Source organism: Mesonia hippocampi, from assembly GCF_014197445.1.
GTDB lineage: Bacteria > Bacteroidota > Bacteroidia > Flavobacteriales > Flavobacteriaceae > Mesonia > Mesonia hippocampi.
In genome coordinates, this window is sequence record NZ_JACIFO010000005.1 from 1 (window position 1) to 230,686 (window position 230,686).

Below are 230,686 nucleotides of genomic sequence, written 5' to 3' on the forward strand. Positions count from 1 at the left end.
TATAAGCTTTTTTCTTTCTGACCAAATGTTTTTGAAAATTTTTTAAAAATATTTTTTTTAACCGATTTTCTAAAAACAATATCCTTTCTACTCCTACTCCTATACTACTCACATCCTAACTTCTCAATGAACTCTCAAGCTTCATACTTGACCGCTTAGCGGGCTGCAAATATACAACCGTTTTTTACTTCTACGCAACTATTTCTTTAAAATAATTTAATATTTATTCAAATTAGTTTTTAAGTCGCTGAAAAACAAGAAATTTCTTACAAGAAAAAATTCCAAACTAAACCGAACCTAATTACAAAATCTCGATAAGGTTGCCCTTGCGCCGTAAAATTCCCGTTGTTTGTGAAGATTGTCGGAAAGTTTTCTAAAGTAAAATAAATACGTGTTTGGCGTACTTTGGCATTAAAAAACAAATCGGCTGTGTAAAATCCTTCTAATTCGGTATTGTTTTGAACTACATAATCGGCTATAACGGCATCGTAATTATCTGCATAAAAAGAAGTAAAATACTTAAATGTAACCCCTGTTTGTAAATACAAGGCTTTATCAAACCAATAATCGCTATAGTATAATGAGTTTCGAGTAATAAAATCTGATACCTTATATACTTCTTCTCCTTCGAGTACATTTTGGTACAACAAAGTGTTTTCTAGTGAAAACTTAGCATAATTCAGCTTATTGCTAAACTTTAGCTTTAACGCCTTAATGTTTTTATGGTATTGAAATGGTTTAGCAAAAAACGCTGGTTCTAAATTATCTTGTGCATTAGGATTGTAAGCTGGATTCTCTACATACCCAAAATAAGTATAATCTTTTAGTTGTGAAACTTGAGCCGACAAGCTTCCTATAGTATTGTGTTTGATGTATGCTTCTATATGTTGTTCCTTTTCGGGTTTAAAATCATTATACCAATTATAATTTACATAATCACTTTGATAGAGTTGTTTTGTATAACTAGCTTCATGTGCATTCATATTGATTTTTGCACCTAATGTAAACAATGAATTTGCAGTATAGTTTGCATCTGCTAATAAGTAATACCCTTTATAGTCTCCAGAAACATTATATGCTGCCTCGGTATTTAGGGTTATACCTTTTAAATGTTTTTTATAAACTCCTCCCACATTAATCACATCTCCTTTTAGATAGTTAGGAATAATCCCTGTGTCCAATTGCAATTTTCTATGGTATCCATAACGGTAATTTGTATGGGTTGCAAAAAACTGTATGTTCCCCAAGGTTTTTTGTGTATAATCTAGGTATAGTGTGTTTGATAAATTTTGAAATTCTGTTTCGTCAAAAAGGTCGGTATCCTCGTATGTGTTTCCATAAAGCAAAGAAGCTCTTGCCTGAGTGAACCTAAACTCTTTATCGGTAAAGCTTAACTTATGCCCTACTTTAAGATGCTGCTGAGATATACTGTCTGACTGGATGAGTTTAAAATCATGCTTTAAAAAGAATCGTTTTGACAACAACCTGTTTTCTGCATCGTTATAATTTACATCTAAAACAGATCTGTCTTTATACTCTTTAGAACCCAACAGGTATTGAGCTGTAGATAATGTGGTTAAACCTCCGTTTTCTTGATTGGTTAAACTTTGCGAAACAAAATGAGTTTTTAAATCGTACCTATTATTTTTAGATTGATAATTTACGGTAGTTCTAAAATTTCCATGTCGCGTTCTTGTGTGTTGATATTTCCCTAAAGAACTTATGCTTTTATACGCCAAACTAAAATTAATGTTTGGAGCAATATTAGAGGTAAGAAAAGCATCTAAATTCTGCCCTTGCTCAAAGGTAGTTTTAAAAAAAAGTTCGGTTAAGGGCGTAGGTACATTATAATAATGTATGTCATCTACTTTATATAGGTAGTTTTCTCGAGCTTCTGTCCCAAAACCAGGCAAGTGTTTTCGTTCGGAAAACTGGTGGGCTAAACGTGTATAACCTTGCCCTACATTCGCAAATGGCAAAAGCTCTACATCATCTTTCCGAATACTATTATACTTATAGTGTTTATATATAGTAAGTGTAGTATCTACATAAGAAGTATCATTTCTTACCGAAATAATTTTATAATCGGTAACGGGTGGTTTTTCTCGTTTATCGATTACCCCTTGCATGTTTTCCGAAGGCTCATTAATTCCTAACTCACCTCTACGCTCGCCACTTATTTCTTTAGCAGCGCCCAGCACTTGTCCTGTTAATGTTTCTGATATAAAAAATACTATACAAATAGATATATATACGGTTCTTATCATCGAGTGTGTAAATCTTTTAACTACGGCAAAAGTACATAGTTTTCATAAACATTTGTTTATTTAGCTTAAGATAGTATAGCAAATATGTATTTTTGACGAAAATAGCGATTATTATTATATGAATACAACCTCTTCCTTACAGCAATTATATACAGAACGTCTTGCTGAATTTACTCGCCATTTAAAAGAAAAAAAAAGAAGCTTATTTTTTCTGAGCATGGTGAGGCTTGTTACCTTTCTACTACTTATCCTTTTCATTTATTTATTTTGGGGAAACTTAGCCCTTCTTGGAATTAGTCTTGTGTTAGGAATAAGTGTTTTTTTATTTTTATTGGTAAAATACCAAAACCTAGCGGTACAAAAAAAGCAGCTCGAAGCACTCATTAGTATCAATCAAACCGAGCTAAACGTACTTGCTGGAGATTATAAAAACTTACCCACTGGAAAAATTTACAGCAATGCCCTACACCATTATAGCGAAGATATTGATTTGTTTGGAAAAAATTCTTTTTATCAATACCTAAACCGAACCAGCTTAAAAGAAGGAAGCGATAAATTGGCCGATTTACTTACCGCCAACCAAACCTTAAACATTATAGAGAAACAACAAGCAATAGCAGAACTTTCTGAAAAAATTGATTACCGACAAGAATTTTCTGCAAAAGCAAAATTAGTAACCACAGAAGTTTCTAATAAAAGTTTACTTAATTGGCTAGAAAACTACACCCCATTTATACCTAAAATACACCTATGGCTCCCTCGTGTTTTCGGGGGTATCTCCATCTTATTACTCATCGCTTATTTTGGAGGTTTTATTTCGGGTTATATCCCAAGCGGATGGTTTTTTGTAGGCTTAGCTATTACAGGCAGCAAGCTTAAAAAAATAAACTTATTAGGCGTTTATGCCAATGAATCGCAAAAAAGCTTTCAGCAATATTATAAGCTTTTAGCCCTTGTTGAAGCCCAAGATTTTAAAGCAGATTTACTTACCGAACTTCAAGAAAAACTATCCTCAAAAAATCAAAAAGCATCTGAAAAACTCCAGCAGTTTTCTAAAATCATCGATGCCTTTGAGCAGCGTAACAATATGCTTTTTGGTGTGGTAGGAAACGGATTTTTATTATGGGACTTACATTACACGTATAAATTAGAAAAATGGATTTCGGCCAATAGCAAGGAAGTAAAACAATGGTTTGCTGTATTAGAAACCTTAGATGCCTACCACTCTTTAGGAAATTTTGCTTTTAATCATCCTAATTACTGCTTCCCTAGCTTAAACAGTACAAACCAGCATATTCTAGAAGTAAAAAACACCGTGCATCCGTTAATCAATACCGCAACCGCAATAACCAACAGTTTTACCATTGCTGAAGAAGAATTTTTAATTGTTACGGGAGCAAATATGGCAGGAAAAAGTACTTTTTTAAGAACGGTTTCGTTACTTATCGTAATGGCAAATACCGGATTACCCGTACGCGCAGAATCCTGTAACTACAAACCCATAAAGCTTATTACCAGCATGCGAACTTCAGATAGCTTGGCAGACGATTCTTCGTATTTCTTTGCCGAACTAAGCCGTTTAAAATTTTTGGTAGAAGAATTAAAAAACAACCAATACTTTATTGTGTTAGATGAAATTCTAAAAGGCACCAACAGTAAAGATAAAGCAGAAGGTTCTGAAAAATTTATCGAAAAACTCAGCAAACAAAAAGCCACCGGAATTATAGCTACACACGACTTGAGTTTATGTAAACTTGCCGAACGATACCCGCATATTCACAATTACTATTTTGACGCAGAAATTATTAACGATGAGTTATCCTTCGACTATACTCTTAAAAAAGGCGTTTGTAAAAACATGAATGCTTCGTTTCTGTTAAGAAAAATGAATATTATTGACCAATAATTTATTATGGACTCGCTAACACAAATAGTTTTAGGTGCAGCAGTAGGCGAAGCTGTATTGGGAAAAAAAATAGGCAACAAGGCAATGCTCTATGGTGCCATAGCTGGTACAATTCCAGATTTAGATACCTTTGCAAGTCATTTTACCGATACGGTTACTGCCCTACAAATACACAGAGGCTTTACACATTCTATTATTTTTTCGCTGCTTTTCGCACCCGTTTTTGGCAAAATAGTCTCGCTATACGATAAGTCTGTTTCCTGGAAATCTTGGTCATGGCTTTTCTTTTTCGGGTTAATTACCCATCCTATGCTCGATGCATTTACCACTTGGGGAACACAGTTTTTTTGGCCTTCTACCAATCGCTTAGCCTTTAAAACTATTTTTGTGATAGACCCGCTTTATACCATCCCTTTTATAGTTTGCTTAATTTTAGCCATGCGATTACCTAAAACTAATTGTAAAAGAAGCTTTTACAACAAATTAGGTATTTCTATAAGTTCAGCCTACCTGCTGCTTAGCGTAATTTTAAAATTTATCACTTATCAGAAATTCACCCAAGCACTTCAAACACAAAATATAGCCTATACTAACATTATAACAAAACCAACCGCTTTTAACACCATCCTCTGGACGGCAAATGTAGATACTCCAACGGCTTATTTAATAGGGCATTATTCTTTTTTTGATACCCAGCCCATACATTTTGCTTCTTACCCGAAAAATCATGAACTTCTAACTCCTATAAAAAAAGACAAAAGCATTCAAAAACTTATAAAAATCTCTGAAGGTTGGTACAGCATCACCAAAAAAGAGAATCAGCTTTATTTTAATGACCTCCGGTTTGGATTATTAAGCCTTTCCCCCAAGGCTACTAATTTCGCATTTAGTTACCGTATTTCTCAAGCCAACAAAGAAATACAGGTTACCGAAGTTAAAAAAGACCGTGAAAATGCTAAAAACTTATTAAGCTCATTACTAAAACGAATAAGAGGAAATTAGGAATTATGTTAAAAAAACCTACTTTTACAGCGGTTTAAAATTATTAATTATGAAATTAGAACAAGATTTGATGGAACGTGCAAGTGCTGCATGTGAACTTTGCAGCAGTAACCAAGAGCTACAGGTTTACCACGTACCACCACATCAAGATAAAGAAAGTGAACATTGTGTATTAACTTGTACTATTTGCTACCAACAACTTACAGACGACAGCAGTATAGACGCCAACCATTGGCGTTGCTTAAACGATAGCATGTGGAACACCAATCCTGCTGTGCAAGTAACGGCATGGAGAATGCTTACCAAACTAAAAAATGAAGGATGGCCGCAAGATTTATTAGACATGATGTATATGGAAGACGATACCTTGGCTTGGGCAAAAGAAGGCATGCCTGCTACCGATGAAAGTGGACAAGCAATTATCCATAAAGATGCTAATGGTGCGGTATTAAATGCAGGAGATACGGTTGTATTGATTAAAGATTTACCTGTAAAAGGAAGCAGTATGGTTGCAAAACGAGGTACTGCTGTACGCAGAATAAGCCTAGTGCATGATAATGCAGAACATATAGAGGGAAAAGTAGATGGACAACAAATTGTTATCCTAACAAAATTTGTAAAAAAATCTTCTTAAGTTTCTTTAAAATAAAACCCTCACATAAGGTCCAAACGGCGTGCTGTATATACTTTTTTCTTTATCATATAGTACGTCGTATTGTATTCCAAAAGAAACATTTCCTGCCCTATACCCAATACCTAAATAGAGTGCTGTAAACCAATAATTGTCCGTATATCCCCAATACTTATCATCTCGCTGCACGTGAAGTTGCTCTAACTGAGCCGATAGCTCTAGAGCTTGCATAGGTCTGTATAACCCCATTAAGCTTCCTCCTAAAACAATTGCTTCATAATCATTTTTCTGTTTAGCATAAGAGCCTTTCAAGCCTACGCCACCTAAAAAATATTCATTAAATTTATACAAAGCATTAGGCGCGAGGGTAGCACTAAAAAAGCCATCAGAAAAGCCCATTCCTAAACTTCCTCCAAAACGAACATTACTCCAAAAATTTCTTGTTTTAAACTGGAAATTATCGTTTTGAGCAATACTGCTATAACTGGTAAGACAAAAAACTGCCAAACATAACAGGAATAATCGCTTTGGAGAAAATAAAGGCTTCTTCATTACTATTGTTTCTTAAGTGCTGTAAAATGTTTATAAAAATAAGGAATGGTTTCTATTCCTTTTAGGTAGTTCCACACTCCAAAATGCTCGTTAGGCGAATGTATAGCATCGCTATCTAACCCGAATCCCATCAAAACAGTTTTGCTTTTTAATTCTTCTTCAAACATAGCTACAATTGGGATACTCCCTCCGCTACGTTGCGGGATAGGTTCTTTTCCAAAAGTTTGTTGATACGCTAAACTCGCTGCCTGAAATTCTATCCCATCTATAGGAGTTACATATCCTTGCCCACCATGATGTGGTTTTACTTTTACCTCTACCGCTGCTGGAGCTATACTTTCGAAATGTTTTTGAAATAGGTTAGTAATTTCTTCCCAATCTTGGTTAGGCACTAAACGCATTGATATTTTAGCAAAAGCTTTGCTAGGAATAACTGTTTTTGCACCTTCGCCTATATAACCGCCCCAAATACCATTTACATCTAGCGTTGGTCTAATAGAATTGCGCTCGTTGGTTGTATAGCCTTCCTCTCCATATACATCTGTTATTGCAAGGGCTTCTTTATATTTTTCTAATGAGAAAGGAGCTTCTGCCATCTTTGCTCGCTCTGCTTTAGACAATTCCTCTACCTTGTCGTAAAAACCAGGAATAGTAATATGGTTATTTTCATCGTGTAGCGAAGCTATCATCTTTGTAAGTATGTTTATTGGGTTGGCAACAGCACCTCCATATAAACCTGAGTGCAAATCTCTATTTGGTCCTGTAACCTCTACCTCTACATAGCTTAAACCTCTTAAACCTGTGGTGATGGATGGGGTATCTTTAGCAATCATACCAGTATCTGAAATCAGAATCACATCGTTTGCTAATTTTTCTTTATTGTTTTTTATAAACCAAGCTAAATTTACACTTCCTACTTCCTCCTCTCCTTCTATCATAAATTTCACATTACACGGAAGCTCCTCATTTTTCACCATATATTCTAATGCTTTTACATGCATATAGAACTGCCCTTTATCATCACAAGCACCACGGGCAAAAATGGCTCCTTCTGGGTGTATTGCTGTTTTCTTAATTACAGGTTCAAAAGCAGGGCTATCCCATAAATCTATTGGATCTGCTGGTTGAACATCATAATGCCCATAGACCAATACCGTGGGTAAATTTTCATCTACAATTCGCTCTCCATAAACTACAGGATAACCTGGAGTCTCGCAAATTTCGGTTTTTGTACATCCTGCCTCTTTTAAGCTTTTTTCTACCAATGTTGCCGTAGAAAACATATCTTTTTTATAGGCTGAATCGGCACTTATGGAAGGAATTTTCAATAAATCGATTAATTCATTTATAAATCTTTCTTTATGTTGTTGAACATAATCTTTACTGGTAATCATGTAGTTATATTTTAAATAGAACTGCCAAGATAACAACAAGTTTTTAAAATTTGAAATTTTTAATAATTTATTATTGTAGATTGATATATTTATGTATATTTGCAACCGATTTACTACTAAGCACTGCGGCTGTGGTGGAATTGGTAGACACGCTAGACTTAGGATCTAGTGCCGCGAGGCGTGGGGGTTCGACTCCCTTCAGCCGCACAAAAAGCTCTCCGATGGAGGGCTTTTTTATTTTTATAATGTTTTTAAATTCCAAAAACTTATTTTTCTTCGAGTTAAAAAACTTAATTTTTCATAGAGTTTAATTGCTCCAATATTTGATTCGGCAACGTGTAAATATGGCGTTTTATTTTCGTTAAATATTTGATCTGTGGTATGTTTTATTAATTGTTTCGCATAACCTTTTCCTGTATGCTCAGGGCTAGTAATAACAGCACTTACTTCTGTATATTTATTCATCTTCATTCTTTCTCCTGTTACCGCAACTAATCGATTGTTTTTATATATGCCAAAGTACGTTCCTAAATCTGGTGTTTTCTTTTTAAAATAACCAGGCTGAATCATATTAACCAAATCAAACAAATCATTTTTTTGTTGTTTGGTATTTAATTCCGTAATAGCTTCAGTTAGCTCAATGTCTATAGGTTTATGCAGTAGCATTTGATTACAAATTAGATTCTTAGTTAATACTAACTGATTTTGGTATTTTGGTTTTTCACCAACTACATAAAAATTGTTGATTTTTTGAGCATAATTACTTATGCCTTCAGAAGATTTCTTATAGTTTATAAAACCCCCAAAAGGACAATATTCTGACGCATAAAATTTAATTCCATCATATTCTACTGAAAATTTGTTATGTACTTCATTTAAAGAATTCCATACTGGGTTATCTAATTTTTTTTCTTCTAGTTCCATTTTTTATTAAGTATAATACACATCCCTGTCAAATATATACAACTATTTATGTTAAAACAAAAAGCTTATAAAACCCAAAGAGTTTAATTAAAAAATTATAATAAAAAAAACTCTGAAAAAACAAGCTTAAAACACTTCTTCTAAGGAGCCTTGTTTTTGCTGTTTTTTTATCGCCTATAAATAAGTCTTTTTTACATCATATTTAAACCACAGCTAAACTAAAATCAGCCCATTTTTTAGTGGACAATTTGTGGTCTCACCCTAGACTAGGTGTGGACTAGGTATGACTTTGATAGGGGAAAAACATGGGTAAAACTAAAAGCTGGTTTTTCTTAAAATAATGGTATAAATAACCTGTAGATTTTATTGTTATTACAGGTTTGTTTTTATCTTAAAAAAACAGTGCTTTTTCCGTCTGTTTTTGGCTGTTTTTTTTGTGCTTCAAAAGGTCAACACACAATTGCATCGTATGGAAAAAGTTGCCCCGCTGGTACGTGACTAATCATTCAAACTAGAAACAACCTCTACTTCTGAAGTTACAATGCGCTCTATTGGGCAGCGTTTGCCTATAGCTAACAAGCGTCCACGTTGTTTATCGTCTAAGTTGCCATGAAAAGTTAGTTTTTTATAGAATACTGTTTTATCCTCCTTTTTTTCATAAGTAATACTTATATCTATTTTCTCTAAAGGCCATTCTTTTCTATCTGCATACATTCGTAATGTTATTGCAGTACAGGATATAATAGACGAGGCTAATAATTGCCCAGGAGTCATCCCTAGGTTTTCTCCGCCTGCAGTTATAGGTTCATCGGCAACAAGTGTATGTTTATTATCTGTTACAATAGTGGTTTTGTACTTTTCTCGGGTAATGCTTGCATGTACAGTATTCATAAGCTTAATAATTAAAGGTAGGTAAAGGTATATATTCGGTTTCGTTAGGTACTTTCGGGAAGTTTTGCTGCTCCCAATCAGTTCTGGCTTTTTCTATATTTTTCATATCCGAAGCTACAAAATTCCAATGTATAAAACGTTTCTCGGGAAGGGCTTCACCTCCAAATACATATACCTTAGCCTTTGCACTTAACTCAAAACTGCACAAATGGCTTTCTTGTGTTACCAGCAATTGCTTGGCGGTATATCGATGTGATTTAATCCTTACGCTTCCTTCTAAAATATAAAGTCCGCTTTCTCCATACAGCCCCTCTCCTATTGTTATTTGCTTATCTTCTTGGCTTAAATTTACAATTTCTAACATGTATAACTCACTGTAAACAGGCACTGGAGATTTTTTTCCTAAAGCCTCTCCTGCAATAAGTTTATACATTACCTCATCGGTTTCCCAAGAGGGCAATTTATCTTTTTCGGCATGATAAAAATTGGGTTCGGTTTGCTCTAATGCTTTTGGTAATGCTACCCATATTTGCAATCCATGTAAACGTTTAGGTGTGTTTCGCAACCTGTCTGGTGTGCGCTCAGAATGCACTACTCCTTTTCCTGCTGTCATCCAATTTACGGCTCCAGGAGAAATTTCGAGTTCGTTACCTAAACTATCTCTATGCATGATATTTCCTTCAAAAAGATATGTTAGGGTAGATAAGCCTATATGTGGATGCGGGGCAATATCTAAATTCTGGCTAGCAGAAAAATCTACAGGTCCCATGTGGTCTATAAAAACAAACGGCCCTACGGCTCTTTTCTGCCGAAAGGGCAATAACCTACCAACCAGAAAATCGCCAATCCTTGCAGCACGCTCTTCAATTATTAACTTGATATTTGACATTATCCACGCTGTTTAAAAACCCTAATTTAAGAAATAAAAAGACAATCTTTGTTAAAAGAGTTTAAAAACAGAATTCTTTTAAAATTATTTTTATAGATTTGTTTTTGTATGAAATTATTCCGCCAAATATTAGCCGTAAGTCTAGCCTTTCTCGTTATGGGCTCTACGGTTTCTTTTGCTGCTAATATGCACTATTGCGGGTCTTTTCTAGTAGATATAAACCTACTGGAAGCTGCAACAAGTTGTGGAATGGATAATTTTGATACCTCTAAAACAACCGACACTGAAGGTTGTACCATAGAAAAATCTAACTGCTGTAAAGATAAAAAAGTAATTGTTGATGGGCAGGATGAACTATCCTCTCCGCTACAATTAACCCTAGAACAGCAAGTATTTATTGTTAGCTTCGGCATGAGTTACCTTGCGTTATTTACGCCAGAAGTTACAGACAATCCTGACTACTTAACTTACACCCCGCCCAAAATTGTCTGGGATATCCAGCAATTACAAGAAGTATATCTTATTTGATTTAATAAACGCTTTTACCTCGTGTTCTATAAACAACGAGGTTTTACTATAACGATACCTTTAAGGTAAAGTTTGTTGTTTCATTAAATCATTTTATTATTATGCTTAATAGGCTTATACATTTTTTAATACACTATAAATTAATTGCCGTATTAATTGCAATTCTTTTTATAGGTTGGGGAGTTATCCACGCCCCTTTTAATTGGGATACTGGTTTTTTACCTAAAGATCCCGTTGCCGTAGATGCTATCCCAGACTTGGGAGAAAATCAACAAATTATTTACACCCCTTGGAAAGGGCGTTCTCCTCAAGATATCGAGGATCAAATTTCCTACCCACTTACCACCAGTTTACTTGGAATACCTGGCGTAAAAACCATTAGAAGTTCCTCTATGTTAGGTTTTTCTAGTATTTATATCATCTTTGAAGAAAACGTAGATTTTTACTGGAGTCGTAGCAGAATTGTAGAAAAATTAAACTCGCTTCCTCAAAACCTACTCCCCGAAGGTGTTACCCCTACACTAGGACCTGATGCCACCGGTTTAGGACAACTTTATTGGTACACCCTAGAAGGACGAGACGAAAACGGCAATGTAACTGGCGGATGGGATTTACACGAGTTACGAAGCATCCAAGATTACTATGTTAATTATGCGCTAGCAAGTGCCAAAGGGGTTGCTGAAGTAGCTTCTATTGGTGGGTTTACACAAGAATATCAGATAGACATAAACCCTGAGCTTATGCGCCAATACAACATTAGCTTAGCACAGGTTACCCAAGCGGTAAAACAAAGCAACCGTGATGTTGGCGCACAAACCTTAGAAATTAATAAAGCTGAATATTTTGTAAGAGGTTTAGGCTATATTAAATCGATAAAAGATATTGAAGATATTGTGGTACTTAGTACCGAATATAGAGCCATTAGACTAAAAGATATTGCCAACATAAACTTAGGGCCTGCCGAAAGAAGAGGAATTCTGGATAAAGAAGGTGCCGAAGTTGTTGGTGGCGTTATTACTGCTCGTTATGGAGCAAACCCTATGCATGTAATTGACGGGGTTAAGCTTAAGATTGAAGAAATCAGTAAAGGTTTACCCAAAAAAACTTTACAAGACGGTACCGTTTCGCAACTAACTATTGTACCTTTTTACGACCGTACCCAACTTATAGAAGAAACCCTAGATACCTTAAACGAGGCATTGCTCTTAGAAATTCTAATCACCATTCTTGTTATTACCATAATGGTTTATAATTTACGCGCATCTGCACTTATCTCAGGCTTATTACCTATTGCTGTGCTTATGGTATTTATCGCTATGAAATATGCCAATGTAGATGCTAATATTGTAGCGCTTTCAGGAATTGCCATTGCAATTGGAACCATGGTTGATATTGGCGTTATTTTAACCGAAAATATTCTACGCCATATCAACGAGCAAACTAAAAAAATTCCTATAACAGCAGTTGTTTACAATGCCACCTCTGAAGTCTCGGGGGCAATTATTACAGCTGTACTTACTACCATTGTAAGCTTTTTACCGGTATTTACTTTAACGGGTGCAGAAGGCAAACTGTTTAGTCCGCTTGCTTTTACAAAAACCATGGCTTTAATCGCCGCATTAATAGTTGCTTTATTTATCTTACCTCCTTTCGCAGCCAGCTTATTTAAGAAAAGAAAAACCTCCAAAATAGTGAAGTATGCTTTAGCTAGCTTATTGATTATAATAGGGGTAATTGGACTTCTTTTCGGACATTTATTAGGGCTTGTACTTATACTATTTGTAGGACTAGATATACTAAAAAAACAACATATACTCTCGGAAAAAACCTTCTTAAAAAGCACCAACATTCTTACTGCTGTCTGCATTAGTGTAGCTCTAGCATGGTATTGGCGTCCGCTTGGTTTCAACCACTCCTTTATAACTAATTTTATTTTTGCGAGTGTTTTAATTTTTGGCATTTTAGGAGCTTTCTATGTATTTAGAAAAAACTACACCAAATTGCTTACATGGACTTTAGAAAACAAATTGTTGTTTTTGCTTATTCCTGCTAGTTTTCTTGTGATTGGATTTTGGATTATGAGAAATACCGGAAAAGAGTTTATGCCGGCATTAAACGAAGGCTCTTTTCTACTTATGCCTACTTCCTTACCGCACGCAGGAGTAGAAGAAAACAAACGCGTTCTACAACAATTAGACATGGCGGTTGCGGCAATTCCAGAGATAGAAACCGTAGTGGGAAAAGCAGGAAAAACAAACTCTGCCTTAGATCCCGCTCCGCTATCTATGTATGAAAACGTAATCCAATATTACCCAGAATACGCCAAAAATAACAGCCTAAAGCCTAGTACTTTTAAGGTAGATAAAAATGGGTATTTTATTTTAAAGAACGGAAAACGCGTAGAAAATCCTAATCATCCTGTTACGCAAAACTCTGGTTCTAGCAAGCTTGTTCCGTATACTAAAGAAGTAATCGATTTGCTTATCCCAGATGAAAACGGTGAGTACTTTCGTATTTGGCGACCTGAAATCGAATCGGCAGATGATATTTGGAATGAAATTGTTAAGCAAACAAAAATTCCAGGAGTCACCTCTGCTCCCAAATTACAACCCATAGAAACTCGATTAGTAATGCTGCAAACAGGAATGCGTGCTCCTATGGGAATTAAGGTAAAAGGACAAGACTTAACTCAAATAGAAGCTTTTGCATTAAAGTTAGAAGAACTGCTTAAACAAACTCCAGGGGTTAAAAAAGAAGCTGTTTTTGCCGATAGAATGGTAGGAAAGCCTTATTTACTTATCGATATAAAACGCGATAAATTAATCCGTTACGGAATTAGTATTGAAGAAATACAACAAGTTATCGAAGTAGCTATTGGAGGCATGCCCCTTACTAAAACCGTAGAAGGAAGAGAACGCTATAACATCCGTGTACGCTACCCAAGAGGCTTACGAGACAGTCCAGACGATCTAAAAAACATCTACATTCCTGTAGAAAACAAACAGCCTGTTCCTTTAGCAGAACTCGCCGATATTAAGTACGAAAAAGGACCACAAGTAATAAAAAGCGAAGACACCTTCTTGGTAGGTTATGTGCTTTTTGATAAACTTGATGGTTTTGCAGAAACCGATGTGGTAGAAGATGCTCAGCAAGCCATTCAAAAGCATATCGATAATGGCGACTTAACCGTTCCAAAAGGCATTAGCTACGAATTTACAGGGAATTACATCAACCAATTAAGAGCCGAAAAAACATTAAGCTTTGTTATTCCTATTTCATTGCTTATCATTTTTATCATTTTATATTTACAGTTTAAATCGGTTAGTACTTCCTTTATTATTTTTACAGGAATAGCCGTAGCATTTTCTGGAGGTTTTATGCTTTTGGGATTATATGGGCAAGATTGGTTTTTAAACTTTTCTGTATTTGGAGAAAATCTACGCGATATTTTCCAAGTAAAAACCATGTACCTAAGTGTTGCTGTCTGGGTAGGGTTTATAGCCTTGTTTGGAATTGCTACAGACGATGGCGTAGTAATGGCAACCTACCTAACGCAAACATTTGATAAAAACAAACCCAAAAACAAAGCTGAAATTAGAGCTGCTGTTATCGAGGCAGGAGAAAAACGTATTCGCCCTTGTTTAATGACAACCGCAACTACGCTCTTAGCGCTTTTACCTATACTTACCTCTACAGGAAAAGGTAGTGATATCATGATACCTATGGCCATTCCTAGTTTTGGTGGTATGCTTATTGCTCTGATTACACTTTTTGTAGTCCCTGTATTATATAGTTGGAAAGCAGAACTGAAACTTAAATATAATTTCCTTAAGCATGAATAAGATAAACATTAAAAAACTTAGGCTAAGAAATATATTTCTTTACTTAATGCTCCTTGCTGGAAGCCTATACGACCTGCAAGCACAACAGCTAGAGCAATATATTAAACTTGCAAAGGAACAAAGCCCAGAAATAAAAGCCCTAGAAGCGCAAAAAAAACAGCTTTCAGAACGCATTAATGAACTCAATACACTAGGAAACACATCCTTTGGTGCAGGTTATTTTGTTAGTCAGCCCGAAACAAGAACGGGAGCACAAGTCGCAAAACTCTCTGTACAACAGAGTTTCCCTTGGTTTGGTAGTTTTAAAACCCAAAAAAAATACATCAACAGTTTGGTGGAAACCAAAAACTACGACATTGCTATTGCTAAAGACAAACTAGCCTTAGCAGTTGCTACCAATTATTATGATTTATACATGCTAAAAGATAAAACACAGATTTATCTAAAAAACATAGCCCTTATAGATAGCTATGAAGCCCTTGCTCTTAAAGGAGTAGAAACCAATCAAGCTTCTGCGGTAGATGTCTTAAAACTACAGATGAAAAGGAAGGAATTGATAAGTAAAAAAGAGCAAACACAAGGGCTTTTCTATGCGAAAAGTACAGCCTTTAGCAACTTGTTAAATCAAGAAGATTTACTGATAGAATTACCCGATACGTTAAGCTTACCAAAAGAAAAATTGACCGATTTTAACGACCCAAAAATTCATCCAGAGGTACTTAAATACGATTATGTAATTTCTAGCATCGAACAGGAAGAAAAAGTAAACCGAAAAGGTGCTAACCCTAATATTGGGCTTGGTTTAGATTATGTTTTTGTAGAAGAACGCCCAGGTATGGTGATGGATGATAACGGAAAAGATATCATTATGCCTATGGTTAATATTTCTATCCCTATTTTTAATAAAAAGTATAAATCTATCACGGCACAAAACAACATTAAAGTTCAAGAGGCACAACAACAGCAGGAGCTGCAAAAAAACCTTATCGATACACAACTTAGCCAAGCCATAGAAGAGCAAATTTCTGCTAGGATTACTTACCAAAATCAGCTCGAAAACCTAAACTATGCCGAACAAGCACAGCAAATTTTATTGCAACAATACCAAAACGGAATTTTACAATACAACGATGTTTTAGATATTATCGAGCTGCAATTAACCATGGAGCTTTCGCTTACAGAAGCACTTAATAACTATTACCGCCAACAAGCAACTATTAATTATTTAAATCAATAAAACCATGAGAAAAACAAAAATTATTTTAAGCCTAGGGATTATTGCCCTTAGTTTTACCGCTTGTAAACAAACCGAAAACAAACAAGCAACCGAAGAGAAAACAACCGCTACACCTGCTAAAGAAGTTAAACAAACTTCTGAGCTTAGTTTTAAAGAAACACATGTAAATAAGGTTTATAAAGACTACATTCTTTTAAAAGATGCTTTAGTAAAATCGGATGCAACCACCGCAAAACAAGTTGCCGAAAAAATGAGTGCGTCTGCAAAAAACGAAGAAATTATTCGTCTAGCCAAAGATATTTCTAAAACAGATGATATCGAGAAAATACGCGTATTATTCTTCGACTTAAGCAAGCAAGTAGAAACCCTTGCTAATGATAACATTACTTCAGGAAAAGTATATAAGCAATTTTGCCCTATGGCTTTTAACGACACAGGAGCTTTTTGGTTATCGTCTGAAGAAAATATTCTTAACCCTTACTTCGGAGAGAAAATGCTTCGTTGTGGTATGGTGCAAAAAACCATCCAATAAAAAACAATTAACCTTACGCTTTAACCTAGCGTAGGGTTAGTTTTTCTCTTTGATAAATATGATTTTAATAGTTTAAATAATTTTTAGATAAAACAGAATTGAAATTTATTCACACTAAAAACCCGAAGTAACCACTAGGCAAAATAATTAGCTAACTTCATATAAATTTCATTCTCACAAAATACACAGTAAATTCCCTATGAAAAAAATAGCAGTTTATATCATTGTACTTATTGTAGGAATTGGCATTGGCTATTTCTTACTAAATGCATCTGGCACATCAGATACCACAAGTACCACAACAAAAGAAAGTAGTAGTTGGACCTGTTCTATGCACCCACAAATCAATCAACCAGAACCTGGCGATTGTCCTATTTGTGGTATGGATTTAATCCCTGCCGATCAAGCAGAAGCAAACAGCAGCCCGCTACAAATTAAAATGACCAAAAACGCCATTGCCCTAGCCAATGTAGAAACAACACTTATTGATAATAATAATGAAAGCGCTAATCAAATAAAGCTTTCTGGAATCATTAAAGAAAGTGAAAATAACAAAGCACTTCAAGCAGCATATTTTAAAGGACGAATAGAGTTTTTATACACCAAAGAAACTGGCAAAAAAATAAAACGCGGGCAACTTATTGCCAAAATCTATTCGCCAGAATTGGTTTCTGCACAGCAAGAACTACTTACTGCCGCAGCAAACAAAAGCTCCCAACCTGCACTTTATAACGCCGTTAAAAATAAATTAAGCACTTGGAAACTCACAGAAAAACAAATCAATAACATCGAAAAATCTGGAGAAGTGCTGCGAGATTTCCCTATATATGCCAATACCACAGGAACCATTACGTTAATTAATGTAGAAGAAGGTGATTATGTTCAAGAAGGCCAAATATTATTTGAGGTAAGCAACCTTAATGAAGTTTGGGCGGTTTTTGATGCCTATGAAAACCAAATAGGGGCGCTCCAAGAAGGACAAAAAATAACTATCGAGGCTTCTGCCCTAAGGCAAAACCCCATCGAAACAAAAATAGATTTTATAAGTCCTATTTTAAACACCACTACACGTACCGTTGGCATACGTGCAATTATCAATAATAAAGAGGATAAATTTAAACCAGGAATGTTTATTACAGGAGCTGTACACATTGATAGTAAAAATGAGGGTACGCAATTAAGCATCCCTGAAACCGCTGTATTATGGACGGGAGAGCAATCTGTAGTTTATGTAAAACCCAAAAAAGACGAAAGTGTTTTTGAATTAAGAAAAATACGTTTAGGGCAAAAAACAGGAAATGCTTATACGGTATTATCGGGATTAAAACCTGGCGAAGAAATAGTTACCAACGGTACTTTTACAGTAGATGCCGCAGCGCAATTACAAGGAAAAAAATCGATGATGAGCCTTGAAAACAAACCAAAAACACATTTACCCGAAAAAGCCCAAGAACAACTAAAGGAAGCTATTGCTGCTTATTTACAAATGAAAGATGCTTTTGTACAAGATAATACATCAGAAATAAGTGCACAAGCCTCAAAAATGTTAGCCCATTTAGCTATTGATATACAAGAACCTAAAGAGGCTAAAGAAACCATTATCAACGTAAAATCGGCGCTAGAGAAAATAGCAAAAGAAACCAATTTAGAAAAACAACGTGTATATTTGGTAGGTTTATCGGATAACTTTATCAAGTTTATAGAAAAAAACATGCAAGTAGACACTCCGCTTTATGTTCAACAATGCCCTATGGCTAATAACGACCAAGGTGCCGTTTGGTTAAGCACAGAAAAAGAAGTTCGCAATCCCTATTACGGCGATAAAATGCTAAAATGTGGTAGTGTTATAAACAGCTTATAAGTTGATAAAAAATCCATTAAGTTAGAATTCTAACTTAATGGATTTTTAAAATTTCCTTCTATGTTATTTTTAAAACGTTCCGGTTATTCCAAAACTTCCTGCGCCTAACTTTAGGTTCCACGATATTTTCTTTTTAGCTTTTCTAGCTTCCATTTCAGAGAGGGTTCCCATTTCTTTATCCAAATATTTATCTACAGATTCTACCACAGCAACCGTAAGTGCTAAGCTTAAAGCTACATCGGTTAACCAATGTGCTCCAGCTAAAAGCCTCGATACAGGAGAAATCATTCCTGCGGTTATCAAACTTGCTTTCACCCAAGGGTTAGAAAATTGTTTAGATAAGGCGTAAAAAGTAGTAAACGATAAAATCGTATGTCCTGAGGGAAAAGAATGGTATCCGCCTTCATTACTAAAAGGTTTAAAGCTAAACTTTCCTCCATCAGAAGGTCTTGCCCTACCGGTTACTGTTTTAGAAACCGTTTGTATTAAGCCCGCCGCACTCGCTGCAGAAATCATAAGAATTCCTGTTCTCCTTATTTTTTCATTTTTAGTAAAAAGCCCAAAAAGGTAAACGCTTCCTGTTATTCCATAATTATTTTGTGGACTTCCAAAATACCAGCCAAAATCTTTAATTATATTAGGAACATCGGGTTCGTGTTTTACAAAAAAATCAGAGGTTTGTTGGTCTATAATATTTAATCCTGCCGCCCCTACCACTACTCCAGCGGCAATCGCCCAATCGTCTTGTCCCCAGCTAAAAGGCCTGGAATAAGTGTACTTTAAGCCCCCAAACATAAGCTTGGCATCGTGTTTTGCTAACTGCCAAGTAGTTGGGGTTGTAACTTGTTGGGATTGTTCTTGTGCCTGTGTTGGCGCAAATAATATAACGAGTAAAACGCTTAGGATATACTTTTTCATAACAAAAATTGAAAACACAAAAATACAATCTCTCTTAAAGATAGTCTACACTTCGTTTAAAAATTAGCATTATTACAAATAAAAAATCTTTCGTAATTTTAAATATTACGTAATTTTGCTCCAAAAACATCTCCATGCTTATAATTGGTATTGCCGGTGGTACCGGAAGCGGAAAAACAACCGTAGTAAAACTTATTACAGAAGAGCTCGAAGCTGATGAAGTTACTGTGATTTCTCAAGATTCATATTATCGAGACAACAGTGATTTAACCTACGATGAACGCTGTAAAATAAATTTTGACCATCCACAATCGATAGATTTCGATTTAATCTGCGAGCATTTAAAGCTCCTACGCCTAGGAAAAACAATAGAGCAACCCGTGTACTCGTTTAAAGAGCATAACCGTACTGGCGAAACCATTAGTACTGCTCCAAAAAAAGTAATGATTGTTGAAGGAATTTTAATTCTTACCAACCCTGAATTACGCAAGCTTTTTGATATTAAAATTTATGTTCATACCGATAGTGACGAACGCCTAATAAGACGTTTAAAACGTGACATGAATGAGCGGGGACGCGACCTAAACGAGGTTTTAAACAGGTACCAAAACACGCTAAAACCTATGCACCAAGAGTTTATAGAACCCTCTAAAGAGTTTGCCGATATTATTATTCCTTACAACCGCTATAACACGGTAGCTATAGATATTGTTCAAACCATCATCCGTAATCGTTTAGTATAATTTTGTATCTTCGTAAACAATGAATTACACACAATTAAAAAGTAAAACTTGGTTTAAAATCATCAGTAATAAGTATGTTATAATTTTGCTTGTTTTTGGTGTTTGGATGCTTTTTTTTGATAGTAATTCATGGCTAATTCATCAGGAATTAAACCAAGAACTAAAAGAACTAAAAAATAACAAAACCTATTACGAAGAAGAAATTCTTAACGATAAAAAAACTATAAAAGACCTCAATCATCCCGTTGCTATAGAAAAATATGCACGTGAAAATTATTTTATGAAAAAAGATAATGAAGAGGTTTTTATTATAGAATATCAAGATAGTTTAAAAACAACAGTAAATGACTAAAACATTGTTTGAAGATTTTTCGCCTACATCTGCTAAAGAATGGACGCAAAAAATTCAGGTAGATTTAAAAGGAGATGATTTTAACAGCCTTATTACCCATACTAACAATGGGATAGATATTAAACCTTTTTATCATCTTGAGAATACGCCACAAACTCCTATTTCTGCAGCACCAACTCATTGGTACATTACAGAAAAATTTATCATCACCCATGCTAATCAACAAGAAGAGCTTAAAGCTAGCATAGAAAAAGGCACCGAAAGCCTTTGGTTGTTTTTCCCTAAAGAAATAGTAAACTTAACCGAGTTATTAGCAAACATAGCCCTAGAGAATACCCCAATTTTTATAGAGCTAGAAAACCTTAACAACACCCACCTTAAGGAATTAAAACGGTTTTTAAAAGAGCATAAAAACCACCAAATACGCTTAGGAATAGATATTGTAGGAAACTTAGCCAAAACAGGAAACTGGTTAACCAACCTAAAAAAAGATCATGATTTATTACTTGATTTCCTAGAGATACATGAACTATGCTCGGTACAAGTTGCAATAAACACCCAAGTTTATCAACATGCAGGCGCCACACAAGTACAACAATTAGCTTATGCCCTTGCGCATGTAAATGAATACCTAAATTTTATAACGCAAAAAATACCAAATATAAAGTCTGTTTTTAAACCCTTATTTAAAACAGCCATAAGTACCAATTACTTTTTTGAAACCGCAAAACTTATCGCATTAAGAGACTTATATGCCACGCTGGCCGAAGCCTATGATATGCCAGAAGATATAGAAATTTTAGCTTTTCCTTCTACACGCAACAAAACCCTTTACGATTATAACGTAAACATGCTAAGAAGCACTACCGAGTGCATGAGTGCTGTTTTAGGTAATGCTAACTTTATTTGTAACATGCCTTATGATGAGATTTTTCACCATCAAAACAATTTTGGTAGACGTATTGCCCGAAACCAACTGCTTATCTTAAAAAACGAAAGCTACTTCGATAAAGTAGAAAACCCAACCGATGGAACTTACTACATCACGCATTTGGTAGAACAACTTTCCGAAAAAGCCCTCGATATTTTTAAACAAATAGAAAAAAGTGGTGGCTTTTTGGCCGCTCTAAAAGCAGGAACTATTCAGCGTAAGGTTAAAGAAAGTGCCGAAAAAGAACAAGCTCAATTCGATAAAGGAGAAATCACCCTTATCGGAACCAATAAATATCAAAACCCTGAAGATAAAATGGCACATGAACTCGAAAAAAGCCCTTTTTTACAAAAAGAAAAAAGGAAAACACTTATCGAGCCTATAATTGCCAAAAGATTAGCCGAAAAGTTAGAACAAACTCGTTTAAACGAAGAATAATTTAAGAGAGAAAACCATGTCGCGTAAAAATCTTCAACATATAAAGCTTAAAAAAGCTACAAACAAAACCTCTAAAAGTACCTCTTTTAAGACTGCAGAGAATATTTCTATAAAAAATAAATACACGGCAGAAGACCGTAAAGATATACAGCACCTAAACTTTGTGGCAGGAATTGCCCCGTACTTACGAGGACCATATTCTACCATGTATGTAAAAAGACCTTGGACAATACGCCAGTATGCAGGTTTCTCTACCGCAGAAGAAAGTAATGCTTTCTATCGCAGAAACTTAGCTGCAGGTCAAAAAGGACTTTCCGTAGCATTCGATTTACCTACACACCGCGGATATGACAGCGACCACGAGCGTGTAGTAGGTGATGTAGGAAAAGCAGGAGTTGCCATAGATTCTGTCGAGGACATGAAAATACTTTTCGATCAGATTCCCTTAGATAAAATGTCGGTTTCTATGACAATGAATGGAGCCGTACTCCCCATAATGGCATTTTATATTGTTGCTGCAGAAGAGCAAGGCGTAAAACCAGCACAACTTGCAGGAACCATACAAAACGATATTCTTAAAGAGTTTATGGTGCGTAACACCTACATTTACCCACCAACACCTTCGATGAAAATTATCTCGGATATTTTTGAATATACTTCTAAAAATATGCCTCGATTTAACAGCATAAGTATCTCGGGGTACCACATGCAAGAAGCAGGAGCTACTTGCGATATCGAGCTTGCTTACACACTAGCCGACGGATTAGAATACATCCGTAAAGGTTTAGAAGCAGGAATGGATATTGATAGTTTTGCCCCTAGATTATCGTTTTTCTGGGCTATTGGAATGAATCATTTTATGGAAATCGCAAAAATGCGTGCCGGAAGAATGCTTTGGGCAAAATTAGTAAAACAATTCAGCCCTAAAAATCCAAAATCACTATCCCTACGTACACATTGCCAAACAAGTGGATGGAGCTTAACAGAACAAGATCCTTTTAATAATGTTGCTCGTACATGTATAGAAGCTGCCGCCGCTGCCTTTGGAGGAACGCAAAGTTTACACACCAATGCTTTAGATGAGGCAATTGCACTCCCAACAGATTTTTCGGCCAGAATTGCAAGAAATACCCAATTATTCCTACAACAAGAAACTCAAATTACCAAAACGGTAGACCCTTGGGCAGGAAGTTACTATGTAGAAAAGCTTACCGAAGAAATTGCAACCAAAGCTTGGAAACTAATCCAAGAGGTTGAGGAATTAGGAGGAATGACCAAAGCTATCGAAAAAGGTATTCCTAAAATGAGAATTGAAGAAGCTGCTGCTCGAAAACAAGCGCGTATAGACAGTGGACAAGATATTATTGTAGGTACCAATAAATATAGACTCGAAAAAGAAGATCCAATAGTAACACTAGAGGTTGACAACCAAACGGTAAGAAACCAACAGATTACACGTTTAAATTCTATAAAAGAAAATAGAGACGAGAAAAAAGTTCAAACAGCCTTAAATAAGCTTACCCAAGCAGCAGAAACGGCTCAAGGAAACTTACTGGCTTTAGCTATAGATGCTGCCAGGGAAAGAGCCAGTATTGGAGAAATAAGCATGGCTTTAGAAAAAATATATGGAAGACATAAAGCACAAATAAAATCTTTTAGTGGCGTGTATAGTAAAGAAATTAAAGATGATTCATCATTTAAAAAAGCACGAGAACTTGCAGATGCTTTTGCCGAAAACGAAGGTCGCCGACCACGTATCATGATTGCAAAAATGGGACAAGACGGGCATGACAGAGGAGCCAAAGTAGTAGCCACAGGCTATGCCGATGTTGGTTTTGATGTAGATATAGGTCCGCTTTTTCAAACCCCTGCAGAAGCAGCGAAACAAGCTGTAGAGAACGATGTACATGTACTTGGGGTTTCCTCTTTAGCAGCAGGACACAAAACCTTAGTCCCACAAGTTATCGAAGAATTAAAAAAATTAAATCGTGAAGATATTATGGTCATTGTAGGTGGGGTTATCCCTTCTGCCGATTATGAATTTTTATTCGATGCTGGTGCTGTTGCCGTTTTTGGTCCTGGAACAAAAATTAGTGATGCCGCTATTCAAATTCTAGAGATTCTAAGCGATTTTTAGTCTGCTTTTATTTTAGTATAGTAAAATTAAATGCTTAACTTTATGCTAATGCTAAATCTAAACATTAAGCTATGCTAAAACAAGACGCCTTAAAAGGAAAGAACATTATCGTTACTGGAGGAGGAAGTGGCTTAGGTAAAGCCATGACCAAGTATTTTTTAACGGTAGGCGCCCAAGTTGCCATTACTTCTAGAAACCTAGAAAAACTTAAAAATACAGCCAAAGAATTAGAAGAAGAAACCGGCGGAAAATGTTTTGCAATTCAATGCGATGTAAGAAATTATGAAGAAGTAGAAAACATGTGCAAGCTTGCACATAAGGAATTTGGCAAAATAGATGTGCTACTTAACAATGCTGCTGGAAATTTTATTTCTCCAACAGAAAGGCTTTCTTCCAATGCTTTTGATACCATCATTGATATTGTATTAAAGGGAACAAAAAACTGTACGCTTGCACTTGGAAAACATTGGATTAACGAAAAAGAAAAAAACAAATCGGTACTTAATATTGTAACCACCTATGCTTGGACGGGTTCTGCCTACGTAGTGCCTTCGGCCAGTGCAAAAGCAGGGGTGCTTGCCATGACACGTTCTCTTGCGGTAGAATGGGCTAAATATGGCATCCGTTTTAATGCTATTGCACCTGGACCTTTCCCTACAAAAGGAGCTTGGGATAGGCTATTGCCTGGAGATTTAAAAGATAAATTTGATTTATCTAAAAAAGTCCCTTTAAAACGTGTAGGTAAACATGAGGAATTAGCGCATCTTGCAGGTTATCTTGTTTCCGATTATTCTGGATATATAAATGGTGAAGTAATTACCATAGATGGCGGAGAGTGGCTTCAAGGCGCAGGACAATTTAACTTACTCGAGCAAATTCCCGAAGAAATGTGGGATATGCTAGAAGCGATGATTAAGCAAAAGAAAAACAGTTAATTTAAGAGAACAATTCTACAAAATAGTTATACAAAGAATGTTCATAATAACGCATTCCTATAATTATGAGCATTCCTAATGCTATATACCACCACATAAACTGTTGGCGTTTATACATTTTAAATCCTACAACGACCAATAATAAAGAAGGAATACACAAGATTAAGGTTGGTAGCGTTTCCATTTCATTAAAAGCACCTATAAAGCGCATGATAAAAAAAAGTGTTGAAAAAATAAAAACAACCTTTCCTAAAATATGTTTAAACCGATTAGCCAAAATTGGATTGGTTTCAGAGGGGTTTGCACGCATAATCTATTTTTAAGCCTTCACTTGTTTAAAGAAAGAGTCTACAAATTCCATTTTATCAAATATTTGTAAATCTTCCATTCCTTCGCCTACTCCTATAAATTTTACAGGAATTTTAAACTGATCGCTAATTCCTATAACGACGCCTCCTTTTGCTGTTCCGTCCAGTTTTGTAACTGCTAGAGAAGTTACTTCTGTTGCTGCCGTAAATTGTTTTGCTTGTTCAAAAGCATTTTGCCCTGTAGAACCATCTAATACGAGTAGCACCTCATCAGGAACATTTGGGGTTACCTTTTGCATTACACGTTTTACTTTAGAAAGCTCATTCATTAAATTTACTTTATTATGCAAACGTCCGGCTGTATCTATCAAAACTACATCGGCATCTTGTTTTATGGCACTTTGTACAGTATCGAAAGCTACAGAAGCTGGGTCGCTTCCCATTTGTTGCTTAACGATAGGAATATCTACGCGGTCTGCCCAAATTTGTAACTGGTCTATTGCCGCAGCCCTAAACGTATCGGCTGCTCCTAGAATTACTTTTTTTCCTGCTTTTTTGTACTGATAAGCTAATTTTCCTATAGTAGTTGTTTTTCCTACACCATTTACTCCTACAACCATTATAACGTAAGGTTTTTTATCTGAGTGCTGGAAAGTTGCAGCATCATCACCTTGAGATTCGCTAAGCAAACTGGCTATTTCTTCGCGTAGTATTGTATCTAGTTCTGCTGTACCTAAGTACTTATCTTTAGCCACACGCTCTTCTATACGCTTAATAATTTTTATGGTGGTAGCCACACCTACATCACTGCTTATTAGAATTTCTTCTAAATCATCTAAAACTTCATCATCTACCTTAGATTTTCCTGCAACGGCTTTGCTAAGTTTATTAAAAAAGCTTGTTTTAGACTTCTCTAAGCCTTTATCGAGGGTTTCTTTTTTTTCTTTTGAAAATATTTTCTTAAACAAATTCATAATCTAAAAGTTTTATAGTTTTAGAAGTAAGCTTGGTGTGTTAGTATACAAATAACAGAGTGCAAATATAAGTATTATAAATACAAAAAACCGCCTTGATTGATATCAAAGCGGTTTTTTATGATGTTTTAAAAAATTACTTTTTATTGAAAAAGTCATTTACTTGATCTGGAGCCATAATTGCTTCTACAAAAGTGTATGCTCCTGATTTTTTAGACCTTACCATCTTTACGGCTTTTGTCAGCCTTTTAGATCCTGTTTGTAACGATGCTACTGATTTCTTTGCCATAATATATTTACTTTATCTCTTTATGAACAGTAACCTTTTTTAAGATAGGGTTAAATTTCTTTAACTCCATTCTATCTGGTGTGTTCTTTTTGTTTTTTGTTGTAATGTATCTAGAAGTTCCTGGTTTACCAGATGCTTTATGCTCTGTGCACTCTAAAATTACCTGAACTCTGTTTCCTTTTTTTGCCATTTTTCCTAGGTATTAGAGGGTTATTATTTTTTAAGAAATCCTTTTTCTCTTGCTTCTTTAAGCACAGCAGAGATTCCTTTTTTATTAATGTTTTTTATAGCAGAAGTAGATACTTTCAAGGTAATCCACTTATCTTCTTCTGGTATATAAAAGCGCTTTTTTACTAAATTAGCATTAAATTTACGCTTTGTTTTGTTCATGGCGTGAGATACGTTATTCCCAACCATTGCTTTTTTTCCGGTAAGTTCACAAACTCTTGACATTTTTCTATTCTTTTCTCAATTATTTAAAACAGGCTGCAAATTAACGATTTTTTTATATGCTAAACAACTATTACCGAACATTTTTTTATTTATTTTGTTTTTCTTCCTCTAACAGAAAATCATCTAGCAGTAATAGCATGGCTTTTTTTACGGCTTTTTCGGTAACTTTTTCACGTCCGTTACCAAAATTAAAGGCGTAGGTTTCTTGTCGGTTTGGAGCGGCTATGCTTATAAAAACACTTCCTATTTCGGCGTCGCTATCGCCTTTTGTTGGGCCTGCATTTCCTGTTGTTGCAATAGCGTAATCGGTGTTAAAAAGTTTTTTTGCACGCTTGGCCATTTCGGCTGTAATCTGAGCACTTACTACAGAAAATTCATCTATAATAGCTGGCGGTATTCCTAAAACTTCTGTTTTGGTAATGGTTGCATAGGTTACTATTCCTCCTTTAAAAAAATTAGATGCTCCTGGAATTGCCGCTAACTCGGCTGCAATTTTACCTCCTGTACAACTTTCTGCAGTGGTTATTGTTTTGTTTTGTTTTGTTAATTGCTTTGCAATAAGGTTTTGTAGGTCTTCTTCGTCTTCATAGCCTTTTATAATATTACCTAGAATGGTTTCTAGTTTCTCCAACTGCAATTGCAGGTTTTCTTTTAAAACTAGCGCATTCTCTCCTCTTGCAGACAATCGTAGCTTTACCCTATCGAAACCTGGAAGGTATGCTAGTTTAATAAAGGCTGGAAGAGCTGCTTCCCAGGGCATAATCTTTTCGGCCAAATCACTTTCTGGCATGCCATAAGTAAGCACTGTTTTATGGAATATATGCGGGCGTTTAAAACGTTGTTTCAGCCTAGGAATTACTTCATCTTTCATTAATGCTTTCATTTCGAAAGGCACCCCCGGCATTGATACATAAATTACGCCTCCTTCATCAAAATATAATCCTGGAGCTGTACCATACTTATTGTGTAAAGCTGTTGCTTTTGTAGGTAATAAGGCTTGATCTTTATTTAACTGAGAGATACTTTTCCCTAAAGATTTAAACAAGGCCTTAACGTTAGCCAATACTTCTGTATCTATTGTTAGGCTATCGTTAAAATACTTGCATAAGGTGAGTTTTGTTATGTCATCATTTGTTGGGCCTAAACCTCCTGTAATAATAACGACATCTACTTGTTTTGATGCAACTGATAACGCTTGTAAGATATGTTTCTCTTCATCCTGTACCGATGTGATTTGATAAACATCTATTCCTATTTTATTTAGCTCTTTTGCTATAAAAACCGAATTTGTATCTACTATTTGTCCGATTAAAATTTCATCGCCAATGGTAATAATTTCTGCTTTCATTCTAATGTTGTTTAAAGTCCTCTTTTAAACCTATGCATGCCTTTTTTATTACTTTATTTAAATGGTCTATCTCCTCTTCTACAGTTATGTTTTTATGTTCAACCCAAGCTTCTATTTGCTCGAGTTCTTGTGTTACGGGAACCCCAAATAACTCTAAATTAGGTTTTAATTTAAATAAACTTGACCTTGCAAGCTCATAATTTTGGTTGGTTACCATTGTATTTAGTGCATCTAAATCTTCTGGAACTTCTTTCAAGAAAACTTGAATCATTTTAGTTATATATGCCGTATCAAGGTCTATTAACTCATATACTTTTCTAAGGTTATAATACTTCATAAATGTTTTTATTTAATAGGAAGTTTAAAAACCTCTTTTTCCTCTATTCTTCCTTCAAGTATATCGCCTATAGCTACTTTTTCTACTCCTGCTGGAGTTCCTGTAAATATAATATCTCCTATTTTTAGGGTAAAGAATTTAGAGATATAAGCAATTAACTCGTCTATTTTCCATAGCATTTGCTGTGTATTCCCTTGCTGTACGAGCTCATTATTCTTATACAAGCTAAAATTAATCTGATTTACATCAGGAAAGCTATCTTTCCGCAGCCATTTACGCCCTATTAATGCAGAACCATCAAAACCTTTTGCTATTTCCCAAGGCAAACCTTTTGTTTTTAAATTTTGTTGTAAATCTCTTGCGGTAAAATCTATCCCTAGCCCTATTTCTTCATAATACGTATGCGCAAATTTGGGCTGAATATGTTTTCCTAATTTATTGATTTTCACCAACAATTCTACCTCATAATGAACATTTTGAGAAAAATCTGGTATAAAAAAAGGCTGACCTTTAAGAAGCGGAGCAGTATCTGGCTTTAGAAATAGCACGGGATTTTCTGGCTTTTGATTTTTAAGCTCCGAGATATGTTCGGTATAATTTCTACCTACGCAAATTATCTTCATAATTCGATTAATTTAACTTATCTGATAATTTTCTAAGCTTAATGGCCGTAAGTACTTTTTTGGTGTATAATGGAAAGTCTGCATTCTGAATCCAACCAAAATAACCTGGTTCTTCTTCCAAAACATCTTCTACTAACTTCCCTCGGTGTTTCCCAAAAGCAAACACTTCTTTTTCATTTTTATCATACGCAATAAAGCCTGCAAAGTCTGCAAAACGTTTATGGGCACTAAATTCTGCCAACCATTTGGTATCGTTTTCTAAATCGTCATAGCGGTCTAATTGAGCCTTTAATACTTCGTAAGTTGCATTGGTATCTGCCTCTGCACTATGGGCATTGGTAAGGTCTTTATCGCAGTAAAACTTATAAGCTGCCTCTAATGTTCTTTTTTCTTTTTTATGAAAAATGGTTTGAACATCTACTGCCACTGCATTTTTTATATCAAAATCTATTCCTGCTCTTAAAAATTCTTCTGCTAAAAGCGGAATATCAAAACGGTTGCTATTGTATCCGCCTAAATCGCAAGATTTCATAAAACTATGAATGGTTTTTGCTAAGCTTTTAAACGTAGGTTCGTTAGCTACATCCTCGTTAGAAATTCCATGAATTTTGGTAACTTCCGATGGAATGGGCATTTCTGGATTTACACGCCAAGTAAAGCTTTCTTTATTTTCGTTTGGATGAATTTTAAGTACCGAAATTTCTACAATTCTATCTTTGGAAATATTGGTTCCTGTGGTTTCTAAATCGAAAAAACAAATGGGTTTGGTAAGGTTTAGCTTCATAACATTAGTCAATTTTATAACAAAGGTAAACTTTGTTTAGGTTCTAGCAGAAATTATTATAGTTTGTTTCGTAAACTTCTGTTCTATTTTTTACACAAAAAAACCGCTTTAAGCTGCCTTAAAGCGGTTTGTGCTTTATTTTATTAAAAATTTAAAGCGTTCTATTTTCATCAAAAGCTTCTAGGTATTGCGCTACTCGTTGCACAAATTGTCCTCCTAAAGCTCCGTTTACCACGCGGTGGTCGTAACTATGAGATAAGAACATCTTTCTTCTAATTCCTATAAAATCACCTTCTGGTGTCTCGATAACCGCTGGTACTTTTCTAATGGCACCAAGTGCTAAAATACCTACTTGTGGCTGGTTGATAATTGGTGTTCCCATAATACTTCCAAAAGTTCCTACATTGGTTACGGTATAAGTACCTCCTTGTGTATCGTCTGGTTTTAATTTTCCTGTTCTAGCTCTATTTGCTAAGTCGTTTACAGCCTTTGCCATGCCTACAAGGTTTAACTGATCGGCATTTTTAATTACAGGTACAATTAAGTTTCCGTCTGGTAAGGCCGCTGCCATTCCTAAATTCACGGCTTTTCTTTTGATAATCTTATCGCCATCTACAGAGATGTTAATAAGCGGAAAGTCTTTAATTGCTTTTGCAACTGCTTCCATAAAAATTGGCGTAAAGGTTAAATTTTCTCCTTCACGTTTCTGGAACTCAGCTTTCATTTTGCTTCTCCAATTCCAAATTTTGGTAACATCTACTTCGATAAATGATTGTACGTGTGCCGAGGTTTGTACACTTTGCACCATGTGATGCGAAATAAGTTTCCCCATTCTCGACATTTCGATAATCTCATCTTCTCCATTTACACTTACAGGTGCAGGTGCAGGTTTTGGAGTTGCGGCTGGTTTAGCGGCTGCAACTGGCTTAGAAGCGGCTTGTGCTGGAGCTGCTTTTCTGTTTTCTACATAAGCTAGAATATCGTTTTTTGTTACTCGGTTATCTTTTCCTGTTCCCGAAATACCTTCTAATTCTTCTAGGCTAATGTTTTCTTCTTTAGCTATATTTTTTACTAAAGGCGAATAAAAACGTTCGCTATCGGTATAATTGTTTTCTACCGCCAATGTTTCTTTTGCCGTTTCTACTGTTTTTGCTACAGCAGCAACTTCTGGGGCTGTGGTTTCTGTTACAGCTGCTTCGCCTGTTGGTTCGGCGGCATCGCCCTCGGTTTCTATAATCGCTATGGTTTGCCCTACTTGGACTACATCGTCTACCTCAAATAGTTTTTCTACCAATACACCTTCTACCTCGCTAGGTACTTCGCTATCTACCTTGTCGGTTGCTATTTCTAGCACTGCCTCATCTTCTTCTATACGCTCTCCTACTTCTTTCAGCCAATTGGTAATGGTTGCTTCTGCAACACTTTCACCCATTTTAGGTAATTTTAGTTCAAATTTTGCCATATTTTTAATCCTAAGATGATTTTTGAATTAATGTTTGCGAATTTAATAAAAAAATATTTATTTGAGTAATTTTATTTTAAGCCCAAAGATGTTCTATTTCCTTATTAATTAAAAGGTTATTATTCTTCGGGATAAAGTTAAAGTTTTTCCTTTAAAAAATACAGGAGCATTTTAAAATTTTAATCGTTTAATATGGTAAAATTATCAAGAGGAAGTTCTTCTTGAAGTCTTTTACTAAGTTTGGCAGACGGATTTACAATTAGGCTATGTTTTGCTATTTTAATTAAAGAAAAATCATCTTCATGGTCGGTTATCAAAACATCGATATTAGGATAGCCTTTTTGTTGTAGCAACATTGATACTTGGTTGCTTTTTTCTTCCTTCAAATTTTCTGTAAAAAAAGAAAAAGATTCTCCTTTGTAAGTTGTTGCTAAACATGCATCAAAACCATTTTTAACTGCGATTTTTTCTGCATAAATCCCCGGAGCTCCTGTCGCCAAAATTTTCAATTCGTAAGCTAAAAATTCATCCAACAAGTCTTGTCGCTTATAGATTTCTATTTCTTTTAAAAAAGAAGCAATTTCCGTTGCTGCTATTTTAGTGTTTTTAAGCACTGTATATTTTAGTTTTTTATGAGAAATTACCCTTAACACCCTACCTAAAGCAGCAAACATTAGTACGAAAAAGAGTTTTAAATCAAGCTTTTTCAGGCTATTTTTCAAGAGGAATTTATAGAAATAATGAAACGTATTTATACGGTATAGCGTTTCATCTAGGTCTACAACAAGTGTTTTTCTCATGCGTTTTTCCTTGATTTATAATCTTTAGACCACGGGTATCTTATAAGGACTTCCTTTTTCCAGAAATAATCTGGTTTTACAATAGCTTCTGTTAGCGTCCATGCGATACAAGCCACATATACGGTTGCTTTTGGAAACTTTTGTTGCAATTGTTTTTTTACAACATACATGGTTTTTCCGGTATCGATAGCATCGTCTATTATTAAAATAGTTTGTGGTTCTTTTTTAAATGCTATTTCTATCGGAATAATTTTTGTTTTTTCTAGGTTTTCTTTAGTGATAGCAGCTATGCTTTTTCGAGCTTTGGCCGATTCTAACTTTCGTAGAAAATCAACGATAAAGTAAGGCAATTGCTTTGCGAGAAAGCGCATTATTTTTTTTCGCTTTACCGTTTCTTGTTTTCGTTGCAATTTTACTTGATAAAAAACACTCTCAGAAAATTTATCTTGCTGTTTTAAATACTTAATAATTTCTGCAGAACCATTTAAAATACCCACAATCAATTCGGGCCGAAAGTCTATTTCCTGCACCAATTGTGTTAGCGCAATGCTTACCTGTTTTTCATCTAGGGTTTCAACTTTCATAAGTTTTATGGGCTGAATTTAGTTTACTTTCAAAGAATTCTCGAAAGGAACTCTATGCAAAATACTTCTTCCTAAAGTTACCTCATCGGCATATTCTAGCTCGTCTCCAACACCTATTCCTCTGGCAATGGTAGAGGTTTTTATGTTGTACTTTTCTATTTGTTTATAGATATAGAAATTGGTTGTATCGCCTTCCATAGTGCTACTCAAGGCAAATATTAGTTCATCAACCGCTCCTTCTTCTACCTTTTTTACTAAGGATGTAATGCTTAAATCTCCAGGACCTACACCATCTATCGGACTTATTTTTCCTCCCAATATATGATAAACCCCTTTATATTGCGAAGTGTTTTCTATCGCCATTACATCTCTAACGTCTTCTACAATACAAATTATTTTTTTGTTGCGTTGTGTATCGTTACAAATTTCGCAAATATCGGTATCACTAATGTTATGGCATTGTTTACAAAAACGAATTTCTGTTTTTAAATCGACTAATGCGCGTGCTAAAGCAGTTGTTTGACTTTCTGGTTGTTTTAACAAGTGTAAAACTAAGCGTAATGCAGTCCGTTTACCAATGCCTGGAAGTTGAGACATTTCGTTTACTGCGTTTTCGAGATATTTAGAAGCATAATTCATTCCTACAAAAGTACAGAAAATGTACAAACCAGTTAATTAATCTTAAAAAGCCTTATTGAAATTATTCCCATTTATGCATGCACTCTATAAAATTGATAGGGATAGCGGCAGCTTGAGGTTCTAGCAAACCTTCCTGAAAGCTTCTGCGTAAAATATATTCTATATAATAATCCTCTTTCTCCTGTAGAGGATCAAACATTTTCTTTAAGGATATATTAAAAAAACTGGCTGTGGTATTATACCAAAAGGCTCTCCAACCGCTTTTTAACTCTTTTACGGTCTGGAAAGTGGTTTTTCCTGTTTGCCTATACATTAATTTTACTAGAATTTGTCCTTCGGTTTTGGTAAGTTTTTTAAGCTCTTCGGTAAATTCTTCTTCAATATAATCTTGTACCATTTGCGTATACTTACGCTTACCGTGTTTGGTTTCTATTTTATCTAAACGCTCGTACAACGTGTTTAGCCGATTAGAAGCCATTACCGCATAAGGCCATACTTTTCTGGTTTTCCTACGTAAAATTAGGTACTGCCTGCGTTCGTCTCTACTTTTATACCTAAACGGAGTTAATACCAGTACTTCCTCGAGGTCTATTGCAGGAACATCGTAGCCTTCATCGCTTATAGAAATATTAGCATGCTGAAGTTTATATTTTATTTCTTTTACTTGAATAGGCTTCCTTAACGAGTCATCTTGTTGTCCCGCCATTTTAAACACTACAATTAAACAAAAACCTAAGCCAAAAAGAAACTTCACGCGTTTACATTTATAAACATTTAGACAAAATTAAGTATTTACTCGATGCCCTAAACATAAGAATTCTTAAATTCGTAAAAAAATATAGTTAAATGAAAAACAAAAGCATCTTAAAAAAATCTTCTTTTGAGTTTTTAGAAAAGTACTTAAACAATGCTTCTCCTACAGGTTTTGAAGCCGAAGGACAAAAGCTTTGGATGGACTACCTAAAACCATACGTAGATGAATTTTATACCGATACTTATGGTACTGCTGTAGGAATAATTAATCCTAAAGCTGCCTATAAAGTAGTTATTGAAGCGCATTCTGACGAGATTTCTTGGTTTGTAAATTATATTACCGATAACGGACTTATTTATGTTATAAGAAATGGCGGAAGCGACCATCAAATAGCTACCTCTAGAAAAGTAAATATCCATACAAAAAATGGTATTGTAGAAGGTATTTTTGGTTGGCCAGCCATACACACCAGAGACCGAAGCAATGAGCAAGCACCAAAACTAGAAAATATCTGTATAGATGTAGGATGTACTACAAAAGAGGAAGTTGAAAAACTAGGTATCCATGTAGGTTGTGTAATTACATACCCAGACCAATTTTTTATTTTAAATAAAGATAAATTTGTTTGCCGCGCTTTAGATAACCGTATTGGCGGATTTATGATTGCAGAAGTGGCAAGGCTTTTAAAGGAAAATAAAAAAGAACTTCCGTTTGGGCTATATATTACCAATGCAGTACAAGAAGAAGTTGGGTTACGTGGTGCCGAAATGATTGCAGAACATATTAAACCTAACGTAGCTATTGTTACCGATGTAACACACGATACTTCTACGCCTATGATTGATAAGAAAAAAGAAGGCGATGTACAAATAGGTAAAGGTCCTGTAATTACTTACGCTCCCGCTGTACAAAACAAGCTTAGAGAGCTGATTATTGATACGGCAGAGAAAAAAGAAATCCCTTTTCAGCGACTTGCTGCTAGCCGAATGACAGGAACAGATACCGATGCTTTTGCTTACAGCAATAGCGGTGTTGCTTCCTCGCTGATTTCTTTACCGCTACGATACATGCACACAACAGTAGAAACGGTACATCAAAAAGACGTAGAAAACGTAATAAAATTAATTTATAATAGCCTCTTAGAAATTAAAGCTGATGATGATTTTAGTTATTTTAAATAAATAACTTCAAAACACCTCTAGTTTGTAACAAAATGCAGGTTAAAAAAAATAAAAAGTCCTGTTTAAAAGCATAAGATTTTAAACAGGACTTTTTTATTATCTAAGTTTATACTATTGTTTTATCAGTTTAACTATTTGCCCTTTTCCGCTATGGTTTTTAGGTTTTAATTCTAAAAAATAAACTCCAGCGGTTATGCCATCTAAAGAGAAACGTAGATCTGCTGCTACTGTTTGGGTTATCGTTTTTATTTCTTTCCCTAAAACATCATAAAGTTTTATAGTAAGCATTTGGCTTGTATGATTAGGTAAGCTAATATTTACCGCTGTTTGTGCAGGATTAGGATACACCTTTATATCTTTAAAAAGATAAGCATTTACAGCCAAGCTTTTATTATTAAAATAGGCTTTATCGCCATTAACATTTGTTACTACCAGTTCTTTATCTCCGTTATGTAAATCTGTAATCTCAAAATAAAAGTTAAAACTTTTTAGCGTTTCATACATCATTACAGCACTATAATGCCTTGCAAATTCAATGTTCTCTGCAAGATAACAATAGTCCAACGCTAAACTAACCCAATTAGTTGATTCCCATCGGTTATCATTAATAAAAGTAACCCCTTGAAAAAAACTCCATCCACAAAAACCAAACCATATCTCATTATTTACTGAATACGATAAATTTGCAGTATTCAATTCTATACGCTCTTGGTTAATTGGTGCCAAATATTCTTGCCCATCTATTTCTACTTTATAAACATTCCATGAATGGTCTGCTAGTACTTGTTGCTGAGTTTGGGCATAAAAGCTTGTTGCCACAAACAAGACTATAATTATTAGTACATATTTTCTCATAATTAGTTAAGGTTTAGTTAATATAGTTTAATTAGTAAATTTCATATCAAAGCGGCCTTCGCGTATTTCTACCAGTTTTCCATCTTCATTAATCGCATCGAACCAAAAGGTGCCCGAAACAATATGGTTCTCAAAGTCCAATTTGGTAATCGTCATTTCACCAGTTACTTCGGAAGTTGTAGTATATTGTTCAAAGCCTGATGACCCAGATATAGAATACCCCCCCCCTTTACCATCAATATTATTTGTGAAAAAAGGTTGAGAATTCAACAAATAAGTTTCCCCTTCTTCAATACTGGCATTCTGTGTTCCTATAACGACAGAATAAGAAGTATCTCTAGAAAAGTTAGAAAGACCCATTCTAAAATGATACCCTCCCTCTACATATTGGTAAAAACAGTTTTTGTTGCCGGCAAGCCCACCGCCTTTGGGTAAAAAAGCCTCGCCATTTACTAAACAGCCTGCAGTATTAGCTCCAGTTTGCGTGGCTTTAGGCAATTGGTCTACGGGGTTTTGGGGTTTGTCATCGTCACTATTACAAGCATACAGGCTTAATGTTAGGGCAATTAATAGAAGTTTTTTCATAATTAGCTGGGATTTATTTAAGTTAATTTACGTTAAACATAAACCATATTGTACTGTTTTACAAATATTTACAAAAAAAACTTTATTTAAAATAAATAATTATCAAGTTTTACATAATAAAAAAAGTATCAAATCTTCCCTCCCTGATTTTTATGGTATCGCCCGTTACAGGATGCTTTATATCAAACCAGAAGGTACCTGAAACAATATAACTTTCAAAATCTAATTTGGTAATGGTTAATTCTCCGGTATATTCCTGATTTGTTGATGAAGATTGACTGTCATTAATCGAAAATGTAAACCCTCCCCCTCCAGAGGCATTTCCTTCAGATATTTCAATTAACTGAAGTACCCCTCCTTCTGATATCTTTTTTTTAGTTGTTCCTAGTATAATACTATCAGGAAATAATGTACCTTCGAAACTTTCATCTATTCCATGTATTCCAAAATGCCAACCATCATCAACATATTGATAAAAGCAATTAAACCAACCACCACTTTTGTCTATAAACGGTTTACCATCTACCAAACAGGCAAATATACCCTCTCCGGTTTGCGTGGCTTTAGGCAATTGCTCTACGGGGTTTTGGGGTTTGTCATCGTCGCTATTACAAGCATACAGGCTTAATGTTAGGGCGATTAATAGAAGTTTTTTCATAATTAGCTAGGATTTATTTAAGTCAATTCACGTTAAACATAAATCATATTTAACTATATTACAAATACTTAACGAAATTATTATATAAAAAAAGCCCCTAGTTTTAAAAACTAAGGGCTTTTCAACCTAAAGGTTTATATTTTGTTAATCATTTGTTGTACTGGTATCTCCTTCGTTAGTATCATCGGTGGTGGTAAGCTTTTTCCATACAGATTTTCCTACAATAGTTACTTGCATTTCTATTCCGTTTTGGGTTTCTGTGTACTCTTTATTGTTTATAAATGTAAGTGTATTGTTATTATCGCTTAATTGATAGGTTTCTTCTCCTCCTCCTGTATGTTGATCTACAATACTAACATCTTCCATTCCTTGGGTTTCGTACATCACAAAATTACCACCCACGTAGGTAATTTTATCTCCTTGTAGGCTATACGTACCAGTATTATTAGAAGAATTCATGGTTTGTGTAATTTGCATCTCGATGCCGTTGTTATTCATATCAAATATAAATTCACAACTACCTGTACTGGTGTATGAATTTTCTGTAAATGTAAGCGTGATATTTTCTTCGTTTGAAGTTACATTTTGCACAATATTTATTTCTCCAAAAAGTGGTGCGTTTCCAGTTGTTTCTACATTTGTTTCAAAAGTTTCTAGTTTCCATTGTCCTACCAATGCTGTTGGCGACCCTGTGTTAGGGGTTAAAGACCCTTCTCCAAATTCACCTTCTAGCGGTTCGTTATCACAACTTACTAAGGTTGCCAGGATAAAAAAAATAGAAAAGAGTTTAAGGGATGCTTTTTTCATTCATAAAAAATTTAAAAGTTCTTATTATCCATCATAATAATTTATGATGTTAACTAATTAGTTGGGTTTTGTACAAACTTAATTAAAATATTTTAATCTGAAATATTTCTTTTAAGAACTCTAAATAAAATAATAACCCCCAAGGTAAAAAAGATAACAAAAAACAAAATCGCATTCTTTATGCTATCTGTAAATTGAGTAACTAACCCATAGCATAGCATCCCGATAACAATTCCTATTTTTTCGGTTACATCGTAAAAACTAAAATAAGAAGCTGTATCTACTGTATTTTCTGGTATAAATTTAGAATAAGTAGATCTAGATAAGGATTGTATGCCTCCCATTACTAAACCTACCAAAGCTGCTGCGATATAAAACTGTTCTGGAGTGGTTATTAAATAAGCATAGATACAGATGCCTATCCAAATAATATTAATGCTTATTAGGGTTTTTATATTACCAAATCTTGCCGAGGCTTTAGAGGTAAAATAAGCGCCAAAAACAGCCACAAGTTGTATTAACAAAATGCTTACTATAAGCCCTGTAGTGGGATCTTGATCTCCCCAATCTAGTTCTTCTATCCCAAAATAAGTAGCAATAAGCATAATGGTTTGCACCGCCATACTGTACATAAAAAATGCCAACAGGTATCTTTTTAACCGAATATCATGCTGTAGTTTTGCAAAAATTTTATTTATTTCTTTAAATCCATTAAACAAAACATCTTTAGTAAGCGCTTGCTTTTTATTCCCTTTTGGTAAATACTTGTATGTATATTGACTAAAACTAATCCACCAAATACCGGTTAAAATAAACGATAAACGTGTAGGAAAATCTTTGCTTTCAAAACCAAAGGTGTCGTACATTAGGATAAGAACCAAACAAATAACCAGTAATAACACACTCCCTATATAACCTAAAGAATAACCTTTTGCACTTATTGCGTCTTGTTGCTCGGGGTAAGCAATATCGGGTAAATAAGAGTTATAAAACACAATACTGCCCCAAAAGCCTATTAATGCAAAAAAGTAACACAACAAGCCAAACCACAAGTATTCTAAATTAAACCAGAATAACCCAATACAAGAGGCAGCGCCTAGGTAACAAAAGAATTTCATGAAATTCTTTTTATTTCCAACATAATCGGATATTCCACCTAAAAACGGACTCATTACCGATACGACCATAAAAGCCGCTGCGGTTACATAACTAATTAAGGTATCGTTATTTAAGGTAAAACCTAAAAAGGTTACACTATCGCTAATAATAACTCCTTGTTCATCTTTAATAATGGTTAATGCCCCATAAAAGATAGGAAATATAGCCGATGAAATTACTAAATTATAAACCGAGTTTGCCCAGTCGTAAAATGCCCAGGCATTCAATAATTTTTTATGACCCTTTGGTAATGCTTGCATAATTTTTATTTAGGCTTTAAAAATAGAAAAACCTTTCTAAAAGTAAGAAAGGTTTTCTTTAAATAGCTATTATCTTAATATTGTACTTTACTCCTGTTATTTCTGATACATTTTTTCTCGTTGCTCTTTTAGCTTACTATCGTTCATGTAATCATCAAAAGTTAGGTAGCGGTCTATTACGCCATTAGGTGTAAGCTCTACTACTCTATTGGCAACTGTTTGTGCAAACTCATGATCGTGTGTGGTAAACAATACTGTGCCTTTAAAGTTTTTTAACGAGTTATTAAATGCGGTTATCGACTCTAGGTCTAAGTGGTTAGTTGGTTCGTCTAACATAAGAACATTGGCACGTTTTAGCATCATTCTACTTAGCATACAACGTACTTTTTCTCCTCCAGATAATACATTAGCAGATTTTAATGCTTCTTCTCCACTAAAAAGCATTTTACCCAAAAAGCCACGAATATATACTTCTTCTCGTTCCTCTTCTGTTTTTGCATATTGGCGTAACCAATCTACCAAGCTCAATTCCTCGGTAAAGTAGGTTGCGTTATCTAAAGGTAAGTATGCTTGGCTTGTGGTTACTCCCCACTCATACTTCCCAGCATCGGCCTCTTGTTTTGCATTTATAATTTCGTAGAAAGCAGTAGTTGCTCGTGAATCGCGAGAATACACAACTACTTTATCGCCTTTTGCTAAATTTAAATCTATATTTTTAAAAAGTACTTCGCCATCTATCGAGGCTGTTAATCCTTCTATATTTAAAATTTGATCACCAGCTTCACGTTCACGCTCAAAAATAATAGCTGGGTAACGGCGACTTGATGGTTTAATTTCTTCCACGTTAAGTTTTTCCAACATTTTCTTACGCGAGGTTGCTTGTTTAGATTTTGCTACGTTGGCACTAAAACGTTGAATAAACTCTTGTAATTCTTTCTTTTTTTCCTCTGCTTTTTTGTTTTGCTGCGCACGTTGTCTGGCGGCTAATTGAGAAGACTCATACCAGAAAGTATAGTTTCCGCTAAAATGATTTATTTTACCAAAATCTATATCAGAGATATGCGTACACACGGCATCTAAAAAGTGTCTATCGTGCGAAACTACAATTACGGTATTATCGTAATTTGCTAAAAAGTACTCTAACCAAGTAATGGTTTCGTAATCCAAATCGTTGGTAGGCTCATCCATAATAAGCACATCTGGATTTCCGAAAAGTGCTTGTGCCAAAAGCACGCGTACTTTTTGTTTACCATCCAAATCTTTCATCAAAGAATAGTGATATTCTTCTTTTATCCCTAAATTAGATAACATAGAAGCTGCATCGCTTTCTGCGTTCCAACCATTCATCTCTTCAAAAGTTACTTGTAACTCTCCTATTCGGTCTGCATTCTCATCGGTATAATCGGCATACAAAGCATCCATTTCTTGTTTTACTTCATACAGAGGCTTATTCCCTCTTAGCACTGTCTCTAATACCGTATAATCGTCATAAAGGTTATGGTTTTGCTCTAAAACCGACATACGTTTTCCTGTTTCCAGGTGTACATGCCCTGAGGTTGGTTCCATTTTTCCTGATAGAATTTTCAGAAAAGTAGATTTCCCTGCCCCATTAGCACCGATAATCCCATAACAATTACCTTGTGTAAACGATGTGTTTACCTCGTCGAATAATACACGTTTACCAAATTGAACCGATAAATTAGATACTGATAACATAGTTTTTATTAAAATTTGTGCAAAAGTAGGTAAACTTAGTTAGTTCTGGAAATCTTTAAGCAAGCACTTAATGTTTTAACGGGTAATTAACAGTAATTAACAAGAGGTATCTTTATGTTTGGGCGTTTTTGATTAAAAGTATTTATTTTCTGATGCACTACATTTACAAATGGTTAATCTGCCTTGTTACAGGGGCTTTCTTTATTGCTTGCACCTCTTCGTCTAGCGATAAACCCACCTATATTGCTGGTGAAATATTTAATCCGAACACCAATTATATAACCATTACGAAGAATGATAGCCTTGTAGATACCGTTTATTTAAATAAAAACAATAAATTTAATTATGTTTTTAAAGATAAACCGCATGGACTCTATACATTTTGGCACTATCCCGAAAGTCAATTTTTCTATATAGAACCCGGAGATAGTTTATTGTTTAGGCTAAACACATTAGAATTTGACGAATCGCTTATGTTTAGCGGAGATGGAGCCGTACAGAATAACTTCTTAAACGAAATGTTTCTGCTTAACGAAAATAACAACAACTTAATTTTTTCTTATTATAAAATTCCGCCCCAGAAATTTGCAAATTTAACCGATTCTGTAAAAACACAGCGGCAAATTAAGCTTGCTAAACTAGCTAAAAACCATGGCTTTTGCGAAGAATTTTTTCAGTTTGCAGACAAAACTATTCTGTATGAATATTATGATATGCGCGAACGCTACTCGTTTTTACTACACCGCTATATGCCTAGACTAACCAGGCATATTCCTACAAATTTTTATGATTATCGGAAGGAAGCAAACTTTAACGACTCTACTCTGATGAGTCATTATACCTATCAGCGCTTTTTAGATAATTATATTAAAAATAAATCTATCGAAAATTGTAAAAACACACCTACTCAGAATTGTTTTTCGTTAAGTAGTGTTGCTAATTTAAAAAAACGAATTGAAATTTCGGATTCTATTTTTAGCGATAAACAACTCAAAGAGCAGTTTATAAAACGTTTTGCAATACAAGGGCTTACATTTTCTGAAACTCCTACAGAGATTCAAGATATTTTAAGGCTTTCCCGAAAAAGTTTTACAGACTCTAATAAAATAAAAGAAATTACAGCGCTTGCACAAATGCAAGAGCATTTATTGCCTGGAAAATCAATTACCAACATCCAGTTACTAAACAGTACAGGAGAAACAGTAAATGTGGTAGAAAAATTTAAAAAACCGATTATTAGTTTTAATTGGTCTATAAAATCTTCTGCCCATTATAAAGCACAACATAAACTTATTCATAGCTTACGCGAGAAATATCCTGAAATAGTTTTTATGGGAATTAATATTGATATTGGTGATATAAAATCGTGGCAAACGCTAACCGAAAATATAGGTTTTAATCCTGAATACGAATATCAATTAAAAGACAACGGGATAGATAAAAAACTATATCAGCATTACCTCAATAAGGTGCTTTTTATAAATAAAAAAGGAATCGTTTGGAAGAATACTATTCAACTAAACGACCCCTATTTAGAACAACATATCTTAGCTTTTCTAAACCACTAAGCGTTCCCTTTTTTATAATCTGCTAAAAACTTCTCTAAACCTATATCGGTAAGTGGGTGTTTTAGTAGACCTTCTATTGCGCTTAACGGCCCAGTCATCACATCAGCTCCAATTTTGGCACAATCAATAATATGCATGGTATGCCTAACAGAAGCGGCTAAAATTTCTGTATCAAAGTTATAATTATCATAAATGGTTCTTATTTCATGAATAAGGTTTAACCCGTCTGAAGAAACATCGTCTAACCTTCCTATAAAAGGAGATACATAGGTAGCTCCTGCTTTTGCAGCCAATAATGCTTGCCCTACAGAGAACACTAACGTACAATTGGTTTTTATGCCTTTATCGCTAAAGTATTTAATGGCTTTAATCCCATCTTTTATCATAGGCACTTTTACCACAATTTGGTCATGTAAAGCAGCAAGTACTTCACCTTCTTTAATCATTTCTTCGTAAGTTGTACCAATAACTTCGGCACTTACATCGCCATCTACAACTTCACAAATTTTCTTATAGTGATTTATAATGTTTTCTTGTCCTGTAATGCCTTCCTTTGCCATTAAAGATGGGTTTGTAGTCACACCATCTAAAATCCCTAGGTCTTGTGCTTCTTTAATTTGTGCTAAATTAGCCGTGTCTATAAAAAATTTCATATGTTAAGGTTTTTGTGTTGTTTAATTCTTTTTCAACCTCAACAAAGGTACATTTTAAAGCTTATATTTACTAGAAAACCTAAATTTAGGCATATAAATATAGTCTTAAAGCTTATAATGCTTCATTAACATACGCTCGTACCACTTATCGGGTAAGATATGTTTTAATGCAATAGAAAACTTCTGAAGCCACTCTCCTACTTTGTAGTGAATTGTAGGATTTTTTTTCTGCATTACACGGTATACTTTTTTAGCCATCAATAAAGGGTCTTGCCCTTCGTCTACATGCTCGTCCATAAGGGCTAATGTAGCACCGTATTGTTTTTTATAAGGAGAATTTTCTTTTACAGGGGCATGGTATCTTCCTGCGGCAATATTGGTAGCAAAATCTCCTGGAGCAACATTTGTCATTCTTATATTAAACTGCTTTATCTCCATTCTAAAGGCTTCGGTAGTTAGCTCTAAGGCACCTTTAGTTGCTGAATAAATTCCTCGATAGGGCAATCCCATATAGCCCGCAATAGAAGTAATGTTTATAATAAAACCTTCCTGCTGGGTACGCATGCTGGGCAAAACAGCTTTTATCACGCGTATTGCCCCAAAATAATTGGTATTAAATACACGCTGAATTTCTTCATCAGGAATTTCTTCTATTGGTCCTGTAATTCCCATCCCTGCATTGTTTATCAGGTAATCTATTTTTCCTTCGGCATCAAGCACCTCTGTTACAGCTGCTTTTATACTTTCGGCACAAGTTACATCTAAGGCCACAAACCGAATTCCGTTATGTTCTTTATGTTTGGGTTTTCTACTCGTACCATATACAATATAGCCTTTGCTATGTAAAAATTCTCCGATAGATTTTCCTATACCAGAAGAAGCTCCAGTAATCAATACAGTCTTTGCCATAAGGAGTTAGTTTAATTTAGGAAGTAAGAACACTCTGATATGCAGTGATGTATATAAACAAAAAAAGGCAAGCTACCCACATCACACCGCTACGACCGCTTACCCTTGCTGCGTTCCCGCCCTGGGGGATTCAGCAGGAGCTGGTTGTGTGGGACTTGCCGCTGCAAATATACAACGTTTATGGCTTTTTGCAAGAATTTTACGTAAGAAATAAGTAAATTAGCCCTTTAATATTAATTTTCATTTCTCATGAAAGTATTTAAATACATAGTTTTCAGTAGCTTATTAAGCTTAAGCATAGCCTGTGGTAGCGGTAAAGAAAATCCTAAATTTCAATTAGAATTAGAACAAAACAAAAAAACCTTACAAATAGGAGATGCCGTTACGCTTAGCATAAAAAACCCTAAAAAGCTCCAAATAGACTCTGTTACTTATGCTTACGCTGGAAATACCTTTGCAAAAAGTATAAACAATAAAAAAATTACAAAAAAATTAAATACTCCTTTAGGAAAACACCTGATTGCTGCCACCGTATATTATGACAATAAAAAAGCACTTTTAAGCAAAGAGCTTATTTTACATAACAATAAAGCCCCAAAATTATATACGTATAAAATTATAAATACTTATCCGCACGATATCCAAGCATATACTCAAGGACTAGAATTTTATAAAGACACGCTCTATGAAAGCACAGGCAGGTACGGGCATTCTAGCTTAAGAAAAGTAGCACTAACCACAGGTAAAATTCTTGAAAAAACCAATTTAGAAAAACAATATTTTGCCGAAGGCATTAGTATTCTTAACAACAAAATCTACCTATTAACGTGGCGAGAAGGCAAAGGTTTTGTTTATAACACTACTGGCTTAAAAAAAGAAAAAGAATTTACCTACCAGCAAAGTAAAGAAGGCTGGGGGCTTTGTAACGACGGAGAACACCTCTATAAAAGCGATGGCACCGATAAAATTTGGCTGCTAGACCCAGAAACACTAGAAGAAAAAAGCTCTATACAACCCACCACACACAAATCTGTTTCTACAAGGCTTAACGAGTTAGAATGGGTAGAAGGTAAAATTTACGCCAACACCTACTTAAAAGACGGTGTTGCCATTATAAACCCTAAAACAGGAGCCATTGAAGGAATTATAGATTTACGAGGCCTAAGAGAAAAAGTAACCCAACACCAAACATTAGATGTTCTTAACGGAATTGCTTATAACCCTAACACCAAAAAGCTTTATGTAACCGGAAAAAACTGGGATAAACTTTTTGAAATTGAAATTATCGAAAAATCATAACATTAAAGCTTACGGAAATTTTTTATGAAAAATACCATTCTTTATACTATTTGCCTCATCAGTATTGTTTTTTGGAGTTCCTGCCGAAAAGATTTCGACACCGCTCCTAGTACAGGAAACCTACATTTCTCTAAAGATACCGTGTATCTAGATACCATTTTTAGCAATATAGGTTCTAGCACTTACAATTTAAAAGTGTACAACCGCTCGAGCGAAGACATAAACATTCCTAGCATAAAACTAGGCAAAGGACAACAATCTAATTATCGCTTAAATGTAGATGGGATTGCAGGAAAAGAATTCACTAACGTAGAACTTCTTGCCAAAGATAGTTTATATATTTTTATAGAAACCACCGTAGATATCAAAGCCGAAACACAACAAAATAATTTTTTATACACAGACCATATTGCTTTTGACCAAGGAGCTTTAGAACAAAAAATTTCTCTTGTAACTTTAGTTAAAGATGCTGTTTTCCTCTACCCTGAAAAAGATGAAAATGGCACTAAAGAACAACTTCAGTTTGGCACCGATGAAGAAGGAAACCCTATCTATCAAGAAGGCTTTTTTTTAGATGACACAGAATTGCATTTTACCAACCAAAAACCTTACGTTATCTACGGCTATGCTGCTGTTCCTCCTGGAAAAACACTACAACTAGATGCTGGTGCTCGCGTACATTTTCATAACCAAAGTGGTCTAATAGTTAGCAACACAGCGAGTTTACATGTAAACGGAATGCCTAGCCAAGACCAAAAATTACTAGAAAACGAAGTGATTTTTGAAAGTGACCGCCTAGAACCTGACTTTAGTGAACTCTCTGGGCAATGGGAAACCATTTGGCTATCGCAAGGCAGCACAAACAATAAAATTAATTATGCGACTATAAAAAACGCAACTGTAGGAATTTTGGTCGATGCTACCGATGGTTCCAACAACCCTACGCTAGAAATAAACAACACGCAAATTTACAACTCCTCAAGTATTGGGCTATGGGCTAAAAACAGCCACATTACAAGTAACAATCTCGTGGTAGGAAATAGCGGACAGATATCATTAAACCTATCGTTTGGCGGAAATTACACCTTCAATAACGCGACAATAACTAATTATGCAAGTAATAGACCTTCTAGTTCGTACGCATTGGCTATCCAAAACATACTAGAAACTCCAGACATAATCTACCAAGCTCCGCTTACACAAGCAACCTTTAATAACTGTATTATTTACGGAAATAAAAACTATGAATTTATTTTAAATCAAACCGACGAAACCGATTTTAATTTCCAGTTTAACAACTGCTTATTAAGGTTTAATGATTACAGAAATTTATATACAAACAAAGCCTTGTACAATTTTGAGGATGAAACCTTTTACAATACCATACTTAGAAATGATGACCCTCTTTTTATAGCCCCTCAAGAAAACAACTATAACATCCCACACGAATCTCCTGCAAATGGTTTTGCTAATCCAACCTCTGCAACACCAACTGATGTTACAGGCAAACCCCGTAGCAACCAACCAGATGCTGGAGCCTACGAAAGCACAAACCTACCCGAAGAAGAATAAATGTTTTACGCGTTAGTATAAAAGTAAACAAGGAGTTTGAAAATTTTCAAACTCCTTGTTTATTAAACGTAAACTTAAATGATTACTCTGCATATTTTCCTAACAAAGCCTGAAGCTTAAGGCTTAATTCTTGCCCTGCTTCTATACTAGCTTCATCTAACAACAAACTCTTTTCGATTACCTTTTTACCCACTTCTGTGTTGTAAAATTTTAATATTTCTTTTATTTCATCATGGGTAAACACTTGCATATACTCTTCAGCCAAACGTTCATTAAATAAATTTAATTCTTTATCCATCTCTGCTTTAAAAGCAGGCAAATTATGTTCGGGGATTAATGCTGCTACTTGCTCGTATATAAACTCGTATTGAGATTTCAATTTTATTTCGACCCAAGTTATTGCATCTTGTTTGTACGCTTCCTGTTCTTGCGCTTGTGTTTGTACAAAAGTCAAAAAGATAACTACAGCTAAAACTGCTTTTTTCATAATATTATGGTTAGTAATATAAAAATCCACTGTGTGATTTATTTAAACCACACAATGGAAAATGTCTTGTAAATTACATAGAGAACAATGGTAAATCTCCCATCATTGCTTCTACCTCTTTCTTAACGGCTAGGTGTGTTTCTTCGTGATCGATATTACTAATTACACGATCTATTAGGTCAACAATAGTTTCCATATCCGCTTCTTTTAACCCTCTAGTGGTAACTGCAGCTGTACCTACACGCATTCCTGAAGTTACAAAAGGAGATTCTGTATCAAAAGGCACCATGTTTTTATTTACGGTTATTTCTGCTTTTACCAAAGTATCTTCTGCCTGTTTACCCGTAACATTTTTATTACGCAAATCTATCAGCATCATGTGGTTATCTGTTCCGCCAGAAATAATTTCGTAACCTCTATCTACAAAAGCCTTTGCCATTGCTTTGGCATTCTTTTTTACCTGTACCATGTAGTGCAAAAACTCATCGGTAAGTGCTTCACCAAAAGCTACAGCCTTAGCAGCAATAATATGCTCTAAAGGCCCACCTTGATTTCCTGGAAAAACAGCACTATTAATCAATGTTGACATCTTTTTAGGCTTTCCGCTTTTTAAAGTTTCCCCAAAAGGATTTTCAAAATCTTTCCCTATCAAAATCATTCCCCCACGTGGTCCTCTTAATGTTTTATGGGTGGTTGTAGTTACAATATGGCAATGCGGAAGCGGATCTTGCAATAAGCCTTTAGCTATCAAACCTGCCGGATGCGCCATGTCTGCCAATAAAATTGCTCCTACTTCATCTGCTATTTCTCTAAACGTTTTATAATCTATTTCTCTAGAATAAGCAGAAGCTCCTGCAATAATCATTTTTGGTTTCTCTTTTTTTGCAACCTCTCTAACATGGTCATAATCAATATATCCTGTTGTTTTATCTACCCCGTAAAAAACTGGATTATAAAGTTTTCCTGAAAAATTTACAGAAGAACCATGCGTTAAATGCCCGCCATGAGATAAGTCAAACCCTAATATTTTATCACCAGGATTAAGGCAAGCTGCAAAAGCCGCTGTATTTGCCTGAGAACCAGAGTGCGGCTGAACGTTAACATACTCGGCATTAAATAGTTCTTTTGCTCTATCTATGGCTAGTTGCTCTATTTCATCTACTACTTCACAGCCTCCATAATAACGCTTACCAGGATAACCTTCTGCATATTTATTGGTTAATATAGAACCTGCGGCAGCTAAAACCTGATCACTAACAAAATTTTCACTAGCAATCAATTCTAATCCATTTGTTTGTCGTTTTTTCTCTTCATTAATAAGATCAAAAATCTCAGTATCGTGTTGCTTCATACCTTATTGGTTTAAAAATTTCCTCAAAAATAACAAAAGCATTCGGTTAATTGCAGGAAAATAATATATTTGAATATAAGAAAAAGTTTCAACAATAAAAAATACATCTTATGGTGATAACTGCAAACGACCCTAAACGAAAATCATGGCTAGAAATACCTAAAAACAGTGATTTTCCTATACAGAATATTCCTTTTGGTGTTTTTCTAACCAGAGACGATATTATTACTATTGGTACACGAATAGGAAACTACGCTATAGATTTAGGTGCATTGCATCAACTAGGGTATTTTGAAGGCATCCCGCTAACCGATGATATTTTTTTACAAGACAGTTTAAACGATTTTATTGCTGATGGAAGAAAAACTTGGCGAGCAGTACGCAACAGAATTGCCGATATTTTTGACATCACAAACGAGGCTTTAAAAAACAACGAGGAACACCGCAAAGTAATTTTATTTACGCTAGATGAAATAGAAATGCAACTCCCTGTTCAAGTAGGCGATTATACCGATTTCTATTCGAGTAAAGAACATGCCGAAAATGTTGGGATTATGTTTAGAGGTAAAGAAAATGCATTAATGCCCAACTGGCTTCACATGCCTGTAGGTTACCACGGAAGAAGTTCCTCTATAATTCCTTCGGGAATTCCTATACACCGCCCGCAAGGTCAGAAATTACCTCCTGGAGCAGAAAAGCCTACTTTTGGCCCTTCACGAAAGGTAGATTTTGAGCTAGAAATGGCCTTTATTACCACCGATGCCAACCAGCTTGGTGAACCCATACCTGCAAAAGATGCCGAAGAATATATTTTTGGCTTAGTTTTATTTAACGATTGGTCTGCTCGCGATATTCAACGTTGGGAATATGTACCTCTAGGGCCCTTTTTAGGAAAAAACTTTGCCTCCTCTGTATCGCCATGGATTGTTACCTTAGATGCTTTGGAACCATACAGAACCGAAGGTCCTACGCCTGTTACCGAGCAACTTCCGTATTTAAAAACACAAGGTAAAAAAACCTTTGATATTCATTTGGAAGTCGCTTTAAAACCCGAAAAAGACGAAGAAACCATCATTAGCAATTCCAATTTCAAACACTTGTATTGGAATATGAGTCAACAATTAGCCCACCACACCATAAACGGTTGCCCTATAAATAGTGGCGATATGATGGGAAGCGGAACAATTTCTGGTAAAACACCTAACAGCTATGGGTCTATGCTAGAGCTTTCGTGGAACGGAAGCAAACCTGTACGTTTGAAAAATGGACAAGACCGAAAGTTTATTCAAGATAACGATACCGTAATTATGCGTGGCTATTGTAAAAATACAGATACCCGAATTGGTTTTGGAGAAGTATCAACAAAATTACTTCCCATTTTTAAAAAAGATTAAAAAACACCCAATTACCCTAAAAATTCTGCATTGATTTCGTGATGAGATTGATGCAGAATTACTTTTCTATTCTTAATTACCAACAACTGCGGGGATTCATGCTGAACTTCGAAATTTCTTGCCAAACCTAACGAAATTTCCCTATACGCAACCACATCTACCATAAACAGAGAAACCTCATCGGGTTTATACGCAAAATTACGTTCAAAACTTCTTAAAACCATACTGCTAATTCCGCATCGAGGCGAATGCTTAAAAACAGCCACCGGAATAGTTTCCGATTCCTTCAACATATTTTCAACCTGTACATCAGCAGTTAGCAATTTCCATGGTAACTTTTCCTCTGCTTCATTATCGGCTTTATTTCCTAAAATACTCTTTATCCAACTCATGCTTAATTTTAAATTAAATCAACTTCATCAAAAATAATGTATTTTTATAGAGCTTCGATAAAACGACTAGACAAATTGTCATTATTATGTTTTATTTTAATGTCATTATGACATTTTCGAGTTTAGGTACAACCTTTGTATAATCAAAAACAAAACAATAATTATGAACTTAAACAATTTCACAATAAAAACCCAAGAAGCTGTACAACAAGCACAGCAGCTTGCTCAAGAATATGGGCATCAACAAATAGAAAATGAACACTTATTTAAAGGCATTACGCTGGTTGATGAAAATGTAACCCCGTTTATCTTAAAAAAATTAAACATCAACGTTCAGCTATTCAACCAACTTATAGATAAAAGCTTAGAAAGTTTCCCTAAAGTAAGTGGAGGCGATATTATGCTATCGCGCGAGGCTGGAAAAACCTTAAATGAAGCCTCTATTATTGCAAAAAAGATGCAAGACGAGTATGTTTCTATAGAACACCTTATCCTAGCCATCTTTAAATCTAATAGCAGTGTAGCACGTGCCTTAAAAGACCAAGGCGCAACAGAAAAAGCATTAAAAGCCGCTATCGAAGAACTCCGTAAAGGTGGTAAAGTAACTTCTCAAAGTGCCGAAGATACATACAACTCACTTAATAAATACGCTAAAAACTTAAACCAATTAGCCGAAAGCGGAAAACTAGACCCTGTTATTGGTAGAGATGAAGAAATACGCCGAATTCTTCAAATATTATCACGTAGAACCAAAAATAACCCGATGCTGGTAGGAGAACCCGGAACAGGTAAAACCGCCATTGCAGAAGGTTTAGCTCACCGTATTGTAGCTGGCGATGTTCCTGAAAACCTAAAAGATAAAGAAATTTATTCCTTAGATATGGGAGCATTAATTGCAGGTGCAAAATATAAAGGAGAATTTGAAGAGCGTTTAAAAGCAGTAATTAAAGAGGTTACGGGTAGCGATGGGAACATTGTGCTTTTTATAGACGAGATTCACACCCTTGTAGGAGCTGGAGGTGGACAAGGAGCTATGGACGCTGCCAATATCTTGAAACCAGCACTTGCCCGTGGCGAACTACGAGCAATAGGTGCAACTACTTTAGATGAATACCAAAAATATTTTGAGAAAGATAAAGCCTTAGAACGTCGTTTCCAAAAGGTAATGGTAGATGAACCCGATACCGAAAGTGCGATTTCTATTTTACGAGGAATTAAAGAAAAATACGAAACACACCATAAGGTACGTATTAAAGACGAAGCAATTATTGCCGCAGTAGAACTATCTCAACGCTATATTACCAACCGCTTTCTCCCCGATAAAGCCATCGATTTAATGGATGAAGCCGCATCAAAATTACGTATGGAAATCAACTCTAAACCAGAAGAGCTTGATGTTCTAGACCGTAAAATCATGCAATTGGAAATCGAGATTGAAGCCATAAAACGTGAGAAAGACGAAACCAAACTAAAATCGTTGCAAGCAGACTTGGCGAACCTAAAAGACGACCGAGCTGAACTTAACGCCCAATGGCAAAACGAAAAGGCTGTTGTAGATAATATTCAACAAGCAAAAACCGATATCGAAAATTTCCGCTTAGAAGCCGAACGTGCCGAACGTGAAGGAAACTATGGTAAAGTTGCAGAAATTAGATACGGAAAAATTAAAGAAGCACAAGAACGCTTAGAAAAACTTCAGAAAGAAGTTAGTGAAAACCAAAAAGAAGGTAATAAATCACTAATTCAAGAGGAAGTTACCCGAGATGATATTGCCGAAGTAGTTGCTAAATGGACAGGAATACCAGTTACCAAAATGCTGCAAAGTGAACGAGAAAAACTGTTATATTTAGAACAAGAACTACACAAACGTGTAGTAGGACAAGAAGAAGCCATAGAAGCTGTAAGCGATGCGATAAGACGTAGTCGCGCTGGGTTACAGGATCAAAAACGTCCTATTGGCTCATTCCTGTTTTTAGGAACAACAGGAGTGGGTAAAACAGAGCTGGCAAAAGCCTTGGCAGAATACCTCTTTGATGACGATGCAGCCATGACACGTATCGATATGAGTGAATACCAAGAGCGCCACAGTGTAAGTCGTTTAGTAGGAGCTCCTCCAGGATATGTTGGCTATGATGAAGGTGGACAATTAACCGAGGCGGTGAGAAGAAAACCATATTCTGTAGTGTTGTTAGACGAAATTGAAAAAGCACACCCAGATACCTTTAATATTCTTTTACAAGTATTGGACGAAGGAAGGTTGACTGATAACAAAGGAAGATTGGCCGATTTTAGAAATACCATTATCATCATGACCTCAAATATGGGAAGTCATATTATTCAAGATAAATTTGATAATATTCCTAATATTGAAAATGCGATGGAAAGTGCCAAAACAGAAGTCTTAGGACTTTTAAAACAACAGGTACGCCCTGAGTTTTTAAACAGGATAGATGATATTGTAATGTTTACCCCACTAACTCAGGGAAACATCCAAGAAATTGTACGCTTACAATTAAAAGCTGTTTCTAGAATGCTAAGTGAGCAACACATTACACTAGATGCTACCAATGAGGCCATTGCTTACTTATCTAAACTAGGTTACGACCCACAATATGGTGCTCGTCCTGTAAAAAGAACTTTACAAAAGGAAGTCCTTAATAAATTATCGAAAGAAATTTTAAGTGGACAAATAACCACCGAGAGTATTATTTTACTCGATGCGTTTGATAATAAGCTTGTTTTTAGAAATGAAACAAAAACGTTCTAAGCTTTCTCATAATTACTCAAAAGCCCTGAAAATTCAGGGCTTTTTTTATACTTTTGTTAGTTATAAATGCTTTAGTATTTATTTATTTAAGGCAAAATCTACAATACTTTCAACGTGAATTTTTGCCGTGTCAAACACCGGAAAGTCAAAATCTTTCTGTTCAATAAGCATAGGGATCTCGGTACATCCTAGAACAAGTCCTTCCGCTCCCCTTTCCTTTAGCTCAGTTGCATACTTTATGAATTTTTGCTTTGATTCTTTCCTTACAATTCCTTTTCCTAGTTCGTTTTTTACAATATTTTGTATTTCTTCAATGTCTTCTTTGCTAGATGGGATAACGGTCTCAATATTATACGCTTCCAACTTATTTTTATAAAAATCCATTTCCATTGTAAATTTTGTTCCTAACAGTCCCACTTTAGACAATTTTTGTTTTTGTATTTTTTTCGCAGTGGCGGCGACAATATGGATAATAGGAATATTTATTTTTGATTGGATTCTGTCTGCAAATAAATGAGCCGTATTGGCACCTAAAACAATCAAACCTACATTACTTGCAGCTAAACTTTTACAGGCATTAAAAATCAGATCATAAGAGTTCATCCATCCTTTATTTTGGATATCAGCAAAATTCAGGGAATATATTATACATTCTGCCGAGTTTAGTCCGCCCAATCTCTCATTGATATTTTGGTTTATATATTTGTAATAATCTAAAGTTGAAGTCCAACTTATCCCGCCTACTAAACCTATTTTTTTCATTTTGTTATATTCTTATTTCTAGCTTGTTAACAATTTTTACATGCCTTAATTTAAAAAGGCTTTTACCGTTTATTTATGTAGTTGTAAACCTGTATAATAATATTTTTATTGGTGTGGTTTATAATAGTGTATTAATATACTGATATAATAAACCTATTGAAATTGCTAAGCCAAAGCTAATCAAAGTTCCTATTAATATGTATTCTGTTAGTTTTCTGTCTTTAGCTCTAGAAAGGTCTCCAAATCTAAAAACAGATTTTGCAGCTATTAGTAACCCTATTGCGCTCCATTGATTTAATAGGATAAAAGCGAAAACAAATAGGCGTTCTAATATTCCTATATATTTTCCTGCGTTTTCTAAGGAGTCTTCTGGTTTATCTTCTTCCAAAACCCACTTACTAATAATAATTTTCATAATTATTGACGATACAAAGGAGACGGTAAGAATGGCGAGTATTAATAAGAGTGATTCGGCTGAGTAAATTTTCTCTAGGGCTATTATGTACGATGTGTTTAAATAGACAACAATACTAATTATTGCTAAATGTAAAAGTTGGTCTAAAACAAATAATAACCTAGGATTAATTTTTTTATCTAATTTTAATTTAAGAAAATCTATTATTAAGTGACTCATTACTATAATTAATATTGATAACCAATATGACCAATCGAATTCCAGCAATATAAAAAGTGCTCCTAGGTGAACTAAACCATGTAGATATAAATATTTAGACTTATGTTTTTTACTTTTTTTATCTTCAACCCAGCTATTGGGTTGTAATACAAAATCGCCTATAACATGTGCTATTAACAGCTTTATTGTCAGGATTATCATAATTGTGAAATATTTTTAACATAAAATTCATTCATGCTCATAATTTCCTCGTAACCACCTCTTTTAAAAGCTTCGCTTATATTACTTTGCGACCTACCCAAAAGCTTTGCTAAATCTTGTTGATTTTTTTCAGGGTGCTCTATCGCTGTTTTTATTACTTTAGAAACTACACTACTCCAATTATCTGTGGTTAAAAGTGATAGTTTAAACATGAGATTTAAAGATTCGTCTAATTGTACATTCCCCGATTTTATTGCTAATGAATATTTTTTTAATTCTTCAAAACATTCACCAGAATTAACATAAGCTATTCCATTAGATTCTGTAATTTTATCAGAACTATAATTTTCCTCCCCAATACCTATTGCTATCCTAACATCGTGTGTTTTTGTTTGTTTGATAGTTGATTTAATATGAATTGCTGCGAGTAATGCTTTTTCGGGCGCTAGTGACAACTGAAAACTATCTCCTCTATATATTTCCCAATTTTGAGGTTCATTACCGTATTTATTTAATACGTTCTTTAAAGGTTTTATCCAATGCTCAACCTCTCCTTTTTTGGAATTTATTATATCTCCTGTTAATACAGCTATCATTTCTTTCATTTTTTCAAATATATCTATAAAAAAGCAGATATAAAATAATATCTGCTAAAAAACAGATAATTTAAAATATCTGCTTGTAAAAAGATATAGCTTTGCACTAAAAAATTAAATTCAACTAGATAATGGATACCGATATAAGAGCTAAAAACCTCAATCGGTTTTCCTTTTTATAGCCGAGTTATTTTATCTTCTCTCCCAAAACGGCTATTTTTTCTAACCATTTTTTCCTAAAACTAGCACCTGAATTCTTAATCGTGGCAATATAAGTTACCTTAACTGGGTTTACTCCACAAAATTGTAATGTTCCTTTTTTTAATTGATTTATGGCTGGATTTTTCATTACTAAAAAATTGTACCATTTTGGCGTATCGGCAGTAATAATTATATGTGCCGTTTTTCCTTTTAATAGTTTTTTAGGGAAAGGTTTGCCTTCGATTGGCTGATAGGTTATTCCTGGAAGAAATACCCGATCGATAAATCCTTTCATCAATGCAGGAAAACTATACCACCATAACGGAAAGACCCAAACAATATGGTCTGCTTTTTTTATTTTATCAATTGCATCAATTAAATCGGGCTCTAATTCCATTCTTTTTCGGTAGCCAAATTTTAAATTAGGGTCAAACTTTAATTCGGAAATATTAATTTGACTAAGTATAGCGCCTGTTTTATTTGCGCCCTTTACATAAGCTTCAGCTAAAGCATAATTAAAACTTTCTTTATCTGGATGTCCGTTAATTACAAGTACTTGTTTCATATAGAATTTATATTTTCTACAAAGTACCAGACAATTAAACTTTAAAAAAAGGACATTTGTCTAATTTGAAATTAATTTTCTTATTCGGCTTAAATGCCTTTGTGTAATGCCTAAGTACGAAGAGAGGTAATGAAGCGGAATTAATTGCAAATATTCGGGATGGTTTGTAAGCAGGTCTCGGTATCTTTTTTCGGCGGTTTCTTTTTGTAGCAATAAGATTCTTTTTTCCATTTTAATATATTCTTGCTCGGCAATATGTTTAAAAAACCGAAGCCAATTGGTGCTTGATTGCTCTAGTTCTAAAATTTGCTCTCTTGATATCGTTAACAGCTCTACATCTGTTAAAGCTTGAATATTTTCGACGGTTTTTTGCGCAGATAAAAATGAAGAATAAGCGGTAACAAACGCATTTGAAAAAGTAAAACAATAGGTTACCTCTTCTCCTAATGATGAGTAGTAAAAAGACCTGAATAATCCTGAAGTTACAAAGCCTACTTCTTTACAAACTTGACCTTCTTGAATAAAAAAATCTTCTTTTCTAATTTTCTTACGCGTGACTTTTTTCTCAAATAAATCGATTTCTGCTTCGCTTAGTATATGAAAGGTTTCTAAATAATTTCTCATTTTTTTACGCTACTAACCTATTTAGGTGTTTATTATGCTTATTAATTTTATACATCTCAAGCAAAAATAAATTCGTTATTAAGTATTGCTAAACACACTTTTATTTTCTTTTTAAATCTGTTATTAATAATGAATTTTCTTTTTTCAGTTTATCCAGTAATTTTTTAGTTTCGGTTGTTGTAGGATTAAGCTTTAGTTGTTCAAATTCTTCTGTAGTGATTCCAACAATTTGTAAAAACTGAAGTTCTCCATTTGGGGTTTTTATCTTTCCCATTTCTGGGTCTTCTATAAACGCAATAGCTGTAATTGCTGTTTCGGTATTTATCCTAATTGGTCCATTTGCTGGGATAAAATGATATTCTTCAAACCATTTTTTACTATTAAAAACATATTTTGCAAGGTTTTGCATTAATGAAATTACCCATGTAGGCTCATTGTTATCCTCGGTAAAAGGAGCTAATCTAAACGTAAATTCAAATCCCCAACCACTAAAATCTGCATCACAGTTTTCTAAATCGTAGTATAGATTAGACATCCCGTAGGATATAAAATGAAAATGCTCTTGTTGATTTTTACTTTTGTATATACTTACACCATCTAGAGGCTCCTCCCCTCCTAAAATGTATTTAAGAGTGGGTCCATAGTGTTTTGGTTCTTGATTTGGATACCATTTATCTGTTAATTTATCTATGCTTAGCCAGCCTACAGCTTCATCCTCATCAAATTTACTTTTATAGTCTTCTTTATTCATTTTTATTGTTTGCTATAAATGTATTAAAAGAACTTAAGTTAGAATTCCCTAATGAACAATTTTCTATCAGTAAATCCTCCCCTTATTAACACGCTTTGCTCTTTTGGGTATATTTATCTATAAGTTTCACTATATTTTCTAAGCCTTGCGCTTGGGCATGTGCTCTTGGAGTTAATCCGTGATTATCTTTTACTTCTGTATCTATTCCTGCTGCTAAAAGAATTTGTGCTATTTCTTCATTATTAAACAAAGCGCAATAAGCCAATGCATTAGCATTATTATGGTTTACTATATGTAGGTTAGCTCCTGCATCAATTAACATTTTTGCTATTGTATTGTGCCGCTTAAAGCAAACCCCCATTAAAGCAGTATTTCCTGCCATATCTTGCACATCAAGTGCTGCTTTTTGCGCTATAAGAAATGATGATATTGCTACCTCCCCATAATAAGTTGCCAATAATAAAGGGGTAGAACCTCGAGCGTCTTTTAGGTTTAAAAGGTTGGGCTGTTTTTCTAGTATTGTTTTTACTATAGGAAGCTCTCCCGAACGAATAGCATTAAATAGTTGTGTTTGTTTTTCCATATAAAAAAGATAAGAGGTTATTAACGGTATGTAATAACCTCTTTTTATTTAATTCATAAAATTATAGGTTTGGATTTTCTTTAGTAAAATCCATAGGTTTTTCTGATGTTGCTTCAGAATTCTTTTTAATCATAGTATAGGCTTCCTCTACGCCTTTTCCGTAATTTTCATCAGCTTTATAAAAATGTTGCAGCTGCAACTTTACAATATGTTCCGACACACCTTGTAAAGCACCTCCTATTGTTTGATGCAGACGTTTCTTCTCATCTTCTTCTAGAATTCTATACAAATCGCCCGGTTGTTTAAAATCATCATAAGCTTGGTCATTCCCATACCTATCGGCATCTCCGCTTATTTTTAATGGTGGTTCTTGTACAGAAGGGTCGGCTACAGGACCTCCTTTTGTATTGGGTTCGTAATAAGCATCTGGGTTTTCATTAAAATTCTCAAAGAAACGCATAGATCCGTCTTTATGGTAATTGTTTACTTCTACCACGCTTTTGTTTGCGGGCAACATTTCGTAATGTGTCCCTAAACGATAGCGGTGTGCATCGGCATAAGAAAATATTCTTGCTTGCAACATTTTATCTGGAGAGAAACCTATACCTGGCACCACATTAGATGGCGAATATGCTGCATTCTCTATATATTGGAAATAGTTACTAGGGTTTTCATTAAGTTCTAGAATTCCTACTTCATGAAGCGGATAATCTGCATGTGGCCACACTTTAGTTAAATCGAATGGGTTGTATGCTGTTTTTTCGGCATCTTTTTCTGGCATGATTTGCACCATCAATTTCCATTTCGGGAACTCGCCTTTTTCTATAGCATAAAATAGCGATTCATGAAAACTTTCTCTTGTTTTCCCAATTACTTCTGCTGCCTGAGCGTTGGTATAAAAACGATGCCCTTGCATGGTTTTAAAATGAAATTTAACCCAGAAACGTTCGCCGTTTTTATTCCAAAAACTATAAGTATGCGAGCCATAACCGTTCATGTATTGTGGTCCTACAGGAATTCCTCTATCACTCATTAGTGTGGTAACTTGGTGTAAACTTTCTGGATGCTGACTCCAAAAATCCCACATGGCTTCTGCCGAACGTAAATTGGTACGTGGGTGACGCTTTTGTGTATGAATAAAATCTGGAAACTTATAGGCATCTCGCACAAAAAACACCGGGGTATTGTTTCCTGCTACATCCCAATTGCCTTGTTGTGTATAAAACTTAACCGAAAAGCCTCGTACATCACGTTCTGCATCGGCCGCTCCTTTTTCTCCTGCCACAGTAGAAAAACGCGTTAATACCTTGGTTTCTTTTCCTATTTTAGAAAAAACATCGGCACAGGTATATTTGGTAATATCCTGAGTTACGGTAAATTTACCAAAGGCTCCTGTTCCTTTAGCGTGTACGGTACGTTCTGGTATACGCTCTCGGTTTTGGTGAGCTAGTTTTTCTATTAATTGATAATCTTGCATTAAAACAGGACCACGTTTCCCTGCTGTTAATGAATTTTCGTTGCTGGGCATTGGAGTACCCGCAGAAGTCGTAAGTGTTTTTTTAGTAGCCATCATATTAGGTTTTTGTGTTTCCCAAAGTTAACTGGAAATAAACACAAAAACCATAAATGATATTAATTAAAAACAATATTAGAATAAATTATATTTATTCTAAATTCAAAAAGGGATTAAATAAATTTATGTTCTGTTAGAATTTTTTGCATCTCTAGTTGCAATTCTCTGGCTTTATCGGCGGCAGCAAAGGCAAAATTGGTATCGGTAGCGGCATAAATTATTCCGCGTGCAGAATTAACAAGCAAACCTACCTTAGTATTCATCCCATATTTACAAACCTCCGCTAAACTTCCTCCTTGAGCACCAACTCCTGGTACTAGCAGAAAACTATCGGGTACAATACTTCTTACTTCTTTAAAATAAGCAGCTTTAGTTGCTCCTACAACATACATTAATTGTGCTGAATTTTCCCAAGTTAACGAAGTTTTTAGTACTTGTTTATACAATTCTTCGTTTTTTATTAATTGGGTTTGAAAATCGAAAGCACCTTGATTTGAGGTTAAAGCCAACATGATGGTAAACTTATCTTGAAAAGCTAAAAAAGGTTCTACAGAGTCTTTTCCCATATATGGAGCTACGGTAACAGAATCGAAAGCTAAATCTTCAAAAAACGCTTTTGCGTATCGGCTAGAGGTATTGCCTATATCTCCGCGTTTAGCATCGGCAATTGTAAAAATCTCTGGATAATTGGTATTAAGATAATTGATGGTTTTTTCTAAAGCCTGCCATCCTTTTAATCCGTAAGCTTCATAAAATGCTGTATTGGGTTTATATGCTACTGCTAAATGATGTGTTGCATCGATAATGGCTTTATTAAACTCGAAGATGGGGTCTTCTTTAGCTAATAAAAATGCTGGAATTTTATCTAAATCTGTATCTAAACCTATGCATAAAAAAGATTTCTTTTTTAGAATTTGCTGGATAAGTTGTGTTGTGTTCATATAGGTTATGTTATAAAAAAACCCGTAAAAACGGGTTTTAGATTTTATAAAGCATCGGAAGCTTCTTTTAGTTTTTCGGTATTAGCAACCAACTGTAATTCGTCTATAATTTTTTGGATATCGCCATTCATAATGTTTGGCAAATCGTATAAGGTTAAGTTTATACGGTGGTCGGTTACCCTTCCTTGTGGATAGTTGTAGGTTCTAATTTTAGCACTTCGGTCTCCACTGGTTACCATCGATCCGCGTTTAGCAGCATCTTCGGCCTGTTTTTTTGCCAATTCTAAATCGTATAAACGCGAACGTAGTACTTTAAAGGCTTTCTCTTTATTTTTATGCTGTGATTTTTGATCTTGGCATTGGGCTACTAATCCTGTTGGCTCGTGCGTTAAACGAACGGCAGAATAGGTAGTGTTTACCGACTGCCCTCCTGGTCCTGAAGAACAGAAATAATCTATTCTAACATCTTTTGGATCTATTTGGATATCAAATTCTTCGGCTTCTGGAAACACCATCACGGTAGCGGCACTGGTATGTACTCTACCTTGTGTTTCTGTTTGTGGTACACGTTGTACACGGTGTACTCCGGCCTCGTATTTTAGGGTTCCGTAAACATCTTCTCCACTAACTTCAAACTGAATTTCTTTAAAACCTCCGTTTGTTCCTTCAGAAAAATCTACGGTGCTTACATTCCAGCCTTTGCTGTCACAATAACGGGTAAGCATTTTATAGATGTCTCCTGCAAAAATACTTGCCTCATCTCCTCCTGTTCCTGCTCGTACTTCTACCACTGCATTTTTAGCATCTTCTGGGTCTTTAGGCACAAGCATCATTCTTATTTTCTCTTCTAGCTTTGGAAGTTCTGCTTTTGCTTCTTCCAACTGCATTTTTGCCATTTCAACCATTTCATTATCGCTTCCGTCAGCGATAATTTCTTCGGCCTCAGCTATATTTTGTGTTAATTCTATATAGCTAGCACGCTCTTCCATGAGTGCTTTTAAATCTTTATATTCTTTTGTAAGTTCTACATAACGTTTTTGGTCGGCTATTACTTCTGGCTGAATAATTAGATCGTTTACTTCGTCAAAACGTTGCTTAACTATATTTAATTTATCTATCATAAGTTATGGTATCGTAAGTTGCAAATTTACGATATTTTTATTTTTTTTTGAATGTTCTGTTCTACTGCTTGTAAGAAAAGTGAATATCTTTTTCTATTGCTGGGTGTAAACTTTGTAATACAGGACATGTTTGTGCCGTGTTTTCTAAAATTTTTCGGACTTTCTCGTCATAGGTTTTAGGAAACAGAATAGATACTTTTATTTTTACTATTCGCCGTGGGTTGGCAGCCATTATTTTGGTTACTTCGGCGGTGGCTCCTGTAATATCTGTTTCTAGTGCGTTGGCTTTTATTCCCATTACCGTAAGCATGCAAGCGGCTAAACCATTAGCAACGGTATCGGTGGGAGAGAAAGCTTCTCCTTTGCCATGGTTATCTGTAGGGGCATCGGTTATAAAGCTATTTCCGCTTTGTATATGGGTACTTTTTACCCGCAAATCCCCTTGATATTCTAACTTAGAAGTTGGCATTATTCTATTTCTTTTAAGGTTAGGTCTTCCTGATATTCTATTAAATAAACTGCTTGGTTTGAAAAACCTCCGCTAGAATTCTGTGTGTAATCAAATTTATTTTCGATATAGCGTGTAACCCCAGTAAGCTCTAACGAATCGTATAAATTACCTTTTGCAGCTAAACGCAAAATAATATCAAAAGTAATATCAAACCCTCTAATGGCGAATTTTGTAGGGGTTATTTCGTATTTTTCTTTATACGTTTTTGTAAAATTATTAGGTATAGTTTCTGCTACGCCGGCTATTGTTGTATAGGTAAACTTTAAGTTGCTTAAATACTCGTTAGAAACTTCGTCTTCAAACGGGTTGGATTTCTCTGAAGTAAGTAAACGAATTTTATAGTTTTTATTTCTATTTGCTAATGTGTTTAAGTAAGATACGCCATTACTTACTACTGCCATTTCATCTGCTTCTAAAATAACCCAATTCTCTTGTGTGGTACTTAAGTGTTTTTGAATATCTGATAATTGATAATATTCTTTTTTAGCTCTAGTTACTACTTTTGCATAAGGAAATACTTGTTGGTAAGTATCTTTTAGTGCTACTTTTTTGCTATCGGTAAAAATAATGATGTTTTTACCTTCTTTATTTCTATCGATATATTGAATTAATTTCTGTGTAAGTTTTTGCTGAGAAGGACGTGTTTGAAATACGTTTCCGCCTGGTATATATGCATCGGTTAATGGTGATACCACAGGAATACCTTCTGCTGAAAGCTCTGTAACTACTTCGTTAATATTATCTTTTAACAACGGACCTATTATTGTTTTGTATTGACTAAAGTCTGTAGATTTTAATAGATTTCTTACCGCAGTTTTGCTTTGTTTGGTGTCATAAAAATCAACTTGAGTTGAGATTCCTAATTTTTGTAAAGAATCTAATGCCATTCGTACGCCACTATAAAAATCTAATGAGATTTGAGTAACCTTATTTCTTTTAAGTTGATCGCTTTTTGAGCCTCCTCTAAAATCATCTAAATTAAAAGGTAATAATACGGCAACTTTCTGTGCTTCTCTATACTTTAGGTAAGAAGCCATATCGACTACGCCTGAATTTTCTTCGCTTGCTTCTACTACAACTTCTGGGGTTTCTTTTGGAATGCTAAGTACCATCCCGTATTCTAACCCTTCTCTAACTAATAAAGGATTATATTTTTCTAACTCTTCTCTTGTAGTATTATACTTACGTGTTAAGCTGTAATATGTATCTTTAGGAGCTACACTGTAAGAAATAAAACCTGTTTCTTCAACCTTTTCATCTATTTTTTCTATTGCATACGGGTTGGTAACACGTACCACTTGTCCTGGTTGTAAAGCCGTTATATGCGGGTTGAGTTTTTCTAATTCCTCTACCGTCATTCCGTACTTTTTAGCTATTCCAAATTTTGTTTCGCGAGGTAAAATAATATGCTGTAAGTTTTTAAAGGTCGAATTCTTTAAACTTTGGTTTACGTCTATTATTTTTTCTTCTTTAGGATACTGCGGAATTCTAATTACATCTCCAACACCTAACATGTTATCATATAGGTATGGGTTGTACTTCCTAATATCGTCTACAGGAATATCATAATTTCTGGCAATCCCATAAAGTGTTTCTTTCCGTTTTACCTTATGTTCTTTAAATGTAATTTTCTGCGCAAGCTCTTCTTGCTTTGTTTCTCTCGAATTTTCTTCTACAGAAAGCGCTGAATTTACAGGAATCACCAATACAGCATGTTCTAGTGTACGACGCCCCTCAATATCAGGATTAAGCTTTAATATTGCCTTAGGAGTAGTTTTATATTTCTTTGCAATACTCTCTATACGCTCTCCGTCTTTAACAATATGCGTAACATATTCCTGCTGAGAAAAACTATTATCTATTCTTAAAAATAAGATTGTAACAACAATCAATAAATACTTCATATACTTATTTTTTATTCCCACTCTATAGTAGCTGGTGGTTTTGAGCTAATATCATATACTACTCTATTAACGCCTTTTACTCTATTTATTATCTTATTAGAGGTTTTTTGTAAAAACTCATAAGGTAAGTTTACCCAGTCTGCTGTCATCCCATCGGTAGATTCTACTGCACGCAAAGCTACTACTTGCTCATAAGTACGCTCGTCACCCATTACTCCTACCGAGTTTATAGGTAATAAGATAGCGCCTGCTTGCCATACTTTATCATATAAATCCCACTCGCGTAGGCCTTCGATAAAAATAGCATCTACTTCCTGTAAAATTCTTACTTTTTCTGCAGTAATATCGCCTAATATTCTAATAGCAAGTCCTGGTCCTGGAAAGGGGTGTCTTCCTAATAATTGTTTAGCTATTCCTATTTCGGCTCCTACTCGGCGTACTTCATCTTTAAATAACATACGTAAAGGCTCTACAATTTTAAGTTTCATAAAATCGGGTAAACCACCTACGTTATGGTGTGATTTGATGGTTACCGAAGGTCCATTTACCGAAACAGATTCGATAACATCTGGATAGATAGTTCCTTGTGCCAAATAAGTTACATCTTTTATTTTATGCGCCTCATCATCAAACACCTCTATAAATACACGCCCTATAGCTTTTCGTTTTTGCTCTGGGTCACTAACTCCTGCTAAGGCATCTAAAAAACGCTTAGAGGCATCTACTCCTTTTACGTTTAGCCCCATGTCTTTGTATTGAGCCAACACGTCTGTGAATTCATTTTTACGAAGCAACCCGTTATTTACAAAAATACAATATAGCTTATCGCCTATTGCTTTATGCAACAACATTGCCGCTACGGTAGAATCTACTCCGCCAGATAATCCTAAAACAACTTTATCGTTTCCTATTTTTTGTTTTAATTCTTCTACTGTTAAATCTACAAAAGCACCTGGCGTCCATTTAGCTTCTACTCCTGCTATATTGATTAAAAAGTTTTCTAACAGTTGTTTCCCATCGGTAGAATGGTATACTTCTGGGTGAAATTGTATTGCGTAGGTTTCTTCGCCTTCTATGCGGTAAGCTGCATTTTCCACATCGTGTGTACTTGCTATACAAATGCCTCCTTCTGGTAATTGTTTGATGGTATCGCTATGCGACATCCACACTTGAGATTGTGTTGGAATTTCAGCCAAAAGTGCTTCATTTTCTTTTATATAAGAAAGATTAGCTCGACCATATTCTCGAGTCTCGGAAGGCTCTACTTTACCTCCATTAAAATGAGCTAAATATTGTGCTCCATAACAAACCGCTAATAAAGGCTTCTTTCCTCTAATATTTGATAAATCTGGATGTGGAGGCTCTTCTGCTCTTACCGAAAAAGGACTTCCGGATAAGATTACTGCTTTAAAACTCGATAAATCTTCTGGGATTTTATGGTAAGGATGTATCTCGCAGTAAATATTTAATTCTCTAACTCTACGGGCAATAAGTTGTGTGTATTGCGAACCGAAATCTAATATAAGTACGTTATTTTGCATAGGCAAAAGTAAAAATTTTGAATGAAATTTTATAATTAAATCAAAGAGAAAACATCTCTTAAAGTATAGCCAACTTCCAAGAAGCAAAAATATTAAAATAACTGAGTAAATTCAGCTATTTTCGCTTTATTAAATACGCATTTTTATTTTCTTTAAAAAGTATTTTTCATACCTTTCGCATTCTAACTATCAAATAAAATATTATGAAGTATTTAAGTGCCATTATTTTTTCTGTCGCTATTGTTTTAGCGGCTTCATTCTTAGGAAAAGCTTATGTAGACAGAGCGCAAACCAACGATGTTATTAAGGTTACAGGATCTGGAAGTATGAATTTCACTTCCGATTTAATTGTATGGGAAGGCTCTTTTAGTCGTACCAATTACGATTTAAAAACTGCTTACGAAAGTATTAATAACGACAAAAACATTATTCATAAATACCTACTCGAAAAAGGAATTGCCGAAGATGCAATTATTTTTAATTCGGTTTCTACCTACGAGCGCAGTAAAAATGAATATAGCAATAGTGGGAAATATGTAGGAAGTGTATTTGTTGGATATGAGCTAACTCAAAGTTTTAAAATAGAATCTACCGATGTTGAGCTTATTGAAAAAATTTCGCGAGAAGTTACCGAACTTTTAAACCGAGGCGTACAATTAAATTCTATTGCCCCTAGATATTATTACACAAAACTAGCAGATTTAAAAATAGAAATGATTTCTAAAGCTACCGAAGATGCTAACGTAAGGGCTAAAAAAATTGCCGAAAATGCAGGAGGAAAACTTGGAAAACTTAAAAGTGCTGATTTAGGTGTTTTTCAAATTACAGGACAAAACAGCGGAGAGGATTATAGCTGGAGTGGCGCTTACAACACGAGTAGTAAAAAGAAAACCGCTTCGATTACCATGCGTCTTACTTATGAGATTGATTAATTAAACATTCGCATTATTCTAAAAATAAAAAGTGCTCCCGAATGGAAGCACTTTTTATTTTTTATACTTTTTTTATTAACGCATTGTCTCTAAAATATTATCTACATCGGTGAGTTTTGTATCTGGATTTATAAAACAAAAGCGAGCCACCGTTTCTTGTTTATCATCTTTAGTCCATTTAGTTGGGGTTACCAATGCAATTCCTTCGGTATGGTTTTTATAGGTCCAATCTCTATAATCCTCTGGTGTCCATCCTTTTCTTCTAAAAAGCACACAAGATAAACTTGGTTCTCTTACCAGTTCTACATATTCTTTTTCTGCAATTAGCGCACTTGTATCTTGAGCCAATTTAAGTCCTGTCTCTATGGCTTCTGTATACTTATCTGTACCGTGCATGGCTAGAGAAAACCACAATGGTAATCCTTTTAATCTTCTGGTAAGTTGTATTTGATAATCGGCAGGATTAAAACCTTGCGCTCCTTCATCTTTAAAAATATCTAGATAAGCGCCTTTTTGTGAGTGAGCATTTCTTGCTAATTCTAGGTTTTTATAGATTACCGCTCCACTATCGTAAGGAGAAAACATCCACTTATGCGGGTCTATAGTTACACTATCGGCTTTTTCTATTCCATTAAATAAATGCCTAACCGAAGGTGCAGCCAAAGCTCCTCCGCCGTAAGCAGCATCTACATGAAACCACAAATCTTCTTTTTCGCAAACAGCAGCTATGCTTTCAAGGTCATCTATAATTCCGGCATTTGTTGTACCTCCAGTTGCTACTACTGCAAATAAGCGTTTTCTATCAAATTCACTCAAATTCGCTATCGCTTTTTCTAGCCAAAAGCCAGTAAGCTTATCTTCCGCATCGTCATCTACTAAAATAATATCTGCATCTATCACTCTTGCCATAGATTTTATAGAAGAATGAGCTCCGTTGGAAGTGATTAATAAAGCTTTTAATTTCTTATTCTCTTCCTTTTTATCTCTCCAAGCTTCTCTTGCAGCAATCATTGCCGAAAGGTTTGCCGAGGTTCCTCCGCTGGTAAACACCCCAAAGGCTCCTTCTGGAAGTCCTGTAAGTTCTACCAACCACTTCATGGCTTGGTTTTCACAAAATATACCGCCCGCACCTGTCATCCAATAGGCTCCATGAATACTCGAAGCAGAGGTTACCAAATCAAATAAAACTGCAGCTTTGGTAGGCGCTGCAGGAACAAATGCTAAGTGCCGAGGATGATCTACAGGGACGGTTGCCTTTACAAGAACATCTTTAAATAACTGAAAGGCTTTTTCTCCCCCAAGACCATCTTTGGTTATGGTTTCTCCTACTAGCTTATATAATTCTTCTTCTTTTTTAGGTTTCCCTAATTCGGCAGAGGTGTTTGAAATTCTATTAATTGCATATTTCATGATATCGAGTGTCATCTCGACAGTATCAATATCTATTGAATGCATACTTTTCATATATTATAGTTTAATTGGGTAAGGTTATTATGGTGAATTGCAAGTCTAACGGATTTAAGTGCTCTTGAAGTTTTTGTATAAGCTCATCGCCATAAACTTGATAAAACACGCTAAAGTTAAGTCTTCTTTCCTGTAATTGCTTATTAGGAAATAAAGCTTCGTGCAATATATTTACAGAAGCTAGTTCTTTTTTATACTTTCTTTTTTGTGCTTTTATTAAACGTTTTTCGAGTTGCGCCAGCCCATTGATTTGTTTTTTTTCTTGTGCAGAAACAGCTCCTAAAAAAGATTTATCGGTTTGTTCTGCGAGTTTATATAAATCGTTAAACTGCTGCTGTAAGTGTTTTTTTTGTTTACTAAAATCTATTTCAACTTCAGATAAAGCTTTTGTTTTCTTTGTTAACAGTGTTGGTAGTGGTAAGAATATATCTGCTGGAGTAGCTAATAGGTTTGTAAGTTTATCTGCTTGTTTTTCTGTTAACAAAAGCGCCGAATTCCTTAATAACAATATCGGAAAACTTATTTGTTGAGTAGCAAAATAATCTTTTAGCTGCAACCAGTAGGCTAACTCTCCGCCGCCGCCAATATAACAAAGGTTTGGTAAAATTGTTTCTTGGTATAAAGGACGCATAATTACGTTAGGCGAAAACCGTTCTGGATGCGCATACAGTTCGGATATTATTTCTTCTTTAGAGAAAGATACATTAGTTTCTAAAACATTATACCTACCTTCTTCTAGTACAATACGCTCACGTAAATTATCTTTTAGGTAAAATAAGTTTATCGCTCGCGGAGTTACTTGTGCTTTATAGCCGTTTTCTTGCAGCACTTCTGTAGTACTTGTTATTTGCTGTATGGCGGTTTGCTTAAGCAATTCTTCCTCGATATACGGAATAAAAAGTTTTTTTAAAGAAGTGCTGTTTGCATCGATGATTAATAAGCCATATTCTCCAAAAAGCTTATTGACCAAATAGCGGGTTGCATCTGCAAGGTTGTTATGTTGCGCATAAGCTTGTTTTAGTAGTTTTATAAGCGCATCTCCTTGTGTTGAGTTTTTTACATCTTTAGCAAAATCGGTAAATAGCTCTTCCAGTCCTTCGGTAGAAAGCTCTCCTACAGCTCCAGATGCTTTGCGTTGCCAGGAATAGGTATTATTTTCTGTATGAAAATGATTGATTTCTTCAAAATCATGGTCTTCTGTCGCCATCCAATACACCGGAACGAAATGGTATTCTGGGTAGGTTTCTTGCAGTTGCTTGCTTAAATTTATAGCAGCTATTATTTTATATAAAAAATATAAAGGTCCTGTTGCTAAATTTAACTGATGCCCTGTTGTTACGGTATAGGTTTTATTATTTTGTAGTGCAGTTATGTTTTCCTGTGTTGCTTCAGAAATGGCAATATCTTTATATTGCTCTTGCAACGAACTTACTAAAACCGCTCTGTATTTTTCTGGGTAATTTTTCTGTTTTTCTTCTAGTTGTGGTTTAAAGTTATCTAGGGTTGGAAAACGATGATAAAACGTTTTTAGTTGGTCTTTTTGTGCTAGATAATCTTTTATAAATTGCGAGAAATACGAAATCTCTGCGTAAGAAATACAGTCGTCCATAAAAAAATACTTAAATCACAAAGATATGCAGTTTAAGTATTTTTATATGTTTTTATTTAGTTAAATAGCTTTACTTAATTGCAAAACTATATTGGCTCGCCATACAAATCGAAATCGGCGGCTTGTGTAATTTTTATTTGAGTAAACTCTCCTGTTTTTAAATAATACTTCTCGGCATCGATGAGTACTTCGTTATCAACATCTGGCGAATCAAACTCTGTTCTTCCTACAAAGTAGTTTCCTTCTTTTCTGTCTATGATACAAGTGTAGGTTTTTCCTATTTTTTCTTGATTTAATTCCCAAGAAATCTGTGCTTGAATTTCCATAATTTCATTAGCACGTTGCTGTTTTATTTCTTCCGAAACATCATCTTCTAATAAATAGGCGTGCGTGTTTTCTTCGTGAGAATAGGTAAAACAGCCTAAACGTTCAAAGCGCATATCTTTTACCCATTGTTTTAATTCTTCAAAGTGTGCTTCTGTTTCTCCTGGGTAGCCTACAATTAGTGTAGTACGTATTGCCATTTGCGGCACTATTTCTCTAAATTTATTGATAAGTGCGGTAGTTTTTGCGTGTGTTGTTCCGCGTCGCATAGATTTTAGAATATCATCTGAGATGTGTTGTAATGGAATATCTAAGTAGTTACATACTTTAGGTTCGTTGTTCATTACATCAAGCACATCTAGTGGGAAGCCTGTGGGGAAGGCATAATGTAAACGTATCCACTCAATCCCTTCTACTTTCACCAATTCTTTAAGCAACTCGGCTAAATTTCTTTTTTTATATAAATCTAATCCGTAGTAAGTTAAATCTTGTGCAATAAGTATAAGTTCTTTTACGCCTTCTTTAGCTAGTCCTTTAGCTTCTTTTACCAATTGTTCTATTGGGGTAGATTTGTGTTTACCGCGCATTAATGGGATTGCACAAAAGGAGCATGGCCTATCGCAGCCTTCTGCAATTTTTAAAAAGGCAAAGTTTTTAGGGGTTGTTGTAATGCGTTCTCCTAAAAGTTCATGTTTATAATCTGCGCCTAAAGCTTTTAGTAATGCGGGCAGCTCGGTAGTACCAAAATATTGGTCTACATCGGGTATTTCTTTTACCAAGTCTGGCTTATAGCGTTCCGATAAGCAACCGGTTACAAACACTTTATCTACCAATCCTTGTTCCTTTTGTTGTACAAAATCTAAAATAGTGTTTACCGATTGTTCTTTAGCGTTATCTATAAACCCACAAGTATTTATTACTACAACGTTTCCTTCTTCCTCATGTACAACTTCTTTATTGTTAGCTTTTAGTTGTCCCATAAGTACTTCAGAGTCGTAAAGGTTTTTACTACATCCTAAGGTAACTACATTTATTTTATTTTTCTTTCTAGATTTTGTACGCATAATATTACTTAAAAAAGGCTTGCAAAGATACACATTATTAACAGAATAACGAGCTTATTCTAAAATAGGTATTGGTCTTTTATTATCATCTACTGCTACAAGGCTAAAGCAACCTGTTATGGCTTGTTCTCTACTATCAGAATACATTTCTTCTATAAAAATTTCTACACTCACCTTTACGCTTGTTCTTCCTACATCGGTTACTTTGGCAACAAGCTCTACAATGGTTCCGGCGGGGATAGGTTTATTAAAATCTATACGGTCGCTACAAACGGTTACTGTGCGTTTTCTACTAAAACGTGTTGCACAAATAAAGGCAACCTCATCCATAAGTTGCATGGCTGTACCTCCAAAAAGAGTATCGTAATGGTTAGTAGTATTTGGGAAAACGGCTTTAAATATATGGGTTTCCGATTGTTTTATACGTTCCTCTAAAGTCATATTTTTATTTATTTTGGGTAAAAATAAGCAAGTATTGCTTAAAAAATAAACTTTACTAGGCATTTATAGTTGTTAAGCTTTCTTAAATATATTTTGTATTCTTTTTAGTAACAGGTAAATTAGCCTTTTTAAAACTCAAAAAAAACTAAATATGAAAAAAATTAGTCTACTCCTTATTGCTGGTGCTTTAGTGCTTACTACTGCTTGTAAGAATGAAAAAAAGCAAGAAAACCAAACAACAACGAAAGAAGAAACTAAAGTTACAGAAAACTTTACCGCTAAAGCAGAAGCAACTGCCGTGTACTGGACAGCTTATAAAACTACAGCTAAAACTCCTGTAAAAGGAAAATTTAATATAGTTAAGTTTAGCGATAAGAAAGGAAGCTCGGTAATTGATGCCTTAGATGGTTTAGAATTCTCTATCCCGGTAAGCAGTATTTTCTCTAAAGACGAATCTAGAGATAGCAAACTTAAAGAGTTTTTCTTTGCAGCTATGGATAATACCGAATTTATTACCGGCACTTTACATTACAACAAAGAAGCTAAAAACTTTATTGCCAACATTACCATGAATGGAGTAAGCCACAAAACACCTTTAAGCTTTAATGTTGAGCAAGAAAGACGCGTAACTTTAAAAGGAAACATTAACGTAAAGGATTGGGATGCTCTTGGGGCTTTAGAATCTTTACACAAAGCTTGTTTTGATTTACACAAAGGTCCCGATGGCGTCAGCAAAACTTGGGAAGAGGTTGCTATAGAAGTTTCTACTTTCTTAAGAGAATAATCTACATACAAAACAGTACAACCACAACCCTTCTTGCAAAATTAAATGTAAGAAGGGTTATTTTTTTTGCCTATATTTATCGCGATAAACCTATAGAACATGAATCCTTCGGCAACTGGTTGGATAAAGAAACACTTCCCTACTTTCAAAGAAACAATAGTTAACCCCAACTATTCTGAAAATAACTTCTATATAAAATTACAACAAACAGGCTTTACTTATGCCAATAGTGTTACTACGCTAAGCCAAAATAACCAAGATACGTTAAAATTAACTTTAGAAGAAAAAACTAAAGTAAACCTATTTGATACACTTGGGTACTTGTTTTTTCTTAAAAACCCTAATGCAACCCAAGAAGATTACCTACAGGAACTCTTATTTTTTTACGAAGAAGTAGAAATAAAAAACACGAGTTTTTTTAAATTCCCTAGTATTTTAAAAGCCAACCTCTACGATAAGGCCGAAAAAGTACTACAACAACGCATACAACTTAACGAAAATATTTTTCAGCGCAACTTTAGTAATTTAATTACCAACGCGCTCTTGTTTTTAGATGCCTTGGCATTTTTGCACTACCTTACTTACAAAACAGGTACTCCCGCTTATATTAAAAATCTAGAAGCTGTAATATGCCGCGTTATTTTAGCTGCTTTCCAACAGAAAACAGAAAAAAGCCATTACGAAGAGCTTATTTTAAAGCTTATACAAAGCTCACTTAGGTACAATAAGTTAACCGATATTAACTACAACCTCTCTAAAACTTGTTTTAAATCTATAATACATAGTTTAGAAAAAAACTACCTTTTAGATATTGCTTGCATTGCTATTTATAGCGATGAACGCTTGGCAAACAAAGAACTTGAGTTTCTTGCACAATTAGGCACTTACCTTAACCTCCCAGAGAGGCGTATACAAACGGCAGTTACCCAGATGCAGCTATTTGTTGCACAGCACAAACCAGAAATTGTTTATTTTGATTACAGCAATGCCCTGCAACATTTTTATAAAAACACCAACCGTATGGTTAGGGTGCTTATTATAAGAAATAAAAGAAGGCTTATTAAAGAAATTTCTGATAGTAGAGAATTAATGTTGCTCTTACATAAATCTACACAACAAGAACTGAGTATTACCGAAAAAGAAAAGGTAAAAACGCAACTTTTAGACATCTGTAAAACCATACCTTCCTTAGCTATTTTTATATTGCCTGGAGGGAGTATCTTGCTTCCGTTGTTAATTAAGTTTATCCCTCAGCTCTTACCTACTGCTTTTAACGAGAATTTGCAGGATAACTAATTGTATTTTGCTTTTTTATTCGTGTTAAACCGCTACAAAAATCAAGTGATTTTAGGCTAAATTACATTGGTAAAAAACAAAACAAACTAGTTTATTATAAAATTCTTCTTCCTTATAATTAATAATTAGGTAACATTTCTTTTAAAAACTACTCTTTAAGCACCAATATTCTTAATTAAAATTAATATTTAGTAAATAATCCTTAAAGTTTACTTCAAGTGCTTTGTTAGATAGCTTTCTAAGTTTACAGCTTAAAATCTATTTAACATGAAAAAAATTTACTTAAGTCTTACTTGCCTTCTTGGGGTATTTAACCTTTATGCACAAGAGGTATTTTTTGAAACCGATTACCAAAACCTAGCAGAAAACGCAGATACTGCACTGCTAAATGTTAGTATTTCTGGCACTTTAGCAGACACTGCCACAATAGAGCTTATTGTACTTAACGATGTAAGCACTGCAAATGCTACTACCGACTATAACTTTACTACACAAGTACTTAGTTTTGCCCCAAACGGAAGCACAACACAAAGCATTCCGGTAACACTTATAGATAATCAAATAGCCAACCCAGATAAAATGTTGGTATTTGCCTTACAAAACCCTAGCAACATTAGTTTAGGAGCCAATAAAACCCATGTACTTTACCTGTTTGATAACGAAAAACACATAGCTACACCCAACAATACATTAGGCATAAATTATGCAACCAACTTTGCTATCGAGGGTAATAATCCAGGTTCTGAGATACTTACTTACAGTGCTGCCACGCAACGTTTATTTGTAATGAATAGCGGAAATGCTTCGGTAGAGATTTTAGACTTTAGCAATCCTTTAGCTATTTCTACCATAAATAGTATAGACCTATCGGCTTATGGCGCTGGTGGTACAAGTGTTGCATACCATAATGGCTATGTTGCTGTAAGTTTAGCCGCAGCAAATAAAACCGATAACGGGAAGGTTGTATTTTTAGATACCGATGGCAACATTATTACCAACCTAGAAGTTGGTGCATTGCCAGATATGTTGTGCTTTACTCCAGATGGCAATAAACTTTTAGTTGCTAACGAAGGCGAGCCAAATGCCGATTATAGCATAGACCCAGAAGGGAGTATTGCCGTAATAGACCTTAGTAATGGGATAGAAAACCTTAACCAAAACCACGTAAGCCTTTTAAACTTTAATAGTTTTGATAACCAAAAGGCAGCTTTACAAGCAGCACAAGTACGTATTTTTGGTCCTAATGCAAGCGTATCGCAAGATTTAGAACCAGAGTACATTACTGTTGCTGCCAATAGCCAAAAGGCTTGGGTAAGCTTACAGGAAAACAATGCTTATGCTACTATAGATTTAAATAGTATGCAAATTACCAACATCCTTCCGCTAGGCTTAAAAGACCATAGCTTACCAGGAAATACTTTAGATACTTCTAATAAAGCTGACTCTATTTTTATGGCAAATTGGCCTATTAAAGGGATGTATATGCCAGATGCTATAGATAATTACACCCTAAATGGCGTAACTTACCTTGTTACTGCCAATGAAGGCGATGCAAGAGAGTACGATACTTTTGAGGAAGAAGTAAATCTTGAAGATTTAAACCTAGACCCTAGTATTTTTCCTAACCACGAGCTATTAGCACACAACGATAATTTAGGAAAAATTAAAATAACTAACCAAGGGGGCGACCTTGATAATGATGGAATTTATGAGGAAATTCATGTATTTGGAGGGCGTTCGTTTAGCATTTACAATGCAGAAACAGGCGTACAAGTATATGATAGTGGCGACGATTTTGAAAGAATTATAGAAGAAGACCCTACCTACAAAGATATTTTTAATACTACAGACGATGAGAACAAACTTAAAAACCGTAGCGATAACAAAGGCCCAGAACCAGAAGCTGTATTGGTTAAAGAAATTGCAAATGAGTTTTATGCCTTTATTGCCCTAGAACGCGTAGGAGGTTTTATGGTTTACAACATTAGCAACCCTAACAGCCCTGTGTTTGAAGGTTACTTTAATAACCGTAGCACTGCACCAGGCGAAAACATTGTAGGAGATCTAGCACCAGAAAGCATTATCTATATTGCACCAAACGAGAATACTTTAGAAAAAGGACTCCTAGTTATTGCCAACGAGGTTAGTGCTACCGTAAGCGTATATACTTTAGATAACAACAGCCTAAGCACAAAAACCCCTGTTGCCAAAAGCAATTTTAGCATCTATCCTAACCCTGCTAGTACGCAAGTTTACTTTAATAAACCTACAAACTACCGTTTATACAACATGCAAGGCAAGCTTATTAAACAAGCAAACAACGCATCTTACCTAAATATAGAAGATGTAAACAGCGGAATTTACATTATAAAAAATACAGAAGGTACTGCTCAAAAACTTATAGTTAAGTAAACTACAGCTTGCTTCATAACAATTATTACCAACTGCCTAATGTTTATTACACAACATTAGGCAGTTTTTTTATACCAAAAAGTAAGCTTATTTACTTAGCTACACCTACAAAACCCCATAAAAAACAAATACCTTATAAAAACTACCTCACAGCAAACAAAAAAATTATTGGTACAATAACAAAAACACACCTATAATTACAAATAAAATACACTTTTATACTAAAAAACAATCAAATAACCAACAAAAACACTGCAAAACTGAAAATTTATTCAGTAAAAAGCGTTTATATACTAAAAAAAGTATATATTGTACTGAAAATCTTTATCTTAAGATTAAATATTAACCTTAAATCTAAAATTTATGATTTATTTAAAAACAATTGGGAAGCGAAATCCCCTGCATTTAGACGATCCTGTAAAGTACTATTTACAGGCAATTGGCAACGGTTATACAGACTTAGACCGCTTAGCCTATTTAGTTTCCAACCAATCTACCGTAAGAGAGGCAGATTGCTATGCTGTTTTATATGCCTTACAGCATAATATTATGGACGAGCTTAAACAAGGCAAAATAGTAAAGCTAGGTACCTTAGGACATTTTAAGGTAGTAGTAAAATCTAACGGAATGGATTTGCCGGAAAAAGTAAACCCTAGCCTTATAGAAAGAGCTAAACTTAACTTTAGGCCCGGCAAACCTATACAAAGTATGCTTAAAACTTTAAGCTATAAACATATTACAGAATAGCCTATCACAAATATTCTTTTTATTTGTTTATTACTTTGAAATCCTTACCGAAAAGTAAGGATTTTTTTATTTTCTCACTAATTTTTCAGAAAAAAACAGCAGAGCAAAAAAAAAATACTCTGCTGTTTTAAAGTAAAAGTTCTAGAGTTTTTAAAAAAAACACCTGAGTATTTATTCAAAAACAGCAGAGCTTTTTTTAAAAGCTCTGCTGTTTTTTATTTTTTAAGCAAAATAGCCTAATTAAAGTAACTCAATAGCCTATTTTTTACTCAAAAATAGCCTAAAATAACCTCCTTTTTTAAAAGCAAAAACCCTAATTTTAACTAACAAAAAAAGCAGTTTAAAAACCTAATTTTAGCTTTAATTTGCGTTTTTTAAGATATATTTAAGAAAAAATACTCGCTAAAAACCCTGTTAAACATACTTAATTAATACATATTAAAATTAGTAAAATTGACATAAAAATAGCATCCTATTATTTTTTTTACAAGGCTAAAAATCAAAAAAAGCTTAAAGAAAATTAATTTCATACAAAACAAAGCATCTTTTCAACTTTGGTAAGTTTAGGTAAATAATCTAATAGCAAACAACTAAATAACAACAAAATAGCAGTCTAAAAAAAAGCTTATTTTTTTCTTTTTAGCTTTAATTAGGTAAGTACTAAAATTCAAATTATTTTGCTTGCTTACTTAATTAAAAAAAAATTGCTATGAAAAAAATTACCACTTATGCACTTTTCGCAGGGCTTAGTTTAGGCTTCGGAAATTTAAGTGCGCAAGAAGTAAGCGTTACCGCTTTAGGTAACACCACCTTATCTGTTATGGCAGATAGCAACACTACTAATCCTCCTGCAGCAGATGCTGTTATTTGGGAGCAAGAACGTATTCCTGGTAATACAGAGTACAGTGCAGTATCGTCTTATTTTGATTTAGCTAACTGGGGAATGTACCTAGCAGACGATTTTGAGTTTACGGGTGAAACAAAAATTACTAAAATGGTTTTTGATGGTACTAACTCTAATAGCAACCCTGCAGACGTTATTAACCATATAGATATCTATTTCTTTTTAGATAATAACGGGCAGCCAGGCAGCCATCCTGAAAGTACAAACGGAGTATTTAAAACTATTTCAGGTGTAGCATACAATAGTCCGCATTTAACTGTAGATGATAATGTAAATAATGCTTTTTTAGGAAACAGACAATATACCTTAAACGTAGCAGATTTTCTTGGTGAAGACCTAATTTTCCCTGCTGGTAAATATTGGATTTCTATTGTGTTTAACATTTCAGCTTCAGAAAATAGCACTAGCAGCAGATGGAGTTGGATACAATCGCCAACTACAAACCTTAACGATGCTGTAGTAATTAGCCCACAAGACCCAGATAATATGGGACTTACTAACTGGACATCTATTACAGAAGCAGGTTTACCTATAGAGGCCTTAAGCTTTACTTTTTACGGAGAAAGCGAGGACCTATTGGTAAACAACCTAGATAAGAATGCTTTTGCTGTTTACCCTATACCAAGTAGTACAATCCTTAATCTAGAAACCCCTAACAATACAAGCATTACCAAAGTAAGTGCATTTGATATTACAGGAAAACAAATACAACTTAAGCTAGAAAACAATACAATTAATATAGAGCAATTGCCTGTAGGTTTGTATATTTTAGAAATAAACAGTACCGAAGGTACACACTACAAAAAGTTTATAAAAAAATAAACGCTAACAATTTAGCTTATTACTACACAAATAGCCTGCGCAATGCAGGCTATTTTTATTTTATATTAGCACTTGCACTTCAAGTTACTAAAGTAAAAAGCTAATTATTTTTATTATATCTTTAAAACTTCCTAAGCTTATTTAGCCAAAAAACAATGCCTCAATGCCCGAAAGTAAACCTAGATTAGCACGTTTAACCGCAATTGTAACACAATTACAAGCCTCTAATTGCCTTACAGCAAGCTACCTTGCTAATAAACATGAGGTAAGTGTACGCACTATATATAGAGATATACGTACATTAGAGCAGTCTGGCATTCCTATTGTAACGCTAGAGGGCAAAGGCTATACCTTAATGGATGGGTTTAAACTTCCGCCCATAATGTTTACAGAAGCAGAGGCAAATGCCCTTATTACAGCAGAACATTTAATTTTAAAAAATACAGATACATCCTTAGTAGAGCAATACCAAAATGCTATTACAAAAATAAAAGCAGTACTTAGAGGAGAACAAAAAAATAAATCGGAGTTTATTGCGCAGCGTATCCAAGTACGCAACAATACCTACAACAATAAAACCAGCAATTACCTTATACAACTGCAAGCTTATATTGCTAGTTTTAATGTTATAGAAATAAAATACCTCTCTTTAGAAAATAAACACACCACCAGAGCCATAGAGCCCTTTGCCCTATACACCACCAATAACAATTGGATACTTATAGCCTTTTGCAGAAAACGCCAAGCTTTTAGAGCCTTTAGGCTAGACTGCATACAAGAAATTAAAAAAACAACACAGCAGTTTACCCCTCATAATTTTACCTTAGAAGAGTATTTAGAAAGCTGTAGAAAAAAATATTTCCCTACCCCTGACATACCTTTGGCAGTTCCCCAACCTAATTTTACAAAAAATATAAACTCTAACATTATGGAACAAATTAAAATTAAGCCGTTTAACCTAATAGGTATTGCTGTAAGAACAACCAACCAAAACAACCAAGCTCTAGAAGACATTAGTAAACTATGGCAACAATTTATGCAAGAAGACATTGCAAACAAAATACCTAACAAGCTAAGCAACAATGTTTACTCGCTATACACCCATTACCAAAAAGACTTTACAGCCCCATACACCACCATACTAGGTTGTAAAGTAAGCAGTTTAGAAAACATTCCCGAAGGCATGGTAGGCGAAAGCTTTACAGGAGGTACTTATTTAAAAAGCAGTGTAAAAGGAAATCTTGCCGATGGCATAGTAGGAGAACAATGGAATAAAATCTGGAAAATGAAACTAGACAGGGCATACACCGCAGATTTTGAAATTTATGGCAGTAAAGCTCAAGACCCAACCGCTGCAGAAGTAGATTTTTATATAGCTATTAATAAAGAAGCCTAAGCTATTTTTATAAAATAAACCATAGCGTAGCAAGTGTTTAACCCTATTTTCTTGTTTAAAATTAAATAAGAAAATAGGGTTTTTCCAACTAAAAAAAATCAAAACCAAATGTATCACCCTAGACTTTACGGTAGCTTTTATGAGATGGGACATAAGTACGGAAAGCTATTATACAAAAAAGCAAATTTTAGCATCCCAGAAATAACCACAGAAAAAAGCAACTTTGGATTAAAAGCCTATCAAGAATTAAAAAACTTTTACCCAGAAGCCATCGAAGAAATAGAAGGTTTTGCCGCAGGCATAAACGATAAACCCGAAAAACTTGGGGCTTTTCTATTAAGTATCCCTGTCTTAGAAAACACAGGGCAATGTAGTGTTTTTGCTTACCAAGGTGATAACGGAGTAATTGTAGGCAGAAACTACGATATGTTATTCGAGTTTAAAAAATTTACCGAGAGTAGCCTTATTGCACCTACAGGGAAATATGCCTATATAAGCCAATCTGATGTTTTTATTGGCAGGTCTGATGGCATTAATGAAAAAGGACTTAGCATTGCTATGGCTTTTGTAAATGGTAAAAACTATGTACCTGGCATAAGTTTTCATTTCATTATAAAAAAAGTATTAGAGAATTGTGCCAGCACACAAGAGGCAATACAACTTATTACAACAGCAAAAGTAGCGAGTAGCAACAATTTTTTAGTAGCCGATAAGGAAGGAACCCTAGCAATTATAGAGTCGGCACCTCAAAAAAGTCATGTAATATATCCTAAAAAAGGCACTAATTACCTATACATTACCAATCAGTTTACTTCCAATACCATGAAAAACTACGATGCAGGTGGCGTAGCTTGGAGCAAAAGTTTGGTACGTTACCAGAGCTTAGCCCATAAATTGGCAGTAACAAAAAACCTAGATTTAGCGCAAGCCAAAGCTATATTAAGCGATAAATGTGTTTGTTTAAATTTAAGAAAAGAGAAATTTGGCACCATTTGGTCTGTTGTAGCTAAGCTCAACAACCTAGAGATAGAACGTGCCGAAGCAAAGCCTACACTTACTAACTACAAACCAGAAACCCGTTTAGCCTGGTGGCTTAAACGCCGAGCAAGGTAGAAACAAAAACTACTTGAGGTAATTGCATAAAAAAGGCACCTATTTTATATTTTATTAATGCTAGGTGCCTAATCAAGTGTTACTTGATAAAAAACTATTATTGTGATAAATATACATATAATTATTAATAAAATACAAATTTTTAACAAAAATACTTTTAAGAATCTAGGTTTCTTTTAAAAGGTCTTATTATTAAACGTGCCGCTTTATCGTAGTTTATATAGTTATAACTCCAATTAAAAAAGGTAATTACCCTATTTCTAAAGCCTACTAAAAACCAAAGGTGTACCAGCATCCATATAAACCATGCAAAAAAACCAGTATAGGTTTTCTTATTTCTATCTACAACAGCTTTGTTTCTTCCTACGGTTGCCATAGTACCTTTATCGTTGTACGCAAAAGGAAGTAGGCTTTTATTTGCCAATAAGCGTTCTAAATTTTTTGCCAAATGCTTGGCTTGCTGTATGGCAGGCTGCGCTAACATGGGATGACCTTTAGGCAAAGCTTCGGTTTGCATGCAAGCAATATCGCCCAAAGCAAAGATATTTTTATAAGGTTCTATTTGGTTATAAACATTTACTTTATAACGGTTTGCCTGTTTAATAAGTGCCGAGGCTTGTAAACCTTCTACGGGCGCGCCTGTAACCCCTGCACTCCAAATAAATGTTTTGGTTTCTAGCGCTAAATCAGCCTGATTGGTGGTTACCAAACTCCCGTTGTAATCCTCTACTCTCGTGTTTAATAAAATTTCTACCCCTAACTCTTTTAAGAATTTTGATGCAGCTTTAGACGATTTTTCGCTCATGGCTGCCAGCACTCTTGAGGCACCTTCTATTAGATATATAGAAATTTCCGATGCTTTAATATCAGGATAATCGCGTTCTACCACATTATTACGCAGCTCGGCAATGGCTCCTGCAAGCTCTACTCCTGTAGGGCCACCTCCTGCAATTACAAAACGCAGCAGTGCCGCCCGCTCTTTTGGCTGGCTTGTTATGGTTGCCTGCTCTAAATTTTGCAAAATTAAACTCCTAATGTTTAGTGCCTGTGGTACTGTTTTCATCCAAACGGCATTGGCTTCTATTGCTTTATTGCCAAAAAAATTGGTTTTAGAACCGGTGGCAATTACTAGATAATCGAAACTTAAATCGCCTATTGTGGTGCTTATAACTTGCCTTTCGGCAGAAATATGTTGCACCTCTGCCAACCTAAAAAAGATGTGTTTGCCGTTTTTTATGGTTTTTCGTAATGGGTATGCAATAGAGTCTGGCTCTAAACCTGCAGTAGATACTTGGTATAATAACGGCTGAAATGTATGGTAATTATGCTTATCTATTAATACAACCTGAAAGTTCTTGTTTTCTACTAAGGCTTTAGCAAGATTCATACCTGCAAAACCTCCCCCAATAATAACTAAGCGAGGTTGAGTTGTGTTTGGGATATTCATAAAATTGTTTTATACCCTAAATTTAAGTTTTTATTTTTTGATACGAATACCGCTTTATATTTTTTTATAACTCCTAAAAAACACAAGAAAATCTCTACCAAACACAGGTACTTATCTAGCTAATTATCAAAGCTAAAGAAGATATATATTTTACTAAAAGCTTTTTATAAGGCTTTATTTTTTATTTATTTTGTAACAAAAATACGTTTAGAGTAACCTATTATGATAAGAAATAACCACAAGTGAAAACAACAACAACAGATACATTTGTTAGTTTACTAGAAAAACATCAGAACATTATTCATAAAATATGCCGGCTATACACCAATAGCCAAGACGAACATAATGATTTATTTCAGGAGATTACCATACAACTCTGGCGTGCTTATCCTAAATTTAGAGGAGAAGCAAAATTTTCTACTTGGATGTATCGCGTATCGTTAAATACAGCTATTACGCTTTTTAAAAAGGCAAAACGCCAAATAGAAACACAAAGCTTTGATAAAGTAGAGTTTAAAATTAAATTTGAAGCTTACGATGATACGGTAGAACAGCAACTATCGCAAATGTATAAAGCTTTACATACCCTAAACGATATAGATAAGGCATTGGTTTTTTTATATTTAGAAGATAAAAATTATACAGAAATTTCTGAGACACTAGGTATTAGCGAAGTAAATGCACGTGTAAAAATGAATAGAATTAAGAAGAAACTTCGCGAAATATTAAACCCTTAGTAAGTTATGGACGAGTTAGAATTTTTAAAACAAAGCTGGAAAAGCCAAGAGAGTAAACTCCCTAAGATAAAGGCTAAAGAGATATATGGGTTGTTACACAAGAAATCTTCTTCTTCTGTAAAGTGGATTTTTATTATAAGTTTAATAGAGCTTGGTTTAGGAATTTCGTTAAACATTGTTTTTTACGATGATGCTTTTTGGAAAATAGCCGAAGAGCTAAATTTAAAAACAGCAGCTATTTTATATAACCTTATCAGTTATACGGTTACGGCTGTGTTTGTTTATTTCTTTTACCGTAATTATAAAACCATTAGCTCTACACAATCGGTTTCTGGGTTAATGAAAAAAATTATAAAAACCCGTAAAGTGGTACATTATTACATTATGTACATTATACTAAGTTCTGGTATAAGTGGTTTTATTACCTATTTATACATGAATTTCTATTACTTGCCAGAAAAATACCAACAGTTTATTGTAGAAAATAAATGGCTAGTTATTGCAAAAGGAATTTTAGTTTTTACAATTCTCGCCTTTTTAATCTGGGGAATATATGCGCTTATTTACGGACTTATTCTTAAACGATTGCTTAGAAATTACAAAGAGTTACAAAAAATTGAATAGTTGTTTAGGATTTTTTTTCTTTATAACTCCAACGTCTCATTTCGTTTAAATCCTCCTCAGCTTTAAGCTCGCTTTCAGGAATTACTTTAAGGAAAGAGTCGTGCTGCTCTATACTGTATTCTAATTTTTCTATAATGCTTTCTACAGCTTCGTTTTCGTAATCAAAAACAAGTGGTTCTTTAATCACCATAGACTGTAAGATGCCTCGTTTTTTTATACGGATTCCTTTTTTATCAAACGATCTTCTAAAACCATCTATTACAATAGGCACAACAATGGGTTGGTATTTTCTAATAATATGTGCGGTACCTTTACGTATAGGTTTCCAAGGTGTGGTAGTTCCTTGCGGAAAAGTAATTACCCAACCATCGTCTAACGCTTTCCCTATATTGGTAATGTCGCTCATTTTTACCTGTCTGTTTACGGTTTTTCCTTTAGCACGCCATGTACGCTCTACAGGAATTGCCCCTGCATAAGCTAATATTCTGGCTAATGGTCCAGAACGCATTGTTTCTTTTGCCGCTATATAGTAAAGGTTTAATTTAGGTTGCCAGAGATAACCTATGTTTTTAATATGGTCTTCTCGCCCACTAAGGCTTGCATTAAACACATGAAACATGGCTACAACATCGGCAAAATAGGTTTGATGGTTAGAAACAAACAATACGTTTTTATCTGGAAGGTTTCTGAGTATTTCCGAGCCTTCTATTTGTAGTTCATTAAATCCGTTGTAACGACTATGGGTTAAAGCCCCCATAATCCTAATAAGCCATTTTTTTAAGAAAAGTATATGACCAAAAGGATTCTTTTTAAATATCCCCATGTATATTTATTGTTTTTGGAAGCTTCAAATATACAAAAATTATAACTCTAACATAGCTGCTTTAACTAAGTGCTTTACCTCGTTAAGAACCATACCTGTAGCGCCCCAAACTATTTGGTTTTGTAACAAAAATGCAGGAACCTCTACATTTTGGGCATAAGAAGTAGAGAGTTTTTGTGTAATTAAGGATGAAGTTGCTAGAAAATCTTGAAGTTTTACCTCTAAAATAGCTTCTACTTCCTCTTCCTGACGGATAAAGTTTAACGGATTTTTAGCATAGCCTAAAAAAGGATGCATCAAAAAGTTAGAGGGTGGGATGTATACTTCTGTTAAAGGTCTTATTATTTCTACTTTCTGTGGTAGCACGCCAACCTCTTCGTAGGTTTCGCGTAAGGCAGTATCTTTTATATCTTTATCAAATAATTCTGCTTTACCACCAGGAAAACCAACTTGAGCAGAGTGCACGCCTTTGTATGTTTTGCGTAAAATTAAAACAAGGTTTGTTTCTTGGTTTTTATTTGGGTAAAAAAGTACCATGACTCCAGCTTTTCTTGGGGTTAAATTTTGCCAATTTACCTTTTTGAGGTTCTCTTTTCTGAATAAAGGACTCATTTCTGCATGTGCTTTTTCGCCTAGAAGTCCAATTTTTTCTATTTTTGAAACCAATTCTTGAAATGCTAGAAATGTCATTAAAAAAATCCGTTTTATCAGGTTTGCTACTCAGTTTTTGCTTTGCTTGTCAAGATACAAAAACCACGCCAACTAAAGCACCTAAAAAAAGTACTTTAACTACACAACAAGATAGCTTATTAAAAGCTATTGTAATTCCTTCTGGTGGAGAAAAAACCGAAATGGATTTAAGCAACATTACACCTATTACGCAAGAAGAACTTATTCCTTTTCTTACCGCATACGGAGAAAAAAACCCAGAACAAAAAGTGCTTATTTCTACCGATTATGGAGATATTGAAATCACCTTATTTAACAATGCTCCTTTGCATCGTGCAAATTTTATACGTTTGGTAAAACTAAATTACTTTAATACTACATTTTTTCATCGTGTGGCAGCGGGATTTGTTGTACAAGGTGGGAATAGCGATACTTTTACTACGCCTAAAAACAGAAAAGCTGTGGGCGATTATCTTATTCCTAATGAGTTTTCGTCTAAACACCCCCATACTTACGGTGCTTTTTCTGCAGCAAAATATAGCGAACAAAATATTAGTAAAGCCTCCTCTCCCTTCGAGTTTTTTATTGTGGTAGATAAAACAGGTGCACATCACTTAGATAACGAACATACTGTTTTTGGAAAAGTTACTAAAGGAATGGATGTTGCTTTAAAAATTGCAAAAGCTCCTGTAGACGAACGCGAGTGGCCTATAGAAAATATTACAATGGATATTGAAATAGTGAATTAAGTTTGTTTTTTTATCTTAATTAGAGATTCACTTTAAGCTTCGTTTCTATAAATATTTGGCAAGCCAATGTTAAAAACCACAGCTAAAGTTCTTACCGAAAAAACAACAATTGCAGAAACTACAAAAATAACATTTACAGGAAAATTAAGGTTTAGCATAATAAAATAAGCTGTTGCTCCTAAGATACATGCCGTGGCATAAATATCTTTTTCTCTAAAAATTACAGGAATTTCGTTACACAAAATATCGCGTACTACTCCTCCAAAACAAGCACTTATCGTACCAATAGCAATACAAATGATGGAAGAGAAACCAGCTTCGATACCTTTTTCTACCCCAATAACAGTGTATAAGCTTATCCCAATAGTATCAAAAAGAAATAAACCTCTGCGTAAATAGTATAATTTTTTTCTGAAGATAATTGCAAAAACAGTAGTAATGGCAATGGTGTACATAAAAAAGTAATCGTTCATCCAAACAATAGGCGCATCGATAAGTAAGTCTCTAATGGTCCCTCCGCCAACGGCTGTTACAAACGCAATGATGAAGATACCAAACAAGTCCATTCGTTTTTTTATAGCCGATAATACGCCCGAGATAGTAAAAGCCATTACCCCTAGTGTGTCTATAATAAATAAGTAATCCATAAGTTGGTTAGTGGTTTAACTACATTTATATAAAAATTGCAGCTAATAGTTTATAGTTTCTTTTTTATAAAATTAGCAAAGAAATTTAAAATTCTTGGGTATAATGGTTATAATCTTTAAGCACTGTGGTTATAAACTGTTGTTTATTTGTTGCCTTATCTAGTTCAATTTGCATTATATTTTGCATTTTAAGGCTTAGCTTTTCTAGCAACTCTTGATCTAAGTTTTTTCTAGTAACTGCTTTGGTATATAACTTTTTAATCGTTCGGATATCTTTATCTGTAAATACTGTTACTTGCGGATAAACAGGTTGATAGTTTTTTTCTAATTCTATTAAAATAACATCTTTTAGGCTAGTGTATTGTTTTTCTGAGATTACGGCTGTTCTTGCAGCAATATCCCCTAAACGTTGCCCTTTACCAGATACGGCAATACTAAAAAGGGCTATCATCCCACTAGAGATAGATATATCTACTATTCTAAACAACCACCTAATTAAATAATCTGAAAATCTTGCTTGCGTACCGTCTATTTTTATAACTTTAATTTTTAAAGCCGCTTTCCCTAGGGTTTTTCCGTCCCAAAAAGTTTCTAACAACAAGTAGTATAAAAAGGGAGGCAACCCAATTATAAGCATATAAACCCATTGGTCTGCCATCGTTAAACTTAATGAATCTATCCCCAAAACACAGAGAATTACATAAGCTACAATTACCAAAGTATCGATAACGTAGGCTAAAATCCTGCTCCCTAATCCGGCTACATTTTGAGAAATACTAACATTTTGAGCCGTTTCTATTTGAAAATTATTCATTAAATATGTTTCTTTGAAAGTTGTAAAAATACAAAACCTATGCGCGAGGCAGCTTTCGTTAAGCAAAATAAAAATAAATGGGAGACTTTTGAAAAAGTTCTTGAAAATAATATTCAAATTTCTCCTGATAGACTTACGCAGCTTTATATAGAGCTTACCGACCATTTAAGCTATGCGCAAACATTTTACCCTAGTAGTACAACCGTAAAATACCTTAATAATTTAGCAGCTCGAGCCCATTTAAAACTTTATAAAACCCAAAAAGAGTCTAGAAACAAACTTTTAAACTTCTACCTAAAAGAGTTTCCTTTATTTTTTTATCAGTATCAAAAAGAATTGTTTATCGCTTTTTTAGTGTTTCTTTTTTTTGGAGTTATAGGCGCTTATTCTGCAGCAACCAACACCGATTTTGTTAGGTTAATTTTAGGCGATGCCTATGTTAATATGACACTTGATAACATTGCCAATAATGACCCCATGGCGGTATATAAACAAATGGAAGAAGTGGATATGTTTTTAGGAATAACCATAAACAATATTAAAGTTGCCTTATATGCATTTGTTGCAGGTGTTTTTTACGGCATAGGTACTTTGTACATCCTTATGCAAAATGCCATTATGCTAGGAAGCTTCCAATACTTTTTTTATGAGCAGGGCTTACTTTGGGAGTCTGCTAGAACTATTTGGATACACGGGACTATCGAAATTTCTGTAATTATTATTGCAGGTTGTGCTGGGTTAGTATTAGGCAAAGGGCTTTTATTTCCGAAAACATATACGCGTTTATATTCTTTTACACGTGCAGTAAAGGATGGACTCAAAATAGTAGTAAGCACCATTCCGTTTTTTATTATTGCAGGCTTTTTGGAAGGTTTTGTTACCAGGCATACAGAAATGACCGATACAATGGCCATTATTATTATTGCGACATCGCTAGGTTTAATCTTATTTTATTACGTATTTTATCCAAAATATTTACACCAACAATCTATTAAAAAACTACAACAAAAATGATTCTCTTTAAAAAAGAACGAGAAATAGGCGAAATTATAAACGATACCTTTAAGTTTACCCGCCAAAATTTTAAAACATTACTCAAAGTTTTTGTAAAATTTGTAACTCCTTCCTTTATTATTTTGTTGCTTGGAGTTGGATATTATTCTTACATAAGCGTAAATAACAATTTCTTTTCTAGTTATATGAGCGGAAACCCTGGAGTAACCGGAATGGATGATTTACCTGATTTTTTTAGTAAAATTCTATTGGGTTCTTTGTTTTTAATAATTACGCTCTATACTTTTTATGCTTTTCTCTTCGGAAGTATTTTATACAGTATAAAATCTTATATAAAAAATGAAGGGAAAATTGTAATAGCTGAAGTTGGCGACAACATGAAACAAAACTGGGGAAGCCTGTTTGGATTAAGTTTTGCTAGCCTAATAATGCTTTTTGTAGGGTTTATGCTTTGTATTATCCCAGGTATTTATCTTTGGCCTCCGCTTATGCTTATTTACGCCATAAAAGTTTTTAATAATTTAAGCATTAGCGAGTCTATAAGCTACTCGTTTAAACTTATCAAAAACAACTGGTTTACAACCTTTATTAGCTTTCTTATTATTGGCGCTTTATGGTATTTTGCCAGTATGGTTTTCCAATTACCTATTATTATTTACAGCTTCTCTAAAGGATTTCTTACCGCATACGAAGGCACATACGCCAACTTAGAAACAGATTGGGTATTATTATCCTTACAATTGTTGGGTTCTGCGCTACAATACGTAGCTTATTTTATTATTGTAATAGCTAGTGCCTTTATTTATTTTAATTTAAATGAAAAACAACAAAAAACTGGTGCTTACGAAGCCATAGACGAGTTAGGAAAAATGTAAATGAAAAAATTACTCTACATCTCTATTTTTTTTATGCTTTATGGAAAGCTTACAGCAACTGCTTTAGCCGTAAATGATAGTATCCTAAACATACAGCAGCAACACCTTACTCCTCTAGCTTTTGATAAAGAAAAAATAGCCGATTATAAAAAATCTTCTAGTTTCGATTATACAGAAAACAAACAAGATTCAGCTACCATGGCATTTTTTAAATGGTTAGATAACCTATGGAATAGCTTTTGGCATTGGCTATTAGATGGAAATGAAGCAAACGATTTGCTGGGTACCATTATGTATATTTCTAAATACCTACTTATCCTACTGCTTCTTGCCTTTGTGGTTTGGTTGTTTTTTAAAGTAAACCCTGGTAAGTATTTTCTGTCTAAAAAAGCAAAAGGAACGGTGATGCTTTCTGAAGATGAAAAAATTATGGCAAGCAAAAATTTGCCTAAACTTATAGAGGAAGCTATTAATAACAAAAATTATCGTTTAGCCATACGGTATTACTACCTAGATGTTTTAAAAAAACTTAAAGAAAATAACTTTATAGATTATCAACCCGAAAAAACCAATTTTGCCTATATTCTAGAAATTGAAAAAGAAGACCTTCGTGAGCAATTCCAAAAACAAACCGAAGTTTACGATTTTGTTTGGTATGGCGAGTTTCCTGTAAACAAGCAACTTTTCACAAAAGTACAACAACACTACATAAGCACTTTAAAAACAATAACTACCCATGGGAAAAGTTTATAAAATTATGCTCGTGCTTATGATTTTAGGTTTTATTGGCCTAATATTTCTAGAAGCCAACAAACCTCAACCCCTTAATTGGAGCCCCAGTTATCATCGCAACAGTAAAATTCCGTTTGGAACCTATATTCTACACCGAGAATTAAAAAACCATTTCGATGTTCAAACGCTTAGCGCACCTCCGTATGAAGCTGTTAATGAAACCCTCGAAGGAAATTACTTTTTTATCAATAACCAATTAAGTTTCGATAAAACAGAACTCAAAAAAATGCTCACTTGGGTAGAAAAAGGAAACACGCTTTTTCTAGCCGCAAACCATTACAGTCAACCACTTTTAGACACATTAGGCATCGAAGTAAAAACAGCCTTCAACCGCAATAGTATCTATAGCAAACCTCTTTTTTGGCTAACCCATAAGCAATGGGCTACACAGCGTTACCAGTTTGAACGCAACCAAAACCTTTCTTATTTTAAAATTGCAGACAGCCTAAATTACCCCATTTTAAGCGAAGCTAATCTAATAGATGCAGAAGCTATTAGTATGCCCGTTTATATAAAAATACCTAAAGGAAAAGGACAAATACTTATGCACAGTATGCCACAAACCCTTAGTAATTATTTTATCTTATCTGAAGATAACTACCTATACACCGAAAAAATACTCGCCTATTTACCCGCTACTAAAAATTTATTTTGGGACGCGCATTACAAAGCCGAGAAAAAAACGGTAAGCTCTCCCCTATATTTGTTATTTAAAAACAAACATCTTAAATGGGGGTATTACTTATTAGTAATAGGAAGTATTCTCTATGTAATATTTGAAGGGAAACGAAAACAACGCAGTATAAAAGTAATAAAGCCACATAAAAACCAAACCTATGCTTTTACCCAAACAGTAGCACAATTATTTTTAGAAGAAAAAGATTACAAGAATATTTTCAAAAAGCAAACAGAACAACTTTACCATTACATCCGTTGGGATTTACACATCGATATTCCTCCAAAAAAAGATGCTTTATTTTATAGTAAATTAGCCATACGTACTGCAAAACCAGAAGCTTTTGTAATCTCTTTATTTGAAGAAATCGAAAAAATTAACCAACAAAATACCCCTTCTCAAAAAAGCCTTATTGCTTTAGCTAAGAAAATTAACGAATTTAAAAACAGCTAACCCCATGGAGCCAGAACAATTAAACACCGCACCAGAAAACAATACCGAAAATTTTAGCAACCGTATTGTATTAACCGAACTTAAAGAAGCCGTTACACAATTAAAACAACAATTACATAAGGTTATTATTGGTCAGGAAAACTTTATCGAATTACTAATTGTTGCCCTTCTAGCAGATGGGCATGTACTGATAGAAGGTGCTCCAGGAATTGCCAAAACACTTACAGCTAAACTTTTTGCAAAAACTACAAACACCAACTTTCAGCGTATCCAATTCACTCCAGATTTAATGCCTAGCGATGTTTTAGGAACATCTGTTTTTAACAGTAAAACCGCTGATTTTGAATTTAAAAAAGGACCTATTTTTGCAAACCTCGTGCTGATAGATGAAATAAACCGTGCTCCTGCAAAAACACAAGCAGCGCTTTTTGAAGTAATGGAAGAACAGCAAATTACAATAGACGGGACTACCTACAACCTCGCTTCTCCTTTTATGGTATTGGCAACACAAAACCCTATAGAGCAAGAAGGAACCTACGCGCTTCCCGAAGCTCAATTAGACCGATTTTTATTTAAAATAAAAGTAGATTACCCATCGGTAGAAGCCGAAATAAACATTCTACAAAACCAACACCAGCGTAAAACTACAAACCCTATAAGTTTAATTGAAACCATACTTACACCTGAAAAAATAAGTACGCTAAAAGAAACTTTACAAGAGGTTATTGTCGAAGAAAAATTATTTACCTACATCGCTAATTTGGTTAATAACACCCGTAGTCACCCGCATTTATATTTAGGAGCATCCCCTAGAGCCTCGCTTGCCATATTAAAAACAGCTAAAGTTTTTGCCGCCATTAACGGACGTGATTTTGTTACCCCAGAAGATATACAAAAAAGTCTTTACCCTGTTTTAAGGCATCGTATTATACTCTCGCCAGAAAGAGAAATGGAAGGTTTACAACCTGAAAATGTTATCGATATGCTAATCAAATCTGTAGAAGTACCTCGTTAATGCTTACATTTTTTAAATCGCTATACCTAAACCTTAGGCTATTTTATGGAATAATAGCCATTGCCATTATATTTTTCTTATCATACTGGTGGGAAATACTTTATCCTATAGCCTGGCTAATGGTATTGCTGCTTATCGGACTCTTTATAAGTGATCTTGTGATGCTTTTCGCTAAAAAAAAGTTAGTAGCTTCACGTATTCTACCCGATAAGTTTTCTAACAGCGACCCAAACCCTGTATACATTCATATACAAAATAACTATAGCTTTCCTATTGCATTAGCCATTATAGATGAAATTCCTATTCAATTTCAAAAAAGAGATTTCATCCTTCATAAAAATCTAGCTAGCAATAGCCACTGTAAGTTAAGTTATCAATTAACTCCACTAGAACGTGGCGAATATTTTTTTGGAAACTTAAATTGTTATTGCTCTACAAAGCTTGGCTTAGCTAAACGCAGGTATCGCTTTGACAATGAAGGAATGGTGAAAGTATACCCTTCGTTTATACAGATGAAAGCCCATGATTTTTTATCGATAGATCAACGCTTAAGCCTACCAGGCGTAAAAAAAATTAGACGATTAGGACATACGTTAGAGTTTGAACAAATAAAAAATTACGTTCGCGGAGATGATATTAGAACCATTAACTGGAAAGCAACTGCAAAAACCAGCAACCTTATGGTAAACCAATATCAAGATGAAAAATCTCAACCTATTTATGCCGTCATAGATACCAGCAGAAATATGAAAATGCCTTTTGAAGGCTTAACACTTCTAGATTATGCTATTAATAGTAGTTTAGCTTTTGCTAATATTGCTTTAAAGAAAAACGACCAATTTGGTATGCTTTGTTATAGCAACAAGATAAATAATTTTGTAGTTGCTAAAAACAGAAAAACACATCTACAGCGCATTTTAGAAACCCTTTATAATATAGAAACCGATTTTTCTGATCGTGACATTGGTAAACTATATGCTGCTTTAAAACAAAAAATAACTCAACGCAGCCTCTTGATGCTTTACACAAATTACGAACATATTTCTGCGTTACAACGAGAGCTTCCCTACCTTAAAGCAATTGCAAAAAAACACCTACTGGTAGTTGTTATGTTTGAAAACACTGAGCTTGAAAAACTCATAGAAACCCAAACCGACAATATTACCAATGTTGTAGAACAAACTATTGCAGGGCAGTTTAAAAACGATAAAAAATTAATGCTTAAAGAACTGCAACGAAACAAAATTGCAGCTATTCTTACAAAACCAAAAGATTTAACCCTCAACAGTATTAATAAATACCTTGAGGTAAAGGCACGAGGAATGCTCTAGAAACAATATCTTTTCTGGTTATTTAAACAATATTATATAAATATTATCAATACTATAATTATATTTGTATCACAAAATAATATAGTTATGACCATTACGCAATTACACTATGTGCTTGCAGTAGCAGAACACCAGAACTTCACTAAAGCTGCCGAAAAGGTTTTTGTAACCCAGCCTACACTAAGTATGCAAATTCAAAAATTAGAAGAAGAGTTAGAAGTTTTAATATTCGACAGAAGCAAAAAACCTATAGAATTAACCGAAGTAGGAAAAAAAATTGTTCAGCAAGCAAAAAACATAGTTAATGAGAGTGATAGAATTCAAGATATTGTAGACCAGCAAAAAGGCTATATTGGAGGTGAATTTAGAATAGGGATAATTCCTACCATTATGCCAACATTACTCCCTATGTTTCTTACCAATTTTATAAAAAAATATCCTCGAGTACATCTAAAAATAGAGGAGCTTCCCACAGAAACAATTATAGAGCGTATAGAAGACGGTCACCTAGATGCAGCCATTGCAGCTACCCCGCTAGGCAACGATGTAATTATAGAAAAACCCCTATATTATGAACCTTTTGTAGCATACACCCCTCCTAGCCACCGACTAGCTAAGGTAGATAAAATTAACCCTGAAGATTTAGACGTAAATGACATTTTACTACTCGAAGATGGACACTGTTTTAAAGAAGGGATTTTAAATTTATGCAAAACCAGTAAAAATCCTGATAACAGTTACTTCCAATTAGAAAGCGGAAGCTTTGAAACCTTAATAAAATTGGCTAACGATAATTTAGGCATGACCCTACTCCCATACTTACATACTTTAGAGCTTGCCGAAAAAAACAAAGCTAACTTACGGATGTTTAATGAGCCTGTACCTGCTAGAGAAGTAAGCTTATTGTACCACAAAAACGAGTTAAAAATACAAATTATAGATGCCTTATACGATCTTATCGCTAGCGTTATAAAAGGAGCTATTACATTTAGTAACGTAAATATTATTAGCCCTTTAGCTAAAAAGTAATTTTATAAATAGTATAAATTTTATACAAAAAGGCTTGAGACTTCAAGCCTTTTTGTATTTTATTATTTTATTCTTCTATATAAACTAAACATTGAGATAACCTAGGGTTCTCTTGTATTAAAGAAAGTATATACACTCTTAACTCTTCTACTTCGTGAGGTAATAAATGGGTTACTGCTTTTTTTACTTCCTTACAAAACAACTTGGTATCAAAACTAACCTTTTTGAGTATCTCTTTAGTGTACTCAAACATTGCTCTTGCCATGGTAATCAATTATAAATTAATAATAGTAATGGTGTTAAATAGGCAACGATTTTTAAAATTTCACCTAAAATAATCAAAACAAAACAAACAGCAAACTTAATTTTATTAAAAAACAATATAAAATACTGTTAATACGTAAAATTACTTAGACTTTAACGTCCATTTAAAAGAAAAATTGGCTACTTGGTCTCCACCCTCATCTATACCAACAGCGTTAAGCCAACAGGTTTGCCCTTGCTTAGTTATTACCGCTTTATTAACGGCTTCTCTTAGCGCGTCTACATCGGTACACGAAAATGTTATTACACCTTTAGCTTTTTTGGTAAATTCAGCTTTGTTTTCTTTTACCAACATCGATATTTTTTCTGATTTCTTTGTGATTTCTTGCATCACTAACACGCCTGTAGAAAGCTCAGCCGCCATTGCTTGAACAGCAAAATACATCGATTTAAACGGATTTTTATTTATAAAACCATAACGCACCTTTACCTCTGCCCTAGTATTTGTTATAGCCACTAAACGTACACCACACCACCATGCAGAAGGCAATTTAAAAAATATGTAAGCATTAACTTTCCGAGGTGTAAACTTCATATCGATTATTTTATTCTAAATGTAAGTTATTTCCAGTAACTATTCAATAATTATTACTGATAAAAACCATTAAAAGTTAAAATAACGTTAAATTAAAGTACTTTGCATTGCATAATACCTTTCTAAAGAAATATATTTGCATAAGAAAATAATATAGTATACCTAAACCTATGCTATTAGCTTTTCTAAAAAGCTTTAAAACTGAATTATGAAAATAGAAAATACAAAAGCTCAAATGCGCAAAGGTGTCTTAGAATACTGCATTCTATCGGTACTAGAAGATAAAGACGCTTATGTTGCAGAAATCTTAACGAGCTTAAAAAATGCTAAAATGCTTGTGGTAGAAGGTACTATATACCCTTTGCTTACTCGCTTAAAAAATGCAGAATTACTTAGTTACCGTTGGGAAGAAAGCTCTAGCGGCCCCCCTAGAAAATATTATAGTTTAACCCAAAAAGGAAAAGAGTTTCTTACGGAGTTAAGCCTTACTTGGCAAGAATTACAAGATGCAGTAAGCACCATTACCAACCAGAAAAACAACAACCATGAATAAAACAGTCAACATAAACTTAGCAGGCGTTTTTTTCCATATAGATGAAGATGCTTACCTAAACCTAAATAATTACCTCAAAGCCATTAAGGCTTCCTTAGCTAACGATTCTAGCAAAGAAGAAATCATTCAAGATATCGAAGCCAGAATTGCTGAGCTTTTTACAGAAAAACTAAATAACGCCCAACAAGTGGTTAACAACACACTTGTTGAATCTATCATCGAAATCATGGGGCAACCAGAAGATTACCAAGTAGATGAAGATATTTTTGAAGAAGAGTATAAAAAAGAAAAAACTAAAAAAACTCCTAAAAAACTGTTTAGAGATACCGACAACGGAGTATTCTCTGGGGTTTGTGCTGGTTTAGGACATTACTTTAGTATCGATGTTGTTTTTGTACGTATTATCTTAGTTCTACTAAGCATTTCTAGTTCAGGAATTTTTGTTTTCATTTATATTTTACTTTGGATTTCTGTTCCCGAAGCAAAAACTACCGCAGAAAAACTCCTAATGAAAGGCAAACCCATCAACATTAGCAATATTGAAAAAAAAGTGCGAGAGGGTTTTGAGCAGGTTTCAGAGAAAGTTAAAGATGTTGATTATGAAAAATACGGAAATAAAATAAATAAAGGATTTAAATCGACTACTAAAGGAGTGGGTAATCTTGTCTCTTCTGGTATAGAAATTATTGCAAAATTAATAGGTGCTTTTATAATTTTTATCGCTGCAAGCACCCTAATTAGTTTACTATTTGTTTTGGTTGGCGTTCTGTTATTTAACCTCTCGAAAGCAGATTGGGTTACTTATGTAGAGACCGCTAACATTGGGGTTCCTCTATGGGTTGGCTCGCTTATCTTATTCTTTTTTATTACTATTCCGTTCTTTTTCCTTTTTACATTAGGACTAAAAATGCTTAGCAAACGAGCAAAATCTATTGGGAGACCAGCTAAAATAAGCCTAGCTATTATCTGGTTAATCGCCTTGTTTTCTCTTATTTATTTAGGCGTTAGACAAGCTTCGGAATACGCCTTTGAAGCAAAAACGTCTAAAACCATAAGTTTACCTATCATAGAAAATGATACGCTACATGTAAAAATGAAAGATTTTATTCACTCAACATGGCATTCTGACAATAATTACTCAATAGTTATCAACCAACAAGACGAAAAGGTTATTTATTCAAAAGATATCCGTTTATTTACACGTAGTACAAATAAAAAATCACCTTATTTAGAAATTGTAAAGTCAGCAAAAGGAAGCAGTTTTAACAAAGCAAAAAAAACAGCCGAAAAGATTTTGTACACAACAACTTTTACAGAAAACACCTTACAGCTAGACAACTTCTTAACTACAGCGGTAGAAAACTCATACCGAGATCAAGAAATAGACCTCTACTTATATATTCCAGAAAACATCATTGTTTATTTTGATAGTAATACAGCGTATTTTAACGAATATGACCGCCAACTAAACGATATAAATTTACGTGGATACGAAGAAAAATACATACAAATTTTAAAACATGATATACGCTGCTTAAACTGCTTTGATAAAACCAAAATAGAAGAAACAGAAGTAGAAAAAGAGAAAACGTTCTCTAAAAACACTACAGAAAATACCACAGAAAACAAAAATACCAAATGGTATTCTGACCAATTACAAACAGACACTAAAACCACAGAAAATCATTAATTTAACTTATTAACCCCTAAAACAACAATTATGCAAACCGCTTTCACTAAACTATTTCTACTTATAGCAACAGTTCTCTTTGGGGTTTCCTGCTCCACTTATACCATTAAAGGCAATGGAATTCTAAAACAAAAAGAATTTTTACTTCCGCAAGAAATCAACGAACTAGAAATTGGTAACGGTTGGAATGTTGAACTGATAAAAGGCACTGAAAACAAATTAATAGTTACTACAGATAAGAACATTCTAGAACTTTTTAAGTACGAGTTTAAAGAACACAGCTTAAACATAAGCACACTAAAAAAACAAGGCTTAATAAAAGCTACTAAACGCAACATAACTATTTATTACACAGGTAATATCGATGATATCGATGTAAGTAGCGGCGCCTCACTTAGCAGTAAAGATATACTTAACCAACGCAAATTAACCTTAGATATTAGTAGTGGTGCAGATATAATCCTTGAGCTAAAAACACAATATACATCGGTAGAAGCTTCTAGCGGCGCCAATATAAACTTAGAAGGAACCATAGAAAATTTAAAAGCTGAAGCAAGTAGCGGAGCTACTATAAAAGGAAAAAAACTAGAAACACAAACCCTTGATGCAGAAGCCTCATCTGGCGGAAACATAAAAATTGGAAAAGTACATGACAAAATAAAAGCATCGGCATCGGCCGGAGGAAATATAAAATACGGTGGAAATCCTAAAAAAACAGAAATAGAAAAGTCTATTTCAGGAAATATTAGTAAATTTTAGCCTTAAATTAAAGCTAAACTTTTCTAACACCAACACAATGAAAAAATATTTCCTATACATTGCGTTATTCCTATATACTTGCCCCAATATAATGGGGCAAACTCTTTCTGGACAATGGTCTGGAAAAATTAATTTTCAAGGAGCTCAACTCAGGCTTGCTTTCACCTTTTCGCAATCAGAAGCAGGGAAACTTCAGGCTACAATGAGCAGCCCAGACCAAAGTGTATACGACATCCCCGCAGATAGCGTTTACTTTGTAAATGATAGCTTAAAAATCGCTGTAAACCAATTTGGCATTACCTATCAAGCTAAAAAAACAAAGCCAACCAAATTTAATGGCGTTTTTGAACAAGCTGGTTTTAAACTTCCATTAGAACTTAATTTTGATGCCATTCCAACTTCAAAAAAAGAAAAACCACAAACCCCAAAACCTCCCTTTTCTTATCAAGTAGAAAACATCACTTTTCCTAACAATAAAGAAAATTTTAAGCTTGCAGGAACACTTAGCTTACCCAAAAACAAAACCAATTTACCCGCAGTTATTTTAATTAGTGGTAGCGGAAAACATAACCGAAACCAAGAAATTTTAGGACATAAACCTTTTTGGGTAATTGCAGATTACCTCACCAAAAACGGCATCGCGGTTTTACGATTTGACGATAGAGGTGTTGCAGAATCTGAAGGAAATTTTGACGATGCCACTTCTAAAGATTTTGCTAACGATGCCGAAGCTGCATTTAATTACCTGCGTAACAGAAAAGAAATAAATTCTAAAAAAATAGGCTTATTAGGGCATAGTGAAGGCGGAATAATTGCTCCCATAGTTGCGCTAAATAATCCCGATGTAGCTTTTATGGTTTTGCTTGCAGCACCTGGATTATCTGGAGACGAAATTTTACTACTTCAGCAAGAATTAATAGGAAAGGCCAACAACATCAACCCAAAATCTTTAAAAAAGCTCATACAAACCAACCAAAAACTTTTTGAAATCGTAAAAACCACCGATGACAAAGAGTTTCTAAACCAAAAACTTACCGAAACATTAAAAACACATAGCGATAAGCTAAACGTTTATAACATTAACGAAAATAAATTTATCGATAACAGCATAAAAGGACTCACTACACCTTGGATGAAGTTTTTTTTAAGCTACAATCCGGCTCCTACTCTACAAAAAATAAATTGTCCTGTTTTTGCACTTAACGGGGAAAAAGATATCCAAGTTCCTGCAAAAGAAAATTTGGCCGCGATAAAAAATGCCTTTGCTAAAAATAAACAAGCAAAGCTCACCCTAAAAGAATACCCACAACTAAACCACCTGTTTCAAGAATGCAACCTTTGTAATTTAACCGAATACGGACAATTAGAACAAAGCATTTCTCCTATAGTTCTAAAAGATATTACCCAATGGATTTTAAAACAAACCTCTAAAAAATATTAATTTAGCATCCTAAATTGCCTTTTACAACAACCCGTATTTTAATTTTATTATAAACTACAAGAAAACATGAGTCCTAGCTTTATTTTACTTCTTATTGCACTCTATTTTGGTGTATTACTATTTATCGCTTACTTAACAGGAAAAAAAGATAGTAATGAAGTCTTTTTTAAAGCCGAAGGAAAATCACCTTGGTATATTGTAGCCTTTGGGATGGTAGGTGCCTCTTTATCTGGCGTCACCTTTATATCTGTTCCTGGCTGGGTAGAGAGCTCTCAATTTAGCTATATGCAAGTTGTATTAGGCTATTTAGTTGGTTATTTTGTTATTGCTTTTATCCTCCTTCCTATTTATTACAAATTAAATGTTACTTCTATTTACCAATACTTAGAACAACGCTTTGGGAGTGTAAGTTATAAAACAGGAGCCTTTTTCTTTTTTATTTCTCGTGTACTAGGAGCTTCTTTCAGGTTGTTTTTAGTAGCCACCGTATTGCAATATTTTGTATTCGATGCTTGGGGAGTTCCCTATGCCATCACAGTAATAATCTCTATTGCCTTAATTTGGGTTTATACGTCTAGAGGCGGCATAAAAACTATTGTATGGACAGATACTTTACAAACACTTTTTATGCTAAGCGCGGTATTTATAGCTGTATTTATTATAGGAAAAGAACTAGGCTGGAGTTTAGAAAATGCCTTATCTCAGCCTGAGCTTAAAGCCTACACAAAAACTTTTCATTTTGATGATTTTTTAACTAAAAATTATTTCTGGAAAGCATTTTTTGGAGGTATGTTTATTACTATTTGCATGACAGGACTAGATCAAGATATGATGCAAAAAAACCTTACCTGTAAAAGTTTAACCGATGCTAAAAAAAATGTACTCTCCTACAGCTTGGTATTTGTTCCTGTAAATTTACTATTCCTATTTTTAGGAGCAATGCTATTTATCTATGCCAACCGAAACGGAATAGAACTCCCTATGTTAGACGGAAAAGCAAAGGCAGACCTCCTTTTCCCCGAGATTGCCTTAAACCACGGACTTAGCATTTGGCTAGGTGTATTTTTTATATTAGGCTTAATTGCCGCAGCATATTCTAGTGCCGATAGTGCGCTAACATCGCTCACTACAAGTTTTTGCGTAGATTTTTTAAACATCGAAAAAAAAGAAGCCAAAAAACAAACCAGCCTGCGAAAAAAAGTTCATATTCTAATAAGTATTATCCTTGTTTTGGTGATTATAGCCTTCAAATATTTGTTAGATGCCAGTGTAATTGATGTTCTTCTAAAGGCTGCAACCTACACCTACGGCCCTATACTAGGTCTTTTTGCTTTCGGTATTTTTACCAAATATAAAATAAAAGATAAATGGGTTTGGTTAGTTGCATTAATTTCTGTTGGTATAAGTGCTATTTTAGGTAATATTCCCCCGACATACCTAGGCGGATATGTTTTCAATTATGAGCTTCTTATTATAAATGGTGCTATAACATTTACGGGTTTATGGTTTTTAAAAATAAAAGATTGTTAAAATGTTATTTTCTTGTAACTTTAGCGTAAATTTATCGTCTACTAATTAGAGTTAATTTAGTTAGTATAATTGAAAAGTAACCAAATTTTTTCATAGTTGATGGTTAGTGTCTTATTTGGTTATTATAAAGCCCATTTTATATGGGCTTTTTTTATGGATTAACCTGAAACTTTATCTTATAATTTGAGATAATGGCTTGTTCTTTCGCAATGAAATTAAAGTACAGACATCTCACCCTAGAAAATATTTGTGCGGTAGTAAAGGGCTTTATTTCTTTCTGATAAAAGTTACTTTATTTATTAAGTTTGAATTAATCTCATAAATAACAACAACTTTTATATATTCAATTCCTCTTCTTCCTATAACTTCCTCTTAATCAATAACTTTATTATCAAATACAATTCTATTTTTAATTGATGCTTTAAGTTTAGGGGAATCACTAAACACTTCAAAATAAACGGTTTTTAATTCTTCCAACCCATTTAAAAAGGGGTTTCTTTATTAAAATTGTATATCTTAATGTCGTTTGAATAAAAAGATAAAAATTCATTCAAACTCCTTTGATTATAGGCTTTTAATTGATTTTCAACTACAGCCTCTGGAGTTTTATTTATTTTTAACATAAGTTTTAAAAAATGTATTACAACGCCCTAACAGATATGGCGATTTACCTTGAAGTTATCTCTTCAAATTTTAACTTTTTACTAAGCTGATAAAAAATTAAGCTTGCTTAAACAAAATGAAATAGACTAAATCAAAAAAAAAGAGGCTGTTTGGTTAAACAGCCTCTTTTAAATTTTTTAAGTATAGCAATTAAAATTGCTCTCTTCCTGCAAAATGAAAAGCAGCTTCTATTTCTGCATTTTCATCACTATCACTACCATGAACAGCATTCTCTCCAATTGAAGTTGCATATTTTTTACGGATAGTTCCTTCCGCTGCTTCTGCTGGGTTTGTAGCGCCTATTAAGGTTCTAAAATCTTCCACCGCATTTTCTTTTTCTAATACAGCAGCAACAATAGGACCTCTGGTCATAAATTCTACTAATTCTCCAAAAAACGGACGCTCTTTATGTATTGCATAAAATTGTTCTGCATCATTTTTTGTCATTTGCGTAAGCTTCATAGCAACAATACGAAATCCTGCAGTTGCTATTTGCTCTAAAATTGCTCCGATATGTCCGTTTTCTACAGCATCGGGCTTTATCATGGTAAAAGTTCTTTTTCCTGACATGTTTATTTTATTTTTTTGCAAAAATAAATAATTCTATTTCATTTACAAGTTTTTAAAAAAATCTCTACATTTCTATTAAAATTTTAAATTTACCTGAAATATACTTCAAAGGCTATTTTTTAATTTTTAGGCTATATGTATAGAGAATCTTACTTTAATTTTCCTATAGAAAACATATAATTGGCTGTAATTTGAAAAAAGCATACCTTTATCGGCTATGACAAAAGAAAATTACACAGCACTTAAAACGCTTCTCTCACAGCCTCAACAAATAACGCTTGTACCACACCAAAACCCAGATGGCGATGCCATAGGGGCATGCTTAGCTTTATTCTTTTTTTTATCTCAAAAAAAACATCTCGTAAAAGTTATCGCTCCTAATAATTATCCAGATTTTTTAAAATGGATGCCAGGGTCTGAGGAAATTGTTTTTTTTGAAGATAATCCAAAAGAAGCTACTGAGTTTATAGAAAACAGCAAGCTTATATTTACGTTAGATTTTAATAGTTTTTCCCGTATAGGGCAAATGCAACAATGCCTTGAGTTGCAAAAAAACAGCGCTACTTTTGTGATGATAGACCACCATCAATCACCCGATGATTATGCAAAATTCTGTTATAGTGATGTAAGCATGTCTTCTACTTGTGAAATGGTTTATCATTTTATAGAAAACCTTCGCGAGACAGCGAGCATCAATAAAGAAATAGCCACTTGCCTATATACAGGAATTATGACAGATACAGGCTCGTTTAGGTTTCCTGCTACAAGTAGTACCACACACCAAATTATAGCAAAGCTTATTGATAAAGGAGCTGAGAATAGTAAAATTCATCAACAAACCTTAGACAATAATTCTTACAATCGCATGCAATTATTGGGAGTAGCACTAAATAACTTAAAAATAATCCCAGCGTTGCATACAGCCTATATTACTTTATCTCAAAAAGAATTAGACGATCATCACTTTAAAAAAGGTGACACCGAAGGTTTTGTAAATTATGGTTTAAGTATAAAAGGCGTAGTTTTTGCCGCTATATTTATAGAAAACACCCATGAAGGAATTGTAAAAATATCCCTGCGCTCTAAAGGGAATTTTGATGTAAATAGCTTTGCTCGTGAACATTTTAATGGCGGCGGACATATTAATGCAGCTGGAGGAAGGTCTCAGAAATCTTTAACTGAAACCATCGTTTATTTTGAAAAAACAATAAAGAATTATAAATTGCTGCTTACAGATGAAAACTAAAATTTTATTATTATTCTCTTTTATATGTATACTCGCTTGCAAAAGTCCAGAGCCCAGAAAACCTGTTGTAAAAAATTCTGGATCATTTATAAGAGAATCGGTAAATAGAAATAAAAAATTAATAGAAAAAGAAGAAAATCAAATCTTGTCTATTATAGAAAAAGATACCGCGCAAACCTACCATGCATCCTCTAATGGATTTTGGTATACCTATCATAAAAAAAACAATCAAGATACTCTCCAAGCCCATTTTGGCGATGAAGTAATTTTTGAATACAACATAAGTACGCTTGATGGTACTCCCATCTACACCACAAAAGAAATAGGAACACGTTCCTATGTAATAGATAAAGAAAATGTGTTTAACGGACTTCGACAAGGCCTAAAACTAATGAAAGAAGGCGAAACAGCAACTTTTCTATTCCCTTCGTATAATGCTTTTGGCTACTACGGAGACAATAACCGTATAGGCACAAACGTACCTATAAAAACCACCATTACCCTAAAAGATATTAAACCTCAACACATAAATTAAAACAACATGAAAAAAACAAAACTTTTACTTCTTTTAAGCGTTGTACTTAGTGCTTTTGCTTGCCAAAAAGATTTATACCCAGAACTAAACGACGGTATCTATGCAGAATTTGATACTAACCAAGGAAAATTTGTAACCGAACTATACTACAAAGCAACACCGCTTACCGTTGCTAATTTTGTTTCTTTAGCAGAAGGAAATAACTCCCGTGTAGATGAAAAGTTTAAAGGGAAAAAATATTACGACGGACTCATATTTCACCGTGTTATTGATAACTTTATGATTCAAGGAGGAGATCCTACAGGAACTGGAAGTGGCGGTCCTGGTTATAAATTTCAAGATGAATTTGTTGATAGCTTAAAACACGACACTAAAGGGATTTTATCTATGGCAAATGCAGGCCCAGAAACCAACGGAAGTCAGTTTTTTATTACCTTAAAAGCTACTCCGCATCTTAACGGAAGGCATACCATATTCGGAAAAGTAGTAATAGGACAAGATATAGTAGATAAAATAGGAAAAGTTAAAACACTAGAGCGCGATAAACCTGTTGTCGATGTGGTAATTAATCATGTAACTATTATTAGAAAAGGAAAAGAAGCAAAAGCTTTTGATGCCAATAAAACTTTTGAAGAAATTACTGCAAAAATAGAAGAAGAAAAAAAGCTTGCAGAAGAAGAACTTAAAAAGAAACTTGAAAACTTAACTAAAGATGGATTTGAAAAAACATCTAGTGGTTTGTTTTATAAAATAACAAAAAACAATCCTGAAGGAAAAAAACCAACACGCGGAAACGAAGTAGAAGTACATTATACAGGAAAATTAACCGATGGTACAAAATTCGATTCTTCGGTAGATAGAGGAAAACCTTTAAAATTTCCAGTAGGCACAGGACGTGTAATTGCTGGTTGGGATGAAGGTATTATGCTTTTAAAAGAAGGAGAAAAAGCCACTTTTATTATCCCTCCTCACATTGGATACGGAGAACGTAACGTAGGCCCTATCCCTGCAAACTCAACTCTTATCTTTGATGTAGAATTGGTAAAAGCTTACTAATAAAACAACTTCATAATTTCAAGGTTACTTAATGTATAATTAGGTAGCCTTTTTTATTTTTGACTTTTTATATGGTCACAAAACATAAAATATTGCCAGATGAGAAATGCAAAGTCTTTACACTTATATTTAATATTTATAATCACCATTAGTGTTTTTGGCAGTTGTACAAGTACACGCATTGCAAAAAACGCTGATATTCAAATAAAGTACCTAGACGAATATGTAATCCCAGACAACCTCAGCTACGAAAACACAAAAGTAGGCGGACTCTCGGGGATAGACTTTGATGGAGAAAAATATTACGCTGTTGCCGATGACCCTAAAAACCCTAGATTTTACACCCTAAACATCGCTATTGAGCATAAAAAAATAGACAGTGTCTATATCACAAAAGTAACCGAAATTAAAAACGATAAATCACCACTAAAAGAACATTGGTTAGACTTAGAGTCCATTCTATACCACCCAACATCTAAAAGTTTTACGCTATCTAGCGAAGGTTCTATAAACAGAAAAAAAGACCCAAGTATTTTTAATATTAATGAAGAAGGCAAATTCAATTATTTCTATAATTTACCGGAATATTTTTTTACTACATCAGAAAATCATCCTCGAAATAATGGTGTTTTTGAAAGCTTATCGCATGGTATAAATCCTAACATTATATGGACAGCAACCGAGCTCCCTTTAATCCTAGACGGGCCAGCACCAAAACTATACAAAACAAAATCTCCCGTACGTTTTACTGCTTTTGACAGAAACAAAAAAAAAGCAATAGCGCAATACACATATCCGCTTTTACAAATAAAAAAAATACCTTTTCTACCTTTTGCCGTAAGTGGTGTTACCGATATTTTAATGTATGATGAAAATAGCTTTTTTGTTTTAGAAAGAGCTTATTCTGCAGGACATAAAAACCACGGAAATAATGTTTATCTATTTCTAGCAAACAAACAAAAAGCTTCTAATACACTTGAAGAAGTTACGCTAAAAGGAAAATTAAACAAAAAAATAATTCCTATGGAAAAACAGTTGTTACTTAATTTTAAGCATATTAAAAAGCAACTTACCAACAAACAAATAGACAATATTGAAGGAATTTGCTACGGACCAACACTCCCCAACGGAAATAAAACCTTACTTGTTATTGCCGATGATAATTTTAATGCTTACTCCAAACAACTTAATCAAATTATTTTATTGGAGCTTGTTTCTAAATAATAGCTTAGCAAAACTATTTACAAGAAGTATTTAACTGTTTAATTTCAACATTTTCAATAGCATAATTCGCTACTTTTTCTACTTCTGTTTTTTGGTAGGCTATTAACACTTTTGATAAAGATTCTAAAGGTTTTTTCAACCTATAAACATCAAAATTTGCTAAGGTAAAACCATCTATTTGTACTGTGCTTTTTACAACTCCCAAATAAGTTTCTCCCTGAGCATGATAACTGATAAATTTCAAGTGCTTGGTATCTTTTTCCAACCAATATAAAGCATTTTTTACTTGTATATTATCTGGTTTTCTTACCTGAATTACTTCGTATGTTTTTCCTTTAAATACTTCGTCCTCCAAATACGTTTTAAAAACCCGTTCTTTTGTTAAACCATAAGGTACAAAAGGCAAATAGTTTACGGTTTTTAAAGCCAAAACACGCTCATCTATTTCGTTTTGAGGCAACTGTATAGTCTCTCCGTTTTTATAATGCTTAAACCCTGTATTGGTATAAACATCTTTGTACACATCGCCATATTTTTTATAATAATGTTCGTACTTAAATAAATTACAATTACGCTTTGTTATGTATTGCTCCCCTTGGTAATTAAAATGGATTTCTGCTGTTGCCAAATTTTTATTCGTTGAAGAAGATAGGCTTTGATTGATTATTTCCTCTGCTTTTTCTATAGAATGACTTTTTGAAAAAGACTTTTTACTTTCTGGTTGGCAAGCATATAGTAATATACTAGAAACCAACCCAAAGATGAGTTGTTTTTCTTGTAAAAAAAACTTCATAGTTTATTATTCTTTAAAACAATATAGCTTGGTTAGCGGCTATTGATGATGGTTATTCTGCCGCAAATATACTTGTAAAGTATAGATATACAAACCTGTTTTTATAAAATCAAGAAGTCTTTGTTATAAAAAAGAAGCATTTCAAATAAAATTGAAATGCTTCTTTTTAACCTTTTTAATAAAAGATACTATTAGTTTGTTTTGCGCTCTGCTTCTTTTTTAAAATCTTCGTTTGCTACAATAGCTAATTCTACCCTTCTGTTTTTAGAACGTCCTTCGGCTGTAGTATTATCATGTTTAGGTTGCGTTTCGCCATACCATTTTGTAGTAAAACGGCTTGAGGCTAAACCTTGACCTACAAGATAATTTGTAACAGAATAAGCTCTTTTTTCTGATAAGCTTAAGTTATATTCTGCTCTTCCTGTATTATCTGTATGTCCTTCTACCAATACGTTGGTGTTTGGGTATTCTTTAAAAATTTTCACTAGCTTGTTTAATGTCTCTTGTGATTTTTGATTCAATTCGTGCTTATTGGTTGCAAAGTACACCCCACTATTTTCATCAAAAGTAACACTTATCCCTTCTCCTACACGGCTAACTTCTGCTCCTGGAATTTCTTCTTCAATAGCTTGCGCTTGCTTATCCATACGGTTACCAATATAAGCTCCAGCAGCACCTCCTACAACCCCACCAACAATAGCTCCTAAAACAGAGTTTCCGCCATCGCCAACATTATTTCCGATAACACCTCCTAATACGGCGCCACTTGTTGCTCCGATTGCTCCTCCTCGTTGCGTGTTGTTTGTATTTTTTACAGCCTCACAGCTAGAAAAAATAAAAGCCATGGCTAGAATTGCTACAAGTGGTTTTTTCAAAAAAATAGATTTCATTATAGTATAGTTTTTAGTTATATAGATTTAGAAAAATTAAAACGAATTGTAAAAGGTTTTCCTTCAAAAGATACTGTTTGTTCCCAAACCATATCTGTATCGGTTAGACGTTTTAAACTTAACCGAAAACCTTTGCTTGTTTTTCTTGCGTTTTCTCCTTCTGCAACGGGTTTGAGTAAGAAATCATAAAGCCCTGTATTGGCGTCTATTTCTTGTACACTCCATACAAAATTACGTAAGCCTTCTGAGCATTTATTCCCATAAATAGTATATACCCCTTTATTATTGTTAGGAACAAATTTCCAAGTAGAATTTCTAAAACAATTTGTTGGAGAATCTTCAAAAAGCACCACGTCTACAAACCCAGAACTTCCTGGATAGGTGATGTTGTTTAATGTCCACTCGCCTTTAAATGTTCGTGTTGCTTGGCGTTCTATTTTTGTAGTACCGCAGGCAGCCAAAACCAATATGACAACGGTTGCTAAAATTGCTTTTTTCATAACTTATTTATTAATTTGGGTTAGTTATTCTTCTTCAAAAATACATATTTAAGAAATATCAGAAGTTTATTCTTCTTATTTTTAACTCTTTTTATGAAGTTAAAATGCTAGTAATTTTAGCAAAGTTTCCTCTAAACGCTTCTTTCCTAAAAAATCGGCTTCCAATGAAGCTTCAAACGGCACTGGCGTATCTAAACTTCCTACCCGACACACAGGAGCGTCTAAATGTGTAAAACAATTCTCGGAAATTAATGCTGAAATCTCCGAAGCAATTCCTCCAAACATGGTATCTTCTTGTACAATAAGTACTTTTCCTGTTTTTTTGACAGTTTTATAGATTGCTGCTGTATCTAAAGGTTGTAAACTGCGTAAATCGAGTACATCTGCTTTTATTTCTGGATGTTTTTCTAGTACTTCTAGTACCCAATGTATTCCCGCTCCAAAGCTTATGATACTCAATTGTTCTCCGCTTTTTAGTAAAGCCGCCTTTCCTATAGGCAAATTGTAGTAATTGGTAGGTACTTCTTGACGGATGCTTCGGTAAAGTGCTTTATGCTCGAAAAACATAACTGGATTAGGGTCTTGTATTGCTGATATTAATAAGCCTTTAGCATCTACAGGAAATGCAGGATAAACAACTTTTAATCCTGGAGTTTTAGTAAACCAAGCCTCGTTGGTTTGGCTGTGAAAAGGTCCTGCTCCTACACCTGCCCCACAGGGCATACGTACAACTACATCTGCGTTTTGATTCCATCTATAATGTACTTTTGCTAAATAATTTACAATAGGATTAAATCCTGTTGAAACAAAATCTGCAAATTGCATTTCAACAACAGCTTTCATTTTATTAATAGATAAGCCCATCGCTGCAGAAACAATTACCGACTCACAAATAGGTGTATTGCGCACACGATTTTTCCCGAATTCTTCTACAAAATTCTCGGTAATTTTAAACACCCCTCCATAATCGGCAACATCTTGCCCCATAATTACCAACTCGGGGAAGTTTTGCATACTTTGCTTTAATCCGTCCGAAATGGCATCGATAAAACGGAGTTCTTTTGTATGTTGGCTAGGCGCTTCCTCTTTAAGAGTATATGCCGCATATACATCATTTAATTCTGTTTCTATATCGGAAGCTATTTGTGGTAAAGCATCTGCCTTTTTTAAGTGAGTATTTATTTCATTTTTTAAGGCTTTTCTTAGTTTTTCATCCTCGGTTTCTGTCAATACTCCTTCTGCAATTAAATACTTTTTAAAGTTTTCTACAGGATCTTTTTTTGCCCACATTTCCATCAAAGAATCAGGTACATATTTTGTTCCACTAGCTTCTTCGTGCCCTCGCATTCTAAAGGTTTTAAACTCTATAAGCACAGGTCTTGGATTTTCTCGTAAATCCGATGCTATTTCGTTAACCTTGGTATAAACTTCTATAATATTATTCCCATCGATAACATGGCCTTCCATCCCGTAGCCCTTAGCTCTATCTACTAGATTTTCACAAGCATATTGCTCATTGGTTGGAGTAGATAACCCATAACCATTATTTTCTATACAAAAAACAACGGGTAATTTCCATACCGAAGCTACGTTTAAGGCTTCGTGAAAATCGCCTTCGCTAGTTCCTCCTTCTCCCGTAAAAACAGCGGTAATTTTTTTCTCTTGCCTAAGTTTATGGGCCAATGCTATTCCATCGGCTACTCCTAATTGTGGTCCTAAATGAGATATCATACCAATAATACGATATTCTTGAGTTCCGAAATGAAAACTTCGGTCTCTACCTTTAGTAAAGCCATCGGGTTTTCCTTGCCATTGGGCAAATAGTCTATACAAAGGGATGTTTCTTGTGGTAAACACTCCTAAATTTCTATGCATCGGCAATACATATTCATCTTTCTGTAGTGCTGCTGTTACCCCAACCGAAATTGCCTCTTGCCCTATTCCACTAAACCATTTTGATATTTTACCTTGTCGTAAAAGAATCAACATTTTTTCTTCTATCAACCTAGGTTTAAGTAACTTCTTGTATAACATCAACTGTTCCTCTGATGCTAACTGCCGAGCTTGGTAAGTTATATTTTGCGCTTCTTCAAGTGCAGACTCCATATTTTTAAGTTTTAGTATGTATCAAATTTAAACAATTTTAACGCTTAATAACATAATTTACAACCTTTGGCTTCTTAAATAATTACTTTATTTTGGTTAACTTTGTTTTTATACCTTAAAATACAACTATATTATGGCACTTACCAATATTCCCAGTGTAGATTTAGCAGACTTTTTGTCGGAAGACCCAACACGAAAACAAAAATTTGTACAAGAAATAGGAACCGCCTATGAAGAAATTGGTTTTGTGGCTTTAAAAAATCATTTTTTAACTGATAAACTTACCGAAGAACTTTATAAAGAAGTAAAAAGCTTTTTTGATTTACCGCTGGCAACCAAAGAAAAATATGAAATTGAAGGTCTAGGCGGGCAACGCGGATATATCTCGTTTGGAAAAGAACACGCAAAAGGAAAAAAAGAAGGTGACTTAAAAGAATTTTGGCATTTTGGACAAGAACCAGATGAACATGCTAATTTAATAGAAGAATATCCTGAAAATGTTCAAGTAAAAGAGCTACCTAACTTTAATAAAACAGGAATGGAAGCTTACCGTGAATTAGAAAAAACAGGAATCTATGTTTTACGTGCACTTGCATTATATATAGGACTAGATGAGCATTACTTTGACCATTGGGCTAGCAATGGCAACAGTATTCTACGTCCAATACATTACCCACCAATTACCACCGAGCCTAAAGGAGCGGTAAGAGCAGGAGAACATGGAGATATCAACCTGATTACGTTGCTTATGGGCGCCTCTACAGGTGGGCTTCAGGTAAAACGCAAAGACGGTGTTTGGATAGATGCCATTCCGCAGGAAGACGAGCTGGTAATTAATGTAGGCGATATGTTGGAACGCCACACCAACAACAAGCTCCGCTCTACTATCCATAGGGTAGTAAATCCCCCTCGTGAGCAATGGGGAAAACCGCGTTATTCTATACCCTTTTTTATGCACCCGCGTAGCGACATGAAGCTTAATTGCCTAGAAGAGTGTACTGATGAACACAACCCGAAACAATACGATGATATTACAGCAGGTGAATTTCTTCATCAACGTTTAGTGGAAATTGGACTGATAAAAAAATAAAAAGATGGATTTAAAAGATCAACTTCAACAGCTTTTCCCTGACCATAAACCTGAAGAACCAAAAATACAAGAACAACCAGAAACAGGAATTTGGCTACAAGATGAGCCTTTGTTATGTAAATACGAGAAACGAAAAGGTAAACCTATTACCATTATTGAAGGATATACAGGTGCCGATACTGATTTTAAAAGCTTAGCCAAAGAAATAAAAACAAAATTAAGCGTTGGAGGTAGTTTTAAAAACGAAAAAATTATTATTCAAGGAGATTACCGCGATAAAATTATGGAATTGCTAAAAAACAAAGGCTTCCAAGTAAAACGTGTAGGCGGATAATTTTCTAATACAACAAAATCAAACCATGCAAATTAAACCCTCCGAACTTATTTTAAATCCAGATGGTAGCATTTATCACCTCAATTTAAAACCCGAGCATCTTGCTAACACCATTATTACTGTTGGAGACCCCGATAGAGTTAAACAAGTAACTCAATACTTTGATTCGATAGAATTTAGTACCCAAAAAAGAGAATTTCATACCCAAACTGGCTACTACAACAATCAGCGTATATCTGTAATTTCTACAGGAATTGGCACCGACAATATCGATATTGTATTTAATGAACTCGATGCATTGGTAAATATAGATTTAGAAAAACGTATTCCTAAAAAACAACTTACCTCGCTAACCATTATCCGCGTAGGAACTTCTGGAACAATACAAAAAAACATTCCTACCAATGCCTTTTTAGCAGCAGAAAGTGCTGTTGGATTCGACTCGCTTCTTCATTATTATCAAAGTGATGCGATACAAAACAAAGCCCTTAACCAAGCGCTAAGCAATCAACTCAAGCACCTCAGCAAAAAAGCAACTCCTTACACTGTTGATGCCGATAGCACATTGCTCGCTAAATTTAGCAAACATCCTGCTATGCACACAGGTATAACCGCTACAAATGTAGGCTTTTATGCACCGCAAGGCCGAGTTTTAAGAGCCCCTTTACAAGACGCTAATTTTATGGAAAATCTTGTTTCTTTCCAGCATAATAATCGGCGTATTACAAACCTAGAGATGGAAACCAGTGGTATTTATGGCATGGCAAAATTACTAGGCCATAAAGCTTTATCGCTTAATGCTATCGTTGCCAATAGGGTTACAGGAGAGTTCGCTATGAACCCTACCAAAACCGTCAATCAATTAATACAATTTACCTTAGAGAATTTATAAATGAAAACAATACGAGTAGGTGGTGTACCCGAACACTTTAACTTTCCTTGGCATATAGCACTTAATGAAAATTTATTTAACAAACACAATATAAATCTTGTCTGGAAAGATTTTTATGGAGGCACAGGAGAACTTAGCCAAGCACTAGCTAATAAGGAGATTGATATTGCACTCATGCTAACCGAAGGTTGTATCCAGCAAATTAATCAAGGGAAAGATTTTAAAATTATTCAACAATATATCGCTACCCCTTTAATTTGGGGAATCCATGTAGCACACCATTCAGAGTATAAAAATTTAGCCGATTTAAAAAATACTAAAGCAGCCATTAGCAGGCATGGATCTGGTTCTCACTTACTCACCTACCTACTTGCTAAGCAACTAAATTGGGATACCGAAAAGCTTCAATTTGAATTGGTAAAAAATCTTGACGGAGCGTTACAAGCTTTACCAAATAACAACGCCCAATACTTTATGTGGGAACATTTTACCACAAAACCCTATGTAGACAATAATACTTTTAGGCGAATTGGAGATTTCCCCACACCATGGCCTTGCTTTGTAATTGCTAGCAGAACTCCTTTTTTAGAAAACAATATACCCGATGTTTCTAACATATTAGAAATTATAAACAACATTACCCAAGACTTCAAAAATCGTAAACAGATTGCAGCCGTTCTTGCAGAAAATTACCAGCAAGATATCGAAGATATAAAAGAATGGCTTCTAAAAACAGAGTGGAGCCAAGAGCAAATTACACTAACTAATGTTGAAAAAGTTCAAGAAGAATTGTTTGACTTAGGACTTATAAACAAAAAACTCCCTAACCAAGAATTTATTACCTATTTATAAAAAAACACTTATTTATCATTGCGTTAAAATAATATTATTTTAACGCAACCTTTTTAGTAAAGTTTCCTCTAGTAGGTAGAGACACTAGAGAAAACCAAACCTTATGTATATTTTTTTTATTATATTAATTTTACTACTAATTGTAACAGGACTGCTGTTTGCCTTTAGCAAAAATAAAGTAGATCCTTCTGAAGAAAAAAACAAGTATTCTACTACCAACAAGTAATCACCAAACTATCCCTTTATGATGATGCTGTTGCAAATAGGCATTTGTTTTACTAAAATGTTTATTTCCAAACCAATATCCCCTATTTGCACTTAAAGGCGAAGGATGCCCAGAGGTTAGTACCAAATGTTTTTCTGTATTTATTAATTTTGATTTACGTTTAGCATAACCTCCCCATAATAAAAAAACAACATGTTCTTTTCTAGCCGAAATAGCTGAAATTACAGCATCGGTAAATTGCTCCCAACCTTTATTTTGGTGACTCCCTGCTTGATGAGCACGTACTGTTAAGGTAGCATTTAAAAGCAACACGCCTTGTTTTGCCCAACGTTCTAAATTGCCATTAGCAGGAGGAGTTTGCTTTAAATCTGTTACTATTTCTTTAAAAATATTTACTAAAGAAGGAGGACTTGCAATCCCATCTGGAACAGAAAAACTTAATCCATGTGCTTGCCCAACACCATGATATGGATCTTGCCCTAGAAGAACAACTTTTACATCTTCGAACGGGCAGTAATTAAAAGCCGAAAAAATAGCTTCCCCAGAAGGGTAACATGTATGCGTAGCGTATTCTCTTTTTACAAAATCAGCTAAGGTTTTAAAGTAAGGTTTAGCAAATTCGGTTTTTAACTGTTCATTCCAACTCTCATGTATGTTTAGCTTCATAAATAAAATGATTAAATTTGCACGCGCACGAAGGTACAAATTAAACTATGATAAAAATAAACCAAAAGACCTTAATTGATTTAGAGTTTCCTACAATCTGTACGCAATTAAGCGAACATTGTATAACCGATTTAGGTAAGAAAAAAGCTTTAGCTAGCGTTCCTTTTTCCAATGAAAATGATACACTAATAGCACTAGATCAAACACAAGAGTATAAAAAATCGGCCTTAGAGGATGCTCGCATTCCAAATCATGGGTTTGATAGCGTTACAGAAGAAATTAAAATTTTAGCCGTAGAAAACACAATACTCGAAATACGCAGTTTTAGAAAAATAGCACAGCTTTCGGAAACAGCCAATACTCAAATTTTATTTTTCAGAAAACATAAAGCTCTTTATCCTAATTTATTTCAACGCACAGACGAAGTTTATTTTACCACCGCGCTTATCGAAAAAATACAGCAAGTAATAGATAGGTTTGGAGAATTACGCAACAATGCCTCGCCACTTTTACAGCAAATACGCAAAAATATACACGAGTTTAATGCGAAAATAAATTCGAGCTTTACCAATGCTATGAGTCGCTACCACCAAGCTGGTTATCTCGACGATATTAAAGAAAGTGTGGTAGAAAACATCAGAGTACTTGCCGTAACAGCAATGCATAGACGAAAAGTTAAAGGGAGTATTTTAGGCAGCTCTAAAACAGGAAGTATTGTATACATTCAGCCAGAAACCACCTTGCAATATAGCCGTGAACTAAACAATTTAAAATACGAAGAAAAAGAAGAGATTAAACGTATTTTAAAAGAGCTTACCGAACATATTCGTCCGCACAGGTTGTTATTGAAATCCTATCAGGAATTGCTTTCCGACATAGACCTCATCGCTGCAAAAGTAGCTTATGCCAACCGCATAAAAGGCATTATGCCTAAAATTACCACAGAGCGCGTTTTAGAATTAAAAGAAGCTTACCACCCACTATTACTATTAAACAATTTAAAGAAAAACAAAACAACCTTCCCGCAAGACATTTACTTAAATCCAGAAAACAGAATTATTGTAATCTCTGGTCCTAATGCAGGAGGAAAAAGCATCACACTAAAAACCATTGGTTTATTACAAGTTATGCTACAAAGCGGAATGCTAATACCTGTACACCAATATACACGCATGTGTTTATTTAGCAATATACTTACAGATATAGGAGACAATCAAAGCATCGAAAATCACTTAAGCACCTATTCCTATCGCTTAAAAAACATGAAGTATTTTTTGCGTAAATGCAATGATAAAACCTTGTTCTTAATCGATGAATTTGGTACAGGGAGCGACCCCGAACTTGGTGGTGCTTTGGCAGAATCTTTTCTTGAAGTTTTTTACGAAAAGCAAGCCTACGGGATTATTACCACACATTATGCCAACTTGAAAAAAATGGCGCATGAAACACCTGGAATAAGTAATGCCAATATGCTTTTTGATTCGAAAACCCTTGAGCCTAAATTTCAGTTACATCTTGGGGAGGCAGGAAGCTCCTTTACGTTTGAAGTTGCCCAGAAAAACGGAATCCCATACAGCTTAATAAACCGAGCAAAAAAGAAAGTAGAACGCGGAAAAATACGTTTCGATAAAAGTATTGCCAAACTACAACAAGAGCGCTCTAAACTTACCAAAACCAACGAAAACCTAAAAAAACAAGAACAACATACGGTCGAGGAGCAAAAGAAGTTAGAAAAAACCAATGCTAAAATCCAGCAAAAACTAGAAAACTATCAAGAACTCTACGACACACACCAAAAATACATTTATTTAGGCCAGAAAATAGATACTTTAAACGATAAATTCTTTCAAAAAAAGAATAAAAAAGAACTAATCGCAGAATTTTTAAAGCTGGTAGCTATCGAAAATGCTAAGCGTAAAAAAGTTACCAAAAAACAGAAACAAGCCCAAAAAGCACTAGAAGAAAAAGTAAAAAAAGAAGCAGAACAAAAAGTAACATTAATACGAGAAAAAAAGAAAGAGGAAAAAATAAAAGAAGCCCAAAAACAACAAGAAGAAACCATAAGAAAAATACAATCTTTTAAAATAAATGACCGTGTACGATTAATAGACAGCAAAGCAGTTGGCACGATTGATAAGATTGAAAAAAACATGGCTACCGTAAATTATGGTATGTTTACCACACTTGTAGCCTTAGATAAATTAGATTTAGTACAACGCGCAAAATTATGAGTAACATTCCCGAAAATAAACAAATTATCCTCTTTGATGGGGTTTGCAACCTTTGTAATTCCTTTGTAAACCTTGTCATTAGGCAGGACAAAAAAGACAGGTTTAGATTTGCTTCTTTACAAAGTGAAATAGGAAGAGAACTGATAGAAGAACGCAACCTAGACCCTGATAAACTAGACTCTATCATACTTATTAATCCTGGAGTAGCTTATTATTTAAAATCGACTGCGGCTTTACAAATAGCAAAACATCTTTCTGGTGGCTATAAACTACTTAGTTACTTTAGTTTTTTACCAGAAAATTTCCGAGACTTTATCTATACTTATGTTGCCAACAACCGGTATAAATGGTACGGTAAAAAGGAACAATGCATGCTTCCATCGCCAGAAATAAAAGCCAAATTCCTAGAATAATGAGACACCAACATTTTAAACTGTTTAAACCTTACGGATATTTAAGTCAATTTATCACTAACCAAAAACAGGCTAGAAAAAAGAAAATGCTGGGTGAACTATTTCCGTTTCCTGATGGAAGTATGGCTGCTGGACGTTTAGATGAAGCTTCCGAGGGATTGCTTTTGGTAACTACCTGTGGGAAAACCAGTGCCAAAATAACGGGAACAGGAATGGAGAAAGAATATTATGCCCAAGTAGATGGCGTAATTACCGACACCGAAATAAATAAACTGAAACAAGGCGTTAACATAAGTGTTGAAGGGGAAAACTACCTTACTAAACCTTGTAAAGCTAAACGCATAGCTACACCTACTCTACCTATACGTGCAAAAAAAATAAGAGATGAACGCCATGGTCCTACCAGTTGGGTAAGCATTTGTTTGCGTGAAGGAAAATACCGCCAAGTAAGAAAAATGACTGCTGCTGTTGGTTTTCCTACACTGCGTTTGGTTAGGGTAAGGATTGGCAACTTGCATATAGAAAAAATGCAAGCTGGCGATGTGATAGAAGTTCCTGAAATATAAAACCAAGCAGCTATTTCTCTAAAACAATAAATAACTGCTTGATTTTTAAAACTATTTCGTAATTATTAATTTATGTACGCTAGATGTATTGTTTTCTTCTACAGAAAAAGTATACAAACCTTGGGCAAGCATACTTACATCTAATGTGTTGTTTTGCTGAGAAATACTCTTGGTAAACAATAAACGCCCGTGAATATCGAAAACACGTAATGTTGCTTGATGTACACCTGCAACAATAATATGAGTACTAGCAGGATTAGGATAAAGTGTTACCGTTGGCTGCTTAGGCTTCATTACAGATAAGGTTTGCTCCCAAACTTCGTCTTGCTTATTTCCCCAGATGTATTCTACTAAATCAGGTTGATCTATAAATGGGTTTCTATTTTTCTGCCAATCATAAACAAGGTTATTTCTATTCATTTCGTAATCATCTGGTGGGTCGTTACGATGCCAATCTAATAAAGTTGCTAAATCTCCAAAATCGCCTAGGTTTCCATTTGGGTAACCATTTACTACATTTAGAGCGTTATAGCGTATTGCTAGGTAGAATATACTTCTAGCAACATCTCCTTTAAAACTTCCTAAATTTCCTGCTGGACCATTATAAGCCTGGCTTCCGTAAAACTGATTTCCTCTTGCGCTATTTTCTGGACCATCTACAGCTCTTATGGCGTGTACATCAGAATTTGCATGTCGTGTAGAATCGGCATTGGTGGTCCAATAAACATCCTTCCCATCGGCAATATCATCTTCCTGTATGCTATAAAAACCGCCTCTAGAACGCGGAAATACATGTTCTCTATTCCAGGTTCCTGTGTTTTGAGAGCTTTGTTGTTTATCTAATTTAGAGCGTCCTTGTTCTGTATAAAGCAACCATACTTGGCTACTATTTTCTGGGTTTTGATCAGCTTCCTCTAAAATGGTATACACATCTGCATAGGTTTGGCTTCTAACTACCGTAGGATTCGCAATAATTGCTTGTAAAGCATTTTTTAAATTATTTCCTGAAAGCTGATCGATACTATTGTAATAATTTGTAGGTTGTATTGAACTTACATTACCATAAGTAGGATTAGTTGGACTTCCAAAACTTGCTACTTGATAATCAACATCAATCACCCGAATAATAATATTATCATTTAGACGCACATAACCTGCTGGTAGTGGTAAACTAAAACTAATTTTTAACTCTTCATCACCTTCCTCTATTCCATCGGTAAGTAAATTTATTGTTGTAGTTGCAGTGGTTTGCCCTACGGGAATACTCATGTTTATATTTCCGGAATAATCTGCGGTATTAAATCCAGCATTGGCCAAACTAATATCAAAATGTAACGGAGTATCGGCTACTGCATGTTGTGTACTAAAAGTTATTTGGAAGGTGTCTCCTTCTGTTTTATGATTATTATCTACCAATATTTCTATCCCATTAGGAATTATTCCGCTACCATCATTATTAGCCTTTGGAGTTGGTGCTGCTACATAGAAACTACCATCTGTTGCACGTTGTATAGAATTTGTACTATTTGACGGACCTGCATCTATCTGGGTAGTAACACCTAATGTTTGCAATAAGGTAGTTGCTTGCCCATCGTTACTTGCGCCATATACTACGGCATCAATGAGGTTAGTTGCTGTTACAGGTGTTTTATCGGGAAAATCAGCTGCATTTCCTAAATATAAAGCAACGGCATCTTCTCCGTTTTGAATGGTATTGTCTGAGAAAACATAATCAGGAACAGGAGATACATCGTTATTACCCAATACTATAAGTCCGTTTACATCGGTAGTTAATCCATCTAAATCTATAACAAAATAGCTTTTATTGCCTGTACTGGAACTTGCATTTCCGTTATAAAAAACCAATACATAACCATCTAAATTATAATAAGGTGTTGTAGATTTTAGCTCGATAAACTCTTGGGTATCTATACCTGGGTTATCAAAATCTAGCTCGTTGATAACTACTTGAGCAGAAGAAATACCTGTAAATAGTATAATAAGTATTGCAACTATATGTTTCATCCTAAAGGTTTATTAATTTTATGCGAATATAAGCCTATAATCACGAATTTTAATGCCCTTGATTTTATATAATCATTAAGCAAACGCTATTTGTTTTGTTTTTATATATAAAAACGAAACAAAAAAACATTATTTCTCTAGGTTTTTTAAGTAACTTTCAAGCTTCGTTGTACGAAATAAAAATTACAGGAGATTATTTAATCGCGTTTCCAGAATTTAAGTTTACGTTTTAAAGCTTTTTTGCGGTGAAATTTATATTGAAATCGTTGTGTTTCGGCCCATAAATCTGTAGAAACCTTATGGTAGTCTTCTCCTATAAGTTTTGCATACTCGCCGCTTATTACCGAGACAACATCTTTTTTATTCGTTAGCCTAGAAAAGTTTTTTATACGTATTTCATAAGGAAGCTCTTTATGGAATTTCATGCGGTTTAAATCTACCAAATAAAAGCTGTACTGATTATTGTCTCCAATTACAATTAGGGTATTTCCTGGAGAATGATCTAAGAACTCTATTCCATTTTCATGTAAAACAAAGGTAAATTGTGCAAATTGCTTTAAAATTTCATACCGATTAGGAAAGTTTACATCGTCGGCAACTTCTCTAAAGGTTACATCGTGATCTAAATGTTCACTTATGTAGTAGCTTTTTTTATATAAAAAACCACTTTTATTTATGATATAAGCTATGGGTGTTGGTGTACCTATTTTTAAGCTTTGTAAATAGTTGGCATACTCAAAAGAACGTTGAGCTTTTCCTTTTCTAAAAAAACTATACACAATTTGATTGACAATATTAGGTACTTTAAAAGCCTTAATGTTTAGTTTAATAGCTTGCGTAGTATCTACAACTTTTATGCTGTTTCTTGAGCCTCCATAAATTAACTTTCCTATAGTTTTAAAGTTAGCAATACTAGAGGCTACTTCGGGTTTTAGGTATTCAAAATCTTCATTAAAAACAGCTTTACTACTCATCTAATTGGTTTGTTTTTTTGAAGATGCAAAAATAAGAATTAAACCTATATGCTGTTTTTTAAAATACAATAATTTTAATTTTAAAAAAGGTGCTTATATGTTTTTATTATATGTATTTCATTTTTTAAAGGTATTTATCTACCCCATTTTCGCACCATTTTGCTTTGTTTCTTATAGTTTCTTCTTGTAGTTGGTTGTTGTTAGAAAGCTTACTTTTACTCTGCTCTTTATGCCATATATGGTAAATAATGCCCCGATACCTAAGGCGTTTCCCTGCTACACCGTTATGCAGCATACGCAACACCAATTCGGAGTCTTCTCTCCCCCAGCCTTCTATATCCTCATTATATCCGTTTACAGCAATAAAATCTGACCGCCAAAAGGATAGGTTACAACCCCTCATTTTTTTAGAAATTTCTGCTTTAGGTTTATAGAAACTACTAAAAAGAGGGATTCGTAAATTTCGGGTGCGTTTTTTTATGCCCTTAGCAAAAAAGCCAAACTTAATTTTACGCTTTAAAAACAACTCTTTTAGAAAAAACTCCTGAATATTTACCCTGCTTCCATATAAATACACTTTTTTTTGAGCTAACGCGGCATGATCTTCTACAAAATCTTTATGCATAATGCAATCGCCATCAAGCTGTATAATATAATCCCCTTTTGCTTGGGCTATTGCTTTATTCAAAATTCTTGATTTGCGAAACCCTTTATCCTCATGCCAAATATGCTTTACGGGTAATGTTGTTTTTGTAATAAAAGCATCAATAACCGTTTTAGTTTCGGCGTTAGAACCATCATCGGCAATAAGCAGCTCATCTGGAAGTTTAGATTGTGCTAACACACTGGCTAAAACTAAGTTTAAGGCTTCCGGCCAATTATAGGTAGAGATTAAAAGGGTTGTTTTCAAAACAAAGAATTCATTAATATTATGCACTACAAATATATTTATTTATTTTTGCCTTTCTAAAATTTTAATTCCTCTATTACTTTTTGTATTATCTCACAATAAGCTTACAAACATTTATATGAAAAAAATAGTTAGTAAAATATTCCCTATAGTAGACAGTAATAAAAGGAAAGAAGTGTCTGAGCAAAAAGTACTTAATTCTACACAAAAAAATATTGGCGTTATAAACATTCATCGGTATAATAAAAATAATGTAGGTGATTTTTTTTGTGGTCCGCACCATTATTTTAGTGAATTAAAAAATACGCATTTAGACATTTCACACTGTAGAGAGTTATCATTAAAAAAGCGCCTTAATTGGAGTAATAACATTAATAACAATGCATTAATTATAGGCGGCGGTGGGCTTCTTAACATTCGTCATTTCGAAAGACAAATGTCTTTATTTAGTCAATTAAAAGCTAAAGGAAAAAAAACAGTTCTTTGGGGCTTAGGTCATAATAATCCTAATAAGAAGAAAAAAATCACTCAATACAATATAAATACAGCTAATTTTGGACTAGTAGGCACACGAGATTATAGTATGCCTAACGAGTATGTTCCTTGTGTAAGTTGTTTACACCCCATATTTGATAAAAAATTCGAGAATACACACGAAGTTGGTATAGTTATCACTAAAAAAAGCTTAAAAAACAAAGCTATTTTAGAAAAATTCAAAAACTATCCCTCTGTATCTAACACCTCTTCATTAACTGAGATGATAAACCTTATTGGTAATTCCAATACTATTGTAACCGATAGCTATCATGCTATGTATTGGGCTTTTTTATTAGAGAAAAAAGTTGTTGTTATTCCTACATCTTCTAAGTTTTACGATTTCAAATACGAACCCGTTATTTCTTCATATGAAAATTTTGAAAAAGACATTAAAAAAGCAAAATCTTATAGCGGAATTTTAGAGGAATCTAGAGAAATAAATTTAAACTTTGCCGAAAAAGTTTTTAACTACTTAACTATTTAAACATGAATGACGAAATAACCAAAGCACTGGAAGTTTTAAAACGTGGTGGAATCATCCTTTACCCTACCGATACCGTATGGGGAATAGGCTGTGATGCTACCAATGCAGATGCGATAGATAAAATATTCGAGCTTAAAAAGCGTGCAGAAAGCAAATCGATGATTTGCCTAGTAAGCGATTTTAAAATGCTAAACAAACACGTTGAAGAAGTTCCCGAAGTAGCATACGACATCCTAAAATACGCCAAAAATCCCACCACTATTATTTACGACAAACCCATCCGTGTGGCAGAAAATGTAGTAGCCAATAATAACACACTAGGCATTAGGGTTTGTAAAGATAAATTTTGCAATCAACTTATCCGAAAATTTAAAAAACCCATTGTTTCTACCTCTGCAAACCTAAGTGGGCAACCTACACCAAAATCTTTTAATGAGATTTCTAAAGAAATAAAAGAAGGAGTAGATTACATTGTAAACCTAAAACCCCAATATTCCAAAAATAAGCCTTCGGCAATCATCAAATTAAGTAACGATGGTAAAGTAGAAGTAATTAGAAAGTAACCCTATAATCGTTATCTAAACCTTTTTTACAAGAAAACAACCTCTAAGTAAATGAAATTTACAAAAGTATTGACATATACTCGTCAAGAATATTACTTTTGCAGATAATAAAAACCATACTTAAGGTTTTTAAACCCAAAAGTAATTATCAAATATCACTCACCAAGTGCAAGTATATAAAGACGCTTTAACGCATAAAATTTTTGATTATATAACACAAGCTGCCGACAACCTTTCTGTAGAAACTTATGCTATTGGAGGCTTTGTACGCGATTATTTTCTAAATAGAGGAAATGCAAAAGATATAGATATTGTTGCGGTAGGAAGCGGAATAGAACTTGCACAAGAAGTAGCAAGACTCTTACCTAGCCACCCTAAAGTACAGGTTTTTAAAACATACGGAACCGCAATGCTTAGAGCTTTTGATGTAGAGGTGGAATTTGTAGGCGCTAGAAAAGAGTCCTATACAGAAAATAGCCGAAACCCAGAAGTAATACAAGGAAGTTTAGAAGACGACCAAAACCGTAGAGACTTCACCATAAACGCCTTAGCGCTACAGCTTAATAAAGAAAATTTCGGAAAACTCCTAGACCCTTTTAAAGGGCTTAGCGACCTTGATAAACAAATAATTCGTACGCCTCTAAATCCAGATATCACCTATTCTGATGATCCATTACGTATGCTTAGGGCTATACGTTTTGCCACACAATTAGGTTTTACGATAGAAGAAAAATCATTATCGGCAATTACCAAAAATCATGAGCGTATAAAAATAATTTCTAAAGAACGTATTGTTGAAGAGTTAAATAAAATATTATCAGCTCCAAAACCATCTTTAGGCTTTGCACTTTTACGCAAAACTAAACTATTACCTCTTATACTTCCTGAATTATCAGATTTACAAGGAATAGAAGAAGTAGAAGGGCAACGCCATAAAGACAACTTTTGGCACACCCTAGAAGTGGTAGATAATATTGCACAAAACACAGACAACCTGTGGTTACGTTGGGCAGCACTTTTACATGATATTGGCAAAGCACCCACCAAACGTTTCGATAAACAAATTGGTTGGACTTTCCACGGGCATGAGTTTGTTGGCAATAAAATGGTATACAGAATTTTTAAGCGCATGCGAATGCCTTTAAATGAAAAAATGAAGTTTGTCCAAAAAATGGTTCTTATGAGCTCTCGCCCTATTGTTATTGCCAAAGACTTCGTTACAGACTCTGCTGTGCGAAGGCTTATTTTTGACGCTGGAGATTATATTGAAGACTTAATGACGCTTTGTGAGGCCGATATCACCACAAAAAACCCAAAACGTTACGAAAAATATCATAAAAATTTCCAGATTGTTAGGCAAAAAATAAAAGAAGTAGAAGAACGCGACCATGTAAGAAATTTTCAACCGCCAGTTTCTGGCGAAGAAATTATGCAAGTATTCAATATAAAACCTTCGCGTGAGATTGGAATGATAAAAAACGCTATTAAAGAAGCTATTTTAGAAGGAGAAATCCCTAACGAATATGAAGCCGCTTATGCTTTTATGCTAAAAAAAGGAAAGGAATTAGGTTTACAAACAACTAAGTAAACCCGTATCTTTACACTATATTCTGTTTGTTATGTTTAGAAAAATCGTAAAAACCACTCTTGTTCTAGTTTATCTTGTCATAATAGCTGGAGCTACTGTCCGTATGACAGGTAGTGGAATGGGTTGCCCAGATTGGCCAAAATGCTTTGGATATTACATCCCTCCTACCCAGCAATCGCAATTAGAATGGCATCCCGAACATCAATACAAAAAAGGACAAGTAATTATCTTAAACGAAACATTACAAGTTGCAAACTCTAGTTTTACCAGCACTAAAACGTTTAATAAAAACAACTGGTCCACGTATACAAAACACGATTATGCCATTTTTAACCCAACACATACCTGGGTAGAATATATTAATCGCTTATTTGGAGCTTTAGCAGGGATTGCTGTATTTATTATGGCAATAGCCTCCTTTAGAAAATGGAAAACCAACAAAAAAATAACCTTACTCTCTTGGTTAAATGTTTTTTTAATGGGGTTTCAAGCATGGCTAGGAGCTACCGTAGTATACTCTCACCTTGCTCCGCTACGCATCACCATACACATGGTAGTTGCCCTAGTTATAGTAGCACTTATTTTATACATCTTACACCTAGCTAGTAAAACAAAAAAAACAACACATCGCTATAACAAACAATTAAGACAATTATTTATATGGGCGACCGTTATTACTTTAATACAAGTTGTTTTAGGCACAGAAGTAAGAGCCTTTATAGACTTTAAAGTAAAAGAAATTGGTTACCAAAAAGAACATTGGCTGGCAAATCCAGATTTTTGGTTCTATATCCACCGAAGTTTCTCCATACTTGTTGTTGCTGTTAGCCTCTATATCTGGTATTTCAACAAAAAAATAAAAGCAAATTACAAACTCGTAAATTGGGTAGTGCTACTTGTTTTTATAGAAGTAATTACAGGCTTAGCCATGTATTATTTTCACTTTCCATTTAGCACTCAAGCAATACACCTAGTGGTAGCCAGCGTGCTTTTTGGATTACAATACTACCTTATTTTACAAATAAAAAACGCTAAAAACCTTAGCGCTAAAACAATACAATAAGCATGATATATAAATTTAGAATAGTGCTAGATACGCTAGAAGATGTTTTTAGAGACATCGAGATAGAAAGTGAAAACACACTCGAAGATTTGCATAACGTAATTACGCAAGCCTTTGGTTTTGATGGCACCGAAATGGCCTCTTTTTATTTAAGCGATGATGAATGGAACCAAGGGGAAGAAGTTCTACTTCACGATATGAGCGAAGGCACTACTTCTGTAAGAATGATGAACGAAACTAAATTAGATAGCGTTTTATCTAAACAAAACACCAAACTAATTTATGTTTACGACTTTTTTAGCATGTGGACCTTCTACGTTGAGCTTGCTGAAATAACAGATGCCGAAGACGGTAGAGACTACCCTAACCTACTTTTTGCGCAAGGACAATTACCCGATTCTCCGCCAGATAAACAATTTGAAGCAGAGGATTTATCTGATTTTCAAGAGGACGAAGATAATTTTGACGACTTTGACAGTTTTGATGATTACGATTTTAACGAAAATTGGAATTAATACATTATGATTAACTTATATAACGCACAAATAGAATCTATCTCTATCCATAGAGTAGGAAACAAAAATAAAAACGAAGGTCTTTTTATATCGGAAGAAGCAATAAACTTAAATGATGAACTAAATGCTCTTTTAAAAGAATATTTCTTAAAATCGTTTAGAGAAAAAGAAGAGACCTATTACCAGTTTACACACGAGTCTGATTTAGATTTCCATGAGTTGTACAGCATCTCATCTGAGGTTTTCCTAAACCCAAACCTTATTCACGAAAAATCTAAAGCCATTGCAAAGCATTTATTTAATCAATCTATGCACCCGCATATTAAAGGCGGCGAAGTTTACGTGGTATATTTTACCAACATGCTTTTAAATAACGAAAGCGTAGATGGTATTGGTATTTTTAAATCGGAAATCAAACACGATTTCCTTCAATTTGAAGAAAAACCACATAACCTAGAAGCCGTTTTACAACAAGGTGTAAACCTAAATAAATTAGACAAAGGAGCGCTTATTTTTAATACCGATAAAGAAGAAGGCTTCAAAGTCTTATCGGTAGATGCTAACCGATACGATACAAAATACTGGTTGGAGCAATTTTTAGGTGTAGATATTTTTGCCGATGAAAACTTCAACACCAAAAGCTACCTTAAATTCTGCCAGAATTTTGCTAAAGATGTAGTACTCCCTGCCGAAGATAAACAACAAGAAGTAATGTTTATGAACCGTGCGGTAAACCATTTTGCCAAAAATGATACTTTTGAGGAAACCAACTTTCTTAATGAAGTTTTAGACAACCCAGAGCTTATCCCAGAGTTTAAACACTATAAAACCGAGAAAGCGCCTAAATATAAAATAGAAGATTTAACCGAATTTCCTGTATCAAACACTGCCGTTTCGGCAGCACGAAAAAGCATAAAAAACGTTATCGATTTAGATACCAACATCCAGATTAAAATGGATTTTATAAACCCTGAAAGTGCCGAAAAATTTATTGAGAAGGGTTGGGATGAAGAAAAACAAATGTATTATTACCTTGTTTATTTCAACAAAGAAGAAAAAACAAAAAAACAATAAACAAAAAAAATCCGCTTTTAATAAAAGCGGATTTTTTTTGTTTGGTAAAAACGCTGTTTAATCTAAAACAGGTAAATCTAAATTTGGTTTTTCTGCCGTTGCATTTCCTGTTTTTAAGTAAGTATCAAACCATTGTAACATACGTAAGTTATAATCATATTGAGAACCCGAACGTCGGTTACCATGCCCTTCTCCCGGATAATAAATTAGCCTTACAGGCACATCTGGTTTTCTTACTTTTATATGCCTGTATAGCTCCATAGATTGCGCTGGATGCACTCGAGGATCTTCTGCTCCATGCATAATTAAAATAGGCGTTTGTGCTTTATCTACATAATACACAGGGCTTGTTTTTAGGTAACCTTCCCAATCTTTCCATAAACGTTTTCTAGAATGTACTAAGAATAATTCTTCTGGAATATCGCTAGTTCCCCATTTAGATAAGTTATTGCTAATTCCTACAAACATAACCGAAGCTGCAAAACGGTCTGAGTAGTACGTACTCATCCATGCCGAAGCATAACCTCCGTACGATCCTCCTGTTACTCCTACACGTTTTTTATCTGCTATTCCTTTTTCTATTAAATAATCTACACCATCTACAATGTCGTCAAATTCTTTTCCGCCCATATCTCCTTGACTACTGTAGGTAAACTCGTTGCCTCGCCCTGTGCTCCCTCTATAATTAGGATAAAAAACCGCATAGCCTCTTGCTGCTGCTGCTTGTCCTGGCATAGAATATGCCGTTAACCACCCGTTTAAATAATGAGATTCTGGCCCTCCATGAACCACGGTTATTAAAGGTACTTTTGTCCCTTCGTTATAGTTTACAGGGTAAATTAGCATTCCTTCTATTTCGTACTTTCCATCTCTAGCTTTATAACGTATTACTTCTTGTTTTCCTAATTTTCTATCGGCCAACCACGGGTTATGGTGGGTTCTTTTTTCTGCTTTAGCTTTCCTTTTGTTAGATAAGGTAAAAAGCGCATTAGGATGTGTAGGTGTATTGGCTACAAACGAGAAGGTGTTTTCTTTATTTTTTGAAAAAGAACGAATTGCTTGTGCATCGTTTTTATAAATGGTTTTTTTATTTTTCCCATCTGGTTGGATAGAACCTATCATAGAAGCAGTACCTACACTGGCTAGAAAATGAATAGTTTTAGCATTATCCCAAGCTATTTGCTCGTACTTTCCTTTAAAATCTACATCTAAATTTATAGGCTTTCCTCCTGTTGTTGCAGAAACTATTAATAGGTTTCCGTCTATAGGGTCGTGTAAATCTTTAGCGGCTCTTAAAGCCAGTTTTTTACTATCTGGGCTCCATACTATTTGTCCTAATTTTCCTTCATTAGCAACCTTCGTTATAATTTTATGTGTAGTTGCGTCTAAAACAACTATTTTCTGTTTCATATAAGAATCATCTACTGCGGTTGTAGGCGAAACTGTTAGGGCAATTTTGGTGTTATCTGGACTCCAAGAAATCATATACACTTCGCCTTCTACAACTATTTCTTGCGTAGTCTTGGTATCTAAGTTATAAATGTACGCCTTTCTGTGTCCAAATGTTTCTTCATAAAAATGAGGCTGATAAGCCAACTCATTTTTAGGGGATTTTTGCTTTTCTAGCGTAGTAAAAAGAATTTGTTTTCCTTTTGAATTCCACCGATAATCGATAACATTAGCTGTGTACGAAAAAACTTTATTGGCTTCTCCTCCATCTAGCGCTAACTCATAGATGCTTGTATGTTTATCAGCCGTTCTTTTGGTTAGAAAGGTTAACGTTCCGTGTTGAGGTCTAAAATTTAATGCCTTTACGCTTCCTGTTGTAAAATAAGGTTTTGTTTCTCCTGTTTTTGTATTGAGTACGTACAAATGATTTTTAGTTGTTAGATTCTCTTTTACAGGGTCTGCGGGAATACTAAGTGTGTAGGCAACATAATTTCCATCTTCAGAAATAATACTGCTTGTTACATTTTTTAGGGTCGAAATGTCTTCTGGTGTAACACCTTGTGCTAAAGCCACTTGAAAAGTAACTAAAAAAGCTGCAAGAAGTGTTAGTACGTTAGTTTTTTTATTCATTTATTTTTCATTTTAAAAATTAAAATAGTTATAAAAATACCCAACCTATCGAGATTTCCAAAATTTATTCTAAAAGTTTAAAGTAAACCCTTTATTTTATTAGGATTTTCTCTCCTAAAAATTTGGGTTGCACATTAAAAAGTAAATCTACAAATACTTTTACACGGGCAAGATATTCTCTTAATTGTACTTTTATTGATACGGTATAGTGTACGCTTTGCGCATTAAAACCAATTGCTTCTATCCCAAAATGATCTGCAATATATACTGCTCTTGCATTATGAAAAGGTTGAGAAATAATAATTAATTGATTTTGACCAAAAACTTCTTTAGCCCTAACTACAGAATCTAACGTTCTGAAGCCTGCATAATCTAAAATAATTTTTTCTTCAGGAATGCCTCGTTCAACAAGTGCTTCCTTAAAAGCTTGAGGCTCGTTATAATTGGTATTTCCGTTATCTCCGCTTACCAGAACATAGTCTATTTTATCGGCTTTGTATAATTTTTCTACGGCATTTATTCTATATAAAAAAAATAAATTTATTTGCCCTCCTACCGTATATTTTGCGGTACCTAGTACCATTCCTACTTTATGTTTTGGAATTTCTGAAAGCTTAGTGGTGATTCGTGTTTCTGAAAAAGAGTTGATGCGCCAGTTTGCCAGGACAATTACAAGCAGTGTAATTAACCCCAAAAATAAAACCCATGTTATTACTTTTTTTATTGACATAATCTTGCAATTGAAAAATTAAAATATGTGGCTGGAAAAGGCTCTCTTCTTAAGGTATAATGCCACCATTCTTTTGCATAGGCTCTAAATCCAAATTTAGCCATGGCTTGTTTTAAAATTTGCCTGTTATTTTTTTGAGCTTTGGTGATACTTGTTGTATTGTGATGTGATATTTCTCCAAAATAATCGTAAGCTCCTCCCATATCTAAAGGTTGTTTTGTTTTGGCATTTATTAGGGTTAAATCTACTGTGCTTCCTCTACTATGCCCAGATTTACTAGCAATGTATCCTTTTTTAAATAGCTTGCTTTTATCTATAGTGGGGTAAAATTTAGCTTTTGTTATCGTGTCTGATTTTACTTTTGCCCAAGCCACAAAGTAATCTACTGCCTGTTGCGGACGGTAGGCATCGTATATTAATAATTCATAGCCTTGCTTTTTTAGGTATGTCTGGACTTTTGCTAATGCACTTGCTGCCGGAATACTTAAAAAAGCTAAAGGATCCTCATAGCCGTGTACAATTTTACCTGTAAAATTATCTTGTGTAGCATATTTTAGCTCTACGGCTAAACCTGGAATTTGCTTATCGAGATTAATAAAGCCTTTAGGAGCTTGTGCAAAAACCTTAAGAAAAGAAAAAAAGCAGAAAAATAAAATTATAAGACGCAACATATCCTTTGTATTAGTATAATACAAAATTAAGCATCTATGTGATAGAAATTAGTGTCTAAACCAATTTTCTATAGCTTGATCTATTTCTACACGCGATACAAAAACACCATCTGTAGTTGGGTTAGAAAGGCATCCGTATTTTTCTAAATAAATCATTTTTTCTACAAGTTCATCGATTGTAAACTGATTAGGAAGCTCATCGATTACTTGTTTTAATTGTTCTTTAGCTATCATGAATTAAAAAACTTGTATCCTTAAAGCAAAGATACAAGTTTTCAGTTTAACTTTTTATTAAGAAAAATTTATTTTACCAAATACTCTTTTGTATGTTTTTCCCACACATGGTAACGTACTTCAAAGCCTTCTGGTACATAGATTACTATTGGCAGCTTCGAATTGTAATTTACCGTTAATCGTTCTCCTGTAATAAATTTGGTTACTTTTTCATTATCTAAACATGCCATTTGCGTGCTTATAACTTCTGCATTAGAATCAAATGTGTAATATGTGTATCCCCAACCTTTTAATAAATGTTCTTCTAAATTTCCTAGAAAACCGTGCCTGTTACAAATATCTACGGCAATTTCTTTTCCTGGCGAAAACTCTATAGAGAAATTAGCTTCGTTTTCTAACTTAGGAAGTGTAATTATTTTGCGTTCATACCCTTTTTCTGCTTTTGGGTACATCGAGAAATCTACTTCTTGCTTAGGTAAATTTTCTAAATCTAATGCCTTTGTCATTTTTTGAGTAGATTGATTATTATTTTTTGTTGCTGTTGTGTTTACAGATACACAACTTGTAAATGTAAATAATAAGCCTGCAAAAAGAAGTACTCCTAATGTGGTTAGTTTTTTCATGTTTTTATTAATTTATTGTAAGTAAAAACAAAGGTTGCACCATAAATCTAATCTTCCAAGATTTTTAATAGTTTATTAGGATAATCGGTAATAATTCCATTTACATTAATCGCTATTAATCGTTTCATTTCGGTAGTATCATTTACCGTCCAAGGGATAACCTGCATTTTTTTATTTTTTATTTCAACCACTGTTTTTTCATCTGTAAGAAGCTTGTAATTAGGGCTGTAAATTTCTGGTGCAAAACTAAGTTTATTCATATTTTCCTCGAATGTTCCCTTTCCTACCAAATAAGCTAACTTTATATGTGGGTAATTTTTGTGCATTTGTTCTAAAACTTCTGGATCAAACGATTGAATGTTTATATTTTCCTCCAATCCAAATGCTTTCACCTCTTTCATTACTAAATCTACAAATACGCTAGGAACTGGCTGAAATTTATCATATTGCTTTGCAGCAGATTTTATTTCAATATTATATTTTATAGGAGGTAAGCTATTCGCTTTTATATATTTTTCTACTTCTGTAAAAACTTCAGCTAACAAAGGTTTGTAAAGTTCTTGATGTTTTTGCTCTGGAAACGAATTGTTTTTTCTAGTTCCTACATCAAATTTTTTAATACTATCGTAAGGCATTGTATATAAATTGTACGCCTTTTCTTCTGTTTTAGAAATGGGTGTTCCGTTAGGTAAGTTTACATACGAAGCTTTCATATAAGGCTCATGAGAAACTACTACTTTATTATCGCTAGAAATAACCACATCTAACTCTAAAACATCTACCCCCATTTGGGTTGCGCTTATAAAACCAGGAATAGTATTTGCGGGAAAATAACCTTGGTCTCCACGATGCCCTTGTACTTCTACTGTTTTTTTATCCATCGTTGTATTACAACTTATTAGTCCTACAAAAGTACCTAATATTAAAAGTCGTTTTCCTAATTTCATTGTTTTTTATTTAAAAAACCGCCCAGAGAGCTTTGCTATATTTACTCTATTGCTTCAATAACAAAATAAAGATATATTTACAAATTCACTATTATTTACGCTCGGCCTCTAGGCAGTTTAATTATAGGGTTATTTTAAAATTTTATAACTGCTTGTTGCGGTATGTGTTTTCCCGTAACGATCGGTTACCTTTACTTCTATTTTATGTGTACCTTCGTTGAGTTTGGTTGGAAGTTTAGCTTTCCAAAGGTGGGTACTTTCCATGGCATTAGAGCCTCTTCTGCCCTCCATTAGTGTTGTAGAGGTTTCCCATTCATATAAACCTACTTCATAGGCAGGGTCTTGTTCTCTTGTATAATGCATTTTTTTCCAATCTCCTCCGTCTATACGATAGTAAAGCTTATCGTTTTCGCTTCCCATAAAATAATTTACGTATAAACGAGACCTGGTTCTTTTATCTTTTTTAAGAACTTTTGGTGCAAAAATTTCCATTTGATAATCGTCAGAATTTCCTGCTACTTTATAAGCTATACGATACTGATTTCCATCAAAATGGATAAAAGCATAACCTTTTGGAGTCCCGTCTCTCATGGTAGAAATTGGTACGCCATCTTTGTTTAATTTCCCTGAATACCAATCGCCCGAAGTGGTTCCTACATTATAGTGATGGTGTGGTTTATCTTGGTGCCACCCCATGCTTTTATCAAAAAAATCTTGACGCTGAATATGGGTATGTGCCGATAAAGAAAGTGTATTAGGATAATCTTTTAATAAATCGAATAAACGCTGACGATGTGCATCGTTAAACGGATCGCCTTTAGGTTCGCTAATAGGAATATGAAAAGCCAATACAATAAGGTGATCTTTAGGTACATATTTTAAATCGTTTTTTACAAAAGCTAACTGATCATCTCTAAAACCACCCCAATAGCCTTTTCCGTCACGTGGGTCTGGATACAAAACATCGTCTAGCACTATAAAATGTACTTTCCCAACATTATACGCATAATTTGCTGGCCCAAAATGAGCCTCGAAAGTTTCGTCTGAGTATTTATCTTCTTTTACATCAAAATTTAAATCGTGATTTCCTAATACGTTGTACCAAGGTATTCCTACTCGTTTTGTAGCCAAAATATAAGGATTAAACAGATCTAAATTATCGCCTACCAAATCTCCTAAACTCAATCCAAAGCTTACATTTTCTACCCCTTCAAGTTCTTTTACAATGCCTTCGGCAAAAAAAGCAACTTCCTCTTCGGTATAAGGCTGTGGATCTCCGAAAATTAAACTTGTAAACCTTTCAGACTCTTCTATTGGAAATAATCCGAAGTTGATTTTTCGTGGTAATTTCCCAGTAGGTGCTACGCCCTTAAATTTTGTTTTTGGCGACCCGTTAGGTTTATGAATATAAAAAAACTGAGGCAGATTATTTGCATCTACAGGAACTTGGTATCCGCTTGGTTTTATTACCGAAATAATAGCATCGTCTGAAACTGGTAATGAATATTTTCCGTTTTTATCGGTCAACACCACTTCTACCCCATTGGTAACAGCAACATTTTCTATCCCTTTCTCTCTACGGTCTTGCTTCCCATTTTTATTAATATCCTGGTAAACTACTCCTTTTGCAGTATCTTGTGCAACGCCTAGCATCCCAAATAGGCATACACCTAGTGTAAATAATACTTTTTTCATGTTTTTATATTTTAAGATTGAATATCCCACCAAACTTTTTTATTAATTTCATCACCTCCCATACGTTCAACGGCTTCTTGATAGCTATTGAAATTTCTATCTATTTCGTTAATTGGATAGTACATACGCGTAGGTAATTCTTGATTGTTTAACATTTCTGAAGTTGTTGGCAACTGCGGCAAGCCTGTACGTCTCATCTCGAACCAAGCTTGATAATCTGTAAAAAACAGCGCGTAATATTTCTGCAGTAAAATTTGTTCTAAACTGCCATTATATGCTGTAAAAGGCGTATCGAAATAGGTTTCTGGCATTTCGATTTCCCAAAACTCTATAGCTGATGTTACGGCATTTTTATAGTGCATTTCTGCATCTGAAAAATATCCACGTTGTGCCAATTCTGCTTTCATAAATTCTACCTCTGCATACGTTAAAATAGGAATTTTTAAAGGTGCTGTTGCTAATGAATTTTTCACTCCCGAAGGTGTAGCAATTGTATCGGGAAGTGGTGTGTTTACAAAATCTATAGGTAAACCTATATAACCAAGGTAATCTCCTTCGCCTTCTTCCGAGTATTCTCTTGCTTCTCCTGCAAATACTGGTAATCTAGGGTCTTCAAAATTATTAAGGTTATCGATAAAAAAAGCGGTGTAATACCTAAATGTACCAAAATCTTGAGGCCTATCCCAAGGTGACATTAACGGAGCTATACCGTCTAGGTACAAGGTGGCTTCCTCATCTCTATCGGTGAAAATTGGATAAGTTGTTGGATTTTCTAGCATGTTTTGCATTTTAGAAAAAGCACCAACTTCTGTACGATTAGATACTCTTAGCAATAAACGTAAATGCAATGAATTGGTGAATTTTTGCCATAATTTACTATTGTTATGAAACAATATATCTTCAACATACACCATTCCTTCCTCATGGTTATATAAGGCATTTGCTTCTTCTAAATCTAAAAATATTTGGCTGTAAATATCTTTTTGTGGTGTAAATGTAGGAAACCAAATTCCTTCTTCTCCTAATGAAGCTTCTGCAGCAGGAACATCTCCAAAACAATCTGTTAAAATAGATAATGCGTATGCTTTTAATGTTAAAGCGATTGCTTTATAATTATCAAGATTATCACGCTCGGCAGCTAAATGCATTTCTCTTACATTGTTTAAAACATTGTAATAATCATTCCAAGTACTAGAGCCGATATTCTCGTTAAAATCGTAAAAATGTGGGGCGTCGGTAAAATCTTCCGAGGCAACAAACATTTGTGTAACGGGAGCGGTAATATTACGCATTTGTACCGCATTACGTTTTGCTAATTTATAAATTATAGGGTTTAGGTTACTCCCTGCCGTCATTTCCGACAGTTTGTTGGGGTCTGTATTAGCTTCATCAAAATCTTTAGTACATGAAAACAATAAAGTTAAGCTACAAAAGATAAGTATTGTTTTTATATTTTTCATTTGTATTAATTTTTTAGATTAAAATCCGAATTTCACATTAAGTCCAAACTCTGTAGGTACAGGTAATTGTCCTACTTCTGCCCCAGGATGCATACTGGTACCACCAGCAAGACCTGCTACTTCTGGGTCGTAAATTGGAAAATCTGATAATACAGCTAGGTTTCTTCCGTAAAGCGATAAGCTTAGTTTATTTAAGAAGGTGCGTTCGAGTGTTTTTTTAGAAAAATCGTATGAAAGACTTACTTCTCTAAGTTTTACAAAAGATGCATCAAACGAGTTTGCTTCTGTATTTGCAAGTTTATAATGTGCATCATAATAGGTTGCTATAGGAAGTGCTTTGGTGTTTGGTGAGTAAGTACCATCTGCATTTTCTACAACCCCTTTTCCTACAAGTTCTCCTGCTTCACGACCTGCTAATGTGTGTTTTAGTTTACCTTGTTGTGTTAATTTATGGTGTGTATGTGAGTAGATTTTCCCGCCATATTTCCCGTCTATTTGCACATGCATTCTAAAATTTTTATAGGTAAATGTATTGCTAAAGCCAGCGGTCCATTTTGCTTGGGTATCGCCTATATAAATAACTTCACTTGTCATTTGAGGAGTTCCTTTAGAGTTATAGATAATTTCTCCTGCGTCATTACGCTCAAAGCCACGCCCGTATAAAGCTGCTGGCGACCCTCCTTCTACTGCCATCAATTTAGCTCCAGAAGAACTTAACATCTCAAACAAACCATTCTCTACACTTTCTGGAAGGGATAATACTTTCCCTTCATTTTTAGCCCAATTTAGGTGAGTGGTCCATTTAAAATTGTCTGTTTTTATAGGAGTTGCTCTTAGAAGTAGTTCTATCCCTCGGTTTCTAACTTCTCCTGCGTTAATAATTGCACTGCTATAGCCTGTAGAGTATGCTAATGGTCTCTGTAAGATTTGGTTTTTAGAGTTGGTTTGATATACCGCTGCGTCTAATTTTAAACGGTTGTTAAAAAATCTCACATCAAAACCTGCTTCGATATTAAGGGTTACTTCTGGTTTAAAATCTTTATTATATAAACTTGTTGGGGCATTTACAGAACCTGGAAAATCTGAACGCCCGTAGTATTTTTGAGTTTTATAACGATTTCCATAAGCTCCAGCTCCTCCAACTTCAGAAACAGAAGCTCTTAATTTAGCAAAACTAATTGCTTTAGGCATTTCTAGGGCTTCGCTTAGAATAAAGCTTGCGTTGGCTGATGGAAAGAAATAAGAACGGTTATGAGCTGGTAGTACACTATTCCAATCGTTTCTTCCTGTTAAATCTAGGAAAAGCATTTTTTTCCATCCTAAAGAAACTAAACCGTATACACTGTTTACTTTGTTAAACCCATTATATTCGCTGGTTAACAACGACGTCCCGTTAGATAACATGTATTGTCCAGGAATTTCTAAACCTTCTGCCCAAGAATCTTGGCGTCTGTATTCGTAATCCATTCGGTTTCCTCCAACATTGGCTTCTAGCTCTAAGTTTCCAAAGGTGTTTTTATAGGTAAGTAAAACGTCTAAATTGGTTTCTTTCTTTAATACTTTAGTGGTACGATAATACCCTCGAGCATATCGGTTCACATCGTACGGACGTTCTTGGTCCATTGCTTTATTGTACATGTTTAAAGCTCCTCTTGCCATTAAGGTTAAATTGGGTACTATTTCATAATCTAACTTTACATTTCCCGTTATGGCATTTTGATCTAAAGAGTTTTGAATTTCATAAGCAATCGCATAAGGGTTATCTATATAACTACTATATGGGCGAATCATATCTATGTTTTCTTCTCCTTTTCTCCAAATAGGCTTGTACCAATCTAAATCTACGTTAGGGTTTTGGAAAATCATAAAATAACCTATAGAATGGTTGTTATAACCTTGCCCAGGTAAGTTATCACTGGTACGATTACGGTAATTTACAATAGAGCTCAACTTCATTCTGTCTGATATTTGATGAGAAGCATTTACCGAAAGAGATAATTGTTCATATCCAGTATTAGGCATCACCCACTCATTTTTAGTATGTGTAATAGAGCTTCGGATGCTTCCTTTTTCGCTACCTCCATCAAGAGTAATATTTTGTGTTTGCGTAATACCTGTACGCCAGAAATCTTTACGGTTGTCTTTATAAGGTCTCCATAAGGTTCGTTCTGCTCCCTGCCCTTCTAGTTCAGGGTCGTATTGAAAGTAATATTGCCCGTCAAATTTAGGTCCGAATGCACTACTGCTTCCTTTGGTACTGTTCCCATCTTCAGATGCTCCATAGCTATAGAATAATCTATCGTTATACGCCACAGGATTTCCGTTTGCATCGGTTGCTGGTTTTAAGTATCCTCCTTTACCGCTTCCTTGTCCGTACTCATATTGCCAATCTGGCCAACGGGTAATAACATCAAATTTTGTATTAGAGCTAACCGTTACCCCTAATCCTTTCTTTTTATTCCCTGATTTTGTGGTAATAATAATAGCCCCATTTGCAGATTGATATCCGTATAAAGCAGCTGCAGAAGCTCCTTTTAACACAGAAATACTCTCGATATCCTCTGGGTTTAAATCTGATATAGCATTACCAAAATCTATTGGGGTATCGTTATTTCCAGAGCCTCCCATATATCCGTTAGTAGCTCCAGAGCCTGAAAACTCATTCTGAATCGGAATTCCGTCTATTACTATTAGCGCTCCATTATTACTAGGGTCTAAAGAGCTGTTTCCGCGTAATACAATTTGTTGCGAACTTATTGGTCCGCCCACACCATTTATGGTAAGCCCAGGAACTTTACCTTTTAATGCTTCGGACCAGTTGTTAGGTCGTGCCTCCATAAGCTCTTCTGAAGTAACCGTTTGTTGGGCGTAGCCTAATTTTTTCTCTTCTCTTTTTATACCTAATGCCGTTACTACTACTTCGTCTAAAGCATTGGTGCTTTCTTCTAAAATAATGGTTCCTAGATTAAGTTTTGTAACATTAATCTCTTTTGGAGTAAAGCCTAAAAAAGTTACCACAACGGTTGTAGGTAGCTGATTTACTTTTAGGTAAAATTTTCCGTCAAAATCTGTACTTGTTCCTAGGTTTGTTCCTTTCTGAATAATACTTGCTCCAGGCAAAGGCACGCCTTCTTTATCGGTTATTTTTCCTGTAAGGGTATATTTTTGCGGAGCAGCAACAGTAATATTTTGATTGATTACTTGAACGCTAAATCCTGTTTTTAAACTAATATAATCCAATACGCTTTGAAGCTCTTTATTTTTAAAATCTACGGTAAAGCGTTGAGGGTATTTTTTTACATGCTCATCAAATACAAAAGTGTAGTGGGTTTGTTTTTCTATGGCAGAAAAAACTTCTGTAAGGACTGCGTTTTCTACCTGTAAGTTTAATGTTGTTGAATTTTCATTCGCATAAAGCGATGTTTGGCATAGTAATATAAATGCCCATAAAAAATTAAGTTGTTTCTTAAAATACTGATTTTTAAAAAATAATTGTAATTTCGTATTCATTTTTAAAACGGCTATAATTGGTTTGTAGTCTTTTTTTAGTATGCCTTGTTTCTGTTGCAGCAGAAGTGAGGCTTTTTTTGTTTCTAAATACTTTTCTTTCTTATAATAAATCGTTTTTGAGTTAGTGTATCTATTTTCAGTTTCTTTAAAAAAGTAATACTTTGCAGCACTTCGCTAAGTTTTGCATCTTTATACTTCCCGGTAACAGTCATATTTTGCACCATAGTATCTGGAATATTAATTTTTACCGAAAACCAGTTTTCTAAAATCGCACTCGTTTCTGCCAAACTGGTATTGTTTAGAATAATTGTATTTTCTCGCCATGCATCAACTTCATTAGCCGTTATTTGATTAGGTTTAAAATTACGCGACTGGAGTTTAACTTGTTCATTTCTAACCAACACAACTTTTTGCATATCTGTAAGTCTGGTTACTTCTACTTTTCCGCTAGAAACATTAACAGAAGGTTGTACATTTTTATACGTATTTACATTGAATGATGTTCCTAAAACTTGTATTTGTAATTTTTCTGTTTGTACCTGAAAAGGATGGAGCGTATCGCGATAAACATCGAAAAAAGCCTCTCCTTCTAGTTGTATGGTTCTATTGTTTTTAAATGGTAATGTATAGCTTAATGTTGTATTTCTGTTTAGCCAAACTTCAGAGCCATCTGGAAGTATAATTTGTTTAGGAGTAATTCCTGCTGTTTCTGTAACAGGTTTGGGATTGGTAAATAAAAATTGATATCCTAAAATTAAACCCAATAATACAGCTACCGATGCTGCTGCACTAAACCAATTGGTATTCCAAAACCGAGATGAAGAAACTGGTTTAGTTTTTTGGGTTATTGCTGTAAAGAGCTTTTGCTTTGTAGCCTCCTTATCTAAAGAGTATGGATTTAATTGTAGTTTTTCCAATAACGCTTCAAGCTGTTCTCTTTCTTTATCAGAGCAGGTGTTTGCTAAATATTTTTCTGTTAGTGTATAAAATTCTTTTCTAGTCAACGTATATCTTTTTTAGCAAGTACTTATACATAGCGTATACACGTAACCGAAATTTAAGGCTTAACGCTTTGTTAAACTTAAAGCAAATTAGCTAACATTAAACTAACAATGCTAGTACCATGCTTATATAAAATAAGCCATCGGTTTTATTTTTAAGAATTTTTAAGGCGTTGCTTATATGAGTTTCTACAGTTCGTTTAGAAAGCTTTAGTCGAGTAGCTATTTCCTGATTTGTTAGTTTTTCTTGCCTGCTTAGTAAAAACACTTCTTTACATTTAGGAGGCAATTGTGCTATCTGATTTTCTAATTGAAGTTCTAATTCTGAATATTCTAAAATACTCTCTGGAGAAGATGAAAACGGTGTATCGGTCAATACTAAAAGTTGTTCCTCTGTAAATTGAAGTTTTTTTACATGTTTTACAACTTGATATTTTACAGCTTTAAACAAATAGCCCTCTAGGTAGGTTACTTGTAAATCTGTTTTCCTTTCCCACAGGCTTATATAGACTTCTTGTACAATATCTTCGCAAACCTTTGCGTCTGCATAAATTTTATACGCATAAGCATATAAACGCTCCCAGTATTTATCAAAAAGCATTTTAAAGGCGTTATGGTTGCCTTTTTTCATGGCTTCTAGAAGCTCTTTGTCTGATAATGTGAAGGATAACTTTTTCATTTACTTAGATAACAAATGAAAAAATTATCCCTTGTTTATTTTTATATTTAGGTTTAAGTTTTCGTTAAGAAAAACAAGATTCTTTAACGATTATACGTTGAATCTAAAATGCATTATATCGCCATCTTTAACAATATACTCCTTTCCTTCTATTCCCATTTTTCCTGCTTCTTTTACTTTAGCTTCACTACCATAAGTAACATAGTCTTGATAACTCATTACTTCGGCCCTAATAAAGCCTTTCTCAAAATCGGTATGGATAACTCCTGCTGCTTGTGGTGCGGTTGCTCCAATAGGCACCGTCCAAGCTCTTACTTCTTTTACTCCTGCGGTAAAATAGGTTTGTTGGTTTAACAACTTGTATGCTGCTCGGATAAGTTTAGCGGCTCCGGGTTCATCTAGCCCTATATCGGCAAGAAACATTTGGCGCTCGTCATAATCTTCTAACTCTGCAATATCTGCTTCGGTACCTACAGCTAATACCAAAACTTCGGCATGCTCATCTTTAACGGCTTCTTTTACTTTTTCCACGTAGGCATTTCCTGTTGCAGCAGCTGACTCATCTACATTACATACATAAAGTACAGGTTTATCGGTAATAAACTGTAATGGATGCACAAATTCTTTACGATCGTCCTCTGTTATTTCAATAGCTCGTACAGATTTCCCTGCTTCTAAACCTTCTTTTATTAATAATAAAGTTGCCTCTTCTCGCTGTGCATCTTTATTTCCTGTTTTTGCTGCACGCTTAACTTTATCTAACTTTTTTTCTACCGTTTCTAAATCTTTCAACTGCAGCTCAATGTCTATGGTTTCTTTATCTCTAATAGGATCTACGCTACCATCTACGTGTACAATATTATCGTTATCAAAACAACGTAATACGTGGAGGATTGCATCGGTCTCTCGAATATTTCCTAAAAACTGATTTCCTAAACCTTCTCCTTTGCTTGCTCCTTTTACTAAGCCGGCAATATCTACAATCTCTACGGTTGCGGGCAATACGCGTTCTGGGTTTACTAATTCTTCAAGCTTAAGCAATCTTGGGTCTGGTACATTTACCACCCCTATATTAGGTTCTATTGTACAAAATGGAAAGTTTGCACTTTGTGCCTTTGCATTAGATAAACAATTAAACAAAGTTGATTTCCCTACGTTTGGTAAGCCTACAATTCCTGCTTTCATAGATTTGGTAAAATTTAAATAAGCTGCAAAGATATACAATGCTAGATAATGTTCTTAAATTTTTTAAAAATAAAAAGCCGCCTTAAGGCAGCTTTTATTATAACTTTGTATTAGTATTATTTTTTAATCATGGTGCATAAAAGCTTGCTTTTGCAGCAATTGCTCATCTGTCTCTACATGGTTATCGTCTGGAACACAACAATCTACTGGACATACCGCTGCACATTGTGGTTCTTCATGAAAGCCTTTACATTCTGTACACTTATCGGGCACAATGTAATAGAACTCGTCACTTATTGGCTCTTGAGCATCTTCGGCATTAACCGATTTACCCGTGGTTAATACAATATCGCCTCCTAAATCAGTTCCATCAGCATAACGCCAATCGTCTGCTCCTTCATAAATTGCCGTGTTTGGACACTCTGGCTCACAGGCTCCGCAATTTATACATTCATCTGTTATTATTATAGCCATTATTTTCTGTTTATTATGTGTAACTTTGTACAAAAATAACGCCATTAGCCTAGATAACCAAATAATATGAACACGGAAAATCGTATTGCTGCTTTTGCAGAATTAGGAGATCTTTTTAGAAACTATAATAATAGTGAGAATTTAAACAACGCTTTACACCAAAAGTATTTACATCTGTTACAAGAAGCGGCTAAGCAAAGTATACATTATAATGGTTGGTTTACACCAGAAAATATAACTTTTGCCATACAGCAATGGGGCGGTTTACTAACCAAAGAAAACCTATCTGATTGGTTATCTAACTACGCTTTACCCCATACTACCCCTAAAAATATTGGAATTGTGATGGCAGGAAATATTCCGTTGGTAGGTTTTCACGATTTTTTAAGTGTACTTATTTCTGGACATAATGTAGTTATAAAATTATCTTCTAATGATAAGTTACTACTTCCGGTTATTGCTCACTTTCTAACAGAATTATCTAGCGAGTTTAGCAATGCGATTGTTTTTGAAAAAGAACAATTAAAAAACTTTGATGCCGTAATTGCTACGGGGAGTAATAATACCGCTCGTTATTTTGAATATTATTTTGGGAAATTCCCAAGTATTATAAGAAAAAACAGAAACTCGGTAGCGGTACTTACAGGAAAAGAAACCCAAGAGGAGTTAAGCGCTCTTGCTGAAGATATTTTTAGATACTACGGCTTGGGATGTAGAAATGTTGCAAAACTTTTTGTGCCTAAAAATTATAACTTTGATAGTTTTTTTAAAGCTATTTTTAACTGGCAAGATATTATCAATCAACATAAATATGCTAATAATTACGACTATAACAAAGCCGTATATTTAATGAGCGAAATTAAATTACTCGATAATGGATTTTTAATGCTAAAAGAAGATACTTCTTACAGCTCGCCTATTGCATGTTTATTTTATGAATTCTATGAAGATGAAGCTCAGTTGTTGGCAGAGTTAGAAAACAGCAAACAAGTACAATGTATTGTAAGCAAAAATCATATTCCGTTTGGGCAATCTCAACAACCTCAACTACATGATTATGCCGATGGCATAGACAGTATCGAATTTTTAAGAAATTTATAATACGAGAAACACTTTAATAATGAAGAAACATAATTTTAGTGCTGGTCCGTGCATACTTCCCGCAGAGGTGTTTCAACAAGCATCAGAAGCTGTTTTAGATTTCAACAACTCTGGACTTTCTATTTTAGAAATTTCTCACCGCAGTAAAGATTTTGTTGCAGTTATAGAAGAAGCCCGCAACTTGGCTTTAGAGTTATTACAACTTGACAACAATAAGTACACCGCTCTTTTTTTACATGGAGGTGCCAGCATGCAATTTTTAATGACTCCGCATAATCTATTAGAAAAAAAAGCCGCCTATTTAAATACCGGAACCTGGGCAAGTAAAGCTATAAAAGAAGCCAAATTGTTTGGAGAAGTTATTGAAGTTGCCTCTTCTGAAGATAAAAATTTTAATTACATTCCTAAGAATTTTGAAATTCCAACCGGTATAGATTACTTTCATTGCACAAGTAACAATACCATTTATGGCACTCAATTAAAATCCTTTCCTAAGAGTAATGCACCTTTGGTTTGCGATATGAGTAGCGATATTTTCTCTAGAGACATCGATTATTCTCAGTTTGATCTAATCTATGCGGGAGCTCAAAAAAATATAGGTCCAGCAGGAACTACGCTTGTAATCATCAACAAAGCAATCTTAGGAAAAGTTTCTCGTAAAATTCCTTCTATATTAGATTACAAAAGCCATATAGAAAAAGAGAGTATGTTTAACACACCATCGGTTTTTGCTATTTATACTTCTCTACTTAATTTACGTTGGCTAAAAAAACAAGGCGGTGTTTCTGCCTTAGCAAAAATAAATAAACACAAAGCCGAACTTTTATACGCAGAACTAGACAGAAATCCTTTATTTACTCCGTATGCAAACAAAGAGGACCGCTCATTAATGAACATTACATTTAACTTAGCAAATCCAGAACTTAGTCATACTTTTGATGCACTTTGGCAACAAGCAGGAATCAATGCCCTTAATGGCCACCGAAGTCTTGGTGGTTACAGAGCCTCTATATACAACGCCCTCACTGTAGAGAGTGTACAATTACTTACCGAAGTAATGCAAGAATTAGAAAACAAAGCATAACCTATAAACTACCACCATGAATATTTTAGCTAACGACGGAATTTCGGAAAGCGGAATAAAAAAACTAAGCCAAAAAGGCTTTAATGTAGACACCACAAAAGTTGCTCAAAACCAACTTATCAACTACATAAACAACAAGCAAATAGAAGTACTTTTAGTACGTAGTGCTACCCAAGTAAACAAAGCGCTTATCGATGCCTGTCCGCAATTAAAAATTATAGGTCGTGCTGGCGTTGGTTTAGACAACATCGATGTTGCTACGGCAGAAAAAAAAGGCATCAAAATAATTAACACCCCTACGGCTTCATCTAGAAGTGTTGCCGAACTGGCTTTTGCTCACATACTTGGCGGAAGTAGATTTTTACACCAAACTAACCGCGATATGCCTTTGGATGGCGATATGCGTTTTAAAGAGTTGAAAAAATTAAGCACAGGAAACGAGTTAAAAGGAAAAACCCTGGGCATTATAGGTTTAGGAAGCATCGGGAAAGAATTAGCTAAACTTGGTATTGGTTTTGGCATGAACGTAATAGCACATACCATAACCGATAAACCTAACGAAAAGATACGTTTAGATTTCTTTGACGGACAATATTTAGAAGTCAACATCCCACTCCAAACAAAAGAAAACCTTTTAAAACAAGCCGATTTTATATCGGTACACGTACCTGCACAAAAAAATTACCTTATTGGAGAAGAGGAATTTAATTATATAAAACCTGGAGCTGCAATTATTAACACGGCTAGAGGTGGTGTTATCGATGAGGTTGCATTGGTTAATGCCCTAGAAAATAAAAAAATAAAATTTGCAGGTTTGGATGTTTTCGAAAAAGAACCTCAACCAGAAGTACAATTACTCATGCAGCCAGAAATGTCGTTAAGTCCACATATTGGTGGTGCCACTCATGAGGCTCAAGAACGTATAGGAGAAATTCTCGCAGAGCAAATAATAAAAATTTATAATGTTTAAAAAAGTTGCATGAAAAAGCTTAAAGAGCGTTGGAATATTAGCTCTAACTTCCAGTTAACTATTATATTTATAGTGTTTGCCATTACAGGTTCATTATCAGCTTATCTTGGCAAGCCTGTTTTAGCATTTTTTAATATTAACGGCGAATTATTTGGAGATTCATTTTTAGGGAAAACCTTATATTTAATCCTTAGGTTACTAATTATTTTCCCTATTTATCAGGTATTACTGGTTTTTATAGGGTTTCTTTTCGGGCAATTTAAGTTCTTTTGGAATTTTGAAAAGAAAATGCTTAAACGTTTAGGACTCGGTTTTTTGTTTAAATAAAGTACAATTAACTCATAACCTTTTAAGTATACAACGTATTTTTTATCCTTGTAAAAAAGCAAAATAAAATTTAATCTTAAAAAAATCTAAAATCAATTATAATTTCAGAGAACATAGATAAAAATACCAATAAATTAAGTATCTTAGAGTAATTATTAACCCTAATAACTATACCCTATGGATATTAACTTTAATTATGTACATGTTACAGCTAGTGATCGTTTAGAAGGTGCTACCACCCAAAAGCTTAACCAATTAAAAGGGCGTTACGATTTTATTGTAGGTGCTCAAGTTTATTATAAGAAAGAAAATGCTAGTAACCCTGAGGAAGGAAAAATTGTAGAGATAGAATTAAGTATTCCTGGACCAAGATTATTTGCTACGGCAAGTCAAAATAATTACGATTCTTCTTTACAAAGTGTAATAGATGACCTTAAACGACAATTAGAAAAACGCAAAGGAAAAATGAGTGTGCGTTAGTACAAAATAAAATAGCCTTTATAAAATATCAAAAGCCAGTAGATTACTCTACTGGCTTTTTAAATAAAATCAATGAAATATTGAAAACTAATCTATTTGCTTTTTATAAAAAATATACAACCAAATAACCCGAGATAACCGGTAGTTAAAAACACTAAGTAAAACTGTAGCAATAACCACCACCAAGAAAACATTAAGCGGAGATAACCCCATAAAATACCAAAATATAACCAAGCTGGTTATCATTTCGGCACAAGCTAACGAGTAGCTTACATACATTGCTCCGTAAAAAAAACCTGTTTCTATCTCGAACTTAAAATTACATTTATCGCAATACTTCTTCATTTTAGGCATTTTTAATAAAAAAATACTGCCTTTATGCTCATACATATCTCCTTCTTGACAATTAGGACATTTACACTTTAATATATTTGTAATTTTGCTCATATTAGACAACTTAAAAGTTATGCAATATTACAATAGCATCTAAAAACTAGCGTTATAGTTTTTTCGCTTATTCTTGTACTTTTTAGACATTAATTTATGAAAACACCTGTTTTAAAAATAGAACAATTTAAACAAGCAGAACCCTTAACCGATTTTTACATCAATACCATTGCAAACCATATAAATGAAAATAAAAACTTAATTAGCAAATCGCATAAACATAATTTTTACCTTTGTGTACTGTTTACTAAAGGAGAAGGAATACATGAAATAGATTTTAGCTCCTACCCTATAAAACCAGGAAAAGTATTCTTTTTACGGCCTGGCCAAACCCACGCATGGAAATTTACCAGCCCGCCCGAAGGCTATATCTTTTTTCACTCAAAAGAATTTTACGAATTAAAATTTTTAGAACACAAACTAAAATCTTTCCCTTTTTATTATTCTTTCCAAAACCCTCCTGTATTAACGTTATCTAAAAAATCTGTAGATTTTCTACAAAAAAAATATGAGGAAATTTATCATGAATTCCAACACAACGAAGCCTTTAGGGCTTTAAAAATTGTAAACCTTATTAACGGTATTTATATCGATTTACTAAGAGAATACACCGCAACCATAAACTTAGAAAAGTTTATTTCTGTAAATTATTTAACCATTTTAGAAAACCTTGAACAGCTTATAAATACCTATTTTTTAAAAGAAAAATTACCCCGATTTTATGCCGATAAACTTAGCATTACCACCAAACATTTAAATAGAGTTGTAAAAGAAACCATTAGTAAAACTACTTCAGAATTAATTGCCGACCGTATACTTTTAGAAGCTAAACGAATGATGGTACACTCTGATGAGAGCTTAACAAACATCGCTAGTTTATTAGAGTTTTCAGACTACGCGTATTTCTCTAAAATATTTAAAGCAAAAACAGGACTAACTCCTTCTAATTTTAGAAAAAAATACGGTTAATTAATGAAGTAATTCTAAGGCTTTTTCCAATAAAAGACACTAAAAACTTTACGGATTCTGAAAAATATAAACTTCGGTTGCTCCTGCGCCATATTGCTGATAACTTGCTTCGTAAAATTTTATATTATCATAACGCCTTAGCATTGTTTCTAGTTCCTGACGTAAAACTCCTTGACCTACACCATGTATAAAAACAACGCGCTGCATACGTTTATAAATAGCAAAATCAAGTTGTTGTTTTGCAGTATCTAACTGGATGTTTAACATATCAAAATTCGATAAGTTTTTGGTTGAATTTGTTAGTTTTTCAATATGTAAATCTACCTCTAATACAGGGGTTTGTTTGGTTCTTTTTTGGATTGGCTTTTTTTTCTTTTGGGGTTCTTTTTCTGTTAATGCTGCTTTTACATCGCTGGTATATACCTCGATAGTAGTAGTGTTTATTTTTACCACCGCTTGTATAGGAAAACGCAACTGAAAACCATCTGATGTTTCCAACAACACCTCATTTGCATCAACAGCAATAACTTCACCTTGCAAATCCTCATCGATAAGTGCTACATAATCGCCTTTAGTTATCATGTTTAGCAGGCTTTTTTTCTATAGGTTCTTCTTCTATCTCTTCCTCTACAAAAGTATGATTTTTAGGCTTCTCTCCCACCCAGTTTTTAGAAGCAGTGTATAAGCCAAACATAAGCAATACAATACCCAATATCTGCAAATAAACATTAGTAGATTCTCCCATAAGGCTATATATAAGCACCATTGCCCCAAGCAGGATAATGATAATGTTTATGTTTTGTTTTTTCATTTGTATAAAAAATTATTCATTTTCAAGAGTTTGCTACAAAAATATTACTTTTGTTTTAATATAGAATATATTTCTGCTATGGATGAATTTATGCTCCCTTGCCTCACCAAAAGTTTTTTAGGCTTCGATTGCCCTGGTTGTGGCGGGCAACGCAGCTTATGGTTGCTTGTGCAAGGAAATTTTAGCGAAGCTTTTTTCATGTACCCTCCTATATATCCGTTAGTTATACTAGGAGGCTTAGTAGTTATTAATAAATTTTTACCCCTAAAAAAATATTCTTTTTTTGTAAGTGTTTTGGCGGCTATTAGTGTAGCCAGCATTATTATTAATTATATTTATAAACTAACTTATTAATTTTACTTTTTATGGAAAAACAAAAATTACCTAACGCTACTATCTCATTAGTTTTAGCAATCTTATCGTATATAGGGTGTTGCTTTTGGGGTCTACCAGGAATAATAACTGCTATTATCGCTATAGTTTTAGCAAACAAAGATAAAGCCAAATATCTTGAAACCCCTGAATTGTATAATAATTACGGGCAGGTAAAAACAGCTCGAATTATTGCTATTATAGGACTTGTACTATCTGTATTGGTTTTATTAACAATGATTTTTGTTATTGTATCTTTTGGAGGTATAGATGCTTATATGGAAGAAATTCAGCGCATGCAACAAGAAATGCAAATGGAAGTTTAAAACTTTACCTTTTACAAAATCAGGTAATAATTATAAAATATATTACTAAAAAAGCGGGATAATTATCCCGCTTTTTTAGTTTAATACATCTTAAATATTAATAACTTTCGTGGATTAACATCACACTAATATCATCAAATGTTTTAGACGGATAATATTCCTCGTAATCTGGATTATCTACCTTTGCGGTTCCGCTTAGTTCAATACGTTCTAAAAGGTTTGTTTCTTCGTCCAAAACATAAGTATAATTTATTTGGCTATATTCTGGCGAAAACAATTCATAATCATAAGTAATTGAAGCCGATAAAACATTGTTTTTATTCTGTTCTCCAAACTTATCATGAGCAATAGTATAATATAACGGAGTAAACTTAAATATTGGCATTTCATAAGCCATTTGAGAAAATTTTAATTTCTCGTTAGTATCATAAGTATAAATATGTTTTATTGTATTCTCTCCGCGAGATGTATTGGTTTCTATAACATTACCAGCTTGGTAAACCATTTCTACATCTTTTACCAGTTCGTAATTTAAATCATTTTTACGGTAGCTACTAATTTTTGCTAAACGGTTATTATGATAATCATACTTTATAGAGTCTATAGTGGTTTGCACGTCTCCACTAGTATATGTAAACACATTGATATTTTTTACATAGGTTAGCTTGTTGTTCTCCAAATGTATTTCATGTAAATCGGTTACTTCGGCGCCAGACATGTTTTCCTCAACAAGGTTTACCGTTATTAAATTTTCTTCGTAAAGCAGCTCATAAACATAACTTCCTCGAGTTATTTCTTTTATAGCTTCGTTATCTGCTTCGTAGGTAAACTCAAAATCGTCATAAGAATAAGGCTGACTTCTTGCATTGTTTAAATCTATTTTTGATAACCTGTATTTACTTGGTGTTTCTTCTTTTCCATCGGTTGATGTAGTTTCAACATCATCGCTCGAACAACTAAAAAAAAGTAGTGAACCTAACATCAGTAAAAAAGTTAACTGTATATTTTTCATCTATATTTTTATCTTATTAAACTTTAAAAATTCCGCCAACAGCTATAACGGTTTCACAAAACAAAAAGCTTTGTGAGGCTTTATCTGCCGAAGAATTTGTTGTACGGATGTTCCCCATATTAATGTAACCACCCTTAAGTTCTGTTTGGATAAAAAAGTGCTTAAAAAATGTAAAATTTAGACCTGCTTTAGCAGAAATACCATAACCTGAAATATGAAATTCATCATGACGTTCTTTATTCATCAATGTGGCATTGGTCCTAGGGTAGAGAACTCCCGCGCCAATTCCTTCAAGAACATTCAATTGAAATTTATCGGTATCTCTTATCCCTAGATATTTAGATAAATCGTCTACACGAGAAAACTCAACGTTCACATAGTTTAAACCATCGGTATGCTCAAATAATAAGAAATCTTCTGTTAGCAAAGTTTTCCCATCGGCAATTGCTTCCCCATAGCTCCCTCTGTTAGGGTAGCTTCCTGTATAATCTACCGTTCTATCGTTATACATCACGTATTTCATGTGGTCTACACCAATAGAAATATTGTAATGGTCGGTAATAAAATAGCCTATCCTAAAGTTTGTTTGCGGAATCGTCATTCTTCCAGGGTTGATGTAGTCAATATGCCAACCTTTAGGTTTATCATGTGCTTTTACATCTTTCAACTCAAAATCGTAACCTTCTCCTCTAAAATGAATATCAGAATCGGTAAAAAAATCTCGGTTTCCTCCCCAGAACACGTATATTTTTCCTTTGTTATGGGCGGTAAATTTTTTCGGAGTAGATGTTACCTCCGACTGACTAAAGCCTTGAAAACTCAAGGCCAAAGTCAATACTAAAATAATGTTTTTCAACAGTTAAGTTCCTGATATTAGAATTTATCGATTGTTGAAGTGATTATCTTTACGCAATCTAACAGTTGCTCTTCTGTAATCACTAATGGTGGTGCAAAACGTATAATGTTTCCGTGTGTTGGTTTTGCTAATAAGCCGTTTTCTTTTAAAGCCATACAAATATCCCAAGCCGTAGAGCTATCTTCTGTGTCGTTAATAACAATAGCGTTCAATAAACCTTTACCTCTCACTAAGCTTACTATATCGGTATCTTTAATATATTCGTTTAGTTTTGCTCTAAACAGTTCTCCTAGTTTCTCTGATCGTTCTGCTAGTTTTTCTTCCTGCACCACTTCTAAAGCTGCAATAGCCACTGCAGCAGCTACTGGGTTCCCTCCAAAAGTAGACCCGTGTTGCCCTGGTTTAATCACGTCCATTACTTCATTATTCGCCAATACCGCAGAAACAGGATACACCCCTCCAGAAATAGCTTTTCCTAAGGTTAAAATATCGGGTTTAACGTTTTCATGGTCTACGGCTAATAATTTTCCGGTTCTCGCGATTCCTGTTTGAATTTCGTCGGCAATAAAAAGTACGTTATGTTTTTCGCATAATGCTTTTGCTTTACGTAAATATCCTTCTGAAGGCACATAAACCCCAGCTTCTCCTTGAATAGGCTCTACTAAAAATCCTGCTACGTTATCGTTTTCGGTTAACGCTTTCTCTAAAGCTTCGGTATTATCGTAAGCTATTTTTATAAACCCAGGCGTGTAAGGACCAAAGTTTTTACGAGCATCAGCGTCGTTGCTAAAAGATATTATTGTGGTTGTTCGCCCATGGAAGTTGTTCTCACAAACAATAATTTGTGCTTTTTCTTCTGGAATTCCCTTTTTCTCGTAGGCCCACTTTCTACATAGTTTTATTGCCGTTTCTACAGCTTCGGCACCTGTATTCATAGGTAAAAGCTTATCGAAACCAAAATACTCGGTTGCAAATTTCTCGTATTTTCCTAATACATCGTTATAAAAAGCGCGCGAAGTAAGGCTTAGCTTTTTTGCTTGCTCACACATTGCGCCAACAATTTTAGGATGTGCATGCCCTTGGTTTACTGCAGAGTATGCCGATAAAAAATCATAGTATTTTTTTCCTTCTACATCCCACATATACACCCCTTCTGCTTTAGAAAGCACCACTGGAAGTGGATGATAGTTATGGGCTCCGTACTTATTTTCTAATTCAATTGCTTCTTGCGAAGATTTAATTTCTACAACAGACATAGATTTTTTCGTTTTTATACGTTTTAGAATATTTGATTCCTACTTAAGGGAGAGAAATCACCCGCAAAATCTTTATGCCGCAAAATAAGAAATGTTTATTAATTTATAAACTATACACGTAAAAACTTACTACTTTTGCAGCATGGCAAGAAAGAATAAACGAAAGCAATTTGAAGCTGTGCTAGTAACCGATGCGGGAGCTAAAGGAAAAGCAGTAGCAAAAGCACCTGATGGGAAAGTTATTTTTATTGATAACGCAGTACCTGGAGATGTTGTAAATGTACAAACCTATAAAAAACGTACCGCCTATTACCAGGCTAAAGTAACGGAAACACTATCTTTTTCTGATAAAAGAACAGACCCTTTATGTGATTATTTTGGCACTTGTGGTGGATGCAAATGGCAAAATATGCAATACCAGCATCAACTTTTTTACAAACAGCAAGAGGTTGAAAACAACCTAAAACGCTTGGGACAAATAGAACTTCCTGAGGTTACCCCAATTCTAGGGAGCGAAAAAACATATTTTTACCGTAATAAAATGGAATTTTCTTTTAGCAGTAACCGCTGGTTAAGTCTAGAAGAAATAAACAGCGAGGTGGAAATCGACAATAAAAACGGCTTAGGCTTTCATATTCCTGGCATGTGGGATAAAATTTTAGACATTGATAAATGCCACCTGCAAGAAGATCCTAGCAATGCGATTAGAAATGGAGTGAAACAATTTGCCGTAGAAAACGAGTTAAGCTTCTTTAACCCCCGAACGCAAGAAGGTTTATTACGCACCCTTATGATTAGAACCACCTCTACACAAGAGATTATGGTACTCGTTCAGTTTTTTTATGAAGATAAAATAAAGCGTGAACTTCTATTAAACTTTTTAAAAGAGCGTTTCCCCGAAATAAATTCACTTCAGTATGTTGTTAATGAAAAAGCAAACGACACCATTTACGATCAAGAGGTAATTTGTTTTTATGGGAAACCATACATTGTAGAAGAAATGGAAGGTCTGCAGTTTAAAATAAACGCAAAATCATTCTACCAAACCAATTCTGAACAAGCATACGAGCTCTATAAAGTTACTCGAGATTTTGCCGATTTAACTGGCAACGAAACCGTTTATGACCTTTATACCGGCACAGGAACTATTGCACAATTTGTAGCCCAAAAAGCAAAAAAAGTAATTGGCGTAGAGGCTGTTCCCGAAGCGATAGAAGACGCTAAAGAAAACGCCAAAAACAACCAAATTAATAACGTCGATTTTTTTGTTGGGGATATGAAAAATGTATTCACTCAAAACTTTATCGATACCCATGGGCAACCCGATGTAATTATCACCGATCCGCCAAGAAATGGCATGCATAAAGATGTTGTTAAGCAAATTATTGCTATTTTGCCAAAACGCATTGTTTATGTAAGTTGCAACTCGGCAACCCAAGCAAGAGATTTAGCCATGTTAGACCAACATTATAAAGTTACTCAAGTACAACCCGTAGATATGTTTCCGCAAACCCATCATGTAGAAAATGTGGTTTGTTTAACATTACGCGATTAAGCATTTTTCATGAAACGTTTTGTTAGCTATTTTTTCAGTATTTTGGTTTTCTCCATGTTATTTTCGGCCTGTCAACGCGATGATATTTGTCCAGAAACAACCCAAACCACTCCGTTGTTAAACATTAAGTTTTTTAATATTGAAAATCCTGGTTTTGCAAAAAATGTAAACAATTTAAATATAAAAGCTGTAGGACAGGATTCTAGCTATTTTAAAAGCTCGGTAAATAGCGCTAACATTAGCATCCCGTTAAAAACCAACAGTCAAAATTTGACCTATTATTTTACTTTAAATAGCGATACCGAAGGCGTAACCCCAAATACAGACACCTTAAAATTTAGCTATGTCCCTCAAGATTTATACACCAATAGAGCTTGCGGATACAGAGTGGTTTTTAACGGTTTTCAAGCCTTTGTCATACAAGAAAACAACAATAAGAATTGGATAAAAAACATCAGCCTAAAAACAACAAATATAACCCATGAAGATACTACTCACCTGTATATTTATCATTAGTAGTTATTTCGGTTTTTCGCAATATACACAAGACAGTATTCAACTTAAAGACAAATATGGCTTTAGAATTGGTGCTGATTTAAGCAAACCTATACGCAGCTTTATTGATAAAGATTATACTGGATTTGAAATTATTGGCGACTATCGTGTTTTAAAAAATTATTATTTAGCCGCAGAATTAGGTATCGAAGAACGCTATAAAGAAGACCCATACCTTACCTACAACACAAAAGGCAGTTACCTAAAAATAGGAGGAAATTACAACACCTACGAGAATTGGCTTGATATGCAAAACGAACTTTTTGTAGGGTTTAGGTATGCTTTTTCTAACTTCTCGCAAGAATTAAAACAATATACCGTATATGTAACCGACCCTTATTTTCCTGCCGATGTTCGCGATATTGATAAGGAGTTTGATGGGTTAAACGCCAGCTGGATAGAATTACAATTAGGCATAAAAACAGAGATACTTAACAACTTGTTTCTTAGTGTGCATGTAGAATTAAAGCACCTTGTTAGCGAAAAAACACCTGATAATTATGCTAATTTGCACATCCCAGGATTTAACAAAGTTTACAGCAGCTCTAAATTTGGAGCAGGCTGGGGCTATGGAATTTCGTACCTTATTCCGGTAACTAAAAAGACAAGAAAACCTACCGAAATAAAATAACATTTAAAACGATAGGTTTATTCTATACTTTATTTATAATCTACTAAATTCTAGGACGGCGCTTTTTGGTACCTTCATATATATCATAACGTACTAACCGGGCTTCCAATTTCCCGTTAAATACTTTTATTTTCTTAGAAGTTCGTAAGCCTACGCTTTTTATAGCTTCCAGATCAGACACAATCATCCAAGCCTGTGTACTAGGGTAATTTTGCTTAAGTGTATCGCCTATATTGGTATAGAATTCCGTTAAGTTTTCCAAGCTTAAACGCTCTCCGTATGGCGGGTTACACAAAATATGCAAATGCTTCTCTCCTTCTTTTTTTGTTTTGAAAAAATCTTCTTGAGAAACACTTATAAACTCAGATAAATTAGCATTTTCGATATTATCTATTGCCTTTCGTACTGCCGATGGCGCTTTGTCGTAACCTATAATTTTATGCTCAAAGCTTCGTATTTTATTTAAGGAAGATTCTTCTATTTTTTCAAACAAATCTACATCCCAATCTGGCCATTTTTCAAAACCAAATTCTTTCTTATTTAAGTTAGGTGGAATATTAGCAGCAATCATAGCTGCCTCAATAAGTATAGTACCACTACCACACATAGGGTCTAAAAAATCTGATCGCCCATCCCAGCCACTCAACAACAACAAACCTGCTGCCAACACTTCGTTGATTGGCGCTATATTGGTTGCCGAACGGTATCCGCGTTTATGCAAAGATTGCCCAGAACTATCTAACGATACCGTACACATATTCTTTTCTATATGGATATGAATACGCAGGTGAGGAAACTTAACATCTACATTAGGGCGTTTCCCTGTTTTGTCTCTAAAATAATCCGCAATGGCATCTTTACTTTTTAGGGCTACAAACTTACTATGGCTAAAAAAATCTGAATGCACCGTAGAGTCTATGGCAAAAGTAGCTTCTGGTGTAAAATACTGCTCCCAATCCATCTTGTAAAGCTTTTTATACAAATCCTCTTCAGAATATACTTTAAATTTGGCTATAGGTTTAAGTATCTTTAGCGCCGTACGTAAGCATAAATTAGCTTTATACATAAAACCTTTATCGCCATAAAAGCTTACGTTTCTCACGCCTTTTTTTACTTCTATCGCACCTAAATCCTTAAGTTCTTTAGCCAGAATATCTTCAAAACCGTATAAGGTTTTGGCCAGCATCTTAAAATTATTATTATTTGCCATTGCTATAATTTAACGGCAAAAATACATTATTTTTGTTGGCTATGACAGATTCTACAACAAAATGGTATGCTTCATGGTTTGATACCGAGTTTTACCATATTTTATATAAAGATCGCGATTATCGTGAAGCAAAGTTATTTATGGGGAATTTAATCGATTACCTCGACTTAGATAAAAATGCACACATACTAGATTTAGCTTGCGGAAAAGGCAGACACTCCATTTACTTAAACCAACTTGGTTTTCCTGTTACAGGAGTAGACCTTTCTAAAAACAGCATCCAAGCAGCTCAAAAATACGCCACAGAAACACTACAGTTTAAGGTATATGACATGACCCAAGCTTTGCCTACAAAATTTGATGCTGTTTTTAATTTATTTACAAGCTTTGGATATTTTGATAAGGAAGAAGACAACCTAAATACTTTAAAAGCCATAAAACAAGAGCTTAAACCTGGTGCTAAAGCTGTTATTGATTTTATGAATGTAGATTATGTGACAAGGAATTTAGTTCCTAAAGAAATAAAAACAGTAGAAGGTATAGATTTTCATATAACACGTTGGATAGAAGATGGTTTTATAAAAAAGAACATTCAATTTAGGGTTAATCAAGAAAAATACAACTTTACCGAACGTGTAAAAATGTTAAGCCTGAAAGATTTTCAAAATTATTTCGACCAAGTAGGCATCTCGTTAATCGATTGTTTTGGCAACTATCAGTTACAAAAATTCGATCAGCAACAACATCAACGTCTTATATTAATATTTAACTAATTTATGCACATTGTATTACCCCTACTTGCCGTAGGCATTGGTTTTTTGATTGCTTATTTTATAAAATCAAATGCTATTGCTATAAAATTATTACTCTCTTTTAGTGGTGCTTTTTTATTATCAATTACTGTTTTTGAGTTTTTGCCCCATCTTTATCAGCAACATTTACCTTATACTGGCCCCATGATAATGCTTGGAATTGTAATCCAATTATTATTAGAATACCTCTCTAAAGGAGCCGAACATGGGCATTTACACTTATCCGAAAATCAATACCAGTTTCCCTACCTACTTTTTATAAGTTTATGTTTACATTCTCTTTTAGAAGGATACCCTATACACCATCACGACCACATGCTATACGGAGTCGTAATTCATAAAGTTCCTGTAGCGGTTATCATTTCGTCATTTCTATTAAACTCCAACCTATCTAAAGTTAAAGTAGCCATATTTATTGTATTATTTGGCATCATGACACCATTAGGCGCTTTTATAAACGAGCATGTTACCGCGCTAAAAGCATACGAACCCTATATAAACGCCATGGTAGTTGGGGTACTACTACATGTATCTACTACCATATTATTCGAATCCTCTAAAAACCACCAATTTAACACCAAAAGGTTTTTAGCCATTATATTAGGTATTATTATTGCCTTTTTTATATAAGTATGTTTAGCAAAGAGGAATCTAAAAAAATACGACAGGAGTTTTGGACAAACTTCGGAAAACGTTCTTCCAAAAAATGGATGTTGTATGATACCAAAATAAAAGAGGTAAACCTTAAATTTCATTTCGATACAAAAAAAGCGCAAGTAGGTTTTGTTATCGATGCCAATGATGAACTCATAAAAGCATTTTACTTTGAGAATTTTTTAAGCCTAAAAAACTTATTAAAAGAAGAAGTAAGTAAGGAGCTTATCTTTCACGATTGTTTTGAAACAGAATCAGGAAAGCTTATCGGCTTTATTTATATAGAACTACCTAATGTATGCATTCATAACAAAAAAACTTGGGATGATGTTTACCTGTTTTTTGAAAACACAATGCCTAAATTCGAAGCTTTTTTTATTACCTATAAAGATGTTATAAAAGGTTAGCTTTTTTCAGCTATCCGAATTAAACATAAAAAACCGCTTAAAATTAAGCGGTTTTTCATTTATTTTCTATGGTAAATTCTGCTTTTACTCAGCTTCTACTTCACCTAAGTATCTTTCGGCATCTAGAGCTGCCATACAACCCGTACCTGCAGCCGTAATTGCTTGCCTATACACATTATCTTGTACATCGCCACTTGCAAAAACTCCAGGAATATTGGTTTTGGTAGATTTCGGCTCAGTTAAAACATAACCGCTTTCATCCATCGTTAATTTCCCTTTAAAAATATCGGTATTAGGCTTATGTCCTATCGCTATAAACAATCCTGTAATGGCTATTGTTTCCTTTTCACCTGTTTTATTATTTAGCATACGTAAACCTTCTACAACTTGTTCACCTAACACTTCGTCTACTTCTGTATTGTAACGTAAATCTATATTTTTGGTAGTTGTTACACGATGTTGCATAGCTTTCGAAGCACGCATCTCATCCTTACGCACAAGCATGGTTACCTTATTACAAATGTTTGCTAAATAGGTAGCCTCTTCTGCCGCAGTATCACCACCGCCTACAATAGCTACATCTTGATTTTTATAGAAAAAACCATCGCAAACCGCGCAAGCAGAAACTCCTCCGCCTCGCAAACGTTGCTCGCTAGGTAAACCTAAATATTTAGCTGTTGCCCCTGTAGAAATTATAATAGTATCAGCTTCTATCCAAGTGGTATTATCTACACAAACTTTATGAATTCCTCCGCGTTCTGTGCTAAAATCTACTTCTGTCACCATGCCTATACGCACTTCTGTACCAAAACGCTCAGCTTGCTTTTGTAGTTGTATCATCATGGTTGGCCCATCTATTCCTTCTGGATAACCAGGAAAATTATCCACCTCGGTAGTGGTGGTTAATTGCCCGCCTGGCTCCATGCCTGTATAAAGCACAGGTTTTAAATCTGCACGAGAAGCATATATGGCAGCAGTATATCCTGCAGGTCCAGAACCTATGATTAAGCACTTGATTCTTTCTAACTTATTTTCTGACATAAATATTCTTTTTAAGAGGTGTAAATTTAATAAGATTCCTAAAACTTTTTCATATATTTTAATGAAGTATTTTTATAAGACTATAAAGCTAAGTAATAACCTGGCTTTTAACATTAAAGTAAAGTAAAAATAAGATTATTACAGAACTCTCATTTATTTTAATATTTTTGTTCAAATAGTTTTATTTTATGAGCAACCACGACTTATTTTCTGAAATTGAAAAAAAATATACCGCTTTAGGTGAAAACCCCGAAATTTACCTACAAGGCTTATTGCAAGCCAAACCCATTTCATACTGGGATTATATCGAAGTTGATAGCCTCTTATCGCTACAACGCCCACGTACAAATTTTAAAGATGAGGAAATCTTTATTATGTACCACCAAATTATTGAGTTAACCCTAAAACTAATGATTTTAGAACTCAAACAACTTACGGGAGACAACCAACCCACAGAGAAAGACCTTATTGAACGTTCAAGCCGCCTACGCCGCTACACACAGATGCTAATGACTTCTTTTGATGTAATGAAATACGGCATGAGTTACGACGATTACCGTACTTTTAGAACCACATTAGCCCCTGCAAGCGGTTTCCAGAGTGCACAATTTAGAATTATAGAAATCTACGCCACGCCTATTATCAACTTAATTAATGAAAAAGGAAAAAGCAGATTGAGCAACACGCCTACTATAGAAGAATGCTTTGAAAACATTTATTGGAAAGATGCAGGCCTAAATAGAAAAACAGGTAAAAAATCGCTTACCCTAAGTATGTTTGAAGACAAATACCTAGATCAATTTATCAAGCTTGCAAAAAACATTGAAGGCAAAACCCTTGCCGATAAAATAGACCAATTCCCAAATCCATCACCAGAATTAATTAATGCCTTAAGAGACTTCGATTATTTTTATAATGTAGAATGGCCGCTCATTCATTTAAAAACAGCAGAACACTACTTAGAAAGCAAAACAGAAACAAAAGCAGCAACAGGCGGCTCTGACTGGAAAAAATACTTACACCCAAAATATCAGCAACGAAAATTTTTCCCCAAACTATGGAAAGATGAGGATATGATAAATTGGGGAGAAAGTAAACTATAACACCTAAACCGTATCAAGTTAAACCCAAAAAAGTATTTTTAATCAGAAATTAATATTAATTTCCGTTAATTTTCCTATTTTTAGCTACCAAAACATTCGCTATTTATGGAAATAAAAAACGACCTACAGATAAAATCTTTTGCAGAATATAAAAAAGTATATAAACAAAGTACAGAGAACCCCGAAGAATTTTGGAATCAAGTAGCCGAAAAGTTCACTTGGAAAAAAAGATGGGATAATACTTTAGCCTACGACTTTAATAAACCAGAAGTTTCTTGGTTTTCTGGCGGAAAGCTAAACATCACCGAAAATTGCTTAGACAGGCATTTAAAAACACAGCCTAATCGCAATGCTATTATCTGGGAACCTAACAACCCTAACGAAGAATCTAGACACATTACCTATAGGCAACTTTATGTAAAAGTTTGCCAATTTGCAAATGTGCTAAAAAACAACGGTATCAAAAAAGGAGACAGGGTTTGCTTATACATGCCCATGATTCCAGAACTCGTTGTAGCCATGCTTGCATGTGCTCGTATCGGGGCTATACATTCTGTTGTTTTCGCAGGATTTTCTAGCACCGCATTAAGCAGTCGTATAAACGATTCTTCTTCCAAACTACTTATCACTGCCAACGAATATTATAGAGGCACAAAAGCAATACCCCTAAAAGAAATATGCGATGAAGCGCTAAAAAACTACAATACCATAGAAAAAGTAATTGTTTACCGGCGTACCATAAACGAAGTAAGCATGCAAAAAAACCGAGATGTTTACTGGTTTGACGAATTACAAAAAGTAGACCTCGAAGCTCCTGCAGAAACAATGGATGCTGAAGATCCTTTATTTATTCTATACACATCGGGCTCTACCGGAAAACCAAAAGGAATGGTACATACCACAGGAGGTTATATGGTAGGCACCACCTATTCTTTCCAAAATGTATTTCAGCCAGAACCTGAAGACCGATATTGGTGTACCGCAGACATTGGTTGGATTACAGGACACTCCTATATTGTATATGGCCCGTTACTTGCTGGCGTTACCAGCGTAATGTTTGAAGGCGTACCTAGCTATCCAGACTATGGTAGGTTTTGGGAAATTATAGAAAAATTTAAAATCACCCATTTTTATACCGCCCCAACAGCCATCCGCTCCCTAGCAAAACAACCGCTTTCTCATATAGAAAAACACAACTTAAATTCGTTAAAAGTTTTAGGTTCTGTTGGCGAGCCTATTAACGAAGAAGCTTGGCACTGGTTTAATGATAATATAGGAAAAAGCCACTGCCCTATAGTTGACACTTGGTGGCAAACCGAAACAGGTAGCATTATGATATCTCCACTTGCAGGAATTACTTCTACTAGACCTTGTTTTGCTTCGTTACCACTTCCTGGAGTCCAACCCGCTTTACTCGATGAAAACGGAAAAGAAATTATTTTCAACGGACAAAAAGCAGAAGGAAGCTTAGCCATAAAAGCCCCGTGGCCAGCTATGGCAAGAACCGTATGGAACGATCATCAGCGCTATAAAGATGTTTATTTCTCTGCCTATCCTGGCATGTACTTTACCGGAGATGGAGCTTATCGAGACGCTACAGGCAATTACCGTATAACAGGTCGTGTAGATGATGTTGTTATTGTCTCTGGACACAACTTAGGAACCGCCCCAATTGAAAACGCTATTAATGAACATGAAAAAGTAGCCGAAAGTGCCATTGTAGGTTACCCACACGAAGTAAAAGGTAATGCTTTGTATGCCTATGTTATCTTATTTAATCCAGATGATGCTTCCGATGAATTACGCCAAGAAATTAAACAAGAAATAACCCGAACAATAGGCGCTATTGCAAAACCTGATAAAATTCAATTTGTAAAAGAATTACCTAAAACACGAAGCGGAAAAATTATGCGAAGAATTTTAAGAAAAATAGCTTCTAAAGACGTAAGTAATCTAGGTGACACATCAACACTTCTTAATGGAAACATCATAGATGACATCATACAAAACACTATTTAACAATCATTTAAACAAATAAACAACCTTTGTTAAAAAAAAGTTTTTCCTTATTCTTTTGCGTTTTAAAAAATGTTAATTATTTTTAAAAAATTTTTTAAAGTATTATTAACATCAAAAAAGAAAACATGATTAAGGAAAAACTACGTAATCCTATTATTGTTACGTTTTTGCTTTTCTGCAGTTTTATTATGTCTGCACAAGAGCGAAACATTTCTGGAATGGTAACAGGTGCCTCAGATGGTATACCAATCCCATTTGTAAACATCACCATTAAAGACAAACCAGGAAAAGGTGCAACAACCGATTTTGACGGAAATTACACCATCAACGCCGCAACAGGCGACGTTTTAGTTTTCTCTACCGTTGGTATGAAAACTAAACAACAAACAATTGGTACTGGTTCTACCTATAATATAAGCCTGGAAACCGACATCGCTGAACTAGAAGCAGTGGTAATTACAGGTTTTGATAATGTAGAAGAGCGTTTATTTACAGGAGCTAACTCTACAATTTCTGCCGAAGACTTAAAAGTAGACGGTGTAGTAGACGTAAGCCGTATGTTAGAAGGTAAAGCCGCTGGGGTAAATATCCAAAACGTAACAGGTACTTTTGGTGCAGCACCAAAAATTACTATTCGTGGTGCATCTTCTATTTTTGGAGATACAAAACCACTTTTCGTAATTGACGGAGTAGTACAAGAGGATATTATTGACTTAGACTTTGATGAGTTAGCCTCTGGAGATGCAACAACATTAATCGGTTCTTCTATCGCTGGATTAAACGCCAACGATATTGCTGGTATCGAAATTCTTAAAGATGCTTCTGCTACCGCATTATACGGAGCTCGTGCATTAAACGGGGTAGTAGTAATTAACACTATCTCTGGAAAAAGAGAAACACCTACTACCATAAACTATACATTAGAGCAAACTGTAAGAGCTACACCAAAATACTCTCAATATGATATTCTAAACTCGCAAGAGACGATGAGTATCTTTAAAGAGATGGAAGCTAAAGGATTTTTAACTCAAGCTGGAGTTGTTCAATCAAGATCAGGAGGTGTGTATTATACATTATATGACAAAATCAACAGATTTATTGGTGATGATTATACCTCTCCTTACTCTAACAATGGTTTTGAAGTAACCAACACACCAGAGTACAGAAATCTTTACTTACAACAGTATGAAAAAGCAAACACCGATTGGTTTAAAACTTTATTTAGACAATCGATAACTCAAAACCACTCATTAAGTTTTAGTGGTGGTGGAGAGCACAACTCATACTACGCTTCTGTTAGTTTCTTTAACGACCCAGGATTAACTATTGCTGATGATGTAAAACGTTTAACTACCAACTTTAAGAACACATTTTACTTATCAGATAAATTTAACTTAACCTTATCTTCAAAAGCATCAAAAAGGTCTCAAAAAGCACCAGGAACTTATGCTAAATCTAACGACGTTGTTAGTGGAGAAGTAAGTAGAAACTTTGACATCAACCCGTTTAGTTATACACTAAACACCAACAGAACTGTAAGACCACGTAACAACAACGGAGGTTTAGAGTATATTTGGGATAACTACGCTCCTTTTAACATCATCAATGAGTTAAACAACAACTACATTGAATTAGATGTAATGGATTTCCTATTCCAAGTAGATGCTAACTACAAGATAACAGACAAACTTACATACAACCTTACCGCTTCTGGAAGATATGTAAACAGTTCAAGCGAGCATAATGTTACAGAAAATGCAAACGCTGCAGAAGCTTACCGCTCTATGGGAACTACCATCATTAGAGACAACAACCCTTTCTTGTTTGATGATCCAGAAAACCCAACCGAAAAACCAAGAAGCGTACTTCCTTACGGAGGAATGTATAACAAGCGTGACAACACTTTAGAGAGTTACTACGTTCGTAATACACTTAACTATAAAACAAAACTTAACGACATTCATGACCTTGTTGTTTTTGGAGGACAAGATTTACGTTATGTAGATCGTAATCAAACTTTCTTTGAAGGTTACGGTATGCAATACGATAAAGGCTATGTTCCAAACATAAACCCAGACTATTTTGACAAATACATCGGAGAAGGTGGGCAATACTTTGGGAAATCTACATTTAGAGAGCGCACAGTAAGTTTCTTCGGGAAAGTTACCTACGGATATGACAACAGGTATATTGTTGCATTAACTGGTCGTTATGATGGTTCTAACAGACAAGGAAAATCTACCAGCTCTAGATGGTTACCAACTTGGTCTATCTCTGGAAAATGGAATGCAGCTAGAGAAAAATTCTTAGAAGATTCTAAAATCATAAGCAACCTAACCATTAGACCTTCTTACGGGTTAACGGCAACAGCAGGACCTGCTACCAACTCGCTAGCAATTTTCAGAAGTGAAAGCATTTTTAGAAAATCTGTTTCTCAAAGAGAAAACATGTTATCTATTGTAGAGTTACAAAACGATGACTTAACTTGGGAAAAACAATACGAAACCAATATTGGTCTAGACTTAGGTTTATTAGAAAACCGTATCAACATTAGTGCTGACGTGTACCAACGTAAAGGCTTCGACCTTATTGACTACGTTAACACCTCAGGTATTGGCGGGCAATATGTAAAAGCAATGAACGATGCTGATATGACCACGAAAGGTTTCGAATTATCTATCAATTCTACAAACATCAAAACAGAGGATTTTAGTTGGTCTACCACGTTAAACTTCTCTATTTTTGATCAAGAAGTAACTAAACTACAAAACAAACCTAACGTATTAGACTTAGTTGACTTAACAGGAGGAAACGTAGTAGGTTACCCTAGAAACTCTTTATTCTCTTTCGATTTCCAAGGTTTAAATGATCAAGGTCTTCCTACCTTTATCTTACCAGAAGGAAGCAGTTCTATTACAGGAGCTAACTTCCAGGATACAGAAGACTTATTAGATTACCTTGTGTATGAAGGATCTATAGAGCCAAATAAAACAGCTGGTTTCTCGAATACCTTTAACTATAAAAACTGGAGCTTAAACATGTTTATTTCTGCTTCTTGGGGAAATAAAATCCGTTTAAACCCAACATTTAGTTCTTCATATTCAGACTTAGATGTATTTACAAAAGATTTCGCTAACAGATGGTTATTACCAGGAGATGAAGACAAAACAAACATTCCTGTAATTGCAGACAGACGTTTAGTAGAACAATATCCTAATTTAAATAGAGCTTATAACGCTTACAACTACTCTACAGCACGTGTTGCCGATGGTGGTTTTGTAAGAATGAAAAACATTTCATTAAGTTATAACTTCCCTAAAGAATTTGTAAACAAATTAGGGATGAGTAAATTTTCATTAAAGGCATTAGCTACAAACCCTTTCTTAATCTATTCAGACGACAAGCTTAACGGTCAAGACCCTGAATTCTTTATGGCAGGAGGAGTTTCTTACCCTATTATGCAACAATATACATTATCATTAAACTTAAGTATCTAAAAAAATGAAAATGAAGAAAATATATAATTTATTATTAGTAGCTGGAACAATTTCGTTAACATCTTGTTCCGACTACCTATCAGAAGTTCCGGATAACAGGACGCAGATTGATAGCGAAGAAAAGATACAAGAACTGTTAGTTGGGGCTTACCCTGTTTCTGCTTATGCTCCATTTTTAGAGCCAATGACAGACAACTTTGAAGACAAAGGAAATCTAGAAGCAACTACTGATGAATTTTTACGTTCTTACTCTTGGGAAGAAGTAATTACCGATCGTCAAGATACGCCTACTAGTTATTGGTCTAGATGTTACTCTGCAATTGCTCATGCTAACCAAGCTTTAGTTTCTATAGCAGAATTAGAAGGGAAACCAGATATGGATTTATCTGCCGAAAAAGGAGAAGCATTAGTGGCTAGAGCCTATGCACACTTTATGTTAGTAAATATCTGGGGGAAACATTACAACCCAACAACTGGAGCTAGTTTATTAGGAGTACCTTATGTATTAGAGCCAGAAACAGAAGCTATTAAGCAATACACCAGAAGCTCTGTAGAAGAAGTTTACCAACTTATTGAAAAAGACCTGACAGAAGGCTTAGCTTTACTGTCTAACGAATACTCACAACCTAAATTCCATTTCACCCCTGAAGCTGGGCATGCATTTGCCTCTAGGTTCTACTTATACAAAGGAGATTGGGATAAAGTAATTGAACATTCGAATAAAATTTTAAACAACGTAAACGAAAAACTAAGAGACTGGAATTACTATCAAGACAACTTGCAAATAGATGAAATAAGTGCAGAAGTAATGGGCGCTTCAGAATCTGCTAACCTACTTATTAGTGTTCCTATTTCGTATATGTATACTGGGTTTGCCCGTAATAGATTCGGTTTATCTGTAGACAAAAAAGAAGAGCTTTTTGATGCTCTAAACCCTTACGGAAAACCATGGGCGTATCAACAAGTACAATTCGCTAACGGAGGTTTAACTTGGACTATCAACAAATATGACCGTATATTTGAATATACAGACATTACTGCTGGAATTGGATACCAAAGAACCTCAATGGCTATGCTAACACATGATGAAACTTTACTTGCTAGAGCTGAAGCTTATGTGATGAAGAATAATTTTGATGCCGCAGCAGAAGACCTTAATACCTTCTTAGCTAAAAAAACTAGAAATTATACAAACGATGTTTTAACAGCAACTCAAATGATAGCACAAATAGGAGACGCATCTGAATACGCTCCTTATTATGAGTTATCAAACGACCAGTCGAAATTAATCAAGTTTATTGCAGAAATAAGAAGACGTGAGTTTTATAATGAAGGTTTACGTTGGTTTGACATCAAACGTTTCAACATCCCAGTAACACACGATTTTATAGACCAAAATTCTGACGTTTTAACTGCTGACGATAACAGAAAAGCAGTACAAATACCTATCAGTGCTAGAACATTTGGTTTAGAAGCAAATCCTCGTTAATTAAAAATTTTATACAAAATGAAAAATAAATTTATAAAATACATCGCTGTTGCTGCAGTAGCCATAGGTATTAGTGCTTGTAGCGATGACGACAGCATCCGAAGCGAAAGCGTTTTTGATACAGAAGCGCCTGAGCTAACAGATTTAGACCAGTGGATCCGACAAGAATACACCAATCCTTACAATATTGAAGTAATTTACAAATGGTCAGAATTTGAATTTGCCATAGAGCGTTACCTATATCCTGCAACACTAGAAAATGTAGAACCAACCCTAAAGGTGGTTAAAAAAATCTGGATAGACAGTTACACCGAAGTAGGTGGAGACGATTTCGTAAAAATTAGTGCGCCTAGACAATTAGCCTTATCTGGTGGATTTAACTCTAACCCAGAAGGAACCATTACCCTAGGTTTTGCAGAAGGAGGTAAAAAAATTGTACTTTTTAATGTAGATTTTATCGATTTTACAGACAGAAATAACATTCAACAATTTTTAAATACAATTCAACACGAATACACGCATATCCTTAACCAAACAGTACCTTTTGATGAGCAAACATTTGGAGAAATTACACCTACAGATTATAACCCAAACTGGTATCAATCAACAGATGCAGCAGCAAACGAAAAAGGATTTGTTACCGCTTATGCGAGTAGTGCTATCACAGAAGATTTTGCAGAAATGGTTGCTACCTTCTTAAGATATGATAACCAAGGCTGGAATGACTTCATAGATAACATTAATAATGTTCAAGCCCGTAGAGACATCAGAACTAAAGAAGCTATGATGGCTGAATACTTTAACTCGGCATTCAACATTGACATTTATGAATTACAAGAAGTAGTTCAACAACACACAGACGAAGTGGTTAATTAATCCATAAAAATTACAAAAACTATGTTTAAATATATTTATAAAATAGGATTGGTAATCTTATCCTTAACTATGTTCACCGCTTGTAATGATGATAACGGGCCTGAAGATATTTTTGGAGAAGATGCTAACAGTAGACTCGAAAAAGAGGCAGCCGAGTTAAGAACCTTATTAAAATCTTCGCCAGAAGGTTGGAAAATGACGTACTTTACCGACGACCCAAGGTATACAAATAATGCACAACAATTAGGAGGATGGAATTTTATCTTTAAAATGACAGACGATAAAAACGTAACCATGGTTTCTGATTATTCTACAGAAACCTTAGTACCTAAAACAAGTGAATATCAGATTATTTTAGGTTCTGTTACCAAATTATCTTTTGCAACCAAAAACCATATCCATGTATTATCTGATGCGGTAAATTTCCCTATTTCAGGATTATCGGGTAAAGGCTATAAAGGAGACTTTGAATTTTTATATTATGGACAAGAAGGAGAAGACATTATCCTAAGGTCTAACAGATTTCAAATAGAAATTAGGTTAACAAAAGCTACAGCGCAAGATTGGACAGATTTAGATACTGTACGACAAAATCTTACACCATTAAATGATGTAGATGTTACTTTAGAAATCAATCAAGGAGGAGAAATTTCAGAATACCCTATTTCTTATAATTCGGCAGCAAGGTTTGCAACAAACACAGTAAATCCTGATTTATCATTTGGTATAGCACCTATGCTAAATGGACTTCAAGCAATCAAGCCTATTCCCGTAGGCAACCAAGAAGCAATCAATTTTATATATGATGCCAATAATAACTGGTATATTGCTGAATTAGACAACGGAAATACTGCTAAAATTGTCTTAGATACTCCTGATCCTACAGCTCACTTATTTGAAGATTTCAATCTATTTACATTTCAGCGTTTAGAGGCTTTATTAGGTGCTCCTACAACAAACGGATATGCAGAAATTTTTGTTCAAGCCATGGATAATGTAACATCTTCTAAAGGTGATGATTTAATGGGATTTTTTATCATTCCTGGAAATAATCGAATTCAATACCTATTATATGATGCAAATAACAACCGTATTGATATTACTAGAAATATAAGCTACACTATTGATACGACAAATGATCGAATAATACTATCTGATAATGGAAATTGGTCTGATTCCTCTTATGAAAGTTTATTACAACCTCTTGATGATTTACTACTACATCCTGATGGATTTAAAATAATAGATACAGGGAACTCTGATCAAAATGGACCTATTTATGGTTTCAGACTATTCAGCGATTCTTCTATTGTATTTGCAACTTATGGAGTATTATAATAACTGTATCAAAAATTATTAAAATGAAAACCGTCTATTTATTATAGGCGGTTTTTTTATTTATAACAATCAACACGTATTATTTTATTACCGATAACACAAATTAATCTCAAAAGAAGTTGAGGCTGTTTTTAGTTTGTGTCCATTATTTCATAAGAAATAACGGAAGCACATTGTACTCATATTGGACTCATCTTGGACTCACATAAGCTTTTATCACTATGTATAAGTTATACTGCACAAACTTCTAAAACCAAAAAAACCGCCTATTACAGACGGTTTCTTCATATTCTTAATCAAGTTTCCTTTTAATTATTTGTGTTGGCTAATAAGAAAATATGAAAACAAAACGATTAAAAATAAAATTATTTTAACACCAAACTACCATTTTATAACAGCACTTCCCCAAGTAAACCCACTACCAAAAGCAGCTAAAACAACTACATCTCCTTCTTTAATTTTTCCTTGTTCCCAAGCTTCTGTTAAAGCTATAGGCACAGAGGCTGCCGTAGTATTACCATACTTTTGGATGTTATTAAAAACCTGAGCATCGTCTAATTTAAACTTCTGCTGAATAAATTGCGAAATTCTTAGGTTTGCCTGATGTGGTATAAGCATATCGATATCCGATACTTCTAAACCATTAGCCGTTAAACCTTCCATGATAACTTCAGAAAAACGCTTAACCGCATGCTTAAACACAAATTGCCCATTCATATAAGGGAAATACGGAATATCTTCTTGAGGGTTTTCCTCCATTAATGCAGGAACCCAATGCGCCGTACTTGGTCCTTTTAAGGTTAACTCTAAAGCATGTTTCCCTTCACTATGTAAATGTGTAGACAGTATTCCTTGTGCATTTTGGTCGCTACGTGTCAAAACAGCAGCTCCTGCTCCATCTCCAAAAATAACAGAAACCCCTCTACCTCGCGTAGTCATATCTAAACCACCGCTATGGTTTTCACTACCAATTAGCAATACATTTTTATACATTCCGGTTTTGATAAACTGATCGGCAACAGAGAGTCCGTAAATAAACCCACTACATTGATTTCTAATATCCAACGCAGGGCAAGTACCTATTTCTAATATATCTTGAACCTGAACTCCCCCTCCTGGGAAATAATAATCTGGGCTTAAGGTTGCAAAAACAATAAGATCTATCTCATCTTTAGAAATGTTTGCACGCTCTATAGCTATTTCGGCAGCTTTAGCACCCATTACCGCTGTAGAATTACCATCGCCCTTCTTTATATGCCTGCGTTCCTTTATTCCTGTCCGCTCTGTAATCCAAGCATCATTCGTATCCATTACTTTAGCAAGATCATCATTGGTTACTATATTTTCGGGAACATAATACCCTAAACCTGCTATTTTTGTTTGGTATAACATATTTTTTTCAATTAACCGCAGCAATATACGTATTTAGTTATATTCTATACCAATATAAAACAGCTATTTTATATGCTTGCATAATAACAAATTTTTAAAATGACACTTTGACAGCCTATTTAAAATGGTATTAGTTTTGTCTTTAAAAAGGAAACTAAAAAAATAAAAACATTATGTCGACAGGTAAAATAAATGTATCTGTAGAAAATATTTTCCCGCTTATCAAAAAGTTTTTATACAGCGATCACGAAATATTTCTACGTGAGTTAATCTCTAATGCAACCGATGCTACCCTAAAGCTAAAACACCTTACCAATATTGGTGAAGCTGATGTTACCTACGGAAATCCACAAATAGAGGTCAAAGTAAATAAAGAAAATAACACCTTGCATATTATAGACCAAGGGATAGGAATGAGCAAAGAAGAGGTGGAAAAATACATCAATCAAGTAGCTTTTTCTGGTGCCGAAGAATTTTTAGAGAAATATAAAGATACCGCAAAAGATAGCGGTATTATTGGACATTTTGGTTTAGGTTTCTATTCGGCCTTTATGGTTGCCGATAAAGTAGAGATTATTACAAAATCATACAAAGAGGAAACGGCTGCACATTGGATATGTGAAGGAACCACCGACTTTAGCCTTACCGATGCTGATAAAACGGATCGCGGAACAGAAATAATTCTACACATCAATGAAGAAAATAAAGAGTTTCTAGAAGAGCACCGACTAACCGAACTGCTAGTAAAGTACAATAAGTTTATGCCAGTGCCTATTAAATTTGGTACGAAAGAAAAAACTTTACCTAAAGCTGAAGATGCTCCTGAAGATGAAGCACCAAAAACAGTTAGCGTAGATAACATTATTAATAACCCAACTCCAGCATGGACAAAACAGCCCAATGATTTGGAGGAAGAAGACTATAAGAACTTCTACCGTGAGTTATACCCAATGCAATTCGAAGAGCCTCTCTTCCATATTCATCTTAACGTAGATTATCCGTTTAACTTAACCGGAATTTTATATTTCCCGAAGTTAAGCAACGATATGAATATGCAAAAAGATAAAATTCAACTTTATCAAAATCAAGTATTTGTTACAGACAACGTCGAAGGGATTGTACCAGAATTTTTAACCATGTTAAAAGGAGTTATCGATTCTCCAGACATCCCATTAAACGTTTCTCGTTCATACTTACAAGCCGATGGTGCTGTAAAGAAAATATCGAGCTACATCACAAGAAAAGTAGCCGATAAATTAAAATCGTTATTCAATAATAACCGTGAAGATTTCGAACAAAAATGGAACGATATCAAAGTGGTGATTGAATACGGAATGCTTACAGAGGATAAGTTTTTTGATAAAGCACAAAAATTTGCACTTTACCCTACCGTAGATAATACCTACCATACTTTTGAGGAACTTGAGGAAAAAATAAAAGAAAACCAAACCGATAAGGACGGGAAACTTATTATCCTCTATGCCGCTAACCAAGAGCAACAACACAGTTACATTGAAACAGCCAAAGGAAAAGGCTACGAAGTACTTCTACTCGACTCCCCTATTGCAGCGCACTTAATCCAAAAGTTAGAAACCAGCAAAGAAAATATTTCTTTTGTACGCGTAGATAGCGACCACATTGATAACTTAATTAAGAAAGAAGAAAACACCACTTCTAAACTTTCTGAAGAAGAGCAAGAAAAACTAAAAACAGAAATAGAAACGGTTGTTCCTAAAGAGAAATATAGCGTTCAGTTAGAAGCACTTGATAGCGATGCAGCGCCACTTATTATTACGCAACCAGAATTTATGCGCAGAATGAAAGAGATGCAACAAACAGGTGGCGGCGGTTTTATGGGAATGGGAAATATGCCCGAAATGTATAACCTTGTGGTAAATACCAACCACGAATTAATGGGAAATATCTTAACCAAAACAAAAGAAGAACAAGAAGCCCTTATTAAACAAGCCTTAGATTTAGCTAAACTATCTCAAAATTTATTAAAAGGAGAAGAGCTAACTAATTTTGTAAAGCGCAGCTTTACAATGATTAAATAAAAACATCTGCTTATCTCATAAAAAAACCGTTTGGAGAAATCCAAACGGTTTTTTTTATAAAGTATAACTATTTGATTAGCCTACCAATAAAGCTTGTAATTTTTTAGCCAACTCAGGATTATCCCTAACTTCTTTGGCAATTTCCTCAAAGCGATCTAAATTAAAGCCATGTTCTTTAATTAACGCTTCCATACGTTGCTGAAACACAGGTTGCATTTTCTGGATATCATCATTTATACGCTTATAGGCTTCTTTATCTTCTTCAGATAAATCTGCCTTTGCTGTTTCATCTTGCATAGCAAAATGCAATTGCTGGAACTTATCTGGAGATAGTCCCGCATCTTGTATTTTTTTAAACAATTCTGCTTGAGAATTTTGGTTTAACGTCTGAAGCTCTTGTAGCGTATTAGCATAAGAAGTTAATTCTTTTTCGCTTACTCCTCCTGTTACTTCTTGCGCATACATTAGCGTTCCTGATAAGAATGCTACGGTAAAAAGGAGTGTTTTTAATGTCTTTGTAATTTTCATAGTTGATAATTGTAATTTATTAATTTATTCAATGTTAAGGATTTCAAGGCTAAAATCATAACAAAAGCTACAAGAATTACTCTATTTACATAAAAATTAACACCTCGTTTTATAAAACTTCTTGCTTTACCGCTCCGATAAGGTCGGTAAGTTTTAAGGTTTCTTGCGTTCCTGTAAGCATATTTTTAAGCGTATAGGTTTCTTCTGCAATTTCTTTTGTTCCAACCATAACAACAAACGGAATCGAGCGTTTATTTGCATAATTCATTTGTTTTTTCATTTTAGCATTGTCAGGGTAAAGCTCTGCGTTTACCCCTATCTCTCTTAGTTTATGTAAAGCTTTGGCTGCATATAAGGCTTCTTCTTCTCCAAAATTAATAAACAAAAGTTGTGTTGCGTTTTCTTGTGTTTTTGGGAATAAATCAAGTTCTTCTAAAGCTAGATATATTCTATCTAATCCAAAAGAAATACCTACACCACTCATCCCTTTTAAACCAAAAATACCGGTAAGGTCGTCATAACGCCCTCCGCCTCCTATAGAGCCTAACTTAACGGTTTTAGGTGCGGCAACCTCAAAAATTGCTCCTGTATAATAATTTAAGCCTCTTGCTAAGGTTACGTCTAAATCTAACTGAGCTGTAACTAAAGGCATGGTTGCGATTACTTTCTGAATAAAAGCCAACTCCTCTACTCCTTTTAAACCAACCTCCGATGAGGCTAACAATTGCTTTAATTGTGTTATTTTTTCTAAAAAGTTTCCAGACAAATCAAAAATAGGAGCTAATTTATGGATAGCTTCTGGAGTAATGCCTTTGCTTTGCATTTCTTCGATTACTTTCTCTTTTCCTATTTTATCTAATTTATCTAAAGCAACAGTAAAATCGATCAATTTATCTGGTTGCCCCATTACTTCGGCAAAGCCTGATAATATTTTACGGTTATTTATTTTTATCACTGTACCTTTTAAGCCCAAAGAAGTAAAAACAGCATCGTAAAGCTGTACAAACTCTACTTCTTGCCATAAACTTGTACTGCCTACTACATCGGCATCGCATTGGTAAAATTCTCTAAACCTACCTTTTTGAGGTCTATCGGCACGCCAAACAGGTTGTATCTGGTAACGCTTAAAAGGAAAGTCTAATTCATTTTGATGTTGTACCACATAACGTGCAAAAGGAACCGTAAGATCGTATCGCAAAGCTTTTTCTACAATCTTAGGGGTAAGTTGTGTGCTGTTTTTTTCTTGGTAAACATCATCGGGTACTTTCTTTAAAAAATCACCGCTATTTAAGATTTTAAATATCAAACGATCGCCTTCTTCTCCATATTTCCCCATAAGGGTATCGTAGTTCTCAAAGCTTGGCGTTTCAATAGGCTGAAATCCAAAGTGCTGAAAATGTTTTTTTATAGTTGAGATAATATAGTTGCGACGATTTACTTCGAGCGGTGAGAAATCTCGCGTTCCTTTAGGTATAGAAGGTTTTTGTGCCATAATATTATTTTATATCTGGTAAAGATACATAAGTATTGTTTGAAAGCCTTAACGGAATAAGTGCTTAGGCTTTAAATTTATTTATTTTCTAATCTTTCATTAAAAAACTCATACAACTGTCCTTTAGTGATATTCCCTCCTTGTTGGATTAAAACAAAAATATCTTTGTTTCTGTCTTCAGAAATAGCTTTTGTGGAAGTAAATAAAGTTACTTGTTCCTCTAAAAGGTTTTGTTGCAACCATTGGTAACCTTCTTTGGTACGAATATCTATCGCTTCATTTTCTACTTTTATTCCAATAAGCGACATGTGGTCTTCGTTGATTTTAAATAAAAAAAGTTGTTGTTTTGAAATATGTTCGATATACTCGACTTTAGCAAGCACGCCTTCCCAGATTAAATCGCTAAAAACATCTAATTCTTGTTCGGCTACTTCGGGCTTATTGGTTTTTATTTCTTGCCATTCTGTTGCGGTAATCGACTGGCTTGCCAGAAAGTTAATAAACTCTTGGTGTAATTCTTCTAGTTGCTCTTTAGTTAATCGTGTGTATTTCATTTTAGAAACTTTATGGGTATAAAAAAACCTACCCGATGGGGTAGGTTTTTATGTATTTAAACTACAATTAGTTTTCTTTTACCACATCAAAAGTGAAGTTAGAGATTACTTCTCTATGGAAACGAAGTTTAGCTTCGTATTGTCCTAATCTTTTAATGTTACCACCTAAAATAGTGATGTATTTTTTGTCGATTGCTACGCCTTCTTTTGCAAGAGCTTCGCTTAAATCGATAGTAGTTACGCTACCAAATAGTTTATCATCGTTTCCTGCTTTTGCAGCAATTTTTAATTCTAAACCATTTAATTTATTAGCTTGGCTTTGTGCCTCTTCTACTTGTTTTTTCTCTTTATATGCGCGTTGCTTTAAGGTCTCTGCTAACATTTTTTTAGCAGAAGGTGTAGCCAATACAGCAAATCCTTGAGGAATAAGGAAGTTTCTTCCGTATCCTGGTTTCACTTCTACAATATCATCAGCAAACCCTAAGTTGTCTACGTCTTTTTTTAATATTAATTCCATAATCCGCTTATTCTTTTATTTTAATAAATCACCAACGTATGGCATTAAGGCTAAATGACGTGCTCTTTTTATGGCAGTAGATACTTTACGTTGGTATTTTAGAGAAGTACCTGTTAATCGTCTTGGTAAAATTTTACCTTGCTCGTTTACAAAAGACATTAAAAAGTCTGGATCTTTATAATCGATATACTTAATACCCGATCTTTTAAAGCGGCAGTATTTTTTATTTTTCGAAGTTTCGATATTTAATGGAGTAAGATATCTAATCTCTCCATCTTTTTTTCCTTTGGCTTGTTGTTCTATAGATGACATCTTCTTAAGCTTTTTCTTTGTTTCGTTTTACTCTTTTTTCTGCCCAAGCAACTGCATGCTTATCTAGTTTTACACTTAGATAACGCATAATGCGTTCATCTCTTCTAAACATCAACTCTAATGGGTCGATAGCTTGTGCGTCTACTTGGTACTCAAATAAATGGTAAAAGCCACTTTTCTTGTGCTGAATAGGGTAAGCTAATTTTTTAAGCCCCCAGTTCTCTTTGTTTACCATTTTAGCCCCTTTAGAAACAAGAAAATCTTCGTACTTCTGTACTGTCTCCTTTACCTGATCTTCAGATAAAACGGGATTTAAAATGAAAACAGTTTCATAATGTTTCATAAAATGATTATTTAAATTTGTTTTAATAAAGTGTGCAAAAATACCTATTTTTTATTTCTTACACAAAAAGTATGGTATTTTTTAATGAAAATAGGTTTTTGTTACGTACTTTTGCCAGCCTAACTAATCTAATCTACTTAAATACATGTCTAATCCTCAACAGCATAAACATGCAAAACTCTCTGATGAGGAGCTAATAAAAGACATTGTTAGAACACGGGATACAAATAAATTTGCTACGCTTTACAGCCGGTATGCAGAAAAAGTATATCATAAATGCTTAAGTTTTTCTAAATCACCAGAAGAGGCTCAGGATTTAGTCCACGATATTTTTATTAAACTGTTTGTAAAGCTAAGTACTTTTAATCATCAATCAAAATTTTCTACTTGGTTATATTCTTTTACCTATAATTTTTGTGTAAATTATGTTGAGCGAAAATTAAAAAAGCATAAAGAAAAGTTTGTTTCTTCAGAAAATTTAACTATTTATGAAAATTATAACCAAGAAATAAGTAGAGAGATACATGATCATGAAATTTTTGACCTAAAAACCGAAAAATTACAACTAGCACTTTTAAAAATAGACGTTAATAGCAAAACCATATTACTGATGAAATATCAGGATGATTTTAGTATTAAAGAAATTATGGATGCCTTAAGCCTAAAGGAAAGTGCCGTAAAAATGAGGTTAAATAGAGCCAAAGCTCGTTTAATAGAAATTTATAACACAATATGAACCCATTTAAGAAAATCTTGCACGACGAAAAGTTGCCAGACACCTTAAAAGATAAGGTAATGGGTGATATTGAACTGATTAAATTATCGCTAGACTTTACCGACTTGATAGCTGTTAAATATCCCGCTACTTTACAAGAACTCTTTACGATAAAGGATAAAAACAAGCCAGACCCTAACAAAAAACAATCTTAAGCATGGAAACACCTACATTAAACCTAAATATACTAGATAGCCTCTACGCTAAATTTGCTGATTTTTTACCTAAAGCATTAATGTTTATAGCCTTTATTGTGATTGGTTGGCTAGCATTAAAAGCTATTTTATACCTCGCTAAAAAACTTCTTAAACTTACTAAAATAGATAAACTAAGCGGCAAGATTAACAACAATGACTTGGTTGAAAAGTTAAATATAAAAATTAACCCAAGCAGCATTATCTTAAGCTTCTTAAAATGGTTTTTAATACTTGTTTTAGTTATTATTGGTGCAGATATGCTTAAACTTAGTGCTCTATCAGAGCAAACCGCCAAGCTTATTGCCTATTTACCTAACTTTTTTACTGCTTTACTACTATTTTTAGGGGGAGTTTATTTAGCTAACCTTCTTAAAAAATCGGTTTATAGCTTATTAAAGTCTATAGATTTAAGCGGAGCTAAACTTATAAGCTTAATTCTTTTTTACTTCCTTATTATCATGATTAGTATTACTGCGCTTAACCAAGCAGGAGTAAATACCAACATTATAACCAATAATCTATTTCTAATTATCGGAGCCTTTTTAGCAGCCTTCACCATTGCATTTGGACTTGGCTCTAGAGATATTGTATACCGACTACTATTAGGTTTTTACACCCAAAAAAGCATCCGTACTGGTAGCCGTGTAAAAATAGGAGATATAGAGGGGATTGTACTAGACGTTAGCAACATCTACATTATTATTAAAACCTCCGAAAACAAAGTGGTTTTACCAATTAAACAATTAAACAACCATAAAATTGAAATTTTAGATTAAAAAAGTGACTTAATGCTATCTTTTAGTGTCTATATAATGATAAGGGGTAGCTTTTTAATAAATACAAAACATTGTTAAATTACAAAAGCACAGGCTTTATCTAAACCATAAAAGTCTGTGCTTTTTTTTTGCACAGCCTGTAAACAAAAACATTAAAATTTAACCAGGCTTTTGAAAACATCTAAAATAAATTGTATTGTTGTAGACGACTCTGATTTACAAAGACTAGTTTTTATAAAACTTATAAACAAACACCCTCGCCTTAACCTTGTTGGCGTGTATAAAAACGCTATAAAAGCAAAAAACACCTTATTGAGTGATGGCAATAACGTAGACCTTATTTTTTTAGATATAGACCTACCACTCCTATCGGGTTTTGACTTATTAGACAACTTAGAAAAACCTAAAAAGGTAATTTTTATTTCAGAACATGATAAGCACGCGTTAAAGGCATTTAATTACGGCGCGATAGATTACTTAAAAAAACTGGTTACTAAAAACAGGTTTGAACAAGCGGTAGAGCGAGCATTAAATCACTTTAGCTCCACAAAAAACCTGTTAAACAAAGCCTACATCTTTGTAAAAAGTAAAAATCAAAAATATAAGATTTTTATAAACGAGATTAATTATTTAATAGCTAAAGGCGACTACGTAAGCATTGTTACAGAAAGCGCAGAATATGCCATTCTCTCTACACTTAAAGCTTGTTTAGAAAAACTGCCTAAAGGGCAATTTATGCGAGTACACAAATCCTACGCTGTTAACCTCTATAAAATACAACGCTATACAAGTCAACATGTTTTTATAAACAATACAAAAATTCCTTTAAGCAGAAACAGAAAAAAAACACTAGAAACCACCTTACAAAACCTCAGCTATAAAAACTAAAACTCACCTCTCTCTTTAATATGGATCTACATTTACATTAAGCCTAATTTTCCTAAAAGCCCCAATAGCACTAAAAGAAATATTAATTCGTTCGAGATAAGCCTTGGTTTTTTGTAAAGAATACGCAGGAGGCACCTTTATTAAAATATACTTGATATAAGCATTACGAATACGCATTACAGGAGGAAACTCTGGCCCCAGCACATGCTCCTTAAAAGCATTTTGGTAGGCTTTGGTTAACCAATCTGCTGCCTCGTTAACCGCATTATAATCTTTATGCTTCACCACTACCCTAATAAGCTTATACGATGGCGGATACTTGAAATTTTTACGCTCATAAAGCTGCTCTTCTGCCATTTTCTCATACTGATTGGTAGTTACTTGTTGTAAAATTTGGTGATTAGGATTAAAGCTTTGTATAAGCACTTTACCCTGTTCTTTAGTTCTTCCTGCCCTACCCGACACCTGAACCAATAACTGAAAACAACGTTCATGCGCTCTAAAATCGGGGTAATTAAGCAGCGTATCTGCATTCATTATACCCACCAAGGCTACATTCCTAAAATCTAAACCTTTTGCAAGCATTTGCGTACCCACCAAAATATCTATTTGCTGTTGCTCAAATTCTGAAATTATTTTCTCGTAAGCATATTTCCCTCGGGTAGTATCTAAATCCATTCGAGCTATTTTATAATCCTTAAAAACAGATTTCAACTCCGTTTCTATTTGCTCGGTACCAAAACCTTTAGTCGATATTTCTGTGCTTCCGCAGCCCATACACTGCAGTTGCATGGCAATATGATAACCACAATAATGGCATCGCAAACTATGGTTATGCTTATGGTAAGTTAAACTCACATCGCAATTAGGACATTGAGGAGAAAATCCGCAGGTATTGCATTCTAAAATTGGAGAGTAACCTCTTCTGTTTTGAAAAAGAATGACTTGTTTTCCTTCTCCCAAGCAAGTTTTCATTTCTTGCAGCAAGGTATCCGAAAAATGCCCCGTCATTTGTTTTCTTTTATATTTTTGTTTTAAATCTACCAATTGAATAGCTGGTGGCAGAACATTTCCATAACGCTTGGTTAATTCTACTAAAGCATATTTTTCTTTTTTAGCATTATCGTAGCTTTCTAGGCTTGGTGTTGCCGAGCCTAACAATACTTTTGCGTTAAACTTTTGCGCTAACAAAACCGAGATATCTCGTGCATTATAACGTGGAGCAGGATCGTATTGTTTATAGGTGGTTTCATGCTCTTCATCTACAATAATTAATCCCAAATTTCTGAATGGAAGAAACACCGCACTACGCGTACCTATTATAATTTTACCTTTGGTTTGTGCTAAAACATGCTGATAGGTTTCTACGCGTTCATTCACCGAATTCCGACTGTGATAAACTTGTACTTCTTTCCCAAAATAACGCTGTAAGCGTGCTATGAGCTGCGTGGTTAAACCTATTTCTGGAACCATAAAAAGCACTTGCTTATCTTGCTGTAATTGCGCCTCGATAAGCTTTATGTAGACTTCTGTTTTCCCTGACGAAGTTACTCCATGTAATAAACATACATTTTTATCTAAAAAAGCCGTATTTATCGCTTCAAAAGCCGCTGTTTGATGAGGAGTTAATACGGGAGAACTACCTGCTGTATCTCCTTGAAACCCCATGCGGTCGTGCTGTAAATAATACTCGTCTAAAACGCCTTTGCTTACCAAAGATTTTATGGTAGACGGGGTTGTTTTTGCCGCTGCTGCTAATTGTTTTGGGGTAATGGACTTTTTAGTTGAGGCTTCTATACTAAAATAGCTCAACATAACTTCGTATTGTTTCGGGGCTGCTTTTTGGGTTGTAGCCAAAAATGCTGTTAATTGTTCTTGGTCGCGGTAAGCTTCTGAAATTTTTACATAACGCACCAACTTTGGTTTATATTGCTTATAAAGTTCTTGGTTAATAACAACTACATCTTTAGTAGCCATCGCTTGGATAATAGGCAACACTTTCTTAAGTCCTAAAATCCCCATGATTTCTTGTACTTTAAGAATAGATTTTTGCTGTAAAGCTTCATAAATAAGATACTCCTGATCTGAAAGCTCTTCTACCTGAATTTCTTTTTCCTTATTTAGCTCTACTACGGTTTCACTCTCTAGCAACAACGCACTAGGTAAAGCCGCTTTAAGCACCTCGCCAATATTGCATAAGTAGTAAGCCGCTATCCATTGCCAAATTTCGAGTTGTTTTAGGGTTACTATTGGCGTTTCATCTAATATTTCTTCTATATACTTTACCTCATACAAAGCGGGTTTATCTTGATGAATCTTTGCTACAATCCCAGTATATACTTTAGTTTTACCAAAAGGAACAGCTACCCGCATTCCTGTTTTCAAATGCTTTTCCTGACTTTCTAACATTCCATACGTATAAGGTTTTGGTAATGAAAGCGGTAAAATAATATCGGCATAATACGCCATTGCTCTTTGTTTTTCTATGAGTATAAAAATAATAACCCGAAACACAAGGTTTCGGGCCATAAAAATAATTTATTTTGTGGAAATTTTATTTCCCTAGCATTTTTTCTTTCAAATTGTCATCGGCAGCTTTGTTAGATAGCCATATTCCAAATAAAGCCGTTTTAAAATCTAAACCTGGTATCACTCCTTTTTTAACACCGTTTTTATAAGCAATTGTACCTTTTCCTGGTATGTACAGCAAATCAAATTCATCTCCTTTTACAATTTCGTCCTTAAAAAATTCTATAAAACTATCTATACGTTTTCGTATGGAAGCCGTATTGCCGTTGGTAGAATTTTTAAAACCTTCCTCTACTGCATCAATCATTTTTTTACTTGTTATTAGCTTAGAAACAATATGAAGGCGTACCGACATTGGTTTATTACTGGTTAATATCTGTTTTGTATCCGAAGATTTTTCCTGTAGGTATAATGCCGCTACATAAAGATCTATCCATAATTTTTCTCGAACTCCTCCTCCGTTATAGAGAAGTTTTTGTTCATTTAAATTCAATTGTTCTGGGAGTGCTACCCCAGAAACACGCTGCTGAGCATTGCTTACAGAAAACAGCCCTAAAGCAATAAAAAGAAAAAAACACTTCTTCATTAATAATAATTTTAAATTAACAATAAACAGAATGTTAATATACTAATTTTTCTTCTTTAATTTTGTAATTGCTGCATTTAATTCGAAACCTAGCAATAAAATATTCGAATTAATCCAAATATAAAGCATCAAAATAAGCAAAGCGCCTATCGAGCCATAAAGTTCGTTATAGGTACTAAAATTTTCGATATATATCGAAAACAAAAAGGTAGTTAATACAATAAGTATGGTGGTAAATAAAGCGCCTATAGAAAAAAAGTGCATTTGTCTTCCTTCTCTAGTTCCAAAATAATATAAAATAGCGCTTATTAGGTAAACCATCCCTATAAAAACGGTATATCTTCCTATTTCTGCCCAGAGAATACCCGTATCAGCAAACATTCCGTAGATTTTTAGCTTTTCTATAATAAAGGTGAGGTAAATTGTTAAGATAACAGCCAATAATAACAAGAAAGCAATGATAATAGAAACCCCTAAAGCTACCATATATTGCCTAATAATGGTTCGGTTTATGCTTACATGGTATGAATACTCAAACCCTGTAAATACCGCATTTACACCATTTGCCATTAGAAATACAGAAAGGATAAACACAAATGAAAGTAATCCTGCCCGAGGGTTGTTGGCGATATCGTAAAAAATATCGTTAAAAAATTCGGAGGTTTGCGGGGGTAAAAGTGAATCTAAAAAGCTGAGTAATTTTAACTGAAAATCATCTATAAACCAAACAAACGGAATAAGGTTTAGTATAAATAACAAAAAAGGGAAAATGGCCATAAAAAAGCTAAAAGCAACAGAGCCTGCCCTAGTTGAGAACGTTCCTTTTACTAAGCCTACAAAATAAATCCGAAGAAATTCAAACAACGATAATCCTTCCAATCCAGGAATAATTACACGTTTAAGCTGTGTAACTACCCAACTAATTACTGGAATAGTTTTTTTTATCTCAGGATTTTTAGACATTACCTACACTGCTTTTAAACTTAAATCTAAATTATATACCGAATGAGTTAAGGCACCGCTAGAAATATAATCTACACCACAAGCGGCGTATTTAGGAGCGGTTTCTAACGTAATTCCTCCACTAGATTCGGTTAAGCATGTATCGCCAATCATAGCGACTGCTTTTTTTGTATCTTCATAATTAAAATTATCAATTAAAATCCTAAAAACACCTTCGTTTTGCAAAATTTCTTTTATCTCATTTAAATCTCTAGCCTCTACTATAATTTTCAAATCCAAATTATTTTCTGCTAGATATTTTTTGGTTTTTGTGATTGCTTTGGTGATTCCTCCTGCAAAATCTATATGATTATCTTTTAACATTATCATATCATACAAAGCAAACCTATGGTTTTCTCCGCCTCCAATTTTAACCGCCCATTTCTCTAAAGCCCTAATGCCTGGAGTTGTTTTTCGAGTATCTAAAATTTTTGTTTTTGTACCTTCCAACAAACTTGCAAAAGCATTGGTTTTGGTAGCTATCGCACTCATACGCTGCATGGCATTGAGTACTAAACGCTCTGCTTTCAGAATAGCTTGACTATTTCCCGAAACATAAAAAGCCACATCGCCAGGTTTTATTTTCTCCCCATCGTTTATTAGCACTTCTACCTTAAGTTGCGTATCTACATAAGCAAAAACTTGTTTTGCAAAATCTACCCCGGCTAAAATACCTGTATCTTTTACCAATAATTTTGCTTTACCTTCGGCAGTAGCAGGAATACAGGCTAAAGAGCTAAAATCGCCCGCTCCGACATCTTCACGAATCGCATTGGCAATAATAATATCTATTTCTTTTTGAAACTCGGTTTGGCTTATCATAAGATTACATATATTTTTGCTAAAATAACAAAGTAATTGCGAACTTTAAAGATGAATATAAAATTACTTGCCATAGGTAAAACCGACGATAAAGATTTAGCCAAACTTATACAACAGTATACCAAACGGCTTAAACATTATACGAATTTTGATATTGAAGTTATCCCTGATATTAAAAAAAGTAAACACCTTTCTGAAACCCTTCAGAAACAAAAAGAAGGTGAGCTTATTTTACAAAAAACAACCCCAGCAGATATTTTAATTCTTTTAGATGAAAACGGAAAAAATTTCACTTCCTTAGAATTTTCATCTTGGCTGCAAAAAAAGTTTAATACAGGCATGAAACAGCTTATCTTTGTTATTGGTGGTCCTTACGGATTTTCGGAAGAAGTTTATCAACGGGCAAATCAAAAAATAGCTTTATCAAAAATGACTTTTTCTCACCAAATGGTTCGTTTATTCTTTGTAGAGCAGCTCTACCGTGGGTTTAGTATTTTACGTAACGAACCTTATCACCACCAATAAAAACCTTACGCTAAAAAACTTTTATACTTATGAAACTTGTATTTGCATCGAACAACAAAAATAAAATAGCCGAAATAAAAAAACTACTTCCCAATACCATCCAGCTCCTATCATTAGCAGATATCGGCTGCCATGAAGATATTGCCGAAACAGCAAACACCATAGAGGGCAACGCTCAATTAAAGGCTAATTATGTAAAAAAACACTACCATTACAATTGCTTTTCCGACGATACAGGGCTCGAAGTAGAAGCCTTAAACGGGGCCCCAGGTGTGTTTTCTGCTCGTTATGCAGGCGAACATAAAAACGATACCGATAATATTAAAAAATTGCTTTTAAATTTAGCAGAAACCAAAAACAGGAAAGCCCAATTTAAAACGGTAATTAGTCTTTATTTAGACAATCAAGAATTTAATTTTACAGGCATTTGCAAAGGAGAAATAACCACACAACCCGCAGGTACAAAAGGTTTTGGATACGACCCAATCTTCACTCCTGAAGGATACCAAGAAACTTTTGCCGAAATGCCACAAGATGAAAAGAATAAAATAAGCCACCGAGGCAAAGCACTTCAAAAACTTTTAGCTTTTTTAGAAAACAAATCTTAATTAAACACCTATAAGCTGCTTAATTATAACTATCTTCGCCCCCTATTTTTTAGTATATGAATAAATTTGAAAACTTGGGGTTAGCTCCTCATTTGCTAGACGCGATTAACGATATGGGATTTACGACACCTAGCGAGGTGCAATCTCAGGCTATCCCACTATTACTATCTCAAGAAACCGATTTGGTGGCTCTTGCGCAAACAGGCACAGGAAAAACCGCCGCATTTGGTTTTCCGCTCATCCAGAAAATCCAAGACACCAGTAAGCAAACACAAGGACTTATCCTCTCACCTACGCGTGAACTTTGCCTACAAATTACAAACGAGCTTAAAAATTATGCCAAATACCTCCCAAAACTTAATGTAGTTGCCATTTATGGAGGCGCCAGCATTACCGACCAAGCAAGACAAATAGAGCGCGGTGCACAAATTGTTGTGGCAACACCAGGGAGAATGAAAGATATGATTGGCCGAAAAATGGTCGATATTTCTTCCATAGACTATTGTGTTCTAGACGAAGCTGACGAAATGCTAAACATGGGGTTCTATGAAGATATAAAAGATATCTTAAAACATACGCCAGAACAGAAAAAAACATGGTTATTTAGTGCCACTATGCCTAAAGAAGTAGCTACTATTGCGAAAGAATTTATGCAAACGCCTAAAGAAATAACCGTAGGTAGTAAAAACGAAGGAAGCAAAAATGTATCTCACGAATATTACCTTGCTGCAGGACGCGACCGATATTACACCCTAAAACGTTTAGCAGATGCAAACCCCGATATTTTTTCTGTTATATTTTGCCGTACCAAAAGAGATACCCAAAAAGTAGCCGAAAAACTTATCGAAGACGGATACAATGCCGCTGCATTACATGGAGATTTAAGCCAAAACCAACGTGATTTGGTTATGAAAAGTTTCCGTTCGCACCAAATTCAAATGCTCGTAGCTACCGATGTAGCCGCAAGAGGAATTGATGTTGACGACGTAACCCATGTAATAAATTACCAATTACCAGACGAGATTGAAACCTATACACACCGTAGCGGACGTACAGGGCGTGCCGGAAAAAAAGGTATCTCGATGGTTATTATCACCAAAAGCGAACTGCGTAAAATTAAAGCGATAGAACGTATTATAAAGCAAAATTTCGAACAAAAAAACATCCCTAGCGGAGAAGAAATTTGCGAAGTACAATTGTTTCACTTAGCAAACAGCATTAAAGAAACATCTATTCACCCTGAAATAGATAAATTTTTACCAAAACTAGAAGAAACACTACAAGATTTTTCTAAAGAAGAACTCATTAAAAAGTTTTTCTCGGTAGAATTTACACGTTTCTACAATTACTATAAAAACTCAAAAGACCTCAACCAAAGTGCTTCTGCCGATTATCGTAGTGGCGAAGATACAGGCGATAGCATACGTTATTTTATAAATGTTGGAGCCAAGGATGATTTTACTTGGATGACGTTAAAGGATTACCTTAAAGATAAATTAGGGGTAAAAGATGCCGTTTATAAAGTAGATGTAAAAGATAGTTTTTCTTTCTTTAATACCGACGCAAATTTAGCCGATAAAGTAGCCGAAATTTTTAAAGAGGTTTACCACCAAGGTAGAAAAATAAGCATCGAAGTAACCAAAAACAGCGAAAACGCTGGTGGACGAAGAAAGTCTTCTAGACGCTCTGAATCTGGAGGTAAAAAAAGAGATTTTAAACGCCGAGGAAACTTTAGCAAATCAGGCAACAGCAAACCTACTAAAGATAAAAGCTCTAGAAAATCTAATATAAAAAGTTCGATTAACCGAAGAAAACGCAAAAAATAGCTTTTTCTATTGCAAATTCTAGCTGCTTAACTAATTTTTACTATTTTTCAGAAAAATTAGAATTTTACACCTATGCGTTTTATAACAACTTTTATAAGTGTTTTCATCATAAGCATTACAACTCTTGTTGCTCAACAAACCGAGCAACAAGAGTTAATTCTCATAAAAGGAGCTGTACTTAATGCTGCTAACGATAAACCCTTAGAAAACGTAAACATTATCAACCTTACGCAAGTAAAAGGAACCATTACCAAAAAAGATGGCTCGTTTAAAATTAACGCTGCCTTAAACGATACATTATACTTTACTTACCTCGGTTTCCGTCCTATTGAAGTTAAAATAACCCAAGATTGGGTAAAATATGGCGACATCAAAATAAAGATGACAGAATCGGCCATTGCCTTAGAACAAGTTACCGTACAACCGGTAAAACTTACAGGTTTTTTAGAAATAGATGCTAAAAACATCCCGATATACGAAAATCACCGATATAGCATTTCTGGCTTAAATTATGGTTATGAAGTAGGCGATACACAACCAGGTGCTTTTACAAGAACTTTAGAGTCTATTTTTAACCCCGCAGATTTTCTGTATAATATTTTTGGGAAACGCCCTAAGCAAATGCGTAAGCTCAAAAAAATGAAAGAGCAGGATGAAATTGTAAACCTATTGCAGCAAAAATTTGACAGAGAAACACTCGCTGCTTTATTGCAAGTAACCACAGTAGATTTAGATGAAATTCTTAGAAAATGCGACTATTCTGAAAGCTTTATAAAAACCGCCAACGACTTGCAAATCTTAGAGGCCATAAATAGTTGCTACGAAGAATACAAAGTACTTCAGAAATAAAAATTTACGCTATATTTTTGTCTCAAAACGAGCAATAATTTCCTCACTGCTTTTTATGGTATTCTTAAGCCATTGCAACAAGGTAAAACGCCTGTCTTCCTCGGTTAATTGCCAAGACAAATTACTTTGACGTAAACGCGTGGTTAAACTCTGTAAAATGATCGCTGCAGATACCGAAATATTTAAACTTTCGGTAAAGCCTACCATAGGAACTTTTAAAAACCCATCGGCCTTACTTAGCACCTCATCACTAAGCCCGTCCCTTTCTGTCCCAAAAAACAAAGCCGCAGGTTTTGTTATATCAAAATCATGCAATAAACAAGCATCATTATGCGGAGTGGTAGCAATAATCTGATAATTGGCATCTCGTAAATGCGCAATACATTGGGTTACGCTTGTGTGTCTATTAACATGTACCCACTTTTGGGCGCCCATAGCAATTTCTCTATCAATACGTTTGATATTTTTCTCTTCAACTACATGTACATTTTGCACCCCAAAAACATCGCAACTGCGTATTACTGCACTGGTGTTATGCAACTGATAAACATCTTCGGTAACCACCGTAAAATGATTTGTACGTAATGCCAATTTTTCTTGAAATAGGTTTTTCCTCTTAGGGGTTAAATACGCCTGCATGTAATCCAAAAGCTCAATATCAATCATAAAAAATTTTTTAACTGCGCCAAATTTACAGAAATTTAATCTACCTTACCTGATATAGAGAAATAAGCTTATTTAAAACATTACATTTTATAAGTCTAGAAAAATAATTATTTTTAAAAAAGGAAAACAACTCGTAATTATGGAAAAAATAACCGTTTTAACCGGTGCCGGTATAAGCGCAGAAAGCGGAATAAAAACTTTTAGAGATGCTGATGGATTATGGGAAGGGCACAATGTAATGGAAGTTGCCTCACCCGAAGGCTGGCTAAAAAACCCAAGCTTAGTACTAGATTTCTATAATAAAAGACGAAAACAATTATTAGCTGTAACCCCCAACACAGCACATAAGGCCTTAGTAAATTTAGAGCACAAATACCAGGTTACGATTATCACACAAAATGTAGACGACCTTCACGAGCGCGCAGGAAGCAGCCATATTATTCATTTACATGGAGAGCTCCTAAAAGCAAGAAGCACTCACAACCCACAAGAAATCTATGAGTGGAAAAACGACATTAAATTAGGGGATGTTTGCACTAAAAAACACCAACTACGCCCACATATTGTTTGGTTTGGCGAGGAAGTCCCAATGCTTGATGCTGCGATAGAAATTGTAAGCCAAACCGATATTTTGATTATTATAGGAACCTCGATGCAAGTCTATCCCGCAGCAAGCTTGCTTCATTATAAAAAAACAAATACCCCTGTTTATTTTATAGACCCTAATCCTGCCATAACACCAAAAAACAATCTTTTTGTTTATAAAGAAAAAGCTAGTCTTGGCGTTCCTAAAGTAGTCGCAAAACTTTTAGAGTAATATGGATAAAGAAACGCTAAACCAACTTGCCAAGGTAAACACTAAACCCGAAAACAGAGAAGTACTTCTTTCTAGGCTGCAACAAGACCCTAATTTCTTCTACCTATTACTAAGCTATATAAAAGACGAAAACCCACAAGCCTCCCATGCTGCCAGAGCCATAGAACTAGCAAGCCTAGAAAACACTTCCTTAATAACACCTCATATAGATATTTTAATAAACATAGGAGAAAACACCACTAATCACAGCATCATTAGAGCTGTAGCAAAGCTGCTTGAAGTACTTACCTGCACCAAGTTAAGCCTTAATTTCACTCCTTTACAGGCAAGCAAGATTACAGAAATCTGCTTCGATTGGCTTATTGGAAATTACAAAACCGCTGCAAAAGCCTACAGTATGAATATACTTTTTTATTTAGGTAAAAACGAAGCTTGGATTTACCCTGAATTAACAGCCATACTAAAGCAACAATTACCTAACAACAGCAAAGGCTTTAAAGCTAGGGCTAGAAAAATAATACATACTATCGAGAGAACTACTTCTTAAACCCAGGCAGTAAAGGTTTTGGGATAAAGGTAATCGCAATTCCAAACAATAACACCACGCCTCCCATTATCATGTTTACATTAATCTCCTCATTAATAAACAACCACGCCAAAATACCTGTTAGAAAAGCTTGCGATAACAAACTTAAGGATACACGTGTTGCACGCATGTGCTGGATAGCAAAACTCAGCATAAACCAAGCCAGCAATTGACAAACTATAGCCTGAATCACTAACACCAACCAGGCTTTATCAGAAAAACCGTAAAAAGCCTCTCCTGCCAAAGCATTTACAATGGCTAAAAAAATGGAAGAAGCAAATAAATTAATCAACATAAATGTAGGCACATTTACCTCCGCCAACACTTTTTTTGCAGTTAATAAATAAGCAGAATAAAACACGCCTGAAAGAATCCCAAAAAGAAAGCCCTTATCAAACTTTAATTCTATAAAGAAATCTATCCCTACAATAACAACCATTCCTATAAATGCTACTAACGTACCTATCCAGAAGTTAATACGCGGATTATCTTTATAAAATAAATAAGCACCTATCCCTACCCAAATTGGCGATAAGTTGGTAAGCAAGGAAGCTTGTGTTGCTGTAGATTCGTGAATAGCAGTATTCCAAACTGCTACATCAGAACCAAACAACACCCCGCAAAGTGCCGATAAAAGAATAAACTTACCGCTAGGAAGTTTAAATTTTTTAAACAAAAAAACAGCAGGCAACAAAACCACAAAAGCAATTGCCATGCGATAAAATGCCGAAATTAATCCAGAGGTGTAACCTAGTTTCACCAATATCGGAAAGATAGAAATGCTTATAATTCCTATAAGAAGAGCGAGTCTTGGCTTATTCATTTTCAAAATAATTAAGCCGCAAATTTAGCTAAAGAATCAACGTTAAAGAGGTTAATTTTTTCCCAAAAAAACACCGATAAAATCGAGTAGTTTTTTTCTTTAATTTACAAGAACACGTATCTTTACCTTTTATAAATTTTCATTAAAAAACAACACACATGACTCCGTTACAAGCTATTTCTCCTATCGATGGAAGGTACCACAACAAAACGGCTACATTAAGCAATTATTTTAGCGAAGAAGCACTTATAAAATACCGCATCAAAATAGAAATTGAATATTTTATTGCTTTATGCGAAAATAAACTTCCGCAATTAAACGATGTATCGCCAGAAATTTTTGACAAGCTACGTACCATCTATCAAAACTTTTCTAGCGCAGATGCTTTAGCGGTAAAAGAAATAGAAAAAGTAACCAACCACGACGTAAAAGCAGTTGAATATTTTATTAAAGATAAATTTGAAGCTCTTGGTTTAACAAAAAGTAAAGAGTTTATCCATTTTGGACTAACCTCTCAAGATATTAATAATACAGCTGTACCGCTTTCACTAAAAGATGCCCTTGAAGAAATTTTTATTCCTCAAATTGGGCAACTTATCACAAAATTATCACAGCTTTCTGAAGACTGGAAAAACATTCCTATGCTTGCCAGAACACACGGGCAACCAGCCTCGCCTACCCGATTAGGAAAAGAAATTGCTATTTTCACTACACGAATACAAGAACAATTGGAATTATTGAAAGCAATTCCTACCGCTGCAAAATTTGGTGGAGCTACAGGAAATTTTAACGCTCACCATGTTGCATACCCTAATACCGATTGGAAAAAATTTGCCACCAACTTTGTAAAAAGTTTAGGGATGAAACACTCTTTCCCTACTACGCAAATAGAGCATTACGATTATATTGCGGCTACCTTCGATGCGTTAAAACGCATTAACACCATTATTCTAGATTTAGATAGAGATATGTGGACGTATATCTCGATGGATTACTTTAAGCAGAAAATTAAAGCTGGAGAAGTAGGTTCCTCTGCTATGCCGCATAAAGTAAACCCTATAGATTTTGAAAACAGCGAAGGTAACATAGGGATAGCGAACGCTATTTACGAGCACCTAGCAGCAAAACTCCCTGTAAGCAGATTACAACGCGACCTCACCGACAGTACCGTATTACGTAATATTGGTGTACCTATTGGGCATAGCCTTATAGCCTTACAAGCAACTTTAAAAGGGCTAAACAAACTACTTCTTAACGAAGATAAACTTAAACAAGACTTAGAGAACAATTGGGCTGTAGTTGCAGAAGCTATCCAAACTATTTTACGACGAGAAGCATACCCAAATCCTTATGAAGCCTTAAAAGGTTTAACGCGTACCAACGAGAAAATTAACGCTAAACGTATTGCCGATTTTATAGACACCCTAGAGGTAAACGATGCTATAAAAGCAGAGCTTAAAGCAATTACGCCTGAAAACTACACAGGAATATAAAACTTTTCTTTAAAAATAAAAAAGCGGCTTACCGAGAGGAAGCTGCTTTTTTATGATATAATTGTCACGTCCTGAAATAGCGATACAAAAACAAATTAGTTTTAAAAACGCTTTTACTACTAATGCTTGGCCTAAATATAGCATACAATTATGTTTAATTGATTTCGAAAATTAGGTTTCAACTACAAAAATAAAAACGCAACAATACAAGACAACCTTTACTGCTATATTCAATTACTTGCTATAAACTATATTTATACGTTTATCATCATAACGAATAGACTTCGTGGTGCCTTTCCAAGAATAAATCTTTCCTGATGGCTTATTATAACTAAAGTCTATTTCTGAAATATCTTTTAAAGACAAATAAGACATAATAAAACTAAGCATTTCAGATTTTGAATCACCAATATACACCCTTGCATTAAAAGAATTCCCATTCCTTGAAAGATTTATCTTTTTAGACTGATATTCAAACTCATAAGAAAACATTGCTTCACTATACACTGTAGATTTCTTTAGCTTTTTTATTTTAGAATCCTTTGCTAATAACTCATCCAATTGTTCATGACTATATGTAGACAGGTCGTCCCTATACATAAACTTGGGTATATAATCATTTTCTATGCTATTAAATCCTCTTACAAATACACTTTGATCATCTATAAGATAATAATCATTAATATCCCAGGAAGGCACTATATTTTGCTGTGTTGTAGCAATCGCTAATCCCTTAATACGCATATAAACATCTCCCGCTGCTTTAAATCCAACATTTCGAATACTATATAATCCATAGGGAAGTACTCCATATTTTTGTTTATTCAAATAAACCACTATCTTCTTTGCTGTATTGTCTATACGAAGTTGAATTGATACGTCTTTATTTAAAATATCAGGATTAATAGGTACTTTTAAGCCAACACCATTATTGGTATTATTATTTATAAACAAATAATATTTATTGTCTTGAGCTAGAATACCAATGGCCATCCCTTCATAAGGCTCTAGGTAACCATTAACGATACGTTTAGCGTTTTTCATTAATAACATACCTCCCAATGCCCCAAAAGAAGAACTGGGATCAAAATGTTTAACCGAAAATACCATTTGTATAACATACTGACTTTTACCATACAGATCAAACTTTTCCTTAGAAACCCCAAATATTTCCCCTTTACTCCTCTTATTTCTGATAAAGTAATGATTGTCCTTAATTTTAGAAAAATACTCCTCGCCAGTTAATTGCCTCCACTGCCTTTGATTGGTAGTAAAATCTTCCTTTAAAACTACCTGTACCTCTTGTGCTCCTACTAAAGCAGAACTCATAAAAAATAAGATACTTATTAATTTTTTCATCGTTAATGTTATGTTGTTAATAAACTATACTTTGTGGATTCAACTAATAAATGTAACCGAAATTATCTTATAAGGTTTAACGTACATGGATTTTTCGTAACGCCATCTTATTTTAATGCTTTAAACGGATAAAAAAACAGCACAAACAAGAATATTTGTACTGTTTAATAAAAAATTATTGGTTTAACCCTATATCCTTTTTTTTCAGAACGTTATAAGTTTTTCAACTTATATTCGTTCTTCAAAAAACACAAAAAGCTCTTCTTTTAAGGTTCTATAATTTTTAAAGAAGTTTTCTATTTTCTCTTTATAATCTTGGTGCTCATTTAGGTAATAAGTTTCGCAAGCCACATCATCACACTCGTTTATTCCTTCTGCATCTACGCTAAATCTTGCTACTTGAGAAAAAAAGTTGGCATGTATTTCTTCTATATTAAGAAGACTTTCTTTTAATTTATCCTTGCGGGATTTTTCGTTTTCGGCAACTTCCATTACAGAAGATAGTAGTAATTTTTTATAAAAACGAATTTCTGTTTCCGCAAAAGCCAATTTATCCTTCCAATCTATTAAGTCGGCTGAGTAATTAAGGAGTTGGATATCATCTCCATCATAATGTTGTTTTATCTTGTCTTCCATACTTAAGCTTTTTAAAAAAATTTAACTAGAAACATGTATAACCTCTATTTCTTTTTCTCCTGCAGGAAAATGCCATAATATTTTATCGCCTACAGCATAACCAAAAAGTCCTGCTGCCATTGGAGCGAGTATCGATATTTTATTAACTTTAATATCGCTCTTTTCTGGCGTTACAATTTGATATGTTTTTTCCTCTCCATTTGGCAATTTTATAGTTACATCTGAATTAAAACGAACAACATCTGCTGGCATATCGGCTTCTTTCACCACCTTCACTGTTTCGAGCTCTTTTGCTAATCTACTCAATGAAAGTTTAGAGTTTGCATCTTTATAATAATGACTAAGAGAAATGATTCGTTTTAGTAAATCAAAATCTCTTTCTTCTATAATCAGGGTACCGTACTTCATATTTCTATAGGGTATAAATAGAAAAGAGTGCCTAACATAAAAACATAAATATGTTGGGCACAGAGAGTTTGTTTTATATGCAGAGGTTAGAAAACCTTTGTTTTCTAACCTATAGACACTCTTTTCTTAATAATTATTTATGGAAAAATACCTCGCTGAGTATAAGCCATTTCTATACGTTTTATAGCAATGGTATAAGCAGCTGTTCTCCAATCTACTTTATTTGTATTAACTTCTTCTTCTACTTTCTTAAACACTTCGGTAAGCTTACGCTCTAATTTTTGCATTACTTCGTCTAGTTGCCATAATTCTCCATTACGGTTTTGCAACCATTCAAAATAGCTTCCTATTACCCCTCCAGAATTACATAGAATATCTGGAATAATGGTTACGCCATTTGCGAGTAATATTCTCTCTCCAGCATCGGTTGTTGGTCCATTAGCACCTTCTGCTACTAATTTTGCTTTTACCGCTCCTGCGGTTTCTTCAGTAAGCTGGTTTCCTAGGGCTGCAGGTATTAAAATATCACAAGTTAATCCAAAGAAAGAACTTGGGTCTATTTCTGTTGCTTTTTCATAGCCTTTTATCGAACCTTTTCTTGGTTTTGAGTGCTGATGTAGTTCTTCTACATCTATACCTTTTTCATCATATAAAGTAGCATGAGCATCTTGTACCGCAATAAGTTTGGCTCCATCTGCAACTGCAAATTTTGCTGCCCAATAGCCTACATTACCAAAACCTTGTACAGTAATTGTTTTTCCGTTATAGCTTTCTCCTTTACTTTCTAAATAAAGTTTTGTGGTAAGGTAAACTCCATAACCTGTTGCTCTATCACGCCCTTCTAAACCTCCTGTTCCTACAGGTTTCCCTGTTACTACATGTAAATTTTTAGATCGTTCTGATGGGGCTTTGGTAGACATGTAGGTGTCTGCAATCCAAGCCATTGTTTGTGCATTGGTATTTACGTCAGGTGCAGGTATATCATGTTCTGGCCCTATGTTATCTCCTAAGGCATAAGTAAAGCGGCGCGTAATTCGTTCTAATTCCCCAATAGAGTAATCTCTAGGATCTATTTGTATTCCTCCTTTTGCACCCCCATAAGGCAAGCCTGCAAGCGAAGTTTTCCAAGTCATCCAGATTGCTAAAGCTTTTGCAGCCTCAACATCTACTGTTGGGTGATAACGTAAGCCTCCTTTATATGGCCCTAGAGCATTGTTATGTTGCACACGGTATCCTGTAAACACTTCCACATTACCATTATCCATTCTCACTGGAAAATGAATTACAATCTCGTTATTTGTAATTCCTAGTATTTTTCTAATATTAGGATTTAACGCTATACGATCTGCAACAGAATTAAATTGCTGCATTACATTATCGTACATGGTTTTTGGTTTGGTTTCTTTTGTTTTAACCATAGTCTTATTAAAATTATTCGCAAATTATTTATGTTTCGCCAACCTACAGCATCTGTAATTATATCAGCAAAAATTAAAGCTAAGATACTTTCTTTATAAGAATTATCCACAGGCTTTAGTTTCTTATTTTAAAAAAATTAACAAATATTTTATTTTAGCGTATTTTTAAACCTTAATCGGCTTCTTAATTAAACAACAGCCTTATCTTTTTTACTATTTTTGAAACTATAAAAAACAGAAAAAATGTCTACTTCAATAGAAAAGTTTATACCACACATACAAGAAGGATATACAACCAAAGGTAATAGCATTGTTTTAGGGGCTGCTATGCTTAATGGAAAACCTATTGCCGAAGCTCAGGTAAGTATCCCTCTAAAAACAATGAATAGGCATGGGCTTATTGCAGGAGCTACAGGTACCGGAAAAACCAAAACCCTACAAATACTAGCAGAAAACCTTTCTGAACAAGGAGTTCCCGTTTTACTAATGGATGTTAAAGGAGATTTAAGCGGAATTGCCAAAGCTTCTGAAAGTAATTTTGAAAAACGCCATCAAGCCATTGGCTATCCTCATAAAAGTCAAGCCTCTCCCGTAGAAATATTAAGCATTTCTGCCCAAAAAGGCGTAAAACTTAGGGCTACCGTAAGTGAATTTGGCCCTGTTTTATTAGCTAGAATATTAGACCTCTCGGAAACCCAAGCAGGCATTTTAGCCATTCTTTTTAAATACTGTGATGATAACCAATATCCGCTGTTAGATTTAGACGATTTAAAAGAGATTATAAAATACAGCACCGATGAGGGTAAAGAAGATTTTGAAAAGGAATACGGGCGAATTTCCAAAGCTTCTACAGGAGCTATTTTACGAAAAATTGTAGCCTTAGAACAACAAGGCGGAAACTTGTTTTTTGGCGAACCTTCTTTTGAGGTAAAAGATTTACTCAAAAAAACTTACGATAATAAAGCCTTTGTAAATGTAATTAGATTAAACGATATCCAAGACAAACCCAAGTTGTTTTCTACTTTTATGTTAAGCTTATTGGCAGAAATATACACCACTTTTCCGGAACAAGGCGATAGCGAAAAACCAACTTTGGTACTGTTTATAGATGAGGCACACCTTATTTTTAAAGAAGCAAGTAGCGCATTACTGGAGCAGATAGAAAGTATTGTTAAATTAATTCGCTCTAAAGGTGTTGGTATTTATTTTGTTACCCAAAACCCTACCGATATTCCTTCGGAAGTATTAGGGCAATTAGGTTTAAAAATACAACACGCCCTTCGTGCTTTTACAGCCAAAGACCGAAAAGCTATTAAACTTACTGCACAAAACTATCCGCTTTCTGATTTTTATACCACAGAAACCATAATTACAGAACTTGGTATTGGTGAAGCTCTCGTAACGGCCTTAAACGAAAAAGGAAAACCAACTCCTCTTGCTGCTACTATGCTACGTGCTCCAATGAGTAGAATGGATATTTTAACCCCTGAAGAACTTAACGGCCTTATCGATAACTCTGCATTGGTTAAAAAATACAACAGCCCTATAAATAGAGAAAGTGCCGCTGAGCTTTTAAAAGAAAAAATACGACTTGCCTCACAGGAGGAAAACAAGAAAAAAGCTAAAGAAGAACGAGAAACCTTAGCTAAAAATTCTAAAAAGGAAAACAAAACTCAAGATGCCATTTTAAAAGTACTTACCAGCGCTACTTTTATTCGAGGAGCGCTAAGTATTTTAAATAAAATGATTAAACGTTAACAGCTTATTTCTTTTCTTTTGATATGGGGTGATAATTATCGTCCCATTTTTTTTCTGTTGGGCAGTCGTTAAGCTTCCCTACAGATTTCCCTACAATCATAGACACTGCTGCATCTCCAGTAACATTTACCGTTGTTCTGCACATATCTAAAGGTCTATCTACTGCAAAAATCAATGCTAAACCTGCTTCGGGAATCCCTGCTTGCGCAAGCACAATTACCAACATTACCATACCAGCTCCTGGCACTGCTGCCGATCCAATAGCTGCAAGTGTTGCCGTTGCAATAATACCTAGCTGTGTACCGAAAGATAAATCCATCCCAAAAGCTTGCGCTATAAATACGGCTGCTACTGCCTGATAAAGGCTGGTTCCGTCCATATTGATGGTAGCTCCTATGGGCAATACAAAACTAGACACCTCTTTTTCTACGCCTAAATGCTCTTCTACACGCTCCATCGTTACCGGAAGTGTTGCTGCACTAGAACTGGTTGAAAAAGCTAATAATTGAGCTGGTGATATTCCGTTTACAAAAAACCTAGGCGTTTTTTTGGTAAACACCCAAACCAATAAAATGTAAATAAGAATCATTAATAACAAGCCTATTATCACACTTAACGCATACATCCCCAATGCCTTAAATAAATCTGTACTAGGCGATTCTACCACCAAAGCTGCTAACAGCGCAAAAACACCATAAGGTGCTGCCAGCATTATAATGTCTATTAATTTTAGGATGACTTCATTAAATCCATCAAAAAAATCTTTAACAGGTTTTGCTTGTTGTTCTGGGATTAAAATAAGTCCTATTCCAAAAAATATAGCGAAGAAAATAACCTGTAACATATTGGTATTTTTACTTGCTGCCCCCACTATGTTAGACGGCACAATATCTACCAAACTTTGCAGCGGCCCGGCTTCTTTTTGTCTTTTAGCATCGGCTTGTTTAGATTGAGCATCGCTACTATAGTTTGTAATAAGCTCTTGGCGAGTTTCCTCTGTTATAGACTTTCCGGGTTGTATTGTATTAACCACTAGTAAACCTATACTTACCGCAATTACGGTTGTCCCCATATAGGCTCCAATAGTTCTAAATCCCATTAAGGAAAGTTTAGAAATATCTTTTAAATCTGAAACTCCTTTAATTAACGAAGCTAATATTAAGGGAACTGCAATAAGCTTTAAAAGGTTGATAAAGATAGTTCCAAAAGGTTTTACCCAGTCGCTAATAAAGCTGGAACCCCAGCTAAAATTACTACAAATTAAGGCAAAAAGCACCCCTAAAACCATTCCTAATAATATCTGCCAATGCAGTGCTAGTTTCTTCATCTTCTGTTTCCGTTTTTCTTACAATTGTGTTTTTCTTATTAAATAATAATCTACCAATACCAAAGCTGCCATAGCCTCTACAATAGGAATTGCTCTTGGCACCACACACGGGTCATGCCGCCCTTTCCCTATTATTTCAACTTTTTCGGCATTTGTATTTATAGATGCTTGTGCCTGCATTATGGTAGCTACAGGCTTAAATGCTACGTCAAAATAAATTGGCATTCCATTAGAAATACCGCCTTGTATGCCGCCACTATAATTAGTTTGTGTAGTTCCGTCCTCATTAAAAATATCGTTATGCTGACTCCCTAATAATTTTGTCCCTTCAAAACCACTCCCGTATGCAAAACCCTTTACGGCATTGATAGAGAGCATTGCTTTAGCAAATTCTGCCTGTAATTTATCAAACACAGGCTCGCCTAGAGCTAAAGGAACATTTTCGATAACGCAATGTACTATCCCGCCAATGGTATCGCCTTGTTTCCTGATGTTTTTTATATAAGCTTCCATTGTTTGTGCAAGCTTTTTATCGGGGCAACGCACTGGATTTTTCTCAATTTCGGTAAAATCTACCTGGTGTTTATCTGCTTCAAAAACAACCGTTCCAATAGCTTTTGTATAGGCTGTAATTTTTATTTCTGGGATAACCTGCTTGGCAATAGCTCCTGCTACTACCCTACAAGCAGTTTCTCTGGCACTAGCGCGCCCGCCACCTCGATAATCTCTAAATCCGTATTTCTTATCGTAGGTGAAATCTGCATGACTCGGACGATAAACTTCCTTTATGTGACTGTAATCTTTAGATTTTTGGTTGGTATTTTCAATTATAAAACCAATAGGCGTTCCGGTAGTTTTTCCTTCAAAAACTCCCGATAGAAATCTAACCTCATCGGCTTCTTTACGTTGTGTTACAATAGAAGATTGCCCTGGCTTTCGGCGGTTTAATTCTTGCTGAATTCTATTAAAGTCTAAACAAATACCAGCGGGACAACCATCTATAACTCCGCCAATGGCCTCTCCATGAGATTCGCCAAAAGTGGTAAGTTTAAATATGTTTCCGAATGTATTTCCTGGCATTGTTTAATATTTCAACAAATATAATTTTTTTAAGCAAAATTTTAAGGGTTTATTGGGATTTAGCCAAAAACAACCTCTGCAAGCCTTTAGTATTCATAATACAAACTTTACACAAGCGTAAGTTATACTTAATCTAATTGTGAAAATTGTTAATTTAATTTGTAAAAAGGATTAATAGTTTTGAAAAAACGCAATATAGATTTAGTGGTAATTTCTGATGTACACCTAGGAACTTTTGGGTGTCATGCTAAAGAATTATTGCTTTATCTTGATAGTATCTCTCCTAAACACCTTATTTTAAATGGTGATATTGTAGACATTTGGCAATTTAGAAAGCGTTATTTTCCTAAAACGCATTTAGAGGTCATCAAGAAAATTATCGACTTGTCTGCACAAGGCACTCGAGTAACTTATATTACAGGAAACCACGATGAAATGCTCCGTAAATTTAGCGATGTTTCTATGGGGCGTATTGCTATTGTAGATAAGCTTGTGCTAGAATTAGATGGCAAAAAAGCCTGGTTTTTTCATGGAGATGTTTTTGATGCTTCCATACAAAATGCAAAATGGTTGGCTAAGTTAGGCGGCTGGGGCTACGATGTGCTTATTTTACTTAATAGGTTTGTAAATTGGTGGCTTTTAAAGTTTAAACAAGAAAAATTTTCGCTCTCCAAAAAAATAAAAAACAGCGTAAAGAAAGCAGTAAAACACATTCAAGATTTTGAACAAGTAGCTGCAGAATTAGCAATAGATAACGGGTATAAATATGTGATTTGCGGACACATACACCAACCCCAAGTAGTACGCAAGGTAACAAAAAATGGCACTTGCCTCTATTTAAATTCTGGAGATTGGGTAGAAAACCTCACGGCGCTAGAATACCATAAAAAACGTTGGGAACTGATAAATTTTAACCCCGAAGATTACAAAAACAAACCCAAAATAACTACCGATACCGATAATACTGTAAAGAGTATGCTCGCTGCAATTACCATTACACAAAAAACAGCTGTTAAATAACTGTTTTGTAAGCTAAAAACCCTTTCAATAAAAATAATTTTTTATACTTTATTATATTCCAGCTTTATTTTCTGTGTTTTAAAAGCATATAACCTAAAGCGATAAACGCAATACCTCCTATGCTATACATTACCTCGGGTATGTTATCAATTCTACTTTGGTAATACCAGCCCGAAAATAAAGCGCCTAATCCTATTCCTGCTTCTAGTGCAATATACATCGTTGCTACTGCCTTACCTCGTGCATGTTTTAGGCTCATATCTATTGTCCAAGCATTTAATGAAGGAGATAACACTCCCATAGCAATTCCGTATAAAATAGCTCCTGAGATAAATAACATTACCGATGTTGCCAAACCTAATAATAACATAGCTATGACTAAAACTACCAGTCCGATAATAATTACTATTTTCCGTCCGTAATAATCAGAAGCTTTTCCCGCTACAAACCTCACCAATAATGATGAAACTGTAAAAACTATAAAAAACATTCCTTTATTTGCTATTCCTAAGTAAGCTGTCCAATCGGGTATCAAGGTAAGTATTACCCCAAACGAACTATAAACCAATAATACCACAAAGGCTGCAGGTAAAACTTCTGTAGCTATAATCTCATTTCTATTAATACGTAATAAAGCCCATTTAAATTTTTGTTTAGGCTGTAATGTTTCCTTCATGTTTAAAATAACCAGCATCGACATGAAAGCGCAGATAGAAGAAGCATAAAATAGTACATCATACGTATAATTCATTTTTATAAAACTCCCAACAGCAGGGCCAATTGCCATCCCTGTACTATAAAATAAGCTTTGCATACCAATAGCAGCTCCCCAAGATTTTGCCGGAGTTATATCGGCAACATAAGCAGAAGTAGCAGTAGGTTTAAAGCCTGTTGAAAAACCATGAAACAATCGCAACAACAAAAATCCTAATACGGTATTTGCCATTGGGTACAACATTCCACATAGTACACAAACTATGGTTCCAAATATCATAACAGGCAACCTGCCAATTGTATCGGTAAGTTTCCCACTAAAAGGACGAGATAAACCTGCAGTAAGAGTAAACAACGAAATAATAAAACCTATATACTTTGCTCCGCCCATAGTAGTAAGGTAAGCGGGCAACTCTGGAATAAGCATATTATAACTTGCAGAAAAAAGCAACGAGCTCAAACAAATTAAACCTAACTTTAGGTTATATACAGGGTGAGCACTGCTTGATATAAAAGTTTTAGGTCTTATTTTATTCACTTACGAAGTATTTGTAGTTTAATTTCAACAAAACAATAAATTGATATTTACAGCAAAGTAACAACAATCTATTTTCCTTAAAAAGGATAAACATTTCTTATTTAAAAATGTTTATCCTAAAAACACTTTTTCTAAATAATATTTTTATTACATTAGTATATTTACTAACTATTTATTAAATTTTTATCAAAAAACATACATCATTTAAACACAGAACAACCACTATTCTAATTATTTCTCACAAAAAAATCTACAATAAATGAAAAAAATAACTTTCCTCCTGTCTTGCTTTCTATTCCTAGCAATTAACCTGCTACAAGCCCAAGAAAAAGAAGAAACATCTAAATTTAATATAATTGGGTATGGTGGAATTGGCTACGGAATTGTAGAAAACAACAACCAACCTAACTATAACCTAAACAGTAATAACGGAGAAATCCTCTTGAATTACAAGCTTAATCAAAAATTTGGAGTAGCAACAGGAATAGGCTTTAACGAATTGTCGGGTAACGGTTTTAATTCAGCGGGAAACTTTTATCATGAAAGAAGCTTACTAAAAATCCCAGCACTAGTTACGTTAAACGCTAAAATAGCTGAAAACATAAAAATAGTAGGAAACTTAGGTTTTTACACACAAACCATTATTAAAGACGAATATAGATTTTTAAACAACACCCAAAAAGATATTTATGAAGGATGGAATTTTGGAGCGCAGATTGGATTGGGCTTTTTATATGAACTTTTTGACAACTTTTACGCTGGGATAAACCTCAACAGCCAATCTGATTTTAATAAATTTAAAACCGCTAAAAATGCAGTTATAAATGATAAACAAAAAATCAAAAGTCAAAACTCAATTGGGATAATGTTCTTCGTTAATTTATAAACTATAAAACCTAGCCTTTTCATGTAAATATTGCATTCCCTAAACCTCATATTATGAAAAATATACTTTACTTTTTCCTATTCATTATTCCTTTTTTTAGTTTTTCTCAAGAAAGCATCAAACTAACATATAAGGCTCCTAAAAGCGCTGAAACCAAAATGTATAACGCCCTTAATGATATTATACTTCTTTCCATAACCACCGAAGACCTAAATGCTAAAGGGAAAAAATTCCTACTCAGGAAAGAAGAAATCATCAATGGGAAAGTAAAAAGAAACGACAGCCTACTTTCTTGTAAAACAATAACCCGCCCCATAATTACCGGTAAAGACACCTTAAACTATGTAGTTAATGCCTGTAATAGCACACAATTTTTTGAAAGCCTAGAGAAACAAGAAATCATATTTGGAGGAAAATTTATAAACGATTCTATCAAAATAATCATCAACTACCCAGGCATTAGCATTAGAAGCAAACTAAAAGCAGATGACAGTTTTGTGCTGATGGCACTGCAGGAAGAAGACAAAGAAGGCTCGTTTGAACTAACAACAGGTGAAGAATTTCCTATTATCGCATTAACACCACCAATTAAAGGCAACGGATATTCCTCCTACTGCCTTATAGACAATACAGAAATAAAGAATTTTTATACCGAGTATAACATTGAAAGGTATTATGTTTACTACCTTACCATAAAATAATTTTTTTACAACTTATACAACACAAAGTAAATCTAAAATACACTCAAAGCATATCTGATATTTTTTACAAAAAGAACAGAAACAATCCAAATTATTAACATAAATCAATAAAATCTAATATCTGTTAAATGTTTATTACTAAAAAGTAATATATATTTGAGGATATATAGAAGTTACCCACAATTATGAAAAAAATCCTGCTAACATTTATAATAGGAATATTAATTCTCTCTTGTTCAGCCACCAAAACTGGAAAAGACAAAACAAAATACTTCGATGAAAATAATGTTGAAATTAGTAAATCTAAATTCGACCGAATTCGATCAACAAATAAATTGTTGGACATTCCAGGAGATTCAATTAATCATAAAAAACTGACTTTAAGAGAAAAACGAGGGAAAATAAATGACAGAAAAAGCCTTGAATTATTACTTGAGAAAAGCACAAATACAGAATTAGACTCAAACAAACCTATTGTTATAATATACTATCCTGGAAAAGACCCCTGTAACAGTAGCGGAACAACTAAACCCGAATGGATTAAAAGTTGGTATAAACAATTAGAAGACGGATTAAATCAAATCGCTGAAGTAAAGCCTTTATACATATTTAAAGATAACGATGGACTTGAAAAATACAATGGGATTTTAAGTTGGAAAAAAGACCCTGAAAAAACTATTGAAAGATTATTTTTTGAAAATCATTATCCTTGTAGCAGTTTTGTAGTTATTTCTAAAAATGGTGATTACATAAGTTACTTTGGGGAATTTGGAAATGAATATGTTTGGGAAGCAACTCAACTTATGAATAAATAAATAAATAAATAAATACGTTTTACAGCACCAATACCCCTCGCACAAACCCATAACTTAATTAAGTAGGTAAAAAACTAAACCCCTTTTAAGCTTGACACAACCTTCTTTTTTAAACATAAAAAGTTACCTATCGTTGAAGCTAATACCTCAATACAATCGCCACATCTGTCAAAGCATTATAAGTAATTAAAAACAAACCTAGATGAATACAAGTCTAACAATCAACCAGTCAGCTTCCTCAAGATACAAGGTAGCCGAGATGTTAATTGAATTATTAAAAATCTACCTTGTAATAGTACCTCTTCAAGTTTTATTTAAAAGAAGGCTAAAAAAATCTCGAACTCTCTTGGAAAAATGTAGCGAAAACACCATTGGCAGCGATATATTAAAAATGCTCAAAGAAAATAACCTTGATGTAATTCCTTTTTACGAAGAACATGACTTAAAACATTTAGTACTTAATTATGGGATGACCTCTGAGGAAGAAATTAAAATGCAGGCGTTTTTATTTGGAAATGGAGATCGAAGTATTTCATGTCTATTGTTTTTATTCTCTGGCATTATTATGCCGTCAGCTTGGAGCAAATTTTATAAAGAATACAAAAGAGGAAAATTATCGCCTGATATCTCAAATTTAAAACTTGAAAAATGTAAAAATTTATCAACAGCTAACTTAAAATACAAATATCAAAACCACTTATATAGGAATAACAATTAGCGTTTATATAAATAAAAAAATTACAGCATCTGTCAACTACACAAACCGCTTAAGATTGTTTCAAAATCTTTTTGTTTATTTGTAGTCTTTTCAATAATAATTTTAATGAAAAAATCAGCACTAACCCGTCATAACATCCTAACTAAAGCTTTTGAATTAATTTATGCTAATGGGTATAGAGCTTCTAGCATCGACGATATCCTTACCAATACACAAGTAACCAAAGGAGCCTTTTACTACCATTTTAAAAACAAGGAAGAAATGGGCATTGCGCTGATTAATGAAATATTAAAAACTCACCTATCAAAAAAATTTATTGAGCTGCTAGAAAGTAAAGATACCCCATTAGAGTCTATATACTGCCTAATACATTATCTTCTTATTGAAGATAGGTTGTTAAAAACAGAGCTAGGTTGTCCAGCATCAAACCTCATCCAAGAAATGACACCTTGGAATACTCCTTTTTCTAATGCATTAAATAACTTGGTTAACGAATGGTTAAACTTATTAGAAGCTACACTTGAAAAAGGAAAAAAAGATGGATTTATCAATAAAGAAATAAACTCAAAATCGGTAGCTACTTTTATTCTTTCTGGGTATTGGGGCGCAAGAAATCTAGGTAAACTAGAAAAATCTAAAAAACCTTATAATACTTTCTTAGAGCAACTTAAAACCTATTTAAAAACCTTGGAATAATTTTTTTTACCAAAAAACATACTAATTGGTATGTTTTTATAACTTTGCATACTAATCATAATCTATAAATACAGAAATAGTATGTACAACAACTTAGGAGTATTGAAGAAAAAAGAAATCTCGAGTTTTAAACGTGGACTTATAAGCGCTAAACTTGGAGAAAATAAAAACAAGTTATTCAATTGGCTAGGCATAAAATCGTATAGAGAAATCGATTTTAAGCAAATAAGCATACCCGATTCTAAAATTGCCGCTTTAGCCATAGAGGAAGCTAACGATTTATATTCGCCTTCACTACTAAAACACTGCTACAGAACTTATTTTTTTAGTGCAGGATTAGCCATTTCTCAAAATTTAAAAACAGATATAGAGTTTCTATTTACCACTTCCATCTTACATGATATAGGTCTAACCGATAAACACAACCACGCCTGTAGCCAACAATGCTTTGCTATTTACGGAGGAGATTTTATAAAGGAGTTTGCCTTAAAAAACGGAATTGACGAACTAAAGGCAACCAAAATGAAAACCGCTATAGATATGCATTTAAACCCTTATGTAAACAGAAAAAAATTTGGAAACGAAGCCTACCTTTTATCTAAAGGAGCTGCCATGGATGTGGTTGGCGCGCACACCTTCCAACTTAATCATAATTTTATTCACAAGGTACATCAAGAGTTTCCCCGCACCCACTTTAAAGAAGATATTCTTAACACCATGACATCATTAAACCATAAAAAAAACACAAGAGCAGATATACTTTTTAAAATGGGGTTTAAAAAACTTGCGGCTAATAATAAACTAAATTCAGTATTCAAATAAATCACACAACCTGAAAAACAAACAGTTACTTTTTGTATATTTGGTTTTAACCCAAAAACCTATTTTATGAAAACTACATTCCTTAGCCTTTTTATAAGTATTTTATTGTTTTCCTGTTCTAGTGATGATGATACAAGCAACAACACTCCCGAGCCAGAAACCCAAAACAAAAGCTACTTCCCTACGGCAATAAATAACAGTTGGACATACCAAAACACCAGCCAAATAGAAGGACATGACAACAAAAGTCAAAACCAAGAAAAAATCCATATAGCCGATAGTCATAACAAAGAAAATACTACTTTTTATACCTTTCAATCCAATTTAAGTTTTGAAAATCAAGGGCTAGTTACCGGAGCGCTAACTACTGGAGAGCTAGCAGAAGTAAACAAAGAACTAATTTATAACGGAAATTTTAAAGTAGACTTAAGCCCATTAGGTATAGGTGAATATATAGAAATTCCTATTACCAACCTTATTATATATAAAAGTGATGCCGATAAAAACACCATCCTCGCAGAGATTTCTGGCACGCACCAGCAAGATGTAAATTGGCAAATGAGCGCCCCTATCCCCTTAACATTAAATTACAGCATCACTTCTAAACAAAATGAAAGCCCAAATGAATTCGAGGTAAACTCCACTACATATACCGATGTAATCTCGGCAGCATTAAGTATAGAAATTAAACTTGATGCTTCATTATTAGGTCTTTCTATCCCCATTATGAAACCTCAGGAAGCCGTAATTTCTACCAATTACTTCGCAAAAGATGTAGGCTTAATCCATAGCAAAACAACCACTCATTATGTAGTTGAAGATTTATCTAACTTTGGCGTCCTTAACATCCCAGATTTTAGATTAATTAGCTCACAAGATTTAATTGATTATAACTTGCAGTAATGCTGTACTTACAAAAACCCTTATTTACACACACAAATAAGGGTTTCTTATTTTTAACCTATATTTTATAAAAATTAACGCTTTATAAAGCATTTTGCTAAGGCTGCTCTTATACCTTTGGGTTAAAACAATATCTTATGAAAAAATTCGTAATGTTAGCCTTTATAGGCTTTGGATTTATTTTTACCGCTAAAGCACAAGAAATATCTAAAAACGCAATCGGACTCCGCATGGGTGGTTCTGATGGCGTTGGCGCAGAAGTTTCTTATCAACGACAAATTCACAAAGAAAACAACAGGATCGAAGCTAACCTAGGTTGGAGAAACAATAGTAGTTTTGATGTTTTTAAACTTACAGGATTATACCATTGGGTTTGGAATATAGAAAACAACTTTAATTGGTATGCAGGTGCTGGTGCAGGTTTTGGAAATGTAGAAGACAAACACCACTACCATAACGATGGTAGCTTTTTATACCTTGCCGGGACAATAGGTATTGAATATAATTTTGATATCCCTTTACAAATCTCATTAGATCTTCGTCCAGAATTTAGCTTTAGCGATTACCATGCTATAAACGATGTTACACCAGATTTAGCACTTGGCGTACGTTATAAATTCTAATCATATAATATAGTTGAATTACCCTAAAACAGGTTAACAGCTTTACCTATATAATTAAATTGAAACCTAACCTGTAAAGTTAAACTTTACAGGTTTTTTTATTGTGCCTAATAAATTAATATTGGTTTATTGCTTTTTTATAAACCGCCTCATATTGCGGAACAACTTTCTCGATATCAAAAGCCAAAGCTGTTGTTTTTGCTTGCTGCTTAAATTGTTTTAAAACAGCATCGTCTTTAAGTATTTTAACGGCATTTGCAGCCATTTCAGACACATTACCTACATCGCTTAAATATCCCGAAAACCCTTGCCTATTTACCTCGGGAAGCCCTCCTGTATTAGACGAGATTACAGGCACGCCATTTGCCATGGCCTCTAAAGCTGCTAGCCCAAAACTTTCCGACTCTGAAGGAAGTAAAAATAAATCAGAGAAACATAAAATTTTATTAATCTCGGTACTCTCTCCCATAAAAAGCACATCTTGCCTAATTCCTAACTCTTTGGCTAACTCTTTGGCAGGTAATTGTTGTGGCCCATCACCTACCATTATCAATTTAGCTTTACATTGCTTTCTTAACTCGGCAAAAATTTTAATTACATCTATTATTCGTTTTACTTTTCTAAAGTTAGAAATGTGCGTAACAATTCGTTCATCTTCGTTTGCCATAATGCTACGTTGGCAATCAGAAAAATGACCCCTTAGCTTACTAAAATCTATAAAGTTAGGAATTACTTTTATAGCGTTTTTTATATCAAATAATCGTAAAGTATCATCTTTTAAACTTTGAGATACCGAAGTTACACAATCGCTTTTATTGATACTAAAAGTTACTGCAGGTTTATAAAAAGGATGATTTCCCACCAAGGTAATATCTGTTCCGTGTAAGGTAGTAACCATAGGTATATCTATGCCTTCTTCTGCCAACATTTGTTTTGCCATATAGCCTGCATAAGCATGAGGAATAGCGTAATGTACATGCAAAACTTCTATCTTATGAAGCTTTACCATATCTACCAATTTGCTAGACAAAGCTAACTCGTAAGGCTGGTAGTGAAATAACGGATACTCAGGAACATTAACCTGATGGTAGTGGATATGATTAGACAAATGCTCTAATCGTACAGGCTGCTTATAAGTTATAAAATGTACTTGATGCCCTCGCTTAGAAAGCGCCATTCCTAATTCGGTAGCTACTACACCACTTCCTCCAAAAGTAGGATAACATACAATGCCTATTTTCATAACTTAATGTATTTTATTAGTATTTCTAAGAAAACCGACAGATTTTACCCCTATAATTAATATGCAAAAAGTATCCTAATCAATTATTGCATCGTAAATAATTCGTTGTATATCTGTACGTATATTTTCTGTAATTAACTTTCTATTACCTGCATCTGGATAAGTTCTGTTAGACAGGAAAACATAAATTAATTCTGCCTCCGGATCTGCCCATGCGTAAGTACCTGTAAAACCCGTATGCCCAAAACTTGTCATAGATACACAACCACAGGTAGGGCCAACATCGCCCAATTGAGGTTTATCGAAACCTACGCCTCTACGTACATCTTCATCACAATAATAACAGGTATTAAAGGCCGCTATTGTGGTTTCTTTAAAATAACGTTTACCTCCATAATAACCTTTATTAAGGTACATTTGCATTATTTTAGCAACATCATTAGCATTGCTAAACAAGCCGGCATGTCCTCCAATTCCTCCCTGCATTGCCGCACCTTGGTCATGTACTGTTCCTTGAATGGTTTGCATACGCCAATAAGTATCGTCTTCTGTTGGAATTATATTTTGCTTTGGGTAATACTGTAAAGGCAAATAGCTTGTACGCGAAGCTCCTAAACTTTTATATAAATGCTGTTGTACAAGCTTATCTAAACTTTGGCTGTAATGCGTCTCTATATACTTTTTTAATAAATAATAAGGTAAATCACTGTATTTATATTCGTCTGCCTCACGTAACTCACTAGCGGCTATTTCATGATACATCGTATCTTGATAGTCTTTTCGCATATACATTTTCGGTGCTACCTCTACTGAAAAGATCGCATTTTTTTTATGGCTAAAATAATCGGTTGAAGGTTCTTTTGTTAAACTATCAAGGGTACTTACATAAAACGGAATCCATGCTTTAAACCTAGCGTAATGACTCAACATTCTTTTTAAAGAAATATCCGCCTTATTGGTCGTACTCAATTCGGGTAAAATATCTTTCAACGTACTTTGCATGTTTACCTCTCCTTTTTCATAAAGCTCCATAAACAAAGGTAAAGTTGCCAGAATTTTGGTTAACGATGCTACATCATACAAATCTTCATCCTTTACTTTTTGTTTTTTCTGATAGGTATGATACCCAAAATTTTTCTGATAAACTACTTTTCCTCTTCTTGCCACAAGTACCTGCAAACCTGGAGTCATACTATCGTTTACGGCTCTATTAGCAACAGCATCTATTTGGTAAAGCATTTTAGGGTCTATCCCCACGCGTTCTGGCAAACTATAAGATAAACGTTTAATAGCTTTAGTTTTAAACTGAGTTCCTACAGGAAATTCTTTTCCTATACTTACAGGAAGTTTTCCTTTTGCCCCAATAGCCCCAAAAATTAACTCTGCCATTTTGTTTTGGGCAATTTCACTATTTTGATAGCCTATTACAATTCCTTTTAAATTGGTGGTACTTTTTACATCCAACAAAGCATAGGGACGTGTAAATACAGAAAGAATTGTAGGTTTTACACGGGCTATTTCATGAAGCCAAACCAACTCTTTATTAGTAAATTTATAAGATTTCCATGGACTTTGGTTAGACTTATGAAAACCTATAATAACTTTTGTATAAGAAGATAATGCTGTGATTAACTCGTTAAGATGGGGCTTCTCTAGCTTATCTACCTTAGCATATTTATTAAGTTGAGTAAAAAAAGCATCGCCATTATCATCGCCAAAATGTACATAAGCTATTTTTTCTTCGGCTAAATCTTTAACAGGAATAATTCCCGTATCATTTTTAATAAGGGTTATTGCATTTTCTAAAAGTTCTTCATACAACACATCATTTGCTTCGGTGTTTAAGTCCTCTACAAGTTCTGCTCTATCTACAGGAGTTAAATTGTTCAAACCTGCTTGATACTTTGCCATCAATATTTTTTTTACCGAATAAGCCAAACGTTCTTCTGTAACAATACTGTCTTGATAAGCTTGGTATAGCTTTGCCGAAGCTTTAGGGATGTTTTTAGAAATTAACAAAATATCATTTCCTGCCAGAAATGCTTCTAAATCTACTTCTCCTGGAGCTGCATAATCGGCTACACCGTTCATATTTAAAGCATCGGTGAAAATAAGTCCTTCGTATGCGTATTCTTCTCGTATTAGCCCACTAATAATTTTCTTAGATAATGAAGAAGGAAAATTAGCTCGACCCTCTAATGCAGGAACATTCAAATGCCCTACCATTACACTAGAAACCTTTTCCTTTATAATTTCTCGAAAAGGGTATAACTCTAACGAGTCTAAACGGGTACGACTAAAATCTAACCTAGGTAAAGCTTTATGCGAATCGATATCGGTATCACCATGCCCAGGAAAGTGTTTTGCGCTAGAAAGGACGCCTTCTTGGTGCATGCCTTGCATAAAAGCAATGGCTTTTTGGGTAACGTTATACTTATCTTCTCCAAACGAACGATTACCGATAATAGGGTTTGCAGGATTGTTGTTAATATCCACCACAGGACCAAAATTTACATGTACGCCTAAACGTTTACAGTGTCTGGCAATGGCTGCTCCTGTTTTTTTAACAAGCTCGTCATCTTCTATCGCTCCCAAAGTCATATTCCAAGGGAAAGCATAGGTAGAATCTAATCGCATGGCCAAGCCCCATTCGGCATCCATAGCAATTAATAAGGGTACTTTTGCAGCTTGTTGATATTCGTTAGTAAGTTTAGCTTGTTGTTGAGGTCCTCCTTTAGAAAAAATAATCCCACCTATATGATACTGTTGGATTAAGTGTTTTATGTAATCGGTTTCTTTTTTGCTTTTATTAGAGAAAATATCCACCATAAAGAGTTGACCTATTTTTTCTTGTAAGCTTAATGTATTATACGTGCTATCTACCCATTTCTTTTGAGTGAGATAATCTTTGGTTTCGAGTGGAGATTTTACACGTGATTGTGCTAAGGCAACAAGGTTTATCCCTAAAAAAAACAGACAAAAAAACAGCTTCTTCATTAAAAAAATACAACTTTATTTATACCAGACTTCTTTGTTAAAACTATAAAAAACGTTGATGCCAACTGTCTTTTAATGGCACTTCCCAATCGTTTACATACTCTACTTTTGTATTTACTAAGTTATTAAATACAATGGTATTGGCAGAAACCGACTTGTTTTTTACTAATTTTTTAAAATCGATAAGGGGTTTATAAGCAACAAATTCACCTTGTTTAAAGCTCACGTTCATCTTATCTAATAAGTCTACCTGATATTTTTTCTCTAACGATTGAATAAAGTGTACTTGCGCATCTATAGAGCAGCCACTCGCTATTGTTACTTCTTGGTCTAAACCAATAATGATAAAGCGTTTATATTTAATTTCGAAACCTGCTTTAAGGCTTGCTCCATGAGCTGCCCATTGGGTTAGGAACTGGGTTAATTCTTGTTCTAATTCTATGAGCTCATCTGCGGTAAATGAGCGGTTGGCTTGATATATCCATATACGAGCTTCTTCTGGAAGCTCTTGAAAAGGTACGAGCATAATTATTATTTTATAAATCTTCGGCCTCTGCAATCATTTCGGCCACATCTTTCACTTCTATCTCTGCTTCTTTTTCTTTGCTTTTTACGCCATCTGTCATCATGGTGTTACAAAATGGGCATCCTGCTGCAATTAACTCCGGATTGGTTTCTAATGCTTGTTCTGTACGTAGTACGTTTACATCTTTATTTCCTTTTTCAGGTTCTTTGAACATTTGTCCTCCTCCGGCACCACAACACAAGCCTTGGCTTTTACATTTTCGCATTTCGATAAGTTCAACTTCTAGTTTTCTTAGCAAATCGCGAGGAGCTTCGTATTCATTATTAGCTCTTCCTAAATAACAAGGGTCGTGAAAAGTAATACGTTTTCCTTTAAACTTTCCGCCTTCTACACGTAACCTACCTTCTTCCAATAAGTCTTTTAAAAACTGTGTATGGTGTACTACTTCATAATTACCTCCTAATCCGGGATATTCGTTTTTTATGGTGTTGAAACAGTGCGGGCAGGCAGTTACTATTTTTTTAACTTCGTAGGCATTTAAAACCTCGATGTTTGTAACAGCTTGCATTTGGAATAAAAACTCATTTCCGGAACGTTTTGCAGGGTCTCCTGTACAGCTTTCTTCTGTTCCAAGCACGGCAAATTCTACATTTGCTTTGGAAAGAATTTTCACAAAAGCTTTGGTTATTTTTTTGGCTCTATCATCAAAACTTCCTGCACAACCTACCCAAAATAACACTTCAGGTTGTTTTCCTTCTACCATATATTCTGCCATTGTAGGCACTTTTAATACTTCTGCCATAATAATTATTCCCTTTATTTTTTAGTTTTCTTTAGCCCAGTTAAGTCTATCCATTTGGTTGTAAGGCCATGGAGCTCCGTTGTTTTCTATGTTAGACATAGATACATTTAATTCGTTTGGCGCGGCACTTTCTTCCATAACCAAATACCTTCTCATTTCGATGATAATTGAAAGTGGGTCTATCCCTATTGGGCAGGCTTCTACACAAGCGCTACAGGTTGTACATGCCCATAGTTCTTCACGTGTAATATAATCGTCTAATAGCTGTTTACCTTCGGCTATTGGTTGTTTTTTATTTAATTGTTCTCCTACTTCTTCAAGCCTATCTCTGGTGTCCATCATAATTTTTCGAGGAGAGAGTTTCTTCCCGGTTTGATTTGCAGGACACTCTGAAGTACACCTACCACATTCTGTACAGGTATAGGCATTTAAAAGCTGAACCCAATTTAAATCGGTAACATCACTAGCTCCAAATTTTTCAGGTTCTTCGTCTGCTGCTCCTGCTTCTGGTGAGGCAAAAGGATCTGCATTGGGATCCATCATCAACTTTACCTCGTTTGTTACCGCTTCTAGGTTAGTAAGTTCTCCTTTAGGTGTTAATTTTGCGTAATATGTATTAGGAAAAGCTAAAAGTATGTGTAAGTGTTTTGAATAATAAAGGTAGTTTAAGAAAATTAAGATTCCTATAATATGAAGCCACCAAGTAGTACGTTCGATAACAATTAAAGCTGAATTCCCTAACCCGTCTATTAAAGGCAATAGAAATTGACTTACAGGAAAGCCACCTATTATTCCTTCTTGGCTTGCATAATGTTCGGCTCCGTTAAGTTGTAATTGATAATCGGCAGCATTCATCAGCAAGAAACACGTCATTAATGCTACTTCAAAATAAAGAATATAGTTTGCATCGTTTTTGGGCCAACCTTTCATTTCTGATGACCAAAAACGTTTTATCTTAACCACATTTCTTCGTATCCAAAACGTAATAATCGAAACAATTACCAATAGCGCCAAGATTTCAAATGCCCCGATTAGAAAATTGTAAGTTCCGCCTAAAAACGAAAAAACACGATGTGTACCAAAAATACCATCGATAACAATTTCCAACATTTCTATATTGATAATTATAAAGCCCACATATACTAAAATATGTAGTATTCCTGCTACGGGGCGCTTTACCATTTTAGATTGCCCTAAGGCTACCCGAATCATGTTAGAAAGACGCTCCTTGGGGCGATCTGTCCTATCGATAGCTTTTCCTAGCTTTATGTTACGGTACAATCGTCTTACATTTCTTATAAAAAAAGAAATGGCAACAATAAATGCAGCTAAAAAAGCAATTTGTGATATTATTTGCATATCTGTTATTTTAAAGAATCTTCTGGCTTAGTATATTGTTTTTGTTTTTTCCCAAATACCGAAAAGTGTACATATCGTTTTGGGTTAAGTTTTACATCTTGCAACAATAAGTCTAACTGGCGGGTTGCTCTATCTAGATTGTCATAGATTTTATCATCGTTAAGAAGTTTACCTACGGTACCTTCTTTAGTGTTTAATTTCTCTGAAATTTCTTTAAAATTTGTGGCTATCTCTTGAATTTCTGCTATTAACCCATTAACATTTACTTGAGCTAAGGTATCTGAAAATTTCTGAAAGTTCCCTGTGGTTTCTTCCAAATTGGTAAAGGTATTATTAAGCTTCCCTGTATTTGACGCTAATAAATGCTCGATAGATTTTGCTGAGTTATTAAAAGAACTCATTGTTGTATTTAACGATGCTATAGAAGATTTTATGCTTTTTTGCGCCTTTGCATCTAAAATATTATTCATCCCAATAAGTAAAGAGTCGGCGTTAGAAACGGCACTTTCTATTTTCTGCTGTAAAGGGGTTAGCCTTTCGTTAACAAGTTCTAGCAAACCATCGCCCACAGCACTCTTTAAGGTATCTTCAGAAACGGCTAATTGTTTTCCTTCTTCAGGGATAATCTCGATAGATTTCCCTCCAATAAGGTTTCCGCCATAAATACGTGCAACACTTTGTTTTGAGAATTGAAATTCATCTTTCACATTCATTTTCACCAACAGCTTTCCACTGGCATTAAGGAAAGTAATATCGGTTACGCTTCCTACTTGAAACCCATTGATGGTAACTGCAGAAGATTTTGTTAAGCCTTCTACATTATCGTATTTAGCATAAAATATACGATCGGAACTAAATGGATTTTTTCCTTTTAGAAAAGAATACCCAAATATTAATAAGGCAATCGCTACAATACCTAAAAGTGCGGTTTTTACTTCGTTAGATAGTTTCAAGAGTTTTTATGTTTTAGTAAGCAAATTTAAAAATTAAAAATAGAAAAGTATATTATTTTGCTTTTGTTTTTAACGCATCCTTAACGCTTATTTTAGTTCCGTCTTTAAAAGCAACAATATAGGCATCGGTATAACCACTATCTTTTGCTGCTTTTAATTGCTGCTGAATTTCGGTATAATTAGAGGTTTTTCCATAAAAATATCGGTACAAACTTCCTTCTTTCTGCCTGTGCACTCCTTTTAATCCTTTAAAATTGTATGCTTTCAATTCAATTGCCTTAGAGCTTGCCGCCAATTGCACACTAAATTCTACCGAAGGATAAATTCTATCTGTATTATTTTTTTGAGAGGTGTTTTCTGCATAAACCTCATCTATGCCTAATGCTTTTGCATACGAAAGAATTGCTTTATAAATTTCTGTAGAAACTTCTTTCTGTCCTTTTTTCGAGTTTAAATAAAAACCTTCTTTACGGTGTGTAATAAAACCTGTTTCTATCAGTACACTTGGCATATAAGTATTATGTAACACCCAAAAACCTGCTTGTTTTACACCTCTATTTCTACGTTTTAATGTATGGGTAAAGTTATCTTGAATTTTTTTTGCTAATAATATGCTTTGATCTAAATACTCTTCTTGTAATAAGGTTAACCCTATTAGCGATTCTGGGGAGCTTGGGTTAAAACCTTCGTAATGTTCTTCGTAATTTTCTTCTAGAAAAATAACTTCGTTCTCCTCTTTTGCTACATTAAAATTCGCATCACTTTTATGCAAGCCCAGCACATAGGTTTCGGCTCCATAGGCTTGTGTATGATGCGCATTGCAGTGTACAGAGATAAACAAATCTGCATCGGCTTTATTGGCAATAGCAGCACGTTCTTTTAATCCTAAAAAAACATCAGTTTTACGCGTGTACACCACATTAATGTTTTTATTTGCTTCTAAAAGTTTCCCTACTTGCAATACTATTTCCAGCGCAATTTCTTTTTCGGTAAACCCATAGCTTGTAGGCCTACCAGGGTCTTTACCCCCATGACCTGCGTCTAAAACAACTGTAAATTTCTTATCCTTATCTTGGTCGCTATTTTTTTCTGGGCTAGAAGCAGAAAAACCTTCTATTATTCCTAAAAAAAATAACATTAAACATAAACCATAAGCCTTCTTCATACCATTTATCTCTATTTTTCTATAATTCAAATTAAAACAAGCTTTAATGAGCTCTACAAAAATTATTCCTTAATGTAAAAAATACATTTATATACAGAGAACTCTTTTATAAAAAGAAAAGTATTTTGCACAGCAATTTTCATTTCAAAAGCACACAAATATCTTATTTATCTTTTTATTTTAGTAATTTTCTAGACATCACTTTAAAAATATATGTAATTTTGGGGCTAAAAAAGTAACCCTTATTGCTTAAATAGCTTTTATTGTATTGTTGTTAAACAAATTCTACATAAGTATTATTTTATGCCTGTTATTTTCTCAGCTCACTAAAGCTCAAGAATTTAACACAAAAAAAGCATTAAACATTCCCGCAGAACCAACGCAAGAAACGCCCGTTGGCGACTCCCTAGTTCAGGAAGGTTTACTAAAGGTGCGAGATACTATAAAAGCAGATACCTTAAAAAAACAAAGTACTTTTCTTTCCGATCAAGTAGTCTCTACAGCTAAAGATTATATAAAATTTGACCGAAAAAACGAACGTGTTTACCTCTATAACGAAGCTAAAATTGTTTATGGAGATCTTGAGATACAGGCTGGGCTTATCATCCTTGACAACAGGAAAAACGAGGTTTATGCCTTTGGTATAAAAGATACGGCTAACAACTACACCCAAAAACCCATATTTACACAAGCTAACAATGTGGTAGAGCCCGATAGTATCCGCTTTAATTTTGATACCGAAAAAGCTTTAGTCTACAACTCTAGAACCGAGCAAGGAGGCTTTAAAATAAAAGGTGCTGTTACTAAACGCCAAAACGATTCGGTATATTTTATGAAAAACGTAAAGTTTACCACTGCACAAAACATCGATGACCCAGAATATTATTTCTACGCCAGAAAAATAAAAATGGTTCCCGATAAAAAAATAGTAAGCGGATTGGTAAATATGTACATCGCCGATGTTCCTACGCCTTTAGGCCTACCATTTGGGTATTTCCCATTAACCGAAGAACGTGCCTCTGGATTTATTATCCCCTCGTTTGGAGACAACCGAAACCGAGGCTACTTTCTGCAAAATGGAGGTTATTATTTTGCTATAAGTGATTATGTAGATTTAACCGTGCTAGGGGATTATTACACCAACGGAAGTTACGGACTAAACTTTTCTTCCAACTATGCCTACCGCTATCGCTTTAATGGTAATGTAAGCTTTAGGTATGAAAAATTACTTAATAGCGAACCTGGTTTCCCCGATTATTCAGAACAATCTATCTATAATATTCGTTGGAGCCATAGGCAAGCGGCTAAAGCAAATCCAAACTCTAATTTTTCGGCATCGGTAAACCTTGGGAGTAGTAAATATTACAAAGAAACCATCAACCAAAACAACTCAGGTAACTTTTTACAAAACAACTTAAGTTCATCGGTAAGTTATTCTAAAACCTTTCCTGGCGAACCCCAAGTAAACCTCAGCATTACCGCAACGCATAGCCAAAATACCAATACAGAAGAAATAAACATGACCCTACCTACCGTACAAGCTAGTATGGATAGGATTTACCCATTTGCCCCAAAAAACGGCACTAAAAAAGGTATTTTACAAAACATTAATTTTCAATATTCTTTTAACGGAAAAAATCAATTTAAAACCACCGATTCACTTTTCTTTAAACCCCAAATGTTTAGAGATGCTTCTACAGGAATGCAACACAGCATCCCTATTAGCACCAACTTTAAAGTTTTTAAACATTTTAGCGTAAGTGCTGGAACAAATTATAAGGAAAACTGGGTTTTTAAAACCTACCCAAAACGTTACGATGAGCAATTACAGGAAGTAGTTACAGATACCTCAAGAGGCTTTTCTACCTACAGAACCTATAATTTTTCTACAGGAATAGGAACCACTATTTACGGGATGTTTAACTTCGGAAAAGATAAAAAAATAAATGCCATTAGGCACGTAATAAGACCCTCGATAAGTTACTCTGTAGCGCCTAAATTCGATGAGTTTTACGACACCTACCTCATCCCTGCAACCTCTGGTATGGATGAAGAAATTGTAGAATACTCTAAGTTTGAAGGAACCTTATACGGCGCTCCTAGCAACCGTTACGCTAGCAGCATTAACTTCTCTGTATCTAACGATTTTGAAGCCAAAATACGCGCTAAAGATTCTCTTGCAACCGAACCCGAAAAAAGAAGCTTATTGAAAAATCTTCAATTCTCTACTTCTTACAATATGGCCGCAGATTCACTAAAGCTACAACCTGTTACTGTACGAGGTACACTTCCATTATTTAAAGAAAAACTAAACGTGAATTTTAATGGAGCTTTAGATCCTTACGCCTTAAACAATAAAAATCAGCGTATTGATAAGTTAAACATCAATAATGGTGGAAGTTTATTTCGTTTAGCACGAGCAAATGTAAGCTTCGGTTATTCTTTTTCGAGCAAAGATTTTGAACGCAACAAAGACGATGAAGACGCACAAGACGAAACCCATAGAAACGGAGGCCGTAAAGACGATTTGTTTGGTGTTGCCACCAATACAACAGGAGGCGTAAACAATGAAGAAAAAGAACCCAAAGTAGATGAAACAGAATGGTACAACTACAAAATCCCTTGGGATTTACGTTTATCCTACACCATGACCTATAATAACGACAGGCGACAGAATGAAATCTCATCGCATTCAATCATGTTTTCAGGAAACCTTCAGTTATCTCCACGATGGTCTGTAGGAGTATCGTCTGGTTACGATTTAAAAAACAACGGTTTTACCTATACCCAATTACGCTTTCAACGTGACTTAGAAAGCTGGAAAATGTCGTTTAACTGGACGCCTTTTGGCACTCGAGAATCTTGGTATTTTTATATCGGGATAAAAGCAAGTATGCTTAGCGATATTAAATACGATAAAAACCGTGAACGCGATCGTACACTCTAAATCTTTTTATGTATGAAAAAAGTTATTTCTACCTCAAACGCCCCTGCACCAATAGGCCCGTACAACCAAGCTATTCGTGCAGGAAACACCCTCTATGTTTCTGGTCAAATTGCCATAAACCCTAGCAATAACACCATAGTAAACAGCACACTAGAAGCAGAAACAACACAAGTTTTAGAAAACTTAAAAGCTGTTCTTGAAGCAGCAAACATGAGTTTGGCTAACGTAGTAAAAACTTCTATTTTTATTAGCGACATGCATAACTTTGATCGTATTAATAAAGTTTATGCTACCTATTTTAATAATGATGATGCACCTGCCCGAGAAACCGTAGAAGTAGCTAACCTCCCTAAGTTTGTAAACGTAGAGATTAGCGCTATTGCGATTAGCGAATAACTTCTAAAATACGTTTTTATGCAACTTCAATTTATAGACTGGATAGTTATCTGTAGTTTTTTTCTAATAAGCTTACTTATTGGAATTTTAGTTGCTCGAACAAGCGGAAAAAATACAAAAAACTTTTTCCTTTCAGGAAAAAACATGCCTTGGTGGCTCTTAGGAGTATCTATGGTTGCCACTACATTTGCTGCCGATACACCTGGCTTAGTTGCTGGTATTGTACGCAACGATGGCGTTTTTGGAAACTGGGTTTGGTGGAGTATGCTACTTACCGGAATGTTCACCGTTTTTTTCTACGCCAAATTATGGCGAAAAAGCAATATTACCACCGATTTAGAATTCTATGAGCTTCGCTATAGCGGTAAAAGTGCAGCCTTCCTTAGAGGTTTCCGTGCGCTTTATTTAGGCGTATTTTTCAACATTGTAATTATGGCAAACGTTTGCCTTGCCGGAATAAAGATAGGACACGTAATGTTTGGGTTTTCGGCTACAGAAAGCTTACTTGTTGCCTGTTCTATTACCGTGTTTTATTCGATGCTTGGTGGTTTAAAAGGGGTAATTATCACCGATTTTATACAATTTATCATCGCCTTATTAGGCAGCGTTTGGGCTGCGATTTACCTTGTAGATTTACCGCAAATTGGCGGACTTCAAGAGCTTATTAGTGCGCCAGCGGTTCAGGAGAAAATGGCACTTTTTCCCGATTTTTCTAAACCAGAACTTTTTATTCCGCTCTTTATTATTCCTTTAACGGTACAATGGTGGAGCGTGTGGTATCCTGGCTCTGAACCTGGCGGTGGCGGATATATTGCCCAACGTATGCTCGCGGCTAAAAACGAAAATCAAGCTACATGGGCTACTTTATTTTTTAATATTGCACATTACGCCATTAGGCCCTGGCCATGGATTATTATTGGTTTGGCTTCTCTGATTATTTTCCCCGATTTAGCAAGTTTAAAAACTGCCTTTCCCGAATTAGACGATTCTTTTATAAAACACGACTTATCATACCCCGCAATGCTCACCTATTTACCGGCGGGATTATTAGGACTTGTTGCCACATCACTCATTGCGGCCTTTATGAGTACTATTTCTACCCATTTAAATTGGGGAAGTAGTTATGTTATAAACGATTTTTATACGCGTTTTATTAACCCAAAAGCCAGCGAACGTAAAAAAGTACTTCTTGGGCGTTTATCTACTTTGTTGATGATGATTTGTGCTGCCTTACTAAGCTTTGTTCTAGAAGAGGCTAAAGATGCGTTTAATTTAATGCTGCAAATTGGCGCAGGAACAGGTCTCTTGTTTATTTTACGCTGGTTTTGGCATAGGATAAACCCTTATAGCGAGATTACAGCAATGCTTGTTTCTTTTATTATCGCTGTTCTATTTTTTATCAATGATAAACTAGAAACCCCTTGGTTTGAGCTTGCCCAACATTGGCAATTATTAATTGGAGTAATTATAACCACCATTGCTTGGGTACTGGTTAGTTTGCTTAGCTCACCTACACAGGCAAAAACCTTAAAAAGCTTTGACAAACTTATTTATGGTGATAAAAATAAATTTCATCATTTTGGTTATAAAATTATGGCCTTTTTTGCAGGAACAATTGGTGTATATAGCATCTTATTTGGTACGGGCTATATCCTTTATCAAGAATATCTTTATGGGAGCATTGCTTTTATACTTGCCTTAAGCTGCATATTGCTTATTGTTTCCCAATGGAAAAAAATTAACAGTTAACTTCCTGGGAATTTAATATAATCTGGTGCTAACGATTTTGGTTTTTCTTTTTGTTTATCCAACTCATTAGATACTTCTTCTAGCTTTATTTCTTTCCCTAATATTTTTCTTATTAATTCTCTAAATGTATCAAAGTCTACCGAGTAAGAAAGTCCTACTCCTTGTGTGTAACCTAAATCTTCTCCTATATACTGAATATTATTTTCTCTATTAAACAGGCTTGCTTTTAGGCTTCCATCTTCATTTAAAAGAAAATCTATCTCTACATTTCCTACCACAACAGATTCATTTACCCCACCAATAGGCACCCCTACACGTCCGTTTATCAAAATCCTATCGTTTATCTGCGTTTGCAAGGTTAACCCGAACCTATCTGCCGAAGCATTTTGGTCTGGACTACGGTTACTTTGCACATAATCTAAACCTACTTTAAATTTCCCTTCTTCATCAGAGAAAATATCATCAAATAACCCCGATGCTTTTTCAAATAACAAGTTACCAGCTGTTGTCCCACTATTAGGACTTAAGAAGCTTCCTTGTGCAATTAGCGATAGTGCTTGTAATTGCCTAGATTGTTTATCGGCAATACGGTATTCTAACTCTGATTTTACTACAGAACCTAAATTAGGGTATGCCAAGAAAAAATCTGGTTCTACCGCAGTAAGATCGCCTAAAATATCAATATAAACATGTACAGGAATACTTCTGTTTATCATGGTGTTTTCTAACAATACTGCTGGGTTTGCTTCTGTTTTATATAAAGCCCTTAAATTTAAGTCGGCTTTTGTAGGGTTGCCATCCCAAGTAATATTCCCTCCAGAAACTACTTCGAATTTTTTATCGATAATTCCGCCATATTTAAAATCGTAAGTTCCTTCATACACTACAAAATCTCCCCACATTTTAAATTTTCCATTAGTATTAATTTCCATCAGTAAGGTTCCTGCACCTTTTCCTCGCATGGAGCTACCACTATCTTGATCTACTACGATTTCTACTTCGGCATCATCGGTTACGTTAAGGTCGAAAAACAATTCTAATCCTTTTACCTCTTTGATTCTAATTTCTCTTCCCGATTGTTTAGCTTCTTTTTCTTCTTGCGTAATAAAATAGATAAAAGAATTGTCTGCAATACTTTCCATATCGCTTAACGGAATTTTAAAGATTGTCCCTTGTTTTGTTGTTGCGGATACGTTTATTTGCAACTCATCTGTAGGGCCGGATATATGGGCATTTCCGCCTATAAAAGCCGTACCATAATACAATGCAAACTCGGTAGGTGGCGTATCTAAAACCACCAAACGTTTAGGGGCTTGGATGTGTAAATCTAAATTCCACTCACTAAAATTGGTGTGCTTTACAGCGCCATAAAAAGTTCCTTTGGTTTTATATTTTGTATCGGTAAGGCTTGTATTTTCTATTTGCAGGTTATTTTCGGACAGATTTATATTGGTTTCTTCCTGAAAAGCATAATCTACATTTAAATAAGGAACCGTTAGCCCTCCTTTTTTTATAGCGAGTTTTCCGTCGATAGCAGGACTAGTCAGCGGTCCTTTTATATTTGCTTCGCCCGAAAGCATTCCCCTGAGGTTAGAAACTACTTCTGCTCCAAAAGGGTCGAAAGCTTTTAGGTTTAACTCGTTTAATTTCACGTTCAAATCTATAGTTGAAGCTTCATTGCTCACTTCTATTGCACCTGCGGCATCCATGATTTTATTTTCAGGATTTCCTAAAAGAGCATTTATTTGATATGTTGACAACGTTTCGCTCCCGGCAATATCAAGATGCAACTCTTCAAACGGAATTTTATTTACAGAAAGCGAATCGATACGAAGTTTTGAGGTAGGTTTATAAACTCCTTTTTCTTGTTGGAAATGCAAATTCCCGTTTATTGTTCCTGTTAAAGCTAAACTATCTACACTTGGAGTTACTTTATTAATATCGACATTGGTAAAGTCTAACTTAAAATTTTTGTAGGTAGAATCTCGCATTACCCCTTGAAACGCCATTTTTTCATTTTGATGTTCCATCATGAGCGTATCTATTTTTATATCGCTAAAATTTTGCCCAATAGAAATTACGCGTTGTTTATCGTTATTTTTATTAAGTTTCCATAGGTTATTTTTAAATAAAACCTCTGATGGCCTTACTCCTACAATAGAATTTTTTGCGGTATCTATGGTATGAAAAAAGTTAAGCCTGTATTGATCTTCTGCATTCTTTCCGCCTTTAAAACGGGTACGCATAAAAAGTGTATCATTCAGGGTTACGTTAATAAGGTTAACATCCGAGAGGTTATAGCTACCTGTTTCTACCTGGTCTACTTTTACATACGTATTAAAAAGCGGGTTTGAATTGTCTATCTTTAAGTTAACATTTTTTAAATTATTGCCATACACGCCTATTTGAGGTGAGCTAAAATTAAGCTGAAATGCCGATTTGCTGGATTCTACACTACCTTTTACAAAAGTATCTGGTGCCAGTTTTATATCGGGAAATATAACCTCGATAATTTTATTATAAATATTGAAATTAAAATCTAAGTACTGGTCTGGCGAAATTGCAATAGGACTATAATTGGCATATAAACTTCCTAAAGCGTTTTCGAATAATATTGGAATTTCTTCGATAAGAAACTGCCCTTCAATTCCACCTTCAATAACATCAGAAGAAATTACTTTTACCATTCGTATTTCTTCTTCAAAGCCTGAAACTATTTTCAGCTCTTTAAAATTATAGGTGTCGTTTTCATTTTCATACATAGCATCGGTTAGGGCGGCCTCTCCTACTATGTTATCCAGGCTTGTACCTTTCATGTTTATATTTAAACTCCCTTTAAACAAGGCAATGCTATCACGCTCAAAAAAATGTAAAGCTTTAATATTTGCATGCGCTACGGTAGCTTTAAAATCGTATACATTTTCCTCTTCTGCAACATCTAGAAGTCCTTTAAAATGCATTTCTAAATTAGGGTCGTTTATAAAAAGTTCTCCATTAAACAATGGGGCTTTAAGTAAACCTGACAACTGGATGTTACGATAAGTGTACCCGTTAAACCTAAATTCACTTATGGTTCCATTAAGCAGTGTGTTTACTGCTTCTTGCGAGAATCCTTTCCCATCAACATTAAGCACAAAACTAGTAGCTCCTAGGCTATTATTTCCTATAAACCTACCAAGGTTAAAATCATCAAATTTTATTTTTCCTTTATAACTGGTATTATCGGTATCTTGAATATTGTTTAAGGTAATGTCTAAATTTGCCGCTCCTAACTGAGTGGTAACAATAGCATTGGTAATTAGCTTTTTAGAAGTTAAATTTACATATCCGTGTAAACTTAAATTTCCTACTTCTTTTAATTGGCTTGGTAAGCTAGTTCCTAAAATTCCTGGTAAAAGTGCTGCTAAATCATAATAATTGGTTGCCAAACGAGAAAAATTTCCCGACAAGCTAAAGTGTTCTGCATCTGTAACATTATGAAGTTTTAAATTTCCTCGTATTTGGCTACGATCTAAACCTTTTATTTCTAGTTTAGAAAGTTGTAGTTCGTTAAGCGGACCTGTAATTTCGGATGATAAATTAAAGGTTTTATTTTCTCCAAATTCGTTGTAAAACAGGTTTAAATCTTCGGTACTTATTTTACTATCGGTAAGCTTTCCTTTAAAATTCACACGGTTAGCAAAATCGGATAGCCCATTCTCTTCTGTATAAAGAAGCGATAAATCTCCCGTTAAAGAAGAAGTGGGTGTCTCTATAAGAAAATTCTCCAAATCTAGGTGTGTAGCCGTATAGCTAAACTTCCCATGTAAATGTTTTACAAAAAGCCCTAAATTACTCTCTTCTGTACTTAACGACTGTATATTTAAAAAAACATCGGAGTTATCTACCAAAAGGTTTGCGGCATCTATATTAAGTTTATCTAGGGTTATTATTTCCGGGGTTGACGCGTTATAATCGGTATAGGTAAATTTAGAATCGGTAGCTATAATATGACTAATGGTAAGTTTAAAATCGGACTCTGAAGGACTGCCATCGTCAAAACTTGCGGCAAAAACGTCTAAATTGGTAGAGGTTTCTCCCTTATACTGCACCATGTTCAGTTGCAGTTTTTTTGCAGTAACATCACCAAAATCTAATCGAGAACCTCCTATTAAGCCTGGTAAGTTAAGCATAGAGGTTTTAAGTTCGGAAGCTGCTATAAGGGTATTTTTATGATGATCTCTAATATTTACTTCTCCTAAAACTACACTCCCGTTATAAGCTATACTTATTCGGGCAACATTGATATCTACCTGATAACTTTCATTAATACTTGTAGTTACTTTTTTTGCGACAAGGGTTTGTACTGCAGGTATAGAAAAAACCAATACAAGCAATACAAATAAAAGCAATATAGCTAGTATTACGCGTTTTAATATTTTTAAAAATCGTCTAATAAATGTAACTTCTTTAAATTAGAACTCACTTTACAAAGTTCTAAAGAATAATCTTATTTTTGTATTGCTCTACTAAACAACAAAGTTAGTAGCTTTCTAATTAATAATAGCTAATTCTATTCTCAAAATATCTTAATGAATTCACAAAAAACATATATTCTTGGTATAGAATCCTCATGTGATGATACTGCCGCTGCGGTTTTATGTAATGAACAAGTACTTAGCAATGTGGTGGCTACCCAAAAAGTCCACGAACAATATGGCGGTGTTGTGCCAGAGTTAGCCTCACGTGCTCATCAACAAAATATTGTTCCTGTTATTCATCAGGCCCTAAAAAATGCGAATATAAAAAAAGAACAATTATCTGCCATTGCTTTTACCAGAGGTCCTGGGCTTATGGGTTCTTTACTGGTTGGTACTTCTTTTGCAAAATCTATGGCAATGGCCTTAAACATTCCGCTTATCGAAGTAAACCACATGCAGGCACATTTACTTGCCCATTTTATAAAAGAAAACACAACAACCGCTGTTCCTAGTTTTCCTTTTTTAGGTTTTACCATAAGTGGCGGGCATACGCAAATTGTAAAAGTTTCAGATTATTTTACCATGGAAGTTCTCGGGGAAACCCTAGACGATGCCATTGGTGAAGCCTATGATAAGTGTGGAAAAATGCTAAATTTAAATTATCCTGCAGGAGCAGAAATAGATAAATATGCACAAATGGGTAATCCTCATGCTTTTAAATTTCCTATTCCTAATGTAAAAGAATTAAATTTTAGTTTTAGCGGTTTAAAAACAGCTATGCTTTATTTCTTACAACGAGAAACTAAAAACAATCCTGATTTTATCCAAGAAAATTTAATGGATATATGCGCTTCTTTTCAGCATACCATCATAGAAATAGTGATTAAAAAACTAAAAAAAGCTGTTAAGCAAACCCACGTTAAACAAATTGCAATTGGCGGAGGGGTTTCTGCAAACTCCGGAATTAGAAATGCACTAAAAGATGCCGAACAAAAATGGGATTGGAAATGTTTTATTCCTAAATTTGAATACACAACAGACAATGCTGCTATGATAGGAATTGCAGGTTATTATAAGTTCCTACAAAAAGATTTCACCCAAAATACCATCACTGCAAACGCTAGATACGCTATTTAATTATGCAATTATTTTATCAAGCCGATATATCCCCAAACAGCACCGAATTACTTTTCGACAGAAACGAAAGCAAACACATTGCAAAAGTTTTACGAAAAAAACCTGGCGATACTCTTTATGTAACCAACGGAAAAGGCACCCTGTTTACTACAGAACTACAACAAGCAAATCCGCAAAAATGTATTGCTAAAGTTATAAAAAAAACAGAAGAAGAAAGCAAAAATTATCGCCTACACATGGCTGTTTCACCCACCAAAATGAACGATAGGTTTGAG

At 34.5% G+C, this 230,686-nt stretch carries 220 protein-coding genes, 1 tRNA gene and 1 other RNA gene (1 of these 222 cut by a window edge); 107 read left to right on the forward strand and 115 right to left on the reverse strand.

Annotated features, from left to right (window positions below):
- Positions 1 to 266 precede the first annotated feature (266 nt).
- Positions 267 to 2,267: a putative porin gene (locus tag GGR32_RS06645; protein ID WP_183477415.1), complete on the reverse strand. Its 2,001-nt coding sequence runs from the start codon at positions 2,265 to 2,267 to the stop codon at positions 267 to 269.
- A 118-nt stretch (positions 2,268 to 2,385) separates the two neighbouring features.
- On the opposite strand from GGR32_RS06645, the gene GGR32_RS06650 reads away from it, so the two are divergent.
- From GGR32_RS06650 to GGR32_RS06660, 3 genes are read left to right on the forward strand one after another with little or no spacing between them, the layout of a single operon-like run.
- On the forward strand, positions 2,386 to 4,173 hold the full coding sequence (locus tag GGR32_RS06650) for a MutS-related protein (protein WP_183477416.1): 1,788 nt from the start codon (positions 2,386 to 2,388) through the stop codon (positions 4,171 to 4,173).
- Between the two features lie 6 nt (positions 4,174 to 4,179).
- Positions 4,180 to 5,175, forward strand: a complete 996-nt coding sequence (locus GGR32_RS06655) for a metal-dependent hydrolase (protein ID WP_183477417.1) — start codon at positions 4,180 to 4,182, stop codon at positions 5,173 to 5,175.
- A 49-nt stretch (positions 5,176 to 5,224) separates the two neighbouring features.
- Positions 5,225 to 5,809 carry a PhnA domain-containing protein gene (locus GGR32_RS06660; protein WP_183477418.1) on the forward strand — a complete coding sequence of 195 codons (585 nt, stop codon included), beginning with the start codon at positions 5,225 to 5,227 and terminating at the stop codon, positions 5,807 to 5,809.
- 6 nt (positions 5,810 to 5,815) lie between these two features.
- On the opposite strand, the gene GGR32_RS06665 is transcribed toward GGR32_RS06660, so the two are convergent.
- Both GGR32_RS06665 and GGR32_RS06670 read right to left on the reverse strand, forming a co-directional pair.
- Positions 5,816 to 6,358 (reverse strand): alpha-ketoglutarate decarboxylase, encoded by a 543-nt coding sequence (locus GGR32_RS06665; RefSeq protein WP_183477419.1) that lies wholly within the window; start codon positions 6,356 to 6,358, stop codon positions 5,816 to 5,818.
- Between the two features lie 2 nt (positions 6,359 to 6,360).
- Positions 6,361 to 7,752 (reverse strand): dipeptidase, encoded by a 1,392-nt coding sequence (locus GGR32_RS06670; RefSeq protein ID WP_183477420.1) that lies wholly within the window; start codon positions 7,750 to 7,752, stop codon positions 6,361 to 6,363.
- A gap of 125 nt (positions 7,753 to 7,877) precedes the next feature.
- Here GGR32_RS06670 and GGR32_RS06675 point away from each other — a divergent pair.
- Positions 7,878 to 7,959: transfer RNA gene (locus GGR32_RS06675), tRNA-Leu, on the forward strand.
- A 33-nt stretch (positions 7,960 to 7,992) separates the two neighbouring features.
- Here the strand turns inward: GGR32_RS06675 and GGR32_RS06680 are convergent.
- The 3 genes from GGR32_RS06680 to GGR32_RS06690 form a co-directional block, all read right to left on the reverse strand.
- Positions 7,993 to 8,676 (reverse strand): GNAT family N-acetyltransferase, encoded by a 684-nt coding sequence (locus GGR32_RS06680; protein WP_183477421.1) that lies wholly within the window; start codon positions 8,674 to 8,676, stop codon positions 7,993 to 7,995.
- Positions 8,677 to 9,174: 498 nt separating this feature from the next.
- Positions 9,175 to 9,567 carry an OsmC family protein gene (locus tag GGR32_RS06685; protein ID WP_183477422.1) on the reverse strand — a complete coding sequence of 131 codons (393 nt, stop codon included), beginning with the start codon at positions 9,565 to 9,567 and terminating at the stop codon, positions 9,175 to 9,177.
- A 4-nt stretch (positions 9,568 to 9,571) separates the two neighbouring features.
- The gene (locus GGR32_RS06690; protein ID WP_183477423.1) at positions 9,572 to 10,456 is read right to left on the reverse strand and encodes a pirin family protein; all 885 of its coding nucleotides are present in this window, start codon (positions 10,454 to 10,456) and stop codon (positions 9,572 to 9,574) included.
- Between the two features lie 108 nt (positions 10,457 to 10,564).
- On the opposite strand from GGR32_RS06690, the gene GGR32_RS06695 reads away from it, so the two are divergent.
- From GGR32_RS06695 to GGR32_RS06715, 5 genes are all read left to right on the forward strand, one after another.
- Positions 10,565 to 10,984 carry an HYC_CC_PP family protein gene (locus GGR32_RS06695; protein ID WP_183477424.1) on the forward strand — a complete coding sequence of 140 codons (420 nt, stop codon included), beginning with the start codon at positions 10,565 to 10,567 and terminating at the stop codon, positions 10,982 to 10,984.
- Positions 10,985 to 11,085: 101 nt separating this feature from the next.
- Complete coding sequence (locus GGR32_RS06700) at positions 11,086 to 14,826, forward strand: efflux RND transporter permease subunit (protein WP_183477425.1); 3,741 nt, start codon at positions 11,086 to 11,088, stop codon at positions 14,824 to 14,826.
- Positions 14,819 to 16,063 (forward strand): TolC family protein, encoded by a 1,245-nt coding sequence (locus GGR32_RS06705; RefSeq protein ID WP_183477426.1) that lies wholly within the window; start codon positions 14,819 to 14,821, stop codon positions 16,061 to 16,063. Before GGR32_RS06700 ends, GGR32_RS06705 begins: the two co-directional genes overlap by 8 nt.
- Positions 16,064 to 16,067: 4 nt before the next feature.
- Complete coding sequence (locus GGR32_RS06710; protein WP_183477427.1) at positions 16,068 to 16,595, forward strand: DUF3347 domain-containing protein; 528 nt, start codon at positions 16,068 to 16,070, stop codon at positions 16,593 to 16,595.
- 199 nt (positions 16,596 to 16,794) lie between these two features.
- On the forward strand, positions 16,795 to 18,456 hold the full coding sequence (locus GGR32_RS06715) for an efflux RND transporter periplasmic adaptor subunit (protein WP_183477428.1): 1,662 nt from the start codon (positions 16,795 to 16,797) through the stop codon (positions 18,454 to 18,456).
- Between the two features lie 69 nt (positions 18,457 to 18,525).
- Here GGR32_RS06715 and GGR32_RS06720 read toward each other — a convergent pair whose 3' ends face one another.
- Positions 18,526 to 19,374 carry a phosphatase PAP2 family protein gene (locus GGR32_RS06720; protein ID WP_183477429.1) on the reverse strand — a complete coding sequence of 283 codons (849 nt, stop codon included), beginning with the start codon at positions 19,372 to 19,374 and terminating at the stop codon, positions 18,526 to 18,528.
- Positions 19,375 to 19,508: 134 nt separating this feature from the next.
- Between GGR32_RS06720 and udk the strand changes: the two genes are divergently transcribed.
- From udk to GGR32_RS06745, 5 genes are all read left to right on the forward strand, one after another.
- Positions 19,509 to 20,117, forward strand: a complete 609-nt coding sequence (gene udk, locus GGR32_RS06725) for a uridine kinase (protein ID WP_183477430.1) — start codon at positions 19,509 to 19,511, stop codon at positions 20,115 to 20,117.
- A gap of 19 nt (positions 20,118 to 20,136) precedes the next feature.
- Entirely contained in the window at positions 20,137 to 20,469 is a 333-nt protein-coding gene (locus GGR32_RS06730) for an FtsB family cell division protein (protein ID WP_183477431.1), read from the forward strand.
- Positions 20,462 to 21,838: a methylmalonyl-CoA mutase subunit beta gene (locus GGR32_RS06735; protein WP_183477432.1), complete on the forward strand. Its 1,377-nt coding sequence runs from the start codon at positions 20,462 to 20,464 to the stop codon at positions 21,836 to 21,838. Before GGR32_RS06730 ends, GGR32_RS06735 begins: the two co-directional genes overlap by 8 nt.
- A 16-nt stretch (positions 21,839 to 21,854) precedes the next feature.
- Complete coding sequence (scpA, locus tag GGR32_RS06740; RefSeq protein ID WP_183477433.1) at positions 21,855 to 23,975, forward strand: methylmalonyl-CoA mutase; 2,121 nt, start codon at positions 21,855 to 21,857, stop codon at positions 23,973 to 23,975.
- Positions 23,976 to 24,046: 71 nt separating this feature from the next.
- Positions 24,047 to 24,910, forward strand: coding sequence for an SDR family oxidoreductase (locus tag GGR32_RS06745; RefSeq protein WP_183477434.1), 864 nt, complete (start codon positions 24,047 to 24,049; stop codon positions 24,908 to 24,910).
- A 1-nt stretch (position 24,911) separates the two neighbouring features.
- Here GGR32_RS06745 and GGR32_RS06750 read toward each other — a convergent pair whose 3' ends face one another.
- From GGR32_RS06750 to GGR32_RS06815, 14 genes are all read right to left on the reverse strand, one after another.
- Positions 24,912 to 25,220 carry a hypothetical protein gene (locus tag GGR32_RS06750; protein WP_183477435.1) on the reverse strand — a complete coding sequence of 103 codons (309 nt, stop codon included), beginning with the start codon at positions 25,218 to 25,220 and terminating at the stop codon, positions 24,912 to 24,914.
- A 9-nt stretch (positions 25,221 to 25,229) separates the two neighbouring features.
- Positions 25,230 to 26,192: a signal recognition particle-docking protein FtsY gene (gene ftsY, locus GGR32_RS06755; protein ID WP_183477436.1), complete on the reverse strand. Its 963-nt coding sequence runs from the start codon at positions 26,190 to 26,192 to the stop codon at positions 25,230 to 25,232.
- Between the two features lie 136 nt (positions 26,193 to 26,328).
- Positions 26,329 to 26,481: a DUF4295 domain-containing protein gene (locus GGR32_RS06760; RefSeq protein WP_183477437.1), complete on the reverse strand. Its 153-nt coding sequence runs from the start codon at positions 26,479 to 26,481 to the stop codon at positions 26,329 to 26,331.
- 7 nt (positions 26,482 to 26,488) lie between these two features.
- Positions 26,489 to 26,671: a 50S ribosomal protein L33 gene (rpmG, locus tag GGR32_RS06765; protein WP_183477438.1), complete on the reverse strand. Its 183-nt coding sequence runs from the start codon at positions 26,669 to 26,671 to the stop codon at positions 26,489 to 26,491.
- A gap of 23 nt (positions 26,672 to 26,694) precedes the next feature.
- Positions 26,695 to 26,934 carry a 50S ribosomal protein L28 gene (rpmB, locus tag GGR32_RS06770; RefSeq protein ID WP_183477439.1) on the reverse strand — a complete coding sequence of 80 codons (240 nt, stop codon included), beginning with the start codon at positions 26,932 to 26,934 and terminating at the stop codon, positions 26,695 to 26,697.
- An 85-nt stretch (positions 26,935 to 27,019) separates the two neighbouring features.
- On the reverse strand, positions 27,020 to 28,282 hold the full coding sequence (locus GGR32_RS06775) for a competence/damage-inducible protein A (protein WP_183477440.1): 1,263 nt from the start codon (positions 28,280 to 28,282) through the stop codon (positions 27,020 to 27,022).
- Between the two features lies 1 nt (position 28,283).
- Positions 28,284 to 28,619, reverse strand: a complete 336-nt coding sequence (locus GGR32_RS06780; RefSeq protein WP_183477441.1) for an Hpt domain-containing protein — start codon at positions 28,617 to 28,619, stop codon at positions 28,284 to 28,286.
- Between the two features lie 8 nt (positions 28,620 to 28,627).
- Positions 28,628 to 29,242: a fumarylacetoacetate hydrolase family protein gene (locus GGR32_RS06785; RefSeq protein ID WP_183477442.1), complete on the reverse strand. Its 615-nt coding sequence runs from the start codon at positions 29,240 to 29,242 to the stop codon at positions 28,628 to 28,630.
- 7 nt (positions 29,243 to 29,249) lie between these two features.
- Positions 29,250 to 30,026, reverse strand: coding sequence for a 3'-5' exonuclease (locus tag GGR32_RS06790; protein WP_183477443.1), 777 nt, complete (start codon positions 30,024 to 30,026; stop codon positions 29,250 to 29,252).
- A gap of 151 nt (positions 30,027 to 30,177) precedes the next feature.
- On the reverse strand, positions 30,178 to 31,488 hold the full coding sequence (locus tag GGR32_RS06795; RefSeq protein WP_183477444.1) for a dihydrolipoamide acetyltransferase family protein: 1,311 nt from the start codon (positions 31,486 to 31,488) through the stop codon (positions 30,178 to 30,180).
- A gap of 179 nt (positions 31,489 to 31,667) precedes the next feature.
- Entirely contained in the window at positions 31,668 to 32,288 is a 621-nt protein-coding gene (locus GGR32_RS06800; RefSeq protein WP_183477445.1) for an HAD family hydrolase, read from the reverse strand.
- Entirely contained in the window at positions 32,285 to 32,872 is a 588-nt protein-coding gene (locus GGR32_RS06805) for a phosphoribosyltransferase family protein (RefSeq protein WP_183477446.1), read from the reverse strand. Before GGR32_RS06805 ends, GGR32_RS06800 begins: the two co-directional genes overlap by 4 nt.
- 18 nt (positions 32,873 to 32,890) lie before the next feature.
- Positions 32,891 to 33,511, reverse strand: a complete 621-nt coding sequence (recR, locus tag GGR32_RS06810) for a recombination mediator RecR (RefSeq protein ID WP_183477629.1) — start codon at positions 33,509 to 33,511, stop codon at positions 32,891 to 32,893.
- A gap of 61 nt (positions 33,512 to 33,572) precedes the next feature.
- Entirely contained in the window at positions 33,573 to 34,265 is a 693-nt protein-coding gene (locus GGR32_RS06815; protein ID WP_343066433.1) for a DUF4294 domain-containing protein, read from the reverse strand.
- Between the two features lie 92 nt (positions 34,266 to 34,357).
- Between GGR32_RS06815 and GGR32_RS06820 the strand changes: the two genes are divergently transcribed.
- Complete coding sequence (locus GGR32_RS06820) at positions 34,358 to 35,446, forward strand: M42 family metallopeptidase (RefSeq protein ID WP_183477447.1); 1,089 nt, start codon at positions 34,358 to 34,360, stop codon at positions 35,444 to 35,446.
- Positions 35,447 to 35,557: 111 nt separating this feature from the next.
- On the opposite strand, the gene GGR32_RS06825 is transcribed toward GGR32_RS06820, so the two are convergent.
- The 6 genes from GGR32_RS06825 to GGR32_RS06850 form a co-directional block, all read right to left on the reverse strand.
- Positions 35,558 to 36,301, reverse strand: coding sequence for a T9SS type A sorting domain-containing protein (locus GGR32_RS06825; RefSeq protein WP_183477448.1), 744 nt, complete (start codon positions 36,299 to 36,301; stop codon positions 35,558 to 35,560).
- Positions 36,302 to 36,328: 27 nt separating this feature from the next.
- Complete coding sequence (locus tag GGR32_RS06830) at positions 36,329 to 36,886, reverse strand: Riean_0653 family protein (RefSeq protein ID WP_183477449.1); 558 nt, start codon at positions 36,884 to 36,886, stop codon at positions 36,329 to 36,331.
- A 109-nt stretch (positions 36,887 to 36,995) separates the two neighbouring features.
- Complete coding sequence (locus tag GGR32_RS06835; protein ID WP_183477450.1) at positions 36,996 to 37,544, reverse strand: Riean_0653 family protein; 549 nt, start codon at positions 37,542 to 37,544, stop codon at positions 36,996 to 36,998.
- A 144-nt stretch (positions 37,545 to 37,688) separates the two neighbouring features.
- Positions 37,689 to 38,351, reverse strand: a complete 663-nt coding sequence (locus tag GGR32_RS06840; RefSeq protein ID WP_183477451.1) for a hypothetical protein — start codon at positions 38,349 to 38,351, stop codon at positions 37,689 to 37,691.
- Between the two features lie 92 nt (positions 38,352 to 38,443).
- On the reverse strand, positions 38,444 to 39,769 hold the full coding sequence (locus GGR32_RS06845; protein WP_183477452.1) for an MFS transporter: 1,326 nt from the start codon (positions 39,767 to 39,769) through the stop codon (positions 38,444 to 38,446).
- Between the two features lie 96 nt (positions 39,770 to 39,865).
- Entirely contained in the window at positions 39,866 to 41,485 is a 1,620-nt protein-coding gene (locus GGR32_RS06850) for an ABC-F family ATP-binding cassette domain-containing protein (protein ID WP_183477453.1), read from the reverse strand.
- A 152-nt stretch (positions 41,486 to 41,637) separates the two neighbouring features.
- Between GGR32_RS06850 and GGR32_RS06855 the strand changes: the two genes are divergently transcribed.
- Entirely contained in the window at positions 41,638 to 43,053 is a 1,416-nt protein-coding gene (locus tag GGR32_RS06855) for a TlpA family protein disulfide reductase (RefSeq protein ID WP_183477454.1), read from the forward strand.
- Here GGR32_RS06855 and fsa read toward each other — a convergent pair.
- The 3 genes from fsa to ffs form a co-directional block, all read right to left on the reverse strand.
- The gene (gene fsa, locus GGR32_RS06860) at positions 43,050 to 43,706 is read right to left on the reverse strand and encodes a fructose-6-phosphate aldolase (RefSeq protein ID WP_183477455.1); all 657 of its coding nucleotides are present in this window, start codon (positions 43,704 to 43,706) and stop codon (positions 43,050 to 43,052) included. The two genes, GGR32_RS06855 and fsa, sit on opposite strands and share 4 nt — an antisense overlap.
- A 105-nt stretch (positions 43,707 to 43,811) precedes the next feature.
- Positions 43,812 to 44,615, reverse strand: a complete 804-nt coding sequence (locus GGR32_RS06865; protein ID WP_183477456.1) for an SDR family oxidoreductase — start codon at positions 44,613 to 44,615, stop codon at positions 43,812 to 43,814.
- A gap of 62 nt (positions 44,616 to 44,677) precedes the next feature.
- Positions 44,678 to 44,776: signal recognition particle sRNA small type (gene ffs, locus GGR32_RS06870), an RNA gene on the reverse strand.
- An 88-nt stretch (positions 44,777 to 44,864) separates the two neighbouring features.
- On the opposite strand from ffs, the gene GGR32_RS06875 reads away from it, so the two are divergent.
- Positions 44,865 to 45,914, forward strand: coding sequence for a glutaminyl-peptide cyclotransferase (locus tag GGR32_RS06875; RefSeq protein WP_183477457.1), 1,050 nt, complete (start codon positions 44,865 to 44,867; stop codon positions 45,912 to 45,914).
- Between the two features lie 24 nt (positions 45,915 to 45,938).
- Positions 45,939 to 47,486: a hypothetical protein gene (locus tag GGR32_RS06880; RefSeq protein ID WP_183477458.1), complete on the forward strand. Its 1,548-nt coding sequence runs from the start codon at positions 45,939 to 45,941 to the stop codon at positions 47,484 to 47,486.
- 82 nt (positions 47,487 to 47,568) lie between these two features.
- Here GGR32_RS06880 and GGR32_RS06885 read toward each other — a convergent pair whose 3' ends face one another.
- Positions 47,569 to 47,973: a DUF2059 domain-containing protein gene (locus GGR32_RS06885; protein ID WP_183477459.1), complete on the reverse strand. Its 405-nt coding sequence runs from the start codon at positions 47,971 to 47,973 to the stop codon at positions 47,569 to 47,571.
- Between the two features lie 73 nt (positions 47,974 to 48,046).
- On the reverse strand, positions 48,047 to 49,324 hold the full coding sequence (locus GGR32_RS06890) for a serine hydroxymethyltransferase (protein WP_183477460.1): 1,278 nt from the start codon (positions 49,322 to 49,324) through the stop codon (positions 48,047 to 48,049).
- Positions 49,325 to 49,434: 110 nt separating this feature from the next.
- On the opposite strand from GGR32_RS06890, the gene fahA reads away from it, so the two are divergent.
- Positions 49,435 to 50,718 carry a fumarylacetoacetase gene (gene fahA, locus GGR32_RS06895; protein WP_183477461.1) on the forward strand — a complete coding sequence of 428 codons (1,284 nt, stop codon included), beginning with the start codon at positions 49,435 to 49,437 and terminating at the stop codon, positions 50,716 to 50,718.
- Positions 50,719 to 50,729: 11 nt separating this feature from the next.
- Here the strand turns inward: fahA and ytxJ are convergent, their stop codons facing one another.
- Positions 50,730 to 51,110, reverse strand: a complete 381-nt coding sequence (gene ytxJ, locus GGR32_RS06900) for a bacillithiol system redox-active protein YtxJ (RefSeq protein ID WP_183477462.1) — start codon at positions 51,108 to 51,110, stop codon at positions 50,730 to 50,732.
- 163 nt (positions 51,111 to 51,273) lie between these two features.
- Here ytxJ and clpB point away from each other — a divergent pair, with 163 nt between their 5' ends.
- Positions 51,274 to 53,877 carry an ATP-dependent chaperone ClpB gene (gene clpB / locus GGR32_RS06905; protein ID WP_183477463.1) on the forward strand — a complete coding sequence of 868 codons (2,604 nt, stop codon included), beginning with the start codon at positions 51,274 to 51,276 and terminating at the stop codon, positions 53,875 to 53,877.
- Positions 53,878 to 53,955: 78 nt separating this feature from the next.
- Here clpB and GGR32_RS06910 read toward each other — a convergent pair whose 3' ends face one another.
- The 13 genes from GGR32_RS06910 to guaA all read right to left on the reverse strand — a co-directional run bounded on the left by GGR32_RS06910 (position 53,956) and on the right by guaA (position 66,385).
- Positions 53,956 to 54,639: an aspartate/glutamate racemase family protein gene (locus tag GGR32_RS06910; RefSeq protein WP_183477464.1), complete on the reverse strand. Its 684-nt coding sequence runs from the start codon at positions 54,637 to 54,639 to the stop codon at positions 53,956 to 53,958.
- Positions 54,640 to 54,757: 118 nt separating this feature from the next.
- The gene (locus GGR32_RS06915; protein ID WP_183477465.1) at positions 54,758 to 55,474 is read right to left on the reverse strand and encodes a DUF3307 domain-containing protein; all 717 of its coding nucleotides are present in this window, start codon (positions 55,472 to 55,474) and stop codon (positions 54,758 to 54,760) included.
- A complete protein-coding gene (locus GGR32_RS06920; protein ID WP_183477631.1) occupies positions 55,471 to 56,070 on the reverse strand; it encodes a SatD family protein in 600 nt (199 codons plus the stop codon). Before GGR32_RS06920 ends, GGR32_RS06915 begins: the two co-directional genes overlap by 4 nt.
- A gap of 187 nt (positions 56,071 to 56,257) precedes the next feature.
- The gene (locus tag GGR32_RS06925; RefSeq protein WP_183477466.1) at positions 56,258 to 56,836 is read right to left on the reverse strand and encodes an NAD(P)H-dependent oxidoreductase; all 579 of its coding nucleotides are present in this window, start codon (positions 56,834 to 56,836) and stop codon (positions 56,258 to 56,260) included.
- Positions 56,837 to 56,896: 60 nt separating this feature from the next.
- Positions 56,897 to 57,460 carry a Crp/Fnr family transcriptional regulator gene (locus GGR32_RS06930; RefSeq protein ID WP_183477467.1) on the reverse strand — a complete coding sequence of 188 codons (564 nt, stop codon included), beginning with the start codon at positions 57,458 to 57,460 and terminating at the stop codon, positions 56,897 to 56,899.
- Positions 57,461 to 57,560: 100 nt separating this feature from the next.
- Positions 57,561 to 58,211, reverse strand: a complete 651-nt coding sequence (locus GGR32_RS06935; RefSeq protein WP_183477468.1) for a suppressor of fused domain protein — start codon at positions 58,209 to 58,211, stop codon at positions 57,561 to 57,563.
- Between the two features lie 85 nt (positions 58,212 to 58,296).
- Entirely contained in the window at positions 58,297 to 58,794 is a 498-nt protein-coding gene (locus GGR32_RS06940) for an ankyrin repeat domain-containing protein (RefSeq protein WP_183477469.1), read from the reverse strand.
- 61 nt (positions 58,795 to 58,855) lie between these two features.
- Positions 58,856 to 60,364 carry a catalase gene (locus GGR32_RS06945; protein WP_183477632.1) on the reverse strand — a complete coding sequence of 503 codons (1,509 nt, stop codon included), beginning with the start codon at positions 60,362 to 60,364 and terminating at the stop codon, positions 58,856 to 58,858.
- A 116-nt stretch (positions 60,365 to 60,480) separates the two neighbouring features.
- The gene (gene pyrF, locus GGR32_RS06950; protein WP_183477470.1) at positions 60,481 to 61,308 is read right to left on the reverse strand and encodes an orotidine-5'-phosphate decarboxylase; all 828 of its coding nucleotides are present in this window, start codon (positions 61,306 to 61,308) and stop codon (positions 60,481 to 60,483) included.
- Positions 61,309 to 61,352: 44 nt separating this feature from the next.
- Positions 61,353 to 62,429 (reverse strand): peptide chain release factor 1, encoded by a 1,077-nt coding sequence (prfA, locus tag GGR32_RS06955; protein WP_183477471.1) that lies wholly within the window; start codon positions 62,427 to 62,429, stop codon positions 61,353 to 61,355.
- A gap of 61 nt (positions 62,430 to 62,490) precedes the next feature.
- Complete coding sequence (locus tag GGR32_RS06960; protein ID WP_183477472.1) at positions 62,491 to 62,898, reverse strand: OsmC family protein; 408 nt, start codon at positions 62,896 to 62,898, stop codon at positions 62,491 to 62,493.
- Positions 62,898 to 64,844: a PBP1 and LysM peptidoglycan-binding domain-containing protein gene (locus GGR32_RS06965; protein WP_183477473.1), complete on the reverse strand. Its 1,947-nt coding sequence runs from the start codon at positions 64,842 to 64,844 to the stop codon at positions 62,898 to 62,900. Before GGR32_RS06965 ends, GGR32_RS06960 begins: the two co-directional genes overlap by 1 nt.
- Before the next feature lie 11 nt (positions 64,845 to 64,855).
- Positions 64,856 to 66,385, reverse strand: a complete 1,530-nt coding sequence (gene guaA, locus GGR32_RS06970) for a glutamine-hydrolyzing GMP synthase (RefSeq protein ID WP_183477474.1) — start codon at positions 66,383 to 66,385, stop codon at positions 64,856 to 64,858.
- Positions 66,386 to 66,588: 203 nt separating this feature from the next.
- Between guaA and GGR32_RS06975 the strand changes: the two genes are divergently transcribed.
- On the forward strand, positions 66,589 to 67,317 hold the full coding sequence (locus GGR32_RS06975; RefSeq protein WP_183477475.1) for an SIMPL domain-containing protein: 729 nt from the start codon (positions 66,589 to 66,591) through the stop codon (positions 67,315 to 67,317).
- Positions 67,318 to 67,392: 75 nt separating this feature from the next.
- On the opposite strand, the gene GGR32_RS06980 is transcribed toward GGR32_RS06975, so the two are convergent.
- From GGR32_RS06980 to GGR32_RS06995, 4 genes are all read right to left on the reverse strand, one after another.
- On the reverse strand, positions 67,393 to 68,781 hold the full coding sequence (locus tag GGR32_RS06980; protein WP_183477476.1) for a pyridoxal phosphate-dependent decarboxylase family protein: 1,389 nt from the start codon (positions 68,779 to 68,781) through the stop codon (positions 67,393 to 67,395).
- Between the two features lie 10 nt (positions 68,782 to 68,791).
- The gene (bshC, locus tag GGR32_RS06985) at positions 68,792 to 70,390 is read right to left on the reverse strand and encodes a bacillithiol biosynthesis cysteine-adding enzyme BshC (protein ID WP_183477477.1); all 1,599 of its coding nucleotides are present in this window, start codon (positions 70,388 to 70,390) and stop codon (positions 68,792 to 68,794) included.
- A gap of 86 nt (positions 70,391 to 70,476) precedes the next feature.
- Entirely contained in the window at positions 70,477 to 71,778 is a 1,302-nt protein-coding gene (gene rimO, locus GGR32_RS06990; protein ID WP_183477478.1) for a 30S ribosomal protein S12 methylthiotransferase RimO, read from the reverse strand.
- A 54-nt stretch (positions 71,779 to 71,832) separates the two neighbouring features.
- A complete protein-coding gene (locus GGR32_RS06995) occupies positions 71,833 to 72,219 on the reverse strand; it encodes an acyl-CoA thioesterase (RefSeq protein ID WP_183477479.1) in 387 nt (128 codons plus the stop codon).
- 151 nt (positions 72,220 to 72,370) lie between these two features.
- Here GGR32_RS06995 and GGR32_RS07000 point away from each other — a divergent pair, with 151 nt between their 5' ends.
- The 7 genes from GGR32_RS07000 (at position 72,371) to GGR32_RS07030 (ending at position 81,693) form a co-directional block, all read left to right on the forward strand.
- On the forward strand, positions 72,371 to 73,003 hold the full coding sequence (locus GGR32_RS07000) for a YceI family protein (RefSeq protein ID WP_183477480.1): 633 nt from the start codon (positions 72,371 to 72,373) through the stop codon (positions 73,001 to 73,003).
- 99 nt (positions 73,004 to 73,102) lie between these two features.
- Positions 73,103 to 74,299, forward strand: a complete 1,197-nt coding sequence (locus GGR32_RS07005) for an LETM1-related biofilm-associated protein (protein WP_183477481.1) — start codon at positions 73,103 to 73,105, stop codon at positions 74,297 to 74,299.
- A gap of 267 nt (positions 74,300 to 74,566) precedes the next feature.
- Entirely contained in the window at positions 74,567 to 76,711 is a 2,145-nt protein-coding gene (locus GGR32_RS07010; RefSeq protein ID WP_183477482.1) for a choice-of-anchor I family protein, read from the forward strand.
- Positions 76,712 to 77,074: 363 nt separating this feature from the next.
- A complete protein-coding gene (locus GGR32_RS07015) occupies positions 77,075 to 77,458 on the forward strand; it encodes an HU family DNA-binding protein (RefSeq protein ID WP_183477483.1) in 384 nt (127 codons plus the stop codon).
- Positions 77,459 to 78,167: 709 nt separating this feature from the next.
- Complete coding sequence (locus GGR32_RS07020) at positions 78,168 to 79,184, forward strand: T9SS type A sorting domain-containing protein (protein WP_183477484.1); 1,017 nt, start codon at positions 78,168 to 78,170, stop codon at positions 79,182 to 79,184.
- A gap of 163 nt (positions 79,185 to 79,347) precedes the next feature.
- On the forward strand, positions 79,348 to 80,580 hold the full coding sequence (locus GGR32_RS12135) for an effector binding domain-containing protein (protein ID WP_183477485.1): 1,233 nt from the start codon (positions 79,348 to 79,350) through the stop codon (positions 80,578 to 80,580).
- Positions 80,581 to 80,688: 108 nt separating this feature from the next.
- A complete protein-coding gene (locus GGR32_RS07030; protein WP_183477486.1) occupies positions 80,689 to 81,693 on the forward strand; it encodes a C45 family autoproteolytic acyltransferase/hydrolase in 1,005 nt (334 codons plus the stop codon).
- A gap of 157 nt (positions 81,694 to 81,850) precedes the next feature.
- On the opposite strand, the gene GGR32_RS07035 is transcribed toward GGR32_RS07030, so the two are convergent.
- Positions 81,851 to 83,140 carry an NAD(P)/FAD-dependent oxidoreductase gene (locus GGR32_RS07035; RefSeq protein ID WP_183477487.1) on the reverse strand — a complete coding sequence of 430 codons (1,290 nt, stop codon included), beginning with the start codon at positions 83,138 to 83,140 and terminating at the stop codon, positions 81,851 to 81,853.
- A gap of 242 nt (positions 83,141 to 83,382) precedes the next feature.
- On the opposite strand from GGR32_RS07035, the gene GGR32_RS07040 reads away from it, so the two are divergent.
- Together GGR32_RS07040 and GGR32_RS07045 are read left to right on the forward strand one after the other, a co-directional pair.
- A complete protein-coding gene (locus tag GGR32_RS07040) occupies positions 83,383 to 83,877 on the forward strand; it encodes a sigma-70 family RNA polymerase sigma factor (protein WP_183477488.1) in 495 nt (164 codons plus the stop codon).
- Between the two features lie 6 nt (positions 83,878 to 83,883).
- Positions 83,884 to 84,501: a hypothetical protein gene (locus tag GGR32_RS07045; RefSeq protein WP_183477489.1), complete on the forward strand. Its 618-nt coding sequence runs from the start codon at positions 83,884 to 83,886 to the stop codon at positions 84,499 to 84,501.
- Positions 84,502 to 84,505: 4 nt separating this feature from the next.
- Here GGR32_RS07045 and GGR32_RS07050 read toward each other — a convergent pair whose 3' ends face one another.
- Entirely contained in the window at positions 84,506 to 85,324 is an 819-nt protein-coding gene (locus GGR32_RS07050) for a lysophospholipid acyltransferase family protein (RefSeq protein ID WP_183477490.1), read from the reverse strand.
- 39 nt (positions 85,325 to 85,363) lie between these two features.
- Entirely contained in the window at positions 85,364 to 86,014 is a 651-nt protein-coding gene (locus GGR32_RS07055) for an NUDIX hydrolase (RefSeq protein WP_183477491.1), read from the reverse strand.
- On the opposite strand from GGR32_RS07055, the gene GGR32_RS07060 reads away from it, so the two are divergent.
- Entirely contained in the window at positions 86,008 to 86,742 is a 735-nt protein-coding gene (locus GGR32_RS07060) for a peptidylprolyl isomerase (protein WP_183477492.1), read from the forward strand. The genes GGR32_RS07055 and GGR32_RS07060 overlap by 7 nt on opposite strands.
- 32 nt (positions 86,743 to 86,774) lie before the next feature.
- On the opposite strand, the gene GGR32_RS07065 is transcribed toward GGR32_RS07060, so the two are convergent.
- A complete protein-coding gene (locus GGR32_RS07065) occupies positions 86,775 to 87,389 on the reverse strand; it encodes a trimeric intracellular cation channel family protein (RefSeq protein WP_183477493.1) in 615 nt (204 codons plus the stop codon).
- A gap of 85 nt (positions 87,390 to 87,474) precedes the next feature.
- Positions 87,475 to 88,203, reverse strand: coding sequence for an RDD family protein (locus tag GGR32_RS07070; RefSeq protein WP_183477494.1), 729 nt, complete (start codon positions 88,201 to 88,203; stop codon positions 87,475 to 87,477).
- Between the two features lie 39 nt (positions 88,204 to 88,242).
- Here GGR32_RS07070 and GGR32_RS07075 point away from each other — a divergent pair, with 39 nt between their 5' ends.
- The 7 genes from GGR32_RS07075 (at position 88,243) to GGR32_RS07105 (ending at position 95,388) form a co-directional block, all read left to right on the forward strand.
- A complete protein-coding gene (locus tag GGR32_RS07075) occupies positions 88,243 to 89,217 on the forward strand; it encodes a stage II sporulation protein M (protein WP_183477495.1) in 975 nt (324 codons plus the stop codon).
- On the forward strand, positions 89,214 to 90,092 hold the full coding sequence (locus tag GGR32_RS07080; protein WP_183477496.1) for a hypothetical protein: 879 nt from the start codon (positions 89,214 to 89,216) through the stop codon (positions 90,090 to 90,092). The genes GGR32_RS07075 and GGR32_RS07080 overlap by 4 nt, the downstream gene beginning before the upstream one ends.
- Entirely contained in the window at positions 90,093 to 90,845 is a 753-nt protein-coding gene (locus GGR32_RS07085) for a DUF4129 domain-containing protein (protein ID WP_183477497.1), read from the forward strand.
- Positions 90,829 to 92,013, forward strand: coding sequence for a DUF4350 domain-containing protein (locus GGR32_RS07090; protein ID WP_183477498.1), 1,185 nt, complete (start codon positions 90,829 to 90,831; stop codon positions 92,011 to 92,013). The genes GGR32_RS07085 and GGR32_RS07090 overlap by 17 nt, the downstream gene beginning before the upstream one ends.
- Before the next feature lie 4 nt (positions 92,014 to 92,017).
- A complete protein-coding gene (locus tag GGR32_RS07095) occupies positions 92,018 to 93,028 on the forward strand; it encodes an AAA family ATPase (RefSeq protein WP_183477499.1) in 1,011 nt (336 codons plus the stop codon).
- Positions 93,028 to 94,359 (forward strand): DUF58 domain-containing protein, encoded by a 1,332-nt coding sequence (locus GGR32_RS07100; RefSeq protein ID WP_183477500.1) that lies wholly within the window; start codon positions 93,028 to 93,030, stop codon positions 94,357 to 94,359. Before GGR32_RS07095 ends, GGR32_RS07100 begins: the two co-directional genes overlap by 1 nt.
- Before the next feature lie 87 nt (positions 94,360 to 94,446).
- Entirely contained in the window at positions 94,447 to 95,388 is a 942-nt protein-coding gene (locus GGR32_RS07105; RefSeq protein WP_183477501.1) for a LysR family transcriptional regulator, read from the forward strand.
- A 67-nt stretch (positions 95,389 to 95,455) separates the two neighbouring features.
- Here the strand turns inward: GGR32_RS07105 and GGR32_RS07110 are convergent, their stop codons facing one another.
- Together GGR32_RS07110 and GGR32_RS07115 are read right to left on the reverse strand one after the other, a co-directional pair.
- Positions 95,456 to 95,653 carry a hypothetical protein gene (locus GGR32_RS07110; protein ID WP_183477502.1) on the reverse strand — a complete coding sequence of 66 codons (198 nt, stop codon included), beginning with the start codon at positions 95,651 to 95,653 and terminating at the stop codon, positions 95,456 to 95,458.
- Positions 95,654 to 95,794: 141 nt separating this feature from the next.
- Entirely contained in the window at positions 95,795 to 96,247 is a 453-nt protein-coding gene (locus tag GGR32_RS07115) for a DUF4442 domain-containing protein (protein WP_183477503.1), read from the reverse strand.
- A 208-nt stretch (positions 96,248 to 96,455) separates the two neighbouring features.
- Here GGR32_RS07115 and GGR32_RS07120 point away from each other — a divergent pair, with 208 nt between their 5' ends.
- The 5 genes from GGR32_RS07120 (at position 96,456) to GGR32_RS07140 (ending at position 102,220) form a co-directional block, all read left to right on the forward strand.
- On the forward strand, positions 96,456 to 96,800 hold the full coding sequence (locus GGR32_RS07120; RefSeq protein WP_183477504.1) for a PadR family transcriptional regulator: 345 nt from the start codon (positions 96,456 to 96,458) through the stop codon (positions 96,798 to 96,800).
- On the forward strand, positions 96,793 to 98,490 hold the full coding sequence (locus tag GGR32_RS07125; RefSeq protein WP_183477505.1) for a PspC domain-containing protein: 1,698 nt from the start codon (positions 96,793 to 96,795) through the stop codon (positions 98,488 to 98,490). The genes GGR32_RS07120 and GGR32_RS07125 overlap by 8 nt, the downstream gene beginning before the upstream one ends.
- Positions 98,491 to 98,520: 30 nt before the next feature.
- Entirely contained in the window at positions 98,521 to 99,249 is a 729-nt protein-coding gene (locus GGR32_RS07130; protein ID WP_183477506.1) for a head GIN domain-containing protein, read from the forward strand.
- 37 nt (positions 99,250 to 99,286) lie between these two features.
- Positions 99,287 to 100,690, forward strand: coding sequence for an alpha/beta hydrolase family protein (locus GGR32_RS07135; protein ID WP_183477507.1), 1,404 nt, complete (start codon positions 99,287 to 99,289; stop codon positions 100,688 to 100,690).
- A gap of 66 nt (positions 100,691 to 100,756) precedes the next feature.
- Positions 100,757 to 102,220, forward strand: coding sequence for a sodium:solute symporter (locus tag GGR32_RS07140; protein ID WP_183477508.1), 1,464 nt, complete (start codon positions 100,757 to 100,759; stop codon positions 102,218 to 102,220).
- A gap of 813 nt (positions 102,221 to 103,033) precedes the next feature.
- Here GGR32_RS07140 and GGR32_RS07145 read toward each other — a convergent pair.
- Positions 103,034 to 103,453: a nucleoside-diphosphate kinase gene (locus GGR32_RS07145; RefSeq protein WP_183477509.1), complete on the reverse strand. Its 420-nt coding sequence runs from the start codon at positions 103,451 to 103,453 to the stop codon at positions 103,034 to 103,036.
- Positions 103,454 to 103,670: 217 nt separating this feature from the next.
- Here GGR32_RS07145 and GGR32_RS07150 point away from each other — a divergent pair, with 217 nt between their 5' ends.
- From GGR32_RS07150 to GGR32_RS07165, 4 genes are all read left to right on the forward strand, one after another.
- Positions 103,671 to 104,699 (forward strand): DHH family phosphoesterase, encoded by a 1,029-nt coding sequence (locus GGR32_RS07150; protein WP_183477510.1) that lies wholly within the window; start codon positions 103,671 to 103,673, stop codon positions 104,697 to 104,699.
- Positions 104,689 to 105,234 (forward strand): gliding motility-associated peptidyl-prolyl isomerase GldI, encoded by a 546-nt coding sequence (gene gldI, locus GGR32_RS07155; protein WP_183477511.1) that lies wholly within the window; start codon positions 104,689 to 104,691, stop codon positions 105,232 to 105,234. Before GGR32_RS07150 ends, gldI begins: the two co-directional genes overlap by 11 nt.
- A gap of 6 nt (positions 105,235 to 105,240) precedes the next feature.
- Positions 105,241 to 106,290, forward strand: coding sequence for a peptidylprolyl isomerase (locus GGR32_RS07160; protein ID WP_183477512.1), 1,050 nt, complete (start codon positions 105,241 to 105,243; stop codon positions 106,288 to 106,290).
- Between the two features lie 99 nt (positions 106,291 to 106,389).
- The gene (locus GGR32_RS07165; protein WP_183477513.1) at positions 106,390 to 107,514 is read left to right on the forward strand and encodes an esterase-like activity of phytase family protein; all 1,125 of its coding nucleotides are present in this window, start codon (positions 106,390 to 106,392) and stop codon (positions 107,512 to 107,514) included.
- A 13-nt stretch (positions 107,515 to 107,527) separates the two neighbouring features.
- Here the strand turns inward: GGR32_RS07165 and GGR32_RS07170 are convergent, their stop codons facing one another.
- The 4 genes from GGR32_RS07170 to GGR32_RS07185 form a co-directional block, all read right to left on the reverse strand.
- Positions 107,528 to 108,307 (reverse strand): DUF6503 family protein, encoded by a 780-nt coding sequence (locus tag GGR32_RS07170; RefSeq protein WP_183477514.1) that lies wholly within the window; start codon positions 108,305 to 108,307, stop codon positions 107,528 to 107,530.
- 191 nt (positions 108,308 to 108,498) lie between these two features.
- The gene (locus GGR32_RS07175; RefSeq protein ID WP_183477515.1) at positions 108,499 to 109,197 is read right to left on the reverse strand and encodes a YiaD family glycine zipper/OmpA-like lipoprotein; all 699 of its coding nucleotides are present in this window, start codon (positions 109,195 to 109,197) and stop codon (positions 108,499 to 108,501) included.
- A gap of 17 nt (positions 109,198 to 109,214) precedes the next feature.
- Positions 109,215 to 109,697: a lipocalin family protein gene (locus GGR32_RS07180; RefSeq protein ID WP_183477516.1), complete on the reverse strand. Its 483-nt coding sequence runs from the start codon at positions 109,695 to 109,697 to the stop codon at positions 109,215 to 109,217.
- A 99-nt stretch (positions 109,698 to 109,796) separates the two neighbouring features.
- On the reverse strand, positions 109,797 to 111,803 hold the full coding sequence (locus tag GGR32_RS07185) for an alpha-ketoacid dehydrogenase subunit alpha/beta (protein WP_183477517.1): 2,007 nt from the start codon (positions 111,801 to 111,803) through the stop codon (positions 109,797 to 109,799).
- A gap of 133 nt (positions 111,804 to 111,936) precedes the next feature.
- Here GGR32_RS07185 and GGR32_RS07190 point away from each other — a divergent pair, with 133 nt between their 5' ends.
- From GGR32_RS07190 to GGR32_RS07205, 4 genes are read left to right on the forward strand one after another with little or no spacing between them, the layout of a single operon-like run.
- Entirely contained in the window at positions 111,937 to 112,893 is a 957-nt protein-coding gene (locus GGR32_RS07190) for an isopenicillin N synthase family dioxygenase (protein ID WP_183477518.1), read from the forward strand.
- Positions 112,894 to 112,897: 4 nt separating this feature from the next.
- Entirely contained in the window at positions 112,898 to 113,227 is a 330-nt protein-coding gene (locus GGR32_RS07195; protein WP_183477519.1) for a translation initiation factor, read from the forward strand.
- 25 nt (positions 113,228 to 113,252) lie between these two features.
- Complete coding sequence (locus GGR32_RS07200) at positions 113,253 to 114,119, forward strand: nucleoside phosphorylase (RefSeq protein ID WP_183477520.1); 867 nt, start codon at positions 113,253 to 113,255, stop codon at positions 114,117 to 114,119.
- Positions 114,120 to 114,971, forward strand: coding sequence for a substrate-binding domain-containing protein (locus GGR32_RS07205; protein ID WP_183477521.1), 852 nt, complete (start codon positions 114,120 to 114,122; stop codon positions 114,969 to 114,971).
- Positions 114,972 to 115,197: 226 nt separating this feature from the next.
- Here the strand turns inward: GGR32_RS07205 and GGR32_RS07210 are convergent, their stop codons facing one another.
- On the reverse strand, positions 115,198 to 115,863 hold the full coding sequence (locus GGR32_RS07210; protein WP_183477522.1) for a uracil-DNA glycosylase: 666 nt from the start codon (positions 115,861 to 115,863) through the stop codon (positions 115,198 to 115,200).
- 47 nt (positions 115,864 to 115,910) lie between these two features.
- Between GGR32_RS07210 and GGR32_RS07215 the strand changes: the two genes are divergently transcribed.
- The 3 genes from GGR32_RS07215 to GGR32_RS07225 are packed head-to-tail and all read left to right on the forward strand — an operon-like array spanning position 115,911 to position 119,073.
- Positions 115,911 to 118,094: an endonuclease MutS2 gene (locus GGR32_RS07215; RefSeq protein ID WP_183477523.1), complete on the forward strand. Its 2,184-nt coding sequence runs from the start codon at positions 115,911 to 115,913 to the stop codon at positions 118,092 to 118,094.
- On the forward strand, positions 118,091 to 118,507 hold the full coding sequence (locus tag GGR32_RS07220; protein WP_183477524.1) for a thiol-disulfide oxidoreductase DCC family protein: 417 nt from the start codon (positions 118,091 to 118,093) through the stop codon (positions 118,505 to 118,507). Before GGR32_RS07215 ends, GGR32_RS07220 begins: the two co-directional genes overlap by 4 nt.
- Complete coding sequence (locus GGR32_RS07225; RefSeq protein WP_183477525.1) at positions 118,507 to 119,073, forward strand: pseudouridine synthase; 567 nt, start codon at positions 118,507 to 118,509, stop codon at positions 119,071 to 119,073. The genes GGR32_RS07220 and GGR32_RS07225 overlap by 1 nt, the downstream gene beginning before the upstream one ends.
- Positions 119,074 to 119,124: 51 nt before the next feature.
- Here GGR32_RS07225 and GGR32_RS07230 read toward each other — a convergent pair whose 3' ends face one another.
- From GGR32_RS07230 to GGR32_RS07240, 3 genes are all read right to left on the reverse strand, one after another.
- Positions 119,125 to 121,098 (reverse strand): endonuclease, encoded by a 1,974-nt coding sequence (locus tag GGR32_RS07230; protein ID WP_183477526.1) that lies wholly within the window; start codon positions 121,096 to 121,098, stop codon positions 119,125 to 119,127.
- Positions 121,099 to 121,295: 197 nt separating this feature from the next.
- On the reverse strand, positions 121,296 to 122,072 hold the full coding sequence (locus GGR32_RS07235) for a lipopolysaccharide kinase InaA family protein (RefSeq protein ID WP_183477527.1): 777 nt from the start codon (positions 122,070 to 122,072) through the stop codon (positions 121,296 to 121,298).
- A gap of 124 nt (positions 122,073 to 122,196) precedes the next feature.
- Positions 122,197 to 122,982 (reverse strand): glycosyltransferase family 2 protein, encoded by a 786-nt coding sequence (locus GGR32_RS07240; RefSeq protein ID WP_183477528.1) that lies wholly within the window; start codon positions 122,980 to 122,982, stop codon positions 122,197 to 122,199.
- Between the two features lie 118 nt (positions 122,983 to 123,100).
- Here GGR32_RS07240 and GGR32_RS07245 point away from each other — a divergent pair, with 118 nt between their 5' ends.
- The 6 genes from GGR32_RS07245 to GGR32_RS07270 all read left to right on the forward strand — a co-directional run bounded on the left by GGR32_RS07245 (position 123,101) and on the right by GGR32_RS07270 (position 128,806).
- Positions 123,101 to 124,003 (forward strand): polysaccharide pyruvyl transferase family protein, encoded by a 903-nt coding sequence (locus GGR32_RS07245; RefSeq protein ID WP_183477529.1) that lies wholly within the window; start codon positions 123,101 to 123,103, stop codon positions 124,001 to 124,003.
- A 2-nt stretch (positions 124,004 to 124,005) separates the two neighbouring features.
- Entirely contained in the window at positions 124,006 to 124,566 is a 561-nt protein-coding gene (locus GGR32_RS07250) for an L-threonylcarbamoyladenylate synthase (protein WP_183477530.1), read from the forward strand.
- 166 nt (positions 124,567 to 124,732) lie between these two features.
- Positions 124,733 to 126,154 carry a CCA tRNA nucleotidyltransferase gene (locus GGR32_RS07255; RefSeq protein ID WP_343066435.1) on the forward strand — a complete coding sequence of 474 codons (1,422 nt, stop codon included), beginning with the start codon at positions 124,733 to 124,735 and terminating at the stop codon, positions 126,152 to 126,154.
- Between the two features lie 31 nt (positions 126,155 to 126,185).
- Positions 126,186 to 127,217 carry a COX15/CtaA family protein gene (locus tag GGR32_RS07260; RefSeq protein WP_183477531.1) on the forward strand — a complete coding sequence of 344 codons (1,032 nt, stop codon included), beginning with the start codon at positions 126,186 to 126,188 and terminating at the stop codon, positions 127,215 to 127,217.
- 2 nt (positions 127,218 to 127,219) lie between these two features.
- Complete coding sequence (locus tag GGR32_RS07265; protein WP_183477532.1) at positions 127,220 to 127,732, forward strand: IS1096 element passenger TnpR family protein; 513 nt, start codon at positions 127,220 to 127,222, stop codon at positions 127,730 to 127,732.
- A gap of 6 nt (positions 127,733 to 127,738) precedes the next feature.
- Positions 127,739 to 128,806 (forward strand): nucleoid-associated protein, encoded by a 1,068-nt coding sequence (locus GGR32_RS07270; RefSeq protein ID WP_183477533.1) that lies wholly within the window; start codon positions 127,739 to 127,741, stop codon positions 128,804 to 128,806.
- Between the two features lie 57 nt (positions 128,807 to 128,863).
- Here the strand turns inward: GGR32_RS07270 and GGR32_RS07275 are convergent, their stop codons facing one another.
- The 13 genes from GGR32_RS07275 to GGR32_RS07335 all read right to left on the reverse strand — a co-directional run bounded on the left by GGR32_RS07275 (position 128,864) and on the right by GGR32_RS07335 (position 144,094).
- The gene (locus GGR32_RS07275; RefSeq protein WP_183477534.1) at positions 128,864 to 130,885 is read right to left on the reverse strand and encodes a S9 family peptidase; all 2,022 of its coding nucleotides are present in this window, start codon (positions 130,883 to 130,885) and stop codon (positions 128,864 to 128,866) included.
- Between the two features lie 91 nt (positions 130,886 to 130,976).
- A complete protein-coding gene (locus GGR32_RS07280) occupies positions 130,977 to 131,615 on the reverse strand; it encodes a SanA/YdcF family protein (RefSeq protein ID WP_183477535.1) in 639 nt (212 codons plus the stop codon).
- Positions 131,606 to 132,286: a M15 family metallopeptidase gene (locus GGR32_RS07285; RefSeq protein ID WP_183477536.1), complete on the reverse strand. Its 681-nt coding sequence runs from the start codon at positions 132,284 to 132,286 to the stop codon at positions 131,606 to 131,608. Before GGR32_RS07285 ends, GGR32_RS07280 begins: the two co-directional genes overlap by 10 nt.
- A 48-nt stretch (positions 132,287 to 132,334) precedes the next feature.
- On the reverse strand, positions 132,335 to 132,520 hold the full coding sequence (locus tag GGR32_RS07290; protein WP_183477537.1) for a hypothetical protein: 186 nt from the start codon (positions 132,518 to 132,520) through the stop codon (positions 132,335 to 132,337).
- 68 nt (positions 132,521 to 132,588) lie between these two features.
- Complete coding sequence (eco, locus tag GGR32_RS07295; RefSeq protein WP_183477538.1) at positions 132,589 to 133,143, reverse strand: serine protease inhibitor ecotin; 555 nt, start codon at positions 133,141 to 133,143, stop codon at positions 132,589 to 132,591.
- Between the two features lie 47 nt (positions 133,144 to 133,190).
- Entirely contained in the window at positions 133,191 to 134,090 is a 900-nt protein-coding gene (locus GGR32_RS07300) for a glycerophosphodiester phosphodiesterase family protein (protein ID WP_183477539.1), read from the reverse strand.
- A gap of 129 nt (positions 134,091 to 134,219) precedes the next feature.
- Positions 134,220 to 135,785, reverse strand: coding sequence for a calcineurin-like phosphoesterase C-terminal domain-containing protein (locus GGR32_RS07305; RefSeq protein WP_183477540.1), 1,566 nt, complete (start codon positions 135,783 to 135,785; stop codon positions 134,220 to 134,222).
- Between the two features lie 11 nt (positions 135,786 to 135,796).
- Positions 135,797 to 137,245, reverse strand: a complete 1,449-nt coding sequence (locus GGR32_RS07310) for a SusD/RagB family nutrient-binding outer membrane lipoprotein (protein ID WP_183477541.1) — start codon at positions 137,243 to 137,245, stop codon at positions 135,797 to 135,799.
- Positions 137,246 to 137,263: 18 nt separating this feature from the next.
- A complete protein-coding gene (locus tag GGR32_RS07315; protein ID WP_183477542.1) occupies positions 137,264 to 140,755 on the reverse strand; it encodes a SusC/RagA family TonB-linked outer membrane protein in 3,492 nt (1,163 codons plus the stop codon).
- Positions 140,756 to 140,838: 83 nt separating this feature from the next.
- Positions 140,839 to 141,759 carry a FecR family protein gene (locus GGR32_RS07320; RefSeq protein WP_183477543.1) on the reverse strand — a complete coding sequence of 307 codons (921 nt, stop codon included), beginning with the start codon at positions 141,757 to 141,759 and terminating at the stop codon, positions 140,839 to 140,841.
- A 97-nt stretch (positions 141,760 to 141,856) separates the two neighbouring features.
- On the reverse strand, positions 141,857 to 142,435 hold the full coding sequence (locus GGR32_RS07325) for an RNA polymerase sigma-70 factor (protein ID WP_183477544.1): 579 nt from the start codon (positions 142,433 to 142,435) through the stop codon (positions 141,857 to 141,859).
- A gap of 90 nt (positions 142,436 to 142,525) precedes the next feature.
- A complete protein-coding gene (gene ychF / locus GGR32_RS07330) occupies positions 142,526 to 143,620 on the reverse strand; it encodes a redox-regulated ATPase YchF (protein ID WP_183477545.1) in 1,095 nt (364 codons plus the stop codon).
- Between the two features lie 123 nt (positions 143,621 to 143,743).
- A complete protein-coding gene (locus GGR32_RS07335; RefSeq protein WP_183477546.1) occupies positions 143,744 to 144,094 on the reverse strand; it encodes a 4Fe-4S dicluster domain-containing protein in 351 nt (116 codons plus the stop codon).
- Between the two features lie 66 nt (positions 144,095 to 144,160).
- On the opposite strand from GGR32_RS07335, the gene GGR32_RS07340 reads away from it, so the two are divergent.
- The 5 genes from GGR32_RS07340 (at position 144,161) to GGR32_RS07360 (ending at position 148,056) form a co-directional block, all read left to right on the forward strand.
- Positions 144,161 to 145,195, forward strand: coding sequence for an acyl-CoA reductase (locus GGR32_RS07340; protein ID WP_183477547.1), 1,035 nt, complete (start codon positions 144,161 to 144,163; stop codon positions 145,193 to 145,195).
- A 19-nt stretch (positions 145,196 to 145,214) separates the two neighbouring features.
- The gene (gene serC, locus GGR32_RS07345; protein WP_183477548.1) at positions 145,215 to 146,279 is read left to right on the forward strand and encodes a 3-phosphoserine/phosphohydroxythreonine transaminase; all 1,065 of its coding nucleotides are present in this window, start codon (positions 145,215 to 145,217) and stop codon (positions 146,277 to 146,279) included.
- A gap of 16 nt (positions 146,280 to 146,295) precedes the next feature.
- A complete protein-coding gene (locus GGR32_RS07350; RefSeq protein ID WP_183477549.1) occupies positions 146,296 to 147,249 on the forward strand; it encodes a D-2-hydroxyacid dehydrogenase in 954 nt (317 codons plus the stop codon).
- A gap of 9 nt (positions 147,250 to 147,258) precedes the next feature.
- Complete coding sequence (locus GGR32_RS07355) at positions 147,259 to 147,576, forward strand: DUF6787 family protein (protein ID WP_183477550.1); 318 nt, start codon at positions 147,259 to 147,261, stop codon at positions 147,574 to 147,576.
- A 177-nt stretch (positions 147,577 to 147,753) separates the two neighbouring features.
- Positions 147,754 to 148,056, forward strand: coding sequence for an HPF/RaiA family ribosome-associated protein (locus GGR32_RS07360; RefSeq protein ID WP_183477551.1), 303 nt, complete (start codon positions 147,754 to 147,756; stop codon positions 148,054 to 148,056).
- 87 nt (positions 148,057 to 148,143) lie between these two features.
- Here GGR32_RS07360 and GGR32_RS07365 read toward each other — a convergent pair whose 3' ends face one another.
- Positions 148,144 to 148,503, reverse strand: a complete 360-nt coding sequence (locus GGR32_RS07365; RefSeq protein WP_183477552.1) for a DUF983 domain-containing protein — start codon at positions 148,501 to 148,503, stop codon at positions 148,144 to 148,146.
- Between the two features lie 96 nt (positions 148,504 to 148,599).
- Here GGR32_RS07365 and GGR32_RS07370 point away from each other — a divergent pair, with 96 nt between their 5' ends.
- Positions 148,600 to 149,472: a helix-turn-helix domain-containing protein gene (locus GGR32_RS07370; RefSeq protein ID WP_183477553.1), complete on the forward strand. Its 873-nt coding sequence runs from the start codon at positions 148,600 to 148,602 to the stop codon at positions 149,470 to 149,472.
- A gap of 48 nt (positions 149,473 to 149,520) precedes the next feature.
- On the opposite strand, the gene GGR32_RS07375 is transcribed toward GGR32_RS07370, so the two are convergent.
- Positions 149,521 to 150,054: a Smr/MutS family protein gene (locus GGR32_RS07375; protein ID WP_183477554.1), complete on the reverse strand. Its 534-nt coding sequence runs from the start codon at positions 150,052 to 150,054 to the stop codon at positions 149,521 to 149,523.
- Positions 150,044 to 150,283: a hypothetical protein gene (locus tag GGR32_RS07380; RefSeq protein ID WP_183477555.1), complete on the reverse strand. Its 240-nt coding sequence runs from the start codon at positions 150,281 to 150,283 to the stop codon at positions 150,044 to 150,046. Before GGR32_RS07380 ends, GGR32_RS07375 begins: the two co-directional genes overlap by 11 nt.
- A gap of 78 nt (positions 150,284 to 150,361) precedes the next feature.
- On the opposite strand from GGR32_RS07380, the gene GGR32_RS07385 reads away from it, so the two are divergent.
- Positions 150,362 to 150,637, forward strand: a complete 276-nt coding sequence (locus GGR32_RS07385; RefSeq protein WP_183477556.1) for a DUF2752 domain-containing protein — start codon at positions 150,362 to 150,364, stop codon at positions 150,635 to 150,637.
- A gap of 11 nt (positions 150,638 to 150,648) precedes the next feature.
- Positions 150,649 to 150,981 (forward strand): CCC motif membrane protein, encoded by a 333-nt coding sequence (locus tag GGR32_RS07390; RefSeq protein WP_183477557.1) that lies wholly within the window; start codon positions 150,649 to 150,651, stop codon positions 150,979 to 150,981.
- A 97-nt stretch (positions 150,982 to 151,078) separates the two neighbouring features.
- Here the strand turns inward: GGR32_RS07390 and GGR32_RS07395 are convergent, their stop codons facing one another.
- Genes GGR32_RS07395 through rocD form a run of 3 tightly spaced genes read right to left on the reverse strand, consistent with a single transcriptional unit; the run spans position 151,079 to position 154,105 of the window.
- The gene (locus GGR32_RS07395; RefSeq protein WP_183477558.1) at positions 151,079 to 151,993 is read right to left on the reverse strand and encodes a hypothetical protein; all 915 of its coding nucleotides are present in this window, start codon (positions 151,991 to 151,993) and stop codon (positions 151,079 to 151,081) included.
- A gap of 16 nt (positions 151,994 to 152,009) precedes the next feature.
- The gene (locus GGR32_RS07400) at positions 152,010 to 152,849 is read right to left on the reverse strand and encodes a hypothetical protein (protein WP_183477559.1); all 840 of its coding nucleotides are present in this window, start codon (positions 152,847 to 152,849) and stop codon (positions 152,010 to 152,012) included.
- 17 nt (positions 152,850 to 152,866) lie between these two features.
- Positions 152,867 to 154,105, reverse strand: a complete 1,239-nt coding sequence (gene rocD, locus GGR32_RS07405; RefSeq protein ID WP_183477560.1) for an ornithine--oxo-acid transaminase — start codon at positions 154,103 to 154,105, stop codon at positions 152,867 to 152,869.
- Positions 154,106 to 154,247: 142 nt separating this feature from the next.
- Between rocD and rlmD the strand changes: the two genes are divergently transcribed.
- Genes rlmD through GGR32_RS07420 form a run of 3 tightly spaced genes read left to right on the forward strand, consistent with a single transcriptional unit; the run spans position 154,248 to position 156,846 of the window.
- A complete protein-coding gene (gene rlmD / locus GGR32_RS07410) occupies positions 154,248 to 155,660 on the forward strand; it encodes a 23S rRNA (uracil(1939)-C(5))-methyltransferase RlmD (RefSeq protein ID WP_183477561.1) in 1,413 nt (470 codons plus the stop codon).
- A gap of 9 nt (positions 155,661 to 155,669) precedes the next feature.
- Complete coding sequence (locus GGR32_RS07415; RefSeq protein ID WP_183477562.1) at positions 155,670 to 156,176, forward strand: DUF6452 family protein; 507 nt, start codon at positions 155,670 to 155,672, stop codon at positions 156,174 to 156,176.
- Positions 156,142 to 156,846, forward strand: coding sequence for a DUF6048 family protein (locus tag GGR32_RS07420; protein ID WP_183477563.1), 705 nt, complete (start codon positions 156,142 to 156,144; stop codon positions 156,844 to 156,846). Before GGR32_RS07415 ends, GGR32_RS07420 begins: the two co-directional genes overlap by 35 nt.
- 43 nt (positions 156,847 to 156,889) lie before the next feature.
- Here GGR32_RS07420 and GGR32_RS07425 read toward each other — a convergent pair whose 3' ends face one another.
- On the reverse strand, positions 156,890 to 158,056 hold the full coding sequence (locus tag GGR32_RS07425; protein ID WP_183477564.1) for a THUMP domain-containing class I SAM-dependent RNA methyltransferase: 1,167 nt from the start codon (positions 158,054 to 158,056) through the stop codon (positions 156,890 to 156,892).
- Positions 158,057 to 158,097: 41 nt separating this feature from the next.
- Here GGR32_RS07425 and GGR32_RS07430 point away from each other — a divergent pair, with 41 nt between their 5' ends.
- Genes GGR32_RS07430 through GGR32_RS07440 form a run of 3 tightly spaced genes read left to right on the forward strand, consistent with a single transcriptional unit; the run spans position 158,098 to position 159,929 of the window.
- Positions 158,098 to 158,829 carry a class I SAM-dependent methyltransferase gene (locus GGR32_RS07430; protein ID WP_183477565.1) on the forward strand — a complete coding sequence of 244 codons (732 nt, stop codon included), beginning with the start codon at positions 158,098 to 158,100 and terminating at the stop codon, positions 158,827 to 158,829.
- A gap of 3 nt (positions 158,830 to 158,832) precedes the next feature.
- The gene (locus GGR32_RS07435) at positions 158,833 to 159,498 is read left to right on the forward strand and encodes a ZIP family metal transporter (protein ID WP_183477566.1); all 666 of its coding nucleotides are present in this window, start codon (positions 158,833 to 158,835) and stop codon (positions 159,496 to 159,498) included.
- Positions 159,499 to 159,500: 2 nt separating this feature from the next.
- Positions 159,501 to 159,929, forward strand: a complete 429-nt coding sequence (locus GGR32_RS07440) for a DUF4268 domain-containing protein (protein WP_183477567.1) — start codon at positions 159,501 to 159,503, stop codon at positions 159,927 to 159,929.
- 84 nt (positions 159,930 to 160,013) lie between these two features.
- Here GGR32_RS07440 and trxB read toward each other — a convergent pair whose 3' ends face one another.
- Positions 160,014 to 160,970 (reverse strand): thioredoxin-disulfide reductase, encoded by a 957-nt coding sequence (gene trxB, locus GGR32_RS07445; protein WP_183477568.1) that lies wholly within the window; start codon positions 160,968 to 160,970, stop codon positions 160,014 to 160,016.
- A gap of 188 nt (positions 160,971 to 161,158) precedes the next feature.
- On the opposite strand from trxB, the gene GGR32_RS07450 reads away from it, so the two are divergent.
- The 6 genes from GGR32_RS07450 to GGR32_RS07475 all read left to right on the forward strand — a co-directional run bounded on the left by GGR32_RS07450 (position 161,159) and on the right by GGR32_RS07475 (position 171,292).
- Positions 161,159 to 162,073 (forward strand): tryptophan 2,3-dioxygenase family protein, encoded by a 915-nt coding sequence (locus tag GGR32_RS07450; protein ID WP_183477569.1) that lies wholly within the window; start codon positions 161,159 to 161,161, stop codon positions 162,071 to 162,073.
- A gap of 105 nt (positions 162,074 to 162,178) precedes the next feature.
- On the forward strand, positions 162,179 to 164,092 hold the full coding sequence (gene acs / locus GGR32_RS07455; RefSeq protein ID WP_183477570.1) for an acetate--CoA ligase: 1,914 nt from the start codon (positions 162,179 to 162,181) through the stop codon (positions 164,090 to 164,092).
- 128 nt (positions 164,093 to 164,220) lie between these two features.
- Positions 164,221 to 167,589 (forward strand): SusC/RagA family TonB-linked outer membrane protein, encoded by a 3,369-nt coding sequence (locus GGR32_RS07460; protein WP_183477634.1) that lies wholly within the window; start codon positions 164,221 to 164,223, stop codon positions 167,587 to 167,589.
- A gap of 10 nt (positions 167,590 to 167,599) precedes the next feature.
- Positions 167,600 to 169,078, forward strand: coding sequence for a RagB/SusD family nutrient uptake outer membrane protein (locus tag GGR32_RS07465; protein ID WP_183477571.1), 1,479 nt, complete (start codon positions 167,600 to 167,602; stop codon positions 169,076 to 169,078).
- Positions 169,079 to 169,096: 18 nt separating this feature from the next.
- On the forward strand, positions 169,097 to 169,954 hold the full coding sequence (locus GGR32_RS07470; RefSeq protein WP_183477572.1) for a zinc-binding metallopeptidase: 858 nt from the start codon (positions 169,097 to 169,099) through the stop codon (positions 169,952 to 169,954).
- Positions 169,955 to 169,975: 21 nt separating this feature from the next.
- Entirely contained in the window at positions 169,976 to 171,292 is a 1,317-nt protein-coding gene (locus GGR32_RS07475) for a DUF4302 domain-containing protein (protein ID WP_183477573.1), read from the forward strand.
- A 381-nt stretch (positions 171,293 to 171,673) separates the two neighbouring features.
- Here GGR32_RS07475 and GGR32_RS07480 read toward each other — a convergent pair whose 3' ends face one another.
- Complete coding sequence (locus tag GGR32_RS07480) at positions 171,674 to 172,684, reverse strand: 3-oxoacyl-ACP synthase III family protein (protein WP_183477574.1); 1,011 nt, start codon at positions 172,682 to 172,684, stop codon at positions 171,674 to 171,676.
- 173 nt (positions 172,685 to 172,857) lie between these two features.
- Here GGR32_RS07480 and htpG point away from each other — a divergent pair, with 173 nt between their 5' ends.
- Entirely contained in the window at positions 172,858 to 174,741 is a 1,884-nt protein-coding gene (htpG, locus tag GGR32_RS07485) for a molecular chaperone HtpG (RefSeq protein ID WP_183477575.1), read from the forward strand.
- 75 nt (positions 174,742 to 174,816) lie between these two features.
- On the opposite strand, the gene GGR32_RS07490 is transcribed toward htpG, so the two are convergent.
- The 6 genes from GGR32_RS07490 to rpsF all read right to left on the reverse strand — a co-directional run bounded on the left by GGR32_RS07490 (position 174,817) and on the right by rpsF (position 178,487).
- A complete protein-coding gene (locus GGR32_RS07490) occupies positions 174,817 to 175,269 on the reverse strand; it encodes a DUF4168 domain-containing protein (protein WP_183477576.1) in 453 nt (150 codons plus the stop codon).
- Positions 175,270 to 175,378: 109 nt separating this feature from the next.
- Positions 175,379 to 176,761, reverse strand: coding sequence for a histidine--tRNA ligase (gene hisS, locus GGR32_RS07495; RefSeq protein WP_183477577.1), 1,383 nt, complete (start codon positions 176,759 to 176,761; stop codon positions 175,379 to 175,381).
- Positions 176,762 to 176,838: 77 nt separating this feature from the next.
- Positions 176,839 to 177,315, reverse strand: a complete 477-nt coding sequence (locus GGR32_RS07500; protein ID WP_183477578.1) for a DUF6495 family protein — start codon at positions 177,313 to 177,315, stop codon at positions 176,839 to 176,841.
- 67 nt (positions 177,316 to 177,382) lie between these two features.
- On the reverse strand, positions 177,383 to 177,832 hold the full coding sequence (gene rplI, locus GGR32_RS07505; RefSeq protein ID WP_183477579.1) for a 50S ribosomal protein L9: 450 nt from the start codon (positions 177,830 to 177,832) through the stop codon (positions 177,383 to 177,385).
- Between the two features lie 15 nt (positions 177,833 to 177,847).
- Positions 177,848 to 178,144 carry a 30S ribosomal protein S18 gene (rpsR, locus tag GGR32_RS07510; protein ID WP_183477580.1) on the reverse strand — a complete coding sequence of 99 codons (297 nt, stop codon included), beginning with the start codon at positions 178,142 to 178,144 and terminating at the stop codon, positions 177,848 to 177,850.
- Positions 178,145 to 178,148: 4 nt separating this feature from the next.
- Positions 178,149 to 178,487, reverse strand: a complete 339-nt coding sequence (gene rpsF, locus GGR32_RS07515; RefSeq protein WP_183477581.1) for a 30S ribosomal protein S6 — start codon at positions 178,485 to 178,487, stop codon at positions 178,149 to 178,151.
- Positions 178,488 to 178,632: 145 nt separating this feature from the next.
- On the opposite strand from rpsF, the gene GGR32_RS07520 reads away from it, so the two are divergent.
- The 4 genes from GGR32_RS07520 (at position 178,633) to GGR32_RS07535 (ending at position 181,123) form a co-directional block, all read left to right on the forward strand.
- On the forward strand, positions 178,633 to 179,223 hold the full coding sequence (locus GGR32_RS07520) for an RNA polymerase sigma factor (protein ID WP_183477582.1): 591 nt from the start codon (positions 178,633 to 178,635) through the stop codon (positions 179,221 to 179,223).
- Positions 179,220 to 179,417 carry a hypothetical protein gene (locus GGR32_RS07525; protein ID WP_183477583.1) on the forward strand — a complete coding sequence of 66 codons (198 nt, stop codon included), beginning with the start codon at positions 179,220 to 179,222 and terminating at the stop codon, positions 179,415 to 179,417. Before GGR32_RS07520 ends, GGR32_RS07525 begins: the two co-directional genes overlap by 4 nt.
- Before the next feature lie 2 nt (positions 179,418 to 179,419).
- The gene (locus tag GGR32_RS07530; protein WP_183477584.1) at positions 179,420 to 180,235 is read left to right on the forward strand and encodes a mechanosensitive ion channel family protein; all 816 of its coding nucleotides are present in this window, start codon (positions 179,420 to 179,422) and stop codon (positions 180,233 to 180,235) included.
- A gap of 171 nt (positions 180,236 to 180,406) precedes the next feature.
- On the forward strand, positions 180,407 to 181,123 hold the full coding sequence (locus GGR32_RS07535; RefSeq protein WP_183477585.1) for a LytR/AlgR family response regulator transcription factor: 717 nt from the start codon (positions 180,407 to 180,409) through the stop codon (positions 181,121 to 181,123).
- A gap of 15 nt (positions 181,124 to 181,138) precedes the next feature.
- On the opposite strand, the gene priA is transcribed toward GGR32_RS07535, so the two are convergent.
- The 4 genes from priA to nadC all read right to left on the reverse strand — a co-directional run bounded on the left by priA (position 181,139) and on the right by nadC (position 186,062).
- Positions 181,139 to 183,592: a replication restart helicase PriA gene (gene priA / locus GGR32_RS07540; protein WP_183477635.1), complete on the reverse strand. Its 2,454-nt coding sequence runs from the start codon at positions 183,590 to 183,592 to the stop codon at positions 181,139 to 181,141.
- A gap of 85 nt (positions 183,593 to 183,677) precedes the next feature.
- A complete protein-coding gene (locus tag GGR32_RS07545; protein WP_183477586.1) occupies positions 183,678 to 184,238 on the reverse strand; it encodes a chalcone isomerase family protein in 561 nt (186 codons plus the stop codon).
- Positions 184,239 to 184,280: 42 nt separating this feature from the next.
- Positions 184,281 to 185,201 carry a YihY/virulence factor BrkB family protein gene (locus tag GGR32_RS07550; RefSeq protein WP_183477587.1) on the reverse strand — a complete coding sequence of 307 codons (921 nt, stop codon included), beginning with the start codon at positions 185,199 to 185,201 and terminating at the stop codon, positions 184,281 to 184,283.
- A gap of 3 nt (positions 185,202 to 185,204) precedes the next feature.
- Positions 185,205 to 186,062, reverse strand: a complete 858-nt coding sequence (gene nadC / locus GGR32_RS07555) for a carboxylating nicotinate-nucleotide diphosphorylase (protein ID WP_183477588.1) — start codon at positions 186,060 to 186,062, stop codon at positions 185,205 to 185,207.
- Between the two features lie 51 nt (positions 186,063 to 186,113).
- Between nadC and rlmH the strand changes: the two genes are divergently transcribed.
- The 4 genes from rlmH (at position 186,114) to GGR32_RS07575 (ending at position 189,870) form a co-directional block, all read left to right on the forward strand.
- Positions 186,114 to 186,587, forward strand: a complete 474-nt coding sequence (gene rlmH / locus GGR32_RS07560) for a 23S rRNA (pseudouridine(1915)-N(3))-methyltransferase RlmH (RefSeq protein ID WP_183477589.1) — start codon at positions 186,114 to 186,116, stop codon at positions 186,585 to 186,587.
- A 29-nt stretch (positions 186,588 to 186,616) separates the two neighbouring features.
- A complete protein-coding gene (locus GGR32_RS07565; RefSeq protein WP_183477590.1) occupies positions 186,617 to 187,195 on the forward strand; it encodes a non-canonical purine NTP diphosphatase in 579 nt (192 codons plus the stop codon).
- Between the two features lie 56 nt (positions 187,196 to 187,251).
- Positions 187,252 to 189,021, forward strand: coding sequence for a DEAD/DEAH box helicase (locus GGR32_RS07570; protein WP_183477591.1), 1,770 nt, complete (start codon positions 187,252 to 187,254; stop codon positions 189,019 to 189,021).
- A 72-nt stretch (positions 189,022 to 189,093) separates the two neighbouring features.
- A complete protein-coding gene (locus GGR32_RS07575; RefSeq protein ID WP_183477592.1) occupies positions 189,094 to 189,870 on the forward strand; it encodes a carboxypeptidase-like regulatory domain-containing protein in 777 nt (258 codons plus the stop codon).
- A 9-nt stretch (positions 189,871 to 189,879) separates the two neighbouring features.
- Here GGR32_RS07575 and GGR32_RS07580 read toward each other — a convergent pair whose 3' ends face one another.
- Complete coding sequence (locus tag GGR32_RS07580) at positions 189,880 to 190,536, reverse strand: TrmH family RNA methyltransferase (protein ID WP_183477593.1); 657 nt, start codon at positions 190,534 to 190,536, stop codon at positions 189,880 to 189,882.
- 139 nt (positions 190,537 to 190,675) lie between these two features.
- Here GGR32_RS07580 and GGR32_RS07585 point away from each other — a divergent pair, with 139 nt between their 5' ends.
- Entirely contained in the window at positions 190,676 to 191,353 is a 678-nt protein-coding gene (locus GGR32_RS07585) for an SIR2 family NAD-dependent protein deacylase (RefSeq protein ID WP_183477594.1), read from the forward strand.
- 1 nt (position 191,354) lies between these two features.
- The gene (locus GGR32_RS07590) at positions 191,355 to 191,900 is read left to right on the forward strand and encodes a hypothetical protein (RefSeq protein ID WP_183477595.1); all 546 of its coding nucleotides are present in this window, start codon (positions 191,355 to 191,357) and stop codon (positions 191,898 to 191,900) included.
- On the opposite strand, the gene GGR32_RS07595 is transcribed toward GGR32_RS07590, so the two are convergent.
- Positions 191,890 to 192,762: a DMT family transporter gene (locus tag GGR32_RS07595; protein WP_183477596.1), complete on the reverse strand. Its 873-nt coding sequence runs from the start codon at positions 192,760 to 192,762 to the stop codon at positions 191,890 to 191,892. The genes GGR32_RS07590 and GGR32_RS07595 overlap by 11 nt on opposite strands.
- A gap of 158 nt (positions 192,763 to 192,920) precedes the next feature.
- Between GGR32_RS07595 and purB the strand changes: the two genes are divergently transcribed.
- A complete protein-coding gene (gene purB, locus GGR32_RS07600) occupies positions 192,921 to 194,255 on the forward strand; it encodes an adenylosuccinate lyase (RefSeq protein WP_183477597.1) in 1,335 nt (444 codons plus the stop codon).
- Positions 194,256 to 194,489: 234 nt separating this feature from the next.
- Here the strand turns inward: purB and GGR32_RS07605 are convergent, their stop codons facing one another.
- The 4 genes from GGR32_RS07605 to GGR32_RS07620 all read right to left on the reverse strand — a co-directional run bounded on the left by GGR32_RS07605 (position 194,490) and on the right by GGR32_RS07620 (position 198,076).
- Positions 194,490 to 195,614, reverse strand: a complete 1,125-nt coding sequence (locus GGR32_RS07605) for a hypothetical protein (RefSeq protein WP_183477598.1) — start codon at positions 195,612 to 195,614, stop codon at positions 194,490 to 194,492.
- A 228-nt stretch (positions 195,615 to 195,842) separates the two neighbouring features.
- Positions 195,843 to 196,250, reverse strand: a complete 408-nt coding sequence (locus GGR32_RS07610; protein WP_183477599.1) for a hypothetical protein — start codon at positions 196,248 to 196,250, stop codon at positions 195,843 to 195,845.
- Positions 196,251 to 196,271: 21 nt separating this feature from the next.
- Positions 196,272 to 196,658, reverse strand: coding sequence for a GreA/GreB family elongation factor (locus tag GGR32_RS07615; RefSeq protein ID WP_183477600.1), 387 nt, complete (start codon positions 196,656 to 196,658; stop codon positions 196,272 to 196,274).
- Positions 196,659 to 196,795: 137 nt separating this feature from the next.
- Positions 196,796 to 198,076 carry a Glu/Leu/Phe/Val family dehydrogenase gene (locus GGR32_RS07620; RefSeq protein WP_183477601.1) on the reverse strand — a complete coding sequence of 427 codons (1,281 nt, stop codon included), beginning with the start codon at positions 198,074 to 198,076 and terminating at the stop codon, positions 196,796 to 196,798.
- A gap of 243 nt (positions 198,077 to 198,319) precedes the next feature.
- Here GGR32_RS07620 and GGR32_RS07625 point away from each other — a divergent pair, with 243 nt between their 5' ends.
- The gene (locus GGR32_RS07625; protein WP_183477602.1) at positions 198,320 to 199,834 is read left to right on the forward strand and encodes a helicase HerA-like domain-containing protein; all 1,515 of its coding nucleotides are present in this window, start codon (positions 198,320 to 198,322) and stop codon (positions 199,832 to 199,834) included.
- Between the two features lie 4 nt (positions 199,835 to 199,838).
- On the opposite strand, the gene GGR32_RS07630 is transcribed toward GGR32_RS07625, so the two are convergent.
- Entirely contained in the window at positions 199,839 to 201,161 is a 1,323-nt protein-coding gene (locus tag GGR32_RS07630) for a dicarboxylate/amino acid:cation symporter (RefSeq protein ID WP_183477603.1), read from the reverse strand.
- 18 nt (positions 201,162 to 201,179) lie between these two features.
- Complete coding sequence (gene aroC, locus GGR32_RS07635) at positions 201,180 to 202,241, reverse strand: chorismate synthase (RefSeq protein WP_183477604.1); 1,062 nt, start codon at positions 202,239 to 202,241, stop codon at positions 201,180 to 201,182.
- A 180-nt stretch (positions 202,242 to 202,421) separates the two neighbouring features.
- Here aroC and GGR32_RS07640 point away from each other — a divergent pair, with 180 nt between their 5' ends.
- Positions 202,422 to 203,261, forward strand: a complete 840-nt coding sequence (locus GGR32_RS07640) for a UDP-2,3-diacylglucosamine diphosphatase (RefSeq protein WP_183477605.1) — start codon at positions 202,422 to 202,424, stop codon at positions 203,259 to 203,261.
- 64 nt (positions 203,262 to 203,325) lie between these two features.
- On the opposite strand, the gene GGR32_RS07645 is transcribed toward GGR32_RS07640, so the two are convergent.
- Positions 203,326 to 204,513, reverse strand: a complete 1,188-nt coding sequence (locus tag GGR32_RS07645) for an MFS transporter (RefSeq protein ID WP_425487751.1) — start codon at positions 204,511 to 204,513, stop codon at positions 203,326 to 203,328.
- 259 nt (positions 204,514 to 204,772) lie between these two features.
- On the opposite strand from GGR32_RS07645, the gene GGR32_RS07650 reads away from it, so the two are divergent.
- The 8 genes from GGR32_RS07650 to GGR32_RS07685 all read left to right on the forward strand — a co-directional run bounded on the left by GGR32_RS07650 (position 204,773) and on the right by GGR32_RS07685 (position 210,677).
- Entirely contained in the window at positions 204,773 to 205,399 is a 627-nt protein-coding gene (locus GGR32_RS07650; protein ID WP_183477606.1) for an outer membrane beta-barrel protein, read from the forward strand.
- A 53-nt stretch (positions 205,400 to 205,452) separates the two neighbouring features.
- On the forward strand, positions 205,453 to 206,100 hold the full coding sequence (locus tag GGR32_RS07655; RefSeq protein ID WP_183477607.1) for a hypothetical protein: 648 nt from the start codon (positions 205,453 to 205,455) through the stop codon (positions 206,098 to 206,100).
- A 185-nt stretch (positions 206,101 to 206,285) separates the two neighbouring features.
- Complete coding sequence (locus GGR32_RS07660) at positions 206,286 to 206,915, forward strand: hypothetical protein (protein ID WP_183477608.1); 630 nt, start codon at positions 206,286 to 206,288, stop codon at positions 206,913 to 206,915.
- Between the two features lie 202 nt (positions 206,916 to 207,117).
- Complete coding sequence (locus tag GGR32_RS07665; protein WP_183477609.1) at positions 207,118 to 207,633, forward strand: hypothetical protein; 516 nt, start codon at positions 207,118 to 207,120, stop codon at positions 207,631 to 207,633.
- Between the two features lie 105 nt (positions 207,634 to 207,738).
- Entirely contained in the window at positions 207,739 to 208,329 is a 591-nt protein-coding gene (locus GGR32_RS07670) for a TetR/AcrR family transcriptional regulator (RefSeq protein ID WP_183477610.1), read from the forward strand.
- Positions 208,330 to 208,410: 81 nt separating this feature from the next.
- Positions 208,411 to 209,151, forward strand: a complete 741-nt coding sequence (locus tag GGR32_RS07675) for an HD domain-containing protein (protein ID WP_183477611.1) — start codon at positions 208,411 to 208,413, stop codon at positions 209,149 to 209,151.
- 66 nt (positions 209,152 to 209,217) lie between these two features.
- On the forward strand, positions 209,218 to 210,054 hold the full coding sequence (locus GGR32_RS07680; RefSeq protein WP_183477612.1) for a hypothetical protein: 837 nt from the start codon (positions 209,218 to 209,220) through the stop codon (positions 210,052 to 210,054).
- A gap of 137 nt (positions 210,055 to 210,191) precedes the next feature.
- On the forward strand, positions 210,192 to 210,677 hold the full coding sequence (locus GGR32_RS07685; protein ID WP_183477613.1) for a hypothetical protein: 486 nt from the start codon (positions 210,192 to 210,194) through the stop codon (positions 210,675 to 210,677).
- A gap of 115 nt (positions 210,678 to 210,792) precedes the next feature.
- Here GGR32_RS07685 and bshA read toward each other — a convergent pair whose 3' ends face one another.
- The 7 genes from bshA to GGR32_RS07720 form a co-directional block, all read right to left on the reverse strand.
- Positions 210,793 to 211,920 carry an N-acetyl-alpha-D-glucosaminyl L-malate synthase BshA gene (bshA, locus tag GGR32_RS07690; protein ID WP_183477614.1) on the reverse strand — a complete coding sequence of 376 codons (1,128 nt, stop codon included), beginning with the start codon at positions 211,918 to 211,920 and terminating at the stop codon, positions 210,793 to 210,795.
- A 75-nt stretch (positions 211,921 to 211,995) separates the two neighbouring features.
- Positions 211,996 to 214,917 (reverse strand): serine hydrolase domain-containing protein, encoded by a 2,922-nt coding sequence (locus GGR32_RS07695; protein ID WP_183477615.1) that lies wholly within the window; start codon positions 214,915 to 214,917, stop codon positions 211,996 to 211,998.
- A gap of 43 nt (positions 214,918 to 214,960) precedes the next feature.
- Positions 214,961 to 215,443 (reverse strand): ABC transporter ATPase, encoded by a 483-nt coding sequence (locus tag GGR32_RS07700; RefSeq protein ID WP_183477616.1) that lies wholly within the window; start codon positions 215,441 to 215,443, stop codon positions 214,961 to 214,963.
- A gap of 10 nt (positions 215,444 to 215,453) precedes the next feature.
- Complete coding sequence (locus tag GGR32_RS07705) at positions 215,454 to 216,245, reverse strand: (Fe-S)-binding protein (RefSeq protein ID WP_183477617.1); 792 nt, start codon at positions 216,243 to 216,245, stop codon at positions 215,454 to 215,456.
- Positions 216,246 to 216,266: 21 nt separating this feature from the next.
- Complete coding sequence (locus GGR32_RS07710) at positions 216,267 to 217,604, reverse strand: 4Fe-4S dicluster domain-containing protein (RefSeq protein WP_183477618.1); 1,338 nt, start codon at positions 217,602 to 217,604, stop codon at positions 216,267 to 216,269.
- A gap of 5 nt (positions 217,605 to 217,609) precedes the next feature.
- A complete protein-coding gene (locus GGR32_RS07715) occupies positions 217,610 to 218,557 on the reverse strand; it encodes an MlaD family protein (protein ID WP_183477619.1) in 948 nt (315 codons plus the stop codon).
- A gap of 52 nt (positions 218,558 to 218,609) precedes the next feature.
- Positions 218,610 to 219,722: an N-acetylmuramoyl-L-alanine amidase family protein gene (locus GGR32_RS07720; RefSeq protein ID WP_183477637.1), complete on the reverse strand. Its 1,113-nt coding sequence runs from the start codon at positions 219,720 to 219,722 to the stop codon at positions 218,610 to 218,612.
- Between the two features lie 268 nt (positions 219,723 to 219,990).
- On the opposite strand from GGR32_RS07720, the gene GGR32_RS07725 reads away from it, so the two are divergent.
- Genes GGR32_RS07725 through GGR32_RS07735 form a run of 3 tightly spaced genes read left to right on the forward strand, consistent with a single transcriptional unit; the run spans position 219,991 to position 224,814 of the window.
- The gene (locus GGR32_RS07725; RefSeq protein WP_425487752.1) at positions 219,991 to 222,669 is read left to right on the forward strand and encodes a putative LPS assembly protein LptD; all 2,679 of its coding nucleotides are present in this window, start codon (positions 219,991 to 219,993) and stop codon (positions 222,667 to 222,669) included.
- Between the two features lie 12 nt (positions 222,670 to 222,681).
- Positions 222,682 to 223,065 carry a Rid family detoxifying hydrolase gene (locus tag GGR32_RS07730; RefSeq protein ID WP_183477620.1) on the forward strand — a complete coding sequence of 128 codons (384 nt, stop codon included), beginning with the start codon at positions 222,682 to 222,684 and terminating at the stop codon, positions 223,063 to 223,065.
- A gap of 18 nt (positions 223,066 to 223,083) precedes the next feature.
- Complete coding sequence (locus GGR32_RS07735) at positions 223,084 to 224,814, forward strand: sodium:solute symporter family protein (protein ID WP_183477621.1); 1,731 nt, start codon at positions 223,084 to 223,086, stop codon at positions 224,812 to 224,814.
- Here GGR32_RS07735 and GGR32_RS07740 read toward each other — a convergent pair.
- Entirely contained in the window at positions 224,811 to 229,205 is a 4,395-nt protein-coding gene (locus tag GGR32_RS07740; protein ID WP_221403703.1) for a translocation/assembly module TamB domain-containing protein, read from the reverse strand. The two genes, GGR32_RS07735 and GGR32_RS07740, sit on opposite strands and share 4 nt — an antisense overlap.
- A 180-nt stretch (positions 229,206 to 229,385) precedes the next feature.
- Here GGR32_RS07740 and tsaD point away from each other — a divergent pair, with 180 nt between their 5' ends.
- Both tsaD and GGR32_RS07750 read left to right on the forward strand, forming a co-directional pair.
- Positions 229,386 to 230,411 (forward strand): tRNA (adenosine(37)-N6)-threonylcarbamoyltransferase complex transferase subunit TsaD, encoded by a 1,026-nt coding sequence (gene tsaD / locus GGR32_RS07745; protein ID WP_183477622.1) that lies wholly within the window; start codon positions 229,386 to 229,388, stop codon positions 230,409 to 230,411.
- A gap of 2 nt (positions 230,412 to 230,413) precedes the next feature.
- Positions 230,414 to 230,686, forward strand: the 5' portion of a protein-coding gene (locus GGR32_RS07750) for a 16S rRNA (uracil(1498)-N(3))-methyltransferase (RefSeq protein ID WP_183477623.1). 435 nt of this gene lie beyond the right edge of the window; 273 of the gene's 708 nt are visible here — the first part of the coding sequence; the start codon lies at positions 230,414 to 230,416; its stop codon lies off the right edge, out of view.

Coding starts and splice junctions, on each gene's coding strand:
- GGR32_RS06645 (WP_183477415.1), bottom strand. CDS start 2,267: ATGATAAGAACCGTATATATATCTATTTGTATAGTATTTTTTATATCA.
- GGR32_RS06650 (WP_183477416.1), top strand. CDS start 2,386: ATGAATACAACCTCTTCCTTACAGCAATTATATACAGAACGTCTTGCT.
- GGR32_RS06655 (WP_183477417.1), top strand. CDS start 4,180: ATGGACTCGCTAACACAAATAGTTTTAGGTGCAGCAGTAGGCGAAGCT.
- GGR32_RS06660 (WP_183477418.1), top strand. CDS start 5,225: ATGAAATTAGAACAAGATTTGATGGAACGTGCAAGTGCTGCATGTGAA.
- GGR32_RS06665 (WP_183477419.1), bottom strand. CDS start 6,358: ATGAAGAAGCCTTTATTTTCTCCAAAGCGATTATTCCTGTTATGTTTG.
- GGR32_RS06670 (WP_183477420.1), bottom strand. CDS start 7,752: ATGATTACCAGTAAAGATTATGTTCAACAACATAAAGAAAGATTTATA.
- GGR32_RS06680 (WP_183477421.1), bottom strand. CDS start 8,676: ATGGAACTAGAAGAAAAAAAATTAGATAACCCAGTATGGAATTCTTTA.
- GGR32_RS06685 (WP_183477422.1), bottom strand. CDS start 9,567: ATGAATACTGTACATGCAAGCATTACCCGAGAAAAGTACAAAACCACT.
- GGR32_RS06690 (WP_183477423.1), bottom strand. CDS start 10,456: ATGTCAAATATCAAGTTAATAATTGAAGAGCGTGCTGCAAGGATTGGC.
- GGR32_RS06695 (WP_183477424.1), top strand. CDS start 10,565: ATGAAATTATTCCGCCAAATATTAGCCGTAAGTCTAGCCTTTCTCGTT.
- GGR32_RS06700 (WP_183477425.1), top strand. CDS start 11,086: ATGCTTAATAGGCTTATACATTTTTTAATACACTATAAATTAATTGCC.
- GGR32_RS06705 (WP_183477426.1), top strand. CDS start 14,819: ATGAATAAGATAAACATTAAAAAACTTAGGCTAAGAAATATATTTCTT.
- GGR32_RS06710 (WP_183477427.1), top strand. CDS start 16,068: ATGAGAAAAACAAAAATTATTTTAAGCCTAGGGATTATTGCCCTTAGT.
- GGR32_RS06715 (WP_183477428.1), top strand. CDS start 16,795: ATGAAAAAAATAGCAGTTTATATCATTGTACTTATTGTAGGAATTGGC.
- GGR32_RS06720 (WP_183477429.1), bottom strand. CDS start 19,374: ATGAAAAAGTATATCCTAAGCGTTTTACTCGTTATATTATTTGCGCCA.
- udk (WP_183477430.1), top strand. CDS start 19,509: ATGCTTATAATTGGTATTGCCGGTGGTACCGGAAGCGGAAAAACAACC.
- GGR32_RS06730 (WP_183477431.1), top strand. CDS start 20,137: ATGAATTACACACAATTAAAAAGTAAAACTTGGTTTAAAATCATCAGT.
- GGR32_RS06735 (WP_183477432.1), top strand. CDS start 20,462: ATGACTAAAACATTGTTTGAAGATTTTTCGCCTACATCTGCTAAAGAA.
- scpA (WP_183477433.1), top strand. CDS start 21,855: ATGTCGCGTAAAAATCTTCAACATATAAAGCTTAAAAAAGCTACAAAC.
- GGR32_RS06745 (WP_183477434.1), top strand. CDS start 24,047: ATGCTAAAACAAGACGCCTTAAAAGGAAAGAACATTATCGTTACTGGA.
- GGR32_RS06750 (WP_183477435.1), bottom strand. CDS start 25,220: ATGCGTGCAAACCCCTCTGAAACCAATCCAATTTTGGCTAATCGGTTT.
- ftsY (WP_183477436.1), bottom strand. CDS start 26,192: ATGAATTTGTTTAAGAAAATATTTTCAAAAGAAAAAAAAGAAACCCTC.
- GGR32_RS06760 (WP_183477437.1), bottom strand. CDS start 26,481: ATGGCAAAGAAATCAGTAGCATCGTTACAAACAGGATCTAAAAGGCTG.
- rpmG (WP_183477438.1), bottom strand. CDS start 26,671: ATGGCAAAAAAAGGAAACAGAGTTCAGGTAATTTTAGAGTGCACAGAG.
- rpmB (WP_183477439.1), bottom strand. CDS start 26,934: ATGTCAAGAGTTTGTGAACTTACCGGAAAAAAAGCAATGGTTGGGAAT.
- GGR32_RS06775 (WP_183477440.1), bottom strand. CDS start 28,282: ATGAAAGCAGAAATTATTACCATTGGCGATGAAATTTTAATCGGACAA.
- GGR32_RS06780 (WP_183477441.1), bottom strand. CDS start 28,619: ATGAAGTATTATAACCTTAGAAAAGTATATGAGTTAATAGACCTTGAT.
- GGR32_RS06785 (WP_183477442.1), bottom strand. CDS start 29,242: ATGAAGATAATTTGCGTAGGTAGAAATTATACCGAACATATCTCGGAG.
- GGR32_RS06790 (WP_183477443.1), bottom strand. CDS start 30,026: ATGAAGCTAAACCTTACCAAACCCATTTGTTTTTTCGATTTAGAAACC.
- GGR32_RS06795 (WP_183477444.1), bottom strand. CDS start 31,488: ATGGCAAAATTTGAACTAAAATTACCTAAAATGGGTGAAAGTGTTGCA.
- GGR32_RS06800 (WP_183477445.1), bottom strand. CDS start 32,288: ATGAGAAAAACACTTGTTGTAGACCTAGATGAAACGCTATACCGTATA.
- GGR32_RS06805 (WP_183477446.1), bottom strand. CDS start 32,872: ATGAAAGTTGAAACCCTAGATGAAAAACAGGTAAGCATTGCGCTAACA.
- recR (WP_183477629.1), bottom strand. CDS start 33,511: ATGAATTATGCTTCTAAATATCTCGAAAACGCAGTAAACGAAATGTCT.
- GGR32_RS06820 (WP_183477447.1), top strand. CDS start 34,358: ATGAAAAACAAAAGCATCTTAAAAAAATCTTCTTTTGAGTTTTTAGAA.
- GGR32_RS06825 (WP_183477448.1), bottom strand. CDS start 36,301: ATGAGAAAATATGTACTAATAATTATAGTCTTGTTTGTGGCAACAAGC.
- GGR32_RS06830 (WP_183477449.1), bottom strand. CDS start 36,886: ATGAAAAAACTTCTATTAATTGCCCTAACATTAAGCCTGTATGCTTGT.
- GGR32_RS06835 (WP_183477450.1), bottom strand. CDS start 37,544: ATGAAAAAACTTCTATTAATCGCCCTAACATTAAGCCTGTATGCTTGT.
- GGR32_RS06840 (WP_183477451.1), bottom strand. CDS start 38,351: ATGAAAAAAGCATCCCTTAAACTCTTTTCTATTTTTTTTATCCTGGCA.
- GGR32_RS06845 (WP_183477452.1), bottom strand. CDS start 39,769: ATGCAAGCATTACCAAAGGGTCATAAAAAATTATTGAATGCCTGGGCA.
- GGR32_RS06850 (WP_183477453.1), bottom strand. CDS start 41,485: ATGTTATCAGTATCTAATTTATCGGTTCAATTTGGTAAACGTGTATTA.
- GGR32_RS06855 (WP_183477454.1), top strand. CDS start 41,638: ATGCACTACATTTACAAATGGTTAATCTGCCTTGTTACAGGGGCTTTC.
- fsa (WP_183477455.1), bottom strand. CDS start 43,706: ATGAAATTTTTTATAGACACGGCTAATTTAGCACAAATTAAAGAAGCA.
- GGR32_RS06865 (WP_183477456.1), bottom strand. CDS start 44,615: ATGGCAAAGACTGTATTGATTACTGGAGCTTCTTCTGGTATAGGAAAA.
- GGR32_RS06875 (WP_183477457.1), top strand. CDS start 44,865: ATGAAAGTATTTAAATACATAGTTTTCAGTAGCTTATTAAGCTTAAGC.
- GGR32_RS06880 (WP_183477458.1), top strand. CDS start 45,939: ATGAAAAATACCATTCTTTATACTATTTGCCTCATCAGTATTGTTTTT.
- GGR32_RS06885 (WP_183477459.1), bottom strand. CDS start 47,973: ATGAAAAAAGCAGTTTTAGCTGTAGTTATCTTTTTGACTTTTGTACAA.
- GGR32_RS06890 (WP_183477460.1), bottom strand. CDS start 49,324: ATGAAGCAACACGATACTGAGATTTTTGATCTTATTAATGAAGAGAAA.
- fahA (WP_183477461.1), top strand. CDS start 49,435: ATGGTGATAACTGCAAACGACCCTAAACGAAAATCATGGCTAGAAATA.
- ytxJ (WP_183477462.1), bottom strand. CDS start 51,110: ATGAGTTGGATAAAGAGTATTTTAGGAAATAAAGCCGATAATGAAGCA.
- clpB (WP_183477463.1), top strand. CDS start 51,274: ATGAACTTAAACAATTTCACAATAAAAACCCAAGAAGCTGTACAACAA.
- GGR32_RS06910 (WP_183477464.1), bottom strand. CDS start 54,639: ATGAAAAAAATAGGTTTAGTAGGCGGGATAAGTTGGACTTCAACTTTA.
- GGR32_RS06915 (WP_183477465.1), bottom strand. CDS start 55,474: ATGATAATCCTGACAATAAAGCTGTTAATAGCACATGTTATAGGCGAT.
- GGR32_RS06920 (WP_183477631.1), bottom strand. CDS start 56,070: ATGATAGCTGTATTAACAGGAGATATAATAAATTCCAAAAAAGGAGAG.
- GGR32_RS06925 (WP_183477466.1), bottom strand. CDS start 56,836: ATGAAACAAGTACTTGTAATTAACGGACATCCAGATAAAGAAAGTTTT.
- GGR32_RS06930 (WP_183477467.1), bottom strand. CDS start 57,460: ATGAGAAATTATTTAGAAACCTTTCATATACTAAGCGAAGCAGAAATC.
- GGR32_RS06935 (WP_183477468.1), bottom strand. CDS start 58,211: ATGAATAAAGAAGACTATAAAAGTAAATTTGATGAGGATGAAGCTGTA.
- GGR32_RS06940 (WP_183477469.1), bottom strand. CDS start 58,794: ATGGAAAAACAAACACAACTATTTAATGCTATTCGTTCGGGAGAGCTT.
- GGR32_RS06945 (WP_183477632.1), bottom strand. CDS start 60,364: ATGGCTACTAAAAAAACACTTACGACTTCTGCGGGTACTCCAATGCCC.
- pyrF (WP_183477470.1), bottom strand. CDS start 61,308: ATGAACACAACACAACTTATCCAGCAAATTCTAAAAAAGAAATCTTTT.
- prfA (WP_183477471.1), bottom strand. CDS start 62,429: ATGATAGATAAATTAAATATAGTTAAGCAACGTTTTGACGAAGTAAAC.
- GGR32_RS06960 (WP_183477472.1), bottom strand. CDS start 62,898: ATGCCAACTTCTAAGTTAGAATATCAAGGGGATTTGCGGGTAAAAAGT.
- GGR32_RS06965 (WP_183477473.1), bottom strand. CDS start 64,844: ATGAAGTATTTATTGATTGTTGTTACAATCTTATTTTTAAGAATAGAT.
- guaA (WP_183477474.1), bottom strand. CDS start 66,385: ATGCAAAATAACGTACTTATATTAGATTTCGGTTCGCAATACACACAA.
- GGR32_RS06975 (WP_183477475.1), top strand. CDS start 66,589: ATGAAGTATTTAAGTGCCATTATTTTTTCTGTCGCTATTGTTTTAGCG.
- GGR32_RS06980 (WP_183477476.1), bottom strand. CDS start 68,781: ATGAAAAGTATGCATTCAATAGATATTGATACTGTCGAGATGACACTC.
- bshC (WP_183477477.1), bottom strand. CDS start 70,390: ATGGACGACTGTATTTCTTACGCAGAGATTTCGTATTTCTCGCAATTT.
- rimO (WP_183477478.1), bottom strand. CDS start 71,778: ATGCGTACAAAATCTAGAAAGAAAAATAAAATAAATGTAGTTACCTTA.
- GGR32_RS06995 (WP_183477479.1), bottom strand. CDS start 72,219: ATGACTTTAGAGGAACGTATAAAACAATCGGAAACCCATATATTTAAA.
- GGR32_RS07000 (WP_183477480.1), top strand. CDS start 72,371: ATGAAAAAAATTAGTCTACTCCTTATTGCTGGTGCTTTAGTGCTTACT.
- GGR32_RS07005 (WP_183477481.1), top strand. CDS start 73,103: ATGAATCCTTCGGCAACTGGTTGGATAAAGAAACACTTCCCTACTTTC.
- GGR32_RS07010 (WP_183477482.1), top strand. CDS start 74,567: ATGAAAAAAATTTACTTAAGTCTTACTTGCCTTCTTGGGGTATTTAAC.
- GGR32_RS07015 (WP_183477483.1), top strand. CDS start 77,075: ATGATTTATTTAAAAACAATTGGGAAGCGAAATCCCCTGCATTTAGAC.
- GGR32_RS07020 (WP_183477484.1), top strand. CDS start 78,168: ATGAAAAAAATTACCACTTATGCACTTTTCGCAGGGCTTAGTTTAGGC.
- GGR32_RS12135 (WP_183477485.1), top strand. CDS start 79,348: ATGCCCGAAAGTAAACCTAGATTAGCACGTTTAACCGCAATTGTAACA.
- GGR32_RS07030 (WP_183477486.1), top strand. CDS start 80,689: ATGTATCACCCTAGACTTTACGGTAGCTTTTATGAGATGGGACATAAG.
- GGR32_RS07035 (WP_183477487.1), bottom strand. CDS start 83,140: ATGAATATCCCAAACACAACTCAACCTCGCTTAGTTATTATTGGGGGA.
- GGR32_RS07045 (WP_183477489.1), top strand. CDS start 83,884: ATGGACGAGTTAGAATTTTTAAAACAAAGCTGGAAAAGCCAAGAGAGT.
- GGR32_RS07050 (WP_183477490.1), bottom strand. CDS start 85,324: ATGGGGATATTTAAAAAGAATCCTTTTGGTCATATACTTTTCTTAAAA.
- GGR32_RS07060 (WP_183477492.1), top strand. CDS start 86,008: ATGTCATTAAAAAAATCCGTTTTATCAGGTTTGCTACTCAGTTTTTGC.
- GGR32_RS07055 (WP_183477491.1), bottom strand. CDS start 86,014: ATGACATTTCTAGCATTTCAAGAATTGGTTTCAAAAATAGAAAAAATT.
- GGR32_RS07065 (WP_183477493.1), bottom strand. CDS start 87,389: ATGGATTACTTATTTATTATAGACACACTAGGGGTAATGGCTTTTACT.
- GGR32_RS07070 (WP_183477494.1), bottom strand. CDS start 88,203: ATGAATAATTTTCAAATAGAAACGGCTCAAAATGTTAGTATTTCTCAA.
- GGR32_RS07075 (WP_183477495.1), top strand. CDS start 88,243: ATGCGCGAGGCAGCTTTCGTTAAGCAAAATAAAAATAAATGGGAGACT.
- GGR32_RS07080 (WP_183477496.1), top strand. CDS start 89,214: ATGATTCTCTTTAAAAAAGAACGAGAAATAGGCGAAATTATAAACGAT.
- GGR32_RS07085 (WP_183477497.1), top strand. CDS start 90,093: ATGAAAAAATTACTCTACATCTCTATTTTTTTTATGCTTTATGGAAAG.
- GGR32_RS07090 (WP_183477498.1), top strand. CDS start 90,829: ATGGGAAAAGTTTATAAAATTATGCTCGTGCTTATGATTTTAGGTTTT.
- GGR32_RS07095 (WP_183477499.1), top strand. CDS start 92,018: ATGGAGCCAGAACAATTAAACACCGCACCAGAAAACAATACCGAAAAT.
- GGR32_RS07100 (WP_183477500.1), top strand. CDS start 93,028: ATGCTTACATTTTTTAAATCGCTATACCTAAACCTTAGGCTATTTTAT.
- GGR32_RS07105 (WP_183477501.1), top strand. CDS start 94,447: ATGACCATTACGCAATTACACTATGTGCTTGCAGTAGCAGAACACCAG.
- GGR32_RS07110 (WP_183477502.1), bottom strand. CDS start 95,653: ATGGCAAGAGCAATGTTTGAGTACACTAAAGAGATACTCAAAAAGGTT.
- GGR32_RS07115 (WP_183477503.1), bottom strand. CDS start 96,247: ATGAAGTTTACACCTCGGAAAGTTAATGCTTACATATTTTTTAAATTG.
- GGR32_RS07120 (WP_183477504.1), top strand. CDS start 96,456: ATGAAAATAGAAAATACAAAAGCTCAAATGCGCAAAGGTGTCTTAGAA.
- GGR32_RS07125 (WP_183477505.1), top strand. CDS start 96,793: ATGAATAAAACAGTCAACATAAACTTAGCAGGCGTTTTTTTCCATATA.
- GGR32_RS07130 (WP_183477506.1), top strand. CDS start 98,521: ATGCAAACCGCTTTCACTAAACTATTTCTACTTATAGCAACAGTTCTC.
- GGR32_RS07135 (WP_183477507.1), top strand. CDS start 99,287: ATGAAAAAATATTTCCTATACATTGCGTTATTCCTATATACTTGCCCC.
- GGR32_RS07140 (WP_183477508.1), top strand. CDS start 100,757: ATGAGTCCTAGCTTTATTTTACTTCTTATTGCACTCTATTTTGGTGTA.
- GGR32_RS07145 (WP_183477509.1), bottom strand. CDS start 103,453: ATGTCAGGAAAAAGAACTTTTACCATGATAAAGCCCGATGCTGTAGAA.
- GGR32_RS07150 (WP_183477510.1), top strand. CDS start 103,671: ATGACAAAAGAAAATTACACAGCACTTAAAACGCTTCTCTCACAGCCT.
- gldI (WP_183477511.1), top strand. CDS start 104,689: ATGAAAACTAAAATTTTATTATTATTCTCTTTTATATGTATACTCGCT.
- GGR32_RS07160 (WP_183477512.1), top strand. CDS start 105,241: ATGAAAAAAACAAAACTTTTACTTCTTTTAAGCGTTGTACTTAGTGCT.
- GGR32_RS07165 (WP_183477513.1), top strand. CDS start 106,390: ATGAGAAATGCAAAGTCTTTACACTTATATTTAATATTTATAATCACC.
- GGR32_RS07170 (WP_183477514.1), bottom strand. CDS start 108,307: ATGAAGTTTTTTTTACAAGAAAAACAACTCATCTTTGGGTTGGTTTCT.
- GGR32_RS07175 (WP_183477515.1), bottom strand. CDS start 109,197: ATGAAATCTATTTTTTTGAAAAAACCACTTGTAGCAATTCTAGCCATG.
- GGR32_RS07180 (WP_183477516.1), bottom strand. CDS start 109,697: ATGAAAAAAGCAATTTTAGCAACCGTTGTCATATTGGTTTTGGCTGCC.
- GGR32_RS07185 (WP_183477517.1), bottom strand. CDS start 111,803: ATGGAGTCTGCACTTGAAGAAGCGCAAAATATAACTTACCAAGCTCGG.
- GGR32_RS07190 (WP_183477518.1), top strand. CDS start 111,937: ATGGCACTTACCAATATTCCCAGTGTAGATTTAGCAGACTTTTTGTCG.
- GGR32_RS07195 (WP_183477519.1), top strand. CDS start 112,898: ATGGATTTAAAAGATCAACTTCAACAGCTTTTCCCTGACCATAAACCT.
- GGR32_RS07200 (WP_183477520.1), top strand. CDS start 113,253: ATGCAAATTAAACCCTCCGAACTTATTTTAAATCCAGATGGTAGCATT.
- GGR32_RS07205 (WP_183477521.1), top strand. CDS start 114,120: ATGAAAACAATACGAGTAGGTGGTGTACCCGAACACTTTAACTTTCCT.
- GGR32_RS07210 (WP_183477522.1), bottom strand. CDS start 115,863: ATGAAGCTAAACATACATGAGAGTTGGAATGAACAGTTAAAAACCGAA.
- GGR32_RS07215 (WP_183477523.1), top strand. CDS start 115,911: ATGATAAAAATAAACCAAAAGACCTTAATTGATTTAGAGTTTCCTACA.
- GGR32_RS07220 (WP_183477524.1), top strand. CDS start 118,091: ATGAGTAACATTCCCGAAAATAAACAAATTATCCTCTTTGATGGGGTT.
- GGR32_RS07225 (WP_183477525.1), top strand. CDS start 118,507: ATGAGACACCAACATTTTAAACTGTTTAAACCTTACGGATATTTAAGT.
- GGR32_RS07230 (WP_183477526.1), bottom strand. CDS start 121,098: ATGAAACATATAGTTGCAATACTTATTATACTATTTACAGGTATTTCT.
- GGR32_RS07235 (WP_183477527.1), bottom strand. CDS start 122,072: ATGAGTAGTAAAGCTGTTTTTAATGAAGATTTTGAATACCTAAAACCC.
- GGR32_RS07245 (WP_183477529.1), top strand. CDS start 123,101: ATGAAAAAAATAGTTAGTAAAATATTCCCTATAGTAGACAGTAATAAA.
- GGR32_RS07250 (WP_183477530.1), top strand. CDS start 124,006: ATGAATGACGAAATAACCAAAGCACTGGAAGTTTTAAAACGTGGTGGA.
- GGR32_RS07260 (WP_183477531.1), top strand. CDS start 126,186: ATGTTTAGAAAAATCGTAAAAACCACTCTTGTTCTAGTTTATCTTGTC.
- GGR32_RS07265 (WP_183477532.1), top strand. CDS start 127,220: ATGATATATAAATTTAGAATAGTGCTAGATACGCTAGAAGATGTTTTT.
- GGR32_RS07270 (WP_183477533.1), top strand. CDS start 127,739: ATGATTAACTTATATAACGCACAAATAGAATCTATCTCTATCCATAGA.
- GGR32_RS07275 (WP_183477534.1), bottom strand. CDS start 130,885: ATGAATAAAAAAACTAACGTACTAACACTTCTTGCAGCTTTTTTAGTT.
- GGR32_RS07280 (WP_183477535.1), bottom strand. CDS start 131,615: ATGTCAATAAAAAAAGTAATAACATGGGTTTTATTTTTGGGGTTAATT.
- GGR32_RS07285 (WP_183477536.1), bottom strand. CDS start 132,286: ATGTTGCGTCTTATAATTTTATTTTTCTGCTTTTTTTCTTTTCTTAAG.
- GGR32_RS07290 (WP_183477537.1), bottom strand. CDS start 132,520: ATGATAGCTAAAGAACAATTAAAACAAGTAATCGATGAGCTTCCTAAT.
- eco (WP_183477538.1), bottom strand. CDS start 133,143: ATGAAAAAACTAACCACATTAGGAGTACTTCTTTTTGCAGGCTTATTA.
- GGR32_RS07300 (WP_183477539.1), bottom strand. CDS start 134,090: ATGAAATTAGGAAAACGACTTTTAATATTAGGTACTTTTGTAGGACTA.
- GGR32_RS07305 (WP_183477540.1), bottom strand. CDS start 135,785: ATGAAAAAAGTATTATTTACACTAGGTGTATGCCTATTTGGGATGCTA.
- GGR32_RS07310 (WP_183477541.1), bottom strand. CDS start 137,245: ATGAAAAATATAAAAACAATACTTATCTTTTGTAGCTTAACTTTATTG.
- GGR32_RS07315 (WP_183477542.1), bottom strand. CDS start 140,755: ATGAATACGAAATTACAATTATTTTTTAAAAATCAGTATTTTAAGAAA.
- GGR32_RS07325 (WP_183477544.1), bottom strand. CDS start 142,435: ATGAAAAAGTTATCCTTCACATTATCAGACAAAGAGCTTCTAGAAGCC.
- ychF (WP_183477545.1), bottom strand. CDS start 143,620: ATGAAAGCAGGAATTGTAGGCTTACCAAACGTAGGGAAATCAACTTTG.
- GGR32_RS07335 (WP_183477546.1), bottom strand. CDS start 144,094: ATGGCTATAATAATAACAGATGAATGTATAAATTGCGGAGCCTGTGAG.
- GGR32_RS07340 (WP_183477547.1), top strand. CDS start 144,161: ATGAACACGGAAAATCGTATTGCTGCTTTTGCAGAATTAGGAGATCTT.
- serC (WP_183477548.1), top strand. CDS start 145,215: ATGAAGAAACATAATTTTAGTGCTGGTCCGTGCATACTTCCCGCAGAG.
- GGR32_RS07350 (WP_183477549.1), top strand. CDS start 146,296: ATGAATATTTTAGCTAACGACGGAATTTCGGAAAGCGGAATAAAAAAA.
- GGR32_RS07355 (WP_183477550.1), top strand. CDS start 147,259: ATGAAAAAGCTTAAAGAGCGTTGGAATATTAGCTCTAACTTCCAGTTA.
- GGR32_RS07360 (WP_183477551.1), top strand. CDS start 147,754: ATGGATATTAACTTTAATTATGTACATGTTACAGCTAGTGATCGTTTA.
- GGR32_RS07365 (WP_183477552.1), bottom strand. CDS start 148,503: ATGAGCAAAATTACAAATATATTAAAGTGTAAATGTCCTAATTGTCAA.
- GGR32_RS07370 (WP_183477553.1), top strand. CDS start 148,600: ATGAAAACACCTGTTTTAAAAATAGAACAATTTAAACAAGCAGAACCC.
- GGR32_RS07375 (WP_183477554.1), bottom strand. CDS start 150,054: ATGATAACTAAAGGCGATTATGTAGCACTTATCGATGAGGATTTGCAA.
- GGR32_RS07380 (WP_183477555.1), bottom strand. CDS start 150,283: ATGAAAAAACAAAACATAAACATTATCATTATCCTGCTTGGGGCAATG.
- GGR32_RS07385 (WP_183477556.1), top strand. CDS start 150,362: ATGGATGAATTTATGCTCCCTTGCCTCACCAAAAGTTTTTTAGGCTTC.
- GGR32_RS07390 (WP_183477557.1), top strand. CDS start 150,649: ATGGAAAAACAAAAATTACCTAACGCTACTATCTCATTAGTTTTAGCA.
- GGR32_RS07395 (WP_183477558.1), bottom strand. CDS start 151,993: ATGAAAAATATACAGTTAACTTTTTTACTGATGTTAGGTTCACTACTT.
- rocD (WP_183477560.1), bottom strand. CDS start 154,105: ATGTCTGTTGTAGAAATTAAATCTTCGCAAGAAGCAATTGAATTAGAA.
- rlmD (WP_183477561.1), top strand. CDS start 154,248: ATGGCAAGAAAGAATAAACGAAAGCAATTTGAAGCTGTGCTAGTAACC.
- GGR32_RS07415 (WP_183477562.1), top strand. CDS start 155,670: ATGAAACGTTTTGTTAGCTATTTTTTCAGTATTTTGGTTTTCTCCATG.
- GGR32_RS07420 (WP_183477563.1), top strand. CDS start 156,142: ATGAAGATACTACTCACCTGTATATTTATCATTAGTAGTTATTTCGGT.
- GGR32_RS07425 (WP_183477564.1), bottom strand. CDS start 158,056: ATGGCAAATAATAATAATTTTAAGATGCTGGCCAAAACCTTATACGGT.
- GGR32_RS07430 (WP_183477565.1), top strand. CDS start 158,098: ATGACAGATTCTACAACAAAATGGTATGCTTCATGGTTTGATACCGAG.
- GGR32_RS07435 (WP_183477566.1), top strand. CDS start 158,833: ATGCACATTGTATTACCCCTACTTGCCGTAGGCATTGGTTTTTTGATT.
- GGR32_RS07440 (WP_183477567.1), top strand. CDS start 159,501: ATGTTTAGCAAAGAGGAATCTAAAAAAATACGACAGGAGTTTTGGACA.
- trxB (WP_183477568.1), bottom strand. CDS start 160,970: ATGTCAGAAAATAAGTTAGAAAGAATCAAGTGCTTAATCATAGGTTCT.
- GGR32_RS07450 (WP_183477569.1), top strand. CDS start 161,159: ATGAGCAACCACGACTTATTTTCTGAAATTGAAAAAAAATATACCGCT.
- acs (WP_183477570.1), top strand. CDS start 162,179: ATGGAAATAAAAAACGACCTACAGATAAAATCTTTTGCAGAATATAAA.
- GGR32_RS07465 (WP_183477571.1), top strand. CDS start 167,600: ATGAAGAAAATATATAATTTATTATTAGTAGCTGGAACAATTTCGTTA.
- GGR32_RS07470 (WP_183477572.1), top strand. CDS start 169,097: ATGAAAAATAAATTTATAAAATACATCGCTGTTGCTGCAGTAGCCATA.
- GGR32_RS07475 (WP_183477573.1), top strand. CDS start 169,976: ATGTTTAAATATATTTATAAAATAGGATTGGTAATCTTATCCTTAACT.
- GGR32_RS07480 (WP_183477574.1), bottom strand. CDS start 172,684: ATGTTATACCAAACAAAAATAGCAGGTTTAGGGTATTATGTTCCCGAA.
- htpG (WP_183477575.1), top strand. CDS start 172,858: ATGTCGACAGGTAAAATAAATGTATCTGTAGAAAATATTTTCCCGCTT.
- GGR32_RS07490 (WP_183477576.1), bottom strand. CDS start 175,269: ATGAAAATTACAAAGACATTAAAAACACTCCTTTTTACCGTAGCATTC.
- hisS (WP_183477577.1), bottom strand. CDS start 176,761: ATGGCACAAAAACCTTCTATACCTAAAGGAACGCGAGATTTCTCACCG.
- GGR32_RS07500 (WP_183477578.1), bottom strand. CDS start 177,315: ATGAAATACACACGATTAACTAAAGAGCAACTAGAAGAATTACACCAA.
- rplI (WP_183477579.1), bottom strand. CDS start 177,832: ATGGAATTAATATTAAAAAAAGACGTAGACAACTTAGGGTTTGCTGAT.
- rpsR (WP_183477580.1), bottom strand. CDS start 178,144: ATGTCATCTATAGAACAACAAGCCAAAGGAAAAAAAGATGGAGAGATT.
- rpsF (WP_183477581.1), bottom strand. CDS start 178,487: ATGAAACATTATGAAACTGTTTTCATTTTAAATCCCGTTTTATCTGAA.
- GGR32_RS07520 (WP_183477582.1), top strand. CDS start 178,633: ATGTCTAATCCTCAACAGCATAAACATGCAAAACTCTCTGATGAGGAG.
- GGR32_RS07525 (WP_183477583.1), top strand. CDS start 179,220: ATGAACCCATTTAAGAAAATCTTGCACGACGAAAAGTTGCCAGACACC.
- GGR32_RS07530 (WP_183477584.1), top strand. CDS start 179,420: ATGGAAACACCTACATTAAACCTAAATATACTAGATAGCCTCTACGCT.
- priA (WP_183477635.1), bottom strand. CDS start 183,592: ATGGCGTATTATGCCGATATTATTTTACCGCTTTCATTACCAAAACCT.
- GGR32_RS07545 (WP_183477586.1), bottom strand. CDS start 184,238: ATGAAGAAGTGTTTTTTTCTTTTTATTGCTTTAGGGCTGTTTTCTGTA.
- GGR32_RS07550 (WP_183477587.1), bottom strand. CDS start 185,201: ATGTCTAAAAATCCTGAGATAAAAAAAACTATTCCAGTAATTAGTTGG.
- nadC (WP_183477588.1), bottom strand. CDS start 186,062: ATGATAAGCCAAACCGAGTTTCAAAAAGAAATAGATATTATTATTGCC.
- rlmH (WP_183477589.1), top strand. CDS start 186,114: ATGAATATAAAATTACTTGCCATAGGTAAAACCGACGATAAAGATTTA.
- GGR32_RS07565 (WP_183477590.1), top strand. CDS start 186,617: ATGAAACTTGTATTTGCATCGAACAACAAAAATAAAATAGCCGAAATA.
- GGR32_RS07570 (WP_183477591.1), top strand. CDS start 187,252: ATGAATAAATTTGAAAACTTGGGGTTAGCTCCTCATTTGCTAGACGCG.
- GGR32_RS07575 (WP_183477592.1), top strand. CDS start 189,094: ATGCGTTTTATAACAACTTTTATAAGTGTTTTCATCATAAGCATTACA.
- GGR32_RS07580 (WP_183477593.1), bottom strand. CDS start 190,536: ATGATTGATATTGAGCTTTTGGATTACATGCAGGCGTATTTAACCCCT.
- GGR32_RS07585 (WP_183477594.1), top strand. CDS start 190,676: ATGGAAAAAATAACCGTTTTAACCGGTGCCGGTATAAGCGCAGAAAGC.
- GGR32_RS07590 (WP_183477595.1), top strand. CDS start 191,355: ATGGATAAAGAAACGCTAAACCAACTTGCCAAGGTAAACACTAAACCC.
- GGR32_RS07595 (WP_183477596.1), bottom strand. CDS start 192,762: ATGAATAAGCCAAGACTCGCTCTTCTTATAGGAATTATAAGCATTTCT.
- purB (WP_183477597.1), top strand. CDS start 192,921: ATGACTCCGTTACAAGCTATTTCTCCTATCGATGGAAGGTACCACAAC.
- GGR32_RS07605 (WP_183477598.1), bottom strand. CDS start 195,614: ATGAAAAAATTAATAAGTATCTTATTTTTTATGAGTTCTGCTTTAGTA.
- GGR32_RS07610 (WP_183477599.1), bottom strand. CDS start 196,250: ATGGAAGACAAGATAAAACAACATTATGATGGAGATGATATCCAACTC.
- GGR32_RS07615 (WP_183477600.1), bottom strand. CDS start 196,658: ATGAAGTACGGTACCCTGATTATAGAAGAAAGAGATTTTGATTTACTA.
- GGR32_RS07620 (WP_183477601.1), bottom strand. CDS start 198,076: ATGGTTAAAACAAAAGAAACCAAACCAAAAACCATGTACGATAATGTA.
- GGR32_RS07625 (WP_183477602.1), top strand. CDS start 198,320: ATGTCTACTTCAATAGAAAAGTTTATACCACACATACAAGAAGGATAT.
- GGR32_RS07630 (WP_183477603.1), bottom strand. CDS start 201,161: ATGAAGAAACTAGCACTGCATTGGCAGATATTATTAGGAATGGTTTTA.
- aroC (WP_183477604.1), bottom strand. CDS start 202,241: ATGCCAGGAAATACATTCGGAAACATATTTAAACTTACCACTTTTGGC.
- GGR32_RS07650 (WP_183477606.1), top strand. CDS start 204,773: ATGAAAAAAATAACTTTCCTCCTGTCTTGCTTTCTATTCCTAGCAATT.
- GGR32_RS07655 (WP_183477607.1), top strand. CDS start 205,453: ATGAAAAATATACTTTACTTTTTCCTATTCATTATTCCTTTTTTTAGT.
- GGR32_RS07660 (WP_183477608.1), top strand. CDS start 206,286: ATGAAAAAAATCCTGCTAACATTTATAATAGGAATATTAATTCTCTCT.
- GGR32_RS07665 (WP_183477609.1), top strand. CDS start 207,118: ATGAATACAAGTCTAACAATCAACCAGTCAGCTTCCTCAAGATACAAG.
- GGR32_RS07670 (WP_183477610.1), top strand. CDS start 207,739: ATGAAAAAATCAGCACTAACCCGTCATAACATCCTAACTAAAGCTTTT.
- GGR32_RS07675 (WP_183477611.1), top strand. CDS start 208,411: ATGTACAACAACTTAGGAGTATTGAAGAAAAAAGAAATCTCGAGTTTT.
- GGR32_RS07680 (WP_183477612.1), top strand. CDS start 209,218: ATGAAAACTACATTCCTTAGCCTTTTTATAAGTATTTTATTGTTTTCC.
- GGR32_RS07685 (WP_183477613.1), top strand. CDS start 210,192: ATGAAAAAATTCGTAATGTTAGCCTTTATAGGCTTTGGATTTATTTTT.
- bshA (WP_183477614.1), bottom strand. CDS start 211,920: ATGAAAATAGGCATTGTATGTTATCCTACTTTTGGAGGAAGTGGTGTA.
- GGR32_RS07695 (WP_183477615.1), bottom strand. CDS start 214,917: ATGAAGAAGCTGTTTTTTTGTCTGTTTTTTTTAGGGATAAACCTTGTT.
- GGR32_RS07700 (WP_183477616.1), bottom strand. CDS start 215,443: ATGCTCGTACCTTTTCAAGAGCTTCCAGAAGAAGCTCGTATATGGATA.
- GGR32_RS07705 (WP_183477617.1), bottom strand. CDS start 216,245: ATGGCAGAAGTATTAAAAGTGCCTACAATGGCAGAATATATGGTAGAA.
- GGR32_RS07710 (WP_183477618.1), bottom strand. CDS start 217,604: ATGCAAATAATATCACAAATTGCTTTTTTAGCTGCATTTATTGTTGCC.
- GGR32_RS07720 (WP_183477637.1), bottom strand. CDS start 219,722: ATGAAGAAGGCTTATGGTTTATGTTTAATGTTATTTTTTTTAGGAATA.
- GGR32_RS07730 (WP_183477620.1), top strand. CDS start 222,682: ATGAAAAAAGTTATTTCTACCTCAAACGCCCCTGCACCAATAGGCCCG.
- GGR32_RS07735 (WP_183477621.1), top strand. CDS start 223,084: ATGCAACTTCAATTTATAGACTGGATAGTTATCTGTAGTTTTTTTCTA.
- tsaD (WP_183477622.1), top strand. CDS start 229,386: ATGAATTCACAAAAAACATATATTCTTGGTATAGAATCCTCATGTGAT.